Genomic DNA, 206,261 nt, shown 5'->3' with positions numbered 1-206,261 from the left:
ACCGCCCTCACTCAATTCCGCAACAGCCCCCCGGACGTTGACAAGTACTCACGGGTCAGCGGAGGACGAACAGCTCCCCGAGCAGTGTCGGCGTCAGGACTTCACCCTTCGGCCCGACGGACGTGCCGACCGTGAAGCCCTTCGCCCCGGGCAGGGTCTCCTGGTCGAGGGTTTCGCCGGTCCCGGTGTCGAACGTGAGCATCGCCAGCCCGTCCGTACCCTCGCGGACCACCGCGTAACCGGTCGACCCGGCTGTCTGCGCCGGGACGCCCAGCTGCAGCAGATCCTTCCGCTCCCAGACCAGTTCGGCGTGATCGCCCTTGTCCTGCAACGCCAGGAGGTGACCGTCGAGTCCGCCGGCGGGGATGATCAGACCGTCCGCGGACGTCGACGGGCTACCGGCAGCGGCGTACCCGATGTCGTAGCTCCACTTCGCATCACCGGTCGCGGAATCGATCGCCCACAACGTGCCCCAGTTGTCGTTGGTGTAGACGACGGAGCCGTCGGCCGACAAGTCGGGGCTGGACGCGCTACCGCCCGGCAGCGCATCGCTGGACCATTCCTGGGTGATGGCGGGGTTGTCGCCGCCGGAGTACTTCATCGAGACGAGTTCCGCCGCGGGAGCGCCGGGCGCAAAGAACGTGAAGTAGAACTTGCCGGACTCGAGGTCGATCGCCGGCATGTTCGCGACCGGGCAGTCGGGTGCGCCGAAGAAGCAGCCGCTGAGACCCTTGTCGTCGGGCAGGATGTCGACGTTCGCGCCCTCGGCGACGGACGGCGGTGGGACGAGGTCGTACGGCGCCACGACCTTCTGACCGGTCTGCGTGTTCACGACGTTGATCTGGCCGAGCTGGGTGATGAAGAGGAGATTGCCGTCGCCGGTGAACTGCGCCGACAGCGGCGTCCCGACCACCGGTGTGCGCCAACGCAGCTGGCCGTACTCGTTGAACGAGTTGATGGCACCGTTCTCGCCCACGTACACGTTGGCGGCGCCGTCGACGATCGGCGTGGAGGCCACGACACCCGGCGCGAGCTGACGGCACCAGCGTTTGCGGCCGCTGTCCATCTGGTAGGAGAAGAGGTTGCAGCCCTTCTCGGTGCGGGCCGTGATGAAGATCTGGCCGCTGGCGGCCACCGATGCGTAATTCGCCACCGGACCGCCGAGCGGACGCGACCAGGCGAAGGAGAGGTCGCGGGAACCGGTGACGGGGCTGGTGTCGCTGTTGCGGGCGTCGGCGTGCATGCCGGGCCACCCGCCCGCGGAGAAGATGTCGTCGACCTGCGTTCCGCTGCTGCAGCCGCTGAGGACGACAGCCGAGATCGTCGCCAGCGCCAGTACTGACGAACGTAGGACCCGCCGCATTACTTCTCCTCGTCTTCGATAACGCTCGGCCCAGAGACTATCCCGCCGAGGCTGCACCGATCGGCACACCCCGATGCGGGTGTCGGAGTCCGGACACACCCGAACGAGGGCGCGAGCCGTGAACGTAGGCTGACAGGCTATGACGAGCATGTGGGGCGCACCGTTGCGTACGAGGTGGCGAGGATCCCGGCGGAGCGACAGCGAGCAGGCCCGCTTCCTGACACGCGACTCGCTGCGCTGGGTGCTGGCGAACAAGGCGTACACGCCGTGGTACCTGGTGCGGTACTACCGGCTCGCGAAGTTCAAGCTGGCCAACCCGCACGTGATCCTGCGTGGCATGGTGTTCCTCGGCAAGCGGGTGGAGATCCATTCGACCCCCGACCTGTCGCGGCTCGAGATCGGCCGCTGGGTACACATCGGCGACGGCAATGCGATCCGCTGCCACGAGGGTTCGCTGCGCATCGGCGACAAGGTGGTCTTCGGCAAGGACAACGTCGTCAACACGTACCTCGACATCGAGATCGGCGCGTCGACGCTCGTGGCGGACTGGTGCTACATCACCGACTTCGATCACCGCATGGACGACGTGAACGTTCCGATCAAGGATCAGGGCATCGTGAAGGGCCCGGTCCGCATCGGACCCGACACGTGGGTGGCGGCCAAGGTCACGGTTCTCCGCAACACGCGGGTGGGGCGAGGCTGTGTCCTCGGCGCGCATGCCGTCGTGAAGGGTGACATCCCGGACTTCAGCATCGCCGTCGGTTCGCTGGCCAAGGCCGTGAAGAACCGCAAGGCCGAGTGGGAGGCGGGCGCGTCCGAACGCGCGAAGTACATCGCCGCCCTCGAGGACATCGCCCGGAAGAAGGCGGCGCAGGAGAACTGACCGCCCCGGTGGCATAGTCGGCGTCATGGCCGTGTCGGACAGGGAACTCGAGGAGCGCATCCGGGCGCTCCTCGATGCCCGAGCCGACAGTGCGAGCATCTGCCCGTCGGACGTCGCGCGCGCCGTCGCCCCGGACGACTGGCGGCCCCTGATGGAACCGGTGCGGGAGGCCGCCCGGCGCCTGGCCGACGCCGGGGAGGTCGAGGTCACCCGGAAAGGTGCCGTGGTGGATCCGCGATCGGCACGGGGGCCGATCCGGATCCGGTGGGCCCGCACGGAGTGAGGGCCACGTCAGCGACCGGGCAGCGGACGCTCGGGAATCTCCGGCCTCGCCAACGGGTGCCGCACGCGACGCTTGGCGCCCGCGTAGACGTGGACGGTGTCCTCGGCCACCTTGTGCCAGTCGAAATCCGCGGTGAGACGGTCGCGGGCGGCCACCGCGCGCTGCTGGGCGCCGGCCGGGTCGTCGAGGACCTCCCGGACCGCGGACGTGAGCCCGGCGACGTCGCCCGGCTGGAACGACATGCCGGTCTCGCCGTCGACGACCGCTTCACCGAGGCCGCCGGCGGTGGACGCCACGAGCGGGGTGCCGGAGGCGGCGGCCTCGAGTGCGATGATCCCGAACGGCTCGTACCGGCTGGGCAGGACGATGGCGTCGGCGCCGTGCAGCCACCCGAGCAGTTCGATGTGGTCGAGGTTGCCGAGGAAGTTCACGGCACGGGCGACGCGATGGGTGCGGGCCTGCTGGTAGAGCCAGGTGAACTGGGTGCCCTCACCGGCGATCGACAGCGTGGTCCCGGGGTGGCTGCGGCGGATGCGGGGGAGCGCGGCGATGGCGTCCTGCACACCCTTCTCGTATTCGAGGCGGCCGACGAACAGTAGTTTCGGCGGTCCGGACCGCGGCGCGCGCTCGCGGAAGCTCCAGGTGGTGAGGTCGATTCCGTTGCGGATCACCGTGATCGGCGGGAGCTGCGGACCGTAGAGGGTAGTCACTTCGTCCTGCATCGACGCGGAACAGGTGATGAGCGCATCGGATTCGTTGGCCAGCCACCATTCCACCGAATGCACCTGGCGGTTGATCCGGCCGGACACCCAGCCGCTGTGCCGCCCGGCCTCGGTGGCGTGGAGCGTGGAAACCAAAGGGACGTCGTAGAATTCGGCCAACGCGATGGCCGGATGCGCCACGAGCCAGTCGTGTGCGTGCACCACGTCCGGCTGCCAGCCCTCCCCGACCCCCGGTTTGTGGAGGGCGACACCGGCTCGCACCATCGCGTGCCCCATCGCGAGTGTCCACGCCAGCATGTCCTCGCCGAAGACGAAGTGCGCGGGGTCCTCGGCGACGGCGACCACCAGGACGCCGCCCTCGATGTGGGTGACAGTGGGATGGGTGGAGGCGTCGGTGCCCGACGGCCGCCGCGACAGCACCACCACTTCGTGTCCGGCCGCCGCGAGTTCGGTGGCCAGGTGGTGGACGTGGCGGCCGAGACCGCCGACCACGACGGGTGGGTATTCCCACGACACGATCAGGATCTTCACGACGCCCCTCCCTCGGTGCCCGTCAGCCGGGTGTCCCTGCCGGGCAGACGCCGCGCGTCGAGCCCGGGGAACAGGCCGTCGGCGCGGTTCCATCCCTCTGCGAGCCGGTTCGCGGCCGCGTCCTTGCCCGCGGAGACCGCGGCGGCGATCTCGCGGGTGGCGTGTGCGTGCTTGTGTGCCCGGTCGCGGGCATATCCGGCGGCCGAATCCTTACTGACCATGAACGCCCAGTCGCTCGACACCGTCATGAGTGCCTCCCGCAGGATCTGATCGTTCACGCGGTTCCGGAGCGCGGGGCGTCCGGGGGCGGTGTCGGCGTCGTGGGTCTTGTCCACGGTGTCGAGGGCGGTCGCAACCACCTCGAAGTTGAGTTGCACCAGGTCCGAGACCTGATCGCCGGCCCACACCCGCCAATCCTTGCCGGATCCCCACGACGAGTTCTCGAGCTGGACGGGTTCGCCGACGTAACCCTGCCTGCGGGCGTCGTCGAGGGTGCCGACCCGAATTCCGGCCTCGGGTAGCGCGCGCAGCACCTTCTCGAGCCACTCGGGGCCCTCGTGCCACCAGTGCCCGAACAATTCGGTGTCGAACGCGGCGACGACGAGCGCGGGCCGTCCGATGCGCTCGGACTCGTCGCGCAGCCGCGTGCGGACGGTGGCGACGAAGTCGGCCGCGTGCCGATCGACCGCGGCCGTCGCGAGAGCCGGGTCGTACGGCGCCTTGTCGGCCGAGTCGACGGTGCGGCCGGTGACGCGGGCCGGTTTGAGGCCCGTGGCGTGGTCGTATGTGTGGAAATCGCGGTAAGCGCCGTGCCCGGGATAGCCCGACTTGGGCGACCACACCCGGTAACTCACCTGCAGGTCGCGTCCGAACGCGACCACATCGGACTCACGGACCGGCCTGCCGAGCGACGTGTCGCCGCGCAGGGCGGGGCCGTCGACCATGAAATGAGTGACGCCCGCCGCGGCGTATCCGGTCTCCATGCCGGGGGTGTACCCGCATTCGGGCCCCCAGATACCTGTCGGTGTGCAGTTCCACCGCGCGGCGGCGTCGGCGAGCCCCTCGCGGAGGGAGAAGGCACGCAACCGCGGGTCGAGCAGCGGCTGGAACGGGTGGGCCAGCGGCCCGCCGAGCAGTTCGAACGCCTCGCGATCGAGAAGGTCGCGCAGGACCGGTGAGCCGCCGTGCCGCCAGCGCAGCTCGAAGTCGGCGAGTGCGGCGGCGGACGCGCGGTGCTCGCGGGCACCGAGATCGCGGTGCGCGTCGTCGGGCATTCCTGCCGCCTCGTGCGCGCGGATCTGCCAGTTCCCGAGCCAGTGGTGCATTCCCGCCAGACTGTGCGGATCATCGAGCTGAGCTGCGAGAACGGGGGTGATGCCGAGGGTCAGTAGATGCGAGCGACCCTCGTCGGACAGCCGCCGCAACATCGCGGTGAGAGGGAGGTACGACGCCGCCCACGACTGGTACAGCCACTCCTCGCCCACCGGCCACCGGCCGTGGTTGGCGAGCCAGGGCAGGTGGGAGTGCAGGACCAGGCAGAACATGCCCGGTTCCGTCGCGTCGCCCGCTCCGGTGCGGTTGTCGGATTCGGTCACCGAACAGGATCCTTCACCGCGACGGCCACCAGGTCGAGGCTGTCGTCGATATCGCCCTCGTGCAGGGCGAAATCGTCGACGGTGATGCCCTCGACGTCGCGGGTCAGTTCGTCGGGCCACGGTTCACCGGCGAGTGCGCGGTCGATCTGGGCGCCGATGAACGAGCCGCCGTGCTTCGTGTCGAGGGATTTCAGCCGGTCGCCGTGATGGACGCCGGTCATGAGGGCGACCCTGAAGCCGGCCTCTTCCAGGAGCTCGGTCAGCTCGGCCGCGTCGAGTTCACGGGTGTGGAACGGATTGAGGGGCGTGTCGCGGCCCGGCGAGAACGTGATGCGGTTGGGGGTGCTGACGAGCAGTTCCCCGCCGGGCGTCAGCACCCGGAAGCATTCGCGCAGGAATTGGGCCTGGTCCCACAGGTGTTCGATCACCTGGAAATTGACGACGGTGTCGACGGATTCGTCGCCGAGGGGAAGGTCCGCGAGGTTGCCGTGCAGCATCTCGACGCGGGGGTACCGTGCACGCACGTGCTCGACCGCGGAGATGTCGTAGTCGAGTCCGGTGACGGTCCGTGCCACATCGGCAATCATGTTGGCGCCGTAGCCTTCTCCGGATCCGGCCTCGAGTACCCGGCGTCCCGCGCAGCGGGGGAGGAGGTCGCGGTAGACCACCTCGTGACGCCGGAACCAGTAGTTCTCCTCGGGGATCCCGGGCACGGTCCGCTCGCCCGTGAGGGGCAGTTGCTCGTCTCCGGTCGATGGCAATTGCTCGTGACCGAGCGGGGGCAGCGGTGCGTCCTCGCGGTCGCCGACAAATGATTCGCTCACCGCTGCGAGGTTAGTGCCACCGGCAAGGTCGCTCGTCCAGGTGGTCTACATCACAGGGATGAAATGCACTTTCGGCCGTTATGGTGAACGAGACTTTCACGCAAGTTACCGACGGGTAACTTAACGTGGGGTAATCTGTCGCAGAGCCATCGTGCGACGAAATATCGACAACGAGAGCTCGGCCCATGCGGAGCAACTCGCGATAACCACGCAAGAACACACAGGAGGTCGACGAAGACCCATGACGAACATTGTTGTTTTGATCAAGCAGGTCCCCGACACGTGGTCCGAGCGCAAGCTGACCGACGGTGACTACACGCTTGACCGCGAGGCCGCCGATGCAGTGCTCGACGAGATCAACGAGCGCGCCGTCGAGGAAGCGCTCCTGATCAAGGAGGCTCAGGGCGGCGAGGTGACCGTCCTCTCCGCAGGTCCGGACCGCGCCACCGACGCCATCCGCAAGGCCCTCTCCATGGGCGCCGACAAGGCAGTGCACATCAACGACCCGGCCCTCCACGGCTCCGACGCGGTGCAGACCGCGTGGACCCTGGCCGCGGCGCTGGGACAGATCACGTTCGAGAACGAAGAGCCTGCCGACCTGATCATCGCCGGTAACGAGGCCACCGACGGCCGCGTCGGCGCCGTTCCGGCCATCATCGCCGAGTACCTGGGCATCCCGCAGCTCACGCAGCTGCGCAAGCTCACGGTCGCCGACGGCACCGTCACCGGAGAGCGCGAGACCGACGAGGGCGTCTTCGGCCTCGAGGCGAGCCTGCCGGCCATCGTCAGCGTCACCGAGAAGATCAACGAGCCCCGCTTCCCCTCCTTCAAGGGCATCATGGCCGCGAAGAAGAAGGAAGTTCTCGTCTACACGCTGGCCGACCTCGGTGTCGACCCGGAGACCGTCGGTGTCGCCAACGCGGGCACCACCGTCACCGCCTCCACCCCCAAGCCCCCGCGTACCGCTGGTGAGCGCATCGTCGACGAGGGCGACGGCGGCAGCAAGATCGCTGCCTACCTCGTGGGCCAGAAGATCATCTGATCGCGCCCCTCTACAGACCAGCAGACACATACAGGGAGAGTTAGACATGGCAGAAGTACTGGTGCTCGTCGAGCACGCAGAGGGTGCGCTGAAGAAGGTCAGCACCGAACTCATCACCGCCGCTCGCGCGCTCGGTGAGCCGGCCGCAGTGGTCACCGGTCCCGCCGGCACCGCCGACAAGCTGGCCGAGGGCCTCACCGCCGCGGGCGCGGCCAAGATCTACGTCGCCGAGTCGGACGACATCGACGGCTACCTCGTCACCCCGAAGGTCGACGTGCTCGCGTCGCTCGTCGAGTCGGCCGCGCCGGCTGCGGTCATCACCGCCGCCAGCGTCGAGGGCAAGGAGGTCTCCGGACGTCTTGCTGCCCGCATCGGCTCCGGCCTGCTCGTCGACGTCGTCGACGTGAAGTCCGACGGCAGTGCCGTGCACTCCATCTTCGGTGGCGCGTTCACCGTCGACGCCAAGGCCAACGGCGACGTCCCGGTCATCTCGGTCCGCCCGGGTGCCATCGAGGCGAAGCCCGAAGCGGGCGCAGGCGAGAAGGTCTCCGTCGAGGTCCCGGCCCAGGAAGAGGGCGCCGTCAAGATCACCTCGCGTGATCCGATCGTCGGTGGCGACCGCCCCGAGCTCACCGAGGCGACCGTCGTCGTCTCCGGTGGCCGCGGTGTCGGCAGCGCCGACAAGTTCACCGTCGTCGAGGAACTCGCCGACTCGCTGGGTGCCGCTGTCGGTGCCTCGCGTGCCGCGGTCGACTCGGGCTACTACCCGGGACAGTTCCAGGTCGGTCAGACCGGTAAGACGGTCTCCCCGCAGCTGTACATCGCGCTCGGCATCTCCGGTGCGATCCAGCACCGCGCCGGTATGCAGACGTCGAAGACCATCGTCGCCGTGAACAAGGACGAGGAAGCCCCGATCTTCGAGATCGCGGACTACGGCATCGTCGGCGACCTGTTCAACGTCGCTCCGCAGCTCACCGAGGCTGTCAAGGCCCACAAGGGCTGATTTTCGGCCGACGGCGGCCCCGTTCCCTTCCAGGGAGCGGGGCCGCCGTCGTATCTTCCGTCGTTCATCCGGGCTGCATCGACACGACACCCGGGCGATGCCCTCACGCCGCCCCTGCTCGGTAAACCTGCGCCATGACAACTTCGTCAGTTCTCCGCGCACCGAGTGAGACCGCCGATTCTGTTGTAACCGCGCCCCGATACTCCCTGGTCGTCTCGTCCGACCGTGAACACCGCGTTGCGGCCCAAAGGCTGCGCTACCGCGTGTTCGCCTCCGAACCCGGATTCTCCGTCCCCGCGCACGCGGACGCCCTCGACGCCGACCGGTTCGACGACTTCTGCGACCACCTCCTCGTCCGCCACGAGGCGACCGGCGAGTTCGTCGGCTGCTACCGCATGCTCCCGCCCGACGCCGCCGCCCAGGCCGGCGGCTATTACACCGCCACCGAATTCGACATCTCCGCTCTGGACCCCGTCGGCAACCGCATCGTCGAGATGGGCCGGGCGTGCGTCGACCCCGACCACCGCTCCGGTTCGGTGCTGAGCCTGATGTGGGCAGGCATCCTCCACTACCTGCAGCTCACCGGATACGAGTGGGTCATGGGATGTGTCTCCGTGCCGATGCGGGAGCATCCGGACGCGGTCGCCGGTTCCAACGTCCGCGGGGTGCGCGACCTGCTGCTCCGCAAGTACGGCAACGACCCGGCCGCGCGGGCCGCGCCCAGGAACCCGGTGCGCGTCGACGGGCGGTCGCTCGACGAGATCGCGCCGCCCGCCCGCCCGACCCTGCCGCCGCTGCTCCGGGGCTACCTGCGCCTCGGGGCCAAGGTGTGCGGTGAGCCCGCGCACGATCCGGAGTTCGGTGTGGCCGATTTCGTCGCCCTGCAGGGACTGCACGGCGCCAACGAGCGGTACCTCGAACGCCTGCGGTCGGCGTCGGCCACTCTCGAGGCGGGGGCACAGGCATGAGCACGGCCTTGTCCGAGCCGACCGAGGTGACCGTTCACTCGTGGATGCCGTCGAGTCCGTGCGGCGCGGGGTGTCTGCCCGCGGAGGCGAACGGGGTGTCGATGCCGACCGTGGTCGTTCGGTGGTGCCTCGTGGTGTCGGCCCTGGCGACCGCGCCGCTCCTGACCGCGGGATGGTTGCTGCCCCGGTCGTGGCGAACAGGTCTGCAGCGGCGGTACGCGGCGATCCTGTTGCGCTGCATGGGAATTCACCTCCTCGTCGTCGATCATCGCGGAAAGCGGCGCCACACCGGCGGGATCCTGGTGGTGGCCGGCCACGTGTCGTGGACCGACGTGCTGGTGCTCAGCGCGATCGCGCCGGCGAACTTCGTCGCCCGCGGGGATCTGCTGGACTGGCCGGTGCTGGGGTCGCTCGCGCGGCGGATGAGGGTGGTTCCGATCGAGCGGCAGAGCCTGCGGGCGCTCCCGGCGACCGTGGCAACGACGGCGGGCAGGCTGCGCGCCGGCGAACGAGTCGTGGCGTTCCCGGAGGGCACCACGTGGTGCGGACGGGCGTACGGCGGATTCCGGCCCGCACTGTTCCAGGCGGCGATCGACGCGGAATGCCCGGTTCAGCCGATTTCGCTGCGGTACACCGGCCGGGGCGGGGAGCTGACGACCGGGCCGTGTTTCGTGGGCGAGGAGACGATCGGTCAGTCGATCCGGCGCATCATCCGACAGAAGGGGGTCACCGCGGAGGTGCGGCTGGCGCCGATCGAGTATCCGGGGGAGTGCCGCCGCGATCTGGCTGCCCGGTGCGAGCGCGCCGCGCGGGGCGACGAACGGATCGATCTCGCAGCGCACGACATCCTCGATCCGCTGCAGGGTGTGGCCGGGACGGCGGCCGCGGGCATCGAGGCGGCGGAGCGTCTCGTCGCCTGAGCTATCCTGGTCACGTCATGACCTCTGCCCGCAGTGCCGATCACCCCGTCTACCTGGACCACGCAGCCACCACTCCCATGGTGCCCGCGGCCGTCCGGGCGATGACCGACATCTTCAGGACCGTGGGCAATGCGTCCTCGCTGCACGGTTCCGGGCGCGCCGCCCGCCGTCGCATCGAGGAGGCCCGCGAGTCCATCGCCGCCGACCTCGGTGCCAGGCCGTCCGAGGTCATCTTCACCTCCGGTGGCACCGAGAGCGACAACCTCGCCGTCAAGGGCATCTTCTGGGCCCGGCGCGACGCCGACCCCGGCCGGGTGCGGATTCTCGCCAGTTCCGTGGAGCACCATGCGGTTCTCGACGCGGTGGAGTGGCTCGAGAAGCACGAGGGTGCCCAGGTCACGTGGCTGCCCGTCGACGAACTGGGCCGGGTGTCCCCGCAGGCGCTGCGCGACGAACTCGCCGTCCACGCGGACGAGACGGCCCTGGTCACGATCATGTGGGCCAACAACGAGGTCGGCACGATCATGCCGATCACCGAACTCGCCGCCGTGGCGGCCGAGTTCGGTGTGCCGATGCACAGCGACGCCGTCCAGGCCGTCACGCACATCCCCGTGGACTTCGCTGCGAGCGGGCTGTCCGCGCTGAGCATCGCCGCGCACAAGGTCGGCGGACCGCAGGGCGTCGGTGCGCTGCTGCTCGGACGGCAGGTGCCGTGCGTGCCGCTGCTGCACGGCGGGGGCCACGAACGAGACCTGCGTTCGGGCACCCCGGACACGGCGGGTGTCGTCGGTATGGCGGCGGCGCTGCGCGACACGACCGCCGACCTCGACGCCCGCGCGACGGAACTGACCGTCCTGCGCGACCGCCTGATCGAGCGCGTCGGCGAGATCCTTCCCGACGCCGTGCTGAACGGGCCGGTGGGCAGCGCACGACTGCCGGGCAACGCCCACTTCACGTTCCCCGGCTGCGAGGGCGATTCACTGCTGATGCTGCTCGACGCCGCCGGGATCGAGTGTTCCACGGGCTCGGCGTGTACCGCCGGGGTCGCTCGTCCGAGCCACGTCCTGACCGCGATGGGCGTGGATTCCGCGACCGCGCGGGGATCGTTGCGCTTCTCGTTCGGGCACACGTCGACGGTGGCGGACGTGGATGCAGTCATCGCGGCACTGCCGCAAGTTGTGGAGCGGGCCCGCGCCGCCGGGCTCGCCGGTGTCGGAGCGCGTGGAGGGGATCGTTGATGCGAGTACTGGCGGCCATGAGTGGCGGCGTGGATTCTGCTGTGGCGGCGGCACGGGCGGTCGCAGCCGGACACGACGTGGTGGGCGTGCATCTCGCGCTGTCCGCCGAGCCGGGCACGCTGCGGACCGGATCCCGGGGCTGCTGCTCCAAGGAGGACGCCGGTGATGCCCGGCGTGCCGCGGACGTGCTCGGAATCCCGTTCTACGTCTGGGATTTCGCCGACCGCTTCAAGGAAGACGTGATCGACGACTTCGTGGCGTCGTATGCCGCGGGGGAGACCCCCAACCCGTGCCTGCGGTGCAACGAGAAGATCAAGTTCGCGGCGCTCGCGGACCGTGCGATCGCCCTCGGGTTCGACGCGGTGGCCACCGGCCATTACGCGCAACTCGAGAACGGCGTGCTGCGCCGTGCCGTCGACGCGGACAAGGATCAGTCGTACGTGCTCGGTGTGCTCACCGCCGAGCAGCTGTCGCGGGCGATGTTCCCGGTGGGTGACACTCCGAAGGACCGGATCCGGGAGGAGGCCGCCGAACGCGGCCTCGCCGTGGCGAACAAGCCCGACAGCCACGACATCTGCTTCATCCCGTCCGGCGACACCCGCGCATTCCTCGGCGCCCGCATCGGTGTCCGCCCGGGCAGTGTGGTCGACGCCGATTCGGGTGAGGTGCTCGCGGAACACGAAGGTGTGCACGGTTTCACGATCGGTCAGCGGAAGGGTCTCGGCGTCCAGGGTCCCGCAGCCGACGGGCAACCGCGGTACGTGACGTCGATCGAACCCGACACCGGCACCGTCCGTGTCGGTTCCGCACGCAACCTCGAGGTGCACGCGATCACGGCGGACCGCGCCGTGTGGACGTCCGGGAGCACGCCGGTCGGACCGGTCGAGTGCACCGTCCAGGTCCGGGCCCACGGCGGTCTCGCCGAGGCCGTCGCCGAAGCGGTCGACGGCGGCATCGCGATCTCCCTGCGGGAGCCGCTCACCGGTGTCGCGAAGGGGCAGGCCGTCGTCCTGTACCGGACCGATCCGGCAGGCGACATCGTGCTGGGCAGCGGAACCATCTCGGGTACCGACGCACGTCCGAACACGCAGTGACGCAGGATATCTCACTGGCCGGTGCCGTCACCGGCGTCGGCTCGTGGCCGGGTACCGATCCGCGTGAAGCCGCCACGATCGTTCTCGGCGAACTCGGCCGGCTCCCGCACCTGGTCGAGTTGCCCGCCCGCGGGCTCGGCGCCGACATGATCGGCCGCGCCAGCGCTCTGCTCGTGGATCTGCAGCTGGACGTGTCCACGACGGCTTACCGTGTGGTGCAGCGTCGCGGCTCGGTCGCCAAGCGGGCGACCGACCTCCTGAACCAGGATCTCGATGCGCTCGAGGAGGCGTGGGAGAGTGCGGGCCTCGTCGGCGCCGACCACGTGGTGAAGGTGCAGTCGGTGGGCCCACTCACGCTGGCGGCCGAGGTGGAACTCGGCACCGGCCGGCGCGTGCTCACCGACCCCGGTGCGGTGCGCGACTTCGCCGAATCGCTGGGCGAGGGGCTCGCGCGGCACGCCGCGGAGGTCACCCGACGTCTCGGCGCGCAGGTGTTGGTCCAGTTCGACGAGCCGCGTCTGCCCGCCGTGCTGGCGGGGACACTGTCCGGTCGCTCGCGGCTCGAGACCGTGCGGGCGATGCCGGAACCGGAGGCTCTCGCCGTGCTGGAGGCCGCCCTCGCCGGCTGCGGCGCGGTGACCATGGTGCATTGCTGCTCCGCGGATCTGCCCACCGACCTTCTGCGGCGCAGCAGTGCCCGCGCGGTGGGTCTGGACGTGTCACAGCTGGCGTCGACGGACCTGGACGGCATCGGCGAGTTGCTCGACGCGGGCAAGGAGCTCGCACTGGGCCTCGTCCCGACCACCGCTCCCACCGTGCCTGCCACGTGGCGCGACCTGGCTCGACCTGCGGTGACGCTGATCGACCGGCTCGGGTTCGCGCGCACGACGCTACGGACCCAGGTCGCCGTGACGCCCGCCTGCGGGCTCGCGGGCGCCGACGCGTCCTGGAGCCGGGACGCCCTGAAGTTGTGCGCCGAGGTGAGTAGCGCGTTCACCGACGACCCCGAATCACTCTGAGTCCGGCATTCGGTGTCGGCCGGACCGGTTAATCTTCGGTAGTGAGTGAATCGACCGAAGCCCCGACACCGGCCCCCGGACACGTCCGGGAGCATTGGAACGAGCTGGCCGAGGAAGTGCGGCAGCACCAGTTCCGCTATTACGTCCGCGACGCGCCCATCATCTCCGACGGCGAGTTCGACGTGCTGCTGGGCGAGCTGAACGACCTCGAAAACCAGTACCCCGATCTGCGGACGCCCGATTCGCCGACACAACTCGTCGGCGGCGGTTTCGCCACCGACTTCGCCTCCGCCGATCATCTCGAGCGGATGCTCAGCCTCGACAACGTCTTCGCCACCGACGAACTGCGCACCTGGATCAGCCGGGTGGAGCAGGAGACCGGGCCCGACCTGCACTATCTGTGCGAGGTGAAGATCGACGGGGTCGCGCTGAACCTGGTCTACGAGAACGGCCGACTCGTGCGGGCCGCCACCCGCGGCGACGGCCGGACCGGTGAAGAAGTGACGCTCAATGCGCGGACCATCGACGACATTCCGGAAAAGCTCACCGGCACAGACGAATACCCGGTCCCGGCACTCCTGGAGGTGCGCGGCGAGGTGTTCTTCCGGCTCGAGGACTTCGCCGCACTCAACGCGGCGCTCGTCGAGGAAGGCAAGGCGCCGTTCGCGAATCCCCGAAATTCCGCGGCTGGGTCGCTGCGGCAGAAGAATCCGGCCGTCACCGCCCGCAGGCGCCTCGGAATGATCTGCCACGGACTCGGCCGCAGCGAAGGATTCGAGCCGGTCTCCCAGTACGACGCGTACACGGCACTGGCGGCGTGGGGCCTGCCGGTGTCGACCCACACCGCCCGCGTCACGGGCGCGGACGCCGTCGTGGACAGGGTGCAGTACTGGGGCGAGCACCGGCACGACGTGGAGCACGAGATCGACGGTCTGGTGGTCAAGGTCGACGAGACGTCGCTGCAACGCCGGCTCGGGTCCACGTCCCGGGCGCCGCGCTGGGCGATCGCCTACAAGTACCCACCGGAAGAGGCCACCACCAAGCTCCTCGACATCCGGGTCAACGTCGGTCGCACCGGCCGGGTCACCCCGTTCGCCTACATGGAACCGGTCACGGTCGCCGGCTCCACCGTCTCACTCGCCACCCTGCACAACGGTTCCGAGGTCAAACGCAAGGGCGTGCTCATCGGCGACACGGTCGTGCTGCGCAAGGCCGGCGACGTCATTCCCGAGGTCCTCGGGCCCGTGGTCGACGCCCGGACGGGCGACGAGTACGAGTTCGTGATGCCCACCCACTGCCCGGAGTGCGACACACCGCTGGCCCCCGCCAAGGAGGGGGACGCGGACATTCGCTGCCCCAACCAGCAGTATTGCCCCGCGCAACTCCGGGAACGCGTGTTCCACGTCGCGGGCCGCGGCGCGTTCGACATCGAGGTCCTCGGCTACGAGGCCGCCACGAGCCTGCTCGAGGCCAAGGCGATCGGCGACGAGGGCGACCTGTTCTCGCTCACCGAGGACGATCTGCTCAAGACGTCGCTCTTCCGGACCAAGGCCGGCGGGCTGTCGGCCAACGGCCGCCGGCTGCTCGACAATCTCGATTCCGCCAAGGACAAGCCGCTGTGGCGGGTGCTGGTCGCGCTGTCCATTCGCCACGTCGGTCCCACGGCGGCGCGTGCGCTGGCCGGTGAGTTCGGGTCGCTCGCGCGGATCCGGGAGAGCTCCGTCGAGGAACTCGCGGCGGTGGACGGGGTCGGCGGCACCATCGCCGCGGCTGTCGCCGAGTGGTTCGGCGTCGACTGGCACCTGCAGATCGTGGAGAAGTGGTCGGCGGCCGGGGTTCGCATGGAAGACGAACGCGACGAATCGATTCCGCGCCACCTCGAGGGACTGTCGATCGTCGTCACGGGGTCTCTGGAGACGTTCTCGCGCGACCAGGCGAAGGAGGCGATCCTCGTCCGAGGTGGTAAGGCCGCGGGTTCGGTGTCGAAGAAGACGGCATTCGTGGTGGTCGGCGAATCGCCGGGCTCGAAGCACGACAAGGCCGTCGAACTCGGAGTGCCGGTCCTCGACGAGGACGGGTTCCGCCGACTGCTGGAGGGTGGTCCGGACGCGGTCGCGGATTCCGGGGTGTGATCGGAACCTCACGCTCGCATTTTGGGCGGCGTGAGCAGTCCTGTCATAGTTCTGGACATGATCGAGATTCGGAATGCGACGCCGGACGACTACGAGGCCGTCGGTGACCTCACGGTGATCGCCTACGTGGGCGGCGGATTCGTGGAGGCGCACGATCCGTACACGAACCGGTTGCGCGACACCGCCGAGCGGGCGGAGAAGGCGGATGTGCGGGTGGCCGTGAAGGAGGGCCAGATCGTGGGTTCTGTCACGATCGCGGATCCGGCCTCCCCGTACGCCGATGTCGCGCAGCCGGGTGAGCTCGAATTCCGGATGCTCGCCGTGACACCCGACGCCCGCGGTTCCGGGGTCGGGTCGGCGCTCGTGCGGCACGTCCTGGACACGGCGTACGACCGCGGGGACCGCGCGGTCGTGATGTCCACCCAGCCGGACATGGAAGATGCCCGCCGCATCTACGACCGCAACGGTTTCGTGCCTGTGCCCGAACGCAATTGGGCGCCCGTGCCGGGTGTCGAGCTGACCGTCCTGGTCCGCGAGCTCGTCTGAGGCGACCACCCCCGGACCTCCCGGCCCGGGACGGTGGTCAGCTCAGAACCGTCGCGATGATGCCGGCGAGGTAACCCAGCCGGGCGATCTCGGACGGACGGAACTCCGGGCCGCCGGGACGGCCGAGCATCAGCACACGGCCGGTGGTCCCGAGGGGAGCCGCCGCGAGTGTGGTGTTCATGTCGCGCCACACCTGCGGCACCCAGTCACCCTCGCCGTCGAGCGCGGTGGGCTTCTCCAGCGGCATCCACGGGATCTCGGTGGCATGGGTCTCGGGAGCTCCCGAGCTGCCGACCACACGGTATGCGCCGTGCGGGCCGAGGTCGGCGACCACGGACCAGCCGACCCGGAGCACGCGCGGCGCCCCGTCGACGAGGACCTGCAGTCGATCGTCCGCCGCGGTGGCGACCTGGTCGATGAGCTCGAGCTCGCGGTGGGTGTCGAGGATTCCGGCGTACGGCCGGATGGAGTCGACGGTGACGCCGGGCAGGTTCTCGGCGGCCGTGATGAGGGTGTCGGGGAGCGATCCCGGCTCGACATCGACCACGAGGTCGTCGATGGCGAATCCGGCACCCCGTTCCACCACGTCGAGCGACAGAATGTCAGCACCCACCGAGCCCAGGGCGACGGCGAGAGAGCCGAGGCTACCGGGACGGTCGGGGAGCTGGACGCGAAGCAGATACGACACGTGCGTCCCTTTCACCACGAGATAGACGCGGGAGTACCTGCGACCCCCGTCGCTCACCATCCTTGCACTTTCGTTCCCGAGTATGCGGTCCCCCCTGCGGCTTCGCCGGGGACGGGACGGGGACGTGCAGGTCGCGCTCGATTCGTGACACTGCCGATACGGATTCGCCTCGTCCGCGAAACACGACAGCCCAAACATGGGTGCATGAACATCACGGCAACGGGAGTGACGACGTCCGTCTCGCGGCGGGTGGCGGCGGGCCGGGAACAGGAATTCCTGCGCTGGACGGACGCCGGGATGGCAATGGCGGGCACGTTCCCGGGGTTCCTCGGCGGGGGATGGCTGCGCGCGGCGACCGACCCCGAGCAGTACCACGTGGTGTACCGGTTCGCGGACGAGGACACTCTCGACGCGTGGACGACGTCGCCCGCCAGGAAGGTGTGGGTGGGCAGGGGAACCGGTCTCGCGCAGGACACGGTCACGCACCGGCTGACCGGGGTGGAGGGCTGGTTCGAACCGCAGTCGACGCTCACGCACGCCGTTCGGGTCACGCCGCCACCGCCGCGGTGGAAGCAGGCGGTCACCATCTGGCTCGGTTTCTTCCCGATCTCACTTCTCATCGCGTTGTTCGTCACTCCTCGGCTCTCGGCCCTGGACGTGGTGACGCGCACCGTGGTGGCGTCGGTGGTCACGACTCCGGTGATGGTCTTCGTGGTTCTGCCGTTCCTGACGGGCAGGTTGCGGCGCTGGCTGCACGGCTGATCGGGCCACGCTCTAGGCTGGGACCCACTTGTGTACGTCCGAACCGAAAGGGGCCCCGCGGTGCCTGCCATCTCCCGTGACGAGGTCGCGCACCTCGCGCGGCTGTCTCGACTCGCCCTGACCGATGCCGAGCTCGACGAGTTCGCCGGTCAGCTGGACTCGATTCTCAGCCACGTGAAGGTGGTCACCGAGGTGCCCGCCGAGGATGTTCCGCCGATGGCGAACCCGAACGCGGTCACCAACGTGACCCGTCCCGACGTGATCGTTCCCGGCTTGACTCCCGAGCAGGCGCTGTCCGCCGCACCGGCTGTCGAGCAGGGTCGCTTCGCTGTCCCGCAGATCCTTGGAGAGGGCGAATGAGCGCCGAACTGACCACTCTCGACGCCGCAGATCTCGCGTCGAAGATCCACAGCCGTGAGGTGTCGTCCGTCGAGGTCACCCAGGCGCATCTCGACCGCATCGCCGCGGTCGACGGTGACCTGAACGCCTTCCTGCACGTGGCAGGCGAGCAGGCCCTCGTGTCGGCGAAGGAAGTGGACAGCAGCCTCGCCGCAGGCAATGCACCCGCCTCCCCGCTCGCGGGAGTTCCGTTGGCGCTCAAGGACATCTTCACCACCACCGACATGCCCACCACGTGCGCGTCGAAGATCCTCGAAGGTTGGATCGCACCGTACGACGCGACGCTCACGAAGAAACTGCGCGAGGCCGGCATCCCGATCCTGGGAAAGACCAACCTCGACGAGTTCGCGATGGGTTCGTCCACCGAGAACTCCGCCTACGGCCCCACCCGCAACCCGTGGGACACCACGCGCATCCCGGGCGGTTCGGGCGGCGGCAGTGCCGCGGCCCTCGCGTCCCGGCAGGCCCCGCTCGCGATCGGCACCGACACCGGCGGCTCGATCCGTCAGCCCGCCGCCGTCACGGCGACGGTCGGCACCAAGCCGACGTACGGCACGGTCTCCCGTTTCGGCCTCGTGGCCTGCGCGTCCTCGCTCGACCAGGGTGGTCCCTGCGGCCGCACGGTCCTCGACACGGCGCTGCTGCACGAGGTCATCGCCGGGCACGACCCGCGGGACTCCACGTCGATCGACGCGCCCGTGCGTCCCGTGGTGGCGGCTGCGCGTGAGGGTGCCGGTGGCAACCTGAAGGGCGTGAAGGTGGGTGTGGTCAAGGAACTGCATTCCGACAGCTACCAGCCCGGGGTCATCTCGTCTTTCGATGCCGCCGTCGCGCAACTCACGGAACTCGGTGCCGAGGTCGTCGAGGTGTCGTGCCCCAACTTCGAGTACGCGCTCGCGTCGTACTACTTGATCCTGCCGAGCGAGGTGTCGTCGAACCTCGCACGCTTCGACGCGATGCGGTACGGCCTGCGCATCGACGAGGGTGACATGAGCGCCGACCAGGTGATGGCCGCGACGCGCGCCGCCGGTTTCGGCCCGGAGGTCAAGCGCCGCATCATGATCGGTACCTACGCGCTGTCGTCCGGCTACTACGACGCCTACTACGGTCAGGCGCTCAAGGTGCGGACGCTCATCGCCAGGGACTTCGAGAAGGCGTACGAGAAGGTGGACGTCCTGGTGTCGCCCACCAGCCCGTTCACCCCGTGGAAGCTGGGCGAGAAGGTCGGCGACCCGCTCGCGATGTACCTCTCGGACCTGTGCACGCTGCCCACCAACCTGGCGGGGCACTGCGCGATGTCGGTTCCGTCGGGACTGTCCGCGGACGACGGACTGCCGGTGGGGCTGCAGATCATGGCACCCGCGCTGGCCGACGAGCGGCTGTACCGCGTCGGTGCCGCCTACGAGGCCGCACGCGGTCCGATCGGCTCGCCGAACTAGGAGCAGTCGGGCAGGGCGGTGCCCTGCTCACTGCCGTAGCGGTGTCCGTGGCCGGCTGCGAAGTTCAGCGCGGACACCAGGTCGACACTCGTCTGCAGGAACGTGATGCCCGGAATCCATTGGGGTACCGGCGCATCGCGTACTGCGAGCGAGAGGTCGGGTCGGTGCAGGACCAGGTCGGGGGACCACCACACCACCGGGTCGGATGTGTTCGCCAACACCGTCGCCCCGTCCGTCAGAACCGAGCCGGCGGGCGGGCCGGCCCACAGTGCGCCGCAGACTCGCTCGCGCAGTGGGTCGGCGTCGGTGAAAATTGCACTGCCGCCGACGGATCCGAGGCTCTGACCGTAGACGTACAGCGCCGGGCGCAGGAGGTCGGGGAGGTCGGCGATCCGCTCGGCGACGGCATCGAACAACGCGGCCGCCGATTCGTCTGCGGCGGAACGCCCGAACACGAACGTGATCCAGCTCGGCAGGTACGAGTACTGCATGCCGACGATGGCGACGTCGTCGGCGAAGCGTTCCTCGAATCCCTCGGCGGCGTTCTCGTCGATCCACCCCGAGCCGGTGGGCACCGTGACGACGATGGCGGACCGGGTGAATCCGCCGGCCCGCTCGAGTTCCGAAACTGCCAGTGCCGCACGCGATTCGACGTCCGGCGCCGAATCCATCCCCACATAGGTGCGGATGGCGGCCGACTGCTCGCCCGCCGCCACGAACCGTCGTCCCTGGCGCCCGAGCGACTCCCAGCTGATCGCGGAGTCCGGGCTGCCGGACAGTTCGGCGGACATCGGCCGGTGCAGGGACACGTCGACGAGCGCGTTGGAGTCGCTGTAGGAACGCGACATCATTCCCCACAATGCCGGTCCGGCGACCAGTTGCAGTGCGGTCGCGAGAACGACGGCGGTGGTGGCGCTGCCGATCCAGCCGAGACGGCGGGCGACCGTGCCGACGACGCTGCCGATGCCGGCGAACAGCAGGAACGTCAGCGCCGCCACGATGATCGCCTTCATCCAGTGGTCCGGCCCGATGCCCGGCATGGCCATGGCGGCGCGCAGCGAATCCTGCCAGTGGTCGGCGAGCACGATCGCCAAGGTCACGACGATCATGGCGCCGATCAGCACCAGCAGACGCACCGAGTCCCGCGGAGGGTGGTTGCTGCGCGAACGGGTGACGAGGTACCGCAGGCGGCGGGCGAGGACGACGAAACCGAAACCGATCGCGGCGAGGACGCCGGTGAACAGGGCCTGCGTCAGCGCACTCCGGGGGAGCAGTGAGGGAGCGAGAGAGGCGAGTGTGACGGCGGTGACGACGATCGTGGAGGAGGCGCGGGGGAGAGCGGAGACCGGGATCGTCGTGACCAGTGTGCGGCGCAGGGCATTCGGCTTCGTGCGCGAACGACTGTGCACCGTGCTCCGTCCGGGACCGGACAGAGCGGTGATGATCATGCGACGGCTCCGACCGGATGCGGGCGGCGGCGGATCGACCAGGCCCCGCCTGCGAGGAGCGCGGCCCCGACACCGCCGGCCAGTGCGTACGGGAGTCCGGATTCGGTGACCGGTGCCGAATAGGCCTGGCGCCAGCTGTTTCCGGTGACGAAGGTGGTCGCGACGTTCGCCATCACGAAGCACTGCGCCCGTGCCTGCTCGTCGGCGCGGGTGTCGCACGCCGCGTGCATGCGCTGATCCAGCTGCGCGTCGAGGCTCTGCCGCGCCCAGGGACCCAGGTCCTCGCCGGACCGTGACGCGTACCGCAGAAGGTCGTAGCCGAGGTCGTGGGCCTTGCACGACGTGTCGAACTCGAGGGGCAGCGGCACGGGGGACGAGCAGTCCCCGCCGGGATTGGCGAGCATCCCGTCGATCGGCACCGGCGTGTACCCCATCACTTCGGCGAAGTCCGCGGGAATGGAGTCCTCGGAGATCTCGGCCGGTGCGGTGAGGGTGTGCACCGCGGCGGAGGCGGCGGCGTTCTCGTGCCGGGGTGTGCTCGCCGCGCCGGTGCCTGCGAATCCTGTCGTGGTCAGTAGTGCGGTTGCGGCGCACGCCACCGCGGCCCAAGTCGTTCTCCGTGTCCCCGTCTTTCGCATGACGAGAACGTTATGAATTCGTGTTGCGCAGCCACATCACCCCGGAGACCGGTTCGATTCCTGGCTTCGTGGTGCGAGGGCGCCCCGATCTCATACTCCGGGGCTACGCCGACATGGGCCCGGGGTATGAGGACACTCCGTGACCAGGGTTTCTACTGTCGACAGTGTGAAGACGAAGACGCGCATCCGGAGAGCCGCCGAAGGTCAGTGGCTGAACGTGGTAATCGTCGTGGTCACGGCGATCCTGTTCGCCGTGGCGTGGCCGACGCTGCAGCTGACCCACCAGGTCAGTCCTCCCATCCAGCCGTTCGTGGCGGCGCTCGCGACGTTCCCGTTCCTGCTCATCCGGTCGAATCCGGCACTGGCCTGGGCCGTCTCCGCGATCTCGGCGCTGGTGATTCCGCGCGTCTTCGCACTGCAGGGCGGCTACGACTACCCGTGGCAGGTGGTCCACATCCTCGTGATGCTCGCCCTGCTGGCCGCCGTCAGCATGCGGGCCGCGATTCCGGTCGTCGGTGTGGCATGGATCTCCACCGTCCTGCTTTTCCTCGCCGACACCCCGGGCACCAACGGCCGCGGGTGGGCGGTGGGCCTGACCGCGATCGTCGTCTTCGGCCTGCTGATCCGGTGGCTGGTGCTCTCGCGCAGGCAACTCGCACAGCAGGAGGAGCTGAGCGAGCTCGAGCGCACTCGCCGGACGGTCCTCGAGGAGAAGGCGCGCATCGCCCGGGACCTGCACGACGTCGTCGCGCACCACATGTCGATGGTCGTGGTGCAGGCGCAGAGCGCGCCGTACCGCATCGCCGACATGTCCGACGAGACGCGGGCCGAGTTCGAATCGATCGGAGCCGCCGGCCGTGCCGCGCTGAACGAGGTGCGCGGACTGCTCGGAGTGCTGCGCAGCGACGGCCAGCTGGCCGAGCACGCGCCCCAGCCCGGGGTTCAGCAGATCAGCGAGCTGCTCGAGGGCAGCCGCAGGGCCGGCATTCCCGTCTCCTGGCACGTCGACGGCGACCCGACGCTCGTGTCGGAGTCGGTCGGGCTCGTGATGTACCGCATTCTGCAGGAATCCCTCGCCAACACGGCCCGCCACGCGGCGGGCGCCGCGGTGGAGGTGAAGATCGCGTACGAGTCGCCGATCGCGTCGGTGTCGATCGTGAACGGGCCGCCGAGGCGGAGTCTCGTCTCCGCACTGACCAGGCACGAGTCGACCGGTGGCAACGGCATCATCGGTATGCGTGAGCGTGCGCAGGCTGTCGGGGGCGTACTCACCACCCACTTGCACGACAACGGCGGATTCGAGGTCCACGCCGAGTTCCCGGTCGCCTCCGCCTAGGCTGGCTGGGTGGCCATCACCGTATTCATCGCCGACGACCAGGCTATGGTCCGGCAGGGCTTCGGAGCCCTGCTCGCCTCACAGCCCGACATCAGTGTCATCGGTGACGCTCCGGACGGGGCGGTGGCGGTGAGCGAGGTCCGGCGTCTGCGACCCGACGTGGTCCTGATGGACGTCCGTATGCCGGAGATGAACGGACTCGACGCGGCCCGCGTCATCCTGTCGGCCGGTTTCGATCCGCCGGTGCGCGTGCTCATGCTCACCACGTTCGACGTCGACGACTACGTGTACGAGGCGCTGAGCATCGGGGCCAGCGGCTTCATGCTCAAGGACGCGCCCGCGGAGGAACTCATCCGTGCGGTGCGGGTGGTCGCGGACGGCGAGGCACTGCTCGCGCCGACCGTCACCCGGCGTCTCATCGCCGACGTGACCAGCCGCCGCAGCACGGCGCGCCGTAAACCGGCCGCGTTGTCGGCGCTGACGCCCCGCGAACGCGAGGTACTCGAACTCATCGCCCGCGGCATGTCCAACACCGAGATCGCGGAGCGCCTGTTCGTCGCCGAGCAGACCGTCAAGACGCACGTCGGCAAGGTGCTGTCCAAGCTGGATCTGCGCGACCGCGCACAGGCAGTGGTCCTGGCGTACGAGAGCGGTCTCGTCACGCCGGGCTGAGGGAACCTGCCGGTCCGAGGTGCCTGAACACGGTTCGAGCGGCAAGATGGGTGATGAGAACCACCATCACCACACGAGACGACGAGGGGTGCTTGGATGCGGATCGGAATGCTCACCGGAGGCGGAGACTGCCCCGGACTGAATGCGGTGATCAGGGCGGTGGTTCGGACCGCCGCCGGCCGATACGGCAGCTCGGTGGTGGGATTCCGTGACGGCTGGCGCGGCCTGCTCGAGGATCGCAAGGTCGTGCTGTCCAACGACGACCGGATCGATCGCATCCTCACCCGGGGCGGCACCATCCTCGGCACCGCGCGGGTCAACCCCGACAAGTTGAAGGCCGGCCTCGACCAGATCCGGCAGACTCTCGACGACAACGGGATCGACGCGCTCATCCCGATCGGCGGGGAGGGCACGCTCACGGCCGCGAGCTGGCTCGCCGAGAGCGGGGTGCCCGTGATCGGGGTTCCGAAGACGATCGACAACGACATCGACTGCACCGACGTGACGTTCGGTTTCGATACCGCGCTGTCCATCGCGACCGATGCGATCGACCGGCTGCACACCACCGCCGAATCCCACCAGCGGGTGATGCTCGTCGAGGTGATGGGCCGGCATGCGGGCTGGATCGCGTTGCACTCGGGGCTCGCGACCGGTGCGCATCTCACTCTCGTTCCCGAGGTCCCGTTCGACGTCGGCGAAGTCTGCTCCCTCGTGAAGAAGCGTTTCCAGCGCGGCGATTCGCATTTCATCTGCGTCGTCGCCGAAGGCGCCACTCCGACTCCGGAGTCGATGAGTCTGCGGGAGGGCGGTATCGACGAGTTCGGTCACAAACGTTTCACCGGTGTCGCGCAGCAGCTCGGCGACGAGATCGTCCGCCGCATCGGCAAGGAGGTGCGGACGACGGTGCTCGGGCACGTGCAGCGGGGCGGCACCCCGACGCCGTACGACCGGGTGCTCGCCACCCGCTTCGGGGTGCACGCCACCGATGCCGTCCACCGCGGCGACTTCGGCAACATGGTGGCTCTGCACGGCACGTCGATCGACCTCGTGCCCCTCGAGGAGGCGACCCGGCGCCTCAAGACGGTGCCGCGGGAACGGTACGAGGAGGCGGCCGCATTTTTCGGCTGACCGCGTTTTCCGGCGAACCACCGGACGCATAAACTCTGTGGCATGACTGCTGTCGACGCTCCGGACCTCCTCGACTACGACGAAGTGCTCGCCAAGTACGAGCCTGTTCTCGGCATGGAGGTGCACGTAGAGCTCGGCACCGAAACGAAGATGTTCTGCCCGTGCCCCACCGAGTTCGGCGCCGAGCCGAACACGCAGGTGTGCCCGGTGTGCCTCGGTCTGCCCGGGTCGCTGCCCGTGGTGAACGAGGCGGCGGTCGAGTCCGCGATCCGGATCGGACTCGCACTGAACTGTTCGATCACACCCTGGGGCAGGTTCGCGCGGAAGAACTACTTCTACCCGGATCAGCCGAAGAACTACCAGATCTCCCAATACGACGAGCCGATCGCCACCGACGGCTACCTCGACGTCGTCCTCGACGACGGCACCACGTGGCGCGTGGAGATCGAGCGCGCGCACATGGAAGAGGACACCGGAAAGTCGCTGCACGTCGGCGGTGCGACCGGGCGCATCCACGGCGCCAGCCACTCGCTGCTCGACTACAACCGCGCCGGGGTCCCGCTCGTCGAGATCGTCACCAAGACCATCAGCGGCGCCGGTGCCCGCGCTCCCGAGGTGGCCCGCGCGTACGTCACTGCGCTCCGCGACCTGCTGAAGTCGCTGGACGTCTCCGACGTCCGCATGGACCAGGGTTCGATGCGCTGCGACGCCAACGTGTCGCTGATGCCGATCGGGGCGACCGAACTCGGCACCCGTACCGAGACGAAGAACGTCAACTCCCTCAAGAGTGTCGAGGTGGCGGTCCGGTACGAGATGCGCCGGCAGGCCGCGGTGCTGGAGGCCGGCGGTGAGGTGATCCAGGAGACCCGGCACTTCCAGGAGGCCGACGGGACCACGTCACCGGGCCGCCGCAAGGAAACCGCCGAGGACTACCGCTACTTCCCGGAGCCCGATCTCGAGCCGGTCGCGCCCAGCGCGGAATGGATCGAGGAGCTGCGTGGCACCCTGCCCGAGCTGCCGTGGGTCCGCCGCGCCCGGATCCAGGCCGACTGGGGTGTGTCCGACGAGGTCATGCGCGACCTCGTCAACGCGGGCGCCCTCGACCTCGTCATCGCCACCGTCGAGGCCGGCGCCTCCCCGGAGGCCGCACGGTCCTGGTGGGTGTCGTACCTGGCGCAGCAGGCGAACACCCGCGGGGTGGAACTCGCCGAGCTGCCGATCACGCCGGCTCAGGTCGCGCAGGTGGTCGCGCTGATCGACAGCGGGAAGCTCAACAACAAGGTGGCCCGCCAGGTGGTCGACCACGTGCTCGAGGGGGAGGGCGACCCCGAGCAGGTCGTCGCGAACCACCCCGAGCTGGTCGTCGAACGCGACGACACGAAGCTGAAGGCGGCCGTCGACGAGGCTCTGGCCGCGAACCCCGACATCGCCGAGAAGATTCGCGGCGGCAAGGTCGCGGCCGCGGGCAAGATCGTCGGCGACGTGATGAAGGCCACGCGTGGTCAGGCCGACCCGGCCCGCGTCAAGGAACTGGTCATCGAGGCCTGCGGCTGAACCCCTTCTGCACCAACGGGACGCTCGTTCGGATCAACCGAACGAGCGTCCCGTTCGTTTCGACGGGGGGCCGTCAGTCGAATCCGCCGCCACCGGACGGCAGGGGCATCTTGATCACGCGGTCGTCGTTGGGTCCGGGCTGACCGCCGGTCTTGTTGACGGTGCTCACCCAGATGAGACCGTCGGGTCCGAGCGCGGCGCCGCCGAGTTGGCCGTACCGGTCCTGGACGATGACACCGGGGGCGGTGGTGACGGCTCCCGTGCCGGGGTCGGCAGCGAGTGCGGACATCGCCTTCGCGGTGCTCAGTGACACCGCCACGACGTCACCGGCGGCGACGCAGCCGCCGACGCCGGGCCGCTCCGGCCACGTCCATACCGGCGACGACACGGCTCCGTCGGCGCTGACCCGCAGCAGCCGATCCTCCAGGGGGGTGCGATCGGTGACCCACACGGCCACACCCGGGTCGACGCACACGCCACCGGCGGTCCCGATGCCCGACAGCACCACCTGAGGGCGCGGCTGCGCCGGTGTCGGTGCGGGTGACAGGGCGGTGACCTTCAGCAGTTTCCCGGCGAGGGACGCCGGATCGGCGGCCGCGGCGGCGTTGCCCGCGTTGCCGGTCAGGACCATCAGTTCGTCGCCCGAGAATTCGAGCGAACCCGCATTTCCCGCGCCGCCGCGCGGGATCCCGCCGAGAACCTCCTTGGCGGAGTCTCCCGGTGCGATCCGCACCACCCGGTTGTCGGTCGGGGTGGTGACGTAGGCGTAGATGAGGTTGTCCTCGACGAAACTCGGCGACAGCGCGATGTCGAGGAGTCCGCCGTCCGTGCTGCCGTCGACGTCGACGTGCGCGATCTCCTTGGGGGTCTGCCCCTGGGCGACCTGCAGGATGCGTCCGGTCCGGCGCTCGGCGACGAGGGCGGTGGCCCCGTCGGGGAGGACGACGAGTCCGCCGGTGGTGTCGAGGCAGGTGGCGATCACGCTGGGGTCCGGATCCTGGCACGGTCCCAGCGGACCGCTCGGCGGCGGGGTGGTCGTCGTGGACGGCGGCGGGTTCTCCGGTTCCACCTCGGCGCCCGAGGCACCGGTCGGCTCGGGTGTGAAGGGGGAGGACGTGGAGTCGTCGAATTTCGCGCATCCGGCGGCGAGGACCGCCGTCACGCACAGTGCGGACATCGCCATCTTGCGGGACGCCGTGCGGCGCCGCCCACCCACCATCATGATGGAGACGTTACGGAAGAGTGCGAGGTCGCCGCCACGCCGGTTCCGCCTACCAGCGATGTCCGGCCGGTCGACCTAGGCTTGACGGTGTGACTGACATGCGGAAAGACCCCAGCGAGTCGTCGGACCAGGGTGCTGCCGACCAGAGCGCCTCACCCGGCTACGGCAAGGTCTCGAGCCCTTACGACCTTCCCACCGAGCGCTTTCCGTCGGCCACGCCGACATCCGGTTCCGCGGGGCAGCGTCTGCCGCACACCGACGACGAACTCGACTACGGCGATGCGCGCGGCGGGGGACTCCCCACCGAGCAGATCCCCGCGTACCGGCAGTCGGGGGCGTCCGACATGTCGGACCAGCCGACCCAGGTGATCGGCGCGGGTTCCGGCGCGTCCCTCGGGGCGACAGCGGGCGATCCGTCGACCGACCGGATCGGCGAGGGCGACGTGAAGATCGGCCGCGGCACCCTGGACCTCGGACTGCTGGCCCTGCGACTCGCGGTCGGCGGAACGGCACTCGTGCACGGTCTGCAGAAGCTGACGGGGATGTGGAACGGTCCGGGACTCGACGGGTTCGAAGAGGTACTCGTGAACTCGGGGTTCCAGCAAGCGAAACTGCTCGCGATTCTGGGTGCCATCGGTGAGGTCGCGGGCGGTGCACTGCTCATCCTCGGTCTCGTCACCCCGCTCGCCGCGGCCTCGGTGCTGGCCGTGATGATCAATGCGTGGGCGTTCCGGCAGATCGCGGAACCGGGGCTCGAGTACTTCGCGCCCGCGGGCACCGAGTACGAGACGCTGCTGGGTGTGTGCGCCGGCGTGATCATTCTCACCGGGCCGGGACGCATCTCGCTCGACGGCCGCCGGGGCTGGGCGACGCGCCCGTTCATCGGGTCGTTCGCGGCGCTGATCCTGGGCGTCGCCGCCGGTGTCTGCGTGTGGATCTTCCTGAACGGTGCCAACCCGCTCATCTGAGCGTCTCGTGCATACACGACTGCGCCGCACCCCCGGATCGGGAGTGCGGCGCAGTCGTTTTCGTTCGAGATCAGCGTTGGACGAGTTCCGGGATGTTCTCCTCCTCGGGCGGGCCGGCCTGGGCGGCGAGCTTCTGTCCGAGGACCGACTTGCGCCGGCCGTAGGCGAGGTAGACGACGACGCCGAGGGCCATCCAGACGAGGAACCGGATCCAGGTCTCGACCGACAGGTTCAGCATCAGCCATCCGCAGGCCAGGACGGCGAGGATGGGGACGAGCGGGACCAGCGGAACGCGGAATCCGCGGGGCAGGTCGGGACGCGTACGGCGGAGGATGATGACGCCGATGCAGACGAGGACGAACGCGAAGAGGGTGCCGATGTTCACCATCTCCTCGAGCGTGCCCATCGGGAAGAAGGCGGCGAGGAGCGCGACCACGGCGCCGACGAACAGGGTGATGCGGACCGGGCTGCCGTTCTTGCCGGTCTTGGCGAGACCGCGGGGCACGAGTCCGTCGCGGGACATGGCGAACAGGACGCGGGTCTGGCCGAGCATCATCACCATCACGACGGTGGTGAGGCCCGCGAGCCCGCCGAAGTTGATCGCGGTCTGGGCCCAGGTGATGCCGTGTGCCTCGAAGGCGGTCGCGAGGGTGGCGCTGCTGTCGCCGACGAGCGGGCTACCGGTCTTGAGGTCGGTGTACTTCACCATGCCGGTGAGCACGAGGGTGACGGCGACGTAGAGCACGGTGACGATGGCGAGCGAGCCGAGAATACCGCGGGGGAGCGCCTTCTGCGGGTTCTTGGTCTCTTCGGCGGTGGTGGCGACGACGTCGAATCCGATGAAGGCGAAGAAGACGAGGCTCGCGGCGGCGAGGAGGCCGTACCAGCCGTAGCTGCTGCCGTCCGCTCCGGAGAGGAAGGAGAAGAGGGTCTGGTGCACACCCTGCGCGGCGCTCTCGTTGCTCTCGGCGGGCGGAATGTACGGGGCGTAGTTCTCCTTCTTGATGTAGAAGACGCCGACGGCGATGACGAGGAGGACGACGGCGATCTTGATGGCCGTGATGACGGCGGACACGCGCGAGGACACCTTGGTCCCGATGGCGAGCACGATCGTGATGCCGCCGACGATGATCAGCGAGCCCCAGTCGAAGTCGATGGGACCGAGATGGGCTGTGGTGGATCCGCTGAACCCGAGGACGTTACCCAGATACAGCGACCAGCCCTTGGAGACGACGGCCGCCGCGAGGGCGAATTCGAGGATGAGGTCCCAGCCGATGATCCAGGCGACGAACTCGCCGAAGGTGGCGTAGGAGAACGTGTACGCACTGCCCGCGACGGGGACGGTGGATGCGAATTCGGCGTAGCAGAGGGCGGCCAGGCCGCACGCGATGGCGGCGAGGACGAAGGCGAGCGAGATGGACGGCCCGGCGACGTTGCCTGCAGTCCGGGCGGTGAGCGTGAAGATGCCGGCGCCGATCACGACGGCGACACCGAAGACGGTGAGGTCCTTCGCGGTGAGTTCCCTCCGCAGCCGGGTGTCGGGTTCGTCGGTGTCCGCTATCGATTGCTCAACGGATTTCGTTCGCCAAATGCCGACTCCTGGCATGTGTCGCTCCTTGGTTGTATTCCCGATGGCCTCGTGGGCCGGAGATGTTCCGGTGGTGCTGCCGATTGTGATGTAGGTCTCAACGGCCAACTGAGGGAACCACTACTGAGCGCCGTGTGCAAGAAGCCCGGGCTCAACTGATCAATTCGATCAGTAGAACCTGTTCTCGGGTGTCGCCGTCTGAGCGAGTTGATCACCCGTGAGCGCGGTCACATCCGAGACGGAATCCGTCGTCGCACCGACGACGGAAGCCGGGTGCCGCGGCAGGAAGCTCCTGCTGCGGCACCCGGCTTCGTGTCCGTTCGGTGCGCGGTGCGGGTGTGTCAGGGGACCTGACGGACCGCGCCCTTGTCGGCGGACGTGGCCAGCGCGGCGTACGCCCGCAGGGCGGTGGTGACGGTGCGTTCGCGGTTCACCGGCTGCCACGGACGCTCGGACGACTCCATCTTCGCCCGGCGCTCGGCGAGCACCGCGTCGTCGACGAGGAGTTTCAGCGTGCGGGTCGCGATGTCGATGAGGATCTGGTCGCCGTCCTCCACCAGGCCGATGGCGCCGCCGCTGGCGGCCTCGGGGGAGATGTGGCCGATGGACAGTCCCGAGGAACCGCCGGAGAATCGGCCGTCGGTGATCAGCGCACACTTCTTCCCGAGGCCGGAGCCCTTGAGGAATGCGGTGGGGTGCAGCATCTCCTGCATGCCCGGGCCGCCTGCGGGACCCTCGTAACGCACGACGAGGACCTCACCGGGCTGGATCTTCTTGCCGAGGATCACCGACACCGCCTCTTCCTGCGACTCCACGACGCGCGCGGGCCCCTGGAAGTGGAACAGGTCTTCGTCGATGCCCGCCGTCTTGATGACGGCGCCGTCGACGGCGATGTTGCCGCGCAGCACTGCCAGGCCGCCCTCGACCGTGTGCTTGTGCTCGAAGTCGCGGATGCAGCCGTTGGCGGCGTCCGTGTCGAGCGACGACCAGCGGTTGTTCGTCGAGAACGGTTCGGTGGTGCGGACACCGCCCGGTGCGGCGTGGAAGAGTTCGACGGCCTCGTCGGATGCCTTGCCGGACCGGATGTCCCACGTGTCGAGCCACTCGTCGAAGCTCTCGGTGTGCACCGTCGACACGTCGCTCTCGAGCAGGCCGGCCCGGCGGAGTTCGCCGAGGATGGCGGGGATTCCGCCCGCTCGGTGCACGTCCTCCATGTGGTAGTCCGAGTTGGGGGAGACCTTCGACAGGCACGGCACCTTGCGGCTGATCTCGTCGATCTTGTCGAGGTCGAAGTCGTAGACCTCACCCTCCTGCGCGGCCGCGAGGGTGTGCAGGACCGTGTTGGTGGAACCGCCCATTGCGACGTCCAGTGCCATCGCGTTGCGGAATGCGGCGGGCGTCGCGATGTTGCGGGGGAGGACGGAGTCGTCCTCGTCCCGGTAGTACCGCAGGGCGGCTTCGACGACGGTGGTGCCCGCGCGGGTGAACAGCGCGCGACGGGCCTCGTGGGTGGCCAGCGTGGAACCGTTGCCCGGCAACGCCAGACCGAGCGCCTCGGTGAGGCAGTTCATCGAGTTCGCGGTGAACATGCCCGAGCACGACCCGCACGTCGGGCAGGCGCTGCGCTCGACCTCGGACAGTCCTTCGTCGTCGACTTCGTCGTTGGCGCTCGCCGAGATCGCCGTGATGAGGTCGGTCGGTGCCTGGGCGACACCGTTCACCACCACCGCCTTGCCGGCCTCCATCGGACCGCCCGACACGAACACGGTCGGGACGTTCAAACGCAGTGCGGCATTGAGCATTCCGGGAGTGATCTTGTCGCAGTTGGAGATGCAGACGAGCGCGTCGGCGGTGTGCGCGTTGACCATGTACTCGACGGAGTCGGCGATGATCTCGCGGCTGGGAAGGGAATACAGCATGCCGCCGTGTCCCATCGCGATGCCGTCGTCGACGGCGATCGTGTGGAACTCGCGAGGTACACCACCGGCGGCGCGGACGGCGTCGGCGACGATGTCGCCGACGTTCTTCAGGTGGACGTGCCCGGGAACGAACTGCGTGTACGAGTTCGCGATCGCGACGATCGGCTTCCCGAAGTCGGAGTCGGTCATTCCGGTGGCGCGCCACAGTGCGCGGGCGCCTGCGGCATTTCGTCCTGCGGTGGTGGTTCGGGACCTCAGCGGGGGCATGAGCGTATTCCTTAGTCAGCGTACGGAAGTACTGACAAACGCTACTCGCGCACTATTCCCCGTCTGTGTCCGGCCGGTTCTTCACCGGCTGCTCGCCGTTCGATTCCGCGTCGGCGTGGTGGGCTGCTTCGTCCGCCGCGGCGGCTGCCGCGTAGGGGTCGGTGATGCGGCCGCCGCTCGCCTCGGCGATATCGGGAAGCCGGTCGAACGTGACGACGGGAAGGGTCACCTCGCCCCCGTCGGTCAGGGTCGCCCGGGCCCAGCCGCGCTTGGGGAAGCGGAATCCCGTGATCTCGGACCACCCCAGCGACCGGCCGCCGAACAGCCGGCGCACTTCGAGTCCGTCGGGCGTGACGGTGGTGCGCACCCGCGCGACCCAGGCCACCGCGACGATCGGGGCGATCACGAGCCAACCGAAGGCGGCGGGCCAGCCGAAGATGGGGAACGACACGGCGAACAGGAGGAAGGCGCATCCCAGATAGGCCAGGGGAGAAATCCGGATGACCTGCTTGGGCGGGTTCGTCGTGTGGGATGATGATTCTGGTGGCACGGGCTGCTGCGGAGTTGACACCTCTACATCTTCGCACCGCAGCCGATGTATCTCATATTCTGGGACGGCCGACTCACCAAGTTGACTGTTCACTATTAGCGCGCCTACCGTCGAGCGCGTGAAACAGAATGAGTTGCTCGTAATCGGCCGGCGCGTCGTCGCCTGAGTCGATTCCTTCAACTCGCCAGATAACGACGCGCCACCCTCGTACAGCATCAGCTGACGGGGGTTTTTTGTTGCCCGGAGCCAGAATCAGAGGATTTCCCAGTGAGCGCACCAACCGCACGGCCTCAACCCACGCCGCGCAAGTCGGGGGCAGCAAGCCCGACGACCGCCGCGGCCGCCGCGACTCAGACCGGTAGCCGCCGCCAACTCGCCCCCGAGCGGGTCAGCGGCGCCCAGTCCGTGGTCCGAGCCCTCGAGGAGCTCGAGGTCGACACGGTATTCGGCATTCCGGGTGGTGCCGTTCTGCCTGTCTACGACCCGCTCTTCGACTCGAAGAAGGTCCGGCACGTGCTCGTTCGTCACGAGCAGGGGGCAGGCCACGCCGCGACCGGGTACGCCCAGGCGACCGGCAAGGTCGGTGTCTGTATGGCGACGTCCGGTCCCGGTGCGACCAACCTCGTGACGCCGCTCGCCGACGCGCAGATGGACTCCGTTCCGGTCGTGGCCATCACCGGTCAGGTCGGTCGGAGTCTCATCGGCACGGACGCGTTCCAGGAAGCCGACATCTCCGGCATCACGATGCCGATCACCAAGCACAACTTCCTCATCACCGACGGCGTCGACATCCCCCGGATCATCGCGGAGGCCTTCTACCTCGCCTCCAGCGGTCGTCCCGGCGCGGTGCTCGTCGACATCCCGAAGGACGTCCTCCAGGCGCAGACCACGTTCTCGTGGCCGCCGGAGATGCGGCTGCCCGGGTACCGTCCCGTCACCAAGCCGCACGGCAAGCAGGTCCGCGAGGCGGCCCGCCTGATCGCCGACGCGAAGCACCCGGTGCTGTACGTCGGTGGCGGCGTCATCAAGTCGGAATCGTCTCCGGAACTGCTCGAACTGGCCGAGCTCACCGGCATTCCGGTTGTCACCACCCTCATGGCGCGTGGCGCGTTCCCGGACAGCCACACGCTGAACTGCGGCATGCCCGGCATGCACGGCACCGTCGCGGCGGTGGCGGCACTGCAGCGCAGCGACCTGCTGATCACGCTCGGCGCGCGCTTCGACGACCGCGTCACCGGTCAGCTCGATTCGTTCGCCCCCGACGCCAAGGTCATCCACGCCGACATCGACCCGGCGGAGATCGGCAAGAACCGGTACGCGGACGTCCCGATCGTCGGCGACTGCAAAGAGGTCATCGTCGAACTGATCGAGGCGATCAAGGCCGACCTGGCCACCGGAACCACACTGGATCTCACCGAGTGGTGGGCGTACCTCGACGGAATCCGTCGCACGTACCCGCTCAGCTACGACCGTCCCACCGACGGCGCGCTGTCCCCGGAGTACGTGATCCAGGCGGTCGGCAAGCTCGCCGGTCCCGACGCGATCTACTGTGCCGGCGTCGGACAGCACCAGATGTGGGCCGCGCAGTTCGTCAACTACGAGAAGCCGCGCACCTGGCTGAACTCCGGCGGTCTCGGCACGATGGGCTACGCCGTCCCCGCCGCGATGGGCGCCAAGATGGGCATGCCCGACACCGAGGTGTGGGCCATCGACGGTGACGGCTGCTTCCAGATGACCAATCAGGAACTCGCCACCTGCGCGCTCGAGGGCATCCCGATCAAGGTTGCGCTCATCAACAACGGCAACCTCGGCATGGTGCGCCAGTGGCAGACGCTGTTCTACGACGAGCGCTACTCCAACACCAACCTCGGCACGCACGGCGCGATCCGCATCCCCGACTTCGTCAAGCTGGCGGAGGCGTTGGGCTGCCACGGCATTCGCGTCGAGCGCGAAGAGGACGTCGAGGCGGCGATTCGCGAGGCGCAGGCCATCAACGACAAGCCGGTGGTGATCGACTTCATCGTCGGCGCCGACGCCCAGGTGTGGCCGATGGTCGCCGCGGGCACGAGCAACGACGAGATCATGGCGGCGCGGGGCATCCGTCCGCTGTTCGACGACGACGAGGCGGCCGCCGAGCCTGCCGTCATCCACGAGGCCATGGAGCGCGAGCAGCGTTCGGGCACGGCCGCAGCGGCCGGGGAGGAAGATCAGTGAGCACCAGCCACACCCTCAGTGTTCTCGTCGAGGACAAGCCGGGCGTGCTGGCCAGGGTGGCCGCGCTGTTCTCGCGTCGTGGGTTCAACATCGAGTCGCTCGCCGTCGGTGGCACCGAGATCCCCGAGATCTCCCGCATGACCATCGTCGTGACCGTCGACGAGTTCCCGCTCGAGCAGGTGACCAAGCAGCTCAACAAGCTCATCAACGTCATCAAGATCGTCGAGCAGGACGGTGAGGCCTCCGTCGCCCGCGAGCTGGTGCTCATCAAGGTGCGAGCCGACGCCAGCGTGCGCACGCAGGTGATCGAGACGGTGAATCTGTTCCGCGCCAAGGTGATCGACGTCTCCCCGGAGTCGGTCACGATCGAGGCGACTGGAACGCGATCCAAGCTGGATGCGCTGCTGCGGATGCTCGATCCGTACGGTATCCGGGAGATCGTGCAGTCCGGGGTCGTGGCCGTGGGACGGGGGCCGAAGTCCATCACGGCCACTCGCTAGTACTTTAGATACGCAAATCCAAGAAAGAGGTTGAACTGTGGCAGTCGAGATGTTCTACGACGACGATGCCGATCTGTCGATCATCCAGGGCCGTAAGGTCGCTGTGATCGGTTACGGAAGCCAGGGCCACGCGCACTCGCTGAGCCTGCGCGACTCGGGCGTCGATGTGCGTATCGGCCTGAAGGAAGGCTCGAAGTCCCGCGCGAAGGCCGAGGAGCAGGGCCTGACCGTCGGTACCCCCGCCGAGGTCTCCGAGTGGGCCGACGTGATCATGGTGCTCGCACCCGACACCGCGCAGGCGTCGATCTTCACGAACGACATCGAGCCCAACCTGAAGGACGGCGACGCGCTGTTCTTCGGACACGGCCTCAACATCCACTTCGACCTGATCAAGGCTCCGGAGTTCGTCACCGTCGGCATGGTCGCCCCCAAGGGCCCCGGCCACCTGGTGCGTCGTCAGTTCGTCGACGGCAAGGGTGTTCCCGCGCTCATCGCGATCGACCAGGACCCGAAGGGTGAGGGCCAGGCCCTCGCGCTGTCCTACGCCAAGGGCATCGGCGGCACCCGCGCCGGCGTCATCAAGACCACGTTCAAGGAAGAGACCGAGACGGACCTCTTCGGCGAGCAGGCCGTGCTCTGCGGCGGCACCGAGGAACTGGTCAAGACCGGTTTCGAGGTCATGGTCGAGGCCGGCTACGCGCCCGAGATGGCGTACTTCGAGGTGCTGCACGAGCTCAAGCTCATCGTCGACCTCATGTACGAGGGTGGCATCGCCCGCATGAACTACTCGGTGTCCGACACCGCGGAGTTCGGTGGCTACCTCTCCGGCCCGCGCGTCATCGACGCCGGCACCAAGGAGCGCATGAAGGCGATCCTGGCCGACATCCAGTCGGGTGAGTTCACTCGCCGCCTCGTCGCCAACGTCGAGAACGGCAACACCGAGCTCGAGGGCCTGCGCAAGGCCAACGCCGAGCACCCCATCGAGGTCACCGGCAAGAAGCTGCGCGACCTGATGAGCTGGGTCGACCGCCCGATCACCGAAACCGCCTAGGTTTCACTGCTTTACAGTTCCACCGAACCGCCGGCCCGATGTCGCATCGGTCTCGTCAGAGGCCCCCGATATGACATTGGGCCGGTGTTGTTTCGTGTCCGATTCCGTTGTTGCAGGCGTCCACTATGTGGTATCGCGGACCAGGATGCGGTTTCCCTGTGAGGGCGGACTAAGCTGTGTGTGGTTAAAACACCCCCACACCCACCTATTCAGGGAGTTTGCACGTGAGCCAGCCAGGCCGTCCTGTAGTTCTGATCGCCGACAAGCTCGCGCCGTCCACCGTCGAGGCATTGGGCGACGGTGTGGAGGTGCGATGGGTCGACGGACCTGATCGCCCGGCCCTGCTCGCGGCGGTGCCCGAGGCCGACGCGATCCTCGTCCGTTCCGCCACCACCGTGGACGCCGAGGTCCTGGCGGCCGGTACCAAGCTCAAGATCGTCGCCCGGGCCGGCGTCGGTCTCGACAACGTCGACGTGCCCGCCGCCACCGAGCGTGGTGTCATGGTCGTCAACGCGCCGACGTCCAACATCCACACGGCCGCCGAGCACGCAGTCGCGCTGATGCTCGCCACCGCGCGCCAGATCCCCGCGGCCGACGCCACCCTGCGCGACCGCGAATGGAAGCGCAGCAAGTTCAACGGTGTCGAGATCTTCGGCAAGACCGTCGGCGTCGTCGGCCTCGGCCGCATCGGCCAGCTGTTCGCGCAGCGTCTCGCCGCGTTCGAGACGCACGTCATCGCGTACGACCCCTACGTGTCGGCCGCCCGTGCCGCGCAGCTCGGCATCGAGCTCGTCACCCTCGACGAGTTGCTCGAGCGCGCCGACCTCATCTCCGTGCACCTCCCCAAGACTCCCGAGACCAAGGGACTGCTCGGCACGGAGAACCTGGCGAAGACCAAGAAGGGCGTCGTCATCGTCAACGCCGCCCGTGGCGGTCTGATCGACGAGGCAGCGCTGGCCGAGGCCATCAAGTCGGGTCACGTGCGCGCCGCGGGCCTCGACGTGTTCGAGACCGAGCCCTGCACCGACAGCCCGTTGTTCGACTTGCCCGAGGTCGTCGTGACGCCGCACCTCGGTGCCTCCACGAGCGAGGCTCAGGACCGCGCCGGAACAGACGTCGCGAAGTCCGTACTGCTCGCTCTCGCAGGCGATTTCGTTCCCGACGCGGTCAACGTGTCGGGTGGCGCCGTGGGCGAGGAAGTTGCCCCGTGGCTCGAGATCGTCCGCAAGCAGGGTGTGCTCATCGGGGCCCTGTCGGGTGAACTGCCCGTCAACCTCTCCGTCGACGTGCGCGGCGAGCTGGCCTCCGAGGACGTCGAGGTGCTCGCGCTCTCGGCTCTGCGCGGTGTGTTCTCCGCCGTCATCGAGGACGCGGTCACGTTCGTCAACGCTCCTGCACTCGCGGAAGAGCGCGGCGTCACGGCCGAGGTCACCAAGGCCGCCGAAAGCCCCAACCACCGCAGCGTGGTGGACCTGCGCGCCGTGTTCGGCGACGGCAGCGTCATCAACGTCTCGGGCACGCTGACCGGCCCGCAGCAGGTCGAGAAGATCGTCAACATCAACGGCCGCAACTTCGAACTGCGCGCCGAGGGTCTCAACCTGGTGGTGAACTACACCGATCAGCCCGGCGCGCTGGGCAAGATCGGCACGCAGCTCGGCAACGCCGGCATCGACATCCAGGCTGCGCAGCTCAGCCAGGACGCCGAGGGCGAGGGTGCGACCATCCTCCTCCGCGTCGACCGGGAGGTGCCGAGCGAGGTGCGGGACGCGATCTCGACCGCCGTCGGCGCCACCAAGATCGAGCTCGTCAACCTGGCCTAATCCCCACTGTGCGCGTGTCACGACCCCTGTTGTCGTGGCACGCGCACAGCTCTATGTGAAGTGAGGCGTTCATGAAGCTTGCGGTCATTCCGGGTGACGGCATCGGTGTCGAGGTCACGGCCGAGGCACTGAAGGTGCTGCGGAAGCTCGTACCCGATCTCGAGACCACCGAGTACGACCTCGGTGCCCGTCGATACAACGCCACCGGGGAACTGCTCCCGGATGCCGATCTCGCGGCGATCCGCGAGCACGACGCGATTCTGCTGGGCGCCATCGGCGACCCGTCGGTGACGCCGGGTGTGCTCGAGCGGGGGCTGCTGCTGAACATGCGATTCGCGTTGGATCATCACGTGAATCTGCGTCCGTCCCAGCTGTATCCGGGATCGAAGTCGCCGCTCGCGGCGCAGCCGGATATCGACTTCGTGGTCGTGCGCGAGGGCACCGAGGGTCCGTACACCGGCAACGGTGGCGCGATCCGCGTCGGCACCCCGCACGAGATCGCGACCGAGGTGTCGATCAACACGTGGTTCGGTGCCGAGCGGGTGGTGCGGTACGCGTTCGCGCTCGCGCAGACCCGGCGTAAGCACGTCACCCTGATCCACAAGACGAACGTCCTCTCCAACGCCGGTGCGATCTGGACGCGTGCCGTGGAGACGGTGTCGGCCGAATACCCGGACGTGGAGACGGCGTACTGCCACATCGACGCGGCCACCATCTACATGGTCACCGATCCGTCGCGATTCGACGTGATTGTCACGGACAACCTGTTCGGCGACATCATCACCGACCTCGCGGGTGCGGTCACGGGAGGCATCGGACTGGCGGCGTCGGGGAACATCGACGCGTCGGGGACGAACCCGTCGATGTTCGAGCCGGTGCACGGCAGCGCCCCGGACATCGCCGGCCAGGGGATCGCGGATCCCACGGCGGCCATCCTGTCCGCGGCGCTGCTGCTGCGTCACGTCGGCCGGGACGGCGATGCCGCGCGCATCGAGGCTGCCGTCGAGGCCGATCTAGCGTCCCGCGGCGACTCGAAGGTCGTCACGTCGGAGGTCGGCGACCGGATCGCTGCCGCCCTCTAGGACCGCGATTCGATCTTGTCTCCCTCGATCCCCGTGGCCCGATCTTCGGACCGGGCCACGGGGATCAGTGGTATCGAGGCGGCCGGAAATGCCGCGGCTATGGCGAAAGTCACCGGGAAGCCGACGATTCCGATCAGTGCGCCGAACACCGGGGGAACGAGCGAGGCCGCGACGAACTGACCGGTGTTCTGGACACCGAGCGCGCGTCCGCCCCAGAACGGGCCCGCGATCTCGGCGACCGCGGTGAAGGCGAGGCCGTTCGGTGCCACCGTCGCGACGGACGCCGCGAGCAGCGCCACGATCGCCACCGGCGTATCCATTGCATCCGTCACGGCGAGCGCCGCCATGGACACTCCGCCGGCGACGGCGACCCAGCGAAGCGGACGCATACGACTGCCCACCACGTCGGACCAGAAACCGACCCCCATCCGGCCGAACGCGCCGAGGATCTGGGCGACTGTCACGATCAGGCCTGCCGCCGTTGCTTCCCAATGCCTTTCGGAGATCAGCCACACGAGCGCGTACGTCCACACCGTGTACTGGGGCACGACGAGCAGCACCGAGACGGCGTGGATGCGCCACAGAGTTCCGCTGTCGCGGTACGGATTCGCGAGCATGCCGAGATTTGCCGCGGCGCTTCGGCTCGGCCTGGGCGGATCGACAACCCAGAGTGCACAGGCCAGCGCGGCGGTCGCGCACAGGATGGCGGGCAGCGCGAGCGCCCATCCGATGCCGTGGTCGTGTGCGACCGAGGGCAGCGTCAGCGCAGCGCAGGCAATGCCGAGCGGCAGCGACATCTGCCGGATACCCATCGCCAGTCCGCGGCGCTCGGGCGGGAACCATCCGACGACGACGCGTCCGCTCGCGGCATTCGCCGAGGCGGCCGCCATGCCGCCGAGCAGCAGGAAGGCCGCGGTGGCCGTGAGTGATCCGGACAGGGCCGCGCCGATTCCCGCGGCCGCCGTGGCCGCCATCCCGGCGGCCAGCACTCGGCGTTCGCCGTAGCGATCGGCGAGGGCGCCCCACGCGATCAGCGTCAGCATGACTCCGAGTGTGGGTGCGGCGACGAGGAGTCCGGTACGGGCGAGGCTGAGCCCGTGATTCTCCTGGAGTTCGGGGATCAGGAAGGCGACGCCGTTGACGAAGACCGCCTGTGCGGCCTGGGCGAACATCCCGAGGGTGAGCATCCACCATCTGCGGGCAGGTCCGACGGCGGACGGCGTGTCGAGCGATGCTGTCATGTCATCTCAATATCTAGGATTGAAGTCTCATATATTGGGGAACATGCGGAGTCTATACCTCCCGTCCCACGGCGTCCCGGCACGGCGGTGCACCCGGGCCGATAGACTCGGCGTCATGCGTCTTGGTCGAGTGGCAAGTCCCGATGGTGTTGCGTTCGTCAGTATCGAGGGGGACGAGGAGTCCCGGATCGCGAAGGAGATCGCCGAGCACCCGTTCGGCACCCCCACTTTCACCGGCCGGAGCTGGCCGCTCGCCGACGTGCGACTGCTGGCACCGATCCTCGCCAGCAAGGTCGTCGCGATCGGAAAGAACTACGCCGCCCACGCCGCCGAAATGGGAGGAGAGGCGCCGGCCGATCCTGTGATCTTCCTCAAGCCCAACACCTCGATCGTGGGCCCCGACGCCGCAATCGTCCTGCCGAAGTCCTCCAATGAAGTTCATTACGAAGGAGAACTCGCGGTCGTCATCGGACGCCCCTGCAAGGACGTGCCCGCTGCCAAGGCTCTCGACGTGGTGCTCGGGTACACGGCCGCCAACGACGTGACGGCCCGCGACCACCAGCGCCACGACGGGCAGTGGACGAGAGCGAAGGGCCACGACACGTTCTGCCCACTCGGGCCGTGGATCGAGACCCGGCTCGACGCCTCCGACGTCGACATCACCACCGAGGTGGACGGAGTGGTGAAGCAGCGGAGCAACACTTCGCTTCTGCTGCACGACATTCCGAAGATCATCGAATGGGTGTCGGCCGTCATGACGCTGCTCCCGGGCGACGTCATCCTCACAGGCACCCCGGAAGGCGTCGGGCCGATCGTGGACGGCCAGAGTGTGAGCGTGACCATCGGTGGCATCGGCACCCTCACCAACCCGGTGACCGCCAAGCGCTGACGGCTCTCGTGTCGACATCGGGAGCGGACTAGCCTGTAGGAGTCCGTTTTCCCAGCGTCGACCCAAGTGAGCCATGACCACAAGCGAAGTTCGCGTCCGTTTCTGCCCGTCGCCCACCGGAACCCCGCATGTGGGGCTCGTCCGAACCGCCCTGTTCAACTGGGCGTTCGCCCGTCATAACGGTGGGTCGTTCGTGTTCCGCATCGAGGACACCGATGCTGCCCGTGACAGCGAGGAGTCGTACCAGGCGATCCTGGACGCGCTGCGCTGGCTCGGATTGAACTGGGACGAGGGCCCGGAGGTCGGGGGACCGTACGAGCCCTACCGTCAGTCCCAGCGACGGGACCTGCATCTGGACGTCGTCGCGAAGCTGCTCGCGGCGGGCGAGGCGTACGAGTCGTTCTCGACACCCGAGGAGGTCGAGGAGCGGCACAAGGCGGCCGGCCGCGATCCCAAGCTCGGCTACGACAACTTCGATCGTGATCTGACACCGGAGCAGCGGCAGGCGTTCCTCGACGAGGGCCGCAAACCCGTGGTCCGCCTCCGGATGCCGGACCACGACCTGACGTGGGACGACCTCGTGCGCGGCGAGACGACGTTCAAGGCCGGAACCGTTCCCGACTTCGCCCTCACCCGCGGCAACGGGATTCCGCTGTACACGTTGGTCAACCCCGTCGACGACGCGTTGATGAAGATCACACACGTCCTGCGCGGCGAGGACCTGTTGTCGTCGACGCCGCGGCAGCTCGCCCTCTACGAGGCGATGCAGCGGATCGGCGTGGCCGAGTTCACTCCGAAGTTCGGGCATCTGCCGTTCGTCATGGGACAGGGCAACAAGAAACTGTCCAAGCGCGACCCCGAGTCGAATCTCTTCATCCATCGCGATCGCGGTTTCGTCCCCGAGGGACTGTTGAATTACCTGGCGCTGCTGGGCTGGGGTATTTCCGACGACCACGACGTGTTCTCGCTGGACGAGATGGTCGCCGCCTTCGATATCTCCAAGGTCAATTCCAATCCGGCCCGGTTCGACCAGAAAAAGGCCGACGCGATCAACGCCGAGCACATCCGGCTCCTCGAGCCCGCTGATTTCGCCGCGCGCCTGCGCGCGTTCCTGACGCTCCACGGCCATCTCGGGGAGACCGTGGACGAGTCCGTCTTCGCGACCGCTGCCGAACTGGTCCAGACGCGCATCGTGGTCCTGTCCGACGCCTGGGAACTGCTGAAGTTCCTGTTCGTCGACGAGGCCGACTTCGCGATCGACCCAGCCGCCGCTGCCAAGAACCTGGGCGCCGACTCCGCACCGGTTCTCGACGCCGCCCTCGCGTCGCTGGACGCAGTCGAGGCATGGGATGCGGCCTCACTGGAAGAGGCCCTCAAGACCGCTCTCGTGGACGAATTGGGCCTCAAGCCACGTAAGGCGTTCGCTCCGGTGCGGGTGGCCGTCACGGGCTCGCACATCAGCCCGCCGCTCTACGAATCGATGGAACTGCTCGGACGCGACGTCTCGCTGTCCCGGCTGCGCTCTGCGCGGGCCGGCATCGCCGGCTAGAACGCCGCTCTCGGGCCGAAAAGGGTGCAAAAACAGCCTCTGACCATACGATTTGGTAAATCCCGGCAGTAGGCTGGTAATCTCTTCTTCGGCCCGAGGCGGGCCGCAGAGCCCAGAAGCTCAGCGGTTCGAGAACGGCCATTGGGGTATGGTGTAATTGGCAACACAGCGGTTTCTGGTACCGCCATTCTAGGTTCGAGTCCTGGTACCCCAGCGGAAGTTCGGCCGATTTTGACTCCGAACTTCTGGAAGCTATGCTTGCTGAGCTTCCAAAGCAAGACAAAGTTCCTGGCCCCGTCGTCTAGCGGCCTAGGACGCCGCCCTCTCAAGGCGGTAGCGCGGGTTCGAATCCCGTCGGGGCTACAAATTGAAACACCCTCCAAGAAATTGGAGGGTGTTTCTTTTTATCCGGACGATGTGTCGTCTATCCCGTCTTGCGGCGGAATTCGCGTTTGTGGTCGGCGGGCCCATGGGCCTCGTGCGCCTTGGAATGTCCGTCCTTGTGATCGGTGGACAGTCCGGCCTGATGATTCTTCCGCTCGAGTGCTTCGCGGAATTTCTTTTTCGTGTCCTCGTTACTGGCGTCGGTCATCGTGAACTCCCTCGGGTAGTCGGTTCACTCTGTGAAGCTACGCCGAGGGCACCGAGAATGCTCCCGTTTTTTCTGCGCGGCGTCAGGCGCGGCGGTCGGCCGTCTCCAGGTACGCGGCCGTGGTCCCGCCCGCCGGCATCGCGGGCAAGCCGAGCTTGGCATGATCCCAGCTTCTGATGCGCTCGGGAACGATCCGCACGACAACCCGCTTGTGCAGCAGCTGATCGATAGCGGGACGCAGATCGTCGGTGTAGGGCCCGGTGTACCGTTCCCACACGCTGACGCCGACCGCGAACATCGCGTCCGGGTCCTCCACGATCTCCGCCCGGCCCTCGATGGAGATTCCGCGCAGGGTGTCGTACGTCTGGCCGTCCTCGATCAGGACGGTGACGCGGTCGTCACGGCGCAGGTTGACCGCCTTCTGCGATTTCGACTTCGTCTCGAACCAGATCTCGCCGTCGATCACGGCGTACCACATGGCGACGAGGTGGGCTCGGCCGTCCGCTGCCACCGTTGCGAGCGTGGCGATCCGGCTCCGATCCACGAATTCGGCGATCTCCGGATCCGTCATCGTGATCTGCGATCGTTGGTTCTTCCCCATCGGCTTCTCCTGTCGCGGTGAACGTCGGTCGTGGTCGATCAGAGCCTCTTGTGCAACGCCTCGGCGGCGGCGAGAAGGTCGGCCGCCCAGCGGGCGCCGGGACGCCTGCCCATCCTGTCGATGGGGCCGGACACCGAAATTGCTGCGATGACAGCGCCGCCGGCATCCCGCACGGGTGCGGCGACACTGGCGACACCGGGTTCCCGCTCGGCGGCGCTCTGTGCCCAGCCGCGCCTGCGGACCTCGAGCAGCACGCGTTCGCCGAACGCCGCGTCGGGAAGAATCGCGCGCTGGGTCTGTGGGTCGGCCCAGGCGAGAAGGACCTTGGCGCCCGAGCCGGCGCTCATCGGCAGTCGTGCCCCGACGAGAACGGTGTCGCGGAGACCTGTGGGCGGCTCCATCGCCGCCACGCAGATGCGCTGAGTGCCTTCCCTGCGGTACAGCTGCACGCTCTCCCCGGTGATCTCGCGCAGCCGCGGAAGGACGAGGGCCGCCGCCGAAACGAGTGGATCGTTAGCCGTTGCAGCGAGTTCGGCGAGGCCGGGACCGGGGCACCACAGCCCGTCGGAGTCGCGGGTCAGGAGGCGGTGGACCTCGAGCCCGACGGCCAGCCGGTGGGCGGTGGCGCGGGGGAGTCCGGTGCGCGAGCACAGTTCAGTGAGGCTGCAGGGCTTCTCGGCCACGGCATGCAGCACGCCCACCGCTTTGTCAAGGACTCCGATGCCGCTATGCTGTCTCATAGGTCGATACCACTTTCTCGCATACTGGGATCATAGCGCACCTTCGTCTCACGTCGAGTGCGTGTCCGGGAAGAGGGTAACGACATCAAGCGCACGGCGGACCGGCCCGAAGCCCGCGGTGCGAGAAGACACACAGAGGTGGAGAAGATGGCGGAGAAAGCACGCACCCTGGCAGAGAAGGTGTGGGAAGACCACGTCGTGGTCCGGGGTGAGGGAGACAACCCCGACCTCATCTACATCGACCTGCATCTCGTTCACGAAGTGACGAGTCCGCAGGCATTCGACGGACTCCGGCTGGCGGGGCGCCCACTGCGCCGACCCGACCTGACGATCGCCACCGAGGACCACAACGTCCCCACCGTCGACATCGACAAGCCGATCGCAGACCCCGTCTCCAAGACTCAGGTGGACACGCTGCGGCGCAACTGTGAGGAATTCGGTGTCCGGCTGCACCCGATGGGAAACATCGACCAGGGCATCGTCCACGTGGTCGGCCCGCAGCTGGGCCTCACCCAGCCCGGCATGACCGTGGTGTGCGGTGACAGCCACACGTCCACCCACGGCGCCTTCGGCGCGCTCGCGATGGGTATCGGCACCAGTGAGGTCGAACACGTCATGGCGACGCAGACGTTGTCGTTGCGTCCTTTCCGGACGATGGCGATCACCGTGGACGGCGAATTGCCCGACGGCGTGACGAGTAAAGATCTCATTTTGGCCGTCATCGCGAAGATCGGAACGGGCGGCGGCCAGGGCTACGTCCTGGAGTACCGCGGCGAAGCGATCCGGAAGATGTCGATGGAAGCGCGGATGACCGTCTGCAACATGTCCATCGAGGCGGGTGCGCGGGCAGGCATGATCGCCCCCGACGAGATCACCTACGAATTCATCAAGGGACGTCCCCATGCGCCGAAGGGCGCCGACTGGGACGCCGCGGTCGAGGCCTGGGAGCAGTTGAAGACCGACGAGGGTGCGGTTTTCGACAACGAGGTCCACATCGACGCGAGTTCCCTGACGCCGTTCGTGACCTGGGGCACCAACCCGGGGCAGGGACTGCCGCTCGGCGAGGCCGTGCCGAATCCTGCCGACATCGTGGACGAGAGCGCGCGTCACGCCGCGGAGAAGGCGTTGACCTACATGGGTCTCGAAGCCGGAACTCCGTTGCGTGAGGTGGCGATCGACACAGTTTTCGTGGGTTCGTGCACCAACGGCCGGATCGAGGATCTGCGCGCCGTGGCCGATGTGTTGCGTGGCCGCCACGTCGCCGACGGGGTCCGGATGCTGATCGTGCCGGGCTCGATGCGTGTTCGCGCGCAGGCCGAAAAGGAGGGTCTCGGCGAGATCTTCACCGCCGCTGGCGCCGAATGGCGGCAGGCGGGGTGTTCGATGTGCCTCGGGATGAACCCGGATCAGCTCGCGCCCGGCGAGCGTTCGGCCTCCACGTCCAACCGCAATTTCGAAGGCCGTCAAGGCAAGGGCGGCCGGACTCACCTGGTTTCGCCGCTGGTCGCCGCCGCGACCGCGGTCCGGGGAACACTGTCCGCGCCGACAGATCTGGCCTAGGACCCAAGGAATTTAGGAGATTTTCGATGGAATCCTTTAGCACACACAAAGGTATCGGCGTTCCGCTGCGGCGATCCAACGTGGACACGGACCAGATCATTCCGGCGGTCTACCTGAAACGAGTGACCCGCACCGGTTTCGAGGACGGCCTGTTCGCCGCGTGGCGGAACGATCCGAACTTCGTTCTGAACGTCGCCCCGTACGACAAGGGCAGTGTTCTCGTGGCCGGGCCCGATTTCGGCACGGGCTCCTCCCGGGAGCACGCCGTGTGGGCGCTATCCGACTTCGGATTTCGGGTCGTGATCGCCTCTCGCTTCGCCGACATCTTCCGCGGCAACGCCGGCAAGGCCGGTCTGCTGGCGGCTCAGGTGGCCCAGTCGGACGTCGAACTGCTCTGGAAACTGCTCGACGAGCAACCCGGTCTCGAATTGATTGTCGACCTCGAGAACAAGACTGTGACGGCCGGAACCACCGTGGTGCCCTTTGCGATTGATGACTACACACGGTGGCGTCTGATCGAGGGTCTGGACGACATCGGATTGACATTACGGCAGGTAGAAGCCATTTCCGAGTTCGAAAAGTCAAGGCCTTCTTGGAAACCTGCGACTCTTCCGGAGCCCACTCCGGCCGACTGAAAGTTGGAATCGGAGCCTGTCTGCCAGATAATAAGTTCCTGAGAATGGTGCCGCGTTGTATGAGAATTGGCGTGGCACATAGACTCCTGCGGTATTCAGGTTTACCGTAGTTCGTAGTCGGTCCGATGATGGACCATTAGTTCGCGGAGGAATTTCAATGAATAAGGCAGAGCTCATCGATGTTCTGACCGAGAAACTGGGCACGGACAGGCGCACGGCAACGGAAGCTGTCGAGCATGTCGTGGACACGATCGTCCGGGCAGTGCACCGCGGCGACAGCGTGACCATCACCGGTTTCGGTGTCTTCGAGCAGCGTCGTCGCGCGGCACGTGTCGCACGCAACCCGCGCACGGGTGAGACCGTCAAGGTCAAGCCGACGTCGGTGCCGGCGTTCCGTCCGGGCGCTCAGTTCAAGGCGGTTATCGCTGGCGGCCAGAAGCTTCCGGCCACCGGTCCGGCAGTCAAGCGCGGCGCAGCGGCGCCCGCCACCAAGGCTGCTGCCAAGAAGGCTGCTGCCAAGAAGACGGCTGCCAAGAAGACTGCAGCCAAGAAGGCAGCTCCGGCCAAGACCACGGCCGCGAAGAAGACTGCTGCCAAGAAGGCTCCGGCCAAGACTACGGCCGCGAAGAAGACCGTCGCGAAGAAGGTGGCTCCGGCCAAGACCGCAGCCAAGAAGACTGCAGCCAAGAAGGCTCCGGCCAAGACCACGGCAGCCAAGAAGACCGCAGCAAAGAAGGCTCCCGCGAAGCGCGCCAAGTAATACAGCGCACACGGGACTGCCCGAACACAGACAGGCGCCGACCCTGGGGGTTGGCGCCTGTCCGTGTTTCCTGGCCTCCCGGTGAACTCTGGCCGGTGGGGCTCAGTCCTTCCGAGTGGGAGGCAGGGGACTGTCGATGTGGTCGGCGGCGATGAGTTTGCCGCCGGACAGCGAGAGCACCCAGGTGCTCGCCTTCCTGTTCCGCGCCGGGGGAAGTGTGATGCCGTCGTTCTCCGCCCACCAGTCGAGCAGATCGGGAATGACGCCTCCCTGACTGCAGATCACCTGAACTCCGCCGAGAGCGGCGATCTTGCGGACCCGCGTGCGGGTGGCCACCGGGTCGGCGGTGTAACTCTCCTCGGACAGCAGCGGATCCAACCGGACGGTCGTGTCCAGCGCGCGCGCCAGCGGCTCGACCGTCTGTGTGCACCGCGTCCGGTCGGCCGACGTGATGTCGGTGGCCCCGAACGCTTCGAGCTGCGGGACGAGCGTCTCGGCCTGGAGTAGGCCGTTCGCATCCAGGGGCCGGGTGGTGTCGTCGCCCTTGTATCGCTTCCGGCTTCCAGCCTTGGCGTGCCGGACCAGGAGCACGGTCGCGGTGTCGGGTGGCTGAGCCGTGAATCGGCGGAGCATCTTGCGATCCATGGGATACGACAGCTGATCGGCCACCTCGGAGACGGGAAGCCACCGCATCTCGTCCACTTCACTGTTGGAGACGAATTCACCGGCGCGGGCTTCTGCCGCCCAGTATTCGACTCGTTTCAATCGGCGATGGCCCGGAATCGGATATGTCAACGCGCCCAGATGCCGGCCGAGGCGCCCGCGAATACCCGTCTCTTCTTCCACCTCACGCAATGCGGCCACCACTGCGGTCTCTCCGGGGTCGAGCTTTCCCTTCGGAAATGACCAGTCCTCGTATTTGGGCCGGTGAATGAGCGCGATCTCGATCTCGTCGGGATTGCGGGGAGACTTTCGCCACAGCACTGCCCCCGCAGCGAAGATATTGGCTTTGACCGGTTTGCCGGGTGAACTGCTCACCGAGTTCCTTCCTTCTGCCGCGGACTCGCCGCGATCAGGATCCGGTGCCCATTCGTTTGCGCATCATGGCCTCCTGGTGGTCGCGAACCTCCTCGCCGTGGGCAGGCGACGGAACCCACCGGCCGTCGGACCCGAGCACCCAGCATCGCGTGACGGGATCGAGCGCGGAATCGACGATCTCGGCTATCTGAGCGGTGAGTCGAGGGTCTTTCACCTGCGCCATGACCTCGACGCGTCGGTCGAGGTTGCGGTGCATCATGTCTGCGCTGCCGATCCAGTATTCGTCGGCGCCGCGGAAATGGAACACCCGGGAATGCTCGAGGAATCGTCCGAGAATCGACCGGACGTGGATGTTCTCACTCAGCCCGGGGACTCCGGGTTTGAGGGCGCAGATGCCACGCACGACGATTTCGACGGGCACACCGGCCCGGGACGCGCGGTAGAGCGAGTCGATCACCTGTTCGTCGACCAAGGCGTTGGCCTTCAGCAGGATTCCGGAGTCCTCGCCCCGCAGTTTGTGCGCGATCTCACCGTCGATCCGCTCGATGATTCCCCGGCGCACACCGTACGGCGCGACGAGCAGGTTGCGGTACTGCGTCTTCCGCGAGTAGCCGGTGAGGGAATTGAACAGGTCGGTGAGGTCTGCGCCGATCTCGGGTGCGGCGGTGAGGAGGCCGATGTCTTCGTACAGCCGGGCGGTCTTCGGGTTGTAGTTGCCGGTACCGATGTGGCAGTAACGCCGGATGGTGGACCCTTCGCGACGGACCACGAGACACGTCTTGCAGTGCGTCTTGAGCCCGACGAGTCCGTACACCACGTGCACACCCGCGTGTTCGAGCTTGCGGGCCCACTTGATGTTCGCCTGCTCGTCGAATCGCGCCTTGATCTCGACCAGTGCCACAACCTGTTTGCCCGCCTCGGCGGCGGTGATCAATGCGTCGACGATGGGGGAGTCGCCCGAAGTGCGGTAGAGCGTCTGCTTGATCGCCAGAACCTGGGGGTCGGCCGCGGCCTGTTCGATGAAGCGCTGGACGCTCGTGGAGAACGAGTCGTACGGGTGGTGGACCAGGACGTCGCCGTCGCGGAGGGTGGAGAAGACGCTCTTGGGTGTTTCTCTCTCGCCGAACGCCGGATGCGTTGCCGGGACGAACGGTGCGTCCTTGAGGGCGGGCCTGTCGACCGCATACACCTGCCAGAGGCACGACAGATCCAGCAGTCCGGGTACCTGGATGACGTCGCCGGGATCGACGTCGAGTTCGCGCAGGAGAAGTTCGAGCATGTGCTCGGTCATGTCGTCCGCGACCTCGAGTCGCACCGGTGAACCGAAGCGGCGGCGGGCCAACTCACGCTCGAGGGCCTGCAGAAGATCCTCGTCGCGGTCTTCTTCGACCTCGAAATCGGCGTTGCGCGTGATCCGGAATGCATGGTGCTCCACGATCTCCATGCCCGGGAACAGCATGTCGAGGTGAGCGGAGATCAGATCTTCCAGGGGCAGGAACGCGTCGATGGAGGAGGGCGTTTCGTCGCGGCGGACGCGGACGAACCGGCCCACGTTGTCCGGAACCTTGACCCTCGCAAAGTGTTCGCCACCGGTCACCGCATCCTTCACCGTCACCGCGAGGTTGAGACTCAGACCGCTGATGTACGGGAACGGGTGGGCGTGGTCGACTGCGAGCGGAGTGAGCACGGGGAAGATCTGGTCCTGGAAATGCACCGACAGGCGCTCGCGGTCGTCGTCGGTGAGATCGTCCCATCCGATGATGGAGATCCCTTCGGCGGCAAGCGCGGGACGAACGGAGTCGAGGAAGACCCGTGCGGCCTTCTCCGAGATCTCCTGGGTCCGGGTTGCGATCAGCGAGAGCTGTTCGCGGGGGGAGAGACCGTCGGCGGACCGCACGGACAGCCCGGTCTCGTCGCGGCGCTTGAGTCCGGCCACGCGGACCATGAAGAACTCGTCGAGATTGGACGCGAAGATGGCGAGGAACTTGGCGCGCTCGAGCAACGGCAGCGACGTGTCCTCGGCGAGGGCGAGAACCCGGGCATTGAAATCGAGCCAACTGAGTTCGCGGTTCAGGTAACGATCTTCGGGGAGTCCGTCGGTCAGCGCGCTCGTGAGGGCACTCGTCGCAGCGGGTGGCGCCATCGGAACGTTCGTGGGATTGGCCGTGACGATGTCGTCGCGGGTTCCGTTCTTTCCGTCGACGTCGGTCTGCTGGTCGAGTGCTTCTCGGTTACTCACCCCACGATCATCCCTCGAGAATTCGGCCGCCGACAATCGATGGGGCAAATTCACACGGCGTGCGCGACCTACTCGTTTCCGCAGCGCGAGGGGGCGGTGTGTTCGAGAGCGTCGAGGGCGGCACGCGTCGCAGGTCCGACGCCGAGAGCCTGCGCGGCATCGAGATCGTCGGCGGTGTCGACGTCGGTTCGCAGACCGGGCCAGTGCCCGTCGAGGGGCCGCGCCCCGGACTCGAGATGCCGCTTCGCCGATCCCGGTCCGAACCGGGGATCGAGCGGAATCTCCGGGTCGCAGGAGAACAGTGCGGCGGTTCCGGTGCCGTGATGATCGACGACGACCGACCTGCCACCGGTTCTCGCTGCGGCGAGTGCTTCACCGAATTCGCCTCCGCGCAGAGACGGAAGGTCGGCCTGCAGTGCGACGACGTCGACTCCCCGCTCGTTGCGGCGGACGTGCTCGGCCGCCGCCGACAGCGCCGCATTGAGGCTGTGCTCGGTGCCGCCCTCGTCCGGCCGATCCTCGGCGGAAACGGGTGCGGGGTCCGCGTAGACGTGCGCGCCGACACTGCGCGCGAGCCGCGCCACCGCGGGATCCGGCGTGACCACGGTGACACCGACGACCGTCGCGACGTCGCTGACGACGGCCAGGGTGTCGCGCAGCATCGACAGGACCAGTCCGGTGCGGTCGGCCGTGTCGAAGACGCCCGACAGCCGCGTCTTGGCCGCGTGGAGTTCCTTCACGGCGACGAGTACGTGCGCGCGCGGCGCCACGGATCGGGTCGCTGTGCTCATGCGGATATCTTGCCAGCCCGCGCGGGGCGGTGCTCCGGACGCCCGGTCGCCGCTGAGCAGCGAACGAGTTCGGTAGCGGGGCGGCGCTCGACCTCGGCATCGGCAATACTGTGGGCGACGCATCGGGTAACGAACGACGAGGGGGCTGTGTGAGCAAGGCTGCGGTACTGGGAGCGGGTTCATGGGGGACTGCATTTGCGAAGGTCCTGGCCGACGCCGGGACCGATGTCACCATGTGGGCGCGACGCGCTGAGGTCGCCGAATCGATCGTGTCGCGGCACGAGAACGCGGACTACTTGCCGGGCATCGCCCTGCCTCCGTCGTTGACCGCCACCGACGACGCGCGGGCCGCACTCGATGGCGCCGACATCGTCGTCCTCGCGGTGCCGTCGCAGTCCCTGCGCGACAATCTGCAGGTCTGGAGTCCGATGATCCCCGAGGACGCCACCCTGCTGAGCCTCGCCAAGGGCATCGAAACCGGCACCCTCATGCGGATGAGTCAGGTGATCATCCAGGTCACCGGCGCAGACCCGGGACGTGTCGCCGTGCTGTCCGGGCCCAATCTGGCCCGGGAGATCGCGATCGGTCAACCGGCGGCGACGGTCGTCGCGTGCACGGATTCGACGCGGGCACTGGAACTGCAGAAGGCCTCGGCCACCGGATACTTCCGTCCGTACACGAATTCGGACGTCATCGGGTGCGAGATCGGTGGCGCCTGCAAGAACGTCATCGCCCTCGCCTGCGGTATGGCATCGGGAATCGGTCTGGGAGAGAACACGATTGCGAGCATCATCACTCGCGGTCTCGCCGAGATCATCCGGCTGGGAGTGGCCCTCGGTGCGAAACCTGCCACCCTCGCGGGTCTCGCGGGAGTGGGCGATCTGGTTGCGACGTGCACGTCGCCCCTGTCGCGCAATCGGTCCTTCGGTGAACGCCTCGGTCAGGGTGGTTCGATCGAGAGTGCCCAGGCGGCCACTCACGGTCAGGTCGCCGAGGGTGTGAAATCGTGCTCGTCCGTGCGGGCTCTCGCGGCCAGTTACGACGTCGAGATGCCGCTCACCGATGCCGTGCACCGGGTGTGCCACGAGGGCGTCGTGGTGCAGGACGCGATCGGTCAGCTGCTCGGCCGTCGCACGAAGCCGGAGTGAGCTCGTGAGTGGTGATTCCACCCGCTGCGTCAAAGCTGTTGCCGCAGAAAATGTTCCCGGATCGCCGATGCAGAGGGGGCCGGTTTTCGCAGCGCCGTATCAGCTGAGCGCGGACGAGGGAACCGAGTCCGACACCTACGCGCGTGCCTCCAATCCGGGCTGGCGCGACCTCGAATCGGCGCTGGCGACGCTCGAGGGCGCCGCGGGCGCGCTCGTCGTCGGCTCCGGGATGTCGGCGGTCACCGTCGTGCTGAGGAGTCTGCTCACCGCCGGCGACACCGTGGTCGTTCCGTCTGACGGCTACTACCAGGTGCGCGCGTACGCGCGGGAGCGCCTGGAGCCGATGGGCATCACCGTGCACGAACTGAGGACCGCCGAGATGGCCGGCGAGGCGGCCGCCGCACTGCTGGCGTCCGCCGAGGGGACGACGGTGGTGGTGGCCGAGACTCCGGCCAACCCCTCGCTCGACGTGGTGGATCTGCGCGCCGTGTCCGAGCAGTGCGCGAACGCGGGCGCTGTTCTCGTGGTGGACAACACGACCGCAACGCCGCTCGGCCAGCAACCGCTCGAACTCGGAGCCGACGTGGTAGTCGCCAGCGGCACAAAGACTTTGAGCGGTCACAGTGATCTCCTCATGGGGTACATCGCCGCGTCGGACGCCGACTTCCTGGCCGGGATGGAACGCGAGAGGGCCCTGTCGGGCACGGTGCTGGGGCCGTTCGAGACGTGGCTCGCCCACCGGAGTCTCGGGACGGCCGGTCTGCGATTCGAGCGTCAATGCGCCAACGCCCTGGCCCTCGCGGTCCTGCTCGAGTCACACCCGGCGGCCCACCGCGTCCGTTATCCGGGTCTGCCCGGAGATCCTGCGCACGCCGTCGCCGCCGGTCAGATGCGTCGATTCGGCGGGCTGGTGAGCTTCGAGGTGGACTCCGCCGAACAGTTCCACCGACTCGTGGCCGGAAGTGAGCTCCTCGTGCCTGCGACGAGCTTCGGCGGCATCCACACCAGCGCCGACCGCCGGGCCCGGTGGGGAGACCCCGTACCCGAGGGGTTCGTGCGGATCTCGTGCGGAATCGAGGACACCGAAGACCTCGTCGCCGATCTCGAGAGAGCGCTGTCCGCGTTGTGAGTGCGGGGCCGCCCACCGTGTCGTGAGGTCGGCGAAGGAAATATGAGGAGAGGTGGGTGCGGTGAGCGTGTCGCGACGACGGTACGGTCTGTGTCGTGAGTAAACCGCGTACCCGGGTAGCCGTCATCTTCGGTGGCCGCAGCAACGAGCATTCCGTGTCCTGTGTGTCGGCCGGAAGCGTCCTGAGGAATCTCGACCCGGAACGGTACGAGGTAGTGCCGATCGGCATCACCACCGAGGGCTCGTGGGTCCTCGGCTCCACCGACCCCGAAACGCTGTCCATCCGCGGCAGGGCACTGCCCAGCGTCGACGCCGACGGGTCCGCACTGGCCCTCACCGCCGACCCGACGCGGTCCGGCGACCTCGTCGCACTCGACGACGGCGAAGCGGGCAAGATCCTGGCCTCGGTCGACGTCGTCTTCCCCGTCCTGCACGGCGCCTACGGCGAGGACGGCACGATCCAGGGCCTGCTCGAACTCGCAGGTGTCCCGTACGTCGGTCCCGGCGTACTCGCCAGCGCCGCCGGTATGGACAAGGAATTCACGAAGAAGCTGCTCGCCGCGGAAGGCCTGCCCATCGGGTTCCAGGTCGTCCTGCGTCCGGGCACCGCCACACTGACCGACGAACAGAAGTCCCGCCTCCACCTCCCGGTGTTCGTGAAGCCGGCCCGCGGCGGATCGTCGATCGGTATCACCCGGGTGGCCGAGTGGGCCGCGCTCGACGACGCCATCGCCCACGCCCGCCTGCACGACCCGAAGGTGATCGTCGAATCGGGGATCGTCGGCCGCGAGGTCGAGTGCGGAGTCCTCGAGTTCCCGGACGGCGACGTGCGGGCCAGCGTCATCGCCGAGATCCGGATGCCGGAAGGCGCAGGCGACGACGAGGCGTTCTACGACTTCGACAGCAAATACCTCGACGACGTGTGCGAGTTCGACGTGCCCGCGAAACTCGACGAAGCGGTCAGCGAAGAGATCCGCGAACTCGCGGTGCGCGCGTTCTCCGCGCTCGACTGCCAGGGTCTCGCGCGGGTCGACTTCTTCGTGACCGAGGACGGCCCGGTCATCAACGAGATCAACACGATGCCGGGATTCACGTCGATCTCGATGTACCCGCGCATGTGGGGTGCGGTTGGTGTCGACTACGGCACCCTCGTCTCGACCCTGGTCGACACGGCCCTCGCGCGCGGCATCGGCCTGCGCTAGAGAAACCGAGGTCCGGCGCTCAGGGATTCGCCACGGGCGCCGGATCGAGCGGCTTCTGCGGCAATGCCTGCGACACCGCGCCGGAAATGTCCTGAAGCGGCGTCGGTCCCACCCCGGTGGGAACCGTGAGTCCGATGTACACGCCGCGGTCGACCGCGAAATAGCTGCTCGCGTCGATTCCGGCGCTCGCACCCGAGATCTCGAACCACTGAACTCCGTCGATCACCTGCAGCGCCGAAGCCTGATCGAACTCCGCGGGACGGTCCAGACCGCAACGCAGGACGAGTGGTTCACCCTCGGCCGGCTGCCACGCGGCAGTCGCCTCGGGTGCGGGCTCGGTGAGTTCGGCGCGCGTGTAGTCGCCCAGCGCGTCGGGGAGGCCCGCCATCAGGGTGGCGCACTCCGCGGAGCCGGATGCGGGCGCGGGCACCGGCCCCAGCGACACCGGTTCCTTCACCGGGTTCCGCCCGGCGAACACCGCCGCGACGACGATGCCGATGACCAGGGCCACGGGAAGCGCCACGGCCGTCGCGATGAGCGCGGGATTGCGCCGCTCCGCGGGGACCGGGTCGGAGTTGCCGGCAGGTGTGCTCTGTTCGGGTTCGAGGTCGGACATGCTCAGTTCTTGTTCGCAGACTTTTCGGGGACGTCGCAGGTCAGGGTGCGGGTGATGCCGGAGACGTGACGGATCTCCTCGACGACGGGAGCGACCTCGTCAGCGGACACCCGCACGATGACGTCATACGGTCCGACCACGTCCTCGGCGGTCCGGACTCCGGTGATCTTCGCGATCTCGGTCGCGATCGCCGCAGCCTTGCCGACTTCGGTCTGGATCAGGATGAACGCTTGCACTCTCGCTCCGGCCCTTCCCTGCTCCGCGCCGCATGATCTCGGTAGAGTCGCGGGTGCTTCGGCGCGCTGATCGGTCACGTGCCGAGAAGTTCCGGCAACAGCTAAAAGGTACCGCAGTCGCACATTCCGTCGACCGGGCCCACAGCCGCTGCACGGGCCACCCGACACTGGAGGCACACCATCACACCGACGGATTCCCCGGACCCGAACCCGCCCCTCACCGTCGCCGACGTCGGCGAGTTCGCCGTGATCGGCCGAGCGGTGGACGGCCGGGTGCAGCCGCCGTCCACGCTGATCGGCCCCGGTGACGACGCTGCCCTCGTCCGGGCGGACGACGGCCGGGTGGCGGTGTCCGCCGACATGCTGGTGCAGGACAGGCATTTTCGGCTCGACTGGTCGTCACCACGCGACGTGGGCCACAAGGCGGTGGCGCAGAATGCGGCCGACGTCGCGGCGATGGGGGCGCGGCCCACGGCCTTCCTCGTCTCCCTCGGTCTCCCGCCGGACACGTCGATCGACGTGGCGGACGGCATCTCGGCGGCAATCGGGGAAGGCGCCGAGGAACTCGGGGCCGGCGTCGTGGGCGGTGATCTCGTGCAGGCCGGGCAGATCGTGATTTCCGTCACCGTCCTCGGTGATCTGGGTGGCAGGAGCCCGATCCGGCGGTCGGGCGCGCGGCCCGGCGACGTCGTCGCGGTGGCCGGCGAACTCGGCCGGTCGGCGGCCGGTTTCGCGCTGCTGCTCGGCGGGTCCTCGGATTTCCCGGACCTGCTCGCCGCGCATCGGGTCCCCACCCCGCCGTATTCCGCCGCCTGGGCCGCCGCGGACGGGGGCGCCCACGCAATGACCGACATCTCCGACGGACTCCTCGCCGATCTCGGTCACATCTGTGACGCCTCCGGCGTCGGAATGTCCCTCACCCGATCCGACCTGGCTGTCTCACCCGAACTGGTGGCGGCAGCGAAGGCTCTCGGCGTCGACCACTGGGAATGGGTGCTCACCGGGGGAGAGGACCACGGTTTCGCCGCCACCTTCCCCGCTGGCGTCCCGCTCCCGGCGGGGTGGACCGGGATCGGCGCGGTGCACGACGGGTCCGGCATCTCGGTGGACGGCGAGACCTGGCCGGGGGCCGGCGGCTGGCAGAGTTTCTCGGTATAGGTTGCACGCATGGCTATCTACGCGCTCGGGGACCGCGAACCCGACATCCATCCGGACGCCTACGTCCATCCCGACGCCGTGGTGATCGGGAACGTGACCCTGGCGGCAGGCACCTCGGTGTGGCCGCAGGCCGTGCTCCGCGCCGACTACGGCACCATCACCGTCGGCGCCGACACGAACATCCAGGACGGCACCGTGATCCATTGCACGATGATCGATCCCACCGTCATCGGCTCGGGGTGCGTCGTCGGTCACGCGGCGCACATCGAGGGATCCACGATCGGCGACCACTGCCTGATCGCCTCCGGATCGATCGTTCTCAACGGTTCGGTCATCGGTGCCGGTTCGGTCGTCGGAGCCGGCGCCGTCGTTCCGTTCAAGTTCGAGGTTCCGCCGCGGAGCATGGCGCTCGGCGTCCCCGCGAAGATCCGGCAGGGCTACGAGGTTCCCGAGGGGCACCTCGAGATGAACGTGAAGATGTACGCCGCGAACGCGGCCTACTACCGCGACTCGCTGCGCAGGCTCGACTGATGGCGGCGCCGCTGGCGGACCTCGTCGAGGCCGGATGGGCAGACGCACTCGAACCGGTGTCCGGACGGATCACGGAGATGGGCGAGTTCCTGCGCGCGGAAATCGCCGATGGGCGTGACTACCTTCCCGCCGGAGAGAACGTCCTGAGAGCGTTCACCCACCCATTCTCCGAGGTCAAGGTCCTGATCGTGGGTCAGGACCCGTATCCCACACCCGGTCACGCGGTCGGTCTCAGCTTCTCGGTGGCTCCGGATGTGCGCCCCGTGCCACGCAGCCTCGGCAACATCTTCACCGAATACAGCAAGGACCTCGGCTACGAGACGCCCACCACCGGGGACCTCACCCCGTGGTCACGTCAGGGAGTGCTTCTGCTGAACAGGGTCCTCACCGTGCAGCCCGGACTCCCGGCCTCGCACCGGAAGAAGGGCTGGGAGGCGGTGACCGAGCAGGCCATTCGCGCTCTCGTGGCGCGCCCCGAACCCCTCGTCGCAATTCTGTGGGGCCGGGACGCGTCCACGTTGAAACCGATGCTCGGCGACGTGCCGACGATCGAATCGGCGCACCCCTCACCGCTGTCCGCGTCGCGCGGATTCTTCGGTTCGCGGCCGTTCAGCCGCGCGAACGAACTCCTCGACGGCCTGGGCGCCGAACCGGTGAACTGGCAGCTGCCGTAAACGGCGAATTCCCCTACTGCACAGACGAGAAGGCGGCACGTTCCTCTACTGCACAGACGAGAAATCGGCACGCCGTTTCTCGACGAAGGCGTCGACGCCCTCGCGTCCCACCGGGCTGTCGGCTGCGGTGGCGATCGACACGGCCTCCGCGTCGAGTTGCTCGGCGAGCGAGCGATATCGGGAGGCGCGCACGAGCGTCTTGATCCCCGAGTAGGACGGCGTCGGGCCGGCAGCGAGGGTGCGGGCGAGTCGAAGGGCCTCGTCCTGGACGACGTCGTCGCCGACGAGGCGGCTGAGGATGCCCAGGCGGACGGCCTCGTCGCCGCTGAGAACGGCATCGGTGATCAAGATCTCGCGCGCGCGGGCGTCGCCGACGATGCGCGGGAGGGTCCAGGACATGCCGCCGTCCGGGGTGAAGCCGATGGACGGGTAGGCCGGGCGCAGCTTGGTCCCCGGGCCGCCGATGGCGACGTCCGTGAGGCAGACAAGGCTCATGCCGGCGCCCGCCGCCCACCCGTGAACACCGGCGATCACCGGAACGGTCACGGCGTCGAGCGCACGAACGAATTCGTGGAACACGCGCGCCACCTCGGCGACGTATTTGCTTCGCACCGGCGCGGAGGCGAAGGCGTGGACGTTGCCGCCCGCACAGAAGTTCGGGCCCTCCCCGACGAGAAGGACGCTGCCGATTCGGTCACCGACCGCTTCGAGTGCCCGCGCGCCCTGCACCATGCCCTCGCCGTCCAGTGAGGTGCCGTTCTCCGCCGTCGCGATCGTGATGCGCAGGACGCCGTCTTCGAGCTGTACTTTGCTGAGTCCATCGAGAGAAGTCACCGTTGCACCTTACGTTGGGCCCCTGCCGGTGCCCGACGTGCCCCGATGCGCTGCGACGATGCCGAATCGGACGGGTGTGGCGACACAAAAAACTGCGCCCCCGACACCGAAGTGTCGGGGGCGCAGTGACATCGCACGCAGCGTCGGGTCAGCCCCGAGCAACCTTTCCAGCCTTCAGGCAGGAGGTGCAGACGTTGACCTTCCGGGTGTTTCCGGGGGCAACCTCGGCACGAACAGTCTGAATGTTCGGGTTCCAGCGACGGTTGGTACGCCGGTGCGAGTGCGAGACCGACTTACCGAAGCCGGGCCCCTTGGCGCATACGTCGCAGACGGCAGCCATAGTCGCGAACTCCTTCAAGATAGTGAACTGTGAAATTTGCTGGCCTCGTGGAGACAGGGCACAGCAAGCGCGCCCTGTACGAGGCAACCGTGTAAGAGTAGCCGCTCGAGTGCGGATTGGCCAAACCCGGTCCCGAAGGGCTCGGACCGCGGGCCCGATCATCGTCCCCCGACTAGTCTGACGGCACCTTCCCATTCCCTGGCCGGAGAGGACGACAGTGGCCCCTGAGCTCCCGATGGACGGGCGAGTCCTCGAATCGTGGGCGCGGACCGCCGTCGCGGGTCTGGAAAAGCGGTGCGAGGAGATCAACAGCCTCAACGTCTTTCCGATCCCGGACTCCGACACGGGTACCAATCTGCTGTTCACGATGCGTGCGGCGCTGGGTGCGATCGACGAGTACGCGGGCAGCGGCACCAAGGACGTCCGGCAGGTGGCCATCGCCCTGGCTCGGGGCGCGGTCGCCGGCGCGCGCGGGAACTCCGGCGTGATCTTGTCCCAGGTGCTGCGAGGGATTGCGGAAGCAGCCGTCACCCCCGCCGTCGACACAAGGACGGTCCGGACCGGGCTGCTGATGGCCACCAACCTGGTGACGGACGCGGTGAGCTACCTCGTGGAGGGGACCATCGTCACCGTGTTGCGCTGTGCCGCCGACGCCGCGGCGGAGTTTCCGGACGAGGCGCCGATCGCAGTCACGGCCCGCGCAGCCGCGGACGCGGCGGCGTCCGCGCTCACCAGGACGCCGTCGCAACTCGAGGTGCTCGGCACCGCAGGCGTCGTCGATGCGGGAGGACTCGGCCTCGTCGTGATCCTCGACGCTCTCGTCACAGCGGTGACGGGGGCACCGCCCGATCGCGCACCGATCGCGCTCCACGTTCCGCGCCGCACCCCGTCCACGCATCGCGCAGAGCTCGTCCCTGTTTCCGCGCCGCCCGCGTCGCAGCGCCCGCACGCGCATCCGGGACCCGGACCCGAATGCGACGAGGGTTCGGATCAGGACTTCGAGGTGATGTACCTGGTCGCGGAGTCCGACGAGGACCGCATCGCGGAGTTGCGCACCACGCTGAACGCCCTCGGGGACTCGATCGTGATCGTCGGCGACGGCGGCGGAGGCTGGTCGGTCCACGTGCACTGCACGGACGCGGGCGCAGCAGTGGAGGCCGGCCTCTCGGCGGGACGCATCCACGGAATCCGGGTCAGCAGCTTCCTCGTGGATGCGCGGGACCAGGGGTTGCTCTTTCCCCCGGTCCGGACCCGGCCGGATCAGGGGGAGCGGGGAATCGTCGCCGTCGTGGCCGGCGACGGCGCCGCCGAACTGTTCGCCAGCGAAGGCGCGACAGTCCTCCGATGCGACGACGCCCCCGTCACCCGGGCCCAGCTCCTCGGCATCATCAGGCAGATGGGACGCACCGAGGTGCTCGTCCTCCCCAACGGTGCGCTGACGGCCCAGGAACTCGTCGCGGTCAGTGCCGCGGCAAGGGACGCCCGGCACGAAGTCCTGCTGCTCGCGACGTCCGCGATGGTGCAGGGACTCGCGTCCCTGGCGGTGCACGACCCCGAGCGTGAGGCGGTGGACGACGCCTTCGCGATGTCGGAGGCCGCCGCAGCGACCCGCTGGGGATCGCTGCGCATCGCCAGGGAACGGGCCCTCACCTATGTGGGCACGTGCGAACCGGGAGACGGCATCGGACTGATGGGTCACGAGGTGATCGTCATCGAACCGGACGCGGTCGCGGCCGGACGGCGACTCGTCGACCTCGTCCTCGGCGCGGGTGGCGAACTGGTGACGCTCCTGATGGGGTCGGAGGCGCCGGACGGGCTGGACACGGAACTGGCCGATCACATCTCGCAGCGGCACCCCGGCGTCGAGGTGATGATCTACCACGGTGGACAACCTGGAGATCTGTTGCAACTCGGGGTGGAATGAGGAATTCGATGGCCACATTGTCCGACCGGCTCGATCATCTGCTGGGAAAGAAGACCGCCGACGCGCTCGAGGAGGCGTTCGACATCCGCACGGTCGAGGACCTGCTGCGGCACTACCCGCACCGGTACGCCTCGCAGGGCCGTGAGCTCGCGGAGAAGGACCCGCCGGAGGGCGAGCACATCACGATCATCGCCCGGGTTACGTCCGCGGCCGTCGTGAAGATGAAGAACCGGCCGGGCAGCATGCTCAAGGTGGTCCTGTCCACCGACACCCAGAACGTGGACGTCACCTTCTTCAGCCCGCAGAAGGTCAAGCACGTGATCAAGCCCGGTGTGCGCGCGATGTTCTCGGGAACGGTCAAGTACTTCCGCCAGAAGTGGAGCCTCACCCACCCGAGCTACCTCATCCTTCCCGAGCCGCGGGCCGGCAGCGAGGACCCCGTCGTGAACGTCGGCCGGATCCGCGGTGCCGGGGATCTCGCGGGAATCGCCCGGGCGTCGCAGGAAGCCGGTGCCGGGGTCGACATGTCCGTGTTCGACCGGGCGCTGATCCCGCTCTATCCGGCCACCCGGGACGTCGAGAGCTGGACGATCATGAAATGTGTCCGCCAGATCCTGGACCAGCTCGATCACGTCGACGACCCCCTGCCGGAGAACATCCGGGCCGAACGCGAGCTGATCGGCCTCGACGAAGCCCTCCGGTCGGTCCACCTGCCCGACACGCGTGAGGACGTGGAGAACGCCCACGACCGTCTCCGGTTCGACGAGGCGACGGCGCTGCAGCTGGTTCTCGCCCGTCGCCGCCACGACAACGCCGAGCGAGTCGCGCCCGAGTGCCTGCCGGTGCCCGGCGGGATTGCCGACGTGTTCGAGAAGATGCTTCCCTTCCAGCTCACCGAGGGTCAGCACACGGTCGCCGACGAGATCTCCGCCGATTTGGCGCAGCCGCACCCGATGAGCAGGCTGCTGCAGGGGGAGGTGGGTTCCGGTAAGACGATCGTGGCCCTGCGCGCCATGCTCCAGGTGGTCGACGCCGGCTACCAGTGCGCCCTGCTCGCCCCGACCGAGGTGCTCGCGACGCAGCACGCCCGGTCGCTGCGGGCGATGCTCGGCTCCCTCGCGACCGCCGGGGAACTCGGGGCGCACGAGAAGGCCACACGGGTGGCGCTGCTGACGGGGTCGATGCCGGTCGCCGCCAAACGCACGGCTCTGAACGAGGCGATCACCGGCGACGCCGGGATCGTCATCGGCACCCACGCCCTCATCCAGGACAACGTCGAGTTCTTCAACCTCGGGATGGTGGTGGTCGACGAGCAGCACCGGTTCGGTGTCGAGCAGCGCGATCGGCTGCGGTCGCGGGCGCGGGAGGGTCTGAGCCCGCACCTGCTGGTGATGACGGCGACGCCGATTCCCCGCACCATCGCGATGACGGTGCTCGGCGATCTGGAGGTGTCGACGCTGCGGCAGCTGCCGAAGGGCAGGTCGCCGATCAAGAGCAGTGTGGTACCCGCGTCCCAGAAGCCGCAGTGGGTCGCGCGCGCGTGGGAACGGATCCGCGAGGACGTGGCCGAGGGGAGGCAGGCGTACGTCGTGTGCTCGCGCATCGGCGACGGCGAGAAGGGCGACGGCGAGGACGCGTTCGACGAGAAGGCACCCGAGACGAAGTCTGCCGTCGAGGTGTACGAGGAGTTGAGTGGCAGCATCATGCCGGACCTGCGGGTGGGTCTGCTGCACGGCCGGCTTCCCGCGGACGAGAAGGACGCGGTGATGCGCGACTTCACGGCCGGCGACATCGACGTCCTGGTGTGCACCACGGTCGTCGAGGTCGGCGTCGACGTCCCGAACGCGACGATCATGGTGATCGTCGACGCGGACCGTTTCGGTGTGAGTCAGCTCCACCAGCTGCGCGGACGCGTCGGCCGTGGCAAACACCAGGGCCTGTGCATTCTCGTCACCGAGATGAATCCGGGCGGTCCCGCCTACGAGCGATTGTCGAACGTGGCGTCGACCAACGACGGTTTCGAACTTGCGCAACTCGACCTCGCCACCCGCCGCGAGGGCGACATTCTCGGTGCGGCGCAGTCGGGAACGACGTCCACGTTGCGGCTGTTGTCGCTGCTCGGCCACGAGGACGTCATCGCTGCGGCGTCCGAGTTCGCGCGTTCGGTCATCGCGGACGATCCGCGCCTCGAAAACCATCCCGGGCTGTCGGCGATGGTGACCTCGGCGCTCGACGCGGACCGCATCGAGTATCTGGAGAAAACGTGAGAACTTACTTCGCTTCACGTAAATCTTCGCTCGTCTGTTTCGGGTCTGTTGCAGAATTCGCACACGTCAGGGGGGTCTTTGTGAAGTTTGTGTAGGATCCTGAAATGTGGGATGCCACTTCTCCGCGGCCGTCCGCGGCGGGGTAGTTTGCTCCAATGTTCTCCAAAGTCCTGGTCGCCAACCGTGGCGAAATTGCGATCCGCGCTTTCCGTGCCGCCTACGAACTAGGTGCTGGAACGGTTGCGGTGTTCCCGTACGAGGATCGGAACTCGATCCACCGTCTGAAGGCTGATGAGAGTTATCAGATCGGCGAGGAGGGACACCCGGTTCGGGCGTACCTCTCCGTCGACGAGATCGTCTCCGCGGCCAAGCAGGCAGGCGCCGACGCCATCTACCCCGGCTACGGCTTCCTTTCCGAGAACCCGGATCTCGCCGCCGCGTGCGCCGAGGCGGGCATCACGTTCGTGGGTCCCTCCGCCGAGGTGCTCGAGCTCACCGGCAACAAGGCGCGTGCGATCGCCGCGGCGAAGGCCGCCGGTCTGCCGGTGCTGGCGTCGTCGGAGCCGTCCGCCGATGTGGACGAGCTGCTGGCCGCGGCCGAGACCATGCAGTTCCCGCTGTTCGTGAAGGCCGTTGCCGGCGGCGGTGGCCGCGGCATGCGCCGCGTCGCCGAGCGGGCTCAGCTCAAGGAGTCCATCGAGGCCGCCGCCCGTGAGGCCGAGTCGGCCTTCGGCGACCCGACGGTATTCCTCGAACAGGCCGTCGTCGACCCGCGTCACATCGAGGTCCAGATCCTGGCCGACGGTCAGGGCAACGTCATCCACCTGTTCGAGCGGGACTGCTCGCTGCAGCGCCGCCACCAGAAGGTGATCGAGCTCGCGCCTGCCCCGAACCTCTCGGAAGAGCTGCGGGCGAAGATCTGCGCGGACGCGGTGGCGTTCGCGAAGGAGATCAACTACTCCTGTGCGGGCACCGTCGAATTCCTCCTCGACACCCGCGGCAACCACGTCTTCATCGAGATGAACCCTCGCATCCAGGTCGAGCACACCGTCACCGAAGAGGTCACGGACGTCGACCTCGTGCAGTCGCAGCTGCGGATCGCGTCGGGGGAGACCCTCGCGGACCTGGGCCTGAGCCAGGACAAGATCACGCTGCGCGGCGCGGCGCTGCAGTGCCGCATCACCACCGAGGACCCCGCCAACGGATTCCGCCCGGACACCGGTCGGATCACCGGCTACCGCACCCCGGGTGGTGCCGGTATCCGCCTCGACGGCGGAACGTCGGTCGGGGCAGAGGTCTCCGCGTACTTCGATTCGATGCTCGTCAAGCTCACCTGCCGCGGCCGCGACTTCGAAACCGCCGTCGCCCGGGCCCGCCGCGCGGTCACCGAGTTCCGCATCCGCGGTGTGTCGACGAACATCCCGTTCCTGCAGGCGGTGCTCGACGACCCCGATTTCAAGGCCGGCCGGGTCACCACGTCCTTCATCGAGGAGCGCCCCCAGCTGCTCACGCTGCGCAGCTCCGCCGACCGTGGCACCAAGATCCTCACCTACCTCGCCGACGTGACGGTCAACAAGCCGCACGGCGAGCGGCCGTCGGCGGTGTACCCGCGCGACAAGCTGCCCCAGATCGACCTGTCCACCCCGCCGCCGGACGGCAGCCGTCAGAAGCTGCTCGCCCTCGGGCCGGAGGGATTCGCCAAGGCGCTGCGGGAGCAGAAGGCCCTCGCCGTCACCGAGACCACGTTCCGTGACGCACACCAGTCACTCCTCGCGACCCGCGTGCGGACCAGCGGTCTGCTCGACGTCGCCGGGCACGTCGCCCGGCTGACCCCCGAGCTGCTGTCCATTGAGGCGTGGGGCGGTGCGACCTACGACGTGGCGCTGCGGTTCCTGCACGAGGACCCCTGGTACCGGCTGGCCGCTCTGCGCGAGGCCGTGCCGAACATCTGTTTGCAGATGCTGCTGCGCGGACGGAACACCGTCGGCTACACCCCGTACCCGGAGAAGGTGACGCGGGCGTTCGTCGAGGAGGCCACCAACAGCGGCATCGACATCTTCCGCATCTTCGACGCCCTCAACAACGTCGACCAGATGCGGCCGGCCATCGACGCCGTCCGCGAGACCGGCACCGCACTCGCCGAGGTCGCCCTGTCCTACACCGGCGACCTGTCGAACCCGAACGAGAAGCTGTACACCCTCGACTACTACCTGCGCCTGGCGGAGGAGATCGTCGAGGCCGGTGCGCACATCATCGCGATCAAGGACATGGCCGGACTGCTCCGCGCCCCCGCCGCCACCACCCTGGTGACGGCGCTACGCAAGAACTTCGACCTGCCCGTGCACGTGCACACCCACGACACCCCGGGTGGTCAGCTCGCGACGTACCTGGCCGCATGGCAGGCAGGCGCGGATGCGGTCGACGGTGCCTCGGCCGCGATGGCGGGCACCACCAGCCAGCCTGCGTTGTCGGCGATCGTGGCCGCGGCCGCGCACTCCGAGCACGACACCGGCCTGGACCTGCAGGCCGTGTGCGACCTCGAGCCGTACTGGGAGGCGCTGCGCAAGGTGTACAAGCCGTTCGAGTCCGGGCTGCCTGCCCCGACCGGACGTGTCTACACGCACGAGATCCCCGGCGGTCAGCTGTCGAACCTGCGCACCCAGGCCGTGGCGCTCGGTCTCGGTGACAAGTTCGAGGAGGTCGAGGCCAAGTACGCGGCCGCCGACCGGATGCTCGGCCGCCTGGTCAAGGTCACCCCGTCGTCGAAGGTGGTCGGCGACCTCGCCCTGCACCTCGTCGGATCCGGAGCGTCCACCGAGGAATTCAAGGAGAACCCGGCGAAGTTCGACATCCCCGATTCGGTGGTCGGGTTCCTGCGCGGCGAACTGGGCACCCCGCCCGGCGGCTGGCCCGAACCGTTCCGCACCCGGGCCCTCGAAGGTCGCGGAGCCGCCAAGCCCGAGGTGGCTCTGTCCGCGGACGACGAGAAGGCACTCTCCGGCACGTCCGCGGAACGACGGGCGACGCTCAACCGGTTGCTGTTCCCCGGCCCGACGAAGGAATTCCTCGAGCACCGGGACAAGTACGGCGACACGTCGCAGCTCTCGGCGAACCAGTTCTTCTACGGCCTGCGTCGCGGCGACGAGCACCGGGTCCGCCTCGCACAGGGTGTCGAGCTGATCATCGGGCTCGAGGCCATCTCCGAACCCGACGAGCGGGGATACCGCACCGTCATGTGCATCCTCAACGGGCAGCTGCGTCCGGTGTCGGTGCGTGACCGGTCCATCTCCAGTGAGCTCCCGGCCGCGGAGAAGGCCGACAAGAACAACCCCGGCCACGTGCCGGCGCCGTTCGCCGGTGTGGTGACCCTCGCCGTGACCGAGGGTCAGCACATCGCCGCCGGCGACACGATCGCGACCATCGAGGCCATGAAGATGGAAGCGGCTATCACCGCCCCGCGAAGTGGCACGGTCTCCCGGCTGGCCATCGGATCGGTCCAGCAGGTGGAGGGCGGCGACCTCCTCGCCGTCGTGTCGACAGGGGAGTCCGCGAGCGAGTGACTCGGATCATCGCGGGACTCGCGGGCGGTCGACGCCTGCGGGTCCCGCCGAGCGGGACCCGGCCCACCTCGGACCGGGTCCGCGAGGCATTGTTCAGCGCACTGCACAGCCGGATGGACCTCGAAGGCGCGTCCGTCCTCGACCTCTACGCGGGGTCGGGGGCGCTCGGCCTGGAGGCGCTCTCCCGGGGTGCGGACCGCGTCGTCCTCGTCGAGTCCGACTCGAAAGCGGCGGGCATCATCAAGCACAACGTGACGACGGTCGGTCTGCCGGGCGCGGAAGTGCGCGGCGCTCCGGTGGCCGCGGTGCTCGCGGGCACCGCCGACCGGCCGTACGACCTGGTGATGGCGGATCCGCCGTACGCCGTCGACGACGAGGCGGTACAGACGGTGCTCGGCCACCTCCGGGTCAACGGCTGGGTCGGCGACGGCTCGATCGTGGTGCTCGAGAGGTCGTCGAGGTCACCCGAGACGGCGTGGCCCGAGGGCTTCGCGCCCGTCAAAGCGAAGAAGTACGGCGAGGCGAGAATCGAATTGGCGACCTGCTACGGTCTGGACTCATGACTGGCGCTGTCTGCCCCGGATCCTTCGACCCCGTGACCAATGGCCACCTTGACGTGATCGGCAGAGCTGCCGCGCAGTTCGACGAGGTCATCGTGACGGTCATGGTCAACAAGAGCAAACGTGGCCTGTTCACCGTCGAGGAGCGCATCGAGATGCTCGAAGACTCGACCAGTGAGCTGCCCAACGTGCGGGTGTCCTCGTGGCACGGCCTGCTCGTGGATTACGCCAAGCAGCAAGGGATCACAGCGATCGTCAAGGGCCTGCGCGGCGCCAACGACTTCGACTACGAGCTGCAGATGGCGCAGATGAACCAGAAGCTCAGTGGCGTCGACACCCTCTTCATCCCGACCAACCCCACCTACAGCTACCTGTCGAGTTCGCTCGTGAAGGAAGTGGCCACGTTCGGCGGCGACGTCTCCGACATGCTGCCCGAGAAGGTGCACACCCGTCTTCTCGCGAGGATCGCCGAGCGCGCCGCCGAGAGCAGCTGATACCCGACACACCGGCTGCCACGACACACCCGCGGCGTCCGGTCGGGCAGACTTGCACGAAGAAGGCTGCGCCGACCTGCTGAGGGTCATGGATGATTGGGGTTGCTTGTGTACCGGGTATTCGAGGCGCTCGACGAACTTGTCGCAATTGTCGAAGAGGCACGCGGCGTACCGATGACCGCCGGCTGCGTGGTTCCGCGCGGCGACGTCCTCGAACTGCTCGACGACGTGCGCGATGCCATTCCCGGTGAACTCGACGACGCCCAGGACGTCCTGGACCACAAGGACAAACTGGTGGGGGACGCCCGGTCCAACGCGGAGAAGACCATCTCCAGCGCCAACGCCGAGGCGAACTCCACCATCGAGAACGCGCGAGACGACGCCGACCGCATTCTGGCGGACGCGAAGGCGCAGGCCGACCGGATGGTCGCCGAGGCCCGCGCGCACGCCGAGCAATTGGTCACCGACGCGCGCGCCGAGGCCGAGTCGTCCGTCGCGGAAGGCCAGCGCGAATACGACGCACTGACGGGTCGTGCGCGGTCCGAAGCCGAGCGCATGATCGAGTCGGGCAAGGCGTCCTACGAGAGGTCCGTCGCGGAGGGCACGGCCGAGCAGGCGCGCCTCGTCTCGCAGACGGAGGTCGTCCAGGCGGCGCACGCCGAGTCGGCCCGGGTGATCGACTCCGCGCACGCCGAATCGGATCGTCTCCGCTCGGACTGCGATCTGTACGTCGACACGAAGCTCGCGGAATTCGAGGACTTCCTGAACGGCACCGTCCGGTCCGTGGGCCGGGGACGTCAGCAGTTGCGGACCGGTTCAGGTGTCCCCGATTACGCCTCGGACTACGACGTCGACGACCGCCGGGCCGAGCGTCGCCGCTGAGCCACCGCCAGGCCGGCGCCCTCGACCGAATTTGGCTCCACCGCGCAGATTGCGTATCGTGGAGTGGTTGCCCTTTGTCGTTTCCCTTTTCTCGAAAGTGAAGTTTGTTGTCATCCCATCGCCACAGCTCATCGCGTTCCCGACGGGACGCGGACTTTGTGCTGGACACGGTCAAACTCGGCCGTCGTCCCGGTTCGATGCGCACCGTGGAACGGGTGGTGACGGCGCCACAGCGCATCGGTCTCGACCTGATCGCCATCGAGGAAGGATCGGAGATCGATCTCGATCTCCGGTTGGAGGCCGTATCCGAGGGGGTTCTGGTCACCGGTTCGTTGCGAGCCGACACCGTGGGGGAGTGCTCGAGATGTCTCGAGCCGTTCTCGGACACGGTGGACCTGACTCTCACGGAGCTGTTCGCTTACCCGGACAGTGCCACGGAAGAGACCACGGAGGAGGGGGAGGTCTATCACGTCGTCGACGACGAGATCGACCTCGAACCCGTCGTGATCGACGCCGTCGGCCTCGCACTGCCGTTGCAGCCGCTCTGCAGTGACGACTGCCAAGGATTGTGCCCAGAATGTGGCGTTCGCCTGGCGATTGCCGAATCTGGCCATGGGCATGACATACTTGATCCTCGCTGGGCTGGTCTTGCAGCCAAATTTGGCGTGGAATCAGAACCCAGCAAGAATCTTGTGAACACCGAAGCCGAGGAGAAGTAGAAGTGGCTGTCCCCAAGCGCAGAATGTCGCGATCCAACACGAGGTCGCGTCGCAGCCAGTGGAAGACCACTGTGCCTACCCTCGTCACCTGCCCCAACCGTGGCTGCGGCGAGAAGACGCTGCCCCACGTCGCGTGCCCGTCGTGTGGCACATACAAGGGCCGCCAGGTCACTGCCGCCGTCTAGTTCTCCGCGGAGAGGCGTTGTGACGAGCGACATCAGTAATACACCCGCCGGCGGCGAGGAGGACCATGCTTCCCTCCTCGCCGCCCTCGGCGTAGAAATCGAGCCTTCACTGCTCACCCTGGCGTTGACGCACCGCTCGTATGCGTACGAGAACGGTGGTCTGCCCACCAACGAGCGTCTCGAATTCCTCGGTGACTCCGTGCTCGGAGTCACCGTCACCGAGAAGCTGTACCTTGCGCATCCGGACAAGTCCGAGGGCGACCTCGCGAAGATCCGGGCGAGCATCGTCAACATGCACGCGCTCGCGGAGGTGGCCCGCACACTCGGTGAGGGCGGCCTCGGTGCCCATCTTCTGCTCGGTAAGGGCGAGGAGATGACCGGTGGCCGTGACAAGCCGAGCATCCTGGCGGACGGCATGGAGTCGATTCTCGGCGCCATCCACCTCGAGCACGGCATCGACACGGCGCGACGCGTCGTACTCGACCTCTTCAGCGACCTTCTCCAGCGAGCCCCTCGCCTCGGCGCGGGTCTGGACTGGAAGACGAGTCTGCAGGAGTTGACGGCGGAGCGTGGCATCGGTGTCCCGGCGTACGAGATCACCGCGACCGGCCCGGACCACGACAAGGAATTCACCGCCACCGTGATCGTCGGCGGCAAGCCCCTCGGCGTCGGTATCGGCCGCTCCAAGAAAGAGGCCGAGCAGAAGGCTGCGAGCACGGCGTGGAATGCGTTGTCCGACGCAGGCCCCGACGTAGCGGCCGACGACGTCAGTGCCTGAACTACCCGAAGTCGAGGTGGTCCGGCGCGGACTCGAACGCCACATCGTGGGGGCGTCGATCGATTCCGTCGACATCCTGCACCCACGTGCGATCAGGCGTCATCTGCCCGGCGCCGCCGACCTCGCCGGACAGCTCACCGGCGAACGTATCGCGAGCGCCGACCGTCGTGGAAAGTATCTGTGGCTGGTCCTCGAACCCAGCACGGTCGCTCTCGTGGTGCATCTCGGCATGAGTGGTCAAATGCTCGTGCAGCCACCGGAATTGCCGACCGAGAAGCATTTGCGGATCCGGGCCCGGCTCGATTCCGGTCTCGACCTCCGGTTCGTCGACCAGCGGACGTTCGGGGGCTGGGCGCTGGCGCCGCTCGTCGACGTCGACGGCTCGCTCGTGCCGGACTCGGTGGCGCACATCGCCCGTGACCCACTGGATCCGCGTTTCGACCTCGCGGCCACCGTGAAGGTCGTGCGCGGCAAGCACACCGAGATCAAACGTGCGCTTCTGGACCAGACCGTCGTCTCCGGCATCGGCAACATCTATGCGGACGAGGCGCTGTGGCGCGCACAGATCCACGGAAATCGGCTCACCGACAGGCTGAGTGGTCCCAAGGTCCGTGAAGTGCTCACGGCCGCCCAGGAGGTCATGCGTGAGGCGCTCACTCAGGGCGGCACGTCCTTCGACGCGCTCTACGTGAACGTCAACGGCGAGTCGGGCTATTTCGACCGTTCGCTGTCCGCCTACGGTCAGGAGGATCGCCCGTGCCCGCGGTGCGGCACCGCGATCAGGCGAGAGAAATTCATGAACCGCTCGTCGTTCAGTTGCCCGAAGTGCCAGCCGGCACCACGGAGAAGCCCGGCGAAATCGTCTGTGTGAGTTCGGCGGTCGCGGGCTCCTCGGAGAGCTGACCGTCGCTGTCGTGGCGCGGTGTCGCCTTGGCGTCGAAGTAGTCGCCGCCCTTGCGTTTCACGTCGTCGGTGCCCCACTCGCGGTGGCGGGGGACCGGTGCCATTCTCGGAATGTGCTTGCGACAGTGGATGTATGCCTCCTCGACGTCCACGACCACCCAGCGTTCCGGGATCCGGCCGTTCGTGTGGTCCGCAGGCAGATCTGCGATCTCGGAGCGCAGGACCGGGTCTTCGACGATCCGGGCCGAGCCGTTCACGTGCAGTCCGATGAGGTCCTGCACGAAGTCCACGAGAATGATTCCGACGTGCGGGTTTTCCCGGATGTTGCCGAGGCTCGCCATGACGCCGTTGCCGCGGTACTCCGGATACGCGAGGGTCTTCGAGTCGATGACGTGCATGAATCCCGGTGTCCCGGCGCGCAGACTGTTGTCGCATTCGCCGGACGCGTCGGCGGTGGCGATGAAGGCGATCTCCTGGCGGCCGACGAACTCGATCATCGTCGGATTGAGATGGTCCAGCATCTGATCCGAGTAGAACTTGGCGGCACGATCCTCGGTGCCGTACTCGGACTGAAGCCCGCGCTCTCCCGCACTACCGATCTGGCCCATCTGCATTCCCCGCTACGTCTCGGCGTCATTGGTCGGTTCACCCTACGGCCCACCGGTTCCCTCTGCTGAGAATCCTCGTTCACAATTGTGTGGAAACCACTGCCGCCCACCCACCTACCTGGCGTTGCGTCGATCGGTGGCAGGATTGACCCATGGCAGAACAGACTTCCGACACGACGGCGCCCACCTCACTGTGGGTCGAGCGGACGGGCACCCGGCGATACACGGGCCGCAGCTCGCGCGGCGCCGAGGTCCTGATCGGCTCCGAGGGCGTGGAGGGCGTGTTCACCCCCGGGGAACTCCTGAAGATCGCACTCGCCGCGTGCAGTGGAATGAGCTCGGACTTCCCGCTGTCGCGGCGACTGGGCGACAACTACGACGCAACCATCCGGGTGTCCGGTGCCGCCGACCGGGAGAACGAGGTGTACCCGCAGCTGGACGAGGTGCTGGAGCTGGACCTCAGCGAGCTCGACGCCGACGCGCAGGAGCGTCTGGTGGCGCTCGTGGAACGGTCGGTCGACAAGGTCTGCACGGTCGGGCGGACGCTGAAGGCCGGGACGAAAGTGACGTTGACCGTCCAGAGGGAAGCATGATGCGTCGTGAGCTGGCCGCACTCGCGGGCGGGACGGCGCTCTGCGCGGGTCTGCTCGTGGTCGCGCCCGCGGCCGCCGGGCCCGCGTTCTCGCCCCCCGGCGGTGCGTGCACCCCGTGGTCGGTGTCGGAGGTGACGTCCGGGGCGGGTGTTCTCGAGAACCTGGCCTTCGACGGCGCGGGCACCATGCTGGTGTCGCGGACAGGCCTGGTGGGCGGCGGAGCCCTCGACGGGGTCGCCCCCGACGGCACTGTCACCCCGGTCGTGCCCGAGGTCGAGTCGCCCGGTGGAATCGCCGTGGACGGCGCCGACGCGTACTTCGCCACGGGGAACTCCTTCGCCGCCGGGGTCACCGGCTCGGCGAGCGGCACGGTCGACGTCGTGAACCTCGACACGGGTGACACACGCACCGTGGCCGAGGGACTGGTCATGCCGAACGGGCTGGTCCGGCTGGGCAACGGAGACATCCTCACCACCCGGAATTTGGGCTCCGGGGCGGGACTGACGCGCGTCCCCGCGGCGGATCCCCACACACCGGAGGTCGTCCGCACCGATCTCGGCACCGTCGACGGTCTCTCCGCGCACGACGGCAACGTCTACACGGTGACGACGTTCGACACGACCACCACGCTGCGCATCCTCCGCGAAGACGACCTCGGCGGACCCGTTGTCTCCGTCGCGCTGCCCGGCTCCGGGCCCCTCAACGCGGCCGACGACCTCACCGCCGGACCGGACGGCATCGTCTACGTCGCCTACAACGGCGGCGGCAAGGTGGTGCGGGTCGATCCCACGACGGGGGAGAGCTGCGCCCTGGCGTCCGGACTGCCGCTCGTGTCCTCGGTGCGGTTCGGCGCCGGACCGGGCTGGGATCCTGACGCGCTCTATGCCACCAGCTTCACCGGGAAGATCTACAAGCTCGAACGGTCGTGACGGACATGGAGAGAATGACCGCGTGGGTGCACGGATTCGTGCAGGGTGTGGGATTCCGGTGGTGGACCCGCGCCCGCGCGCTGGAACTCGGCCTCGTCGGATACGCGGCCAACCAGAAGGACGGCCGCGTGCTCGTCATCGCCGAGGGGCCTCGGGACAAGCTGGAAACCCTGCTGACGCTGCTGCGGTCGGGAGACACACCGGGCGCGGTTGATCTCGTCGTGGAGCAATGGGATTCCGCCCGCGGCGACCTCACCGGGTTCGTGGAACGGTGAACCGCAGGTAAAGTTCTCCGTCATGCATCTGAAGAGTCTGACGCTGAAGGGATTCAAATCCTTTGCGTCCGCAACGACTCTGCGATTCGAGCCGGGAATCACCTGTGTCGTAGGGCCCAACGGGTCGGGTAAATCCAACGTCGTCGACGCGCTCACCTGGGTGATGGGCGAGCAGGGGGCGAAGGCACTGCGCGGCGGCAAGATGGAAGATGTCATCTTCGCCGGCACCGCCGGGCGGGCGCCCCTCGGACGCGCCGAGGTCACGCTGACCATCGACAACTCCGACGGCGCCCTGCCGATCGACTACTCCGAGGTGTCGATCACCCGGCGCATGTTCCGCGACGGCGCCGGAGAATACGAGATCAACGGCAGCTCGTGCCGGCTCATGGACGTGCAGGAACTGCTCAGCGACTCCGGCATCGGCCGGGAGATGCACGTGATCGTCGGTCAGGGCCGCCTCGCCGCCATCCTCGAATCCCGACCGGAGGATCGGCGCGCATTCATCGAGGAAGCAGCCGGCGTTCTCAAGCACCGCAAGCGCAAGGAAAAAGCGGTCCGCAAACTCGACGCCATGCAGGCCAATCTGGCGCGCCTGAACGACCTCACGGCGGAACTGCGGCGCCAGCTCAAACCGCTCGGCAGGCAGGCCGAGGTGGCGCGCCGCGCCCAGACCGTGCAGGCCGACCTCCGCGACGCGAAGCTGCGGCTCGCCGCGGACGACCTGGTCACGCGGCGCGAGGAGCTGGCCAACCAGGCTCAGGACGAGAAGGTCGCGCGTGAGCAGCACGACCAGGTCACCGAGGCGCTCGACGAGGCCAATCTGGAGCTCGGACGGCACGAACAGGAACTGTCGAGGCTCACACCGGGTGCGGAAGCGGCCGCGCAGACGTGGTTCCAGCTGTCGGCACTCGCGGAGCGCGTCAACGCGACCATCCGCATCGCCCGCGAACGGGCGCGCCACCTCGACTCCGAGCCCTCCGCGAACCGCGGTCAGGATCCGGACGAGATGGAGGCCCGCGCCGACCGGATCGCCGCGGAGGAAATGGAGCTCGTCGAAGCCGTCGAGATGGCGCGCGCGGCGCTGGACGCGGCCAAGGAGCAGCTGGCACTGGGGGAGGAGACCGCCGCCGAGGCCGAACGCGCTCACATGGCGGCGGTCCGGGCGATCGCCGACCGCCGTGAAGGCCTGGCCCGGCTGTCCGGGCAGGTCGACACGCTGCGCACCCGCGCCGACTCCGTCGACGCCGAAGTGTCCCGGCTGACCGTCGCAATCGAAGAGGCCCGGCAGCGCGGCGACGCGGCACAGTCCGAATTCGAGGTGGTCCAGGACGAGATCGGTGACCTCGACGCCGGCGAGCTCGGGCTGGATTCCCACCACGAGCGTGCCGTCGAGGCACTGCGCCTGATCACCGAACGCGTCACGGAACTCCAGGCCGAGGAGCGCGCCGCCGGACAGGAAGTGGCATCCCTGCGTGCCCGGATCGACGCGCTGTCGATGGGCCTCGAACGCAAGGACGGCGCCGGCTGGCTCGTCGAGAATCGGGCGCAGCACGGCATCCGGGGACCGATCGGTGGACTCATCACCGTCGAGAAGGGATACGAGGGTGCTGTCGCCGCGGCCATGGGCCCCGCCGCGGACGCCGTCGTCGCCGAATCCCTCGACGCCGCCCGCGGCGCCGTCGGTGCGCTGAAGGAAACGGACAGCGGACGGGCGTCCCTGTTCATCGGCACCGATCACGTCGCAGGTGACGGCGGGCACCTGGACTCCGGCGCCCGGTGGGCCGTCGACGTCATCGACTGCCCCGCCGAACTGCGGACCGGGCTCGCAGCGCTCCTGGGCGGAGTGGTCGTGGTCGATTCCCTCGACGACGCCGTCGAGACCGTCCGGCGCAGGCCCGACGTGCGCGCCGTCACCCGAGACGGAGATCTCCTCGGAACGGGCTGGATGAGCGGCGGCTCGGACCGTCAGCCGAGCACCCTCGAGGTCCAGGCCGCCATCGACAACTCGGTGCAGGATCTGGCCCGCGCCGAACGTCGCGCCGAGGAACTGTCCGCGGCACTGTCCGGCGCGGTCGCGGAACAGGCCGACCGCCAGGAGAACGCCGAGCAGGCACTGGCCGCGCTGAACGAATCCGACGCCGCGATGTCCGCCATCTACGAGCGCCTCGGCCGCCTCGGCCAGGCCGCGCGGGCCGCGCACGCCGAATCCGATCGGCTCATGGCGCAGCGGGACAAGGCCGAGAGCGGTCGCGAGGACACGCTGACCGCGCTCGCCGAACTCGAGGAACGGCTGCGCCTGGCGGAACAGGACGGGTCGTCCTCCGGCGCCGACACGGGTGGATCCGACACGACGAGCATCGATCGTGAGATGGCGGCCGCGGCGCTGGCCGAAATGCGTGCCGTGGAGGTGGAAGCCCGACTGTCGGTGCGCACGGCCGAGGAGCGTGCCGAATCGGTGCGCGGCAAGGCGGATTCCCTGCGCCGCGCCGCACAGGTGGAACGCGACGCGCGCGCCCGGGCCGAACGTGCGATGAAGGCGCGCCAGAACGCGGCCGCGGTCGCGGCGGCGGTCGCCGAGTCCGGGCAGCGGGTCGCCGAGCACCTCGGTGACGTCGTCGACGCCGCGATGGCGCACCGCGACGAACTCGCGCGGGCCCGCACCGAGCGGACCACCCAACTCGAACAGGTGAAGGAAAGGGTGCGTCAGCTGAGCGGACAGCTGGCGTCGCTCACCGACGCCGTGCACCGCGACGAGGTGGCTCGCGCCCAGGCTGCGCTGCGCATCGAGCAACTCGAGGAGGCGATCCTCGAACAGCACGGCATCGGCCTGGACGATCTGATCGCCGAATACGGCCCCGACGTCGCGCTGCCGCCGTCCGCACTCGAGATGGAGGAGTACGAGCAGGCGAAGGAGCGCGGCGAGCAGGTCACGATGCCCGCACCGATTCCGTACGACCGCGCCACGCAGGAGCGTCGCGCGAAACGTGCCGAGAAGGACCTGGCGACGCTCGGCAAGGTCAACCCGCTGGCACTCGAGGAGTTCGCCGCGCTCGAGGAGCGCTACAACTTCCTCTCGACACAGCTCGAGGACGTGAAGACCGCCCGCAAGGATCTCCTCGGGGTGGTGGCCGACGTCGATGCCCGTATCCTGCAGGTATTCACCGAGGCCTACTCGGACGTCGAACGCGAATTCGTGCAGGTGTTCGCGAAACTGTTCCCCGGCGGTGAAGGCAGGTTGGTGCTCACCGACCCGTCGGACATGCTGACCACCGGCATCGAGGTGGAGGCCCGGCCGCCCGGCAAGAAGGTCAAACGGCTGTCGTTGCTGTCCGGTGGCGAGAAGTCGCTGACGGCGGTGGCGATGCTCGTGGCGATCTTCCGGGCCAGGCCGTCCCCCTTCTATGTGATGGACGAGGTGGAGGCCGCACTGGACGACACGAACCTGCGTCGTCTGATCGGATTGTTCGAGCAGTTGCGGGAGAAGTCGCAGCTGATCGTCATCACCCACCAGAAGCCGACGATGGAGGTGGCCGACGCGCTCTACGGCGTCAGCATGCGCGGCGACGGCATCACCACCGTCATCTCCCAGCGGCTCCGTGGCCAGGACATGGCGGCCGCGGACGCCTGATTCCGGTCCGAGCCGGGACTGTGCGCGTGGGAAGGCAGTGAGCAACGAAATCCGGAGCCTGAAACAATGGGCGGCGTGACTACCGGAGCTTGGATTGCCATCGCGGCCGCACTGGCCGTACTTCTCGTCGTTCTCGTCGTCGGGTCCCTGCTGTATCGGCGTCGCCGAATCTCCCTGAAGGCGCCGGACACCCCGCAGGTCACCACGGCGGAGAAGGACCGTTCGGGCAGTTACCGCGCGGACGGCGGGTTCAACTTCAGCCAGGGGTCGACGGCGACGGCGCCGCCACGTCCGCCTGCGCCCGAGCCGGTTCTGCCGAAGCCGGTGCCCGAACCCGAGATCGTCGTACCCGAACCCGAGGTCGTCGCACCCCCGGCACCGGAGAAGGCGCCCGAGCCGGAGAAGGCCCCGGAGAAGCCGACGGTCCCGCCGGAGCCGGTCACGTACGAACCGGTCGTCGCACCCGAGGTCGAACCGGAACCCGAGGTCGCGCCCGCGCCCGAACCCGAAGCCGAAGCCGCACCGGCCCCCGCCGCGCCGGTGCTCGACGTCATCGCTCCCACGGAGGGGCGGCTCGACCGTCTGCGTGGGCGGTTGTCCCGTTCCCAGTCCGCCGTAGGCAAGAGCCTGCTCGGACTGCTCGGCGGCGGCGATCTCGACGAGGACTCCTGGGAAGAGGTGGAGGACACGCTCCTCATCGCCGACCTCGGCTCGGCGACCACCACGAAGATCGTCACGTCGCTGCGTGAGCAGATGGCGTCGCGCAGCGTCCGCACCGAGGCCGATGCCCGTGCGCTCCTCCGCGAAGTCCTGGTCGCCGAACTCCGGCCGGAACTCGATCGCTCGATCCGTGCCCTGCCGCACGACGACCACCCGGCGGTCCTGCTGGTCGTCGGTGTGAACGGCACCGGCAAGACGACGACCACCGGCAAGCTCGCGCGTGTTCTCGTGGCCGACGGCAGGCGTGTCCTGCTCGGTGCCGCCGACACGTTCCGTGCTGCCGCCGCGGACCAGCTGCAGACGTGGGCCGAGCGGGTGGGCGCCGAGGTGGTGCGCGGGAAGGAAGCCGCAGATCCGGCGGCCGTCGCGTTCGATGCCGTGGCCAAGGGAATCGACAACGGCGTCGACGTCGTGCTGATCGACACGGCCGGCCGGCTCCACACGAAGACCGGACTGATGGACGAGCTGGGCAAGGTGAAGCGGGTCATCGAGAAGAAGGCGTCGGTGGACGACGTCCTCCTCGTCCTGGACGCGACCATCGGGCAGAACGGCCTCGCGCAGGCGCGGGTGTTCGCCGAGGTCGTCGACATCACCGGGGTGGTGCTCACCAAGCTCGACGGCACCGCCAAGGGCGGCATCGTGTTCCAGGTTCAGCACGAACTCGGGGTTCCCGTGAAGCTCGTCGGACTCGGTGAGGGCGCCGACGATCTGGCGCCGTTCGAGCCGGGTGCCTTCGTCGACGCGTTGCTCGGCTGACGCAGCGATCCGGGTCGTCTCGGGCTCCCGGACCGCTCAGGCGGGCTGAAACCGACCGCAAATCGCCTGGCGAAACCTGCACGCAACAAAATAGGCCGATGCGTTCACGCGCGCGAAACAGTGCAGTGGCACAGCCGAAACACCAACTGAGCACCCTTCTTCTCAGGTCGTCAGCCGCTACCGGCTGGGCAGAGAAGGAGGAGGCTCAAGGTGGATTTCCCCACTATCGGTGCACCGGACACCGGGGACACAGCGTGGATGCTGACCAGCGCCGCGCTCGTGTTGCTCATGACTCCGGGTCTTGCGTTCTTCTACGGCGGCATGGTGCGGGCCAAGAGCGTGCTGAACATGCTCATGATGAGCATCAGCGCGATGGGTGTCGTCGGCATCCTGTGGGTTCTCTACGGCTACTCCATGGCCTTCGGTGAGGACAAGGGAAACCTTGTCGGTGATCCGTTCCAGTACTTCGGGCTCAAAGGACTGATCGGCGGGTCGTACCTCGCCGAGACCGACGATGCCGGTTCGGTGATCGCCGATTCCGCGATCCCGCTCGTCGGCACCATCCCCGCGACGGTCTTCGTCGCGTTCCAGGCCATGTTCGCGATCATCACCGTGGCCCTCATCTCGGGTGCCGTGGCGGATCGCCTGCGCTTCGGTTCCTGGCTGCTGTTCGCCGGCCTCTGGGCGACGGTCGTGTACTTCCCCGTGGCGCACTGGGTCTTCGCCTTCGACGGCGTCACCGCCGAGACCGGTGGCTGGATCGCCAACAAGCTCGCCGCGGTCGACTTCGCGGGTGGTACCGCCGTCCACATCAACGCCGGCGCCGCCGGCCTCGTCCTCGCGATCATCCTCGGCAAGCGCAAGGGATGGCCGGGCACCCCGTTCCGTCCGCACAACCTGCCCTTCGTGATGCTCGGCGCCGGCCTCCTCTGGTTCGGCTGGTTCGGTTTCAACGCCGGTTCGGCCGTCGGTTCCAACGGCATCGCCGGAGCAACCTTCATCACCACCGTCATCGGAACGTGCGCGGCCATGCTCGCCTGGCTCCTGGTCGAGCGGATTCGCGACGGCCACGCCACCACACTCGGTGCGGCGTCCGGAATCGTGGCCGGCCTGGTTGCCATCACGCCTTCCTGTTCCTCGGTGAACGTCCTCGGCGCGCTCGCCATCGGCGTCGTCGCGGGCGCACTCTGCGCGCTCGCGGTCGGACTCAAGTTCCGCTTCGGGTTCGACGACTCGCTCGACGTCGTCGGTGTCCACCTCGTCGGCGGCATCGTCGGAACGCTGATGGTCGGCCTGGTCGCAACTGCTGAGGCGCCCGCGGGTGTTGTCGGACTGTTCTATGGTGGAGGCCTCGACCAACTCTGGCGTCAGGCAGTGGGCGCCGGAGCAGTACTGCTTTACTCGCTCGTCGGTACGGCCGTCGTCGCGTTGATCGTGAAGTTCACGATCGGTCTGCGGCTCAGCGACGAGGGTGAATCACTTGGAGTGGACGAGTCGGAACACGCAGAAACTGGCTACGATTTCGCCGCTCTCGGCGGAAACTCGGCGACTGCTCGTGTATCCGGCAAGGAGGGATGAGGAAATGAAGCTGATCACAGCAATTGTCAAGCCGTTCACTCTGGAGGACGTCAAGACGGGACTCGAGCAGGCGGGCGTCCTGGGCATGACCGTCAGCGAGGTCCAGGGGTACGGCCGGCAGAAGGGCCACACCGAGGTCTACCGAGGTGCCGAGTACTCGGTCGATTTCGTTCCGAAGGTCCGGGTCGAGGTCGTCGTGGACGACGCTGCTGTGGACAAGGTCGTCGAGGTGATCGTCGAAGCGGCACGCACCGGCAAGATCGGTGACGGCAAGGTCTGGGTCTCGCCGGTCGAGTCGGTCATCCGGGTGCGCACCGGGGAACGCGGCGCGGATGCGCTCTGACCCCAACGGGTCCGGTAAGACCGGCCCTGGTCCCGTCGCCAAGGCGACGGAACCAGGGCCGGTTGCGTCAGGCGGATCGGACGAAGCAGCGGACCTGGCCCGTGCACGCAGGCAACTGCTCACCGGCGGCTCCGAGACCGGCCCCGGCGCAAGGAATCCCGCAGGACACGGGCGTCGGCTCGACGCCGCAGCGCTCCGTCACGCGCTCGTGGACCTGCACGAGTTCTGGTTGACCACAAAGGGTGCCGAGCTGGGCATCAAGCCCGACAGCGGTTTCGCACTCGTCGCTGTCGGTGGGCTCGGACGGCGGGAACTTCTGCCGTATTCGGATCTCGACCTCCTCCTGCTTCACGACGACATGGATCCGGCAGTCGTCGCGCAGGTCGCCGACCAACTCTGGTATCCGTTGTGGGACGCGCACATCAAGCTCGACCACAGCGTCCGCACCATCCCTCAGGCACTACAGGTGGCGGACACGGACATCACCGCGGCTCTGGGAATGCTCGAGGCGCGTCATATCGTCGGCGACGTCGAGCTGACCAATCTGCTCATCAGCGGCGTCCGCAGGCAGTGGCGCACCGACATCCGCAACCGTTTCGACGGACTCATCGAGCAGACGCGGTCGCGCTGGGAACGCAGCGGCGAGATCGCCCACCGCGCAGAGCCCGACCTGAAGAGCGGTCGCGGTGGACTGCGGGACGTACAGTTGCTCAACGCGCTGTCCATCGCGCAGCTCACCGACGGCATGCCCGGGCTCGGTCCCGAGTCGCCCGGCGGGGGACTGGCACTCGCACATCGCCGGCTCCTCGACGTCCGCACCGAACTGCACCGGGTCGCGGGCCGCTCCCGCGATCAGCTGCGGGCGCAGGACGCCGACGAGATCGGCGCCGCACTGCGGATCGGCGATCGATTCGACCTCGCACGCATGCTCAGCGATGCCGCACGCACCATCAGCTATTCCGTCGACGTCGGTGTGCGGACGGCCGGGCACGCCCTGCCGCGGCGCGGTCTGGCGCGGTTGCGCCGACCACCGGTGCGACGGCCCCTCGACGAGGGTGTCGTCGAGCACGCCGGTGAAGTGGTGCTGGCGCGCGACGCCCGGCCGGCGAAGGATCCCGGCCTCGTGCTGCGGGTCGCGTCGGCGTCGGCGACGACGGGGATGCCGATGTCGGCGTCCACTCTGAATCGCCTGGCCGACAACGCTCCCGAGCTGCGCGAGCCGTGGCCGAAGGAGGCGCTGAACGATCTGCTGGTGATGCTGGGCTCGGGTAGCCGTGCCGTCGCGGCGATCGAAGCTCTCGATCGGACCGGCCTGTGGGGCAGGCTTCTTCCCGAGTGGGGTGCCGTCCGGGACCTGCCGCCGCGGGACGCGGTGCACACGTGGACGGTGGACCGTCATCTCGTCGAGACCGCTGCCTATGCCAGCGGGTTCACCACCCGCGTGGCCCGCCCGGACCTGCTGATGCTCGGCGCGTTACTGCACGACATCGGCAAGGGCCGCGGCGGCGACCACAGCGTGGTCGGCGCGGAACTGGCCACCCAGATCGGTAAGCGCCTCGGATTGTGGCCGTCGGACGTCGCGCTGCTGACGGCGATCGTGCGCCACCACCTGCTGCTGCCGCACACCGCGACCCGGCGGGACCTCGACGATCCCGAGACGGTCGAGCGGGTCGTGGAAGCGATCGGCGGCGACGGCGTCCTGCTGGAGTTGCTGCATGCGCTGGCGGAGGCCGATTCGCTGGCGACGGGTCCCGGTGTGTGGGGCGACTGGAAGTCGTCGCTGATCGGGGAACTCGTGCGCCGCTGCCGTCTGGTCATGGCGGGAGAGGTGCTTCCCGCACCCGATCCGCTCGATCCGGAACACGTGGCTCTGGCCGCGTCGGGTGGCGTGCACGTCGCGCTGGTTCCCGCCGACAGTCCCCACACGTATGTGGTGACGGTCATCGCACCCGATCAGCGGGGTCTGCTGTCGAAGGCGGCGGGCGTGCTCGCGCTGCACTCCCTGCGGGTCTACTCCGCGTCCCTGGGCAGCGCCGAGGGGTCGGCGGTCAACTCGTTCGTCGTGTCCCCGAGATTCGGGGCGCCGCCGCAAGCGGGTCTGCTGCGGCAGGAGCTGATCCGCGCGCTGGCGGGGGAGCTGAACCTGCTGGAGATGCTCACGGCCAAGGAAGAGGAGGCTCGCGAGAGCCAGCGCGTCGCCGCTGTGGAGGAACGGGGCGAAGCCGCGGTTCCGGTGCAGTACGCGCAGGCGCCGCCGCGGGTCATCTGGTTCGACACCGCATCGCCCGGCGAGGTCATCCTCGAGCTGAGGGCCGAGGACCGGCTGGGGCTGCTGTCCCGGCTCGCCGACGCGTTCGACACGTGCGGCGCGGACGTCCGCTGGGCGCGGGTGACCACCCTGGGTTCTTCGGTGATCGACTCGTTCTGCCTCGATCTCGGCGGCGGGGACACCCGGGCGAGCAGGGAACAGGTCGAGAGCGCGATCCTCGGCGTCGTTCCGCTCACGAAGCCGAAGAAGCAGGAGGGCAGCGGGGGAGAATGAACGGCAGGACGTGAGCGGCTAGGCTGGTGCCCGAGAATATCCACCGCATACTCGTATGACTTCAGGAGCGCACTCGGTGTTCGAATCCCTTTCCGACAGGTTGACCGGAACCCTCAAGGATCTGCGTGGCAAGGGTCGCCTTTCCGGAGCCGACATCGATGCCACCTGTCGTGAGATCCGGTTGGCCCTGCTCGAGGCAGACGTCGCGCTGCCGGTCGTCCGCGCGTTCATCGCCAAGATCAAGGAACGCGCCAAGGGCGTCGAGGTGTCGGCGGCGCTGAACCCGGCGCAGCAGGTCGTCAAGATCGTCAATGAGGAACTCGTCGGGATCCTCGGTGGCGAGACCCGCCGTCTGGTGTTCGCCAAGACGCCGCCGACGGTCATCATGCTCGCCGGTCTGCAGGGTTCCGGTAAGACGACGCTCGCCGGCAAGCTCGCGAAGTGGCTGCGCGACCAGGGGCACACCCCGCTGCTCGTCGCCTGCGACCTGCAGCGTCCCGGCGCCGTCACCCAGCTGCAGATCGTCGGCGAGAGGGCGGGCGCTACGGTGTTCGCTCCGCACCCCGGCACGTCCATCGGCGGCGGCGACAACGAGCTGGGCATCACCGCGGCCGACCCGATCGAGGTGGCCCGGGCAGGTGTCGAGGAAGCCCGCAGCAAGCAGTTCGACGTGGTGATCGTCGACACCGCGGGCCGCCTGGGTATCGACGCCGACCTGATGGCGCAGGCGGCGGGTATCCGCGACGCCGTGAACCCGGACGAGACGATCTTCGTTCTCGACGCGATGATCGGTCAGGACGCGGTCAGCACGGCCGAGGCGTTCCGTGAGGGTGTCGGATTCACCGGTGTCGTGCTCACGAAGCTCGACGGTGACGCCCGCGGTGGTGCGGCGCTCAGCGTCCGCGAGGTCACCGGGCAGCCCATTCTGTTCGCGTCCACGGGTGAGAAGCTCGAGGACTTCGACGTCTTCCATCCCGATCGCATGGCCAGCCGCATCCTCGGCATGGGTGACGTCCTCAGCCTGATCGAGGCGGCCGAGCAGCACTTCGACGCCGAGCAGGCCGAGGCCACGGCCCAGAAGATCGGCTCGGGACAGCTCACGCTGGAGGACTTCCTCGAGCAGATGATGGCCGTCCGCAAGATGGGCCCCATCGGCAACCTCCTGGGCATGCTCCCGGGTGCCGGACAGATGAAGGACGCTCTCGCGAACGTCGACGAGAAGCAGCTCGACCGGGTGCAGGCCATCATCCGCGGCATGACCCCCGCCGAGCGCGACGATCCCAAGATCATCAACGCGTCCCGCAGGCTGCGGATCGCCAACGGTTCGGGCGTCAAGGTCTCCGACGTCAACCAGCTCGTCGACCGTTTCTTCGAGGCCCGCAAGATGATGGCCGCGATGGCCGGGCGAATGGGCATGCCCGGCTCGCGGAAGCAGCAGCGCAGCAAGAAGGGCAAGAAGGGCAAGAAGGGTGGCAAGGGCCCGACGCCGCCGAAGGTGCGCGGAGGATTCCCCGGCGGCCTGCCCGGCGGGTTCCCGGGAATGCCGCCCGGCGGTCTCCCCGCGGGGATGCCCGATCTGTCGAACATGCCGAAGGGCCTCGACGAATTGCCGCCCGGGCTCGAGGGCATCGACCTGTCCCAGCTGAAGCTGCCGAAGAAGTAGCCGATGGCCGCACTGCACTTCCGGGGCACCGGTCTGCCCGACGAACAGCCGGTCGAGTTCTGGGTCGACGGCGGTGTGATCTCGACGGAACCGGTTCCCGGCGCCGAGACCGTCTGCGAATCGGGATGGATCGTGCCCGGTCTCGTCGACGCCCACTGCCACGTCGGCATCCGGTTCGGCGGCGGCGGTGGCGAGAGCGTCGAGGGGTTGATCGCGCAGGCGGAGACCGAGCGTGACTGTGGGGTCCTGCTGATCCGCGACGCGGGTTCGCCGGTCGACACCCGGTTCGTCGACGATCGTCCCGACCTGCCGAGGATCATCCGCGCCGGGCAGCACATCGCAGCCCCCAAGCGCTACATCCGCGGACTGCCGGTCGATCTGGAGGACGAGTCGCAACTGCCGGACGAGGTGGTGCGCCAGGCCCGGGCCGGTGACGGGTGGGTCAAGCTCGTCGGCGACTGGATCGACCGCTCCGCGGGCGACCTGGCGCCGTTGTGGAGCGACGACATCCTCGTCGAAGCGATCGCGGCCGCACACCGCGAAGGGGCTCGCGTCACCGCGCACGTCTTCGCCGAGGATGCGCTTCCCGGTCTGATCAACGCCGGAATCGACTGCATCGAGCACGGCACCGGGCTCACCGACGAGACGATCGAGCTGATGGTCTCGCACGGAACCGCCCTCGTCCCGACGCTGATCAACATCGCGACGTTCCCGGACATCGCCGAGTCCGCCTCGCGGTTCCCGATCTACGCCGCGCACATGCGTGACCTGCACTCGCGGGTGAAGGACACCATCGGTGCCGCTCACGACGCGGGGATCCCGATCTACGCCGGCACCGACGCCGGCGGATCGATCGTCCACGGACGCATCGCCGACGAGGTCGAGGAACTGAAGGCGGTCGGACTGACCCCGTCCGAGGCGCTCGGCGCCGCATGCTGGGACGCGCGCGCGTGGCTCGGACATCCGGGAGTGGAAGCGGGTGCGCCCGCGGATCTGCTGGTCTTCCGGAACGACCCGCGCGCGAGCAGCGACGCCCTCGCCGCGCCCGACGTCGTGGTGCTGCGGGGCACCGTCGTCAAGACCCGATGACCTGGTTTCCCCCTGACGGTGTTCGTCTGGCAGAATGAACCGCTGTTCGTCGCATCCGGTCACGCACCGCGCGGCGGTCACAGGTTAGAGGCAAAACCGGGCGCGCTATTCCTGCGCGTCGCCGAATTGCACGTGACACGTGAGCACACTCGTGTGCGCACTGAAGGAGAAGTACAGCAGTGGCTGTCAAGATCAAGCTCACCCGGCTCGGCAAGATCCGGAACCCGCAGTACCGCATCGTCGTCGCCGACTCCCGCACCCGCCGCAACGGCCGTGCGATCGAGACCATCGGCAAGTACCACCCCAAGGAAGAGCCCTCGCTGATCGAGGTCGATTCCGAGCGCGCTCAGTACTGGCTCGGCGTCGGCGCCCAGCCCACCGAGCCCGTCGAGGCCATCCTCAAGATCACCGGTGACTGGCAGAAGTTCAAGGGCCTGCCGGGCGCCGAGGGCACCCTCCGCGTCAAGGAAGCCAAGCCCTCCAAGCTGGAGCTGTTCCAGGCTGCGCTCGCGCAGGCCGAGAACGAGCCCGTCGGCGAGGCCATCACGCCCAAGAAGAAGAAGGCGAAGGCCGAGGACGCCGAGGCTGCTGCCGACGCTCCCGCCGAGGCTGCTGCAGAGTCCGAGGCTGCTGACAAGTGAGTGCCGTCGTCGCCGATGCCGTGGAGCACCTCGTTCGTGGCATCGTCGCCAACCCCGACGACGTTCGTGTCGAGCTGATCACCGGGCGTCGGGGGCGCACTGTCGAGGTGCACGTCAACCCTGACGATCTCGGCAAGGTCATCGGCCGTGGTGGTCGCACCGCGACCGCTCTGCGGACGCTGGTCTCCGGTATCGGTGGCCGCGGGATCCGTGTCGACGTCATCGACACCGATCAGTAGAGGCCTTACAGCAGTGGAGCTCGTCGTCGGCCGTGTCGCCAAGTCGCACGGCATCAAGGGTGAGATCGTGGTCGAGGTTCGCACCGACGAACCCGACGATCGATTCGCCGTGGGTGCCGTGCTGCGGGGACACAAGCCGCGCGAGCAGACTGTGAGCACATACACGGTGGAAGCCGCCCGGGACCATTCCGGGCGGCTTCTGCTGCGCCTCGAGGGTGTGTCGGACCGCACCGCGGCGGATGCCCTGCGGGGCACCCTGTTCGTCATCGACAGCGCCGAACTCGAGCCGTCCGACGACCCCGACGAGTTCTACGATCACGAACTCGAGGGACTGTCGGTGCGCCTCGCGGACGGCACCGAGGTGGGCACCGTCATCGAGGTATTGCATTCCGCGGCAGGCGAATTGCTCTCGGTCCGCCGGGCCGGCGAACAGTCCGGCGAACTTCTCGTCCCGTTCGTGGCCGCGATCGTCACGTCGGTGTCCGTCGCCGACGGCATCGTCGAGATCGATCCGCCGGAAGGGTTACTCGATCCCGACTTCGGTGAATCCGCCGACGGGAAGTGAGTCGGTAGCCATGCGTCTCGACGTGGTCACCATCTTCCCCGAGTACCTCGAACCGCTTCGAGCGGCGTTGCTCGGCAAGGCCATCGACAAAGGCCTCATCTCCGTCGACGTGCACGATCTGCGGGACTGGACGCACGACGTCCACAAGGCCGTCGACGATTCTCCGTACGGCGGCGGGCCGGGGATGGTCATGAAACCCACCGTGTGGGGGCCCGCCCTCGACGACGTCCTCGCCGCGGGCGACGGCGACACGGACACGCTGCTGGTCGTCCCCACCCCGGCCGGTGTTCCTTTCACGCAGGCCACCGCCGAGCGCTGGGCGGGGGAGAAGCACATCGTCTTCGCCTGCGGACGTTACGAAGGCATCGATCAGCGCGTGTTCGACGACGCCGCCCGCCGGGTGCGCGTCGAAGAGGTGAGCATCGGCGACTACGTCCTCATCGGGGGCGAGGCGGCCGTGCTGGTGATGACCGAGGCGTTCGTGCGCCTGATTCCCGGAGTCCTCGGCAATCAGCAGTCGCACCAAGAAGATTCGTTCTCCGACGGCCTCCTCGAAGGTCCCAGCTACACGCGGCCGGCGACGTGGCGCGGACTCGACGTCCCGCCGGTCCTGCTGTCGGGTGATCACGCGAAGGTGGCTGCGTGGCGACGGGAGCAGTCGCTGCAACGCACCGCCGAACGCCGCCCGGACCTGTTGCCCTGAACCGGCTTCCGGGCCTGCCGCAGCTCTAACCCTGGGGCTGCGCCCAGTCGTCGACGACACCGGTGGGGAACAGCGACTTCACGAATCCGGTCATCGTGTCCCGTGCATGCCGGGCGCTGGAATCCTCGGTGACATCCGTGATCGCGGTGTCCGGGTACGACTCCTCGTCGTCCTCGTACCGGATGTCCTCCCGCGACGCGACGGCCACGATGTAGCGGTTGTCGTCACCGATCAGGCCGGTCGACACGTGGATCCACCGATCTCCCACACAGCACATCCAACCCTGCTTCACCCCGACGACGTTCTCGCCGGGCAACCCGTCGGGGATGCCGAACCGCTGGTCGTAACCGTCGATCCCCGCGGGTGTCGACGAGCGCAGGTAGCCGACGAATTCGGCGATGCGATCCGCGCCCAGGCCGTCGCGATCGTCGAGAAGCCCGGCATAGAACGTCACGAGGTCGGCGGCGGTCGTCTCGGTGTTCCACCACAATCCGTCCCAGGGTGGGGTGGTCGCGGCGAGTCCGTACCGCCCGGCGACGTCGACGACGACGTCCGAGCCGCCGAGATCGTCCCAGAGAGTGTTGGCCGCGTCGTCGTCGGACGATTCGAGCATCCGCTTCAGGAGGACACGGTCGAAGTCGGACAGCGGCCGCTCACCGAGCGCGTCGAGGTGATACATCTGGGCGGCGATGAACAGCTTGGCCAACGACGCCGTTTCGACGGGTTCGGTCGCGGCACCCTCCAGATAGCTGCCGGTGGCGCGGTCCAGAACAGCGATCGACATGTCGGCGCCGCGTTCGGCGGACGCCGTCGCGACCGCCGCCGAGATGCGTTCGGCGAGGGGTGCGGAAACGGGAACTCGCGCGGAGGGGAACGGCTCCGGGCTCACGGTCACGCCGTCCCCCGCCGGCGGGTCGTCGGCCGGGAGGAGGTCGGGGGTGGCGACGGCCGGTGACGTCGCCGGGATGTCGACCACGGAGTTCGTCTCGGTCGGGATGGTGCAGGCCGACGCAACCAGCACGAAGACCATGACCGTCAGGCATCGGATCAGCCTGGACATGAAATTCTCCCGAGATTTCCGTGACGGCCTCACCGCCGACGATATTGTCTCAGAGTAGCGGTAGGGTCCATTTCCGTGACTCTCAAGACCGTGAACCAGCGCATTGCCGAGGAACTCGACGTCCGGGAGGGACAGGTCGCGGCCGCCGTGGACCTCCTCGACGGTGGAGCCACCGTGCCCTTCATCGCCCGGTACCGCAAGGAAGTCACCGGAACGCTCGACGACGCTCAGCTCCGCCAACTCGAGGAACGCCTGCGCTACCTGCGGGAACTGGACGAGCGCCGGGTCGCCGTGCTCGAGTCGATCGACTCGCAGGGCAAGCTCGACGACCAGCTGCGTGGGCAGATCATGACCGCCGACACGAAGGCGCGCCTCGAGGACATCTACCTGCCGTTCAAGCCGAAGCGGCGCACCAAGGCGCAGATCGCCCGCGAGGCCGGTCACGAACCCGTCGCCGACGCACTGATCACCGATCCCTCCACTGATCCGGCGTCCTACACGGCCGAACAGCTCGAGGGTGCGCGCGCGATCCTCGTCGAGCGTTTCGCCGAAGACGCAGACCTGGTCGGTGAGCTCCGCGAGCTGATGTGGACCCGCGGGCAGCTGGTGTCCGCGGTCCGTAAGGGCAAGGAGACCGAGGGTGCGAAGTTCGCCGACTACTTCGAGTTCTCCGAGCCGTTCGGCAAGCTCCCGTCCCACCGGATCCTGGCAGTGTTGCGCGGCGAGAAGGAAGAGGTGCTCACACTCACCCTGGCACCCGACACGGAGGAGCCCGTCCCCGGCGAGCCGACCGTCTACGAGGGCCGGATCGCCGGCCGGTTCGGCATCGCCGACCGCGGCAGGCCCGCCGACCGGTGGCTGCTCGACACCGTGCGGTGGGCGTGGCGCACCAAGATGATCGTCACGCTGGGCATCGACACCCGGATGCGCCTGCGGCAGTCGGCGGAGAAGGACGCCGTCGACGTGTTCGCCAACAACCTGCGCGACCTGCTGCTGGCAGCGCCTGCCGGTACCCGCGCCACGATGGGCCTCGACCCCGGCTTCCGGACCGGGACGAAAGTCGCGGTCGTGGACGCCACCGGCAAGGTCGTGGCCCACGACACGATCTATCCGCATCAGCCCCAGAACAAGTGGGACGCCTCCCTGGCCATTCTCGCCGGTCTCGTCGCCAAACACGGCGTGGAACTCGTCGCCATCGGGAACGGCACCGCCTCCCGCGAGACGGATGCGCTCGCGACCGAGCTGATCGCCAAGTCGGGTGCCACCAACCTGACGAAGATCGTGGTGTCCGAGGCCGGCGCGTCCGTGTACTCGGCGTCCGCGTACGCCTCGGCGGAGCTGCCCGACCTCGACGTATCGATCCGCGGAGCAGTCTCCATCGCGCGACGTCTGCAAGACCCTCTCGCCGAACTGGTGAAGATCGACCCGAAGTCGATCGGCGTCGGGCAGTACCAGCACGATGTGTCGGAGACGCTGCTCGCGCGGTCGCTCGGTGCCGTCGTCGAGGACGCGGTGAACGCGGTCGGCGTCGACGTGAACACCGCGTCGGTGCCGCTGCTGTCCCGCGTGTCCGGTATCGCCGGTTCGCTCGCAGAGAGCATCGTCGCGCACCGGGACCAGAACGGCCCGTTCCGCAGCCGCAAGGGACTCAAGGACGTCGCGCGGCTCGGTCCGAAGGCGTTCGAGCAGTGCGCGGGCTTCCTGCGCATCCCCAACGGGGACGACCCCCTCGACGCGTCCAGCGTCCACCCCGAGGCCTACCCGGTGGTGCGCAAGATCGTCGGCGCCAGCGGCACCGGCGTGCGCGAGATCATCGGCAACACGTCCGCGCTCCGCAGCCTGAACCCGGCGGACTTCGTCGACGACCGGTTCGGTCTGCCCACGGTCACCGACATCATCGGTGAGCTCGAGAAGCCCGGCCGCGACCCCCGCCCGGAGTTCAAGACGGCCACGTTCGCCGCCGGCATCGAGAAGGTGTCGCACCTGAAGCCGGGGATGACGCTCGAGGGCGTCGTCACCAACGTTGCGGCGTTCGGCGCGTTCGTCGATATCGGCGTTCACCAGGACGGCCTCGTTCACGTGTCCGCGATGTCCCACAACTTCGTCAAGGACCCGCGGGACGTCGTCAAGTCGGGTGACGTCGTGAAGGTGAAGGTCCTCGAGGTGGACGAGGCGCGTCAGCGCATCGGCCTGACGCTGCGGCTCGACGACGAGGTCGGGGCCGGCCGCAAGAACGACGGTCCCCGCGGCGGAGGCGCGCAGCGGCAGGACCGGCGGGGCGGCGGGCAGCCGCAGGATCGGCGCGGCGGCAAGCCGCAGCAGCAGGGTGGACGCGATCGCGGGCGTGACTCCCGCCCGGCGCCCGGCGGTTCGATGGCCGACGCGCTGCGGAAGGCGGGGTTCGGCAAGTAGAGGTCACCATCCCGACACGAGCCACCACTTTTCGATGGAGTGACCAGTTCTTTACTGGGATAGTGGATGCCGATGTACGAATGGCTGGATCGGGAAATCGTCGGGCACGGGCGCCTGCCTCTGCTCTTTTTCCTGCTCGGGTTTCTCGCGGCGTTCCTGTTCATCCGGTTGAGCGTGCGGATGATCCGCGCCGAGGTGTCGTGGTGGCCGGGCAACGTGAAACCCGGCGGGCATCACGTCCACCACGTGGTGTTCGGCGTCGTGACGATGCTCGTGTCGGGAGTGTCCCTCATCGCCGTGTACGAGGACGGCACCCAGACCACCGGCGCCGTCCTCGCCACGTTCTTCGGGATCGGCGCCGCGCTGGTGCTGGACGAGTTCGCGCTGATCTTCTACCTGCAGGACGTGTACTGGGCGGATGAGGGCCGGACGTCGGTCGATGCCGTGTTCGTGGCGATCGCGGTGACGGGTCTGCTGCTGCTCGGACTCCGGCCGCTCGAACTGATCAACGTCACCGACTTCCGGGACTCGCCGGATCCGTGGGTGCGGGTCGCAATCGGGTTGTCGTCCGTGATCAACCTGCTCATCGCGGCGGTGGTGCTGCTGAAGGGCAAGATCTGGACGGGGTTGCTCGGCCTGTTCATCTTTCCGATCCTGCTGATCGGGGCGCTCCGTTTGAGCCGGCCGAGCGCACCGTGGGCCCGGTGGCGCTACACCTCCAAGCCGAAGCGGATGCTCCGCGCACTCGAACGGGAGCGGAAGTGGCGTCGGCCGGTCATCCGCGCCAAGATCTTCGTGCAGGACTTCATCGCGGGAACTCCCAGCGCGGTACACGTGAAGGAAGCCGCGGAGCATGCCAGGGTGGCGGCGGAGGTCGAACTCGACCACGTGGTGCACGCGGCGCCGCCGCCGATTTCTCTTCACCCGGTGGCGTCTGGCACAATGGACGGGTTGCCTGGACCAGGCAGCAGTACTTGATCTGGGCACGAACCAGACGAGCACCGGTGTTCTTCGAACGTCCGGGTGCCGCTCGGTTCCTCTGCTCCTGCGAAAACGCAAGGATGGAACACCGATGAACACTCTCGATTTCCTGGACAAGAAGTCCCTCCGCGACGACATTCCCGAGTTCCGTCCCGGCGACACCCTCAACGTGCACGTCAAGGTCATCGAAGGCTCGAAGGAGCGCGTGCAGGTCTTCAAGGGCGTCGTGATCCGCCGTCAGGGCGGCGGCGTCCGCGAGACCTTCACCGTCCGCAAGGTCTCCTTCGGTGTCGGCGTCGAGCGCACCTTCCCGGTACACAGCCCCAACCTGGCGCAGATCGAGGTCGTCACCCGCGGTGACGTCCGTCGCGCCAAGCTGTACTACCTCCGCGATCTGCGTGGCAAGGCCGCCAAGATCAAGGAAAAGCGCTGACCTTTCCGATGAGCCCGGCACTGCGTACTCGCAGTGCCGGGCTAATCTGATTTCGTGACAGATTCTTCGAAGGAGCGGGCATTGTCGTCGGAATCCGAGACCACCGGCGATTCGGCCGCCACCTCCGCCTTGAACGGCGGAGCGGCGGAGCCCGAGAAGAAGCCCCGCTCCTTCCTCCGCGAGTTGCCGATCCTGATTCTGGTCGCGCTCGTTCTGAGTTTCCTGTTGCAGACGTTCGTCGCCCGGGTGTATCTCATTCCGTCCGAATCGATGGAACCGACGCTGCACGGGTGCGCGGGCTGCACCGGCGACCGCATCGTGGTCGAGAAGATCGGTTACCGCTTCGGTGAAGCGCAACCGGGTGACGTCATCGTGTTCCGCGGCCCCGATTCGTGGTCACAGGATTTCGTCTCCACCCGGTCCTCCAACGTGGTGATCCGCGGTGCGCAGGAACTCGGTTCCCTCGTCGGACTCGTCCCCCCGGACGAGAACGACCTCGTCAAGCGTGTGATCGCCACCGGCGGTCAGACCGTCGAATGCTGCGACGACCAGGGCCGGATCCTGGTCGACGGCAAGCCGCTCGACGAGCCCTACGTCGTCATGGATTTCCCGTTCGTCCCCGGCTCCCAGGCCTGCGACACAGCACTGAAGTCGGCGCGCTGCTTCGGTCCGGTCACCGTGCCCGACGGGCACCTGTGGGTGATGGGCGACAATCGCAGCAACTCCGCGGACTCGCGGTACCACGTGGGCGACGACATGCAAGGCACCATCCCGCTCGACAACGTGATCGGTAAGGCCGTCTTCATCGCGTTGCCGCCGTCGCGGATGGGCACGATCAGTTCACCCGATATCCAGGGCAAGTGACTTCCTGGCCTCCACGCACCGTCATTCGCAGGTCGTCCGGTCTGCGGACAATGGAGTCGGCCCTGGTCCGTAGCGGCCTCGGGCCGGTGGCCGGTGTCGACGAGGCAGGCCGGGGCGCGTGTGCGGGGCCGCTCGTCGTGGCGGCCTGCGTGCTCGCGCCGAAGCCGTATCCGGCGCTGGCGCGCCTCGACGATTCGAAGAAGCTCACCGAACGCACGCGTGAAGAGCTGTTCCCGGCCATCACCCGGCTCGCGGTGGCGTGGAGCGTCGTATCTTTTCCGGCCGAGGAAGTCGACCGGATGGGTGTGCACGTAGCCAACATCGAGGGCATGCGACGTGCCGTCGCCGGGCTCTCGACCACCCCGGGTTACGTTCTCACCGACGGCTTCCGCGTCCCGGGCCTGCCGGCCCCGTCGCTGCCGGTGATCGGCGGCGACGCCGCGGCGGCATGCATCGCGGCGGCGAGCGTGCTGGCCAAGGTCTCTCGTGACCGGGTGATGGTCGCGATGGACGAGACACATCCCGGTTACGGTTTCGCGATCCACAAGGGGTACAACACGCCCGCGCACCTGGCGGCTCTCGAGAAGCTGGGCCCGTGCCCGGAGCACCGCCGCTCGTGGTCGAACGTCGCCGCGCTGATACACCGAGTGGATAACAGTTCCGGAAGTGCGAGATGATGACAATTCACACCAGAGCAGGAGGACTCCGAGACCGATGAGTGCCGAGGATCTCGAGAAGTACGAAACCGAGATGGAGCTGTCGCTCTACCGCGAGTACCGGGACATCGTCGGTCAGTTCTCCTATGTCGTGGAGACGGAGCGCCGGTTCTATCTGGCCAACTCGGTGGAGTTGCTGCCGCACAACGCGGACGGAGAGATTTACTTCGAGCTGCGGATGTCCGATGCGTGGGTGTGGGACATGTACCGCCCCGCGCGTTTCGTGAAGTATGTCCGCGTCATCACGTTCAAGGACGTGAACATCGAGGAGCTCGACAAGCCGGACCTGCGGCTCCCCGACAACGGTCTGTCCTGACGATCCGGAGTTCTCGTCCGCGTACGATCATCCGATGACCGGACCGAGGCGCGTCGCGCTGGCTCTGGGTAGCGGCGGTGCGCGGGGATACGCCCACATCGGAGCGATCCAGGTACTCGAGGAGCGCGGATTCGAGATCGTCGGTGTCGCAGGCTCGTCGATGGGTGCCCTGGTGGGTGGACTCCACGCAGCGGGCAAGCTCGACGACTTCACCCGGTGGGCGATCGGCCTGACCCAGCTCGACGTCGTGCGTCTTCTCGACCTGTCGGTGTCCGCACCCGGAGCCATCCACGCCGAGAAGATCCTGCAACGGGTCAGGGAGATACTCGGCGAGATCCGCATCGAAGACCTTCCGATTCCGTATACGGCCGTGGCCACCGATCTCGCTGCGGGCCGGTCGGTGTGGTTCCAGCGAGGGCCCGTCGACGCGGCGATCCGTGCGTCGATCGCCATCCCCGGCGTCATCACGCCGTATGTGCTCAACGGCCGAGTCCTCGCCGACGGTGGGGTGCTCGACCCTTTGCCGATGGCGCCGCTCGTCTCCGTGAGCGCCGACCTGACCGTCGGAATCAGCCTGAGCGCCGAGGATCGGGACGGGCGCTCGCTGTCACCGGAGAACGTCAGCGCCGATTCGCGGCCGGTGGACGAATGGGTGGCGCGCTTCCGCCGGAGCGCCGCGCAGCTGCGTGACCTGGACATCGTGCGGTCGGTCGTGGGGCGGTTCGGCGCTGCGCAGACCGACCCGGATCCGTCGGACGAGCAGGACGGCCAGGTGATCGGCGATCAGACAGTGGTCGAGGGCGACGCCGTGGCCGTCCCGAAGTTCAGCCGGTTCGCGGTGATGAACCGTTCGCTCGACGTGATGCAGGCGACGTTGGCTCGCTATCAGCTCGCCGCGTATCCACCGGACGTGCACGTTCTGGTGCCCCGGAACGCGTGCCGCAGTCTCGACTTCCATCGTGCCGCCGAGATGATCGAACTGGGTCGGGTTCTCACCGGGCGTGCGCTCGACGACGCCGGTCTCGTCTCGCCGGCAGCCGCTGTGTCTCCGGCAGATTCGGACGGCGAGCCCACCTGACAGGTGGAAGGGCCGGTGCTGCATACGCAGCACCGGCCCTTCCCGTCGCGGGGATGTCAGCTCGAGGCCGGAGCCCGGGCGGCGCCCAGGTCGCCCACCGATTCGTCGGACTCGCCGTCGACGTGATCGACGTGCTGCGGCGCCATGAGCAGGCAGAGAATGCTGACCGCGCACATTCCGATCAGGAGGCCGATCACCGGCCACACGCTGCCGGTTGCCTGGAACATGAGCGTGGACACCAACGGGGACAGCCCACCGAAGATCGCGCCCGCGCCCTGGTAGGCGAGGGAGATGCTGGTGTACCGGGCCTGCGGCCGGAACATCTGCGACAGCACCGCCGCGATCGGGCCGTACGTCGCGGCCAGGACGAGCCGCATGACGGCGAAGGTCAGGAAGATCAGGATCACCGACCCGGATTTGAGGACCAGGAACTGTGGTGCGGCGAGCACCGCGACGGCCAGCAGTCCGTAGATCACCACGCGGATCCGGCCGACCTTGTCGCCGAGCCACGCCACCCCGAGCGTGGCGATCAATTCCACCACCGCGGCCACGCTGAGCGCGTTGAGGACGAGTGTCTCGGACAGCCCGACGTCCGGGTCGGTGGCGTACGCCGTGATGAACGTTGTCACGAGGTAGTAGCCACCCACCGCGACGGGCAGGATGCCCATGCCGAGCAGGATCGGGCGCCAGTTGGTGACGATGGCGTACTTCAGCGGCAGCGCTTCGGGTTCGGTCGCCGTCTGCACCTCGGACTCGAAGACGGGAGATTCCTCCACCTTCAGTCGCACCAGCAGACCCACGCCGATCAGCAGCGCCGAGCACAGGAACGGCAGCCGCCACGCCCAGTCCCGCAGGGCGTCGTCGCCGAAGGTCGAGAGGACACTGAAGAACCCGGTGGCGAGCAGCGCGCCTGCGGGGTTACCCAGCTGTGCGAATCCGCCGTAGAACGTCTTCTTGTCCTCGGGCGCGTGTTCGACCGCCATCAGCACGGCGCCACCCCATTCGCCGCCCACCGCGAAGCCCTGCACGAAGCGCAGCATCACGAGCAGCAGCGGCGCCCAGAACCCGATCTGCGCGTACGTCGGCAGGGCGCCGATCAGGAACGTGCCCGCGCCCATCAGGGTGAGCGTCACGACGAGCGCCGTCCGCCGGCCGACCCGGTCGCCGACATGTCCGAAGACGATGCCGCCGAGCGGGCGGGCGAAGAAGCCCACCGCGTAGGTGGCGAACGCGGCGGCGATGCCGGTCAGGCGGTCGGTGTCGGAGGGGAAGAAGATCTCACCGAACACCAGGGCCGCCGCCGTGGCGTACACGTAGAAGTCGTACCACTCGATGGTGGTGCCGACGAAGGCCGCGAAACCCGCCCTGCGGGCCTTGGCGATCTGGGTGTCGTGACTCATGACTGATCCTCGGTGGTTGCAATGGTCGAGAATAGGTCGCTGCGGGTGGAATGCGCCAATTCGCCGTCGATCCACGTTTCACGAACCTCGATGTCGGCAATGGTGTGCGGGTCGACGGTGAGAGGGTCGGAGCCGAGGACCACGAAATCGGCGCGCTTGCCGGGGGAGATGCTGCCGAGTTCGGATTCCCTTCCGAGCGCGCGGGCCCCGTTCAGCGTGTGCGCGGTGAGCGCCTGGGCAGCGGTCAGCCGCAACGCGTTCGAGCCGAGCTGATGTCCCTGCCGGGTGATGCGGGTGACGGCGGCCTGGATCGCCTCGAGTGGTTTGGGCTCGGCGACGGGTGCGTCGGAACTGATCGTGACCGGCACGCCGGCTTCGACGAATTCCCCGAGGGGATTGAAACGCTCACCCGGCGTGCCGATGGCCGCGGTCACGCCCTCGCCCCAGTTGTAGTAGTGCTGCGGCTGGTTGACGGGGTACACCCCGAGTGCGTGCATCCGCGTGATCTGCTCGGGGGTCGGCAACCCGCAGTGCTCGATGCGATGACGGGCATCGGCGTCGGGATGCGCCTTCTGCGCGGCCTCGATCGCGTCGAGGACCATGTCGATGGCGGTCGGCGACTGCGCATGCGTCGCGGTCTGCAGGCCGACGGTGTGTGCCTTCGCGATCAGCGCCGCATAGTCGGCGGGCTCGTGATAGAGCTGCCCGGTCCGGCATGGGTCGCCCACGTACCCATCAGGGAAGTAGGCGGTCCAACCGCCGAGAGTGCCGTCGGCGTAGAACTTGATCCCGCCGAACGCGAGACGTGAGTTGCCGAACGCACCGTGCAGCCCGGTGTCGAGCGCGTGATCGAGCAGGTGGCTGAGCAGGTACATGCTCACCCGGGTCTCGAGCCGGCCCTGCTCCGCCAGGCGCAGGTACATGTCGAACTCGCGCCGCGTCACCTGGCAGTCGCCGATCGTGGTCACGCCGCCCTCGAGGAACTTCTCCTGCGCCACGGAGAGCTGTCGCAGATGCTCCTCGGGTTCGTCCTCGAGGTGAAAATTCGGGCCGTGATGACCGACCTTGACGCCGTTCACGCCGGTGAGGATGTTGCAGGCGGCATCGGACAGTTCGCCGGTCAGCTCGCCGTCCGCGTCGCGGAAGAACTCGCCGCCGGGCGGATTCGGGGTGTCGCGGGTGACGCCGTGGAGTTCGAGGGTGAACGTGTTGACAACGCCGCCGTGACCGCTGGCGTTCATCAGGTAGACCTCGCGGTCGGTACCGACCTGATCGAGTTCCTCCTTCGTGGGATGACGGCCCTCGACGAGGTTGCGGTGCTCGTAGCCGTACCCGCGCACCGGGATCCCGGCAGGCTGATTCCCCGATGCCTCCTGCAGCAGCGCGACGATCTCGGGAATGGTGCATGCCTTCTCGGGGCCGCAGTCCACCCAGCTGAGCATCTGGCCGTACATCAGGGGGTGGGCGTGCGGATCGACGAACCCGGGTACGACGGTCGCCCCGGCGAGATCGATGACGTCCGTCGTCCGGGTGCCGATCCTCCGCGCTTCCTCACGACATTCCGCAACGGTGCCGACCGCGGCGAAGCGATTGCCGTAGACGAGGAAGGCCTCGGCGCCCTCGGTGTCTGCGTCCACGGTGCGGAGCGTGCCGCCGGTGAAGACGGTGGCGGTGGCGTCGAGGGGGGACGCCTCGTGGTGGAACAGCTTGCGCATGGGGATCCTTCGAGATGGTGGTGTGGGTCACGTTCCGGTTGGGAGGGAAAATTACGCCCTGACCAGCGGCTGCGCAATACATCAAAGTTTAGGACCGAGCAGTCGACGGCGAATGTGTTCGATATATGGAGCAGATTTGCACCGATTCGCAGAATCTGGAGGTATGTGCGATTCTTCTTCTCTGTCGGAAGTGCAGAAAGAAATCGAGAAATCTCCGGGCATCATGACTGTCGAACTGGATTCCAAGCTCATCGCGGCGTTGCAGTCGAACGGTCGCGCAACCTATCGGGAGCTCGCCGCGACCGTCGGAGCACCACGCGCCGCGGTGTCCACGCGCGTCCAGATGCTCCTCGACACCGGCACGGTGAGCGTCGTTGCCGTCGCCCACCCCGAGTTGCTGGGCCTCAAGGCGATGGCACACCTGTCCGTCGCCGTGTCGGGGCCGGTGGGTCCCGTGGCCGAGGTGCTCTGCGCGTCGGAGGCGGCCGTGTACATTTCCGCTGTGAGCGGGCAGTACAACATCATCGCCGAACTGCGCGTCCCCAGCCAGCGGGACCTCTACGACGCCATCGCCGCGATCCGTGCGGAACCCGGTGTCCGCACCGTCAACACGCTCTTCTACGCCGATGTCATCAAGGGAATTTTCATGCCCAAGAGCGCATTACGGGCCGACGTTCGACTGGACGCGAAAGACGTCGCGCTCATCGAGCTACTGGAACGGAACGGGCGGATGCCGTTTCTGGAACTGGCCGAACGCACCGGGCTCTCACCGAGCGCGGCGCGGAATCGCGTGAACCATCTGATCGACAGCACCGCGTTGCGCGTCGGAGCCGTCGTGAGGCGCCGCGGTGGCGGCAGAACCCTCGCCATGGGCATCGGTGTCAGCCTCGGATCGCGGGATCGGGAGGCGTGCGCGCAGATCGAGGACCTGCCGGGTATCGAGTTCCTGGCGCGGACACTCGGCAGATTCGACCTGATCGGCACGGTCGCCGCCGATTCGTCGGGTGACCTCTACTCTCTTGCCGAGCACATCCGGACGATCGACGGTGTGATGGCCTTGGAGACCTGGACGCATCTCGAGGTGTTCAAGGAGCACTACGCCCGTAGCCTCGACGTCCGCGGCTAGGAGCATCCCGGAAGCGAGTCACTTCGGCCGGGCAACTGTGAGACGATCGGCCGATGCGCCTCGGGTTGCACGCACTCGGGATCGGCACCGGCGCTCGTCGCGCGGTGATCGACTCGGTCGCGGATGCCGCCGAGAACAGCGGATTCGCCACGCTGTGGGCAGGCGAGCACGTCGTGATGGTGGACCGGTCGGAGTCGCGGTATCCGTACGCGGACGACGGCCGGATCGCGGTCCCCGCCGTCGCGGATTGGCTCGACCCGATGATCGGGCTGAGCTTCGCCGCCGCTGCCACCCACACGATCGGCGTGGCCACCGGGGTGCTGCTACTGCCCGAACACAATCCTGTCCTCATGGCCAAGCAGGCCGCGACGTTGGATCTGATGAGTGGTGGCCGGCTGACGCTCGGCGTCGGCATCGGCTGGTCCCGGGAGGAATTCGCTGCGCTCGGCATTCCGTTCGAGGGACGTGGCGAGCGCGCCGCCGAATACGTCGCGGCGATGCGCACGCTGTGGCGTGACGACGTCGCGACGTTCGAGGGTGAGTTCGTCCGCGTCGATTCGGTGCGGGTCAATCCGAAACCCGTGCGCGATCGCCGGATTCCGGTCGTGCTCGGCGGCAACAGTGACGCGGCACTCCGCCGGGTCGCGGCGTGGGGTGACGGCTGGTACGGGTTCAATTTGGACGGCATCGACGCCGTCACCGAACGGATCCGGACGATCCACGCACTGTGCCGGGGCGCGGGGCGCGACACGGAGGAGTTGCGCCTGGCCGTCGCCCTGCGGAAAGTGGACCCGTCCGACGTCGACGCGCTGGCCGACGCGGGAGTCGACGAACTCGTCCTCGTCGAGTCGCCACCCGGGGATCCCGGTGAGGCCGCCGACTGGGTGGCATCGCTCGCGCGCCGATGGATGCCCGCTGTCGGCTGACCGTTCGATTACCGGCTTGACAGGCCTGACCTGGGACTTTGGGTGAAACACCTCCCGCACAGTGCCGAGTTGTCCACAACGTGCACTTCATCCACAGCCCAATTCGTTCGGCCAGTTCGGGCACCTCTTCCCGGAATGCGGGTCGGGCACGGTGATGCGAGAGACGCGGTTCGCATCGGTGGGCCGCCGGGGGACGGGGTGGAGGCTGCTGTGGCGCACAATCTCGCGCTTGGTGCACATGGGGAGGATCTGGCCGCCCGGTATCTCACCGAAGCGGGCATGGAGATCGTCGACCGAAACTGGCGATCCCGATACGGCGAAGTCGATCTCATTGCAGCAGAGGGAGACTGGCTCGTCTTCGTCGAGGTGAAGACACGGCGCGGCCTGGGATACGGCAGTCCCGCCGAGGCGGTGACGTTCTCGAAACAGCGCAGGATCCGCCTGCTGGCCGTCGAGTGGCTGCGGGACTCGGGCCGGCACTGGTCGCGGGTGCGGTTCGACGTGGTCGCGATCATGATCGGGCACGGTCCGCAGCCCCAGATCGAGCATGTCCGGGATGCGTTCTGATGGCGCTGGGGCGAGCACATTCGGTGGCCGTGACCGGGGTCGACGGTCAACTGGTCGAGATCGAGGCCGACATCGGCCGCGGACTCCCCGCGGTGCATCTGGTCGGGCTGCCGGACACCGCGCTGCAGGAGGCTCGGGACCGGATCAGGGCCGCGGTGGCGAACTCGGGCGAGGAGTGGCCGGATTCGAAGGTGATCCTCGCGCTGTCGCCGGCGACGCTGCCGAAGGTCGGGTCGGTCTACGATCTCGCGCTCGTCGCTGCCGTCCTGGACGCGGCCAAGCAGGTGAAGCGGCAGCGGCTGCGCGAGACCGTTCTGCTCGGAGAACTGGCGCTGGACGGGCGGCTCCGGTCGGTGCGCGGGATCCTGCCCGCGGTGCTCGCGGCGAAGAATGCGGGGTGGGCAACGGTAGTGGTTCCGGTGCAGTCGCTGCCCGAGGCAGGGCTGGTCGGTGGTGTCGAGGTGCTCGGCGCGCACGACCTGCGGGCGGCGATCGCGTGGCTGCGGGAGGAGCGGGATCTCGAGTATCCGGAGCCGGCGCAGTGGGTTGCGCAACCGGTGCGCGCCGATCTGAGCGAGGTGGTGGGTCAGGTAGAGGCGCGTTGGGCCATCGAGGTGGCGGCGGCGGGAGCGCACCACCTGATGCTCACCGGTCCACCCGGCGTGGGGAAGACGATGCTGGCGCAGCGACTTCCCGGGGTTCTGCCGCCGCTCACCGAGAGCGAATCGCTCGAGGTGACGGCAATCCACTCCGTGGCCGGGCTTCTGCCGCCCGAGCGTCCCCTCATCGACGTGCCGCCGTTCATCGCACCCCACCACACGGCGTCCGTGAGCGCACTCGTCGGCGGTGGAAGCGGTGTCGCGAAGCCCGGCGCCGTCAGTCGCGCCCACCGAGGGGTGCTGTTTCTCGACGAGTGCGCCGAGATCGGAACCAAGGTCCTCGAAGCCCTGCGGACCCCGCTCGAGGACGGGGAGGTGCGAATCGCGCGCCGGGACGGGGTCGCCCGCTATCCGGCGCGCTTCCAGCTGATTCTCGCGGCCAATCCGTGCCCGTGCGCGCCCGCGCGGGAAGCCGACTGCGTGTGCGCACCGACCGCTCGGCGACGCTACCTCGGGAAACTGTCGGGACCGCTGATGGATCGGGTGGATCTGCGAGTGCGGATGCAGGCCGTCGCGACCGGGGCGTTCATCGACGACGTCGGGGAGAGCACCGAGGACGTCCGCCAACGGGTTGCCGAGGCGCGGGCCGCCGCCGGCGAGCGGTGGAGCGACTACGGCTGGCGCACCAACGCTGAGGTGCCCGGACCGGCCCTGCGGCAGAAGTTCCGGTTGGCGCGGCCCGCGCTGGCGCCGGTGGAGCGTGCGCTACGGAAGGGACTGATCACGGCCCGGGGCGCCGATCGGGCGTTGCGGGTGGCCTGGACCGTGAGCGATCTGGCGGGACTCGACATGCCGGGCCCGGAGCAGGTGGTCACCGCGTTGGGGTTTCGTGATCGGAGCTTTCAGTGACAGTGGAAAGTCGAAGTGGTGCAAGCGATCTGAATGGTGTCCAGGATCCGCGGCGATTGGCGTGGGCGTATCTGTCGAAGGTAGTGCAGGGGCCGTGCCCGGCGCTGTCGCGGCTCGTGGAGAAGGTAGGTCCGGAGGAGGCTGCGCGGGCCGTGCGGGAGCGGGACCTGTCGGAGATGCTAGGGGAGCGGACCGTTGCCCGGGCGCATGTGGATACCGCCGCGCACGATCTGGAACTGGTGGCGGGGATGGGTGGCCGGCTCGTGACGCCGGACGACGACGAGTGGCCGCAGTGGCGGCTCCTCGGCTTCGGGAATTTGTCCCGGTCGAGGGACGAGGGCCCGCCGTTGGCCTTGTGGGTGCTCGGTTCGCGGCCGGTGACCGAACTGACCGATCGGGCGATCTCGATCGTGGGGACGCGGGCGGCGAGTGGTTACGGCGAACACGTGACTGCCGAGATTTCCGGTGATCTCGCCGTCGACGGGTGGACGATCGTGTCGGGTGCGGCGTTCGGGGTCGATGGTGCCGCGCATCGGGCAGCGCTGGGTGTCGGGGGCCTGACGGTGGCGGTGCTGGCGTGTGGTGTGGATCGAGCGTATCCGGCGGGGCATGCACGCATGTTGCGGCAGATCGCGCAGAACGGTGCGGTGATCAGTGAGTACGCGCCGGGCACGACACCCGCGAAGCATCGGTTTCTGGCGCGGAATCGTTTGGTGGCGAGCCTGTCCGACGGGGTGGTCGTGGTGGAGGCGGGATGGCGCAGCGGTGCGCGGAACACGGCGAGTTGGGCGCGCAAACTGGGGCGTCCAGTGATGGCCGTGCCGGGTCCGGTGACGTCGGCGTCGTCGACGGGGTGCAACCGGATGATTCGGGAGGGGGAGGCGCGGTTGGTCGCGAATGCCGGTGACGTGGTGGAGGAGGCCGGACCGATCGGGCTGCGGGAAGGCCTCGACGTGGTCCGCGATCTGGATGCGCTGTCGGGGGATGCCCTGCTGGTGTACGAGGCGTTGCCTGCGGTCGGGGCGCGTGGGGTCCGGGAGTTGTCCGAACTGTCCGGGGTCGCGGTGGAGCAGGTTCGGGCCGTGCTGCCGCTCTTGGAGATGGAGGGCTTCGTCGGCTCCGACGACACGGGGTGGTCGCGGCAGAAGTGAGACGAGGCGAGCCAGTCGAGAGCCCGCTCGGCGCGTGCTTCATCGTGCTCGGTTGCCCAAAGTGCGAGTCGAAGCGACTGATCGACGACGCATTGGGGTAGAAACTTCGTATCGCACCTCACAACCGCACGAAGGAGTGAGATATGGGGTCAGCCGAGGACTTGTGGCGGAACTTCGTCGCGCAGGTGTTGAGCTTGTTGATCGCCTCCGGCTCGTAGCGGAGCTGTTCGCCGATAACCCGAGGGCACGCCCTGGACCGACATCGCGCCCCGGGGCGATCAAGTCTGTGAAGTCCTCGAAGCGCTCCGCTCGACGGTTCCCACTCCACCTAGCGTTGTGCCGGAGGGGTAGTTGCGCCCGTCGTGGGTACTTGGAGTCCAGTCGTCTCACCCACGGCGCCCGGTCGGTGCACATCTGGTGTCCGATGAGGCAACTACCGGCGCCCCGGGAGTGCAGTCCGCTCGCGGGTGCGTCTCGAGGAGGAATCTCACATGACCAGGACCACGGCGGAACTGCTCGCTGATCTCGAGGATCGGCTCGAGCAATCGCTGAATCCGGGGAGCCCGAGGGCGATCGAGCGGCGCAAGGAGAAAGGTCTCCCCGGACCCCGCGAACGGATCCGGATGCTGCTCGATTCCGGCAGTTTCATCGAGGTCGGACAGATGGCGAGGAACCCGGGAGCCCCCGACAACCCCTACGGTGACGGCGTCGTCACCGGCCACGGAACCGTCGACGGACGTCCGGTGGCGGTGTTCTCGCACGACCACACCGTGTTCGGTGGCAGCGTGGGGGAGATGTTCGGTCGCAAGGTCGCATCGATCATGGAATTCGCGGGACGGATCGGCTGCCCCTGCGTCGGCATCAACGACTCCGGAGGCGCACGCGTACAGGACGCCGTCACGTCGCTCGCCTGGTACGCCGAAATGGGCCGCCGCCAGATCCCGCTGTCGGGAGTATGCCCGCAGGTTTCGATCCTCCTCGGCAAATGCGCGGGCGGCGCCGCGTACGCGCCGATCAACACAGACCTCGTTGTCGCCGTGGACGAGCAGGCGTACATGTTCGTCACCGGTCCCGGAGTCATCAAATCCGTCACCGGCGAGGACGTCACCCTCGACGAACTCGGCGGCGCCCGCGCCCAGGCCGAGAACGGGAACGTCCACCACGTCGCGCCGAGCGAGGAAGCCGCGTTCGCCTGGGTGCGTGATTATCTCGGCTTCCTCCCGTCCAGCAGGCACGAACAGGCGCCGATCGTGAACCCGGGACTCGAACCCGAGACCACCGACAACGATGTGGCGTTGAACGAGTTCATGCCGGACGCCGACAACGCCGCCTACGACATGCACGACCTGCTGCTGAACATCTTCGACGACGGCGACTTCCACGAACTCGCCGCGCAAACGGCACCGAACGTGATCACCGGATTCTCCCGGGTGGACGGACGATCCGTCGGAGTCGTGGCCAACCAGCCGCAATTCCTCAGTGGAGCACTGGATCGGGTCGGCGCCGACAAGGCGGCCCGCTTCGTGCGGATCTGCGACGCCTACGAGATTCCGCTCGTGTTCGTCGTCGACACGCCGGGCTTCCTACCCGGGCTGGAACAGGAGCGGAACGGCGTGCTCCGCAGCGGCGGACGTTTCCTGCAGGCGTTCGCGGCGGCCACCGTGCCCAAAGTGACTGTCGTGGTCCGCAAGTCCTACGGCGGCGGATACGCGGTGATGGGGTGCAAGCAACTCGGTGCCGACGTGAACTTCGCATGGCCGACCGCACGCATCGCGGTCATGGGCGCCGAGGCCGCGATCAGTCTCCTCTACCACCGCGAACTCGAAGCTGCCGGCGACGAACAGGACGCGATGCGGCAGCAACTCGTCGACGCCTACAACGAGAACGTCGCGACACCGTATTCGGCCGCCGAGCGCGGCTACATCGACGCGGTGATCGAACCGTCCGCCACCCGGCTCGAGATCCGGCGGGCGCTGACGTTGCTCCGCGACAAGCGCTCCGCCCGCGGCGAGCAGAAGCACCATCTGATTCCGCTCTGACCGCCGTCGGCAGTCACTCCTGTATCGTAGTTAGGTAACGCTAACCAACTTGAGTTCATTGGAGAGATGCCCGTGGCAAAACCGACTGCGACACTGACCGTGCTTCGGACCGAGTGGCTGACCCCGCACATGGTGCGGGTATTTTTCGGCGACCCGGGATTCGACAGCTTCGTTCCGAATGCCTTCACCGATGCGTACGCGAAACTCGAATTCGGGAGCCCCGACGAGCCCGTCCTGCGCACGTACACGATCCGGTCGGTGGATCCGGTGAAGCGAGAGATCGCCATCGACTTCGTGGTGCACGGCGACGCCGGCGTCGCCGGACCGTGGGCGGCGTCCGCGGCGGCCGGAGACGTCCTCCGGCTGCGCGGACCCGGCGGCGCGTTCGCGCCGGACCCGGCCGCCGACTGGTACCTGCTCGCCGGCGACGAGACCGCAATTCCCGCCATCTCGGCGTCCGTCGAGAAGCTGGACGCGTCGGCGGTCGGACGGGTGATCATCGAGGTCGCCGGCCCGGAGGACGAAATCGCGTTCGACTCGCCCGCCGGCGTCGACGTCACGTGGATCCACCGCGGCGACACGTCGGACCGGATCGGCGAAGAGGCGTCCGGGGACAACGCACCCCTCGTCGCGGCAGTGCGCGACACCGCATGGCTGCCCGGAACGGCGCAGGTCTTCATTCACGGTGAGGCGCAGGCCGTCATGCACAACCTGCGCTCCTACGTCCGCAAGGAACGAGGCGTCCCCGCGTCGGCCGCGTCGATCTCCGGCTACTGGCGTCGCGGTCGCACCGAGGACGGCTTCCGGGTGTGGAAGTCCGAGCTCGCCGCGAGCGAGGGTGCCTCCCGCTGACCCGGTGCGGCGGACGCGCTACGAGATGTGCGTCCGCCGCGTCAGCACCAGCAGCGACAGCATCGCCACGGTGCCCGCGGTCGGGACCGCGACGGCCATCGGCACTGCGGTGTCGGGGCCGGCGATGCCGACGAGCGGCGAGACCACCGCGGCGAGGCCGAACTGGCCGGCGCCGAGGAGCGCGGACCCGGTGCCGGACGCCTTGGTCACCTCACCCTGAGCCAGCGCCGTCGCATTGCCCATCACGAAACCGATGCTCGACACCGAGACGAACAACGGAATCAGGATCGCCCACCACGGCGGCGAATCGATCAGCACCGCGGCGAGAAGCAGCACGACGCCCGCTGCCAGGAGCAGCGTGACCCCGAACCCGAGCAGTTGCCGGGCATGGAATGTGCCCACGAGCCGTGTGTTCACGATCGCGGCGCTCACCATGCCCGCCGCGTTCACCGCGAACACCATGGAGAACTGCCCCGGGCTGAGCCCGAGGACGTTCTGCACGACGAACGGGGATGCGGAGATGTACGAGAAGAGCGCGACGAACCCGAACATGAACGTGAACGCGTAACCCAGGTAGACACGGTTGCCGACGACGTACCGCAGGTTCCGGACCAGTGCAGTGAGTCCGCCGCCGTGCCGGTTTTCCTCGGGAAGCGTCTCCGGGACGAGGATCAGCACTCCCGCGAACATCACCACACCGGCGGCGGTGAGCACCCAGAAGATCCCTCGCCAGCCGACCGGTCCGAGCAGGGCGCCGCCCATCAGCGGTGCGACGACCGGTGCTACCCCGCCGATGATCATCATGATGCTGAAGAGCCGGGCGGCGTTGTCTCCGCGGGCCCGGTCGGCGATGCAGGCGCGTGCGAGCACGATTGCCGCGCCACCGCTGAGTCCCTGGAAAAGTCGTACAGCGATGAGGGTTTCGACGGTGGGCGCGAGAGCGCACGCCATCGCGGCGAGGGTGGTGACGACGGTGGCGCCGATCAGCAGACGCCGGCGTCCGAGGCCGTCCGACAGCGGTCCGACGACGAGCTGCCCGATTCCGAGCCCGGCCATGAACGTGGTCAACGTCAGCTGCACGCTCGGCGCCGACGTGTTCAGGCTCTCCGTCATCAGGGGGAGACCGGGGAGATACATATCGGTGGCCAGCGGGGCGATCGCGGACAGTAACGCCAGGACACACAACATGGGGATGGAGATCGTTCGCTGCACAAAAGAACTCTAGCGGCGCGGCTGCTTGATTTATCTCCCGCCCGAGTCGACTGTTGCCTCTATGAGCAGCGACCTGCCGGCACCGTTGGAGCTGGTCCTCGAGGAGTACGCGCGCCATCTCGGGCTCGAACGCGGCCGATCGCAGCACACCGTGAAGGCATACGTCGCGGACGCGAAGTCGCTGCTGCAGCACTGGTTGTCGACGTCACCGGAGGCGCACCTCGGCGAGCTCGACATCCAGGTGCTGCGGTCGTGGCTCGCCGGCCAGTCCGCGGCCGGCATCGCCCGGACGACCCTTGCCCGGCGGACGTCGTCGGTGCGCAACTTCACAGCCTGGCTGCTGCGGACCCGGCGCATCGCCACCGATCCCGGCGCCCGGCTGGGTGCGGCGAAGGCCCACCGGACGCTGCCCCCGGTGCTGCGGCAGTCGCAGGCGGCCGATGCGATGGATGCCGCCGAATCGGGCGCGCAGCAGAACGATCCGATCGCTCTGCGCGACCGTCTCATCGTGGAACTGCTCTACGCGACGGGAATACGGGTGGGGGAGCTGTGCGGCCTCGACCTCGGCTCGGTGGATCGCGAACGGCGGCTGCTGCGCGTGATCGGCAAGGGAGACAAGGAGCGCTCCGTGCCGTACGGGAAGCCGGCCGCCGACGCCGTGGACCTCTGGTTGCACGTCGGCAGGCCCGCGGTCGCGACGGACAGCTCCGGGCAGGCGCTTCTCCTGGGCAAACGAGGGAAGCGTCTGGACCAGCGGCAGGCGCGCAGCGTCGTCCACGAGGTCCTGTCCGCGGTCCCCGGCGCACCGAACCTGAGCCCGCACGGACTGCGCCACACGGCGGCCACACACCTCCTCGAAGGCGGCGCCGACCTGCGCGTCGTCCAGGAACTCCTCGGGCACGCCAGCCTCGCGACCACCCAGCTCTACACCCATGTGTCCGTGGCGAGACTCCGTGCGGTGCACGATCAGGCGCATCCCCGCGCCTGACCCGGTTTGGTAGCGTCGCGCCACGAATCTGCAGTTGTTTCTGCACTATCCCGGGGGAAATAGTGGACCGAGAAGACTTGGCTCGACCGCAACCGTCCTGGCTGACCGACGGTGGCGGCGCCCCGGTGGGTGACACCGCCGCCGATCCGTGGGGGCAGCAGTCCTGGGACGGTCCCGCCCCGGAGCCGAGCCGGCATCAGGTGACCAGTCAGGATCTGGTGGCGGATGCTCTCCTCGCGCGGGCGCGCAAGGCGCCGAGCCGAGGGTGGCGGCGCGGACTGCACCGGCTCACCGGGGGATCGGTGAATCCGGGGGAGTCGGCAGGGGAGGCGCGCGAGGCGGCACTGCTCGACCGCATCCGGCAGCCGATCCAGGGGGACTATCGAATTGCCTTCCTGTCCTTGAAGGGCGGCGTCGGCAAGACGACGACCACGATCGGGCTGGGATCGACGTTCGCGTCATTGCGCGGCGACTGCGTGATCGCCGTCGACGCCAACCCCGACTTCGGGACGCTCGCGCAACGTGTGCCCCTGCAGACGCATTCGACCGTCCGTGATCTCATCGCGGCGGAGTCGACCATCCGGCGTTACTCGGATGTGCGGGCCCACACGTCGCAGGCGCCGAGCCGTCTCGAGGTGCTCGCGAGCGAACAGGACCCGGCGATTTCCGAGGCGTTCAGCGAGGACGACTACCGGCGGGTGATCGACATCCTGCAGGTGTACTACAACATCATCCTCACCGACTGCGGCACCGGCATCATGCATTCGGCAATGAACGGCGTTCTGCAACTCGCCAATTCCCTCGTTCTGGTGAGCTCGCCGGCCATCGACGGCGCCCGCAGTGCCGCCGCCACGCTGGACTGGTTGCAGCACCACGGTTACGGGCACCTGGTCTCGCGGACGGTCGTCGTGATCAGCGCCGCCCGGCCCGGCTCGAGCACGATCGATATGACGGAACTGACCAATCACTTCCTGCTCCGGTGCCGGGCCGTGAAGGTGGTGCCGTTCGACGAGCACCTCGCCGAGGGCTCGGTGGTGGATCTGGACCTGCTGCGTCCGGCGACGCGGAAGGCGTTCGTCGAACTCGCCGCGATGGTCGCGGACGACTTCCCGGAGTCGGCAGGCAGGCACGCGGTCGCGGAGTGGCGCTAGCCGCCGCGATCACGGGGCCCGACGGGTAGCAGCCGCACCGGCGCCACGCGGACGAGCCCGAGCGGGTCGAGGTACTCACGGTCGCGGCGAAGACCCCAGTGCAGGCACGCTGCGACAGGGGCGATGCAGCCCGGGTGCCGGGGTTCGAGCGTGCCGAGGACGGTGCCGCGGCCCACGCGCTGCCCGGGGGTGACCCGGGCGGTCACCGGCTCGTACGTCGTGCGGAGGCCACCTGGGTGGTCCACGGAGACGACGGGCTTGCCGGCCACCGTGCCGGCGAACACCACCACACCCGCGCCTGCGGACAGAACGGCCTCGTCGGGCACGCCGCCAAGATCCACGCCGCGATGGCCGGGAAGCCAGTCGCGCTCGGGATTGTCGAACGCCCGGACCACCCGCGGTCGTGGGTGCAGCGGCCAGTCGAATTCACCGGTCGGCGCGGCATCGGCGGGCGGGGCGACGAGCGCCGCGCCGGTCAGCAGCGTGGCCGCCGTGGCCGCCGCCGTGAGTGCCCGCACGATCGCCCCGAATGTCGTCATGGATGGACGATCCCGCACGTCCGGGCCGACGAACGGGCAGCGGACGAGAATGTGGATCGACTACGTTTTGTCCACAGATCCTGCGAAACCCTTGCACGCGCGGCCGCGGTGTGGCAGGGGCGGTTAGGGCGTTCGGCGTGGAGGCCGTACACTGATCGAGCGGTCTGTGCTCCCACAGTCCGACTTCGCGCGCCCGCGCAGGTTATCGGCCATCGGCTGGTCTCGCATCTCGGTGTGAGTCCGATGGTCTTGCGGGCGCCAGGGTGGAGCGTCTCGTGATGCTCTGCATCAACCGGCAATGAAAGAGAGATACACAGCCATGGCTGTCGTAACAATGAAGCAGCTGCTCGACAGCGGCACGCACTTCGGTCACCAGACCCGTCGTTGGAACCCGAAGATGAAGCGTTTCATCTTCACCGACCGCAACGGCATCTACATCATCGACTTGCAGCAGACGCTGACGTACATCGACAAGGCGTACGAGTTCGTCAAGGAGACCGTTGCCCACGGCGGCACCGTCCTCTTCGTCGGCACCAAGAAGCAGGCCCAGGAATCCATCGCGGCCGAGGCCACTCGCGTCGGGATGCCCTACGTCAACCAGCGTTGGCTCGGCGGCATGCTCACCAACTTCACCACCGTCCACAAGCGTCTTCTCCGCCTCAAGGAGCTCGAGGCAATGGAGCAGACCGGTGGCTTCGAGGGTCGCACCAAGAAGGAAATCCTCATGCTCACGCGTGAGATGACCAAGCTGGACCGCACCCTCGGTGGTATCCGCGACATGGCCAAGGTCCCCTCCGCGGTGTGGGTCGTCGACACCAACAAGGAGCACCTGGCCGTTGCCGAGGCTCGCAAGCTGAACATCCCGGTCATCGCGATCCTGGACACCAACTGCGACCCCGACCTCGTCGACTACCCGATCCCGGGCAACGACGACGCCATCCGCAGCGCCGCCCTGCTCACCAAGGTCGTCGCATCCGCAGTGGCCGAGGGCGTGCAGGCCCGTGCCGGACTGAGCGCCGACAAGGACGCGAAGCCCGAGGCCGGCGCCGGCGAACCCCTCGCCGAGTGGGAGCAGGAACTGCTCTCGCAGGCCGCGCCCGCCGCCGAGGCAGCGCCCGCCGCCGAGGCAGCGCCCGCCGCAGAGGCCGCTACCGCAGCTGAGGCACAGGCGGCTCCGGCTGCCGAGGCCCCCGCAGCAGAGGCACCCTCCACCGAGGCCTGATCCGATGCACACGGCCCTGACCAGAGATCTTTTGGTCAGGGCCGTTTCACGGTCTGGTCCGAGTACTACCCTGACTTACGTCCCGACAGACATATGAGGAGGCTCGCTCACCATGGCGAACTACACCGCCGCTGACGTCAAGCGGCTCCGCGAGCTCACCGGCTCCGGAATGATGGCCTGCAAGAACGCTCTCGCTGAGGCCGAGGGTGACTTCGACAAGGCTGTGGAGCAGCTGCGCATCAAGGGCGCCAAGGACGTGGGCAAGCGTGCCGAGCGCACCACGGCCGAGGGCCTGGTCGTTTCCAAGGACGGCGTCCTGCTCGAGCTCGACTGCGAGACGGACTTCGTCGCGAAGAACGAAGACTTCCTGAAGCTCGCCGAGTCGATCGTCACGGTCGCCGCGGCAGCGAAGCCCGCCGACGTCGACGCGCTCAAGGAGCTCGACCTCGACGGCAAGACGGTCGACACCGTCATCCAGGAGCAGTCCGCGAAGATCGGCGAGAAGCTCGTCCTGAGCAAGATCGCCTCGTTCGACGGGCCGGTCGCGGTCTACCTGCACAAGCGCAGCGCCGACCTGCCGCCCGCCGTCGGCGTCCTCGTCGAGTACACCGGTGAGGGTGACGCTGCTGCGGAGGCCGCTCGCGGTGCCGCCATGCAGGTCGCGGCGCTCAAGGCCAAGTACGTCACGCGTGACGAGGTCCCCGAGGACATCGTCGCCAACGAGCGTCACATCGCCGAGGAGACCGCTCGCGCCGAGGGCAAGCCGGAGCAGGCTCTGCCGAAGATCATCGAAGGCCGCGTCAACGGCTACTTCAAGGACGTCGTGCTGACCGAGCAGTCCTCGGTGCAGGACTCCAAGAAGTCCGTCAAGGCGATCCTCGACGAGGCCGGCGTCACCATCAAGCGCTTCGTTCGCTTCGAGGTCGGTGCTTCGAGCTAGTCGTGTGAGTCGTATGGCCCCGTCGGACGAGTGCGCTCGCCCGGCGGGGCCTACGTATACCGCCACCGTCCTGATGAGGCAGGATGAAGATGGCCGTCTGAATGGGTCGAGTAGGCGCGTGGGTGTGCTCGGCCGCTGTCGAAATCGACGAGTGCTGTGGAACTGAGGAGAGCAATGTCCGAACCAGCCAACGAACGTACGGGATTCCATCGAGTCCTTCTCAAACTCGGCGGAGAAATGTTCGGTGGTGGCAAGGTCGGCCTCGACCCCGACGTGGTGACCAAGGTTGCGGAACAGATCGCCGAGGTCGTGCGGTCCGGGGTGCAGGTGGCGGTGGTCATCGGCGGCGGCAACTTCTTCCGTGGTGCGGAACTGCAGCAGCGAGGTCTGGACCGCGCGCGTTCCGACTACATGGGCATGCTCGGCACCGTGATGAATTGCCTTGCTCTGCAGGACTTCCTGGAGAAAGAGGGCATCGACAGCCGCGTGCAGACGGCGATCACGATGGGGCAGGTGGCGGAGCCTTACATTCCGCTGCGCGCTCAGCGGCACCTCGAGAAGGGCCGCGTCGTGATCTTCGGCGCCGGCATGGGCATGCCCTACTTCTCGACCGACACGACCGCGGCGCAGCGCGCACTCGAGATCGGCGCCGAGGTCGTCTTGATGGCCAAGGCCGTCGACGGCGTGTTCACCGCGGACCCGAACCTCGACCCGACCGCGACGATGTACACGCAGATCACGCACCGTGAGGTCATCGAACAGGGACTCAAGGTCGCCGACGCGACCGCGTTCAGTCTCTGTATGGACAACGAGATGCCGATCATGGTGTTCAATCTGCTGACCGAGGGGAATATCGCTCGGGCAGTGTCCGGTGAGAAGATCGGAACGCTCGTCAAGTCATGACGCGAGTGACACGCTCGACACCGGGTTTTCTCGAAACAGAGGCAGTGACGAATCGATGCAGAACGACATGGAGGAACAGCCGTGATTGATGAAGCTCTCTTCGAAGCCGAGGAGAAGATGGAGAAGGCTGTCACGGTGGCCAAGGACGATCTCGGATCGATCCGCACGGGCCGCGCGAATCCTGGCATGTTCAATCGCATCGGAATCGACTACTACGGCGCGTTCACCCCGATCACGCAGCTCGCCAGTATCAACGTGCCGGAAGCGCGACTGGTCGTCGTCAAGCCGTACGAGGCCTCGCAGCTCGGAGCCATCGAGACGGCGATCCGGAACTCCGACCTGGGCGTGAACCCGTCCAACGACGGAAACCTGATCCGCATCTCCGTTCCCCAGCTCACCGAGGAACGCCGCCGCGAACTGGTCAAGCAGGCCAAGTCCAAGGGCGAGGACGCCAAGGTGTCCGTGCGCAACGTGCGGCGCAAGGCGATGGACGAGCTGTCCCGGATCCAGAAGGACGGCGAGGCCGGCGAGGACGAGGTCGGTCGGGCCGAGAAGGAACTCGACAAGACGACCGCCCGGTACGTCGCGCAGGTCGACGAACTGGTGAAGCACAAGGAAGCCGAGTTACTGGAAGTTTAGTCACGAGACGAGGAGTGGATCGGGGACAGTGACCGTGCCAGCAGAACACGGGACCCCAGGGGGACCCATCTCGGAGGGCGACCCCTCGGAACCGGTCTCCGAGGGTGCGCCGGCGCCGGAGGCGGCCCCGGCCGGGAAGTCGAAGGCCGGGCGTAACCTTCCTGCCGCGATCGGCGTGGGCGTCGGTCTCGGCGTCGCGCTGATCCTGATCCTCGTCTACGTGCCGCTGGTATGGATCGCCGTGGTGGCCGTCGCGATGGCGGTCGCCACCTGGGAGGTCACCAAGCGCCTTCGGGAGGCCGGGATCAGCGCCCCCCGGATCCCGCTGCTCGCCGGCGGCCAGGCGATCCTGTGGCTGGGGTGGCCGTTCGGCCCGGTCGGGGTGCTCAGCGCCTTCGCGGGGACGGTGCTGGTCTGCATGGTCTGGCGTCTGTTCGACCACGGGCTGAAGGCGACACCCCAGAATTTCCTCCGGGACACCGCGATCACCGTGTTCGTCGCCTCCTGGATTCCGCTGCTGGCGTCGTTCGCTGTGCTGATGGTGTTGCAGGACGACGGCGCCGGGCGGGTGTTGTGCCTGATGATCGGCGTGGTCTGCTCCGATGTGGGCGGCTACGCGGCGGGTGTGCTGTTCGGCAAGCATCCGATGGTGCCGGCGATCAGCCCCAAGAAGTCGTGGGAAGGGTTCGTCGGTTCGCTGCTGTTCTGTGTCATCGGCAGCCTGCTCACGGTCACCTTGATCCTCGACGAGAACTCGATGATCGGCGTGCTCCTCGGTGTGGTGCTGGTGGTAACCGCCACGCTCGGCGATCTCATCGAATCCCAGGTCAAGCGAGAGCTTCGCATCAAGGACATGGGCACCCTGCTCCCCGGTCACGGCGGGATCATGGACCGTCTCGATTCCCTGCTGCCGTCGGCGTTCGTGACGTGGCTGGTGCTCACGGTTCTCGTCTGACCGCCCTGCCGTGACCATCCCCAGCCCGAACATCTGGCACTGGCCGGAGTGGTACGAGGTAGAGAACCGCGCCCAGGACGTGGACGGGGCGATCTTCCGTCACCTGCGTGGGGCCGTGGACTGGACGGGCGGCACCGTCGCCGACGTGGGCTGCGGGTCCGGCTTCCACCTCCCGGTCTTCGCCGAGTCCGCGGCCACGGTCTACGGAATCGAACCGCATCCGCCGTTACTCGAACGTGCGCGCACACGGGTGGGGCACCTGCCGAACGTCCGCGTGATCGAGGGCTCGGCCGAAGGCATACCCCTCGGCGACGCGAGCGTGGACGTCGTGCACGCACGGACCGCCTACTTCTTCGGCCCCGGCTGTGGCCGCGGAATCTGTGAGGCGATGCGGGTGCTGCGCCCGGGCGGCGCGCTCGTGGTGGTCGACCTGGACGCCACGGCCCATCCCTACGGCGAATGGATGCGGGCCGACCTGCCGCAGTACAACCCGGAGACCGTCGAGGCCTTCTTCGCGGCGCAGGGGTTCGACATGGTGCGCGTGGAGACGCGATGGCGATTCCCGGATCGGGAATTGCTGCGCGGAGTCCTCGGTATCGAGTTCACCAAGAAGACGGCATCGAAGGCGTTCGCGCAGACACCCGGCGTGGCTCTCGACGTGCGTTACCGCGTGCACGTCCGCCGAAAGCCCGCCGGGCTGCAGATTCTCTGACCGGCGTCGTTTACCGCGGTGCGATGTGGAAGAGCTTCGCGAGCGCGTTGATCTTCTTGGCCTTCGCCAGCTTGGGGAGGTCGCTGCCGTCCCGCACCCGGGAGCCGTCCTCGCCGAGGTCCGCGATCACGTCGAGCGCCCATTCGGCCTCGTCCGGGGACGGGCTGAGTGCGTCGTTGACCGGCGCCGTTTGCGCGATGGTCATGCACAGCTTCCCGGTCATGCCCATCGACAAGGTCAGCGCCGAGGCCCGGACCAGGGCGTCGACGTCGGTGCCGAGGGTGGGGCCGTCGATCGGCGGTGCGATCCGGGCTGCCCGGCTGGCGACCGTCAGCCGGGAGCGGGGGTAGGCCATCGCCAGCGGCGAATCGTCCATCCCGGTGTCGCGGCGGAAGTCGCCGCTGCCGAACGCGAGCCGGAAGGTGGCCTCCGTCCGGGCGATCTCGGGTGCGGCCTCGAGCCCCATCGCGGATTCGACGAGGGCGAGCACCTTCGTGCCCTCCGGGAGCCGCTCGGCGGTGGCGTCGACCTGCATTCCACTCTCGGTCTTGGCGAGCATGACGCCCTCGAGCCCGGGAACACCGTTCAGCGCTGCCAGGTCGTCCGCCCAGTAGGGTGTGGTCGCGTCGTTGATCCGCACCCACGCGCGCCGGTGCTCGCCGAGCCAGGCGACGACGTCGGCGCGGGCCCGGGGTTTGCGGTCGGGTGTGACGGCGTCCTCGAGGTCGAGGATCACGGCGTCGGCGGCGCTGGCATGGGCCGCCTCGAAACCCTCGGGTTTGCCGGCGGGAACCAGCAGCCAGGATCGTGCTTGTTCAGCCGCGATTCGCGGTGCCACAGTCGTCTCCATGTCGGCCTTCACAGTCGTGCCGTTCCGGTGATATCCACGACAGTAATTCTGCTCGCTCAGCGTCTGTGTAATCCACTTGCGTAACTATTGTTCAGTTAGAAATTACTGTTCAGGCGCCGCTGCCGGTTCGCGGCCCGGCGGATCTGGATGATGCGGACACCGCCCGCGAGGGCCATGATCACCGCGCCGGCGATCGCCGCGAACAGCAGTGTGACCCCCAGTGGGAGGGTGAATTCCCAGACGAACATTTCGAGGGTCACGCTGTCGAGGTTCTGCAGGATGAACACGAGAAGCAGTACCAGAACGACGATTCCGATCACCAGACCGGTCCACGTGGCGCCCACCCGGGTGTGCGTGATGCCCTTCCGGCGTGCGACGTCGGAATGCTCGGTGTCCGCCGGTGAGGTGTCGGGGTGCGGTGGGCCGGTGGGCACCGGACCGGTGCCGGGGCCGCGGCCGACTGGGACGTCCGGAGGGAAGTTCGAGGGGTCGTCCGGTGTTGTCGACATAAGTTGATCTTCACCCACCTGGGCGGGTTCCGCATGCGCATCGGGCGGCGAAACGACGTCGATCAGGCATCCGCACGACAACGACCCCCGAATCAATGGGACAATGGAGAAACTATGGCTGTCTCGCTTCCCCTCGTTTTCACCGCGCCCCGGCGTGGGATGCCGCCCAAGCATCTCGCGGACCTCGACTCTGCCGAGCGGCGGGAGGCCGTCAAGGAGCTGGGTCTGCCCGGGTTCCGGGCCGACCAGCTGGCCAGGCAGTACTACGCGCGGCTCGAGGCGGATCCGGAGAAGATGACCGATCTTCCCGCTGCCGTGCGCGAGCAGGTGGGCGCGGCCCTGTTCCCGACGCTGCTGACCCCGGTCAAGCACCTGGCCTGCGACGGCGGCGACACCCGCAAGACGCTCTGGAAGGCGAATGACGGGACGCTGCTCGAAAGCGTCCTCATGCGCTACCCCGACCGCGCGACGCTCTGCATCTCCAGCCAGGCGGGCTGCGGAATGGCGTGCCCGTTCTGCGCGACCGGTCAGGGCGGGCTGCAACGCAACCTGTCGACCGCCGAGATCGTCGACCAGGTGCGTGCCGCCGCGGCCGCGCTACGCGACGGCGACGTCCACGGCGGTCCTGGCCGGTTGTCGAACGTCGTCTTCATGGGAATGGGGGAGCCGCTCGCCAACTACAAGCGAGTGGTCGCCGCCGTCCGTCGCATCACCTCGCCCGCCCCCGACGGCCTCGGGTTGTCGCAACGCTCCGTGACGGTATCGACGGTGGGTCTGGCGCCCGCGATCCGCAAACTCGCCGACGAGGACCTCAGCGTCACGCTGGCCGTGTCTCTGCACACCCCGGACGACGAACTGCGCGACACCCTGGTCCCCGTGAACAACCGCTGGTCGGTCGCGGAGGTCCTCGACGCCGCCCGCTACTACGCGGACAAGTCCGGCCGCCGCGTCTCGATCGAGTACGCGCTGATCCGGGACGTCAACGATCAGCCGTGGCGCGCCGACCTGCTGGGCAAGAAGCTGCGCAAGGCGCTCGGGCCGCTGGTGCACGTGAATCTGATCCCGCTGAACCCCACGCCGGGCAGTGAATGGGATGCGAGCCCGAAGCCGGTGGAGAAGGAATTCGTCCGGCGCGTGCTGGCGCAGGGTGTGTCCTGCACGGTCCGGGACACCCGCGGCCAGGAGATCGCCGCCGCCTGCGGGCAGCTCGCCGCCGAGAACTGAGCTCCCACCGAACAGGCCGAAACGACGAAAACCCCTCGTTCCCGAGTAATCGGGGCGAGGGGTTCGTTCGTGGTTCGGTGTTACCGGGGCTTACGCCGCAGGACGATGTCGCGAACGAGGATCGCGACCATCAGGGCCGCGCAGCCGATCAGCCACAGGTCCTCGACCAGGCCGGTGTGGTTGCCGATGATCATGAGCAGCAGGAACACGGCGAAGAACCATCCGAAGAACCGGAACGTCTTCGGCGCCTCACCGCTCCAGCCCCACGCTGCCGACGGGACCTCCGCGGTGTCGACGTGTGCGGCCACGATGGGGTCGCTGGACGAGGGCTCCAACTGGGTACCGGCCACGATCGATCCTCCTGCAGATTCGGTTGCGCTACTCGACATATCGTGACATACGACTGCCCGTCGTATGTAGCGGGGCCATCCATGGCGGGCGGTCCGCATTTCATCAGGAACAATGGGTGGGTGGATGAAAACAGGCCCACTCGCGTCCTGCTGCTCGGCAGCACAGGTTCGATCGGTACCCAGGCGTTGGAGGTGGTGGCCGCCAACCCGGACAAGTTCACGGTGGTGGGACTCGCGGCCGGTGGCGGAAACGTCGAACTGCTGGACCGGCAGATTCGTGAGACGGGTGTGTCCTCCGTCGCAGTCGCGGATCCGTCGGCGGCCGCATCGCTGGATCGGCCCGGCGTGCTGAGCGGACCGGACGCCGTCACCGAACTCGTGCGGACCACCGAAGCGGACGTCGTGCTCAACGCACTCGTCGGTTCGCTGGGACTGGAGCCGACCCTGGCCGCGCTCGAGTCCGGTGCGCGGCTCGCCCTCGCCAACAAGGAGTCGCTCGTCGCCGGCGGGCCCCTCGTCACCGCGGCGGCGGCTCCGGGACAGATCGTGCCGGTGGACTCCGAGCACTCCGCGCTGGCCCAGTGCCTGCGGGGCGGCAGCGCGGACGAGGTGGACCGGCTGGTTCTCACCGCCTCGGGCGGACCGTTCCGCGGCTGGACGGCCGATCGGCTCGAATCGGTCACACCCGAGCAGGCCGGTGCCCACCCCACGTGGTCGATGGGGCCGATGAACACGCTGAACTCCGCGACACTCGTCAACAAGGGGCTCGAACTGATCGAGACCCACCTGCTGTTCGGCGTCGACTACGACCGGATCGACGTCACCGTTCACCCGCAGTCCATCGTGCACTCGATGGTCACGTTCACCGACGGGTCGACGCTGGCGCAGGCCAGCCCACCCGACATGAAACTTCCGATCGCCCTGGCGCTCGGCTGGCCGCACCGGATCGCGGGCGCCGCCGCGGCCTGCGACTTCAGCACGGCGTCCACCTGGGACTTCGAGCCGCTCGACTCGCAGGTTTTCCCCGCCGTCGACCTCGCCCGCGAGGCAGGCAAAGGTGGGGGATGCCTCACCGCGGTCTACAACGCTGCGAACGAAGTCGCGGCTCAGGCATTCTTGGACGGGATCATCCGGTTCCCGCGCATCGTCCGCACCGTCGCCTCCGTGCTGTCCGAGGCGGACGAGTGGTCGGCGCCACCGGCTACCGTGGAAGACGTACTGGCCGCCGACGGCTGGGCACGTGAGCGAGCACGTCAGCTCGTGAAGCAGGAAGGCTAGAACTGCATGGTGTTCGCAGTGGGCGTTGTTCTCTTCGCCCTCGGGATCGCGCTGTCGATCGCACTTCACGAAGCGGGGCACATGTGGGTGGCGCAGGCCACCGGCATGAAGGTCCGCCGGTACTTCATCGGTTTCGGACCCAAGATCTTCTCCTTCCGACGCGGTGAGACCGAGTACGGGCTCAAGGCGCTCCCACTCGGCGGGTTCTGCGACATCGCCGGGATGACGGCGCTGGACGAGCTCGAACCGGACGAAGAAGACCGGGCCATGTACAAGAAGCCGACCTGGAAGCGCCTCGCGGTGATGTCCGGCGGCATCGGCATGAACTTCGTCCTCGGCCTCGTGCTGGTCTACGTCCTCGCCGTCGGCTGGGGGCTGCCCGACCTCAACCGGTCCACCGACGCGGTCGTCGGCTCGGTCGGGTGCGCGGCGCCCACCCAGGGGCCCGGCCCCGACTACGCCCTGTCCGAATGCACCGGTCCCGGCCCCGCCGAGCAGGCGGGCATCAGGACCGGCGACGTCGTCACCGCGGTCGACGGCAAGGACACGCCCACGTTCGCCGACGTCGCCGCCGCCACGCGATCGCTGTCCGGTCCGGTGGACTTCACGATCGAGCGGGACGGCGAAGAGCAGACGATCGTCGTCCCGGTCCAGCAGGTGCAGCGCTGGGTCCAGGAGGAGGGGGAGACCGAACCTCACGAGGCGACCGTCGGCGCGATCGGTATCGGCGCGACACCGAGCGTCGTCGAGCACTCGGCCCTCTCGGCGGTGCCCGCCTCGTTCGAGTTCACCGGCGACATGTTCGTCATGACCGCCGAGCGGCTGGTGCAGATGCCGAGCAAGGCCGTCGACCTGTGGCACGCGGTGACGGGTGGAGAACGCGACCCGGAGACCCCGATCTCCGTGTACGGCGCCAGCGTCATCGGCGGCCAGATCGCCGAACAGGGCATCTGGGAAGCGTTCGTGCTGCTGCTCGCGAGCCTGAACTTCTTCCTCGGGATGTTCAACCTCCTGCCGCTGCTGCCACTCGACGGCGGGCACATGGCGGTCACCGTGTACGAGCGGGTCCGGGACTGGTTCCGCAGCAGGCGCGGACTGCCCAGCGGGGGACCCGTCGACTACATGAAACTTCTGCCCGTCACCTATGTGGTGATCGTCATAGGCGGCGCATACATGCTCCTCACCCTGACCGCCGACATCGTCAACCCGATCAAGCTCTTCCAGTGATCGCTAAACTCGGACTTGAAGCTACGAAAGAAGGCACCCACGTGACCAGCCCTGTCGGATTGGGTATGCCCGAAGGCCCGGCCGCCGTTCTCGCACCCCGCCGCAAGACTCGCCAGCTCCAGGTCGGGACTGTCGGTGTCGGCAGCGACTACCCGGTATCCGTGCAGTCGATGTGCACCACCAAGACCCACGACGTCAACGCCACCCTGCAGCAGATCGCCGAACTCACGGCGTCCGGCTGCGACATCGTCCGCGTCGCCTGCCCGCGGCAGGAGGACGCCGACGCCCTCGCGATCATCGCGAAGAAGAGCCAGATCCCGGTCATCGCCGACATCCACTTCCAGCCCCGGTACATCTTCGCCGCCATCGAGGCGGGCTGCGCGGCCGTCCGCGTGAACCCCGGCAACATCAAGGAGTTCGACGGACGCGTCAAGGAGGTCGCGAAGGCCGCGGGTGACGCCGGTATCCCGATCCGCATCGGCGTCAACGCCGGTTCCCTCGACCCGCGGCTGATGCAGAAGTACGGCAAGGCCACGCCGGAGGCGCTCGTCGAGTCCGCCCTGTGGGAGGCGGGACTGTTCGAGGAACACGGGTTCGGTGACATCAAGATCTCGGTGAAGCACAACGACCCGGTGATCATGGTCGAGGCCTACCGGCAGCTGGCGGCGCAGTGCAACTACCCGCTGCATCTCGGGGTGACCGAGGCCGGTCCGGCGTTCCAGGGCACGATCAAGTCGGCGGTGGCGTTCGGTGCGCTGCTGGCCGACGGCATCGGCGACACCATCCGGGTGTCGCTGTCCGCCCCGCCCGCCGAGGAGATCAAGGTCGGCACGCAGATCCTGCAGTCGCTGAACCTGCGGCCCCGGAAGCTCGAGATCGTGTCCTGCCCGTCGTGTGGGCGCGCGCAGGTCGACGTGTACACGCTGGCCGACGAGGTCACCGCCGGTCTCGAGGGCATGGAGATCCCGCTGCGCGTGGCCGTCATGGGGTGCGTCGTCAACGGTCCCGGTGAGGCCCGCGAGGCCGACCTGGGTGTCGCGTCCGGCAACGGCAAGGGGCAGATCTTCGTCAAGGGCAAGGTCATCAAGACCGTGCCGGAGGCGCAGATCGTCGAAACCCTCATCGAGGAAGCGATGCGGATCGCCGAGGAGATGGAGGGTGATGCGACGTCCGGATCACCCGTCGTGACGGTCAGCTGAGTCGGCGCAGGCAGCGGGCAACGAAACGTCTCCCGTTTCCGGCGAGTTCATGGCAATCTGGTGGGCAGGTCCACTAGCTGACAAGGTTGGGTAGATGCTCAAGCTCCTCGGTGCCAAACAGTTGAGCAGTCGGGACGCGGCACACGTGCTCCGCGTTCTCGACGCCGATCCTGTCGCCGCCTGTATGGTTGCCGCTCGTGTAGAAGAGGGCGGCGTCGATCCCCGGATGATCCACGGAGAGTTGTGGAGTCGGGGCGGGCCGCTCGAATCGTTGTGCTTCTCGGGCGCGAATTTCGTGCCGCTGCGCGGCAGCATCGACGACATGCGGGCGTTCGCCGACCGGGCCTGTCGCACCCCGCGCATGTGTTCGTCGCTGGTCGGCCGGGCCGAACTGACGTTGCCGCTGTGGGAGATGCTCGAGATGGATTGGGGGCCTGCCCGCGAGGTCCGGCCCGACCAGCCGCTGCTGGCGCTGGCGAGTACCCCGCAGTGCCGCCCGGATCCCTTGGTCCGGCAGGTGCGGATGCACGAACTCGAGCAGTACCTGCCTGCCGCGGTCGCGATGTTCATCGAAGAGGTCGGCATCGATCCCCGCGCCAACGACGGCGGACGAGGGTACCGGCGCCGCGTCGCCAATCTCATCGCCGCCGGCCGGGCGTGGGCCAGATTCGACGACGGTCAGGTGGTGTTCAAGGCCGAGGTCGGATCGGTGTCCTCGCGGGTGGGGCAGATCCAAGGCGTCTGGGTGCATCCGATGTATCGCGGGCACGGGTTCGGGGCGGCAGGTACCGCGACGGTTGCGGAGGCCGTCATCGCCGAGGGCCGCATCGCCAGCCTCTACGTCAACAGCTTCAACACGGTGGCCCGCAGCGCCTACGCGCGCATCGGCTTCAGCCAGGTCGCGACGTTCGCCACAATTCTCCTGGACTGACTCGCAGTCCGCCTACCGTGTCGGCGGTGTCCGCCGACATACCATGGGCGGCGATGAACCTGCGGCCACATTCTCGCTTACGCGTCGTCCAGTCGATCGCCCTCTGCGGCGCCGCTGTGCTGACGGTGGGTCTCACGGCGTGCACGCCGAGACCGGACGGTCCGGAACCGGCCGCGCAGGCGTTTCTGACGGCCTTCGCCGAGCAGGACTCGGAGGAGGCCGCCGATCTGTCGGACCGGCCCGACGTCGCCCGCCAGGCCCTCGAGTCCGCGTGGACGTCGCTGCAGGCCGAGTCTCTCGACGCCCGGACGACGGATGTCCACGTCAGCGGTGACACGGCCACCGTCGGGTACACGTACGAGTGGCATCTGCCGAAGGACCGGGTGTGGACGTATTCGGGTGAACTCCAGATGGGGCGGCGCGGCGGCGACTGGGCCGTGCGGTGGAGTTCCACCAACGTCCATCCCCGGCTGGGTGATCGGCAGACGATGTCGCTGCGGTCCACTGCCGCCCCGCGGGCGCGGGTCAACGAGCATTCCGGGTCGGACGTCCTCGTGCCCGGCGTGGTGTACCGCGTGAAGTTCGATTCGGCGCAGTCGGGCAACGTGATCGGCAGTGCCCAGTCCCTGGCGTCGGCGCTCGCCACGTTCGACAACACGCTTACTGCGCAGTCGATCGCCGAATCGGCGACGGCGGTGAAGGGCGACTACCTCGTCACCAGGCTGCGGTCGGACGACTACGAACAGGTCGCGGGCGTGCTCGGCGCCATTCCCGGTGTGAGCGTGTCCGACGAGGCGGATCTCGTGGCCACCGACCGGAACTTCGCACCCGATCTGGTCGGTCAGGTGAAGAAGACCGTGATCGACGAGGTCGACGGCAAGGCCGGCTGGAGTGTGGTGACGGTCAACCAGAACGGCGTGGACACGGACGTGCTCACCGAGACGGCGCCGCAGACCTCCCCGTCGTTCTCGATCAGCCTCGACCGTCCCATCCAGATCGCCGCGCAGAACGCCGTCAATGCTCGCACCGACCAGACGATGATGGTCGTCATCCAGCCGTCGACCGGCGACGTCGTGGCCGTCGCACAGAACAAGGCCGCGGACAGGGACGGACCGGTCGCGCTCACCGGCCTGTATCCGCCCGGTTCGACGTTCAAGATCATCACCGCCGGCGCCGCGATCTCGTCGGGCATCGCGACACCCGACACGATGGTGCCCTGTCCGGGACGCATCGAGATCGGTGAGCGCAGCGTCCCGAACTACAACGAATTCGCGCTCGGCACCGTGCCGATGGCCACGGCGTTCGCCCGCTCCTGCAACACGTCGTTCGCGAAACTCGCCAGCGAGATGCGTCCCGACGCACTGACGGTCGCTGCGTCGCAGTACGGAATCGGCCCCGACTACGAAGTGGTGGGCTTGCCGACCGACTCGGGTTCGGTGCCGCCGGCCGAGGATCTGGTGCAGCGAACCGAGGACGGATTCGGTCAGGGCAAGGTGGTGGTGAGTCCGTTCGGGATGGCGTTGGCCGCCGCGACCATCGCGCACGGTTCGACGCCCGTGCCGCGGTTGATCGCCGGACGGGAAACCACGATCGACGGCGAGCATCCTCAGATCAGCCCGGAGATGGTCGACGGGCTGCGCGGGATGATGCGTCTCGTGGTGACGAGCGGTACCGCGGAGCGGATCGAAGACCAGGGCGAGGTGTACGGCAAGACGGGTGAGGCGGAGGTCGAGGGCGGTTCCCACGCCTGGTTCGTCGGCTACCGCGGCGACCTCGCGTTCGCGACGCTGGTGGTGCGCGGCGGCAGTTCCGACAACGCCGTCGCCGTCACCCGCGACATGTTCGCCGCGCTGCCCGAGGGGTACTGACACCGACGCTGTCCACCGATCGGGGGACGCGGAATTCATCCTGTTCAGGGACTGATCGGTGGACAGACGCCGCCGCCGAGGCGGTCCATAGTTGGTTGCAGACGGAAGAACCCGCACAGCCGGGATCGAAAAGCCAACGTGGACAGGAAGTCGGACCATGACCATCAGTGCAGAAGTGAACCGCGTGGAGACAGCGAACGGCACCCGGAGGGTGTTGTTCGTCGGGCGCCCGGGCGCCGGTACGGAGCTTACGCGGTGGGTTGCGTTGCGGCAGTGGGCTTCCGACCGTGGAATGGAATCGATCAGCGAATGTGAGGGTGACGTCGTCTGCGCGATCGCGACCGAGGACGTCCTGGACGGACTCTGTTCGCCATCCGATGCGATGGCGATGCAGCTGGCGCGGGCTCGAGGGGTGCCCTGCGTCGGCGTTCGCGACGCACACGTTCTCGAGGATGCGATCTGACATGGGGTTCGAGATCATCGAACGCGGCGAGACCCTGGTGGCCGGTCTGCCCGTGCGAAGCCCCCAGCGGGCGTTGGGGAAACTGAGCGACCCCCGCCTGGACCGTGCATGGACGCGCGTGCTCCACCACGAGGTCGGGGGACCGCTCGCGTCCACCTACATCGACTTCGCTCCCGACGTCGAGTCGTATTACACCCAGATCGTCGGGTACGAATGCGCGACGGTGGACGACGCCACTCGGGGTCACGTCATTTCGCGGATACCGCCCGGCACGTACGCCAAATTCTCTTCGCGGGGAATGTTTCCCGACGTGATGCTGCGGCTGTGGGCGCAGGTCAGCGAGGCGGAGACGAACGGCGACATCGAGCGGACGTACACCGGGGACCTCGAAGCGTACCCCCACGCCTACGCCGTGGATCTGTACATTCCGATCCACGTGGACGAGTCCGGGGCGCCGTCGAGTGCGGTGGGGTCGAGTGTGATGGGTGAGGAGCGATGATCGAGATCGTCAAGAGGCAGGCCGAATCGTTTGTGGGCCTGACCATTCCCGAAGGCAAACCCGGACGTCCCGGGCCGGGCCGGGAACTCGTCGACTACACGGTGGAGCGGATCAGGGATCGGGGGATCTCCGAGATCTTCGTCGTCTACGCGGCGTCCCCGCCGCCGCGCACGTTCACGGTCGTCGTCGGATACCCGTGCGATTCGACCGACAAGATGGAACCCGGCGACGTCCTGGTCGGCGTGCGTTCCGGCTATTTCGCCCGATTCTGTTGCGAGGACGAATCGGAACCGGAGGCGCTCGCCGAGACGTGGAGCGTCGCCGACTACGCGGCGGCGCGCGGCCGGATCGAACGCGCCTTCGCGGAGGACCTCGAGGTGCATCATCCGGACGGGTCCGTCGAACTGTTCCTCTCGTTGTACTGAGCGGCGACCGGGCAGGTCACTCGTGCTCGGCGAGTTTCTCGGGGTCGATCTGGGGCCCGCTCTTGCCGAGCCTCTTGTTCACGAGGACGGTCCCGGCCCACAGCACGACACCGATTCCGAGGAGAACGCCCGCGATCTGGTACTGCACCGCGGGACGGTCGGCGAAAGGAGTGACCAGGAAGCCACACGTGAGGGCGCCGATGATCGGAAAGATGGTCGGCACCCGGAAATGCTTGTGCTCCACCGGCTGCTTGCGCAAGACGAGCACGGTGATGTTGACGATGGTGAACACGCCCAGCAGCAGCAGCGCGGTGGTGCCGCCGAGTTCGGGGACCTCACCGACGAACGTGATGAGGCCGAAGGCGAGGATCGTGGTGAAGACGATGGCAACGTACGGCGTGCGCCGCGTGGCGTGAACCTTGCCGAGCGGGGGAGGCAGGACGCCCTCGCGGCTCATGCCGTACAGCAGCCGGCTCGCCATCAGCATGTTGATCAGCGCCGTGTTGGCGACGGCGAACATGGTGATGAATGCGAAGATCCCGATCGGGAACCCGGGCGCCCCGGCCTGAACGACCTTCAGCAGCGGGGTGTCACCCTCGCCGAGTTCGCTCACGGGTACGAGGGCGATCGCGGTGATCGACACGAACACGTAGATGCAGCCGGTGATGATCAGGCCGGTCAGCAGGACCTTGGGGAAGATGCGGCTCGGTTCCTTGCATTCCTCGGCCATGTTGACCGAGTCCTCGAACCCGACCATCGCGAAGAAGGCGAGGGCGGTGCCCGCGACGACCGCGCCGAGTGCGGATCGGTCGCCGGTGTCGAACGTGGCCACCCGGGAGAAGTCGCCGTCTCCGACGCCGAGGGCCCACAGCCCGATCATGATGATGATCAGGAGACCGGACAGCTCGACGCAGGTGAGGACGACGTTGGTCTTGACGCTCTCGCTGACTCCGCGGAAGTTGACGAGACCCACCAGCGTCATGAAGCCGAGACCGAGCAGAGTGATGCCGATCCCGGTGGAGAAGTCGAGGTCGAACGCCTCGACGAAATTGGCAGCGAACGCCCGCGACGCCGTCGACGCGGACGTGATTCCCGAGCACATCACCGCGAACGCGACCATGTACGTGAGGAAGTGCACCCCGAACGCCTTGTGCGTGTACAGGGCGGCGCCCGCGGCCTTCGGGAACTTGGTGACCAGCTCCAGATAACTGAATGCGGTGATGATCGCGACGACGAATGCCACCAGGAACGGCAGCCACACCGCACCCCCGACCTGATTGGCCACCTTTCCGGTGAGCGCGTAGATGCCGGTGCCGAGGATGTCTCCGACGATGAACAGCAGGAGCAGCCCCGGGCCCATCACCCGCTTGAGGCTCGGCTGTTCGGGCGAATTCGAATCCGGTGCGTTCGAACTCGTGGCGTCCGCTGTCGATCCCATGATCCACCGCCTTTCGCTACCGCCTGCGTCCCTCGTTCGAGAAGACTGTGTTCGCTAGGGGAGCAGCCCGAGCCTGCGCGCGGTGACCACCGCCTCGTGCCGCGACCGTGCGTCGAGCTTGCTCATGGCACTGCGCAGGTAACTCTTCACCGTCTCGGGGCCCACCGAGAGGCGCTGTGCTGCTTCACTGTTGGTGCATCCCAGGGCCACGTGAGACAGGACGTCGATCTCGCGTGGGGTGAGGCGGACGCCGGGGTCCTCGTCGGCGCTGTCGGCGTCCGGCCGCAGAATGCCCGCCAGTCGCTGCGACAGCCCGCGGAGACGGGTCTGCAACGACGTGTCGGCGACGGTCTGTGCGACACTCCGCAGCTCCGCGTGGATGTTGCGGAGTTCCTCGGTGGTGGCGCCGCCGGCGCCGCTGACGTCGAGCGTCTTCATCATCTCGAGGCGGCGATCGACCTCGTCCCGGATGGCGATCTCGGTGCCGAGGCGCCGGGACGCCGCGACGACGATGTCGGCGGTGCGGTCGCCGATCGGTGCGCAGTCGCGGATGGCGGCGTAGAGCACCGCGCGCGAACTGCCCCGCACCATGACCGGCACCGCGAGGATGGACCGGAGTCCCTCACTGAGGACGGGCCGGTCGTAGTGGTGGGTAATGGTCGAGGAGCGGCCGTAGTCGTTGACCGCCACCGGTGTGCGCTGGGCGACGACGCGGCCACCGAGACCGGAACGCGAGGGGATTGCGAGGCCCTTGAGGTTGTTGGTGCGGGTGCCGACGAACTCGCTGAGGTGCAGTGTGCCGTCCTGGACCTCGCCGCCGAACAGGACCGGCGCGACACCGTGAGCTGCGATGGAGCGCAGCTCACCCCGAAGTGCGTCCCCGTCCCGAGGGCGCAGCAGCGACGGTGCACGAGCAACCAAGTCGGTCACCCCTTTCCGGGGGTAGTCACAGCGGTCTGTGAGCTAGATCATAACCGTAGTGAGTTCGGGCGACGGCCCGATCATCTGTCACAGGCCATGAGAGCACAAGGAGTACCGCATGACCACCGATCCCACCGCACGCGTGCGTGAGCTGCTGGACCAGTACGACACGCCGACGGCGTCCGCCGCGGAACTGCTGTGTGATCGACACCCCGCCGACGACGTGGCATTCACCGTCGTCGAATCGGATCTGTCGTCGACGGACCTCACCTACGGCTACCTGCGCGAGCAGTCCACGCGATTCGCCGCCGCACTCGCCGACCTCGGCGTCGAGCCGGGCGACCACGTCGCGACGCTGATGGGCAAGTCGGCCGAACTGGTCGTCGCGCTGCTCGGCATCTGGCGCCGGGGTGCCGTCCACGTTCCCCTGTTCACCGCGTTCGCGCCGCCCGCGATCGCGTTCCGGCTGGGCGCGAGCGGGGCGAAGGTCGTGGTCTCCGACGCCAACCAGCTCGACAAGCTGACTCCAGGGGAGGACATCCCCGCGGACGCGTCCTGGCAGGTCGTCGTCGTGGGCGGGGCCGGCACCGATGCGCTCGACTTCGCGACGCTCGTGGAGTCGCACGACCCCGCGGATGCGAAGGGTGCGGCCGTCACGGTCGGCGGCGACGGCCCCCTCGTCCAGTTGTTCACCAGCGGCACGACCGGCACACCGAAGGGGGTGCCGGTGCGGCTGCGGGCCCTCGCGTCGTTCCACGCCTACCAGGAGTTCGGCCTCGACGTCCGCAAGGACGACGTGTTCTGGAACGCCGCCGACCCCGGCTGGGCGTACGGCCTGTACTACGCCCTGCTCGGGCCCCTCGCCGCGGGCATCCGCAGCATCCTGCTGCACGCCGGGTTCTCCGCGCCCCTCACCTGGCAGGTGATGGAGCGCTTCGGCGTCACCAACTTCGCCGCCGCGCCCACGGTCTACCGCAGCCTGCGGGCCGACCCCACGCCGATCCCCGAGACGGTGACACTGCGGCGCGCGTCGTCGGCGGGTGAACCGCTCACCCCCGACGTGATCTCGTGGGCCGAGGCCAACCTGAACGTGTTCGTGCGCGACCACTACGGCCAGACCGAGCACGGCATGTTCATCGCCAACTCCTGGGCCGACGGACTGCGGGACGAGGTGCGCGACGGGTCCATGGGCAAACCGCTGCCGGGGTGGGCGTGCGCCGTCCTCGAGGACGACTCCGACGCGATCGCGCCGCCGCGCACCCCGGGTCGGGTCGCGATCGACACACTGGGCAGCCCACTGATGTGGTTCACCGGCTACGTCGACGCCCCGGAGAAGACCGCGCAGCGGTTCACCGCCGACGGTCGCTGGTATCTCACCGGCGACGCCGGGCAGACCGACGAGGACGGCTTCTTCTTCTTCTCCGCCCGCGACGACGACGTGATCATCATGGCCGGCTACCGGATCGGGCCCTTCGACGTCGAGAGTGTGCTCGTGATGCACGACGAGGTCGTCGAGGCTGCGGTCGTCGGGATGCCCGACGAGTTGCGCGGTGAGGTGCTCGAGGCGTTCGTGGTCCTGCGCGAAGGCGTCGACGGGACCGACGAACTGGAGGTCGAACTGCAGACGCTGGTGAAGAAGAAGTTCGCGGCGCACGCCTACCCGCGCACCGTGCACTTCGTCCCCAACCTGCCCAAGACCCCCAGCGGCAAGGTGCAGCGGTACCTGCTCCGCCAGAAGTAGGCGGCTCCGCCGCCCGTGCGCCTTTCTGGTAGCTCCAGCTACCAGAAAGGCGCACGGGTGCGTCAGCGCCCGCGGATGCGGCCGACGACCAGCAACGCGAGGAGGGTGACCGCGAGCAGCAGCGTGGTGTCGGCCGCGGCGAGGAAGACCTGACCGCGATCGGTGAGCCCGAAGATGCTCACCGGCAACGTCTTCCAGGTCGCCGGATACACCATCACGGTGGCGCCCAGTTCGCCCATCGACAGCGCGATCGACAGGCCCGCGGCGGCGCCGAGCGCAGGCAGCAGGAGCGGCAGCGTGATCCGCAGCAGGACCCGGGTGGGACCGGCGCCGAGGGATTCGGCGGCCTGCCGGTAGGCGGGATCGAGGCGGTCCAGAGCCGCCGAGACGGTGCTGAACGTGAACGCCAGCACGAGGATCGTGTGCGCCAGGATGACGATCCACTTCGTTCCGCCGAGCAGGAGCGGCCGTGAGTTGAACGCGATCAGCAGACCCAGTCCGATCGCCACGGACGGGATCGCGATCGGCAGGTGGAAGACGGCGTCGGTGATGCGGCGCAACCACGTCGGCGCCTCACGCGCTGCCAGTGCCGCCCACGTCCCGACCACCAGTGCCAGTGCGCCTGCGACGAACGCCGTCTGCAGGCTGACGGTGAGACTGGCGAGGTTCTCGTCGGACAGTGCCGTCGCAAAGTTCCGGCCGCCGAGGTCCGACGGCAGTGGGCCCGTCCAGGACCCGGCCAGCGCGGCCGCGATCACGGTGGCGATGGGTGCCACGAACACGACGGTCACGACGACCGCGAACACACCCAGGATCAGGGCTCTAGACCTTCTCGTCCACAGCAGCACGGCTGCCTCCCGTCAGCGTGGCGAACACGAATCGGTATGTGCAGTACAGGGTCAGCGACAGCACCACCTGGACGGTGGCGATCACGGCCGCGCCCGGCAGGTCGAACGTGACGATGCCGCGCGTGTAGATCAGGACGGGCAGCGTCACCACGTCCTTGGCGCCCGTGAACAGGACGATGCCGAACTCGTTGAGGGTGAGCAGTAGCACCAGCGATCCACCCGCCAGCAGTGCGGGCCACGCCTCGGGCATCACCACGGTCCGGAGCACCCGCAGCGGCGACGCCCCGAGACTGGCGGCGACGTCGAGTTGTTCGCGGGGGATCTGGGTGAACGCGGCGAGCAGGGGACGGACGACGAACGGCGTGAAGAACGTGACCTCCGCGGCGATCACCCCGAGTGGGGTGCCGAGGAAGTTCAGCGGTCCGTCGGCGTCGCCGGTGATCCGCGCGATCAGCGCGTTCACTGCCCCGGCGGTGCCGTAGAGGAACGTGAACGCCAGCGTGATCAGGAACGACGGCAGCGACAGCACCGCGTCGATCAGCCGTCCCACGACCTTCGATCCCGTGAACGGGACGAACGCCAGGACGAGCGCGAGGAACGTGCCGACGATCACGCAGCCGAGGGTGGAGAGGGCGGCGATCTGCACCGTCCGCCACAGGGCTGTGCGGAACAGTTCCGAGCCGAGCACCCTGGACCAGTTGTCCAGACCCGAACCGGTCTCGGAGTCGAGGGATTCGGTGAGCACCCGCGCCATCGGGTAGACGGCGAATCCGAGTACGAGCAGCAGGGGTGGGAGCGTCCACGCGATGCCTCGCCACCGGAACGGCTCGCGGGAGAGCGGTGCCGTCGCGGCGGGCGGACGCTCGAGGGTCGCGGTCATGTCGCCGGTACCAGGACGCTGCCGTCGGACGGGAACTGCACGCCGACGACGGTGCCCGGACCACGCTGGTCGTGACCGGACACGTCCGCGTCCACCTGCACTCCCTCGAAATCGTCGACGGCGAGCGTGATCCGCGTGGTCGATCCCCGCCACACCGTCGAGACGATCCGCGCCGAGAACGAACCCCGCGCGCCGGGCGCCGTCAGCGTCACCGCGTGCGGGCGGACACACAGGAACGCGGGCAGGTCCGACTCCCACTCCACGTGCCCGATGTCGGGTTGCGGCGCGGTTGCAGTGACGGGAACGCCGCCGATCGACACGAGCGCCGACGTCCCGATCACCCGGGTGACGGTGCACGGCAGCAGGTTGGCGCCGCCGAGGAATTCCGCGGTGAAACTGCTCGGCGGCCACTTCCAGAGATTCTCGACGGTGTCGATGTCGGCGAGCCGGGAGTTACGCATGACGGCGATCCGGTCGGCCAGCGCCAGCGCCTCGCTCTGATCGTGCGTGACGTAGAGCATCGCAGTGTCGGGCAGGGCCGCACGCAGTCGCGAGAGCTCACCGAGCATGCTCTCGCGCAGTCGGGCGTCCAGCGCGGCGAGCGGTTCGTCGAGCAGCAGAACCGAGGGCCGGATCGCGAGGGCCCGCGCGATCGCGATCCGCTGCTGCTGTCCGCCCGACAGTTCGCGGGGCAGGCGCTTGCCGTAGGCGGACATGCCGACCATGTCGAGTGCCTCGGCCACCCGCGCGCCGATCTGCGCGCGCGGCACCCGTTGGGAGCGGAGGCCGAACGCGACGTTGTCGGCCACCCGCATGTGCGGAAACAGCGCGTAGGACTGCACGACGACGCCGATTCCCCGTTTCGCGGGTGGTAGGTCGGTGACGTCGCGGGATCCGAGCCGCACGGAACCCGAAGTGGGGCGGACGAATCCCGCGAGTGCCTTCAGTGCGGTCGACTTTCCGGAGCCGCTCGGGCCGAGCAGGGCCACCGTCTCACCGCGGCCGACGCGCAGGTTGAAGTCGATCAGGGCGTGAGTCACGCCCTTGCCGCGGCCGTAGCCGACGGTGACGCGGTCGAACGTGATGGCCGGCGCGGAGAAGTCGGTGACTCCGCGGACCGCAGTGGTGTGCGACGGCTGTGCCCGCCTGGCTGGAGTTCCCGACACGATCAGCTCCCGGTGGCCTTCTGGTACGCCGCGATGTCCGAATCGAGTTCGGTGAGTACGTCGTTCCAGTTCGGCGACCACACCTGCACCCCCTGCAGTGCTCGCGCCGGGGCGCTCTCGCCCGCGGTGGCGCGCACGTCTTCGCGGACCGACATGCCGAGCGCGTCGTCGGCGACCGTCTTCTGCGACTCCTCGGACAGCAGGAACTCCATCAATTGCCTGCCCTGCTCGCTGCGGGGCGCGCCCTTCGTCAGACCCATCACGTACGGCAGGGCGACGGTGGTGCGGGTGCCGTCGGCGGCGGCGGGGAAGAAGAGGTCGAATGTCGAACCGTCCTCGGCGATGGACGTGAGGTTCATCTGGACGTCACCGTTGGCGACGAGCAGTTCGCCGTTGCTGACCTTCGGCTGCAGCTTGCCGGTCGAGGACGACGGTCCCACGTTGTTGACCTGCAGCTTGGTGAGATAGTCGAGTGCGCCGTCCTTGCCCCTCAGGTGCTGCAGGAGCAGCAGCACCGCGGTGCCGTCGCCGGCCTGGCCGGGGGTCGAGTACTGGATCTTGCCCTTGAACTGGTCGGACAGCAGGTCGTCCCAGGTCCGGGGAGCAGGCGAGGCCGCCGGGTTGGCGATGAAGGACAGGTAGTTCTCGACGACGGGAACGAAGTGACCGGCCGCGTCCTTCTCCGCCGCGGGAACCGCGGAGGCGTCGACACCGCTCGGAACGAGCAGTCCCTGGGAGTCGGCCTTCTGGATGAACGGCGGCAGCGTGACGACGACGTCGGCCTGCGGGTTCGACTGTTCCTTCTCGAGGCGAGAGACGACTTCGCCGGATCCGGCCTCGACGAGGTTCACCGCGATCCCGGTCTGTGCGGTGAAGGCGTCGAAACGCGATTTGTACCAACCGGAGAGCCCGTCGGCGCTGTAGACGGTGACGGTGTCGGTGCCCGAACCGGCGGCGGTGCCGGTTCCGCCGCAGGCGGTTCCGAGGGTGAGGACGGTCGCGGCCAGGGCGGCGGCGGCGATCCGGGGGGCGAAGACGCATGACGGGTTCCTAACGATGAGGGGGATTTCGAAACGGAGCTTGCCGTTTGGTCTAGACCAGTGGGCCACTGCGAGAAGAACGGCAGGTGAACAATTGGTATAGACCATTTTTCGGGTACGCTCGGCCGCATGAACGACGACAGCGGCGCGTCCGGGGAGTCCGCGTTGATCGACACTGCGGTGGCGCTGCGGTCGCTGTGCTGCGTCTGCGACGGCGAGGGGTGCGACTGGCTCACACCGCAATTCAGAGGGTCGACGACGTGATCGCGGTCGCGCGCAGAGTACGAGACACGGTGATACCCGCACCATGACGGAAACGCGGAACGTCCCCAAGTACTACCGGGTCCGCACCGAACTCGAGTCGATCCTCGCCGAACTCGAGGTGGGGGACGCGGTCCCTGCGGAGCGGGAACTGGCCCTGCGGTTCACGGTGTCCCGCGAGACGGTGCGGCAGGCCATCCACGAACTGCTGGTCGAGGGTCGCGTCGAACGTCGCGGCCGCGGCACCGTCGTCGCCAGCCCGAAGCTCGTGCAGCCGCTGTCGTTGCGGTCCTACACCGAGGGTGCGCTCAGTCAGGGCCGGGTGCCCGGGCGCGAACTGGTGACGTTCGAGGAGCTCGGTGCCGACGCGGACCTCGCCGAGGCGCTCGGTCTCGCGTTCGGGGCGCCGGTGATCCACCTCGAACGCGTCCTGCTCGCGGACGACGAGAAGATCGGGCTCGAAAGCACCCATCTGCCCGCCGAACGGTTCGGGGAGATGGCGCGCAGGTTCGACCCGGGCACCTCGCTGTACGCGGCGATCCGCGAGACCGGCGTGGTGTTCGCGTCGGCGACCGAGCGGATCGAGACGGTGCTGGCCTCCCCGCGGGAGGCCGCGCTGCTCGACTCGACCACCGCGATGCCGATGCTGCGGCTCCATCGTGTCTCGCTCGACACCGACGGCGTCCCGATCGAACGGGTGCGTTCCCTCTACCGCGGCGACCGGATCGCCTTTCTCACCACACTGCGGGAGTGATGTCGACGCGCACGACGGGTCCGGGGGCGTCCGGGTCGTGCACGGGGCTAACCTGGTACCCATGTCTGTCCGCACAGCACTGAGCCCCGGAACCGTGTCGCCCGTCCTCGCCGTACCGGCGGGGATCGAGCGTCCCGAGTATGCGTGGAAGCCCACGGCGAAGGAAGGCAACGAGCCGTGGGTGCAGACCCCGGAGACCATCGAGGCCATGCGGGTGGCGAGCAAGATCGCGGCGCAGGCCCTGCAGGAGGCCGGTAAGGCGGTGGCGCCGGGTGTCACCACCGACGAGCTCGACCGCATCGCGCACGAGTACATGATCGATCACGGCGCCTACCCGTCGACGCTCGGATACAAGAGTTTCCCCAAGTCGTGCTGCACGTCGCTGAACGAGGTGATCTGCCACGGCATCCCCGACTCGACGGTGATCCAGGACGGCGACATCGTCAACATCGACGTCACCGCGTACATCGGCGGCGTGCACGGGGACACCAACGCCACGTTCCTCGCCGGGGACGTCGCCGAGGAGAACCGGTTGCTGGTGGAGCGGACCCACGAGGCGACGATGCGCGCCATCAAAGCCGTCAAGCCCGGCCGTGCGCTCAACGTCATCGGCCGCGTCATCGAGTCGTACGCGCACCGCTTCGGCTACGGCGTGGTCCGCGACTTCACCGGACACGGCATCGGCACCACCTTCCACAACGGCCTCGTCATCCTCCACTACGACGAGCCCTCCGTGGACACGGTCATCGAACCCGGCATGGTGTTCACGATCGAACCGATGATCAACCTCGGCGACATCGGCTGGGAGATCTGGGACGACGACTGGACCGTCGTCACCAAGGATCGCAAGTGGACGGCTCAGTTCGAGCACACCATCGTGGTCACCGAGACCGGCAACGAGATCCTCACCCTGCCTTGAGTGAGAGCCGGTGGAAGGGCGCCCTGCTCGTCGCCGGCACCACGTCCGACGCGGGCAAGAGTGTGCTCGTCGCGGGACTGTGCCGGATGCTCGCGCGGCGAGGTGTCCGGGTGGCGCCGTTCAAGGCGCAGAACATGTCGAACAACTCCGTCGTCACGCTGGACGGCGGCGAGATCGGCCGGGCGCAGGCGCTGCAGGCCGCGGCCTGCGGACTCGAGCCGAGTGTCCGCTTCAACCCCGTACTGCTGAAACCGGGGAGCGACCGCACGTCGCAATTGGTGGTGCGCGGCCGCGCGGTCACGTCCGTCGGAGCCCGCGACTACATCGAGCACCGGCAGCACCTGCGTGCGGTGGTCGCCGAGGAACTGGCGTCGCTGCGCGCCGACTACGACGTCGTGATCTGTGAGGGAGCGGGCTCACCCGCCGAGATCAACCTGCGAGCCACCGACCTCGCCAACATGGGGCTCGCCCGGGCCGCGGGCCTGCCGGTGATCGTCGTCGGCGACATCGACCGCGGTGGAGTGCTCGCCCACCTGTTCGGCACCGTGGCGGTCCTCGAACCGGACGACCAGGCGTTGATCGCGGGATTCGTGATCAACAAGTTCCGCGGCGACGTGTCGTTGCTGGGGCCGGGCCTCGAGCAGTTGACGGCCGTGACGGGACGCCCGACGCTCGGGGTGATTCCCTTCGCCGAGGACCTGTGGCTCGACGCGGAGGATTCGCTCGGTGTGGTGGGGGACGCCCCGGTCGGACGTCCGGCGCCACCGATCGGCGACGACTGGCTGCGGGTGGCCGCGATCCGCCTGCCCCGCATCTCCAATTCGACGGACGTCGAGGCGCTCGCGTGCGAACCCGGGGTGTCGGTGCGCTGGGTCACCGATCCGTCGCGGCTGGAGGACGCCGACCTGATCGTCCTGCCCGGCAGCAAGTCGACCGTGTCGGATCTGGAGTGGTTGCGCCGCAACGGCATCGCGGATGCGATCGCCGCGCACGCGAAACGCGGCGGTCCGGTGCTCGGCGTGTGTGGCGGCTACCAGATGCTCGGGTCCGTGATCGTCGACGACGTCGAATCCGGCCGGGGTGCGGTGCCCGGTCTCGGACTGCTCGACCTCGAGGTGGAGTTCGCCCCGGACAAGGTGCTCGCGCAGGTGCGCGGCAACGCCCACGGAGTTCCGGTGTCCGGGTATGAGATCCATCACGGCCGGGTGCGGCGCAACGGCGACGAGCCCCTGCTCCACGCGAGCAGCGGCGCCGCGGAAGGCAGTATCCGCGGCGCCGTGTACGGCACGCACTGGCACGGACTGCTGGAGACCGACCGTTTCCGCCGGCTCCTGCTGGACGACGTGGCCGATCACGCGGGGAGAACCGGTTTCGTCACCGCACCCGACACGGATGTCGCCGCGATCCGGACCGCTCAACTCGATCTGCTGGCGGATCTGGTGGAGCAGAACCTCGATCTCCGTGCCCTGGAGGACCTCCTCGGCGCAGGTGCCCCGGAAGGCCTTCCGGCCATCGCGTCGACCCTGGTGCGTTAGGCCGTCGCGCGGCGGACGAGCGCCCACGCCGCGATGATCCCCGCGGCCGCGGCCAGTGCCGGCAGCCACACCATCGGCACCGACCGGGGCGCGGCGGCGAACCAGTGGCCGATGTCCGGCCACCACTTCTGCCACGTGATCACGAACGCGGCGGCGCCTGCGGCGAGGAGAGTGCCGACGCCGAGCGTGAAGAGCCCCACCACCCGCCACCGGTGATGCAGTGCGCCCAGGAACATTCCGGCCGCCGCGGTCAGTGACAGGAAGGCGAAGTAGGCGGCCAGTTGTATGACCGGGTCGGACGTGAAGTAGTTGGGTATCGCGAACATCCGCATCCCCACACCCCAGCCGCCGGTGGCCTCCTCGATCAGCGACAGTCCGTAGAGCATTACCCCGAACACGAAGACCTGGACGGCGGCGACGATCAGGGTGGCCGCGAAATAGTCGCGTCGGGTGACGCTCATCCCCAGTGCGAACGGGAACGTCTGTGTCATGGCCTGCAGGTAGAACGCGAGAGCGAACCCGAACAGCGAGAAGACGCCGCCGGTGAAGTTGGTGTCGCTGCCGGTGTCGCCCACCATCGCGAAGATGGCCGCACCGATCGTGAACGACGCGACCAGCACGCCCAGTGGCCACGCGACGAGCAGGGGCCAGGCGACGGTGTGGATGCGGGAGACGGTCAGGACCCGGTTCGTCATCGTGCGTCCTCCTTGGTGGCCGTGGTGCTGCGGACCACGAGTTGCTGAAGGCTGAGCGGCTCGAAATGCAGGCCTTCGTCGACCGCCCGGTCCCGTTCGGAATCCGACAGGGTGGTCTGCACGGTTGCCCGTTCGTGATTACCCAGCGATTCACGGTGCAGGACAGTCTTGTTCGAGGTGAAGTCGGCGACGAGCGAAGCCAGGCCGGAGACGACGACGGCGCCTTCGCGCAGCGCGTCGGTGTCCTCGTCGAGGATGATCCGTCCCTTGTCGATCAGGATCACGTGTTCGATCAGGTCGCTGACCTCGTCGATGAGGTGTGTGGAGAGCACGACCGTGCGCGGGTGTTCGGCGTAGTCGGCGAGAAGCCGGTCGTAGAAGAGGTGCCGTGCCACCGCGTCGAGCCCGAGATACGGCTCGTCGAACAGGGTGAGCGGTGCGCGGGAGGCGAGACCGACCGTCACGCCGAGCGCGGACGTCATGCCCCGCGACAGCTTCTTCACCTTGCGGCACAACGGAAGGTCGAAATCCTCCAGCAGTGTCTGTGCGAACTCCTCGTTCCAGTGGGGGAGCAGGTGCCGTGCGGTCGCGAGGACGTGCCCGACCTTGAAGTCGTCCGGGTATTTCTGGCTCTCCTTGACGAAGCACACCTCGGTGAGTGCCCGGGAGTTCTCGTGCGGAGCCTGACCGAAGATCTCGACCGTGCCCGAAGTCTGGAACTCCTGGCCGGCGAGGATCTGCATGAGCGTGGTCTTGCCGGCGCCGTTGCGGCCGAGGAGGCCGTAGATCTTGTTCTCCTGCAGGGAGAAGTCGATCCCGTCGAGTGCGACGAAGTCGCCGAATCGCTTGCCGAGGCCCCGCGCCGAGGCGACCGTCTTCGTGTCGAATGCTGTGCCGATCATCGTGCTCCCTCCCGTTGGTCGAGCATGGTCTTGAGTTCGGCGATGCTGACGCCGAGTTTGTCCGCCTCGGTGACGAGCGGGTCGATGAACTGGCGCGCGAACCGCTCGCGTCGCCGGAAGCGCAGCGCGTTCCGGGCGCCGGAGGTGACGAACATTCCGATTCCCCTCTTCTTGTAGAGGATCCCGTCGGCGACGAGCTGATTCAGCCCCTTGGCTGCGGTCGCCGGGTTGATCCGGTGGAACGCGGCGAGCTCGTTGGTGGACGGCACCTGGCCTTCTTCGGGAAGGGTTCCGTCGATGATCGAGTTCTCGATGAGTTCTGCGATCTGCTGGAACAGCGGTCTGCCGTTGTCGATCATCGACGCCCGCCTCGTCGGTTGATCGGTTCATTACTCATGTAATGAACCATAGAACCAGGGAGGTCCGAGCGCAAGACGTCCCCGATCGCGTAGTTTTTAGCCCATGGAACTGACGCACGTGGCGGTGGGAAATGGAACCTGCACGGTCCGCATCGACGGACCGGAGAGCAAACACACCGTTCTCCTACTGCCGGGGGCCGGCGACGGACCGGATGTCTACGACGGCGTCTGCGAGCGCCTGCACAATTCCGATCTGCGCACGATCGTGCCCGAGGACATCACCGGTCTCGACGAGACGACGATCATGGCTCTGCTCGACGAACTGAAGGTCGGGTGGGTCAACCTCGTCGGCAGCCGCGAAGGAGCCGAACTGGCGTGGTCGCTGGCGGCTCGCCAGTTCGGACGCTTCGCCAGCCTCGTGGTGGCCGACCGGGGGCATCCGGCGGCACCCGACTCCGCCGGTGCGGTGCGCGGATCCGACTGCCCGCCGGTCGAACTCCCCACGACCGTGATGGTCGGCAGCCCCGACCGGCGTGCCGAGGCGGACGCGAGCGGCCGCTTCGTCTACTCCGACTTCCGCGTCGTACAACTCGACGACGTCACCAACGTCCCGGCCGCGGCGGCGGCGGAGCTGGCCACCGAGATCGTCCTCCGTACCAGCCCCTGGTAGATCCCGGCCCCACGCCGAGCGCGACCGTGTTCAGCGTGGGGCGTACATGATGACGGCCATGCCCAGCAGGCAGATCAGGGCGCCCGAGACGTCCCAGCGGTCCGGGCGGAAACCGTCCGCCACCATGCCCCAGATCAGCGAGCCCGCGACGAACACCCCGCCGTACGCGGCGAGGATGCGGCCGAAGTGGGCGTCCGGCTGCATCGTCGCGACGAACCCGTACGCACCGAGCGCCGCCACACCGGCGCCGATCCAGATCCAGCCCCGGTGCGCGCGGACGCCCTGCCACACCAGCCACGCGCCGCCGATCTCGAACAGCGCCGCGACGGCGAACAGCGCGACGGACTTGGCGACCGTCACTCGGGCGGCAGCTCGAGGCCGAGGAGAGCGTTCTCGACGACCTCGGGCAGCGCCGGGTGGATCCAGTACTGTCCCCGCGCCATCTGCTGCGCCGTCAGCCCGAAGCTCATCGCCTGGATCAGCGGCTGGATCACCGTGGGTGCCTGGGCGCCGATCACGTGCGCACCGAGCAGACGCCCGGTGCCGCGTTCGGCGATGACCTTGCACAGCCCCTCGTCGTCCTCCATCGCCCACCCGTAGGCGACGTCGCCGTACGCCTGCACCTTCACCGTGATGTCCCAGCCCGCCTCCCGGGCCTCGGCCTCGGTCAGCCCGACGTGCGCGATCTGCGGGTCGGTGAACACGGCGGCGGGTACGAACCGGTGGTCCGCGGCGCGCAGACCCGACGTGTCCTTCCACGCGTCCTGCAGGAGATTGTGCTGAACCACTCGCGCCTCGTGGTTGGCGACGTGCTTGAGCTGGTACGGCGAGGAGACGTCACCGAGCGCGAAAACGCCTTCGGCACTGGTCCGTTGGTAGTCGTCGACCACGACGCGTCCCTCGTCGTCGAGGTCGATGCCACCGGCGGCGGCCCCGATGGCGTCGCCGTTCGACTGCCGCCCGGTCGCCACCAGGAGAACGTCACCCGAGACGACGGTGCCGTCCTCGAGTTCGACCGCGACGCCGTCACCGTCGCGGCGCACGGCCGCGACGGCGCTGCCGCGGTGCACGTCCCATTTCTTCTGGGCGAGATCCGTGAACCGGCGCGAAACGTCCTCGTCGAGGTGCCGCAGCAGGTGGGAGCTGCGCGCGATCAGCGACACCCGGGTGCCGAGCGCGGAGAACACGTGCGCGAACTCGGCGGCGATGTATCCCGCACCGATGATCACCATGCGCTCGGGCAGCTCCGGCAACCGCATGATGTCGTCGTTCGTGTAGTACCGCACACCGGATTCCCGGACCACGTCGGGAATGATCGGCCGGGACCCGGCCGCGATCACCACCTGGTCGGCGGTGACGACCTCCCCGGTTCCGGTGTCGAGGGTCCGTGGGCCCACGAACGTCGCGTGCCCGCGGAACAGCGTGGTGTTCGGGCTGTCCTCGGCGCGGTAGCGCTCCCCGCCTGCCGAGATCGGGTCGATGCGGCCGAAGACCCGTTTGACGATGTCCGGCCAGCGCACCCCCTCGAGCTCCGCGTCGACGCCGTACTTCGCGGAATTGCCGACCGTGCGGGCCACCTCCGCGGCGTAGACGAACATCTTCGTCGGGATGCAACCCACGTTCAGGCACGTCCCGCCGAAGATGCCCTCCTCCAGGATCGCGACCGTCTTGTCGGCGAAGCGTTCGTCGGGCAGCGAGTTTCCGGACCCCGAACCGATGATCGCCAGATCGAAATGTGTCATCGGTTGGCCTCCGCCGCGTTGTGGCCGTGCAACCAGTCGAGCCACAGGTCCACTTCGGCGAACGCCTCCGCCCGGGGCTTGTCGGCGGACAGGAACACGTCGTGCCGGGCGCCCGCGATGGGCACGATCGTGGTGCGGTCACCGAGGCAACCCGCCCAGCGGGCGATCTGCCGGACGTCGAGGACGGCGTCGGCCGTGTCCACCCTGGGGTCGTACCGCGGCGCGAAGTACGACGCCTTGGACCGGAGGATCAGGGCCGGAACCCCGATGTCGAGACCGCGGTGCAACTGGGCGTGCCCACGGCGCACCGCACGCAACCACCCGAACGTCACCGGGAAACCGCTCAGCGGCTTCCAGTCGAGGTTGTAGTTCCAGATACCGTTGCCCTCCACGTGCAGGCTCACGCCGTACGTGTCGAGCCCGGTCTTCGGGATGATCGACTTGCGTTTGACGCGCCCGAGCGCATCGACGGCCACCGTCCCCACGTTTCGCAGATACGACGGACCCTGCAGGTCGAACCACGGGCTGTTGAGGATGACCCCGCTGATGCCGAGTGCCGCGGTGCCGCCCGGCTTGCGCTGCAGGCGGTGCAGCCACAGCGGCAGAACCAGACCGCCCGTCGAATGCGCGACCAGCAGGACCTCCCCGTCACCGGTCTGTTCCCGGACCTGGCGCAACGCCTCGTTCAGCTCGGCGTCGTACAGCGTCAGATCGGAGACGAAGTGCGGCGTCTGGCCGGGTTCGAGCGAGCGGCCGCACTTGCGCAGGTCGAGCGCGAAGAACGCGTAACCCTGTTCGGCGAAGTGCTCGGCCAAGTGCTTCTGGAAGAAGTAGTCGGTGAATCCGTGAACGTAGAGCACGGCGCGGCCGGTCTTCTTCGTCTCCTGCGCGGGCTGGTAGCGGATCAGCGTCGCCTTCACCTCGCCCTCGCCGTCCGGGTCGGTGCCGAGAGGAATGGTCAGCTGCTGATATCCGTCGCCGAGAACGTCGGGAGCCCATGTAGTCACAGATCACAATCTAATGTGCGATTCGGGGGCGCGGGGAGGCGCACAATTGGGGCAGGTGATTCTCGCTCATACGCGCGGGTAACCTATCCGGCGAACACGGCAGGCGTATGCGCGTACGGCTATGGACAAGGAAGTCGATACTCCAGTGTCAGATCAGAATGCGGTAGAGACGAAAACGGATGTAGTGCTGGTTGGCGCGGGCATCATGAGCGCGACGCTGGGAGCGATCCTGCGTCAGGTGCAGCCCGATTGGTCGATCACCACATTCGAGCGGCTCGACGCAGTAGCCGCCGAGAGCAGCGACCCGTGGAACAACGCGGGCACCGGCCACTCCGCGCTGTGTGAGCTCAATTACACCCCGCAGAACGCCGACGGCACCGTGGACATCACGAAGGCCGTCAACGTGAACGAGCAGTTCCAGGTGTCGCGGCAGTTCTGGGCGCACGGTGTCGAGAGCGGTGTGCTCACGCACCCCAAGGAGTTCATCAACCCCATCCCGCACGTGAGCTTCGTGCACGGCGAGGCCAACGCGAAGTACCTGCGGGCCCGCTACGACGCCCTCGCCGGTCACCCCCTGTTCGCGGGCATGGAGTACATCGACGCACCCGACGAGTTCACCCGTCGCCTGCCGTTGATGGCGAAGGGCCGCGACTTCAGCGATCCCGTCGCACTCAACTGGACCCAGGACGGAACCGACGTCGACTTCGGCGCCCTGACCAAGCAGCTCCTCGGTTACGTCGGCGCATCCGGCGGCGTCGTCCACTTCGGGCACGAGGTCACCGACCTCACCAAGCAGTCCGACGGCAGCTGGGTGGTCAAGGTCACCAACCGCCGCAACGGTGTGAAGAAGGTCGTGCGCGCCAAGTTCGTGTTCGTCGGCGCCGGTGGCGGTGCGCTGCACCTGCTGCAGAAGTCCGGCATCGAGGAGGCCAAGGGCTTCGGCGGGTTCCCCGTCAGCGGCGCGTTCCTGCGCTGCACCAACCCGGAGCTCATCGACCAGCACCGCGCCAAGGTCTACGGCAAGGCCGCCGTCGGCGCGCCGCCCATGTCGGTTCCGCACCTCGACACCCGCGTGATCGGCAACAAGCCCGGACTGCTGTTCGGGCCGTACGCCGGCTGGTCGCCCAAGTTCCTCAAGCAGGGCCGCGTCACCGACCTGCCCAGCTCGGTCAAGCCGAACAACCTGCTCTCGATGCTCGGTGTCGGCGTCAGCGAACTCGGTCTCGTCAAGTACCTGATCAGTGAGCTCGCGATGTCCGAGGCCGGCCGGATCGAGACCCTGCGGGAGTTCGTCCCGAAGGCGCTCGGCAAGGACTGGGAACTGATCACCGCGGGCCAGCGCGTCCAGGTCATCCGTCGAGCCAAGGGCAAGGGCGGCGTTCTCGAGTTCGGCACCGCCGTCGTCAACGCCGCTGACGGCACCATCGCGGGCCTGCTCGGCGCGTCGCCGGGTGCGTCGACCGCGGTGCCCGCCATGCTCGACGTGCTGCAGCGCTGCTTCCCGGCCCAGTACGAGTCGTGGAAGCCGAAGCTCCAGGAAATGGTGCCGTCGCTGGGCGTGAAGCTCTCCGACGACACCGCGCTGTTCTCGCAGGTGTGGGACTGGACGTCGAAGGTGCTCCAGCTCGACACCAGCAAGGTGGAGGACGCGTCGGTCGCGGTCTGACGCACCGACCGGCCCGGGTTCGCGGGCGCGCACACTTGCCGGTGCTGTGCGATAGTTGCCTGTCATGACGGCAACTGCAGCACTCAAGCGTTCGTGGGCACTCGATCTCGACAACAAGACGCTCTACGAGTTGCTCAAGCTTCGCGTAGAGGTCTTCGTCGTCGAGCAGGCGTGCCCGTACCCGGAACTCGACGGCCGTGATCTGCTGGCCGAGACCCGCCACTTCTGGCTGGAGCAGGACGGTCAGGTGGTCTGCACTCTCCGCCTCCTCGAGGAGCACGCCGACGGCACCACGTCGTTCCGCATCGGTCGGCTGTGCACGTCGCGGCCGGCGCGCGGGCAGGGGCACACGACGCGTCTGCTGCGCGCCGCGCTCGCCGAGGTCGGCGACGCGCCGTGCCGCATCAACGCGCAGACGTATCTGGTGGACATGTACGCCAAGCACGGTTTCAAGCCGGACGGCGAAGAGTTCGTCGAGGACGGCATCCCGCACGTCCCCATGCGTCGCGGCGGCGGTGCCGCTTACGGCGCTGCGTACGAGGCGGCGGAGGCGGCCCCGTCGAGCGCCGCGCAGTGAGCGCCGACTAGGGTCGTCAGGTGAATGTCCGCGGGGAAGTCCTGTTCGAATCAGGCGCGGTCCCGCCACTGTGACGGATCTCTGACCGGCTGCCACCACCCTGGTTGCCGATCCGGTCTCCCAGCCAGATTGCCGCGGCGTTCGTACCGGCCAAAGCTCTCGGCGAGGAAACCGGGACGTGAAGGGATGCAGCGTGCGTACGGATCGTGAAGTGGACCAAGTTCGACCCGACTTTTCGTGGGGATTCCCGTTCAGTGCGGTGGTCGGTCAGGACCGGTTGCGCCTCGCCCTCATCCTCTGCGCGGTCCACCCCGGTATCGGCGGTGTTCTCGTCCGCGGTGAGAAGGGGACGGCCAAGTCGACGGTGGTCCGTGCTCTCACCGCACTGCTGCCCGCGGTGCACGACGAGAACGGGACGCGCCCGGCGCGACTGATCGAACTGCCGGTCGGAGCCACGGAGGACCGCGTCGTCGGTTCCCTCGATCTCGAGAAGGTCCTGCGCGACGGTGAGCGCGCTTTCCAACCCGGGCTGCTGTCGGCCGCCCATCAGGGTGTCCTGTACGTCGACGAGGTCAATCTTCTGCACGACCATCTGGTCGACGTGCTCCTCGACGCGGCGGCGATGGGCCGCGTTCACATCGAGCGTGACGGCATCTCGCACTCGCACGCCGCCCGATTCGTGCTGGTCGGCACGATGAACCCGGAGGAGGGCGAGCTCCGGCCGCAGCTCCTCGACCGGTTCGGGCTGGCCGTCGACGTCGCCGCGTCGCGGGAGGTGGACGTGCGCATGGAGGTGGTCCGGCGGCGCCTCGACTTCGAGCGTGACCCGGCACGGTTCGCCGAGCGCTACGCCGAGCAGGACGCCGCCCTGGCGGCCGCCATCCTCGAGGCCCGCGACCGGCTCGACGACGTCGAGCTCGACGACGTCGAGTTGCGCCGAATCTCTTCTCTCTGTGCGTCGTTCGACGTGGACGGCATGCGCGCCGATCTCGTCCTCGCCCGGACCGCGACCGCGCACGCCGCATGGCGGGGCGCCGGCGTCGTCACGGCGGAGGACGTGCGGGTCGCCGCCGAGCTGACCTTGCCGCACCGCCGTCGCCGGGATCCGTTCGACGAACCCGGCCTCGATGAACAGCAGCTCGACGACGCTCTCCGTCAGGCCGACGAGGACGCCAGGTCCGGTGCCGAGGAACCGCCGGAGCAGGAGCCGGGAACTCCGCCCGGCACCCCGCCCGGACCGGACGGCGGGGACACCGACCCCGAGGGGCCCGACGATCCCGACGGGCCCGGAGGTGGCGCTCCGGCACCCCCGGAACGCCCGGCGGGACCGACCGGCACCCAGTTCACCACCAAGCTCCTCGAGGTACCCGGAGTCGGCGAGGGCGCGCCGGGCCGGCGTTCCCGTTCGCGCTCGTCCCGCGGTCGCGCGGTGCGCTCCACCGCCGAACAGGGGCACGGACTCCACCTGGTGGGCACGCTCTTCGCCGCCGCTGAGCGGCAGGTCGCCCGCGGCCGGAGCGCCGGCCGGATGATCCTGGACTCCGCCGATCTGCGCGGGGCGATTCGCGAGGGTCGCGAGGGCAACCTCGTGGTGTTCGTCGTGGACGCGTCCGGGTCGATGGCGGCCCGTGACCGATTGTCCGCCGTGACCGGTGCCGTCGTCTCACTGCTGCGCGACGCCTACCAGCGCCGCGACAAGGTCGCGGTGATCACGGTTCGTGGGCGAGCCGCGGAACTGGTTCTGCCGCCCACGTCTTCGGTGGACATCGCCGTCCGCCGCCTGCGCGGAATGAAGACGGGCGGCAAGTCCCCGCTGGCAGAAGGATTCCTGCGCGCGCGTGAGGTCGTGCTGCGGGAACGTCTCCGCGATCCGCAGCGCCGCGCCCTCGTCGTCGCACTGACCGACGGGCGGGCGACGGGCGGCAAGGACGCACTGCACCGGGCCACGGTGGCCGCGGGACTGCTCGCCGACAGTTCGGTCGCGTCGGTGGTCGTCGACTGCGAGACCGGCGTGGTCCGGCTCGGGCTGGCCGCGGAGCTGGCCCGCCGGCTGCGGGGCGGCTACGTGCGCCTCGGTGAATTGTCCGCGCAGCAGGTCGCGGGCGTCGTCCGCGCCGCGGCGTGATCCGGACGCGGCTTCGGTAGGGGAGAGAGAAGACACATGCCCAAGGGTGTTCCCGAGAACGTTCCGAACGACGGCCTCACCACACGTCAACGACGCAACGCTCCCGTGCTCGCGGTCCACACCGGACGGGGCAAGGGGAAGTCGACGGCGGCATTCGGCATGGCGCTGCGTGCCTGGAATCAGGGATTCGACGTCGGGGTGTTCCAGTTCGTCAAGAGCGCCAAGTGGAAGGTGGGGGAGGAGGCAGCCTTCCGCGCCCTCGGTCAGCTGCACGAGGACACCGGTGTCGGTGGGTCGGTGCAGTGGCACAAGATGGGCGAGGGCTGGTCGTGGACGCGCAAGCACGGCAGCGAGGAAGACCACGCCGCCGCGGCCGCCGAGGGATGGCGCGAGATCGCCCGCCGGCTGGGGGCCGAGGAACACCGGTTCTACGTGCTGGACGAGTTCACCTATCCCCTGAAGTGGGGGTGGGTGGACGTCGACGAGGTGGTCGAGGTCCTGCAGAACCGGCCCGGCAACCAGCACGTGGTGATCACGGGCCGCGACGCCCCGCAGGCACTGATCGACGCCGCGGATCTGGTGACGGAGATGACCAAGATCAAGCACCCGATGGACGCCGGCCGGAAGGGCCAGCGGGGCATCGAGTGGTGACCACGCTCCCCGCGGCGCCGGCGGTGGTCATCGCTGCTCCCGCATCGGGCAGCGGAAAAACCACTGTCGCAACCGGTTTGGTGGGAGCGCTCCGTGAGTCGGGCTGCACGGTGGCACCGTTCAAGGTCGGCCCCGACTACATCGACCCCGGATATCACGGGCTCGCGGCCGGACGTCCGGGACGCAATCTCGACCCGGTCATGGTGGGCGCGCAGCGGATCGCCCCGCTGTACCGGCACGGCAGTTCGGGATGCGACCTCGCGGTCGTCGAGGGCGTCATGGGCCTGTTCGACGGCAAGATCGACGCCGCGTCGCAGGAACCGTCGGCCGAGGGATCGACGGCCCAGGTGGCGGCACTGCTCGGCGCCCCGGTCGTGCTCGTGGTCGACGCCCGCGGGCACAGCCAGAGCCTGGCCGCGGTCCTGCACGGCTTCTCCACCTACGACACCGGGGTCCGCATCGGCGGTGTGATTCTCAACCGGGTGGGAAGCCCGCGGCACGAACAGGTGCTGCGACAGGCATGCGAGCGCGTCGGGCTCCCCGTGCTCGGTGCCGTGCCGCGGATGGCCGAACTGGAGGTCCCGTCCCGACATCTCGGGCTGATCCCGGCGGCGGAGCACGGGGCTGACGCGGTGGCCGCCGTCGACGCGATGACCCGATTGGCCGCCCGCCACCTCGATCTGCCTGCCATCCGCGCGCTCGCGTCGTCGGCGGTAGACGGGCCGGTGTGGGACCCCGCCGCCGAGGTCGGGCCGATTCTCCCCGGCCCGAGCCCGGTCGTGGCGATCGCCGGGGGCCGGGCGTTCACGTTCGGGTACGCCGAACACCGCGAACTCCTGGGCGCCGCCGGTGCGGACGTGCTCACGTTCGACCCCCTGCACGACGCGTTGCCGCCCGGCACGAGCGGTGTGGTGCTGCCCGGTGGCTTCCCCGAGGAACACGCCGTCGCGCTCGCGGAAAACTCCGCGCTCCTGACGCAGATCCGCGAACTCGCCACGGCGGGGGCGCCGATCCATGCGGAGTGCGCCGGTCTGCTCTACCTCGCCCGCAGTCTCGACGGGCACGCGATGGCCTCCGTGGTCGGGGTCGACGCCTCGTTCGGGTCTCGTCTCACGCTCGGGTACCGCGAGGCGGTGGCGGTGACGGACTCTGCACTCTTCGCGGCGGGTGAGCGGGTGGTCGGCCACGAGTTCCATCGCACGTCGCTCGCCGCGGCCGAGGCGGACGGCTTCGCGCCGGCCTGGGGCTGGCGGCCCTGGGACGGCGCCCCTGCGCGCGAGGGTTTCGTCCGCGGCGGCGTGCACGCCTCGTACCTGCACACGCACCCTGCGGGTCACCCGGAGGCGATCACCCGTTTCGTGGCCGCGGCCCGCACCTTCGCCGCGCATGGGTGACGTCTGCGTCGGCGTCGGGTTCCGCGCGGCAGCGAGCAGCACCGACATCCTCGCCGCCGTCCGACACGTGCTGACGTCCGCGAACCCGGGTCCGGACGCGACACTGGACTGCCTGTGCACCCTCGACCGCAAGGCCGCGGAGCCGGCTGTCCGGGATGCGGCAGCGGCGATGGGTGTCCCCGTCCGCGGATTCGCCTCCGGGGAACTGGCCGCCGTCGAGGTGGCGAACCCGTCGGACCGCGTGCACTCGGCGACGGGATCGCCGAGCGTCGCAGAAGCGGCGGCGGTGCTCGGCGCGGGGGGCGGGCCCTTGATCGTGACCAAGTGGTCCGCGAATGGCGTCGTCGTCGCCGCAGCCCGTAAAGTTTCGTAGGTTCGAGACGAGACATGCACGATTTTCAGGAGAAACGGGGAGAGCGCGTGACTGCTGCCACCGGAGACGAGACCAACTACCTGGTCGGACTCAATTTGGCCGATCGTCGTGTGGTCGTGGTCGGTGGCGGAACAGTGGCACAGCGCAGGCTCGGGCTCCTGATCGCATCGGGTGCGCGGGTGCACCTGATCAGCCGTGCGGTCACGCCGGCGGTCGAGGGAATGGCCACCGCGGGACAGATCACACTGGACCTTCGCGAATACCGGGACGGCGACCTCGCCGACGCCTGGTACGCCATCGCGTGCACAGATGAACCGGACACCAACGCGGCGATCGTCGCCGAGGCCGAGCGGAATCGTGTCTTCTGCGTCCGAGCCGACAACGCCCGCTACGGCACCGCCGTCACACCCGCGAGCGCAAGCTACGACGGGATGAGCATCGGCGTGCTGGCGGGCGGCGACCACCGCCGTTCCGCCGCAGTGCGCACCGCCCTCGTCGAGGGCCTGCAATCCGGTGCGGTCGCCGACACCGCCGACCACCCGGCGGCCGGTGTCGCACTGGTGGGCGGCGGCCCGGGCGACCCCGACCTCATCACCGTCCGCGGCCGGCGACTGCTCGCCCGCGCCGACATCGTGGTCGCCGACCGCCTCGCCCCGCCGGAACTGCTCGCCGAACTGGGCTCCGACGTCGAGGTCATCGACGCCGCGAAGATCCCCTACGGCCGTGCGATGGCGCAGGAGGCGATCAACGCCGCCCTCATCGACGGAGCCAAGGCAGGCAAGTTCGTGGTGCGGCTCAAGGGCGGCGACCCGTACGTGTTCGGCCGCGGCTACGAGGAACTCGAGGCGTGCGCCGCGGCGGGTGTTCCCGTCACGGTCGTCCCCGGCATCACCAGTGCCATCTCGGTGCCGTCGGCCGCCGGCATCCCGGTCACTCATCGAGGCGTCACCCACGAGTTCGTCGTCGTCAGCGGTCACGTCGCCCCCGACCACCCGGATTCCCTCGTCGACTGGTCGGCACTCGCCCGGTTGAAGGGCACGATCGTGTTGCTGATGGCCGTCGAGCGCATCGAGGCGTTCGCGACGGTCCTCATGGAGGGTGGGCGTCCGGTGGACACCCCGGTCACGGTCATCCAGGAGGGCACGCTGCGCACGCAGCGCACGGTGCGGACCGATCTCCAGACCGTCGCCGCCCGGGTGAAGGAAGAGCAGATCCGGCCGCCTGCCATCGTGGTCATCGGGCCGGTGGCCGGGTTTTCTGTGGACGCTGGGTAACGTGAACCCTCGTGTCTGAATCCCGAGTACCCGAAGGCGCGTCGGCGTCGAACAAGTCTGCGGCGAGAGCCACGGTGAATCCGCCCGCTGCCACCCGCGTGATGGGGCTTGCAATCATCGTGCTCAGCGGGCTGCAGATGATGGTGGTCCTCGACGGCACCGTCGCCAACCTGGCGCTCGCGCCGCTGCAGGCCGATCTCGGTCTCAGCGACAGCGGCCGCAACTGGGTGTTGACGTCGTACGCGCTGGCGTTCGGTGGCCTCATGCTCCTCGGCGGACGGCTCGGCGACGCGTTCGGCCGGAAGAAGATGTTCGTCGGCGGTGTCGCCCTGTTCACCGTCGCCTCGCTGCTGTGCGGTCTCGCGGTGGGCGAGTTCATGCTGATCGCCGCCCGGTTCCTTCAGGGTGTCGGCGCCGCGGTGGCGTCCCCGACGGCGCTGGCTCTGGTCGCGACCACGTTCGCGGCCGGACCTGCGCGTAACCAGGCCATCGCGATCTTCGCGGCCATGACGGGCATCGGGTCGATCGCCGGCCTGATCATCGGCGGCGCCCTCACCGAGGTGTCGTGGCGACTGATCTTCCTCATCAACGTGCCCATCGGCGTCGTCATCGTGGGGTGCGCGTTCGTCGCATTGAAGGAGACCGCGGGCGAGCGCCTGGCCCTCGACGTTCCCGGGGCGGTCCTCGCCACGGTCGCGGCGACGGGCGTCGTGTTCGCGCTCACCGAGGGTCCGGAACTCGGGTGGGGGAGCCCGTACGTGATCGGTGCGCTCGTCGCCGGTCTGCTGCTGTTCTGCGCATTCCTGTACGTCGAACGGACCGCAGACAACCCGCTGCTGCCGTTCTCCCTCTTCCGCGACAAGAACCGGGTGGCGACGCTCGTCGCGATCTTCTTCGCCGGTGCCGTGATGTTCACGGTCGCCGCGTTCGTCGCGTTGTTCGTCCAGGACATCCTCGGCTACAGCCCCCTCGAGGCCGGCCTCGCGTTCATCCCGTTCGCGTTCGGCCTCGGCGGCGCGGCCGCGGTGGCGTCCAAGCTCGCCGTGCGGATCCAGCCCCGGTGGCTCGTGGTCGCCGGCGCCGCGATCATGGTGGTCGGGCTGCTGTACGGCTCGACTCTCGACAGTTCCGCCACCTACCTCGGCAACCTGTTCGTGCCGGTCATCGGTATCGGATTCGGTGTCGGACTCGCCGTCGTCCCGCTCCCGCTGTGCGCCATCGCCGGTGTGTCGGAGACGGAGATCGGTCCGCTCGCCGCCATCGCCCAGGTGGCGCAGACCCTCGGCGGACCCCTCGCCCTCGCCGTCATCGGGGCGATGGCCACCTCACGCACGCTGTCCCTCGGCGGCATCTCCGGCAAGGTCGCCGACATGAATCCGACGCAACTCGAGGCGCTCGGCAACGGGTACACGTTCGCCCTCGTCGGCAGTGCCGGCTGCGCCCTCATCGCGGGACTGGCCGCGCTGTTCATCCGCTTCACCCCGCAACAGGTCGCGCAGGCGCAGGCCGCCGAGAAGGCCGCGCAGCAGGCGTGAACGCGGTCCGGTCCGGTTTCGGCCCGGTTGTCGGAGTCCGTCTATAGCATCCGGTCATGGACTACAAAATCGAGCTGATCATTCTGCCGGTGTCCGACGTGGACCGGGCCAAGGCGTTCTACGCCGACCAGGTCGGCTTCGTCGTCGACCACGACCACCGCGTGAACGAGAACGTCCGGTTCGTCCAGCTCACGCCGCCCGGGTCGGCGTGCTCGATCGCTGTCGGCGAGGGCCTGGTCGACACGCCGCCCGGCTCGGTGCACGGGTTGCAGATCGTCATCGACGACGCCGACGCCGCCCACGCCGAGCTGTCCGCCCGCGGCGTTCCCGTCAGCGACGTACAGGACCTGGCGTGGGGGCGCTTCGTGTACTTTGCCGACCCCGACGGCAACGAGTGGGCGCTGCAGCAGCTTCCGCCGCGCAGCTGACGCGCGGCGGGTAGCGGAAATCGGCCTGCCCTCGCGCGACGAGCGGGGCATGATTGTCCTGTGGTCACGCCCTCCTGCACGTCCGTCACGGGGGCAGCCGCGGTGGGGCTGCTCCTCGCTGCCTGCGTAGCCGGGGGATCGGCCGCCGCCGCGCCTGCATCCGACGCACCGGATCCTCGCGTCGGTCCGCTGTTCCTGGCCGGCACGCCCATCCACGTCTGCACCGGATCGGTTCTGGACAGCGCGGACGGCGACCTCGTCCTCACCGCCGCGCACTGCATCGCGGGGTCCGGCGGCGCGCTGTCGTTCGCACCCGGATTCGACCGCGGCGTGGCCCCGTTCGGACTGTGGACGGTGTCCCAGATCTACGTCGACCCCGCATGGCTGGAGTCGCAGGACCCGGAGCACGACTACGCCGTGCTCCGGGTGGCCCCGAGCGGAACCACCGTGCCGGCGGCCGTCGAATCGGTGGTCGGTGGGGGATTCGAGTTGGCGTCCGCGCCGGAACCCGCGACCACCGTGGCGGTGACCGGCTATCCGACCCTCGGGGACGGTCCGGTGTCGTGCACCGCCGCGACCACGTCGACGGACAGCTATCCGACGGTGGTCTGCGACGGTCTCGGCGAGGGAACGAGTGGAGGCCCGTGGGTCGTGGGTTCGCGGGTCGTCGCCCTCGTCGGAGGCCTCGACCACGGCGGGTGCACCGACTCGGTGTCCTACTCGCCGACGTTCGGTTCCGGAACGCTCGCCCTGGTGGACCGCGCGGAGCGCCGTGATGCCGGCGACTCGACACCGTTCGCCCTCGCCGGCGCCTGCACCCGATCCTGACGAACCGGGTCAGCGCGGGGCAGGCCGGTACCGGCGGACGGGCCTGCCGGCGCCCCCGTATTCGAGCCGGACCTCCAGCAGTCCCTCGGACAGGTAGTGCTCGAGGTAACGGCGCACACTGACCCGGGACAGTCCGGCGAGTTCGGCGCATTCGGTCGACGACAGCTCGCCCTTCGACCGCAGGATGTCGAGCACCAGGCGCCCGGTTTCGGCGCTGAGCCCCTTCGGGAGCCGGCTCGGTTCCGGATTCTTGCCCTTGCCGCCGAACAGGGAGTCGATCAGGGATTGGTCTGCGCCGGACTGTGATTCGAGGGCCCGGGCACGGCGGCGGAAGTTCTCGAGTTTCTCCTGCAGCTGCGTGTAGTCGAACGGTTTGACCAGATAATCGGAGGCGCCGCCGTGCAGTGCGCGGCTGACGGTGTCGATCTCCCTGGCGGCGGTGATCATGATGACGCCGACGGCGTTGCCCTCCGCACGCAGTCGTTGCAGGACGTCGAGGCCGGACATGTCCGGCAGGTACACGTCGAGGAGCACGAGGTCGGGGTGTGCGGTCCGCACCGATTCGAGGGCCTCGGCGGCGGTCCGCGCCACCCCGACGGTGGTGAACCCCGGTGTCTTGTCGACGAATCGGCGGTGGATCTCCGCGACCATGAAGTCGTCGTCGACGACCAGGACCTCATACATCGCCACGCCGTCCCGTCATGATCGGAGAGTCTAGCTACGCGGCACGTGGACGGTGAACAAGGCACCGCCGGTGCCGGGTGCGTCCGAGACGGCCGCGGACCCGCCGTGCTGGGAGCTGACGAGACGGACCAGGGCGAGCCCGATTCCGCGGCCACCGGGGGTGCCCGGCTTCGAGGTGACACCGCGCGAGAAGATCTCCTCCCGCATCGTCTCGGGAACTCCGGGGCCGGAATCGGCGACCTCGATAAGGATGCCGTCGTCGTCGGTGATCCGGATCGAGATCCGCGCGTCCCGGCCGCCCTCGGACACGTCGACGGCATTGTCGATGAGGTTGCCGAGGACGGTGATCACGTCGGTGGCGAGTTCGGGGTCGAGGGCGTGTAGGTGCGAGTCGGGTTCCAATGTCAGCGACACCCCGGTCTCGGCGGCGAGCGACGTCTTCGCGATCAGCAGCGCGGCGACAGCCGGATCCGAGATGCGTTGCGTGACAGCATCACTGATCTCCGCTCGGCGGCGGGTGAGGGTGCCGACGAAGTCGGTGACGGCGTCGTAATCGCCGAGCTGCGTCAGACCCGAGATCGTGTGCAGCTGGTTGGCGAACTCGTGCGTCTGCGCCCGCAGGGTGTCTGTGACACTCTTGTGCGAGGACAGCTGGCTCTGCATGGATGCCAGTTCGGTGCTGTCGCGCATCGTGGTGACGGTGCCGATCTTGTGCCCCTGGCTGGTGGCCGCGCGCCGGCTCAGCGCGAGCATGCGCGACGACGTCGACAACACCACGTCGCGGCCGTCCTCCCCGTTGAGGAGGTACTGCCGGACGGCGGGGTCGAGCGCGACGTCGTCGACGTGCCGGCCGACGGCGTCGTCGGTGAGGTCGAGCAGTTCCTGGGCGCTGTCGTTGAGCACGGTGATCACCCCGTCGGGGTTCACCGCGACCACACCCTCGCGGATGCTGTGCAAGAGGGCCTCGCGATGGTCGGCAAGGCTTGCGATCTCGGCGATTTCGAGTCCACGGGTGTGGGTCTTGATCCGGCGGGACAGCAGCCACGAGCCGAGAAGCCCGAGACCGGCGCCGATTCCGAGATACAACAGCAGGCGCGCCCCCGCGCTGCTGAGCAGGTCCCAGAGGGACGGGTAGTCGTCGCTGACGGTCACGACCGCGAGGACGTCCCCGGTGGCGGACAGGATCGGGACGTGTCCGACGATGGCGCGGCGTCCGTCGACGTCCACGTCGCCCGACCAGGCCCGCCCGGTCATCACATCGCTGGCGCCGAGTTCCGCGGGCACCCCGAGCCGCGTCGGATCGGACGACACGGTCACCGCCCCGTTCGGCGCGACGATCTCGGCGAGTGTGGCGCCCGACAGGTTGACGGCGCGATCGACCTCCGGCGCCAGCACGCGCTCGACCGAGCGGTCCGACAGCTGGTCGCGCACCACCGGCGTCGACGCCACGTTCTCGGCCACCGCGATCATGCGCTGCCCCTGGAGGTCGCGGAACTCGACGGTCGACTGGTGGACCGACACGGCGGCAACCGCGAGCAGCACGACGCCGACGACGACGAGCTGGAGGAGCAGGACCTGGCCCGCGAGGCTACGCACGCGGGGATGAAGTGGTGACCACAATGAACTTAAGTTCCGTTTCGTTCGCATAGGTGACGTACATCACCCCTGAGGTTCAGTATTGCGGAAGATCACATTCATGGCGAAATGAGGAACGATGTCGAGAACAGGTAGCGGGAGCAGGGTACGCGCGCTGCTCCTGCTCGCGCTCGTAGGCCTCCTCGTGGCCGGCTGCGGGGTCACCCGCGGCGAGGACGAGGGCCTGCACAGAGTGCGGATGATGGTTCCGAACAGTCCGGGCGGCGGCTACGACCTCACGGCGCGGACCGCGGTGAAGATCATGGAAGACGAGGGCATCACCGGCCGCGTCGAGGTCTTCAACGTGATCGGCGCAGGTGGAACGGTCGCAATGGCCAGGCTGATGAACGAGGCCGGCAACGACGACCTCATGATGATGATGGGCCTGGGTGTCGTCGGCGCCGGCTACACCAACGGATCCACCGCACGCGTCTCCGAGGCCACCGCGCTGGCCAAGGTGGTCGAGGAGCAGGAGGGCATCCTCGTGCCCGCGGATTCGCCACTGCAGACCATCGACGACTTCGTGGCCGCATGGCGCGCCGACCCGGCGTCGATCACCATCGGCGGCGGTTCCTCGCCCGGCGGCCCGGACCACCTGTTTCCGATGGAGACGGCGCGCGCGGTGGGAGTGGACCCGAACGCGGTGAACTACGTGTCCTACGACGGCGGCGGCGACCTGCTGACGGCCCTTCTCGGCCAGAAGATCACCGCAGGCACGTCGGGACTCGGCGAGTACGTCGACCAGATCGAGGCCGGCCAGGTCCGGGTCCTCGCGGTGTCGGGGAACGAGCGGGTCGAGGGTATCGACGCGCCGACGCTCACGGAGGCCGGCGTGGACCTGACCTTCACCAACTGGCGGGGAATCTTGGCGCCGCCCGGACTGTCCGACGGCGCCAAGGCCGACATGGTCGAGGCGCTCCACAAGTTGCACGACACACCGGAATGGAAGGAGGCCCTGGTGAAGAACGGTTGGAGTGACGCCTTCACGACGGGACCGGAGTTCGAGCAGTTCCTCCGGGACCAGGACGAGCGGGTCTCGTCCACCCTGGCCGAATTGGGGCTGACATGACCGCGCCCGCAGAACCGTCCGCCGTCTCCGCGGACACGGCCCCGGCGCCGAAGCGGCGGGACTACGCACAGTTCATCGTCTGCGCGGTGATGGCCGTGGTCGGGGTCTTCCTCATCGTCGACGCACTGTCGCTGAGCGAAGGTTTCGCGAAGGTCGACCCGGTGGGCCCGCGACTGTTCCCGCTCGTCATCGGCGGTGGACTGCTGGTCTTCGCCGTGGTGCTGGCCGTCGCGATCCTGAGGGGCTCCACCGGGGAAGCCGACAGCGGCGAGGACGTCGATCCGGACTCGCCGGGTGACTGGAAGACGGTGGGACTGCTCGTCGGGTTGTTCGTGGTGACCATCGCGCTCGTCGACTTCCTGGGCTGGGCGATCATCGGCACCGTCCTGTTCGCCGGGGCCGCAACCATTCTGGGCAGCCGGCACTGGGTGCGGAACATCGCGATCGGGGCCGTGCTCGGATTCGGCAGCTTCTACGCGTTCTACATCGGGCTCGGAATACCGCTGCCCGCAGGCATTCTGGACGGAATTCTCTGACATGGACAATTTGAACTGGCTGCTGCAGGGGTTCGAGCAAGCAGCCACCCCCATGAATCTGCTGTACGCGTGCATCGGCGTCCTCCTCGGCACGGCGGTCGGCGTCCTCCCGGGCATCGGACCGGCCATGACCGTGGCCCTCCTGCTGCCCGTCACCTACAACGTCAGCCCGAGCGCCGCGTTCATCATGTTCGCCGGCATCTACTACGGCGGCATGTACGGCGGGTCGACGACGTCGATCCTGCTGAACACACCGGGGGAGTCGTCGTCGGTGATCACGGCGATCGAGGGCAACAAGATGGCGAAAGCCGGCAGGGCCGCGCAGGCCCTGGCGACCGCCGCGATCGGGTCGTTCGTCGCCGGGTCGATCGGCACGATGCTCCTGGTGCTGTTCGCGCCCATGGTGTCGAGTTTCGCGGTCACCCTCGGAGCCCCGTCCTACCTCGCGATCATGCTGCTCGCCCTCGTGGCCGTCACGGCCGTCCTCGGAACCTCGAAGCTTCGCGGATGCATCTCGCTGCTGCTCGGTCTCGCGATCGGATTGGTCGGCATCGACTTCCTCACCGGCCAGCCGCGTGCCACGTTCGGCATCCCGCAGCTGTCCGACGGGATCGACATCGTCGTCGTCGCGGTCGCCGTGTTCGCACTCGGTGAGGCGCTCTGGGTGGCCGCTCACCTCCGCCGCAAGCCGGCCGAGGTCATCCCCGTCGGCAGGCCGTGGATGGGCAAGAAGGACTGGAAGCGTTCGTGGAAACCGTGGTTGCGGGGTACCGCCTACGGGTTCCCGTTCGGCGCACTACCCGCAGGCGGCGCCGAACTGCCCACCTTCCTCTCCTACATCACCGAGAAGAAACTGTCGAAGCACAAGGACGAATTCGGCAAGGGTGCCATCGAAGGTGTCGCCGGGCCGGAGGCGGCCAACAACGCGTCGGCGGCGGGCACACTCGTGCCGATGCTGTCGCTGGGTCTGCCGACCAACGCCACGGCCGCGGTCATGCTGACGGCCTTCGTGTCGTACGGAATCCAGCCGGGCCCGACACTGTTCGAGAAGGAACCGCTGCTGATCTGGACGCTGATCGCGAGCCTGTTCATCGGCAACTTCCTGCTCCTGGTGCTCAATCTTCCGCTCGCACCGCTGTGGGCGAAGCTGCTCCGCACACCGCGGCCCTACCTCTACGCGGGCATCCTGTTCTTCGCCGCGCTGGGCGCGTTCGCCGTCAACCTCCAGTGGCTCGACCTCGCGCTGCTGCTGACGTTCGGGCTGATGGGTCTGATGATGCGGAGGTTCGGGCTGCCGGTGCTGCCGTTGATCATCGGCGTCATCCTCGGACCGCGCATCGAACGGCAACTGCGGCAGAGCCTGCAGCTCGGTGGCGGTGACTGGGGCAGCCTGTTCACCGAGCCCGTCGCGATCATCGTCTATATCGTGATCGCAGTGCTCCTCATCGCACCCCTCGTCGCCAAGGTCGTCCGCGCGCACTACCCCGTCGCGTCGCCCGATTTCCCCGACGGACCGGCCGGTGGCGACTCCACCGACACCAGAGAGAAGGCACACGCATGATCGTCGTCGGATACACCCCCGATCAGTTCGGAGGGGCCGCCCTCGAACACGGTGTCGCGGAGGCGCAGCTGCGCGGGACGTCGCTGCTCGTGATCAACACCTCGAAGGGCGACTCCCTCGCCGACCAGTCGTTCGCCGACAACGCGCACCTCCAGGAACTCGAAGGCAAGCTGGCCGCGAGCGGGGTCGACCACGAGGTCCGGCAGATCGTGGGAGACGAGACCGTCGACGTGATTCTCGAGGCCATGACGGCGCCCAGCGCGGAACTGCTCGTGATCGGCATCCGCGACCGCACCCCGGTCGGGAAGCTCCTGATGGGCAGCACCGCCCAGCGCCTGCTGCTGTCCTGCCGCAAACCGGTCCTGGCCGTCAAGCCCGAATAAAGTCCCTGTGAGTACTTATCAACCGCCCGCTGTTAATAAGTACTCACAGGTCAGTCGGTGAGGATGATCAGCTCGCGGTCCGACGCCACCTCGACGCGCAGGCCGGCCTTCGCCGCCACCCGTGCCACCCCGCGCACGTCCTGGGGTTCGGCGCGGGAGACGGTGAGCGCACGTGCCAGCAGACCCTTGTGGTGCTTGTTGAAATGACTGACGACGGTGCGGGTGCCGTCCGGCTTCTCGGTGAGGACGGTGGCGATCACGGCCTCGGGGATCGGTCCGAGTTGCTGGTACGTCCCCGACCGCAGGTCGACGACGAGACCGTCCGCTTCCGCGGCGATCGCCCGGCTCAGTTCCGGCTTCCACAATGCCCGGAGAGTGCCCATCCCGGGAAGCTTCGATCCGCCCGACAGCCGGTAGGCGGGGATCAGATCACCCGCGCGCACCGCACCGAACAGCGCGGACCCCATCGCCAGCCGCGACAGCGCCTTGGACTTCTGGGCCTTGGTGAACGACTTCGCGTCGAGCGCGTCGAACAGCACACCGGTGTAGCGCTCGAGTGCGGGCCGGGTGGGGGAAACCCACAGTTTGGCGTTCCGCTCGATCTCGTCGGCCTGGGTGGGGCCGAGGCCGAGCGCGAGCTGCGACGCCTCCCCGTCCGCCGCCAGCGCGACCAGCGCCTGGACCAGCACTTCGCGGGTTTCGGTGAGCTGCGGCATCGACAGCTCGGCCAGGTCGAGGGGCGCGTCGGCGCCGCCGTCGGACTTGGTTTCGGAGGGAGGAAGTAGCACCAGCACGCACGAAACCCTACCGACGCGCCCGGCCCTGTCCCAGCCGACTATTCTGATATCCCGTGATTACCCGCCTGTCCCACCTGTTCCTCCGCACTCTGCGCGACGACCCCGCCGACGCCGAGGTCCCCAGCCACAAGCTGCTGGTCCGCGCCGGTTACGTGCGTCGCATCGCGCCCGGCGTCTACTCGTGGTTGCCGCTGGGTCTGCGCGTGCTGCGTGAGGTCGAGCGGGTGGTGCGGGAAGAGATGAACGGCATCGGTGCCCAGGAGATCTCCCTGCCCGCGCTCCTGCCGCGCGAACCGTACGAGGCGTCCAACCGCTGGACCGAGTACGGCGACGGACTGTTCCGCCTGAAGGACCGCAAGGGCGGCGACTACCTGCTCGGCCCCACCCACGAGGAACTGTTCGCGCTCACCGTCAAGGGCGAGTACAACTCGTACAAGGATTTCCCGGTCACCCTGTACCAGGTGCAGACCAAGTACCGTGACGAGGAGCGCCCGCGGGCCGGCATTCTCCGCGGCCGCGAGTTCGTCATGAAGGACTCGTACTCCTTCGACCTCACCGACGAGGGACTCACCGAGTCGTACCGGGCGCACCGCGACGCCTACGAACGGATCTTCAGCCGGCTCGGCGTGAAGTACGTGATCGTGTCGGCGACGTCCGGTGCGATGGGTGGCAGCGCGTCGGAGGAGTTCCTCGCCGAGAGCGAGATCGGTGAGGACACCTACGTCCGCTGCCTCGAGTCGGGCTACGCCGCCAACGTCGAGGCCGTGAAGACGCTGGCTCCCGAGCCGGTGCCGTTCGACGGTCTGCCCGCCGCGAAGGTGCACGACACTCCGGACACCCCCACGATTGCGACGCTCGTCGACTGGGCGAACGGCGCCGATCTGGGCTGGACCGTCACCGCCGCGGACACCCTGAAGAACATCCTGGTCAAGACCCGGCAGCCCGGTGGGAAGTGGGAACTGCTCGGCATCGGTGTTCCCGGCGACCGCGAGGTGGACGACAAGCGTCTCGGTGCTTCCCTCGAGCCCGCGGAGTTCGAGTTGCTCACCGAGGCCGACTTCGCGGCCAACCCCTTCCTGGTCAAGGGCTACATCGGACCGAAGGCGCTGCAAGCCAACGGTGTTCGTTACCTCGTCGACCCGCGGATCGTCGACGGCACCAGCTGGATCACCGGAGCCGACGAGCCGGGCAAGCACGTGGTGGGGCTCGTCGCGGGCCGCGACTTCACCCCGGACGGCACCATCGAGGCCGCCGAGGTTCGCGACGGCGACCCGTCACCCGACGGAGCCGGTGCGCTCGTCGCGGCCCGGGGCATCGAGATCGGTCACGTCTTCCAGCTCGGCCGCAAGTACACCGACGTGTTCTCCGTGGACGTGCTCGGCGAGAACGGCAAGCCCGTCCGCCCGACCATGGGCTCCTACGGGGTGGGCGTCTCCCGCCTCGTCGCGGTGATCGCGGAACAGCATCACGACGAGAAGGGTCTCCGCTGGCCGGCGGAGGTGTCGCCCGCGGACGTGCACGTGGTGATCGCCAACAAGGACGAGACCGCCCGGGAAGGCGCCGAGGGGCTCGCCGCCGAACTCGACAAGGCCGGTCTCGAGGTGATCCTCGACGATCGCAAGGCGTCACCTGGCGTGAAGTTCAAGGACTCCGAACTGCTCGGTGTCCCGCTCGTCGTGGTCGTCGGCCGCGGCTGGGGCGAGGGCAAGGTGGAGGTCCGCGACCGCTTCACCGGCGAGAGCCGCGAGGTGGCCGCCGAGTCCGCGCTGAGCGAGATCGTCAACGCTGTCAGGGGCTGATCAAACCGCCCCACGCCTTTCGTCCGGACTGTTAGCTTGGCCTGACACGTCCGGACGAAAGGCTTGCTGTGACGAATTCCCTGCTGTTCGATCCGACCTCCTACGATCCCGAGCATTTCGATCCGGAGACGCGCAGACTGCTGCGGGCGCTGATCGAGTGGTTCGAGTCGCGGGGCAAGAAGCGGCTGCTCGAGGACGATCTCGAGGCCGTGTGGCCCGACGACTTCCTGGAGTTCGTGAAACGGGAGAAGCTGTTCGCGAAGTTCCTCACACCTGCCGACCTGGCGGGCGGCGACCCGGACAAGCGCTGGGACGCCGCACGCAACGCCGCCCTCAGTGAAATCTTCGGTTTCTACGGTCTGGCGTACTGGTACGCGTGGCAGGTGACCATCCTGGGTCTCGGCCCCATCTGGATGAGCGGGAACCGTGCCGCGAAGGAACGGGCGGCGACGCTCCTCGACGACGGTGGGGTGCTGGCGTTCGGGCTGTCGGAGAAAGAACACGGCGCGGACGTCTACTCGACGGACATGCTGCTGACCCGTGCGGACAACGACCCGGGCCTCGCGTTCACCGCGAGCGGCGACAAGTACTACATCGGCAACGGCAACGTCGCGGGCATGGTGTCGGTGTTCGGCAGGCGCACCGATGTGGAGGGCAGCGACGGGTACGTCTTCTTCGTCGCGGACAGTCGCCACCCGGCATACCACCTGCAAGGCAATGTGGTGCACGGCCAGATGTACGTCAGCACGTTCCGACTCGAGGACTACCCGGTGCGGGAAGAAGACATTCTCCACACGGGGGTCGCCGCGTTCGAGGCGGCGCTGAACACGGTCAACGTCGGCAAGTTCAACCTGTGCACGGGCTCCATCGGGATCTCCGAGCATGCGTTCTACGAGTCGATCACTCACGCGCACAACAGGATTCTGTACGGCAACCCCGTCACCGATTTCGCGCACGTGCGTGGAAACTTCGTCGACGCCTACAGCCGGCTGATCGCGATGAAGCTGTTCAGCGCGCGCTCCGTCGACTACTTCCGCAGCGCGAGTCTCGACGACCGCCGGTACCTGCTGTTCAATCCGATGACGAAGGCGAAGGTCACCTCCGAAGGGGAGAAGGTGATCGCGCTCCTGCACGACGTGATCGCGGCGAAGGGCTACGAGAAGAACACCTACTTCCGCGAGGCCGCCCAGTTGATCGGCACTCTGCCGAAGCTCGAGGGCACGGTGCACGTCAACGTCGGCCTCATCCTCAAGTTCATGCCGAACTACCTGCTCAACCCGGCCGAGTACCCGGAGATCGGCACCCGGCTCGACGCCGCCGACGATGCCTTCTTCTGGGCGCAGGGCCCGACCCGCGGCGCCGGCAGGATTCAGTTCCACGACTGGACGAAGACCTACGAGGCGCACTCGGACGTCCCCAACGTGTCCCGGTTCCACGAGCAGGCGACCGCGCTGAGGGAACTGCTCACCACCGCCCCGCCCGACGCGGCCCAGCAGAAGGATCTCGACTTCCTGCTCGACCTCGGGCACCTGTTCTCGCTCGTGGTCTACGGGCACCTGCTTCTCGAGCAGGCCGCGATCGCCGGTATCGACCGTGATCTGATCGACCAGATCTTCGACTTCCAGATCCGCGATTTCTCCGGGTATGCCGTTGCGCTGCACGGTAAATCGTCCGCCACCGAGGCGCAGCAGAAGTGGGCACTCGGTGCGATTCGCCGTCCCGTGGTGGACGCGGAGCGGTTCGCGCGGGTGTGGGCACAGGTGGAGAACTACGACGGCGCCTACGAAATGCGGCCGTAGACAGGGCTCTACGGGGGTGGGGTGGCGTCATCCCTCGGGGTGCCGGTTGCGCCCCCTGGGGTACCTGTTCCGGTGGGTGCGATCGGCGCATTCTTATGTGGCAAGCAAAACCCCACCCCCACAGAAAGATCCACACATGGCACACACCCTCAAGCGCACCCTTTCCGCTCTCGCCATCGCGGGCTTCGCCCTCACAGCCGGAGCGGGAATCGCCTCGGCTGATCCGGGTGGCAACGGCGGCACGGCGCCGGGCGGCACCTCGCAGGGCGGTAACGGTGGCACCTCTCAGGGCGGCGCCGGCGGCGCCGGCGGCAACGGTTCCGGTGGGAACGTCGTCCTTGGCGGTCCGGTTATCGGCAGCCCGGGCACGACCACCGGACCCCAGAACGCGGGCAACGGCGGCAATGGTGGCAACGGTGGCAACGCCGGGGATGCCAACGGAGGGAACGCCGGGGATGCGAATGGTGGCGCCGCAAACGGAGGCGCAGGTGCGGGCGACACGACGACCACGGAAAACACCGAGAACTGCGGATTCGTCTTCTGCTGGTGACCGAGTCGTGATCGCTCGATCTTGCTGAACAGCCCGAGGGGCCGTCACCGCCAGGTGCCGGCCCCTCGGCGCCACACCTGTACCGCCTTCCCGCCTCCCCGGCACCACGCACTGTGAAAGGTTCTTCCCATGTCGACGTCCTTCGGCTTCTCCACTGTCCTCACACGCACGGGTGCCACCGTCGCGGCCGCGTTCTTCGTCCTCGCGGCGGGCGCCGGCATCGCGTCGGCGGCCCCGGACGTCCCGTCCGATGACCCTTCCGTCAGTACCGTTGCCCCCGGACAGAACGCCCAGGGCGGCAATGTCGACATCGGCGGCCCGCATGTCGGGCCGATCGCCGTGGACGGCATCAAGGCCGGCCCAGGCGGAGCGAATGTCGGCGGCTACGACTTCGGCGGCGGCCAGGGGCAACTCTGGGGGTGACGGGATTCGCACCCCAGGGTGCCTGGTAGCGCCGGCCCGGGCGCCGCATTCTGAACTGGCAGTAGAGAATACCCTCCAGTCGCGAGCGGACCGGACAGGTCGATTCGTCGCGGCGAGGACCCCGGAACCGGAACTCACGAGGCGAAGATTCCGGGGTCCTCTCGAACTGGCACTCTCGGGTGCCGAGTGCTAAATTAGCGATGCACAGTGAATCTGGCTGCCCGTCGGGGTGGCGGGCGCCTCGAGTGATGTGGGAGGTGTGTTGCTGTGCTTCGCTTCGATCCTTTCAACGACCTCGAATCCATGACCAAGAGTCTGCTCGGCACGGAAACCGGAACCGCACGGGTCCCGCGATTCATGCCGATGGATCTGTACAAGGTCGACGACCACTACGTCCTGCACGCCGACCTTCCGGGCGTCGATCCGGGTTCCGTCGACGTCAGTGTCGACAACGGCACGCTCACCCTGACGGCTCATCGCAGCGCGCCGTCCGAGGAGAACGTGCAGTGGATCGCGTCCGAGCGGTTCAGCGGAACGTTCCGGCGCCAGCTGTCGCTCGGCGACGGCGTCGACCCGGACCGCATCTCGGCGTCCTACGAGAACGGTGTCCTGAGCGTGACCATCCCGCTCGCCGAACGGGCGAAGCCGCGGCGGATCGAGGTCTCCAGCCTCGGAACCGGCGAGCATCGCACGATCGAGGCGGGTCCCGCGAGCGAGACGGACTGACGCTGCAGCGGAACATCTGCTGTGTCGAAGCCCCCTCGACGAGGGGGCTTCGGCGTGCCCACGTCCACCCACCCCAGGGGTGGAAAGGGCAACACCTCCGGGTGCACCGGCCACCACTGGGGGTCCTGGTCGGGTCGGACCGTGCGCGGCACAGTAGAGAGAACAAGCAAGAACGTAACGCTTCACCAGCCGCGAGCGAAGAAACCGAGGAGGCCATCATGACGAACACCCCGGTTGCACACGAGCACGAGGGCCGGCGCCTCACGGTCAGGACCGACGACGGGATCGCACTCGCGGTTCGCGAGTTCGGTTCGCCCGACGCAGCCACCACAGTGGTGTTCGTTCACGGTCACTGCCTGCGCACCGAGTCCTGGTGGGCGCTGCGCAAGCAGCTGGTCCGCTTCTGGCGCAACGACGTTCGCATGGTCTTCTACGATCACCGCGGACACGGCGAGTCCGGGGAGGCGCCGGCAGCCACCTACACGATCGATCAGCTCGGCCGCGACCTCGGCTCCGTGCTCGATGCCGTCGCACCGCACGGCCCGGTCGTCCTCGTCGGGCACTCGATGGGCGGAATGACCGCGCTGTCCTACACCCGGCAGAACCCGCACACGATCGGTTCGCGGATCGTCGGCATGGCCCTGATCTCCACCGCGGCGTGCGATCTCGCCGAGGCCGGTCTCGGACGGCACCTGCGGAGCCCCGCGGTGTCGCTGTTCCGCACCGCGGTGCGCCGGGCACCCCGGGTCGTGCACGGATCGAAGCGCGTGGGACGCACCGTCTGCACGGCGATCGCCCGTGCGGCAGGCGCCCGCAACCGGGTCGTCGATCCTCGCCTGGCGGCGCTGGTCGCGGCCATGGCCAACACCACGTCCGTCGTCACCATGTCGAGCTTCCTCGAATCCCTGCTCGGGTTCGACGAGCGGCATTCCCTCGCCGCGCTGGCTCACATTCCGTCGCTGATCCTGTGCGGCTCGGTGGACATGCTCACCCCGCTCCAGCATTCCGTCGCGATGGCCTCGAAGCTCCCCGCCTCGGAACTCGTGAGCGTCGACGGGGCCGGCCACTCGGTGATCCTCGAACGTGCCGCCGACGTCGCACTCGCGATCATCGGCCTCGTCGAGCGAATCGCACACGGTGAGACTGCCGCTTTCGACCGCGAACTGATGGCCGTCGGCTGATCAGAGATCGCGCTCGTTGATGATGCCGCTGCGCATGGCCCGTTCGGCCAGGCTGACCCGCTTCTGATTCTGCGGGAGATCGCCGACGCCGAACTTCGCGAACAACGCCCGGAGGTGAGTCTTGATAGCGTCGACACTGAGAAACAGTTCCTGGGCGATCTGCTGATTCGACGCCGGATTCGCGAACGCGGCGCCGTGCTTGTACGGCCGGCACAGTGCCGTGAGGACCGCCCGCTGGGTGTCGGTGAGGGACCGGACATCGGGCATGTCGGTGCCCATCCGGGTGGCCTCGTCGAGAGAGCCGCCGAATTCCAGGTACCGGATCTTCGTTCCCCCGATGCGGATGCTGTCGCCCTGGCGGAGCCGCCGACGCCCCGCGAGACGCTCGCCGTTGACGAAGGTGCCGTTGCGGGAGAGCCCGTCGTCGAGGATGGTCCAGTGCGAGCCGACGCATTCGAGGACGGCATGGAGACGTGAGACCTCGTCGTCCTCGGTGAGGAGCAGATCGGAACCGGGCGACCGTCCGATCGTGACGCGCGCGGAAGTGGGGGAGAGGTCCACGGTGTGGTGGTGACCCTCCCGGTCGGAATAACTCAGTCGAGACTCAACGGCTCGGTCCACGGCGACACCCCTTCGGCACGCTTCCATCGTGCCCCGCCGCGTGTCCTCTGAGCAAGATCAAGAGCGGAAATCGCCGATCACGGATCAGTTCTCGGAGCCCGCGGCGTCCAGGGTGCTGCCGAACGCGCACACGGCGAGCTCCTCGAGCGCCGGATCCTGCCCGGCATGCTCGGGTACCTGCATGGCGAGCAGGGTGTTGAGGAGCATTCCGTTGGCGATGAAGATGCGCGCCCGTTCCGGGCTGCACCCGGTGCGCGTGCGGATCTGCGTGTAGAGCCGGGACATCCAGTCGCGGGCCAGCGCGCCGATCTCCGGGTTCGCGCCGGAGGTGAAGCCGTGCATCATCACGAGCAGGAGGTCGCGGTCCTCGAGCAGTTCGGCGTACGCGATGCCCATCGGGAGCCACGGCTCGTCGTTCTCCGGGGCGGCGGCGACATCGTCGAAGTACGGCTCGAAGGTGTCCATGATCCGACGCATCGCGCGGTCGAAGACGTCGGCGAACAGCCGCGACTTCGAACCGAACATGCGCACCACGTAGGGCTGGGACACGCCCGCCTCGCGTGCGACGGCGTCGGTGCTGGTGCCGTGATAGCCGTCCCTGGCGAACGCGCGGGAGGCGGCGGCCAGGACGAGTTCGCGACGTTCGGTCGCGCTCATGCGGGTCTGTTTCACGGGCGATGCCATGTTGACATGTTATCAGTCGATTACTAGTCTTCGAAATAAGTAATCATCTGATGCTTACAACTTCCTTCTTCCCGTACTCACGACTCGGATACGAGGACCCGTCATGACGACACTCTCCGAACGCCTGGAACACCAATCGGCGGCGCCTCCCTCGGGACGGGGCCACGGCCGGCTGGTGCCGGTATGGCTGGCGATCGTCGCCGCCTCGATACCGATGTTCATGGCCACACTCGACAATCTGGTGATGACCAGCGCCCTGCCGGTGATCCAGCGCGACCTCGGGGCGTCGGTGGGGCAGTTGCAGTGGTTCATGAACGCGTACACACTCGCCTTCGCGACGTTGATGCTGACGCTGTCGGCGCTGGGGGACCGCCTCGGCCGTCGCCGTGTATTCCTCTGGGGCATAGTGCTCTTCGCGCTGGCCTCGATTGCATCGGCGCTGTCGACCACCTCCGAGATGCTGATCGCCGCGCGCGCCGTCCAGGGCGTCGGCGCGGCCGCGATCATGCCGCTCTCCCTCACCCTGCTGGCCGGTGCCGTGCCGCTCGCCAAGCGCGCCCTCGCCATCGGGATCTGGGGCGGCGTCTCCGGACTGGGCGTCGCCCTCGGCCCCGTGGTCGGCGGCGCCGTCGTCGACGGGGTGTCGTGGCAGGCCGTGTTCTGGATCAACGTTCCTGTCGCAGCGGTCGCGATTCCGTTGGCGCTGTACGCGCTCGGCGAGTCGAAGGGAAAGCGGCAGCCGCTGGATCCGCTCGGCGTCGTCCTGGCCGGAGCCGCCGTGTTCCTCGGAGTCTGGGGCATCGTGCACGGCAACGACGACGGCTGGACCAGCGCCACGGTGCTCGGTGCTCTCGTCGCATCGGCGGTGTTGCTCGCGGCGTTCGTGGTGCGCGAGTTGCGCACACCCTTCCCCGTGATGCCGCTGCGACTGTTCCGGTCCCGGCAGTTCTCCCTGGCCAACGTCATCGGGCTGACGTTCACGCTGGGAATGATGGGCGCCGTCTTCCTCCTGTCGCAGTACCTCCAGATCGTCATGGGGTACTCCCCGTTCGAGGCCGGCCTGCGAACCTTGCCGTGGACCGCCGCACCCATGCTGGTGGCGCCGATCGCAGGCCTGCTTGCGCCACGGCTGGGTGTCCGGACCCTCCTCGTCACCGGACTGGTCCTGCAGGGGTTGTCGCTGCTGTGGATGGCGTCGCTCGTCGTCCCCGGCGCCACGTACGGCAGCATGATTCCGGCGTTCGTGATGGCGGGCGCAGGGATGGGTCTGACGTTCGCCCCCAACGCGACCGCCGTCCTCGCCGACATGCCCGAGGCCGACCACGGCACGGCTAGTTCGACCAACGCGACACTCCGTGAGATCGGAGTCGCGCTGGGGATCGCTCTGCTGACCGCGGTGTTCCTCGGTGCGGGCGGCAGCCTGACACCGACGGGATACGTCGACGCCCTCGCACCCGCTCTGTACGTGGGAGCCGGATTCGTGGCGGTCGCGGTCGTCGCCGCGGCCCTCATGCCGGGACGATCCAAGGCCGTCCTGGCGTCGACGTGACCGTGGTGGGGGTCAGTCCTGCCAGCCCGGCCGGACCAGCCCCCACTCGTACGCCATGACCACCAGTTGCGTGCGGTCGCGGGCGCCGAGTTTCAACAGAATTCGGCTGACGTGGGTGCGGGCGGTGGCGGGGCTCAGGAACAACCGTGAGCCGATCTCGGCGTTGGTGAGTCCCTCTGCGATCAGGATCATCACCTCGCGTTCGCGGTCGGTCAGGTCGTCGAGACGGGTGCGCTGCGGCGGCCGTTTGGCGTGGGTCGCGAACTCCGCGACCAGCTTCCGCGTCACCGACGGTGACAGCAGGGCGTCCCCGCCCGCCACCACGCGGACCGCCCGCACCAGTTCGGCGGGTTCGGTGTGTTTGACGAGGAAACCCGTTGCTCCCGCGCGCATCGCCTCGAACACGTACTCGTCCAGTTCGAACGTGGTGAGCACCACCACCCGCACGCCGGACAGCGCGGGATCGGCGGCGATACGCCGGGTCGCCTCCAGCCCGTCGAGCACCGGCATCCGGATGTCCATGAGGACGACATCGGGGACCAGCGAGCGAGTCAGGCTCACCGCCTGCTCACCGTTCTCGGCCTGACCGGCCACGGTGACATCGGCCTGCGCGTCGAGCAGGGCGGCGAACCCCGCCCGCACGAGGGCCTGGTCGTCGGCGACGAGCACGCGAATCGTCATGTCCGGCCCGCCGTGTCCCCGCCGAAGGGGAGCGTCGCCTGCACCCGGAAGCCGCCGACCGGTCCGATCCCGGCGGTCAGCTCACCACCCAGAGCGCGTGCGCGTTCCCGCATGCCGGGGATGCCGTTCCCGCCGCCACCGGTGGCCGTGCCGACGGGACCCCGGCCGTCGTCGTCGATCCGGACGCGGACGAACGTGGGCGCGTACGACACGGTCACGTCGGCCGACGAGCTCCCGGAATGGCGGGCCACGTTGGTCAGCGACTCCTGGACGATCCGCGCCGCAGCCACGTCGACCACGGCCGGCAGCGGCCTCGGTGCGCCTTCGACGACGGTCGTCACCGCGAGGCCCGCGGCACGGGCGCGCTCGACCACACCGTCCAGGTCCCCGAGCCCGGCGGTGGGCGCGATCGGCGGGTGGTCCTCGCCGCCCCGCAGCGATGCCAGCAGCGCATGGACGTCGCCGATCGCGTCGCGGCTCGCGACCTTGATCGCGGACAGCGCCTCCTGCGACTGTTCAGGTCTGCTGTCCCACAGCTCGAGTGCGACCGACGCCTGCACGTTGATCATCGAGAGGCTGTGTGCCAGAACGTCGTGCAGTTCGCGGGCGATCGCGAGCCGCTCCTCGCTGGCCCGTCGACGCTGCTCGTCCAGGACGCTGCGCCTCGCCGCCTCGGCGCGTTGCCTGCGGGCGTCGAGCGTCCCGCGGCGCTGACGGATGATCTCGGCGGCGGCGAGGAGCACCAGCAGCCACGCGGCGATGCCGGTGAGGGCGGCGAGTGACGGCGCCTCGGCAGACGACACGGCGGGCACGGCGAAGACGATCAGGGCGTAGCCGATCGCGAGAACCGGATAGGTGAGCCATCGGGATCCGGCCGTCGCGGCGCCGAGAAACGCGACGACGAGCGACAGGAAGACCGGGCCGTACCCGTATCCCCGCGCGACGTAGAGGACCGTGACGGCCAGGACGACGAACAGGACCGCGACAGGACGCCGTCGCCGGAAGACCAGCGCGACCGGACCGCACACCAGCAACACGAAGCCGGCGGCGTCCAACGGCTCCGCCCACGACTGGTTGTGGTTGGCGCCGATACTGCCGACCACCTGCACGATCGCGACGCCCAGGGCGATCAGGAGGTCCCGCGGGGCGATCGACGTGTCCCTCCGGTCAGTGCGCACCACCCGAACGTAGACCCGATCCGGCGAGCCTGTCATCGTCCGCGACGCGTACACGAGAAGACGCGCGCAGACGGATGTGCGCGACTCGCGCCGAGCCGACGCTGGAGGCATGACTTCCGACATCGTGGTCACCGACAGGTTGACCAAACGCTACGGCGAACACACGGCGGTCGACGCCGTCAGCCTGACCGTGCGGGCAGGGGAGGTGTACGGGTTCCTCGGACCGAACGGCGCAGGCAAGACCACCACGCTGCGCATGCTCACCGGTCTGGTCCGGCCGACCTCCGGGAGCGCGACACTCTTCGGGCGTCCACCCGGGGACAGCGCGGTGGCGGTGCGCACCGGCGTCCTGATCGAGGGACCCGGCTTCTTCCCCTACCTGTCCGGTCGCGACAACCTGCGGGTGCTGAGCAGATACCGCCGACTGCCGGACGACGCGGCGGAATCCGCGCTGCACCGGGTGGGGCTGCGCGAGCGGGGACACGACCGTTTCCGCACCTACTCGCTCGGGATGAAGCAGCGGCTCGGTGTCGCGGCCGCACTCCTCGGCGAACCCGATCTGCTGATCCTCGACGAACCCACCAACGGTCTCGACCCGGCCGGCATGGCCGAGATGCGGGAACTGATAGTCGAACTCGCGCACTCCGGGCATTCGGTGCTGCTCTCCAGCCACATGCTCAGCGAGGTCCAGGAGATCTGCGACCGCGTCGGGGTGATCTCGCGCGGGGAGTTGATCGCACAGTCCACCGTGGCCGAACTACGGGGAGACACCAGCCTGCTGGTGCGAGCCGATCCGAGGGAACGAGCGGCAGCGGTGCTCGCGGAACTACTGGGACACGACGTCGTCGACACGGTGGGCGACGCCCTCACACTTGCGGTGTCGCCGGACCTGGCGCCGAAGGTGGCCCGTGTTCTCGTCGACGCGGGAATCGACGTGCACGAACTGGCCCGGCGGGAACGATCGCTCGAGGACGTCTTCTTCGACCTGACGTCGGACGTCACCGCCGGCGACCACACGAGCAACGATGCGAGGAGAGCGTCATGAACGCAGTGATCGCCAGCACGCGGGCCGAGCTTCTGCGACTACGGAAATGGCCGTCGATGTGGGTGCCGCTCGCCGCGTGGATCGTGCTCAACCTGGTCTTCGTCTATCTGTTCAACTACATTACGTTCGCGACCGGCGGCACCACCGACATGGCGTCGTCCGCACCCCCGGACGTGCTGCTCGCGCAGATGCTGCCCTCGGCGGTGCCCCAGGTGTTCACCCAGGGCATGGCCATGTTCGGGGGCGCACTGATGCTCATCCTCGGCGCCCTCACCATCGGCAGCGGCTACGGGTGGGGGACGTGGAAGACCGTATTCACCCAGGGACCTCCACGATCGGCCGCGCTCACCGGAACCCTGCTCGCTCTGCTGATCGTGGTGATCGGACTCGTTCTCACGGTGGCGGCCGTCGATCTCGGGGTGGCCTCGGTCATCGCCGTGGTCGAATCGGAGTCGGCGAGTCTTCCTGCCGCGGATGCGATGCTGAAGGCGCTCGCCTCCGGGGTGCTCATCCTCGGGATGTGGACCGCCGCCGGTGTCCTCGTCGGCGCTCTCGCACGGGGGCCGGCGTTGTCGGTCGGTCTCGGACTGGTGTGGGTGCTGGTGGTCGAAAACCTCCTCCGCGGGGTCGCGGCCGTCCTCGACCCCGTGTCGGTGGTGACGGACTTCCTGCCCGGCACCGCCGCGGGCTCGCTCGCCGGATCGCTCCGAGACTTCGGCGGTGACACCACCCCCGGTGTCCTGAACATCCTCGACGGAGGCACGTCCGTGGTTCTCCTGGCCGGGTACGTCGCCGCGTCCGCGCTGGGAACGGTCTGACTCGTCCGCCGGCGCGACGTGAACTGACCGCGCGAGGCGGCGGCTCAGAACAGCGGGCCGCCGCCGAACGGTTCCCGGTGTGAGGGAGGGGTCCGGCCCTGGGTGTCGGTGATGCCGTATTCGACGGCCAGCTCCGCCGTGACGAAGGTGTGGCCGCTGCGCTGAGGAAGGGTCGGGTCCGCGGTCAGGGCGCAGATCACCTCGCCGATGAACTCGGGGGACTCGGCGTCCGCGACGGGAAAGCCGGCGATGGTCTCGAGGCCGCTGGCGACGATCATCTCCGTCCGGACGATGCCCGGCCACAGCGAGACCGCGCGCACGTCGTGCGGAGCCAGCTCCGCCGCCATGTCGCTGGCCATCTTGTCCAGCCCGGCCTTGGACATGCCGTACAGCACCGAGTGCAGATGCCCGCGGGTCCCGAACGACGAGATGTTCGCGATCAACCCGGAGCGGCGGGGCACCATCATCCGCGCAGCCTCCACGGACGCGACGTAATGGGCGCGCAGTCCGACACCGATCAGCGAGTCCCAGTCGTCCAGCGGCCGCTCCCAGAACGGCGTGCTGAACCCGCCGAATCCCTTGGGCGCCGCCCACACGTTGTTGACCAGCAGGTCGAGTCGGCCGGCCTGCTCCTCCGAGATCCGGGCGAACAGCGCACGCACATCTGCGTCTTCGCGGTGATCGCAGGCCACCGCGATGCCGGTCCCACCGGCACCGGTGACCGTTCGCGCCGACACCGACAGCGGGCTGTCGTCCGTCACCGGGCCGCGCCCGGTGACGTAGACGGTCCACCCGGCGGCTCCCAGCGCCGTCGCCACACCCTTGCCGACGCCGCGGCTCCCCCCGGTGACCAGGGCTACCCCGGCGCTCACTGGACGACCACCGTGTCCTGGGTGAGCGGGCGGGTGATCGACCATCGAGTGGTGAAGTGGCATCGTGACATTCGCCAGCCGCCGTCCTCGAGACGGTAAGCGTCGTCGTACTCGCCGGAGGACACGGTCTCCGTCCCCTTCAGCAGATCGACCTGGCGGAACTTCAGCGTCCACGCGCCCGACGCCTCGGTGTTGCTGTGCATCACGATGTCCGGATGGAAGCCGTGGTGCATGTCGAGGATCACGTGCTTGCCGTCCACTTCGTGGAGCGCGATCCTGCGGAAGATGTCCGTGAGCCGGTCGGCGTCGTCGAACCGGCCGAGCGGACCGAAGTCGATCGACGCCCCGGTCGAGACGAAGCAGGCACGGAACGCGTCCGGATCCTTGCCGTCGCACGCTCGCCAGTAGCGGTACTTGAGCGCCTTGATCGCGTCGATCCGCTCCAGGTCCGCCAGACGCTGCTCCACCGAGCGTTCGTCCACGCCGCCGTCCTCCCGTTGCCGTTCACCGTGTCGGGAGAGACGCTAGGCCGGGAACGCGCCGCGTGGATGCAGAATCCCGGTGGGCGGGAACCTGCGCGTCGTCAGGATCCGCCGGGGAACGGGTCGGTCACCGGATCGGTCCCGAGCGCCACGCGCCAGGTGGCCTCCCGGACGGCCGCCTCGGTCAGCGCGGTGACGCCGAGCGTGCGGGTGTCCTCCGTCTCACCGTGTTCGACGACGGCCCGCCACGCGACGGCGGTGTCGGCCTCGACCTGGGCCGCCAGCTGCGCGGCCGTGATCGGATCGGTGACCGGGAACGGCAGGGTGTAGCCCGCCTCGGCGGGCGGGGCCGTCAGCCCTGCCGCGGTCAGCGTGTCCAGGAGCCCGTCCCGGCGCGCCCGGTGGGCCGCGGCGGCGGTGGCCACCTGGGTGGCCCGGGTGGGATTCGAGAATGCGGCGACCACTCCGTAGGCGAACACCGCGGAATGTTCGGCGGTCAGCGCGTCGGCGAGGCACTTACCCTCGGCTTCGGTGGGTGTCGTCACGGCAGCACCACCGCCAGATACGTTCCGCACGCGGCGCTGATCGACGCGCAGAGCCCCGCCCGGTAGGCGGTCAGTGTGCGCGCCGAATCGGCTGCGCTGCGCTGCGACTCGGCCAGGTCGGCCCGCAATTGATCGAGACCGGGCGGCGGCGCCGGAGCGGTCGGTGTCGTCGACGGGGGAGCGGACGTGGTCGGTGCGGTACCGTCCGGGTAAGTTCCTGCAGCCCTAGCGATTTCGGCGTCCAGTGCGTCGGCGTGTGCGGTGCGCTGGGCGCGGACGAGTTCGAGTGCCGCACCGCGATCGGGGAGCAGCGCGATCGTAGCCGCCGCGCCGGCGGCGTCACGACGAGCCAGACGCGACTGTGCGACGAGTGAATCGACCTCGGTGTCGGAGTCCGCGTCGTCGGCGCACCCCGCCAGCAGGGAGACGCTCGCGACGCCGAACGCCGAGGCTGCTGCGAACCGGAGAGCGGTGCGCCGGGACACGGCCGGACCGGATGTCGGGGGCCGGGAGACGGTGGGCATGAGCACCGGTCCATGGTGCCAGGTCGGGCCGCGATCCCGGGAATCGAGCACCGGGGCTGGTCACGGATGCCTCGAATCGGCGTTACTCTTAGATGCTCGAACCCGTCCCGGCGGGTTCGCGGTGCTGCGTGCGCAGCACGATGACCTGCCAGACCACGAACACGACGAGCGACAACTGAAACGAGGAGCTTCCCCGATGCCGGTTCCATCCAAGGAGAGGGTGACGGAGCTCATCTCCGATCTGGTGCAACGCCAGGGCTACGACTTGGAGGACGTTGCAGTCACCCTCGCGGGTCGGCACAGCGCAGTCCGGATCATGGTGGACAGTGACGCCGGACTCGAACTCGACGCGGTCGCGAACCTGAGCCACGAGATCTCCGAGGTCTTCGATTCGGTGTCCGATTTCGGGGAGTCGCCGTACACGCTCGAGGTCACGTCTCCCGGTATCGGCCGGCCGCTCACGCACGAGCGGCACTGGCGCCGGGCACGCGGCCGCAAGGCGCGTATCGATCTCGCGCACGAGACCGTCGTGGGTCGGATCGGCGTCCTCGACGGCGACTCGGTCGCGGTGGTGATCGGCTCGCGCACCGGCCCGGAGGTTCGGCGCGTCGCGCTCCCGGACATTCAGAAAGCTGTTGTGCAGGTGGAATTCTCGAAACCCGACTCGAGGGAGCTGGAACTCGCCGGCGGGATTCCCGAAGGTCGCGTGGCACCCGCGGACGCAGACGCGTCGGAAGATGAAGAAGTAGTAGAGGGGTTGGACAAGTGAATATCGACATTGCGGCGTTGCGCGCCATCGAGGCCGACAAGGGCATCTCGATCGAGACTGTCATCTCGACCATTCAGACCGCGTTGCTCACCGCCTATCGGCACACCGAGGGGCATCAGCAGCACGCGCGGATCGACGTCGACACCAAGAGCGGCATCGTGCGGGTGATGGCGCACGACGTCGACGCCGACGGCAACATGGTCGGCGAGGAATGGGACGACACCCCGGAAGGTTTCGGCCGGATCGCCGCGACCACCGCCCGCCAGGTCATCCTCCAGCGGCTGCGGGACGCCGAGCACGAGCGGAGCTTCGGCGAGTACTCCACCCACGAGGGTGAGATCGTCGGCGGCGTGATCCAGCGCGACACCCGCGCGAACTCCCGCGGCATGGTCGTCGTGCGGATCGGCAGCGAGGCCAGCGGCGCCGAGGGCCTGATCCCGCCCGCCGAGCAGGTGCCCGGCGAGAACTACGAGCACGGCGAGCGGCTCAAGTGCTACGTCGTCGGTGTGGCCCGTGGGCAGCGCGGACCTCAGATCACGCTGTCGCGCACCCACCCGAACCTCGTCCGCAAGCTGTTCGCGCTCGAGGTTCCGGAAATCGCGGACGGTTCGGTCGAGATCATCGCCGTCGCCCGGGAGGCCGGGCACCGGTCGAAGATCGCCGTCCAGTCGCGGGTGCAGGGATTGAACGCCAAGGGCGCGTGCATCGGGCCGATGGGCCAGCGGGTGCGCAACGTGATGAGCGAACTGGCCGGCGAGAAGATCGACATCATCGACTTCGACGAAGACCCGGCCCGGTTCGTCGGCAACGCGCTCTCGCCGTCGAAAGTGGTCTCCGTCACTGTCGTGGACCCCGAGGCGCGGGCCGCGCGTGTCGTCGTCCCCGACTTCCAGCTGTCCCTCGCCATCGGCAAGGAAGGGCAAAATGCCCGTCTTGCTGCGCGCTTGACCGGGTGGCGAATCGACATCCGCAGTGACGCCGCACCCGCCCCCGAGTCGGCAGGCGGACCCGCCGCGACCAGTCGTTGAGCCGGGAATGCGGAGATCGGGGCGAGTCGGCGGTAGAGTGGTCAATGGTTCAGCATGAGCATCCCGATTCTGCGCGCGTTCCTACCGGTTCACCGGTCCGAACATGCATAGGATGTAGGGAGCGCGCGCTGGCTGTCGATCTGCTCAGGGTTGTGGTTAGTGAGAGCGGGCCTCAAGGTCATGTTCTCGCCCCGGACCCGAGGCGCAGGCTTCCCGGTCGAGGTGCGTGGCTGCACCCCGTCGAGGCTTGCCTGAGTCTCGCGGAACGACGCCGAGCATTCGGCAGAGCACTGCGAGTGTCCGGAAGTGTCGACACGTCAGAAGTCGACCACTGGGTACGAGCAGGGCACCCACCCAGAGCAGTACCTCTCGAACAGAACAGGCACAAGCACTCATGAGCACACCGTGAAGCACCAGCGATGATCGTCCATCGGAGATAACCCGAGGTCGTGCGGGCCCCTCTCAGGGGAGCCTCCTGCTCGACCTCATCAGTGAGGAGAGCAGTGGCAGGCAAGGCCCGCGTGCACGAGTTGGCTAAAGAACTCGGTGTCACAAGTAAAGAACTACTCGCAACGCTCAAGGAGCAGGGCGAGTTCGTGAAGTCGGCGTCCTCCACGGTGGAGGCGCCCGTCGCCAGGCGTCTGCGGGAATCCTTCCCGTCGGCGAAGTCCGCCGATTCCGCAGCCCGTCCGGCTGCCAAGCCCGGCGCACCCGCGCCGAGCGCCCCGGCGACCGCAGCGAAGCCGGGCGGTCCCCGTCCCGGCCCGAAGCCGGCAGCCCCGGCTCCGGCTCCGGCTCCGGCCGCACCCGCTGCGGCAGCCCCCGCGGCTACCCCCGAGGCGCAGGCCCCGGCTCCGGCCGCCCCCGCGGCAAGCGCAGCCACCCCGGCTGCCCCGGCGACCAATGCTCCCAAGCCCGGTCGGCCCACCCCGGCTCCGGCCGCACCCGCAGCTCCGGCCGCACCCGCAGCCCCGGCTGCCAGTGCACCCGCGGCTCCGTCCACGGGCGCCAAGCCCGGCGGACCCCGTCCCGGCCCGAAGCCCCCGCGTGTCGGTAACAACCCGTACTCCTCGGCTCCCGCCGAGCGTCCGGCACCCCGCCCCGCTCCCGGCGCACCGCGTCCGGGTGCACCCCGTCCGGCTCCCGGACAGGGTGGACCTCGTCCGGCTCCCGGTCAGGGCGGTCCCCGTCCGGCTCCCGGTCAGGGTGGACCTCGTCCGGCACCGGGTCAGGGCGGTCCCCGTCCGGCTCCCGGTCAGGGCGGTCCCCGTCCCAGCCCCGGCTCGATGCCTCCTCGCCCGAACCCGGGCGCGATGCCTGCACGTTCGGCACGTCCCGCTCCCGGCGGTCGTCCCGGCCGTCCCGGCGGAGCCCCCGGCGGTCGTCCCGGTGGCGGCGGCGGTGGATACCGCGGTGGCGGAGCCCCCGGTGCCGGCGCAGGCGCGCCCGGTGGCGGAGCACCCGCAGGTGGTTTCCGCGGTCGTCCCGGCGGCGGTGGACGCCCCGGTCAGCGCGGTGCGGCAGCAGGTGCGTTCGGTCGCCCCGGTGGTGCCCCGCGTCGTGGTCGCAAGTCGAAGCGTCAGAAGCGCCAGGAATACGATTCGATGCAGGCGCCCGCCGTCGGCGGCGTGCGGTTGCCCCGTGGCAACGGCGAGACCATTCGCCTCGCCCGCGGTGCATCCCTGTCGGACTTCGCTGAGAAGATCGACGCGAACCCCGCAGCGTTGGTGCAGGCACTGTTCAACCTCGGCGAGATGGTGACGGCGACCCAGTCGGTCAACGACGAGACGCTGGAACTGCTCGGCGGCGAGATGAACTATGTCGTCCAGGTCGTCAGCCCCGAGGACGAGGACCGCGAGCTGCTCGACAGCTTCGACCTCACCTACGGCGAAGACGAAGGTGGCGAAGAGGACCTCGAGTCCCGTCCGCCGGTGGTCACCGTCATGGGCCACGTCGACCACGGTAAGACCCGACTGCTCGACACGATCCGTAAGGCCAACGTCCGTGAGGGCGAGGCCGGCGGCATCACGCAGCACATCGGTGCCTACCAGGTGCTGACCGAGCTCGACGGCAACGAGCGTCTCGTGACGTTCATCGACACCCCCGGTCACGAGGCCTTCACGGCCATGCGTGCCCGTGGTGCCAAGGCCACCGACCTCGCGATCCTGGTCGTCGCCGCCGACGACGGCGTCATGCCGCAGACGGTGGAAGCGATCAACCACGCCCAGGCGGCCGACGTGCCGATCGTGGTCGCGGTGAACAAGATCGACAAGGAAGGCGCGAACCCGGACAAGATCCGGCAGCAGCTCACCGAGTACGGACTGGTCGCCGAGGAATACGGCGGAGACACCATGTTCGTCGACATCTCGGCGAAGCAGGGCACCAACATCGACGCACTGCTCGAAGCCGTGCTGTTGACGGCGGACGCTGCCCTGGACCTGCGGGCCAACCCGGACATGGACGCTCAGGGTGTCGCCATCGAGGCGCACCTCGACCGTGGACGCGGCCCCGTCGCTACCGTGCTCATCCAGCGCGGAACGCTGCGGGTCGGCGACTCGATCGTGGCCGGCGACGCATACGGACGTGTGCGCCGCATGGTCGACGAGCACGGCGACGACGTGCTCGAGGCCCTGCCTTCGCGTCCCGTCCAGGTGGTCGGCTTCACGTCGGTCCCCGGTGCAGGCGACAACCTGCTCGTGGTCGACGAGGACCGCATCGCCCGTCAGATCGCCGACCGGCGCAATGCGCGTAAGCGCAACGCGCTGGCCGCGAAGAGCCGCAAGCGCATCAGCCTCGAGGACCTGGATTCGGCTCTCAAGGAGACGTCGCAGCTCAACCTCATCCTCAAGGGCGACAACTCGGGAACCGTGGAGGCCTTGGAAGAGGCCCTGCACGGCATCGAGATCGACGACGAGGTGCAGTTGCGGGTCATCGACCGTGGTGTCGGTGGCGTCACCGAGACCAACGTCAACCTGGCCGCCGCGTCGAACGCGATCATCATCGGGTTCAACGTCCGCGCCGAGGGCAAGGCGACCGAGTTGGCGAACCGCGAGGGCGTCGACATCCGGTACTACTCGGTGATCTACCAGGCCATCGACGAGGTCGAGAAGGCTCTCAAGGGCATGCTCAAGCCGATCTACGAAGAGGTCGAGCTGGGCAAGGCGGAGATCCGCGCGATGTTCCGTTCGTCCAAGGTCGGCAACATTGCCGGTTGCCTCGTCACCTCGGGTACCATCCGTCGCAATGCGAAGGCCCGGCTGCTGCGTGACAACACGGTTGTCGCCGAGACCGTCACCATCTCCTCGCTGAAGCGGGAGAAGGAGGACGCTGTCGAGGTACGCGAGGGTTACGAGTGCGGTTTGACGCTCACCTACTCCGACATCAAGGTCGGTGACGTCATCGAGGCCTACGAGCTTCGGGAAAAGCCGCGCGACTAGTCGCCATCCGTTTGGGGTGACGCAGCAGCGTCATCCGGCGTGCGCTTCTCCGGCCGATCGACTCGGCCGGGGGAGCGCACGTCTCCCCGAAGGAGGAAAGTTTGTACGTCGGTGCGCTCGAGCTCGACATCTTGCTCGGTGACGTGCGATCTCTGAAAGAGAAGCGTGCAATGGTCAAACCGGTTCTGGCGGAGCTGCGACGCTACGGCGTCTCGGCGGCGGAGACCGGGGAACAGGATCGGTACCGCCGGTCGATGCTCGGTGTCACGATGGCGAGTTCGGCGGTCGATCACGTACACGAGGTACTCGACACGTGCGAACGGCACGTCGCCGAGCTGCCGGAACTGCAACTCCTTGCGGTCCGGCGACGGATTTTCGGCCCCGAGGACTGACTCGGAGTGCCCTGCCCGCCCCGCCGCATCCGCGGCCCGGCGTGCAGAATGAACTACAGCTACACACGCAACTTCACAACTTATCCAGCGGCCAGGGAGAGGAGTCTGATTGTCATGGTGGATCCCGCCCGGGCACGCAAACTCGCCAAGCGCATCGGCACGATCGTCGCGACGGCGATCGACCACGAAATCAAGGACCCTCGCCTGGCGTTCGTCACGATCACCGATACCAAGGTGACGGCCGACCTCCACGACGCCACCGTGTACTACACCGTGATGGGTGCCGACCTCGAGTCCGAACCGGACCTCGCCGCCGCAGCCGCGGGGTTGGAGAAGGCGAAGGGCGTTCTGCGCTCGAAGGTGGGCGCAGGCACCGGAGTCCGGTTCACTCCGACGCTGACGTTCGTCGCGGACACGGTCCCCGACACCGCGCGGCACATGGAGGAACTCCTCGCCCGCGCACGCGCCGCCGACGACGAGGTCGCGCGTGTCGCGGCCGGTGCGTCCCCGGCCGGTGACCCCGACCCGTACAAGGAGCCCCGAGCCGAGGACGCGGACGACGCGGAAGTCGACGAGCCCTCCGGTTCCCGCCAGGCGGACTGACACGAACCGACATGACCCACACTCAGGAGACGTCCCTGTCTGATCTCGATCGTCACGAGGTGTTTCTGCCGCAGGCGGTCGCCGTTCTCGAGAACGCGACGTCGGTGACGATTCTGTGTCACGTCCAACCCGATGCCGACACGATCGGCAGTGGGCTCGCCCTGGCGTTGGTGCTCGAGCGCAAAGGGATTCCGGTACAGGTCGCGTTCGGCGCGCCCGACGAACTACCGGAGTCGATGCGCGAACTGCCGGGCACCCACCTGCTGGTGCCGGCGGATCAGGTGCGCCGCAACGTCGACCTGCTCGTGACCGTCGACTGCGGCAGTGCCGGGCGTCTGGGGAAGCTCGCCGACCGGCTCGCGAACGCGGGCGACACCCTCGTCATCGATCACCACCGGTCCAACACCCGCTTCGGTCGCATGAACCTGATCGACGAGTCCGCGGAGTCGACGACCGCTGTCGTGGCACAGATGTTCGACCTGTGGGGTGTGGACATCGACGCCGATCTCGCGCACTGCCTGTATGCGGGACTCGTGACCGATACCGGTTCGTTCCGCTGGGTGCAGCCCGGCACCCACACGCTGGCCGAGAGGCTGCTCGCCACCGGAATCGACGGAGCCCGCATCGCGCGGCGCCTGCTCGACACTCACCCGTTCGGCTGGCTGCCCATGCTGTCCTCGGTGCTCGGATCGGCGACGCTCGTCCCCGACGCAGCGGGAGGGCGTGGACTGGTGTACGCGGTCATCCGGCGGGCCTACATCGGAGACCTCCGCTCGGAGGAGATCGAAAGCGTCATCGATATCGTCCGGACGACGTCCGAGGCCGAGGTCGCCGCCGTCCTCAAGGAGGCGGTGGACGGCACCTGGTCGGTGTCGCTGCGATCGAAGTCCGACGTGGACGTGTCGGTCGTCGCCGGGTATCTCGGCGGCGGCGGTCATCGGTTCGCCGCCGGTTATACGGCCGAGTGCTCTGCGGACGAGATCGTGACCTCGCTCGTCGAGTCGCTCGGCTGAGGTCCGAATTCGTTGGCTGACGTCTCGGAAGTCACGGGCGACGCGACCGCCCGGACGGTGTTCGGGCTGGCGCTGCCCGCGCTCGGTGTCCTCGCTGCCGAACCGATCTATCTGCTCTTCGACATCGCCGTCGTCGGTCGGCTGGGCGCCCTGGCGCTCGCGGGCCTCGCCGTCGGCGGTCTCATCCTCGCCCAGGTCAGCACGCAGCTGACGTTCCTGTCCTACGGCACGACGGCGCGTGCGTCCCGCATGCACGGTGCCGGCGACGAGCGCGGCGCGGTCCGGGAGGGCGTGCAGGCCACGTGGCTGGCACTGGGCATCGGCGCGCTCGTGATCGCGCTGGCCCACCTGTTCGCGCGGCCGGTCACCTCGGCGATCGCCGGCGGCTCCGACATCGCGGCGGCCGCCGAGAGCTGGCTGCGGATCGCGGTGTTCGGGGCCCCGCTGATTCTCGTCGCGATGGCGGGCAACGGGTGGATGCGCGGCGTGCAGAACACGGTGCGGCCCCTCCGTTTCGTGATCGCCGGTCTCGCCGTGTCGGCCGTGGCCTGCCCGGTGCTGGTGCACGGATTGTGGGGCGCGCCGCGGCTGGAACTCGAGGGTTCGGCGGTCGCGAACGTGATCGGTCAGGCGGTGTCCGCGAGCCTGTTCGTCGGAGCGCTGGTGGTCGAGCGGGTGCCGTTGCGTCCGCGGTGGCACGTCATGCGCGCCCAGATGGTGCTCGGCCGGGATCTGATCCTGCGGAGCCTGGCCTTCCAGGCATGTTTCCTCTCGGCTGCCGCAGTCGCGTCCCGGTTCGGTGCCGCGGCGGTCGCCGCGCACCAGGTGGTGCTGCAGCTGTGGAACCTCGTCGCCCTCACCCTCGACTCCCTGGCGATCGCCGCACAGGCGCTGGTCGGTGCCGCGCTGGGCGCCGGACACGCCAAGGGCGCCACGCGACTGTCGTGGCGCATCACCCGATGGTCCACGATCTTCGCGACAGGGCTCGCCCTGATCTTCGCCCTCGGCCACGGGGTGATCCCCGAACTGTTCACCTCCGATCAGGCCGTGCTCGACGAGATGGCGGTGGCGTGGTGGTTCTTCGTCGCGATCATGCCGGTCGCCGGAGTGGTGTTCGCCCTCGACGGGGTGCTGCTCGGGGCCGGTGACGTCGCCTTCCTCCGGAATGCCACGCTGTTCTGCGCGTTGGTCGGATTCCTCCCACTGATCTGGCTGTCGATGCTGCACGACTGGGGCCTGGCGGGAATCTGGACGGGTCTCACGGTGTTCATATTTCTTCGGATGCTCGCGGTCGTGTGGCGCGTCGGAACGGGCCGCTGGGCAGTGGTCGGGTCCGACCTGCAGACACGACACGGATCGGACAGCGATCCGGCGGCGGAACACGATCGGAAAGGTGGTTGACGTGGCACCCAAACTGATGGCGGTGAGCGACGTCCATGTGGGGCACCGGGGAAACCGCCCGATCACCGAGGACATCTATCCCGACTCGCCCGAGGACTGGCTGATCGTCGCGGGCGACGTCTCGGAGAAGACCGACGACATCCGGTGGGCGCTGAAACTCCTGCGCAGTCGTTTCGCCGAGGTCATCTGGGTTCCCGGCAACCACGAACTGTGGACGACGGCGAAGGACCCGGTGCAGATCCACGGCGCCGCCCGCTACGACTACCTGGTCACCATGTGCCGGGAGATCGGCGTCATCACCCCCGAGGACCCGTTCCCGGTGTGGGAGGCCGAGGACGGCCCGATCACCCTGGTCCCGATGTTCCTGCTGTACGACTACACGTTCCTGCCCGACGGTGCCACCACCAAGGAGGAAGGTCTCGCGATCGCGCGCGAGAAGAACGTGGTGGCCACGGACGAGTTCCTGCTGTCGAGCGAACCGTACGGAACCCGGGATGCCTGGTGTCGCAGCCGCGTCGAGGCGACGAAGGCCCGGTTGGACGCCCTGCCCACGGGCACCCGCACCGTGCTGATCAACCACTTCCCGTTGGTGCGTCAACCGACGCAGGTGCTGTGGTACCCGGAGTTCTCCCTGTGGTGCGGTACCGAACTGACCGCGGACTGGCACACCCGGTACAACGCCGTCTGCGCCGTGTACGGGCATCTGCACATTCCGCGCACCACCTATTACGACGGGGTGCGGTTCGAAGAGGTGTCGCTGGGCTACCCGCGGGAGTGGCAGCGGCGGGGACTCCCGGACCGCCTCCTGCGGCAGATCCTCCCGGTGCCGGAGTACCCGCCGGGAACACTGAACAAGTGGGGCGGCCACTTCAAGGTGACCCCCGAACAGGAAGCCGAAGTGGAGAAGATGCGGGCGAGGGGGGCCCTGTGATCGAGAGAATTCTGCCTGCCGGAGTGGTGTCGTCGGAACTGTTCGACGATCCGCCGGGCCTGCGTCCGCACCCGCAGGAGGAGGCGCTCATCGGCAGGGCGGTGGAGAAGCGGCGCCGCGAATTCACCACCGCACGTCATTGCGCCCGCCTGGCGATGACGAAGCTGGGCGTGGACCAGGCCCCTGTTCTGCGGGGCGACAAGGGGTCCCCCGTGTGGCCGCGCGGCGTGGTCGGAAGCCTCACCCACTGCGACGGTTACCGCGGCGCGGTGCTCGGCTACGCCATGCAGGTGCGGTCCGTGGGGATCGACGCCGAACCGCACGAGGCGCTCCCCGACGGTGTGCTGGACGCGGTGAGTCTGCCCGCCGAACGGGACTGGCTGTCGGGCGCGGCGGACTCCGGGCTGTGGCGCTCCGCCACCGGCGGTCCCGTGCACCGGGACAGGCTGCTGTTCTGCGCCAAGGAGGCGACGTACAAGGCGTGGTTCCCGCTCACCGCCCGGTGGCTGGGGTTCGAGGACGCGCACATCACGTTCGAGGCGTCCGGGGACGGCACGGGCACGTTCCATTCGGATCTCCTGATCTCCGGAGAGACGGTCGACGGCCCACCGCTGGCGTCGTTCGACGGACGGTGGATGGTGTCCGACGGCCTGATCATCACCGCCATTGCGGTGCACTGATTTCGGTACTGTGCGGTGCACTGATTTCGGTGCGGTGACGACGGCTGGCAGAATCGGGCCTCGTGTCTGCACGTGAAAAGCCCTCTTCCGGTCTCGTCGGCGCCGGACTGCTCATCGTCGACAAGGATGCGGGCGTCACCAGCCACGACGTGGTGGCCCGGTGCCGCAAGCTGCTCGGCACCCGGAAGGTCGGGCACGCGGGCACTCTCGACCCGATGGCCACCGGGGTGCTGGTGCTCGGTGTGGAGCGGGCAACGAAGCTGCTGGGGCTCCTCGCACTGACCACCAAGGCGTACACGGCCACGATCAGGCTGGGTCAGGCCACCACGACCGACGACGCCGAGGGCGAGGTCGTGGCGTCGGCCGATGCGTCCGGCGTGACGGACGAGGAGATCGCCGCGCAGGTGCACACCCTCACCGGAGACATCCAGCAGATCCCGTCGAGCGTCAGCGCCATCAAGGTTGACGGCAGGCGGGCGCACGCACTGATCCGTGCGGGCGAGGAGTTCGAACTCGCTCCCCGCTCGGTCACGGTGTCCCGGTTCGAGGTCGTCGCGAGGCGAACCGAGGGCACGTTCGTCGACCTCGACGTCGAGGTGGAATGTTCCTCCGGCACGTACGTCCGGGCCCTCGCGCGTGATCTGGGGATCGCGCTGATCGGCGTAGGCGGACATCTCACCTCGCTGCGACGGACCCGGGTGGGACCGTTCACGCTCGAGCACGCGCGCACGCTGGAACAGCTGGCCGAGGAGCCGGGGGTCAGTCTCGACATCGATGCCGCCGCGCAGACCGCGTTCCCGCACCGGCAGATCGATGCGGACGAGGCCGAATCGATCAGTCAGGGCCGGTGGCTCGAGCCGATCGGTATCAAGGGCGTCTACGCTGCCATCGATCCGAGCGGGCACACGATCGCGCTGCTCCAGGAACGTGGACGGCGGGCCAGCTCGGTGATGGTGGTCCGCCCCGCGACCCTGAGGTAGCGGTTCACACCAGCCAGATGGCCTGGGCGGCGGGGTTTCCGAGCTCGATGGAGTCGTCGTGCGTGCCGAGCCGGATCGAGACGGTTCCGGCGTAGTCGCGTCGCTCCAGCACGGTGATCGTGACGTCCAGTGCCACCCCGACCGAGTCGAAGTACCGCAGCATCGCCGGGTCGGAGTCCGAGATCCGGGCGATGCGGCCGCTCTCGCCGTTGACGAAGTCGCTGAGCTGGCGTGCCGGAGGAGTGGGCACCGAGCCGTCGACCGCGGGAATCGGATCGCCGTGCGGATCGCGCTCGGGATGGCCGAGCTTGGCGTCCATCCGGGAGATCATCAGATCCGAGACGGCGTGTTCGAGTACCTCCGCCTCGTCGTGCACCTCGTCCCAGCCGTATCCCAGTTCGTGCACCAGGTACGTCTCGATGAGGCGGTGCCTGCGGACCATTCCGACGGCGGCGACGCGCCCCGCCTCGGTGAGGGCGATGGACCCGTATCGGGCGTGATCGACGAGACCCTGGTCGGACAGTTTCCGGATGGCCTCCGACACGGTGGACGCCGACACCCCGATCTTCTCGGAGAGCAATTTCGTGGACACCCGCTCCTGCGACCACTCCTGAACGGTCCAGATGACCTTGAGGTAGTCCTGCGCCACTGCCGAGAGAGCCCCGGTCTCGGAGGTCGAGTCCTCGGTCACGCTCTGGTCATTCTTGTTCACGGCCACGCCAACGAGCTTAGGCAAGTCTTACCGGCGAGACACATCGACACACCTGATCCGTCGCCGGGGGACGGCCCGGGTGACCACGAACCGCGAGGTCGTGGCGCTTCGCCGGCGCGCGGGGCGGCCGGACACCCGGTCCGGAGATGAACATCGGCGCGCGGCACCGTAGGCTGCCACTCGTGCTGAGATGGCGTGGTCTCGACGAGGTTCCTGCCGACTGGGGTCGTTGTGTTCTCACGATCGGCGTATTCGATGGCGTGCACCGAGGTCACGCCCAACTGATCAGTCGAGCGGTGGCGGCTGCCCGCACGCGTGGAATACCCAGCGTGCTCATGACTTTCGATCCTCATCCGATGGAAGTGGTTCGTCCGGGCAGTCATCCCGCCCAGCTCACGACGCTCGCCCGCCGGGCGGAGCTCGCGGAGGAGCTGGGGATCGACGTGTTCTGCGTCATGCCGTTCACCGCCGAATTCATGAAGTTGACGCCGGAGCGGTACGCCCACGAGATTCTCGTGGAGCGCCTGCACGTGGCGGATGTCGTCGTCGGTGAGAACTTCACGTTCGGCAAGAAGGCTGCGGGCAACGTCGACCTGCTGCGTCAGATCGGAGACCGGTTCGGGTTCGCGGTCGACGGTGTGACGTTGCTCGCGGAGCACGCGGTCACGTTCTCGTCCACCTACATCCGGTCGTGCGTGGACGCCGGCGACATGGCCGCCGCGACGGAGGCCCTCGGCCGTCCGCACCGCGTCGAGGGTGTCGTCGTCCACGGCGACGGTCGTGGACGGCAGCTCGGCTATCCGACGGCGAACGTCGCGCCGCCCATGTATGCCGCGATTCCCGCGGACGGCGTGTACGCCGCCTGGTTCACCGTGCTCGGACACGGAGTCGACCTGGGCACGGTCACCTCCGGCGAGCGGTACATGGCCGCCGTGTCGGTGGGCACCAATCCCACGTTCTCCGGGCGGACGCGCACCGTGGAGGCCTTCGTCCTCGACCGGGAAGCCGACCTGTACGGCCAGCACGTGGCCGTCGATCTGGTGGAGCGGCTCCGCGGGATGGAAAAATTCGATTCGGTCGACGACCTGATCGTCGCGATGGGCAAGGACGCCGAGCGTGCGCGTGCGATCCTGGCGGCGTCGGAGGACGTGCGGTAAAGCCGTCCCATTTCAGCTGGTAAAGTAGACCGCTGGCGTGCGCTGCGGTTCGCGGTGGCCGCGCCGAGTTTCGATCCTTGCACGCGAACGTCATCACCAGGAGTGAACCAGTGGCATTGACCACCGAAGAAAAGAAGCAGGTTCTGAGCGAGTACGGCCTGCACGAGACCGACACCGGTTCGCCGGAGGCGCAGGTGGCCATGCTCACCAAGCGCATCGTCGATCTCACCGAACACCTCAAGATGCACAAGCACGACCACCACTCCCGCCGCGGCCTCCTGCTGCTGGTCGGACGCCGTCGTCGTCTGCTCAAGTACGTCCAGAAGGTCGACATCGAGCGTTACCGCTCGCTGATCGAGCGTCTCGGCCTGCGTCGCTGAGTTTCGTACACAGCGGTCATTTCGATCGCAAATCACTCCGGTAGCCGGCGGGGCCTTGCTTAGACTGGGCCTCGCTGGCTATCGGCGTTAGCTGCCGAGGGCAGCACTACCGTATGCACCCGAGAATGTGGTGTCGGTCTTCGGTAGTGGTCTTCCGGACACGGTCCGGGGGACTTCGATCGACGGCCGCCTCCGCACAGCGACATCCCGAGAACTCGAGAGGGGGATGTCCCTCAGGTGCGCAGTTCTCGCCAGGAGGGTGAGAACGCCCCCGCGGGTACGGCGAAGACGAGAGGGAAGTGAAAAGAAGAGATGACAGAGAATTCCGCAGTAGAGGTCGATGAGGGCGTGTTCGAATCCACCGCCGTGATCGACAACGGGTCCTTCGGAACCCGCACCATTCGTTTCGAGACCGGTCGCCTCGCGCAGCAGGCTGCCGGCGCCGTCGTCGCCTACCTGGACGACGAGACGATGCTGCTGTCCGCGACGAGCGCCAGCAAGCACCCCAAGGAGCACTTCGACTTCTTCCCCCTGACGGTGGACGTCGAGGAGCGCATGTACGCGGCGGGCCGTATCCCCGGCTCGTTCTTCCGTCGTGAGGGCCGTCCCTCCACGGACGCGATCCTGACCTGCCGCCTGATCGACCGCCCGCTGCGCCCGTCGTTCGTCGACGGTCTGCGCAACGAGATCCAGGTCGTCGTCACGGTGATGAGCCTGAACCCGCAGGACCTGTACGACGTGGTCGCGATCAACGCCGCGTCTGCTTCCACCCAGATCGCCGGACTGCCGTTCTCCGGACCCGTCGGCGGTGTGCGCGTCGCGCTCATCACCTCGGACGAGAACAAGGCCGGCCAGTGGGTCGCATTCCCCACCGTCGAGCAGCTCGAGAACGCCGTCTTCGACATGGTCGTCGCGGGTCGCATCGTCTCCGGCAGCGGTGACGACGCCGACGTCGCGATCATGATGGTCGAGGCCGAAGCCACCGACAACGTGATCTCCCTGATCGACGGTGGCGCACAGGCTCCCACCGAGGCGATCGTGGCCGAGGGCCTCGAGGCCGCCAAGCCGTTCATCGCCCGCCTCTGCACCGCGCAGCAGCAGCTCGCGGCCAAGGCCTCCAAGCCCACCGGTGACTTCCCCGTCTTCCCGGCGTACCAGGACGACGTGTTCGCAGCCGTCGAGGCCGCCGCAGCGGAGAAGCTCAGCGCGGCACTGACCATCGCGGGCAAGCAGGAGCGCGACGACAAGACCGACGAGGTCAAGGTCGAGGTCCTCGAGCAGGTCGCCCCGAACTTCGAGGGTCGCGAGAAGGAACTCGGCGCGGCATTCCGTTCGCTGACGAAGAAGCTGGTCCGTCAGCGCATCCTGCGCGACCAGTTCCGCATCGACGGCCGTGGCATCACGGACATCCGTTCGCTGTCGGCCGAGGTCGCCATCGTTCCGCGTGCCCACGGTTCCGCTCTGTTCGAGCGCGGCGAGACCCAGATCCTGGGTGTCACCACCCTCGACATGGTGAAGATGGCGCAGCAGGTCGATTCCCTCGGACCCGAGACGACCAAGCGGTACATGCACCACTACAACTTCCCGCCGTACTCCACCGGTGAGACGGGACGCGTCGGTTCCCCGAAGCGCCGCGAGATCGGTCACGGCGCGCTGGCGGAGCGGGCACTCATGCCCGTGCTGCCCAGCGTCGAGGAATTCCCGTACGCCATCCGTCAGGTCTCGGAGGCTCTCAGCTCCAACGGCTCCACCTCGATGGGTTCCGTGTGCGCGTCGACGCTCGCGCTGCTCAACGCCGGTGTGCCGCTGAAGGCTCCGGTCGCCGGTATCGCCATGGGCCTCGTCTCCGACCAGGTCGACGGTGAGACCCGCTACGTCGCGCTCACCGACATCCTCGGTGCCGAGGACGCGTTCGGCGACATGGACTTCAAGGTCGCGGGCACGAAGGACTTCGTCACGGCCCTGCAGCTCGACACGAAGCTCGACGGCATCCCGTCCAAGGTCCTCGCCGGCGCGCTGTCGCAGGCCAAGGATGCGCGGGCGACGATCCTCGAGGTCATGGCCGAGGCCATCGACACCCCCGACGAGATGAGCCCGTTCGCCCCGCGCGTCACGGCCATCAAGGTCCCCGTCGACAAGATTGGTGAGGTCATCGGCCCCAAGGGCAAGATGATCAACTCCATCACCGAGCAGACCGGCGCCAACATCTCCATCGAAGATGACGGCACCGTGTTCGTCGGTGCGACGGACGGCCCGTCCGCGCAGGCCGCGATCGACATGATCAACGCCATCGCCAACCCGCAGCTGCCGAAGGTCGGCGAGCGCTTCCTGGGCACGGTCGTCAAGACCACCGCCTTCGGTGCGTTCGTGTCGCTCCTTCCCGGCCGCGACGGATTGGTGCACATCTCGAAGCTGGGCAGCGGCAAGCGCATTGCCAAGGTCGAGGACGTCGTGAGCGTCGGCTCGAAGTTGCGTGTCGAGATTGCCGACATCGACAACCGCGGCAAGATCTCGCTTATCCCCGTCGAAGAAGACGGCGCTGCGGCTCCGGCCGAGCAGAGCGAAGAGGCGGCTGCCGAGAAGTAGCCTTCTCCCGGTCACCACGCCGGCGGCCCGCACGAATCTCGTGCGGGGCCGTCGGCGTCTTCGTGTCGGGTGCGTCAGGAGGACGGTGCCGCGGTGAACCGTCCGACATACCGCCGCTGCCACGGTGTCTCGACCGCGTGACGGTGGTAGTGCTGCCGGACGTACGCGACGGCGTCCCGCGCCGGGACCCCGTCGAGCACGGCGATGCAGGCGAGGGCTGTGCCCGTCCGGCCGCGACCGCCCCCGCATGCCAACTCCACCCGTTCCGTCGCGGCGCGGCGCCACACCTCACCCAGCGCATCGAGGGTGTCGTCGCGGTCCCGCGGCAACGCGAAGTCGGGCCAGCGGACCCACCGTGAGTCCCACTGCACCGGCGGCGGCGTCCGCCCCAGCAGGTAGACGGCGAAATCGGGGAGGGGACCGTCGGGGAGTGGTCGCCTCAGCCCCCGGCCGCGGACCAGCCGCCCGGACGGCAGGCGGAGGACTCCAGGAGCGTCGGCGTCCCAGGTATCGAACATGGCGCTCACTCTATTGCGCAGCCGCTCGGAAGACGCGATCTTCGAGGACCGGGACGGCGGTGCTCCGGTCCACCTCGGCGGCGATTACGACGTCCTGCGGGTATCCCGAGGCACGCAACTCCCGTCCCGACGCACACGCCGCGAGGGACTGCGGGAGGGTGTCCGCGACACCGCGCCAGGCGGTCATGGCCGCCAGGGCTTCCGGCGACGCGTCAGCGCCCCGACCGATCGCCGTCAGAGCGGACAGCACGGCGCCCGCGCCCCACAGATCCTCGATCGCCGGCCGGAGTTCGCCGCCCGGCCATTTCTCCCCGGCGGCGATCACCGACACCACCGACGTCGACGTGCAGTGCCGGGCGATCCAGTCTGCAACAGCGGTCGCATTCCGTAGGGACGCCCCGACGCACACGCCGGTTCCGGTGCCGAGCTCGAAGCTGATGGTCGATCCGTTCGGCGAGGGAAGCACCAACCTGCGCGGCGCCGCGGTCCGTCGAATCGTATTCGGCGACAAGCTGATCTGCCCGTTCGCCGCCCGGCTGCGTCCGACGGCGAGGACCGCGTCCGAGTCACGGGCGTAGCGTTCGGAAGAATCGTCGTTCCACCGGTAGGGCAGGACGTCGATGCCGGCGTCGACCGCAACGGTGAGTGTGGTGGTGAACGACAGGACGTCCACTACGACCGCGACGTCGGCGTCGGCGCCGACGGCTTTCGCCCCCGGCAGGCCCCAGTCGAAACGGAGGCCGTAATCGTGTTGGAGATGTTCGCGGTTCACGGGGTCTCCCCGCTCTCCGTCGACGTGAGCGTTATGAGGGCAGCGATAACCGTGGTGACCGCGACGCTCGGGGGACCGGGTAGGCGCGCGGCACCGATGTCGCGGAAGGCTCGGGGATCGTCGAGGCGAATCTGCGCGCACCCGGGTGGGGGAGTATCCGTGGCCGGCACGATGCCCACGCCCAAGCCGGATGCGACCAGGCCGTGCACGGTGTGCACGTCCTCTCCTTCGAACGCGATCGTGGGTAGGGCACCGGCTCGGGCGAACAGGTCGTCGAGCGATCCCCGGAGTCCGTAGCCCGGCTTGAGAGTGACGATCGGCTCGGAGGCGAGGTCACGGATCGTCGTCGAGGTCGATGCGGCCCGCGGGTGTTCGGAGGGCACCAGGACGACGAGCGGCTGTTCGAACAGCGGCGTGACCGTCAGGCCCTCGGGCGGTGGGGTGAGACGGGAGGCGAGCGCGATATCGGCCTCACGGTTGAGGAGGGTGTCCAGGCACGTGCGGCGCGCGCCCTGACTGAGGACGAACCGGATCGTCGGATCCGTCGCGCGGACGGTGCGAATCAACTCGGGCACGAGGTGCTCGCCGAGCGACATCTGAAAGGCGACGCGAACGGTGGCCCGCGCCTGTCGGTCTTCGGACTGCACGGCGTCGAGGCCGTCCACCACCGCCTCGAGTGCGCGCTGTGCGTAAGGCACCAGTGTCCGGCCGGCATCGGTCAGGCGCACGCCGCGGCCGTCCGGTTCCAGGAGCGAGATGTCGAGTTGCTTTTCGAGTCGGCGGATTATCCGGCTGACCGTGGGCTGGGGCATCCCGAGCATCGCGGCAGCGACAGTCACATGTTCGACTTCGCCGAGGGCGACGAGGACGGGGAGGTGCGGCAACAGCGCCTTGACGGTCTCGCTATTCATGACTCAACTGTATGAGTCGATGGATGGTTCTGCATTGGATTCATCAGTTCTTCGGATCTAACGTCGACTCCATGCCCGCCACACACCTCACGGAGAAGGAGACCCGCGCAGCGACTGCCCTGCAGCCCACGCCGCCGACGGGCAATCCGGACCGCCGACTCTCGGCTGCGCTGTGGTGTGCCGGTGTGGCGACCTTTGCCCTGATGTACGCGCCTCAAGGGCTCCTCACGCAGATCGGGCACGACGCGTCCGTGAGCCCGGCGCAGGCTTCTCTCCTGGTCTCGGCGGCCACGCTCGGGCTGGCGTTGTCGGTTCTGCCGTGGGCCCGGTTCTCGGATCGGGTGGGGCGCCCCACCGCGATGCGGTACGCGGCGGCAACCGCGGGACTGCTCGCCGTGGCCGTCCCCTGGCTCCCGACGTTCGACGCGCTGGTGGCGGGACGATTCGTCCAAGGGGTGGCGCTCGGGGGACTGCCGGCGCTGGCGATGACACTGCTCCACGAGGTCGCCGCGCCGGCGCGGACCGCGGCATTGGCCGGTTCCTACGTGGCAGCAACATCATTGGGTGGTTTGAGCGGTCGACTTCTGGTCGTCCCGGTCGCCGATCACCTCGGGTGGCGTCCGGCCTTGGCGATCCTCGGCGTAGGTCTGGCGATCCTGATGGCCATCCTGATCGCGTTGCTTCCCGCCGGTCGGGGGCGGCGAGTGGCCGTCCCGTCCACCGGGATCCTTGCCATCCACCTGCGGGATACCCGCCTGCTGGCATTGTTCGGCATCGGTGCGCTACTCGTCGGCGGCATGGTGGCCGTCTTCAACTACCTCCCCTTCCGCCTCGAGGCCGCTCCGTACCACCTCGCGCCCACGGTGGTGTCGCTGATCTTTCTCGCCTATCTGGCGGGCACGGCGGGCTCTCGCGCCGCCGGCTGGGTGGTTGGCCGGTTCGGTCACCGAACCGTGCTCGTGTCGGCCTGTGCCTTCATGGCAGGTGGGACGATGCTCAGCGTCGCCGGATCGCTGGTCCTGATCCTCCTCGGCGTGGCCGCGATCACCGGCGGACTCTTCGTCGGCCATGCCGTCGCATCCGGCATGGTCGGCGCCCACGCGACAACGGGTCGCGCACAGGCGACGGCGCTGTACAACGTCTCCTACTACGCCGGCTCCAGCCTGTTCGGCTGGGTCGGAGGAATCGCCTGGGCGAACGGACAATGGTTTTACGTGGCCGTCCTGGTCCTCGTCCTGACGGTGCTGGCCCTCGTCCTCGCGCTCCTCCCATCGACAACCGCACGTCGCGTCGTCGCCGTCGAGTCCTGCTGAAGCGGGAGTTGGGATCTCTCCGGCAGGCCGGAGCCCCTGTCCGGGTGGGGGCCTGCTGTAATGGGGACAGGACAGAGGGGAGGGTCTGATGAGTGGAATGTTCCTACTCGGTGCGGTGTTGGCCGGCAGTGGAGGTGTTCTGGGGTTGGCAGTCGCACTGTTCGGAGGTGCGGAACCAAGCCGCCTTCGCCTATGTGCGTTGGACGGCCACACCGAAGCCTGTGATGCGCCCCGGGCTTGACCGGAGAGTCGGTCGGGTCGTTCGGCCGTCTGGCGCGAAATGCGTGAAGATCAGCTGCGACGGCGGGCAATGTGCAGGACCGCGCCGAAGTGCCGCCGGATGCGGTGTTCGGGCCGCTCGGCAACTCGACGACGAATCTCGCTATACAGCCGTTCCCGTTGCCATTTCGCCATCGCGATGTGACCGGAGAAGGTGTCGAGAAGGTCGAGATAGCCGTCCACGTCGTAGCTGACTTCCCAGTCGAAGTGACGCACCACGACGCTGTCGAAGAACCCGCTCTCCTCGAATTCGGCCCGATGATCGGCCAGCTCACCCGGGCGCGCCCACGTCGCGGTATCCGGGAGACCTTCGCCGATCTCCTCGTAGACGGGCTGAATGTCACGAAAGATCGGGTCCCCACCTTCCGGGAACACGTGTTGTGCACCCCAAAAAGCCAGATGTCCTTCGGGGCGAATGAGGCTGGCCGCCTTGATGTATCGCGTCGAGGGATCGATCCAGTGCCAGGAGGTTGCCGCGAATACTAAGTCGTAGGTCACGCCTGGCGCAGGCCTCCATTGCTCGAAATCGGCGCAGACCACCTCGGCGTTGGGGAACGCCGCTACATTCTCACGTGCGATCGCTGCCAGGTCATGCCCGAGTTCGACCGACGTGATGGTGAAGCCCCTCCGCGCGAGCTCGACGGTGGCCTTGCCCGTACCTCCTCCGATCTCCAGTAGCGAGTCACCTGGGCGCAGTCCGGACGTGAGGACGAGTTCGTCGTAGAGCGCTGACGGATAGCTGGGCCGAGCGGCGTGGTACTTCTCGGCGGCCAACTCGAAGGTGTTCCGAAGCGTACGGCGATCCGTTGTCATGATTCGATCATCTCTGCTCCTCGGCGGATCGATCCAGCACCGGATTCGCCGGCGCTTCGCGGTCTTGTCGTGTCTACACCGCTACCAGCGCTTTGACGCGCTAACCATCAGTGATAGCGACCAGGTATAGCGGGAGAATCAAACAGACCGGTCTCCATCGTGGCCCGACCGAGCAAGGAGCGTGACGAGGCCAACTCGGGGTGGGCACCCGGTGGCGCGGGGTAACCCGCATTCTGGGTAGGCGGCTCGACCGGTGACCGAATTCGTCGAGTACGAGCCGTTGAAGGTGGCCACGTCCAAGTCGGTGGAGAGCAAGGTCGGCTTCACCGCGACGACGAGGCTCGAGGAAGTCGACGGCGGCACCCTGTTCACCTATCGGACCGACAGCGAAAGTGGCCTCGGAGGAATCTTCGGCAAGCTGGCCGCCCCGATAGTCGCGAAGGCGTACTCACGCACGGTGCGGGCAAGTTTGGATAACCTCGCAGACGTGGTCACCATCGACAGCTGACCATGTGGGTCGGCTCTCATTCGGTCGTTCCCCGAGCTGCGATGAGATTCCGTGTCTCGACGAGTCTTACCGTGCATACGATGTGGCCGACCGAAGGAGCGAGCTGTGGAATATGTCTGGTCGATGGTGCACGCGGAGCGTGCGGCGCTGATCGACGACCTCGGGAGTCTCGACGCGGCACGGTGGGACGAGCCGTCGCTCTGCGGCGACTGGACGGTGCACGACGTGGTCGCCCACCTGGTCGACACGGCTCGGACGACGCGCCTCGGTTTCATGCTCGGCCTCGTCCGGGCGCGATTCGACTTCGACCGCCAGAACGCACGCGGCGTGGAACGCGAGCGTGGCGCCTCACCGCAGGAGACATTGGAGCGGCTTCGTCGGGCAGCGTCGCGCACGTCGACGCCTCCGGCACCCCTCGACAGCAGGCTCGTCGAGGAGATCGTCCACGGTGAGGACATCCGTCGGCCCTTGGGACTCACCCGCTCCTACCCGGCGGAGGCCGTCGACAGATCGCTCCGCCTCCAGACGCGCACCCCGGCGTCCTTCGGCGGCGCCAAAGAGCTTGTGTCCCGTGTCCGGCTGACGGCAGCGGACGCCGACGTGTCGATCGGCGACGGCCCCGAGGTGAGCGGCACCGCCCTTTCGCTTCTCCTGGCCGTCTCCGGTCGGAGAGTGGCGCTCGACGACCTCGACGGACCGGGCGTGGAGGTCCTCGCGGCGGCGATCTGACGATCTACCGTCCGGAAACCGGGCGACGGTCCACTTGCGGGCGTGATCTGGGCTCCGTATCCCGGGACCTGATCGGGGACCCGGTGACGTCGTCGTAGCAAGCCGGTCCGCGATTGTCGAGCAGGCGCGGCTCGTGTCGCCGGCCTGGATCGGCGGAGCCGTGTCGCCCTCGGGAACGATGAGCGACACATAGCGTTAAATAGCGTCTCGGACAGCAACCGCGCCGTCGCGGTGGACGGAATCAGCTGCGCCTTGTCCGGCTGGATCGCGATGGCGATTTCATGCGTTCGTTGCACCATCGAGTAGTTCGTTTGACACAGGGAGGCGCCACTAGCTGACAGCGTCGACGAGGTAGGTGTTGAGAACTCGTGCAATGTCCGCCAACGCTCGCGGCGTGGTCATACGAATATGCGTGGCATCGATGGGATAGTAGTCGATTGAACCAGTTATGTATGGTTGCCAGCAACTTTCGGCAACCTCTCGGGTCATCTCGCCAGCTGCGGCGGCGAAGAAGACCATGTCTCCGTCGAACACGGCGGGGTGGTAGTCGGCGACCAACCGTGGCGCGTCATTGAAGGATTCGACGATCCGCTTCACGTGTGATGGCTGGAGAAACTCGAATGCTCCGGTTCGCAGATGAATCAGTTCGGTCGCTTGTTCAGCCGACATGGTTTCCCCCGCGGCATCGAAGTCTTCGGCACCGAATCCAAACAGATCGGCTAGCTCGACCAGGATGTCTTCAACAGTGAATTCCTGGTTTGCAGTCGATTCCGCTTCGCGGAACCGGCTGTCCAGCATCGCCAGCATCGAGACCTGCTTCCCGAGAAGGCCGAGTCGTGTGGCTACGGCGTGGGCAATAACTCCGCCCAAGGACCAGCCGAGCAGGCGATACGGCCCATCTGATTGCACGGCCTGGATCTCCCGGACGTAGTGCTCCGCCAACTGTTCGATGGAACGGGGATGCGGGTCGTCTTCGACGAGTTCGGGGGATTGCAGCCCGTAGATTCGCTGTCTCGGTTCGGTGTATCGAGCCAAACCTGCGTAGCACCAGGCCAATCCGCTAGCCGGGTGTATGCAAAAGATCGGGTCGGAATCTCCAGCTGATGTGATCGGGAACAGGACGTCGAATGCCGAAGGTCCGGTCGGCGCAATAGGTGTCGACCCGTCGGAGACCGCCTCGACTCTACTGGCGATCGCTTCCACCGTGGCGCCAGTGAAGAGCCATGCCACTGGCATCTCGACGTCGAGAGCCTCTCGCAGCCGCGCACTGACCTGGATGGCGAGCAGCGAGTTGCCGCCCAGGGTGAAGAAGTCGTCGTCGAGTCCGATTCGGTCGTGGCCGAGGACGTCGGTGAAGACGTCGGCGATGGTCTGTTCGGTGGGGGTGACCGGTGGTCGGAACTGTCGCTTCAGCGGTGTTGGTGCGGGGAGTGCTCGCCGGTCGATCTTGCCGTTGGTGGTCAGGGGTAGTGCGTCGAGGATGGTGATGGGGGTGGGCACCATGTAGTCGGGGAGGTGGTCGGCGGCGAAGGTGTGGATCGTGGTGGGGTCGAGGGGGGTGTGGTTGCGGGGGACGACGTAGCCGACGAGTTGGTCGCCGGTGTGGTGGTCGTGGTGGACTGTCACTGCGGCGTGGGTGATGTCGGGGTGGGTGGTGAGGGTGGCTTCGATTTCGCCGAGTTCGATGCGGTGGCCGCGGATTTTGACTTGGAGGTCGCGGCGGCCGAGGTATTCGAGGTTGCCGTCGGGGTGCCAGCGGACGAGGTCGCCGGTGCGGTACATGCGTTGGCCGGGTGGGCCGTAGGGGTTGGCGACGAACCGTTCGGCGGTCAGTGCGGGCCGGTTGTGGTATCCGCGGGCCAGCTGGATCCCGGCCACATACAACTCGCCCACCACCGCCACCGGTACCGGATGCAAGCGGTGGTCCAGCACGTAGGCGTGGCAGTTGATCTGGGGTGTGCCGATGGGCACCACCGACTCTTCGTGTTGGGTGCAGCGGTGGCAGATGACGCTGACGGTGGTTTCGGTGGGCCCGTACTGGTTCCATACCGTCGCCGGACCGAACTCCGCCAACCGCGCGACCGTCTGCCCGGACAGCGTTTCACCGCCGAGGTAGACCACCCGCACGCCGCGGAGGACGTCGGGTGATCGGCCGGCCATCAGGGCGGTCAGTACCGTCGGCACCGACGCCACGTGAGTGACCTTCTGTGCCCGGATGAGTTCGGCGAGGTAGTCGGGGTCGCGTTGGCCGTCGGGCCCTGCCAAGACCACGCAGCCCCCGACCTGCAGCGGTGCGAAGAGATCGGGGGTCGACGCGTCGAAGGTCACCGCGTTGCTCTGCAGAAGTCGGTCACCGGCACGGTAATCGAACGCCTCGACCACCCACTGAGCCTCGTTGACGATCGCGCTGTGCGCCACGGTCACCCCCTTCGGGCGGCCGGTCGATCCCGAGGTGAACATCACGTAGGCCGTGTTCTGCGGGCGTAGCGGTGCGCGGCGGTCCGCGTCGGTCACCGGCATCGCGGACAGCGGTGACAGATCGATGGTGTCGAGGTGGAGGACCGGTACCGGGTCGGGCGGATCGTCTTCGTCGTCGTGGGTGGTGGTCAGCATGCAGGTGGGTTGCGCCACTGCGAGTATGAAGTGTGTGCGCTCGGCCGGGTGGTGGGGGTCGATGGGCAGATAAGCTGCACCGGCGGTGAGGGTGGCGTAGACGCCGACGACGAAGTCGAGGGAGCGGCGCATCCGTAGTGCCACGATGGTTTCCGGGCCCACGCCCTGGGTGATCAGGTGTCGGGCGAGACGGTTGACGCGTGCATCGAACTCGGCGTAGGACAGTGTTCGGTTTCCGTCCACCACCGCGGGCGCGTCGGGTGTGCGCGTGACCTGCGCACCGAACATCGACACCAGTGTGTCGGTGGTTGTCGCATGATCGGTGTGGTTCCAGTCCTCGAGGATCAGCTGTTTTTCGTCGGGGTCGAGGAGGTCGAGGTCGCCGACTGGGCTGTCGGGATCGGCCACCGCTGCCTCGAGGAGTCGGGTGAATCGGTCGGCGAAGCCGCGGACGGTGTCCTCGTCGAACAGGTCCTGCGCGTAAGTGAGCGCGGCGGTCAAACCCTGAGCGGCACCATCGCGGTCGACGCGTTCGCTCACCACCAGGGTGAGGTCGAACTGGGTGGCGGTGTGGTCGATGTCCTCGATACGGGCGGTCAGTCCCGCCAGTTCGATCTTCGGGTGCTCTTGGTTCTGGAAGACGAGCATCACCTGGAACAGTGGGTGTCGGGTGGTCGATCGTGTCGGGTTGAGGGCTTGTACCACCCGTTCGAACGGCACGTCGGCGTGCTCGAATGCGGCCAGGTCGGTTTCTCGCACCGTCGTGAGCAGTTGGGTGAAGCTGCTGGCAGCGTCGACCGGGGTTCGCAGTGCGAGGGTGTTGACGAACATGCCGACCAGGTCGTCGAGGGCCGGGTCGCCGCGGCCGGCGACGGGGGTGCCGATCGCGATATCCGCGGTGCCCGATGTTCGGGCCAGGAATATCGCGAATGCGGTGTGCAGCACCATGAACACGGTCGCGGTGTGTTGTCGTGCGAGTTCGGCTGCCGCGCGGTGGGTGGGCGCGTCGATGGTGAACGTGTGTGTTCGTCCACGGTGGGTGACGGCGGGCGGTGTTCGGTTCCCGGGTAGTTCGAGCTGTTCGGGCAGACCGTCGAGGGTGGAACGCCAGTAGGTCAGCTGTTGCGCGAGCAACGAGTTCGGGTCGTCGTCGGAGCCGAGCAACTCCCGTTGCCACAGGGTGTAGTCGGCGTACTGCACCGTCGGTGCGCTCCAGACGGGTGGGTTCCCGTGGGTGCGCGCGGTGTAGGCGGCCATGAGATCTCGGGCCAGCGGGGCGATCGAGGAGCCGTCGGCGCAGATGTGGTGCAGCACCACGGCGAGCACGTGCTCGTTGTCGGCCGTCTCGAACAGGGAGGCCCGCACCGGCACCGATGTGGTGACGTCGAACTCGGCGGAGGCCATCGACAGCAGTCGCGTGGCGAGCTCGTTCTCGGTCACCGCGGCGGTGGCGAATCCGCCGCTGATCTCGGCCGCCGGGACGACCACTTGGTGCGGGCCGGCCTCGGATTCGGGGTAGATCGTCCGGAGGGTCTCGTGCCGGTCCACGACGTCTGCGATCGCTGCCAGCAGTGCGGCCGTGTCCATGGTTCCCGACAGGCGCACGGCGAAGGGGATGTTGTAGACCGGTGAGTGTGGGTCGAACCGGTTGAGGAACCAGATGCGTTGCTGCGCATATGATAGCGGGATGTGTTCGGGGCGGGTCCGCGGAACCAGGGGTGTGCGTGCACCCGCAGCGGCCCGGGATTCGAGCCACGTCGACAGTGCCTGCACCGACGACGCCTCGAACAGCACTCGCATCGGTACCCGCGCATCCATCGCCACACTGAGCCGCGACACCACCTGCGTCGCGAGCAGCGAGTTGCCGCCCAGGGCGAAGAAGTCGTCGTCGAGCCCGACCCTCTCGCGATCGAGGACATCTGCGAACACGCCGGCAACGACCCCCTCCGCCACCGTCACCGGCGCCCGGTACTGCGGCACCGGAAATACCGGTGCCGGCAACGCCCGCCGATCCACCTTCCCACTGGCCGTCAACGGCAATCGATCCAGCACGGTAATCGGTGAGGGCACCATGTAGTCGGGGAGGCGCTCCGCGACCAGCACGCGGACACGAGCCGGGTCGAGGCGGGCGCCATCGCGGGGGACGACGTAGCCGACGAGTTGGTCGCCGGTGTGGTGGTCGTGGTGGACTGTCACTGCGGCGTGGGTGATGTCGGGGTGGGTGGTGAGGGTGGCTTCGATTTCGCCGAGTTCGATGCGGTGGCCGCGGATTTTGACTTGGAGGTCGCGGCGGCCGAGGTATTCGAGGTTGCCGTCGGGGTGCCAGCGGACGAGGTCGCCGGTGCGGTACATGCGTTGGCCGGGTGGGCCGTAGGGGTTGGCGACGAACCGTTCGGCGGTCAGTGCGGGCCGGTTGTGGTATCCGCGGGCCAGCTGGACCCCGGCCACATACAACTCGCCCACCACCGCCACCGGTACCGGATGCAAGCGGTGGTCCAGCACGTAGGCGTGGCAGTTGATCTGGGGTGTGCCGATGGGCACCACCGACTCTTCGTGTTGGGTGCAGCGGTGGCAGATGACGCTGACGGTGGTTTCGGTGGGCCCGTACTGGTTCCATACCGTCGCCGGGCCGAACTCCGCCAACCGCGCGACTGTCTGCCCGGACAGCGTTTCACCGCCGAGGTAGACCACCCGCACGCCGCGGAGGACGTCGGGTGATCGGCCGGCCATCAGGGCGGTCATCACCGTCGGCACCGACGACATGTGGGTAATCGCTTGGGTGCGGATGAGTTCGGCGAGGTAGTCGGGGTCGCGTTGGCCGTCGGGCCCTGCCAAGACCACGCAGCCCCCGACCTGCAGCGGTGCGAAGAGGTCGGGAGTCGATGCGTCGAAGGTCACCGCGTTGCTCTGCAGAAGACGGTCACCCAAGCCGTAGTCGAACGCAACCCACTGCACCTCGTTGACGATCGCGCTGTGCGCTACGGTCACTCCCTTCGGGCGGCCGGTCGATCCCGAGGTGAACATCACGTAGGCCGTGTTCTGCGGGCGTAGCGGTGCGCGGCGGTCCGCGTCGGTCACCGGCATCGCGGACAGCGGTGACAGATCGATGGTGTCGAGGTGGAGGACCGGTACCGGGTCGGGCGGATCGTCTTGGTCGTCGTGGGTGGTGGTCAGCATGCAGGTGGGTTGCGCCACTGCGAGTATGAAGTGTGTGCGCTCGGCTGGGTGGTGGGGGTCGATGGGCAGATAAGCTGCACCGGCGGTGAGGGTGGCGTAGACGCCGACGACGAAGTCGAGGGAGCGGCGCATCCGTAGTGCCACGATGGTTTCCGGGCCCACGCCCTGGGTGATCAGGTGTCGGGCGAGGCGGTTGACGCGTGCATCGAACTCGGCGTAGGACAGTGTTCGGTTTCCGTCCACCACCGCGGGCGCGTCGGGTGTGCGCGTGACCTGCGCACCGAACATCGACACCAGTGTGTCGGTGGTTGTCGCATGATCGGTGTGGTTCCAGTCCTCGAGGATCAGCTGTTTTTCGTCGGGGTCGAGGATGTCGAGGTCGCCGACCGGGCTGTCGGGATCGGC

195 protein-coding genes, 2 tRNA genes and 1 pseudogene are annotated in these 206,261 nt (G+C 68.1%); 138 read left to right on the top strand and 60 right to left on the bottom strand.

Translation table 11 applies throughout. From position 1 onward, the window contains the following. Window positions 1–55: 55 nt before the first annotated feature. Window positions 56–1,363 (bottom strand): outer membrane protein assembly factor BamB family protein, encoded by a 1,308-nt coding sequence (locus tag QM841_RS30400; RefSeq protein WP_283334838.1) that lies wholly within the window; start codon window positions 1,361–1,363, stop codon window positions 56–58. A gap of 139 nt (window positions 1,364–1,502) precedes the next feature. Between QM841_RS30400 and QM841_RS30395 the strand changes: the two genes are divergently transcribed. Next, complete coding sequence (locus QM841_RS30395; protein WP_283334837.1) at window positions 1,503–2,246, top strand: acyltransferase; 744 nt, start codon at window positions 1,503–1,505, stop codon at window positions 2,244–2,246. A gap of 25 nt (window positions 2,247–2,271) precedes the next feature. Continuing rightward, on the top strand, window positions 2,272–2,529 hold the full coding sequence (locus QM841_RS30390; protein ID WP_283334836.1) for a DUF3253 domain-containing protein: 258 nt from the start codon (window positions 2,272–2,274) through the stop codon (window positions 2,527–2,529). Between the two features lie 8 nt (window positions 2,530–2,537). Here the strand turns inward: QM841_RS30390 and QM841_RS30385 are convergent, their stop codons facing one another. Genes QM841_RS30385 through QM841_RS30375 form a run of 3 tightly spaced genes read right to left on the bottom strand, consistent with a single transcriptional unit; the run spans window position 2,538 to window position 6,201 of the window. Then, on the bottom strand, window positions 2,538–3,782 hold the full coding sequence (locus QM841_RS30385) for a glycosyltransferase family 4 protein (protein WP_283334835.1): 1,245 nt from the start codon (window positions 3,780–3,782) through the stop codon (window positions 2,538–2,540). Continuing rightward, window positions 3,779–5,377 (bottom strand): 1,4-alpha-glucan branching protein domain-containing protein, encoded by a 1,599-nt coding sequence (locus QM841_RS30380; protein WP_283334834.1) that lies wholly within the window; start codon window positions 5,375–5,377, stop codon window positions 3,779–3,781. The genes QM841_RS30385 and QM841_RS30380 overlap by 4 nt, the downstream gene beginning before the upstream one ends. After that, entirely contained in the window at window positions 5,374–6,201 is an 828-nt protein-coding gene (locus QM841_RS30375; RefSeq protein WP_283334833.1) for a class I SAM-dependent methyltransferase, read from the bottom strand. Before QM841_RS30375 ends, QM841_RS30380 begins: the two co-directional genes overlap by 4 nt. Window positions 6,202–6,442: 241 nt before the next feature. Between QM841_RS30375 and QM841_RS30370 the strand changes: the two genes are divergently transcribed. From QM841_RS30370 to QM841_RS30330, 9 genes are all read left to right on the top strand, one after another. Next, window positions 6,443–7,243 carry an electron transfer flavoprotein subunit beta/FixA family protein gene (locus QM841_RS30370; RefSeq protein ID WP_005259535.1) on the top strand — a complete coding sequence of 267 codons (801 nt, stop codon included), beginning with the start codon at window positions 6,443–6,445 and terminating at the stop codon, window positions 7,241–7,243. 46 nt (window positions 7,244–7,289) lie between these two features. Then, the gene (locus QM841_RS30365; protein ID WP_280781711.1) at window positions 7,290–8,246 is read left to right on the top strand and encodes an electron transfer flavoprotein subunit alpha/FixB family protein; all 957 of its coding nucleotides are present in this window, start codon (window positions 7,290–7,292) and stop codon (window positions 8,244–8,246) included. 134 nt (window positions 8,247–8,380) lie between these two features. Beyond that, window positions 8,381–9,214 carry a GNAT family N-acetyltransferase gene (locus tag QM841_RS30360; RefSeq protein ID WP_283334832.1) on the top strand — a complete coding sequence of 278 codons (834 nt, stop codon included), beginning with the start codon at window positions 8,381–8,383 and terminating at the stop codon, window positions 9,212–9,214. Continuing rightward, window positions 9,211–10,134 (top strand): lysophospholipid acyltransferase family protein, encoded by a 924-nt coding sequence (locus QM841_RS30355; RefSeq protein WP_283334831.1) that lies wholly within the window; start codon window positions 9,211–9,213, stop codon window positions 10,132–10,134. The genes QM841_RS30360 and QM841_RS30355 overlap by 4 nt, the downstream gene beginning before the upstream one ends. Window positions 10,135–10,151: 17 nt before the next feature. Continuing rightward, complete coding sequence (locus tag QM841_RS30350; RefSeq protein WP_283334830.1) at window positions 10,152–11,372, top strand: cysteine desulfurase family protein; 1,221 nt, start codon at window positions 10,152–10,154, stop codon at window positions 11,370–11,372. Next, on the top strand, window positions 11,372–12,466 hold the full coding sequence (mnmA, locus tag QM841_RS30345; RefSeq protein WP_016883114.1) for a tRNA 2-thiouridine(34) synthase MnmA: 1,095 nt from the start codon (window positions 11,372–11,374) through the stop codon (window positions 12,464–12,466). Before QM841_RS30350 ends, mnmA begins: the two co-directional genes overlap by 1 nt. Then, complete coding sequence (locus QM841_RS30340) at window positions 12,463–13,485, top strand: methionine synthase (protein WP_280781715.1); 1,023 nt, start codon at window positions 12,463–12,465, stop codon at window positions 13,483–13,485. The genes mnmA and QM841_RS30340 overlap by 4 nt, the downstream gene beginning before the upstream one ends. A 41-nt stretch (window positions 13,486–13,526) precedes the next feature. Next, entirely contained in the window at window positions 13,527–15,617 is a 2,091-nt protein-coding gene (gene ligA, locus QM841_RS30335; RefSeq protein ID WP_283334829.1) for an NAD-dependent DNA ligase LigA, read from the top strand. A 57-nt stretch (window positions 15,618–15,674) separates the two neighbouring features. Further along, window positions 15,675–16,163, top strand: coding sequence for a GNAT family N-acetyltransferase (locus tag QM841_RS30330; protein WP_011598364.1), 489 nt, complete (start codon window positions 15,675–15,677; stop codon window positions 16,161–16,163). 37 nt (window positions 16,164–16,200) lie between these two features. Here the strand turns inward: QM841_RS30330 and QM841_RS30325 are convergent, their stop codons facing one another. Continuing rightward, complete coding sequence (locus QM841_RS30325) at window positions 16,201–16,851, bottom strand: ACT domain-containing protein (protein ID WP_025432327.1); 651 nt, start codon at window positions 16,849–16,851, stop codon at window positions 16,201–16,203. 204 nt (window positions 16,852–17,055) lie between these two features. Here QM841_RS30325 and QM841_RS30320 point away from each other — a divergent pair, with 204 nt between their 5' ends. From QM841_RS30320 to gatA, 3 genes are read left to right on the top strand one after another with little or no spacing between them, the layout of a single operon-like run. After that, window positions 17,056–17,613 (top strand): antibiotic biosynthesis monooxygenase, encoded by a 558-nt coding sequence (locus tag QM841_RS30320; protein ID WP_112299403.1) that lies wholly within the window; start codon window positions 17,056–17,058, stop codon window positions 17,611–17,613. Window positions 17,614–17,673: 60 nt separating this feature from the next. Further along, a complete protein-coding gene (gatC, locus tag QM841_RS30315; protein ID WP_283334828.1) occupies window positions 17,674–17,973 on the top strand; it encodes an Asp-tRNA(Asn)/Glu-tRNA(Gln) amidotransferase subunit GatC in 300 nt (99 codons plus the stop codon). Continuing rightward, on the top strand, window positions 17,970–19,451 hold the full coding sequence (gene gatA / locus QM841_RS30310) for an Asp-tRNA(Asn)/Glu-tRNA(Gln) amidotransferase subunit GatA (RefSeq protein WP_105413070.1): 1,482 nt from the start codon (window positions 17,970–17,972) through the stop codon (window positions 19,449–19,451). The genes gatC and gatA overlap by 4 nt, the downstream gene beginning before the upstream one ends. Here the strand turns inward: gatA and QM841_RS30305 are convergent. Together QM841_RS30305 and QM841_RS30300 are read right to left on the bottom strand one after the other, a co-directional pair. Continuing rightward, on the bottom strand, window positions 19,448–20,899 hold the full coding sequence (locus QM841_RS30305; RefSeq protein ID WP_283334827.1) for an alpha/beta-hydrolase family protein: 1,452 nt from the start codon (window positions 20,897–20,899) through the stop codon (window positions 19,448–19,450). The two genes, gatA and QM841_RS30305, sit on opposite strands and share 4 nt — an antisense overlap. Next, entirely contained in the window at window positions 20,896–21,537 is a 642-nt protein-coding gene (locus tag QM841_RS30300; RefSeq protein ID WP_283334826.1) for a hypothetical protein, read from the bottom strand. The genes QM841_RS30305 and QM841_RS30300 overlap by 4 nt, the downstream gene beginning before the upstream one ends. 139 nt (window positions 21,538–21,676) lie before the next feature. On the opposite strand from QM841_RS30300, the gene QM841_RS30295 reads away from it, so the two are divergent. The 4 genes from QM841_RS30295 (at window position 21,677) to gatB (ending at window position 26,227) form a co-directional block, all read left to right on the top strand. After that, window positions 21,677–22,873, top strand: a complete 1,197-nt coding sequence (locus QM841_RS30295) for a sensor histidine kinase (protein ID WP_283334825.1) — start codon at window positions 21,677–21,679, stop codon at window positions 22,871–22,873. Between the two features lie 9 nt (window positions 22,874–22,882). Then, a complete protein-coding gene (locus QM841_RS30290; protein ID WP_005240363.1) occupies window positions 22,883–23,545 on the top strand; it encodes a response regulator in 663 nt (220 codons plus the stop codon). Between the two features lie 96 nt (window positions 23,546–23,641). After that, window positions 23,642–24,673, top strand: coding sequence for an ATP-dependent 6-phosphofructokinase (locus QM841_RS30285; RefSeq protein WP_009479670.1), 1,032 nt, complete (start codon window positions 23,642–23,644; stop codon window positions 24,671–24,673). A gap of 42 nt (window positions 24,674–24,715) precedes the next feature. Then, window positions 24,716–26,227 (top strand): Asp-tRNA(Asn)/Glu-tRNA(Gln) amidotransferase subunit GatB, encoded by a 1,512-nt coding sequence (gene gatB / locus QM841_RS30280; RefSeq protein ID WP_283334824.1) that lies wholly within the window; start codon window positions 24,716–24,718, stop codon window positions 26,225–26,227. Between the two features lie 73 nt (window positions 26,228–26,300). On the opposite strand, the gene QM841_RS30275 is transcribed toward gatB, so the two are convergent. Further along, window positions 26,301–27,449 carry a PQQ-dependent sugar dehydrogenase gene (locus QM841_RS30275; RefSeq protein ID WP_283334823.1) on the bottom strand — a complete coding sequence of 383 codons (1,149 nt, stop codon included), beginning with the start codon at window positions 27,447–27,449 and terminating at the stop codon, window positions 26,301–26,303. A gap of 98 nt (window positions 27,450–27,547) precedes the next feature. Between QM841_RS30275 and QM841_RS30270 the strand changes: the two genes are divergently transcribed. After that, on the top strand, window positions 27,548–28,417 hold the full coding sequence (locus QM841_RS30270; RefSeq protein ID WP_280781776.1) for a DoxX family protein: 870 nt from the start codon (window positions 27,548–27,550) through the stop codon (window positions 28,415–28,417). Window positions 28,418–28,487: 70 nt separating this feature from the next. Here QM841_RS30270 and QM841_RS30265 read toward each other — a convergent pair whose 3' ends face one another. The 3 genes from QM841_RS30265 to QM841_RS30255 all read right to left on the bottom strand — a co-directional run bounded on the left by QM841_RS30265 (window position 28,488) and on the right by QM841_RS30255 (window position 32,741). After that, window positions 28,488–30,023, bottom strand: a complete 1,536-nt coding sequence (locus QM841_RS30265) for an amino acid permease (protein ID WP_005240375.1) — start codon at window positions 30,021–30,023, stop codon at window positions 28,488–28,490. A gap of 323 nt (window positions 30,024–30,346) precedes the next feature. Beyond that, entirely contained in the window at window positions 30,347–32,191 is a 1,845-nt protein-coding gene (gene ilvD, locus QM841_RS30260) for a dihydroxy-acid dehydratase (RefSeq protein ID WP_283334822.1), read from the bottom strand. 52 nt (window positions 32,192–32,243) lie between these two features. Beyond that, a complete protein-coding gene (locus QM841_RS30255; protein ID WP_280781777.1) occupies window positions 32,244–32,741 on the bottom strand; it encodes a PH domain-containing protein in 498 nt (165 codons plus the stop codon). A 267-nt stretch (window positions 32,742–33,008) separates the two neighbouring features. Between QM841_RS30255 and QM841_RS30250 the strand changes: the two genes are divergently transcribed. The 5 genes from QM841_RS30250 (at window position 33,009) to QM841_RS30230 (ending at window position 39,408) form a co-directional block, all read left to right on the top strand. Beyond that, a complete protein-coding gene (locus QM841_RS30250; protein ID WP_283334821.1) occupies window positions 33,009–34,955 on the top strand; it encodes an acetolactate synthase large subunit in 1,947 nt (648 codons plus the stop codon). Further along, complete coding sequence (ilvN, locus tag QM841_RS30245; protein ID WP_105413058.1) at window positions 34,952–35,455, top strand: acetolactate synthase small subunit; 504 nt, start codon at window positions 34,952–34,954, stop codon at window positions 35,453–35,455. Before QM841_RS30250 ends, ilvN begins: the two co-directional genes overlap by 4 nt. Before the next feature lie 49 nt (window positions 35,456–35,504). Beyond that, entirely contained in the window at window positions 35,505–36,506 is a 1,002-nt protein-coding gene (ilvC, locus tag QM841_RS30240; RefSeq protein WP_061700158.1) for a ketol-acid reductoisomerase, read from the top strand. 224 nt (window positions 36,507–36,730) lie between these two features. After that, on the top strand, window positions 36,731–38,326 hold the full coding sequence (gene serA, locus QM841_RS30235; protein WP_005240386.1) for a phosphoglycerate dehydrogenase: 1,596 nt from the start codon (window positions 36,731–36,733) through the stop codon (window positions 38,324–38,326). Between the two features lie 71 nt (window positions 38,327–38,397). Then, window positions 38,398–39,408 (top strand): 3-isopropylmalate dehydrogenase, encoded by a 1,011-nt coding sequence (locus tag QM841_RS30230; RefSeq protein ID WP_005573989.1) that lies wholly within the window; start codon window positions 38,398–38,400, stop codon window positions 39,406–39,408. Here QM841_RS30230 and QM841_RS30225 read toward each other — a convergent pair. Next, window positions 39,405–40,649, bottom strand: coding sequence for an MFS transporter (locus QM841_RS30225; RefSeq protein ID WP_283334820.1), 1,245 nt, complete (start codon window positions 40,647–40,649; stop codon window positions 39,405–39,407). The genes QM841_RS30230 and QM841_RS30225 overlap by 4 nt on opposite strands. Before the next feature lie 115 nt (window positions 40,650–40,764). Here QM841_RS30225 and QM841_RS30220 point away from each other — a divergent pair, with 115 nt between their 5' ends. From QM841_RS30220 to QM841_RS30205, 4 genes are all read left to right on the top strand, one after another. Continuing rightward, window positions 40,765–41,538, top strand: a complete 774-nt coding sequence (locus tag QM841_RS30220; RefSeq protein WP_280781725.1) for a fumarylacetoacetate hydrolase family protein — start codon at window positions 40,765–40,767, stop codon at window positions 41,536–41,538. A 73-nt stretch (window positions 41,539–41,611) separates the two neighbouring features. Beyond that, window positions 41,612–43,087: a glutamate--tRNA ligase gene (gene gltX / locus QM841_RS30215; protein WP_283334819.1), complete on the top strand. Its 1,476-nt coding sequence runs from the start codon at window positions 41,612–41,614 to the stop codon at window positions 43,085–43,087. 142 nt (window positions 43,088–43,229) lie between these two features. Beyond that, a tRNA-Gln gene (locus QM841_RS30210) sits at window positions 43,230–43,301 on the top strand. Window positions 43,302–43,377: 76 nt separating this feature from the next. Next, window positions 43,378–43,450 (top strand) — tRNA-Glu (locus QM841_RS30205). A gap of 61 nt (window positions 43,451–43,511) precedes the next feature. Here the strand turns inward: QM841_RS30205 and QM841_RS30200 are convergent. The 3 genes from QM841_RS30200 to QM841_RS30190 all read right to left on the bottom strand — a co-directional run bounded on the left by QM841_RS30200 (window position 43,512) and on the right by QM841_RS30190 (window position 45,020). After that, window positions 43,512–43,679, bottom strand: a complete 168-nt coding sequence (locus QM841_RS30200) for a DUF5302 domain-containing protein (protein ID WP_005240394.1) — start codon at window positions 43,677–43,679, stop codon at window positions 43,512–43,514. A gap of 82 nt (window positions 43,680–43,761) precedes the next feature. Continuing rightward, on the bottom strand, window positions 43,762–44,280 hold the full coding sequence (locus QM841_RS30195) for a pyridoxamine 5'-phosphate oxidase family protein (protein ID WP_283334818.1): 519 nt from the start codon (window positions 44,278–44,280) through the stop codon (window positions 43,762–43,764). Window positions 44,281–44,318: 38 nt separating this feature from the next. Continuing rightward, window positions 44,319–45,020 carry an IclR family transcriptional regulator gene (locus tag QM841_RS30190; protein WP_005240398.1) on the bottom strand — a complete coding sequence of 234 codons (702 nt, stop codon included), beginning with the start codon at window positions 45,018–45,020 and terminating at the stop codon, window positions 44,319–44,321. 138 nt (window positions 45,021–45,158) lie between these two features. Between QM841_RS30190 and leuC the strand changes: the two genes are divergently transcribed. The 3 genes from leuC (at window position 45,159) to QM841_RS30175 (ending at window position 47,975) form a co-directional block, all read left to right on the top strand. Continuing rightward, window positions 45,159–46,580: a 3-isopropylmalate dehydratase large subunit gene (gene leuC, locus QM841_RS30185; RefSeq protein WP_280781728.1), complete on the top strand. Its 1,422-nt coding sequence runs from the start codon at window positions 45,159–45,161 to the stop codon at window positions 46,578–46,580. 26 nt (window positions 46,581–46,606) lie between these two features. Next, window positions 46,607–47,215 (top strand): 3-isopropylmalate dehydratase small subunit, encoded by a 609-nt coding sequence (leuD, locus tag QM841_RS30180; protein WP_005240402.1) that lies wholly within the window; start codon window positions 46,607–46,609, stop codon window positions 47,213–47,215. A 157-nt stretch (window positions 47,216–47,372) separates the two neighbouring features. Then, the gene (locus QM841_RS30175) at window positions 47,373–47,975 is read left to right on the top strand and encodes an HU family DNA-binding protein (protein ID WP_283334817.1); all 603 of its coding nucleotides are present in this window, start codon (window positions 47,373–47,375) and stop codon (window positions 47,973–47,975) included. Between the two features lie 102 nt (window positions 47,976–48,077). Here the strand turns inward: QM841_RS30175 and QM841_RS30170 are convergent, their stop codons facing one another. The 3 genes from QM841_RS30170 to cofC all read right to left on the bottom strand — a co-directional run bounded on the left by QM841_RS30170 (window position 48,078) and on the right by cofC (window position 52,043). Continuing rightward, a complete protein-coding gene (locus QM841_RS30170) occupies window positions 48,078–49,013 on the bottom strand; it encodes an NUDIX hydrolase (protein WP_283334816.1) in 936 nt (311 codons plus the stop codon). A 34-nt stretch (window positions 49,014–49,047) separates the two neighbouring features. Next, window positions 49,048–51,252 (bottom strand): RNA degradosome polyphosphate kinase, encoded by a 2,205-nt coding sequence (locus tag QM841_RS30165; protein ID WP_283334815.1) that lies wholly within the window; start codon window positions 51,250–51,252, stop codon window positions 49,048–49,050. Between the two features lie 68 nt (window positions 51,253–51,320). Further along, window positions 51,321–52,043, bottom strand: coding sequence for a 2-phospho-L-lactate guanylyltransferase (gene cofC / locus QM841_RS30160; protein WP_280781732.1), 723 nt, complete (start codon window positions 52,041–52,043; stop codon window positions 51,321–51,323). Between the two features lie 149 nt (window positions 52,044–52,192). On the opposite strand from cofC, the gene QM841_RS30155 reads away from it, so the two are divergent. The 3 genes from QM841_RS30155 to QM841_RS30145 all read left to right on the top strand — a co-directional run bounded on the left by QM841_RS30155 (window position 52,193) and on the right by QM841_RS30145 (window position 55,522). After that, on the top strand, window positions 52,193–53,191 hold the full coding sequence (locus tag QM841_RS30155) for an NAD(P)H-dependent glycerol-3-phosphate dehydrogenase (protein WP_009479691.1): 999 nt from the start codon (window positions 52,193–52,195) through the stop codon (window positions 53,189–53,191). Window positions 53,192–53,195: 4 nt separating this feature from the next. Then, on the top strand, window positions 53,196–54,320 hold the full coding sequence (locus QM841_RS30150; RefSeq protein ID WP_283334814.1) for a cystathionine gamma-lyase: 1,125 nt from the start codon (window positions 53,196–53,198) through the stop codon (window positions 54,318–54,320). Window positions 54,321–54,415: 95 nt separating this feature from the next. Further along, a complete protein-coding gene (locus QM841_RS30145; protein ID WP_105413049.1) occupies window positions 54,416–55,522 on the top strand; it encodes a D-alanine--D-alanine ligase family protein in 1,107 nt (368 codons plus the stop codon). A gap of 19 nt (window positions 55,523–55,541) precedes the next feature. Here the strand turns inward: QM841_RS30145 and QM841_RS30140 are convergent, their stop codons facing one another. Next, entirely contained in the window at window positions 55,542–56,138 is a 597-nt protein-coding gene (locus tag QM841_RS30140) for a DUF3515 domain-containing protein (RefSeq protein WP_280781734.1), read from the bottom strand. Between the two features lie 2 nt (window positions 56,139–56,140). Next, a complete protein-coding gene (locus QM841_RS30135; protein ID WP_283334813.1) occupies window positions 56,141–56,374 on the bottom strand; it encodes an Lrp/AsnC ligand binding domain-containing protein in 234 nt (77 codons plus the stop codon). A 246-nt stretch (window positions 56,375–56,620) separates the two neighbouring features. Between QM841_RS30135 and QM841_RS30130 the strand changes: the two genes are divergently transcribed. From QM841_RS30130 to QM841_RS30120, 3 genes are read left to right on the top strand one after another with little or no spacing between them, the layout of a single operon-like run. Next, window positions 56,621–57,532, top strand: a complete 912-nt coding sequence (locus QM841_RS30130) for a thiamine-phosphate kinase (protein ID WP_502943296.1) — start codon at window positions 56,621–56,623, stop codon at window positions 57,530–57,532. A gap of 9 nt (window positions 57,533–57,541) precedes the next feature. Beyond that, window positions 57,542–58,063 carry a gamma carbonic anhydrase family protein gene (locus QM841_RS30125; RefSeq protein ID WP_037245490.1) on the top strand — a complete coding sequence of 174 codons (522 nt, stop codon included), beginning with the start codon at window positions 57,542–57,544 and terminating at the stop codon, window positions 58,061–58,063. Next, window positions 58,063–58,737, top strand: coding sequence for a uracil-DNA glycosylase (locus QM841_RS30120; RefSeq protein WP_283334812.1), 675 nt, complete (start codon window positions 58,063–58,065; stop codon window positions 58,735–58,737). The genes QM841_RS30125 and QM841_RS30120 overlap by 1 nt, the downstream gene beginning before the upstream one ends. A 45-nt stretch (window positions 58,738–58,782) precedes the next feature. Here the strand turns inward: QM841_RS30120 and QM841_RS30115 are convergent, their stop codons facing one another. Then, on the bottom strand, window positions 58,783–59,571 hold the full coding sequence (locus tag QM841_RS30115; RefSeq protein WP_283334811.1) for an enoyl-CoA hydratase/isomerase family protein: 789 nt from the start codon (window positions 59,569–59,571) through the stop codon (window positions 58,783–58,785). A gap of 148 nt (window positions 59,572–59,719) precedes the next feature. Beyond that, entirely contained in the window at window positions 59,720–59,911 is a 192-nt protein-coding gene (gene rpmB / locus QM841_RS30110) for a 50S ribosomal protein L28 (protein ID WP_005240429.1), read from the bottom strand. Between the two features lie 235 nt (window positions 59,912–60,146). Here rpmB and QM841_RS30105 point away from each other — a divergent pair, with 235 nt between their 5' ends. The 10 genes from QM841_RS30105 to mutM all read left to right on the top strand — a co-directional run bounded on the left by QM841_RS30105 (window position 60,147) and on the right by mutM (window position 72,151). Continuing rightward, window positions 60,147–61,835 carry a DAK2 domain-containing protein gene (locus QM841_RS30105; protein WP_283334845.1) on the top strand — a complete coding sequence of 563 codons (1,689 nt, stop codon included), beginning with the start codon at window positions 60,147–60,149 and terminating at the stop codon, window positions 61,833–61,835. Between the two features lie 8 nt (window positions 61,836–61,843). Continuing rightward, window positions 61,844–64,102: an ATP-dependent DNA helicase RecG gene (recG, locus tag QM841_RS30100; protein WP_283334810.1), complete on the top strand. Its 2,259-nt coding sequence runs from the start codon at window positions 61,844–61,846 to the stop codon at window positions 64,100–64,102. Window positions 64,103–64,257: 155 nt separating this feature from the next. Next, complete coding sequence (locus tag QM841_RS30095) at window positions 64,258–67,662, top strand: pyruvate carboxylase (RefSeq protein ID WP_280781737.1); 3,405 nt, start codon at window positions 64,258–64,260, stop codon at window positions 67,660–67,662. Further along, a complete protein-coding gene (gene rsmD / locus QM841_RS30090; RefSeq protein WP_009479703.1) occupies window positions 67,659–68,225 on the top strand; it encodes a 16S rRNA (guanine(966)-N(2))-methyltransferase RsmD in 567 nt (188 codons plus the stop codon). Before QM841_RS30095 ends, rsmD begins: the two co-directional genes overlap by 4 nt. Continuing rightward, a complete protein-coding gene (gene coaD, locus QM841_RS30085) occupies window positions 68,222–68,716 on the top strand; it encodes a pantetheine-phosphate adenylyltransferase (RefSeq protein WP_283334809.1) in 495 nt (164 codons plus the stop codon). The genes rsmD and coaD overlap by 4 nt, the downstream gene beginning before the upstream one ends. A gap of 108 nt (window positions 68,717–68,824) precedes the next feature. Beyond that, entirely contained in the window at window positions 68,825–69,598 is a 774-nt protein-coding gene (locus QM841_RS30080) for a DivIVA domain-containing protein (protein ID WP_283334844.1), read from the top strand. 158 nt (window positions 69,599–69,756) lie between these two features. Next, complete coding sequence (locus QM841_RS30075) at window positions 69,757–70,317, top strand: YceD family protein (protein ID WP_009479706.1); 561 nt, start codon at window positions 69,757–69,759, stop codon at window positions 70,315–70,317. A gap of 2 nt (window positions 70,318–70,319) precedes the next feature. Further along, window positions 70,320–70,502, top strand: coding sequence for a 50S ribosomal protein L32 (gene rpmF / locus QM841_RS30070; protein ID WP_005240446.1), 183 nt, complete (start codon window positions 70,320–70,322; stop codon window positions 70,500–70,502). A 19-nt stretch (window positions 70,503–70,521) separates the two neighbouring features. Further along, on the top strand, window positions 70,522–71,280 hold the full coding sequence (gene rnc / locus QM841_RS30065; RefSeq protein WP_283334808.1) for a ribonuclease III: 759 nt from the start codon (window positions 70,522–70,524) through the stop codon (window positions 71,278–71,280). Further along, entirely contained in the window at window positions 71,273–72,151 is an 879-nt protein-coding gene (gene mutM / locus QM841_RS30060; RefSeq protein ID WP_283334807.1) for a bifunctional DNA-formamidopyrimidine glycosylase/DNA-(apurinic or apyrimidinic site) lyase, read from the top strand. The genes rnc and mutM overlap by 8 nt, the downstream gene beginning before the upstream one ends. Here the strand turns inward: mutM and QM841_RS30055 are convergent. Then, on the bottom strand, window positions 72,093–72,797 hold the full coding sequence (locus tag QM841_RS30055) for a pyridoxamine 5'-phosphate oxidase family protein (RefSeq protein ID WP_283334806.1): 705 nt from the start codon (window positions 72,795–72,797) through the stop codon (window positions 72,093–72,095). The two genes, mutM and QM841_RS30055, sit on opposite strands and share 59 nt — an antisense overlap. 146 nt (window positions 72,798–72,943) lie before the next feature. Here QM841_RS30055 and QM841_RS30050 point away from each other — a divergent pair, with 146 nt between their 5' ends. The 14 genes from QM841_RS30050 (at window position 72,944) to trmD (ending at window position 89,055) form a co-directional block, all read left to right on the top strand. Continuing rightward, window positions 72,944–73,384, top strand: a complete 441-nt coding sequence (locus QM841_RS30050; protein ID WP_105413037.1) for an OsmC family protein — start codon at window positions 72,944–72,946, stop codon at window positions 73,382–73,384. Further along, on the top strand, window positions 73,384–74,313 hold the full coding sequence (locus tag QM841_RS30045; protein ID WP_280781780.1) for an NHL repeat-containing protein: 930 nt from the start codon (window positions 73,384–73,386) through the stop codon (window positions 74,311–74,313). Before QM841_RS30050 ends, QM841_RS30045 begins: the two co-directional genes overlap by 1 nt. A 5-nt stretch (window positions 74,314–74,318) precedes the next feature. Then, window positions 74,319–74,588 carry an acylphosphatase gene (locus tag QM841_RS30040; protein ID WP_011598391.1) on the top strand — a complete coding sequence of 90 codons (270 nt, stop codon included), beginning with the start codon at window positions 74,319–74,321 and terminating at the stop codon, window positions 74,586–74,588. 22 nt (window positions 74,589–74,610) lie between these two features. Next, the gene (gene smc, locus QM841_RS30035) at window positions 74,611–78,216 is read left to right on the top strand and encodes a chromosome segregation protein SMC (RefSeq protein WP_283334805.1); all 3,606 of its coding nucleotides are present in this window, start codon (window positions 74,611–74,613) and stop codon (window positions 78,214–78,216) included. Between the two features lie 66 nt (window positions 78,217–78,282). Then, window positions 78,283–79,692 carry a signal recognition particle-docking protein FtsY gene (ftsY, locus tag QM841_RS30030; protein WP_280781741.1) on the top strand — a complete coding sequence of 470 codons (1,410 nt, stop codon included), beginning with the start codon at window positions 78,283–78,285 and terminating at the stop codon, window positions 79,690–79,692. Window positions 79,693–79,950: 258 nt separating this feature from the next. Further along, on the top strand, window positions 79,951–81,270 hold the full coding sequence (locus tag QM841_RS30025) for an ammonium transporter (RefSeq protein WP_371113085.1): 1,320 nt from the start codon (window positions 79,951–79,953) through the stop codon (window positions 81,268–81,270). Window positions 81,271–81,274: 4 nt separating this feature from the next. Further along, window positions 81,275–81,613, top strand: a complete 339-nt coding sequence (locus QM841_RS30020; protein ID WP_005240467.1) for a P-II family nitrogen regulator — start codon at window positions 81,275–81,277, stop codon at window positions 81,611–81,613. Then, on the top strand, window positions 81,603–84,155 hold the full coding sequence (locus tag QM841_RS30015; RefSeq protein ID WP_283334804.1) for a [protein-PII] uridylyltransferase: 2,553 nt from the start codon (window positions 81,603–81,605) through the stop codon (window positions 84,153–84,155). The genes QM841_RS30020 and QM841_RS30015 overlap by 11 nt, the downstream gene beginning before the upstream one ends. Window positions 84,156–84,231: 76 nt before the next feature. After that, on the top strand, window positions 84,232–85,818 hold the full coding sequence (gene ffh, locus QM841_RS30010) for a signal recognition particle protein (RefSeq protein ID WP_283334803.1): 1,587 nt from the start codon (window positions 84,232–84,234) through the stop codon (window positions 85,816–85,818). Window positions 85,819–85,821: 3 nt separating this feature from the next. After that, window positions 85,822–86,907 (top strand): amidohydrolase family protein, encoded by a 1,086-nt coding sequence (locus QM841_RS30005; protein WP_283334802.1) that lies wholly within the window; start codon window positions 85,822–85,824, stop codon window positions 86,905–86,907. 179 nt (window positions 86,908–87,086) lie between these two features. Next, window positions 87,087–87,548 carry a 30S ribosomal protein S16 gene (gene rpsP, locus QM841_RS30000; RefSeq protein WP_005240477.1) on the top strand — a complete coding sequence of 154 codons (462 nt, stop codon included), beginning with the start codon at window positions 87,087–87,089 and terminating at the stop codon, window positions 87,546–87,548. Further along, window positions 87,545–87,787, top strand: coding sequence for an RNA-binding protein (locus tag QM841_RS29995; protein WP_185729181.1), 243 nt, complete (start codon window positions 87,545–87,547; stop codon window positions 87,785–87,787). The genes rpsP and QM841_RS29995 overlap by 4 nt, the downstream gene beginning before the upstream one ends. A 13-nt stretch (window positions 87,788–87,800) precedes the next feature. Then, the gene (gene rimM / locus QM841_RS29990; RefSeq protein ID WP_283334801.1) at window positions 87,801–88,352 is read left to right on the top strand and encodes a ribosome maturation factor RimM; all 552 of its coding nucleotides are present in this window, start codon (window positions 87,801–87,803) and stop codon (window positions 88,350–88,352) included. A gap of 10 nt (window positions 88,353–88,362) precedes the next feature. Beyond that, window positions 88,363–89,055 carry a tRNA (guanosine(37)-N1)-methyltransferase TrmD gene (trmD, locus tag QM841_RS29985; protein ID WP_280781746.1) on the top strand — a complete coding sequence of 231 codons (693 nt, stop codon included), beginning with the start codon at window positions 88,363–88,365 and terminating at the stop codon, window positions 89,053–89,055. A 25-nt stretch (window positions 89,056–89,080) separates the two neighbouring features. On the opposite strand, the gene QM841_RS29980 is transcribed toward trmD, so the two are convergent. Continuing rightward, on the bottom strand, window positions 89,081–90,115 hold the full coding sequence (locus tag QM841_RS29980) for a serine hydrolase (RefSeq protein WP_283334800.1): 1,035 nt from the start codon (window positions 90,113–90,115) through the stop codon (window positions 89,081–89,083). Between the two features lie 75 nt (window positions 90,116–90,190). Between QM841_RS29980 and QM841_RS29975 the strand changes: the two genes are divergently transcribed. From QM841_RS29975 to QM841_RS29945, 7 genes are all read left to right on the top strand, one after another. Further along, window positions 90,191–92,527 carry a Tex family protein gene (locus QM841_RS29975; protein WP_283334799.1) on the top strand — a complete coding sequence of 779 codons (2,337 nt, stop codon included), beginning with the start codon at window positions 90,191–90,193 and terminating at the stop codon, window positions 92,525–92,527. Between the two features lie 72 nt (window positions 92,528–92,599). Further along, window positions 92,600–93,505, top strand: a complete 906-nt coding sequence (locus QM841_RS29970; protein WP_280781781.1) for a hypothetical protein — start codon at window positions 92,600–92,602, stop codon at window positions 93,503–93,505. A 94-nt stretch (window positions 93,506–93,599) separates the two neighbouring features. Beyond that, window positions 93,600–93,941: a 50S ribosomal protein L19 gene (gene rplS / locus QM841_RS29965; RefSeq protein WP_005240490.1), complete on the top strand. Its 342-nt coding sequence runs from the start codon at window positions 93,600–93,602 to the stop codon at window positions 93,939–93,941. Between the two features lie 81 nt (window positions 93,942–94,022). Continuing rightward, window positions 94,023–94,805, top strand: a complete 783-nt coding sequence (gene lepB / locus QM841_RS29960; protein WP_283334843.1) for a signal peptidase I — start codon at window positions 94,023–94,025, stop codon at window positions 94,803–94,805. After that, on the top strand, window positions 94,802–95,482 hold the full coding sequence (locus QM841_RS29955; RefSeq protein WP_105413024.1) for a ribonuclease HII: 681 nt from the start codon (window positions 94,802–94,804) through the stop codon (window positions 95,480–95,482). Before lepB ends, QM841_RS29955 begins: the two co-directional genes overlap by 4 nt. A gap of 37 nt (window positions 95,483–95,519) precedes the next feature. Continuing rightward, entirely contained in the window at window positions 95,520–95,837 is a 318-nt protein-coding gene (locus QM841_RS29950) for a DUF2469 domain-containing protein (RefSeq protein ID WP_005240496.1), read from the top strand. Between the two features lie 34 nt (window positions 95,838–95,871). Next, complete coding sequence (locus QM841_RS29945) at window positions 95,872–96,915, top strand: patatin-like phospholipase family protein (RefSeq protein WP_283334798.1); 1,044 nt, start codon at window positions 95,872–95,874, stop codon at window positions 96,913–96,915. A 56-nt stretch (window positions 96,916–96,971) separates the two neighbouring features. Here the strand turns inward: QM841_RS29945 and QM841_RS29940 are convergent, their stop codons facing one another. Next, complete coding sequence (locus tag QM841_RS29940; protein ID WP_283334797.1) at window positions 96,972–98,315, bottom strand: MFS transporter; 1,344 nt, start codon at window positions 98,313–98,315, stop codon at window positions 96,972–96,974. Then, window positions 98,312–100,030, bottom strand: a complete 1,719-nt coding sequence (locus tag QM841_RS29935) for an amidohydrolase (RefSeq protein WP_283334796.1) — start codon at window positions 100,028–100,030, stop codon at window positions 98,312–98,314. Before QM841_RS29935 ends, QM841_RS29940 begins: the two co-directional genes overlap by 4 nt. 223 nt (window positions 100,031–100,253) lie before the next feature. On the opposite strand from QM841_RS29935, the gene QM841_RS29930 reads away from it, so the two are divergent. From QM841_RS29930 to QM841_RS29900, 7 genes are all read left to right on the top strand, one after another. Continuing rightward, complete coding sequence (locus tag QM841_RS29930) at window positions 100,254–101,156, top strand: Lrp/AsnC family transcriptional regulator (RefSeq protein WP_283334795.1); 903 nt, start codon at window positions 100,254–100,256, stop codon at window positions 101,154–101,156. Window positions 101,157–101,209: 53 nt separating this feature from the next. Next, window positions 101,210–102,082 carry an LLM class F420-dependent oxidoreductase gene (locus tag QM841_RS29925; protein WP_283334794.1) on the top strand — a complete coding sequence of 291 codons (873 nt, stop codon included), beginning with the start codon at window positions 101,210–101,212 and terminating at the stop codon, window positions 102,080–102,082. Window positions 102,083–102,292: 210 nt separating this feature from the next. Beyond that, window positions 102,293–102,649, top strand: a complete 357-nt coding sequence (locus QM841_RS29920) for a YraN family protein (RefSeq protein WP_005259362.1) — start codon at window positions 102,293–102,295, stop codon at window positions 102,647–102,649. Further along, entirely contained in the window at window positions 102,649–104,157 is a 1,509-nt protein-coding gene (locus tag QM841_RS29915) for a YifB family Mg chelatase-like AAA ATPase (RefSeq protein WP_283334793.1), read from the top strand. Before QM841_RS29920 ends, QM841_RS29915 begins: the two co-directional genes overlap by 1 nt. Window positions 104,158–104,213: 56 nt before the next feature. After that, window positions 104,214–105,308: a DNA-processing protein DprA gene (dprA, locus tag QM841_RS29910; protein ID WP_283334792.1), complete on the top strand. Its 1,095-nt coding sequence runs from the start codon at window positions 104,214–104,216 to the stop codon at window positions 105,306–105,308. A 491-nt stretch (window positions 105,309–105,799) separates the two neighbouring features. Next, entirely contained in the window at window positions 105,800–107,347 is a 1,548-nt protein-coding gene (locus QM841_RS29905; protein ID WP_283334791.1) for an acyl-CoA carboxylase subunit beta, read from the top strand. 72 nt (window positions 107,348–107,419) lie between these two features. Beyond that, on the top strand, window positions 107,420–108,199 hold the full coding sequence (locus QM841_RS29900; protein ID WP_283334790.1) for a siderophore-interacting protein: 780 nt from the start codon (window positions 107,420–107,422) through the stop codon (window positions 108,197–108,199). 18 nt (window positions 108,200–108,217) lie between these two features. On the opposite strand, the gene QM841_RS29895 is transcribed toward QM841_RS29900, so the two are convergent. Next, on the bottom strand, window positions 108,218–109,387 hold the full coding sequence (locus QM841_RS29895) for a multidrug effflux MFS transporter (protein WP_283334842.1): 1,170 nt from the start codon (window positions 109,385–109,387) through the stop codon (window positions 108,218–108,220). 85 nt (window positions 109,388–109,472) lie between these two features. On the opposite strand from QM841_RS29895, the gene QM841_RS29890 reads away from it, so the two are divergent. Continuing rightward, window positions 109,473–110,399: a tyrosine recombinase XerC gene (locus QM841_RS29890; RefSeq protein ID WP_283334789.1), complete on the top strand. Its 927-nt coding sequence runs from the start codon at window positions 109,473–109,475 to the stop codon at window positions 110,397–110,399. A 125-nt stretch (window positions 110,400–110,524) separates the two neighbouring features. Beyond that, window positions 110,525–111,550: a MinD/ParA family ATP-binding protein gene (locus QM841_RS29885; protein ID WP_283334841.1), complete on the top strand. Its 1,026-nt coding sequence runs from the start codon at window positions 110,525–110,527 to the stop codon at window positions 111,548–111,550. Here the strand turns inward: QM841_RS29885 and QM841_RS29880 are convergent. Then, complete coding sequence (locus QM841_RS29880; protein WP_283334788.1) at window positions 111,547–112,089, bottom strand: murein hydrolase activator EnvC family protein; 543 nt, start codon at window positions 112,087–112,089, stop codon at window positions 111,547–111,549. The two genes, QM841_RS29885 and QM841_RS29880, sit on opposite strands and share 4 nt — an antisense overlap. A 319-nt stretch (window positions 112,090–112,408) precedes the next feature. On the opposite strand from QM841_RS29880, the gene rpsB reads away from it, so the two are divergent. The 6 genes from rpsB (at window position 112,409) to QM841_RS29850 (ending at window position 117,460) form a co-directional block, all read left to right on the top strand. Further along, entirely contained in the window at window positions 112,409–113,311 is a 903-nt protein-coding gene (gene rpsB, locus QM841_RS29875) for a 30S ribosomal protein S2 (RefSeq protein ID WP_283334787.1), read from the top strand. Window positions 113,312–113,423: 112 nt separating this feature from the next. Beyond that, window positions 113,424–114,251, top strand: a complete 828-nt coding sequence (gene tsf, locus QM841_RS29870) for a translation elongation factor Ts (protein ID WP_105419397.1) — start codon at window positions 113,424–113,426, stop codon at window positions 114,249–114,251. Window positions 114,252–114,425: 174 nt separating this feature from the next. Next, window positions 114,426–115,154, top strand: coding sequence for a UMP kinase (pyrH, locus tag QM841_RS29865; RefSeq protein ID WP_005240535.1), 729 nt, complete (start codon window positions 114,426–114,428; stop codon window positions 115,152–115,154). Between the two features lie 81 nt (window positions 115,155–115,235). Further along, window positions 115,236–115,793, top strand: coding sequence for a ribosome recycling factor (gene frr, locus QM841_RS29860; protein ID WP_005240537.1), 558 nt, complete (start codon window positions 115,236–115,238; stop codon window positions 115,791–115,793). A gap of 28 nt (window positions 115,794–115,821) precedes the next feature. Further along, entirely contained in the window at window positions 115,822–116,748 is a 927-nt protein-coding gene (locus QM841_RS29855) for a phosphatidate cytidylyltransferase (protein WP_283334786.1), read from the top strand. Between the two features lie 10 nt (window positions 116,749–116,758). Next, entirely contained in the window at window positions 116,759–117,460 is a 702-nt protein-coding gene (locus QM841_RS29850) for a class I SAM-dependent methyltransferase (RefSeq protein WP_280781760.1), read from the top strand. Between the two features lie 10 nt (window positions 117,461–117,470). Here the strand turns inward: QM841_RS29850 and QM841_RS29845 are convergent, their stop codons facing one another. Beyond that, window positions 117,471–118,322 (bottom strand): HpcH/HpaI aldolase/citrate lyase family protein, encoded by an 852-nt coding sequence (locus QM841_RS29845; protein WP_280781761.1) that lies wholly within the window; start codon window positions 118,320–118,322, stop codon window positions 117,471–117,473. Window positions 118,323–118,405: 83 nt separating this feature from the next. Continuing rightward, complete coding sequence (locus QM841_RS29840) at window positions 118,406–118,819, bottom strand: LapA family protein (protein WP_283334785.1); 414 nt, start codon at window positions 118,817–118,819, stop codon at window positions 118,406–118,408. 114 nt (window positions 118,820–118,933) lie between these two features. Here QM841_RS29840 and rlmN point away from each other — a divergent pair, with 114 nt between their 5' ends. Further along, window positions 118,934–120,043: a dual-specificity RNA methyltransferase RlmN gene (gene rlmN / locus QM841_RS29835; RefSeq protein WP_005240549.1), complete on the top strand. Its 1,110-nt coding sequence runs from the start codon at window positions 118,934–118,936 to the stop codon at window positions 120,041–120,043. Between the two features lie 80 nt (window positions 120,044–120,123). On the opposite strand, the gene QM841_RS29830 is transcribed toward rlmN, so the two are convergent. Then, on the bottom strand, window positions 120,124–120,393 hold the full coding sequence (locus QM841_RS29830; protein WP_009479745.1) for a DUF2631 domain-containing protein: 270 nt from the start codon (window positions 120,391–120,393) through the stop codon (window positions 120,124–120,126). Window positions 120,394–120,474: 81 nt separating this feature from the next. Between QM841_RS29830 and dxr the strand changes: the two genes are divergently transcribed. The 8 genes from dxr (at window position 120,475) to QM841_RS29790 (ending at window position 128,283) form a co-directional block, all read left to right on the top strand. Continuing rightward, window positions 120,475–121,671, top strand: a complete 1,197-nt coding sequence (gene dxr / locus QM841_RS29825; protein ID WP_418340930.1) for a 1-deoxy-D-xylulose-5-phosphate reductoisomerase — start codon at window positions 120,475–120,477, stop codon at window positions 121,669–121,671. Between the two features lie 6 nt (window positions 121,672–121,677). Then, window positions 121,678–122,898: a M50 family metallopeptidase gene (locus QM841_RS29820; RefSeq protein ID WP_105419387.1), complete on the top strand. Its 1,221-nt coding sequence runs from the start codon at window positions 121,678–121,680 to the stop codon at window positions 122,896–122,898. A gap of 41 nt (window positions 122,899–122,939) precedes the next feature. Continuing rightward, entirely contained in the window at window positions 122,940–124,097 is a 1,158-nt protein-coding gene (gene ispG, locus QM841_RS29815) for a flavodoxin-dependent (E)-4-hydroxy-3-methylbut-2-enyl-diphosphate synthase (protein ID WP_283334783.1), read from the top strand. A 94-nt stretch (window positions 124,098–124,191) separates the two neighbouring features. After that, a complete protein-coding gene (locus tag QM841_RS29810) occupies window positions 124,192–125,028 on the top strand; it encodes a GNAT family N-acetyltransferase (protein WP_009479750.1) in 837 nt (278 codons plus the stop codon). 53 nt (window positions 125,029–125,081) lie between these two features. Then, window positions 125,082–126,896: a penicillin-binding transpeptidase domain-containing protein gene (locus tag QM841_RS29805; protein WP_283334840.1), complete on the top strand. Its 1,815-nt coding sequence runs from the start codon at window positions 125,082–125,084 to the stop codon at window positions 126,894–126,896. 157 nt (window positions 126,897–127,053) lie between these two features. Next, window positions 127,054–127,359 carry a hypothetical protein gene (locus QM841_RS29800; protein ID WP_105419381.1) on the top strand — a complete coding sequence of 102 codons (306 nt, stop codon included), beginning with the start codon at window positions 127,054–127,056 and terminating at the stop codon, window positions 127,357–127,359. A 1-nt stretch (window position 127,360) separates the two neighbouring features. Then, window positions 127,361–127,858, top strand: coding sequence for a GyrI-like domain-containing protein (locus QM841_RS29795; protein WP_283334782.1), 498 nt, complete (start codon window positions 127,361–127,363; stop codon window positions 127,856–127,858). Beyond that, a complete protein-coding gene (locus tag QM841_RS29790; RefSeq protein ID WP_283334781.1) occupies window positions 127,855–128,283 on the top strand; it encodes an AraC family transcriptional regulator in 429 nt (142 codons plus the stop codon). Before QM841_RS29795 ends, QM841_RS29790 begins: the two co-directional genes overlap by 4 nt. A 16-nt stretch (window positions 128,284–128,299) precedes the next feature. Here QM841_RS29790 and QM841_RS29785 read toward each other — a convergent pair whose 3' ends face one another. Together QM841_RS29785 and QM841_RS29780 are read right to left on the bottom strand one after the other, a co-directional pair. After that, a complete protein-coding gene (locus QM841_RS29785; RefSeq protein ID WP_280781767.1) occupies window positions 128,300–129,721 on the bottom strand; it encodes an APC family permease in 1,422 nt (473 codons plus the stop codon). A gap of 54 nt (window positions 129,722–129,775) precedes the next feature. Next, window positions 129,776–130,651, bottom strand: a complete 876-nt coding sequence (locus QM841_RS29780; protein WP_283334780.1) for a helix-turn-helix transcriptional regulator — start codon at window positions 130,649–130,651, stop codon at window positions 129,776–129,778. A gap of 109 nt (window positions 130,652–130,760) precedes the next feature. Here QM841_RS29780 and QM841_RS29775 point away from each other — a divergent pair, with 109 nt between their 5' ends. Then, window positions 130,761–132,383 carry an AMP-binding protein gene (locus QM841_RS29775; RefSeq protein WP_283334779.1) on the top strand — a complete coding sequence of 541 codons (1,623 nt, stop codon included), beginning with the start codon at window positions 130,761–130,763 and terminating at the stop codon, window positions 132,381–132,383. A gap of 62 nt (window positions 132,384–132,445) precedes the next feature. Here QM841_RS29775 and QM841_RS29770 read toward each other — a convergent pair whose 3' ends face one another. From QM841_RS29770 to QM841_RS29755, 4 genes are read right to left on the bottom strand one after another with little or no spacing between them, the layout of a single operon-like run. Next, window positions 132,446–133,231: an ABC transporter permease gene (locus QM841_RS29770; RefSeq protein WP_283334778.1), complete on the bottom strand. Its 786-nt coding sequence runs from the start codon at window positions 133,229–133,231 to the stop codon at window positions 132,446–132,448. Continuing rightward, window positions 133,206–134,111, bottom strand: a complete 906-nt coding sequence (locus tag QM841_RS29765) for a 2-aminoethylphosphonate ABC transporter permease subunit (RefSeq protein WP_283334777.1) — start codon at window positions 134,109–134,111, stop codon at window positions 133,206–133,208. Before QM841_RS29765 ends, QM841_RS29770 begins: the two co-directional genes overlap by 26 nt. Then, entirely contained in the window at window positions 134,108–135,277 is a 1,170-nt protein-coding gene (locus tag QM841_RS29760; RefSeq protein WP_283334776.1) for an ABC transporter ATP-binding protein, read from the bottom strand. The genes QM841_RS29765 and QM841_RS29760 overlap by 4 nt, the downstream gene beginning before the upstream one ends. 2 nt (window positions 135,278–135,279) lie before the next feature. Next, window positions 135,280–136,299: a 2-aminoethylphosphonate ABC transporter substrate-binding protein gene (locus tag QM841_RS29755; protein WP_283334839.1), complete on the bottom strand. Its 1,020-nt coding sequence runs from the start codon at window positions 136,297–136,299 to the stop codon at window positions 135,280–135,282. A 147-nt stretch (window positions 136,300–136,446) separates the two neighbouring features. On the opposite strand from QM841_RS29755, the gene QM841_RS29750 reads away from it, so the two are divergent. The 4 genes from QM841_RS29750 (at window position 136,447) to QM841_RS29735 (ending at window position 139,786) form a co-directional block, all read left to right on the top strand. Further along, window positions 136,447–136,581, top strand: coding sequence for a hypothetical protein (locus QM841_RS29750; protein WP_283334775.1), 135 nt, complete (start codon window positions 136,447–136,449; stop codon window positions 136,579–136,581). 43 nt (window positions 136,582–136,624) lie between these two features. Beyond that, on the top strand, window positions 136,625–137,332 hold the full coding sequence (locus tag QM841_RS29745) for a GntR family transcriptional regulator (protein ID WP_105419360.1): 708 nt from the start codon (window positions 136,625–136,627) through the stop codon (window positions 137,330–137,332). A 61-nt stretch (window positions 137,333–137,393) separates the two neighbouring features. After that, window positions 137,394–138,251, top strand: a complete 858-nt coding sequence (gene map, locus QM841_RS29740) for a type I methionyl aminopeptidase (RefSeq protein ID WP_005259297.1) — start codon at window positions 137,394–137,396, stop codon at window positions 138,249–138,251. Then, window positions 138,248–139,786: a cobyric acid synthase gene (locus QM841_RS29735; RefSeq protein WP_283334774.1), complete on the top strand. Its 1,539-nt coding sequence runs from the start codon at window positions 138,248–138,250 to the stop codon at window positions 139,784–139,786. The genes map and QM841_RS29735 overlap by 4 nt, the downstream gene beginning before the upstream one ends. Here the strand turns inward: QM841_RS29735 and QM841_RS29730 are convergent. From QM841_RS29730 to QM841_RS29720, 3 genes are read right to left on the bottom strand one after another with little or no spacing between them, the layout of a single operon-like run. After that, the gene (locus tag QM841_RS29730; protein ID WP_283334773.1) at window positions 139,783–140,481 is read right to left on the bottom strand and encodes an ABC transporter permease; all 699 of its coding nucleotides are present in this window, start codon (window positions 140,479–140,481) and stop codon (window positions 139,783–139,785) included. The genes QM841_RS29735 and QM841_RS29730 overlap by 4 nt on opposite strands. Beyond that, window positions 140,478–141,383, bottom strand: coding sequence for an ABC transporter ATP-binding protein (locus tag QM841_RS29725; protein ID WP_283334772.1), 906 nt, complete (start codon window positions 141,381–141,383; stop codon window positions 140,478–140,480). The genes QM841_RS29730 and QM841_RS29725 overlap by 4 nt, the downstream gene beginning before the upstream one ends. Beyond that, window positions 141,380–141,742 (bottom strand): GntR family transcriptional regulator, encoded by a 363-nt coding sequence (locus QM841_RS29720; protein WP_005259287.1) that lies wholly within the window; start codon window positions 141,740–141,742, stop codon window positions 141,380–141,382. The genes QM841_RS29725 and QM841_RS29720 overlap by 4 nt, the downstream gene beginning before the upstream one ends. A gap of 103 nt (window positions 141,743–141,845) precedes the next feature. Here QM841_RS29720 and QM841_RS29715 point away from each other — a divergent pair, with 103 nt between their 5' ends. After that, window positions 141,846–142,412 carry an alpha/beta fold hydrolase gene (locus QM841_RS29715; protein ID WP_011598449.1) on the top strand — a complete coding sequence of 189 codons (567 nt, stop codon included), beginning with the start codon at window positions 141,846–141,848 and terminating at the stop codon, window positions 142,410–142,412. Window positions 142,413–142,442: 30 nt separating this feature from the next. Here QM841_RS29715 and QM841_RS29710 read toward each other — a convergent pair whose 3' ends face one another. Genes QM841_RS29710 through QM841_RS29700 form a run of 3 tightly spaced genes read right to left on the bottom strand, consistent with a single transcriptional unit; the run spans window position 142,443 to window position 145,161 of the window. Next, window positions 142,443–142,772, bottom strand: a complete 330-nt coding sequence (locus QM841_RS29710) for a YnfA family protein (RefSeq protein WP_280784616.1) — start codon at window positions 142,770–142,772, stop codon at window positions 142,443–142,445. Beyond that, window positions 142,769–144,154, bottom strand: a complete 1,386-nt coding sequence (gene mtr, locus QM841_RS29705) for a mycothione reductase (protein WP_283334771.1) — start codon at window positions 144,152–144,154, stop codon at window positions 142,769–142,771. The genes QM841_RS29710 and mtr overlap by 4 nt, the downstream gene beginning before the upstream one ends. Next, complete coding sequence (locus QM841_RS29700; protein ID WP_283334770.1) at window positions 144,151–145,161, bottom strand: alpha/beta hydrolase; 1,011 nt, start codon at window positions 145,159–145,161, stop codon at window positions 144,151–144,153. Before QM841_RS29700 ends, mtr begins: the two co-directional genes overlap by 4 nt. Window positions 145,162–145,282: 121 nt before the next feature. Here QM841_RS29700 and mqo point away from each other — a divergent pair, with 121 nt between their 5' ends. The 10 genes from mqo to QM841_RS29650 all read left to right on the top strand — a co-directional run bounded on the left by mqo (window position 145,283) and on the right by QM841_RS29650 (window position 156,012). Further along, window positions 145,283–146,827 (top strand): malate dehydrogenase (quinone), encoded by a 1,545-nt coding sequence (gene mqo, locus QM841_RS29695; protein WP_283334769.1) that lies wholly within the window; start codon window positions 145,283–145,285, stop codon window positions 146,825–146,827. Between the two features lie 64 nt (window positions 146,828–146,891). Further along, complete coding sequence (locus QM841_RS29690) at window positions 146,892–147,404, top strand: GNAT family N-acetyltransferase (protein WP_283334768.1); 513 nt, start codon at window positions 146,892–146,894, stop codon at window positions 147,402–147,404. A gap of 211 nt (window positions 147,405–147,615) precedes the next feature. Beyond that, window positions 147,616–149,529, top strand: coding sequence for a magnesium chelatase subunit D family protein (locus QM841_RS29685; RefSeq protein WP_283334767.1), 1,914 nt, complete (start codon window positions 147,616–147,618; stop codon window positions 149,527–149,529). Between the two features lie 36 nt (window positions 149,530–149,565). Then, window positions 149,566–150,180, top strand: coding sequence for a cob(I)yrinic acid a,c-diamide adenosyltransferase (gene cobO, locus QM841_RS29680; RefSeq protein WP_283334766.1), 615 nt, complete (start codon window positions 149,566–149,568; stop codon window positions 150,178–150,180). Continuing rightward, a complete protein-coding gene (locus QM841_RS29675) occupies window positions 150,174–151,574 on the top strand; it encodes a cobyrinic acid a,c-diamide synthase CobB (RefSeq protein WP_283334765.1) in 1,401 nt (466 codons plus the stop codon). The genes cobO and QM841_RS29675 overlap by 7 nt, the downstream gene beginning before the upstream one ends. Continuing rightward, window positions 151,567–151,947, top strand: coding sequence for a cobalamin biosynthesis protein (locus tag QM841_RS29670; RefSeq protein ID WP_283334764.1), 381 nt, complete (start codon window positions 151,567–151,569; stop codon window positions 151,945–151,947). Before QM841_RS29675 ends, QM841_RS29670 begins: the two co-directional genes overlap by 8 nt. 47 nt (window positions 151,948–151,994) lie before the next feature. After that, a complete protein-coding gene (cobA, locus tag QM841_RS29665) occupies window positions 151,995–153,221 on the top strand; it encodes a uroporphyrinogen-III C-methyltransferase (protein ID WP_283334763.1) in 1,227 nt (408 codons plus the stop codon). Between the two features lie 101 nt (window positions 153,222–153,322). Next, window positions 153,323–154,756 (top strand): MFS transporter, encoded by a 1,434-nt coding sequence (locus QM841_RS29660; RefSeq protein ID WP_105419418.1) that lies wholly within the window; start codon window positions 153,323–153,325, stop codon window positions 154,754–154,756. A gap of 56 nt (window positions 154,757–154,812) precedes the next feature. Continuing rightward, window positions 154,813–155,184 (top strand): glyoxalase superfamily protein, encoded by a 372-nt coding sequence (locus QM841_RS29655; RefSeq protein WP_105419330.1) that lies wholly within the window; start codon window positions 154,813–154,815, stop codon window positions 155,182–155,184. Window positions 155,185–155,244: 60 nt separating this feature from the next. Continuing rightward, window positions 155,245–156,012 carry a trypsin-like serine peptidase gene (locus QM841_RS29650; RefSeq protein ID WP_283334762.1) on the top strand — a complete coding sequence of 256 codons (768 nt, stop codon included), beginning with the start codon at window positions 155,245–155,247 and terminating at the stop codon, window positions 156,010–156,012. Between the two features lie 9 nt (window positions 156,013–156,021). Here QM841_RS29650 and QM841_RS29645 read toward each other — a convergent pair whose 3' ends face one another. Continuing rightward, entirely contained in the window at window positions 156,022–156,696 is a 675-nt protein-coding gene (locus tag QM841_RS29645) for a response regulator (protein WP_025432363.1), read from the bottom strand. A gap of 30 nt (window positions 156,697–156,726) precedes the next feature. Then, on the bottom strand, window positions 156,727–158,343 hold the full coding sequence (locus tag QM841_RS29640; RefSeq protein ID WP_283334761.1) for a sensor histidine kinase: 1,617 nt from the start codon (window positions 158,341–158,343) through the stop codon (window positions 156,727–156,729). Window positions 158,344–158,410: 67 nt separating this feature from the next. Here QM841_RS29640 and QM841_RS29635 point away from each other — a divergent pair, with 67 nt between their 5' ends. Genes QM841_RS29635 through QM841_RS29620 form a run of 4 tightly spaced genes read left to right on the top strand, consistent with a single transcriptional unit; the run spans window position 158,411 to window position 161,880 of the window. Beyond that, the gene (locus QM841_RS29635) at window positions 158,411–159,400 is read left to right on the top strand and encodes a Bug family tripartite tricarboxylate transporter substrate binding protein (protein WP_280784626.1); all 990 of its coding nucleotides are present in this window, start codon (window positions 158,411–158,413) and stop codon (window positions 159,398–159,400) included. Next, window positions 159,397–159,936, top strand: coding sequence for a tripartite tricarboxylate transporter TctB family protein (locus tag QM841_RS29630; protein ID WP_283334760.1), 540 nt, complete (start codon window positions 159,397–159,399; stop codon window positions 159,934–159,936). Before QM841_RS29635 ends, QM841_RS29630 begins: the two co-directional genes overlap by 4 nt. Window position 159,937: 1 nt before the next feature. Continuing rightward, entirely contained in the window at window positions 159,938–161,497 is a 1,560-nt protein-coding gene (locus QM841_RS29625; protein ID WP_280784628.1) for a tripartite tricarboxylate transporter permease, read from the top strand. Then, window positions 161,494–161,880 (top strand): universal stress protein, encoded by a 387-nt coding sequence (locus QM841_RS29620; protein ID WP_037245669.1) that lies wholly within the window; start codon window positions 161,494–161,496, stop codon window positions 161,878–161,880. Before QM841_RS29625 ends, QM841_RS29620 begins: the two co-directional genes overlap by 4 nt. A gap of 50 nt (window positions 161,881–161,930) precedes the next feature. On the opposite strand, the gene yaaA is transcribed toward QM841_RS29620, so the two are convergent. Further along, on the bottom strand, window positions 161,931–162,674 hold the full coding sequence (gene yaaA, locus QM841_RS29615) for a peroxide stress protein YaaA (RefSeq protein WP_283334759.1): 744 nt from the start codon (window positions 162,672–162,674) through the stop codon (window positions 161,931–161,933). A 56-nt stretch (window positions 162,675–162,730) separates the two neighbouring features. Here yaaA and QM841_RS29610 point away from each other — a divergent pair, with 56 nt between their 5' ends. The 6 genes from QM841_RS29610 (at window position 162,731) to QM841_RS29585 (ending at window position 169,155) form a co-directional block, all read left to right on the top strand. Next, window positions 162,731–164,476 carry a proline--tRNA ligase gene (locus QM841_RS29610; RefSeq protein ID WP_283334758.1) on the top strand — a complete coding sequence of 582 codons (1,746 nt, stop codon included), beginning with the start codon at window positions 162,731–162,733 and terminating at the stop codon, window positions 164,474–164,476. Window positions 164,477–164,544: 68 nt separating this feature from the next. After that, entirely contained in the window at window positions 164,545–166,275 is a 1,731-nt protein-coding gene (locus tag QM841_RS29605) for an acyl-CoA dehydrogenase family protein (protein ID WP_283334757.1), read from the top strand. Window positions 166,276–166,411: 136 nt separating this feature from the next. Then, complete coding sequence (locus QM841_RS29600) at window positions 166,412–166,825, top strand: hypothetical protein (RefSeq protein ID WP_105419312.1); 414 nt, start codon at window positions 166,412–166,414, stop codon at window positions 166,823–166,825. Window positions 166,826–166,954: 129 nt separating this feature from the next. Next, window positions 166,955–167,248 (top strand): hypothetical protein, encoded by a 294-nt coding sequence (locus QM841_RS29595; protein WP_105419310.1) that lies wholly within the window; start codon window positions 166,955–166,957, stop codon window positions 167,246–167,248. A 267-nt stretch (window positions 167,249–167,515) separates the two neighbouring features. Continuing rightward, a complete protein-coding gene (locus QM841_RS29590; protein WP_280784632.1) occupies window positions 167,516–167,974 on the top strand; it encodes an Hsp20/alpha crystallin family protein in 459 nt (152 codons plus the stop codon). 218 nt (window positions 167,975–168,192) lie between these two features. After that, on the top strand, window positions 168,193–169,155 hold the full coding sequence (locus QM841_RS29585; protein ID WP_280784633.1) for an alpha/beta fold hydrolase: 963 nt from the start codon (window positions 168,193–168,195) through the stop codon (window positions 169,153–169,155). Here the strand turns inward: QM841_RS29585 and QM841_RS29580 are convergent, their stop codons facing one another. Further along, window positions 169,156–169,803, bottom strand: coding sequence for an FHA domain-containing protein (locus tag QM841_RS29580; RefSeq protein ID WP_011598466.1), 648 nt, complete (start codon window positions 169,801–169,803; stop codon window positions 169,156–169,158). It abuts the gene before it with no gap. A 57-nt stretch (window positions 169,804–169,860) separates the two neighbouring features. Beyond that, window positions 169,861–170,460, bottom strand: coding sequence for a TetR/AcrR family transcriptional regulator (locus QM841_RS29575; protein ID WP_283334756.1), 600 nt, complete (start codon window positions 170,458–170,460; stop codon window positions 169,861–169,863). Between the two features lie 103 nt (window positions 170,461–170,563). Between QM841_RS29575 and QM841_RS29570 the strand changes: the two genes are divergently transcribed. Next, window positions 170,564–172,009 (top strand): DHA2 family efflux MFS transporter permease subunit, encoded by a 1,446-nt coding sequence (locus tag QM841_RS29570; protein ID WP_283334755.1) that lies wholly within the window; start codon window positions 170,564–170,566, stop codon window positions 172,007–172,009. Window positions 172,010–172,021: 12 nt separating this feature from the next. Here the strand turns inward: QM841_RS29570 and QM841_RS29565 are convergent, their stop codons facing one another. After that, on the bottom strand, window positions 172,022–172,690 hold the full coding sequence (locus QM841_RS29565; protein WP_280784636.1) for a response regulator transcription factor: 669 nt from the start codon (window positions 172,688–172,690) through the stop codon (window positions 172,022–172,024). Continuing rightward, window positions 172,687–173,868 carry a sensor histidine kinase gene (locus QM841_RS29560; RefSeq protein ID WP_283334754.1) on the bottom strand — a complete coding sequence of 394 codons (1,182 nt, stop codon included), beginning with the start codon at window positions 173,866–173,868 and terminating at the stop codon, window positions 172,687–172,689. The genes QM841_RS29565 and QM841_RS29560 overlap by 4 nt, the downstream gene beginning before the upstream one ends. 109 nt (window positions 173,869–173,977) lie before the next feature. On the opposite strand from QM841_RS29560, the gene QM841_RS29555 reads away from it, so the two are divergent. Both QM841_RS29555 and QM841_RS29550 read left to right on the top strand, forming a co-directional pair. Then, entirely contained in the window at window positions 173,978–174,913 is a 936-nt protein-coding gene (locus QM841_RS29555) for an ABC transporter ATP-binding protein (protein ID WP_283334753.1), read from the top strand. Beyond that, complete coding sequence (locus QM841_RS29550; protein WP_283334752.1) at window positions 174,910–175,731, top strand: ABC transporter permease subunit; 822 nt, start codon at window positions 174,910–174,912, stop codon at window positions 175,729–175,731. The genes QM841_RS29555 and QM841_RS29550 overlap by 4 nt, the downstream gene beginning before the upstream one ends. 44 nt (window positions 175,732–175,775) lie before the next feature. Here QM841_RS29550 and QM841_RS29545 read toward each other — a convergent pair whose 3' ends face one another. The 4 genes from QM841_RS29545 to QM841_RS29530 form a co-directional block, all read right to left on the bottom strand. Then, window positions 175,776–176,603, bottom strand: coding sequence for an SDR family NAD(P)-dependent oxidoreductase (locus tag QM841_RS29545; RefSeq protein ID WP_283334751.1), 828 nt, complete (start codon window positions 176,601–176,603; stop codon window positions 175,776–175,778). After that, complete coding sequence (locus QM841_RS29540) at window positions 176,600–177,085, bottom strand: nuclear transport factor 2 family protein (protein ID WP_283334750.1); 486 nt, start codon at window positions 177,083–177,085, stop codon at window positions 176,600–176,602. The genes QM841_RS29545 and QM841_RS29540 overlap by 4 nt, the downstream gene beginning before the upstream one ends. 101 nt (window positions 177,086–177,186) lie before the next feature. Then, a complete protein-coding gene (locus tag QM841_RS29535) occupies window positions 177,187–177,630 on the bottom strand; it encodes a ferritin-like domain-containing protein (protein ID WP_283334749.1) in 444 nt (147 codons plus the stop codon). Beyond that, window positions 177,627–178,154 (bottom strand): hypothetical protein, encoded by a 528-nt coding sequence (locus tag QM841_RS29530; protein WP_105419410.1) that lies wholly within the window; start codon window positions 178,152–178,154, stop codon window positions 177,627–177,629. Before QM841_RS29530 ends, QM841_RS29535 begins: the two co-directional genes overlap by 4 nt. Window positions 178,155–178,350: 196 nt before the next feature. Between QM841_RS29530 and rimP the strand changes: the two genes are divergently transcribed. The 11 genes from rimP to truB all read left to right on the top strand — a co-directional run bounded on the left by rimP (window position 178,351) and on the right by truB (window position 189,388). Next, window positions 178,351–178,923 (top strand): ribosome maturation factor RimP, encoded by a 573-nt coding sequence (rimP, locus tag QM841_RS29525; protein ID WP_283334748.1) that lies wholly within the window; start codon window positions 178,351–178,353, stop codon window positions 178,921–178,923. Continuing rightward, on the top strand, window positions 178,920–179,951 hold the full coding sequence (gene nusA / locus QM841_RS29520; protein ID WP_105419289.1) for a transcription termination factor NusA: 1,032 nt from the start codon (window positions 178,920–178,922) through the stop codon (window positions 179,949–179,951). The genes rimP and nusA overlap by 4 nt, the downstream gene beginning before the upstream one ends. Before the next feature lie 44 nt (window positions 179,952–179,995). Next, entirely contained in the window at window positions 179,996–180,349 is a 354-nt protein-coding gene (locus QM841_RS29515; protein ID WP_280784643.1) for a YlxR family protein, read from the top strand. Window positions 180,350–180,454: 105 nt separating this feature from the next. Continuing rightward, a complete protein-coding gene (gene infB / locus QM841_RS29510; protein ID WP_283334747.1) occupies window positions 180,455–183,388 on the top strand; it encodes a translation initiation factor IF-2 in 2,934 nt (977 codons plus the stop codon). A gap of 101 nt (window positions 183,389–183,489) precedes the next feature. Next, window positions 183,490–183,780: a DUF503 domain-containing protein gene (locus QM841_RS29505; protein ID WP_005240674.1), complete on the top strand. Its 291-nt coding sequence runs from the start codon at window positions 183,490–183,492 to the stop codon at window positions 183,778–183,780. A gap of 114 nt (window positions 183,781–183,894) precedes the next feature. Next, window positions 183,895–184,383 carry a 30S ribosome-binding factor RbfA gene (rbfA, locus tag QM841_RS29500; RefSeq protein WP_105419283.1) on the top strand — a complete coding sequence of 163 codons (489 nt, stop codon included), beginning with the start codon at window positions 183,895–183,897 and terminating at the stop codon, window positions 184,381–184,383. Between the two features lie 11 nt (window positions 184,384–184,394). Next, window positions 184,395–185,396, top strand: coding sequence for a DHH family phosphoesterase (locus QM841_RS29495; protein ID WP_280784644.1), 1,002 nt, complete (start codon window positions 184,395–184,397; stop codon window positions 185,394–185,396). A 12-nt stretch (window positions 185,397–185,408) separates the two neighbouring features. Further along, on the top strand, window positions 185,409–186,797 hold the full coding sequence (locus QM841_RS29490) for an MATE family efflux transporter (protein WP_283334746.1): 1,389 nt from the start codon (window positions 185,409–185,411) through the stop codon (window positions 186,795–186,797). 1 nt (window position 186,798) lies between these two features. Then, window positions 186,799–187,728, top strand: coding sequence for a metallophosphoesterase family protein (locus QM841_RS29485; protein WP_280784646.1), 930 nt, complete (start codon window positions 186,799–186,801; stop codon window positions 187,726–187,728). Further along, window positions 187,725–188,408, top strand: coding sequence for a 4'-phosphopantetheinyl transferase Npt (npt, locus tag QM841_RS29480; protein ID WP_283334745.1), 684 nt, complete (start codon window positions 187,725–187,727; stop codon window positions 188,406–188,408). The genes QM841_RS29485 and npt overlap by 4 nt, the downstream gene beginning before the upstream one ends. A gap of 62 nt (window positions 188,409–188,470) precedes the next feature. Continuing rightward, window positions 188,471–189,388 carry a tRNA pseudouridine(55) synthase TruB gene (gene truB / locus QM841_RS29475; protein ID WP_133986559.1) on the top strand — a complete coding sequence of 306 codons (918 nt, stop codon included), beginning with the start codon at window positions 188,471–188,473 and terminating at the stop codon, window positions 189,386–189,388. A 4-nt stretch (window positions 189,389–189,392) separates the two neighbouring features. On the opposite strand, the gene QM841_RS29470 is transcribed toward truB, so the two are convergent. Further along, on the bottom strand, window positions 189,393–190,106 hold the full coding sequence (locus tag QM841_RS29470) for a metal-dependent transcriptional regulator (RefSeq protein WP_280784649.1): 714 nt from the start codon (window positions 190,104–190,106) through the stop codon (window positions 189,393–189,395). Between the two features lie 176 nt (window positions 190,107–190,282). Between QM841_RS29470 and QM841_RS29465 the strand changes: the two genes are divergently transcribed. The 3 genes from QM841_RS29465 to QM841_RS29455 all read left to right on the top strand — a co-directional run bounded on the left by QM841_RS29465 (window position 190,283) and on the right by QM841_RS29455 (window position 194,223). Next, complete coding sequence (locus QM841_RS29465; RefSeq protein WP_025432373.1) at window positions 190,283–191,257, top strand: bifunctional riboflavin kinase/FAD synthetase; 975 nt, start codon at window positions 190,283–190,285, stop codon at window positions 191,255–191,257. A 110-nt stretch (window positions 191,258–191,367) separates the two neighbouring features. After that, window positions 191,368–191,637 carry a 30S ribosomal protein S15 gene (rpsO, locus tag QM841_RS29460; RefSeq protein ID WP_005240682.1) on the top strand — a complete coding sequence of 90 codons (270 nt, stop codon included), beginning with the start codon at window positions 191,368–191,370 and terminating at the stop codon, window positions 191,635–191,637. 312 nt (window positions 191,638–191,949) lie between these two features. After that, on the top strand, window positions 191,950–194,223 hold the full coding sequence (locus tag QM841_RS29455; protein WP_005240683.1) for a polyribonucleotide nucleotidyltransferase: 2,274 nt from the start codon (window positions 191,950–191,952) through the stop codon (window positions 194,221–194,223). Window positions 194,224–194,297: 74 nt separating this feature from the next. On the opposite strand, the gene QM841_RS29450 is transcribed toward QM841_RS29455, so the two are convergent. The 3 genes from QM841_RS29450 to QM841_RS29440 are packed head-to-tail and all read right to left on the bottom strand — an operon-like array spanning window position 194,298 to window position 196,424. Beyond that, window positions 194,298–194,741 (bottom strand): protein phosphatase, encoded by a 444-nt coding sequence (locus QM841_RS29450; RefSeq protein WP_280784650.1) that lies wholly within the window; start codon window positions 194,739–194,741, stop codon window positions 194,298–194,300. A 10-nt stretch (window positions 194,742–194,751) separates the two neighbouring features. Further along, entirely contained in the window at window positions 194,752–195,513 is a 762-nt protein-coding gene (locus tag QM841_RS29445; protein WP_283334744.1) for a 2-phosphosulfolactate phosphatase, read from the bottom strand. Next, on the bottom strand, window positions 195,510–196,424 hold the full coding sequence (locus QM841_RS29440; protein WP_280784652.1) for a LysR family transcriptional regulator: 915 nt from the start codon (window positions 196,422–196,424) through the stop codon (window positions 195,510–195,512). The genes QM841_RS29445 and QM841_RS29440 overlap by 4 nt, the downstream gene beginning before the upstream one ends. Window positions 196,425–196,435: 11 nt before the next feature. Here QM841_RS29440 and QM841_RS29435 point away from each other — a divergent pair, with 11 nt between their 5' ends. Then, entirely contained in the window at window positions 196,436–197,737 is a 1,302-nt protein-coding gene (locus QM841_RS29435) for an MFS transporter (protein ID WP_349307429.1), read from the top strand. A 291-nt stretch (window positions 197,738–198,028) separates the two neighbouring features. Here QM841_RS29435 and QM841_RS29430 read toward each other — a convergent pair whose 3' ends face one another. Beyond that, complete coding sequence (locus tag QM841_RS29430; RefSeq protein WP_283334742.1) at window positions 198,029–198,790, bottom strand: class I SAM-dependent methyltransferase; 762 nt, start codon at window positions 198,788–198,790, stop codon at window positions 198,029–198,031. A gap of 227 nt (window positions 198,791–199,017) precedes the next feature. Between QM841_RS29430 and QM841_RS29425 the strand changes: the two are divergent. Together QM841_RS29425 and QM841_RS29420 are read left to right on the top strand one after the other, a co-directional pair. Beyond that, window positions 199,018–199,337: pseudogene (locus QM841_RS29425) on the top strand (SRPBCC family protein); the annotation flags it as partial. Between the two features lie 105 nt (window positions 199,338–199,442). Next, entirely contained in the window at window positions 199,443–200,066 is a 624-nt protein-coding gene (locus QM841_RS29420; protein WP_283334741.1) for a maleylpyruvate isomerase family mycothiol-dependent enzyme, read from the top strand. 330 nt (window positions 200,067–200,396) lie between these two features. Here QM841_RS29420 and QM841_RS29415 read toward each other — a convergent pair whose 3' ends face one another. Next, window positions 200,397–206,144, bottom strand: a complete 5,748-nt coding sequence (locus QM841_RS29415; protein ID WP_283334740.1) for a non-ribosomal peptide synthetase — start codon at window positions 206,142–206,144, stop codon at window positions 200,397–200,399. Window positions 206,145–206,261 lie beyond the last annotated feature (117 nt).

The sequence above is a fragment of the Rhodococcus sp. IEGM 1307 genome, assembly GCF_030056915.1.
Taxonomy (GTDB): domain Bacteria; phylum Actinomycetota; class Actinomycetes; order Mycobacteriales; family Mycobacteriaceae; genus Rhodococcus_F; species Rhodococcus_F opacus_D.
Note: the sequence above shows the minus strand (reverse complement) of the source record. Positions and strands in the feature narration are given on the sequence as shown.

Coding starts and splice junctions, on each gene's coding strand:
- QM841_RS30400 (WP_283334838.1), bottom strand. CDS start 1,363: ATGCGGCGGGTCCTACGTTCGTCAGTACTGGCGCTGGCGACGATCTCG.
- QM841_RS30395 (WP_283334837.1), top strand. CDS start 1,503: ATGACGAGCATGTGGGGCGCACCGTTGCGTACGAGGTGGCGAGGATCC.
- QM841_RS30390 (WP_283334836.1), top strand. CDS start 2,272: ATGGCCGTGTCGGACAGGGAACTCGAGGAGCGCATCCGGGCGCTCCTC.
- QM841_RS30370 (WP_005259535.1), top strand. CDS start 6,443: ATGACGAACATTGTTGTTTTGATCAAGCAGGTCCCCGACACGTGGTCC.
- QM841_RS30365 (WP_280781711.1), top strand. CDS start 7,290: ATGGCAGAAGTACTGGTGCTCGTCGAGCACGCAGAGGGTGCGCTGAAG.
- QM841_RS30360 (WP_283334832.1), top strand. CDS start 8,381: ATGACAACTTCGTCAGTTCTCCGCGCACCGAGTGAGACCGCCGATTCT.
- QM841_RS30355 (WP_283334831.1), top strand. CDS start 9,211: ATGAGCACGGCCTTGTCCGAGCCGACCGAGGTGACCGTTCACTCGTGG.
- QM841_RS30350 (WP_283334830.1), top strand. CDS start 10,152: ATGACCTCTGCCCGCAGTGCCGATCACCCCGTCTACCTGGACCACGCA.
- mnmA (WP_016883114.1), top strand. CDS start 11,372: ATGCGAGTACTGGCGGCCATGAGTGGCGGCGTGGATTCTGCTGTGGCG.
- QM841_RS30330 (WP_011598364.1), top strand. CDS start 15,675: ATGATCGAGATTCGGAATGCGACGCCGGACGACTACGAGGCCGTCGGT.
- QM841_RS30320 (WP_112299403.1), top strand. CDS start 17,056: ATGAACATCACGGCAACGGGAGTGACGACGTCCGTCTCGCGGCGGGTG.
- gatA (WP_105413070.1), top strand. CDS start 17,970: ATGAGCGCCGAACTGACCACTCTCGACGCCGCAGATCTCGCGTCGAAG.
- QM841_RS30305 (WP_283334827.1), bottom strand. CDS start 20,899: ATGATCATCACCGCTCTGTCCGGTCCCGGACGGAGCACGGTGCACAGT.
- QM841_RS30300 (WP_283334826.1), bottom strand. CDS start 21,537: ATGCGAAAGACGGGGACACGGAGAACGACTTGGGCCGCGGTGGCGTGC.
- QM841_RS30285 (WP_009479670.1), top strand. CDS start 23,642: ATGCGGATCGGAATGCTCACCGGAGGCGGAGACTGCCCCGGACTGAAT.
- gatB (WP_283334824.1), top strand. CDS start 24,716: ATGACTGCTGTCGACGCTCCGGACCTCCTCGACTACGACGAAGTGCTC.
- QM841_RS30275 (WP_283334823.1), bottom strand. CDS start 27,449: ATGATGGTGGGTGGGCGGCGCCGCACGGCGTCCCGCAAGATGGCGATG.
- QM841_RS30270 (WP_280781776.1), top strand. CDS start 27,548: ATGCGGAAAGACCCCAGCGAGTCGTCGGACCAGGGTGCTGCCGACCAG.
- QM841_RS30265 (WP_005240375.1), bottom strand. CDS start 30,023: ATGCCAGGAGTCGGCATTTGGCGAACGAAATCCGTTGAGCAATCGATA.
- ilvD (WP_283334822.1), bottom strand. CDS start 32,191: ATGCCCCCGCTGAGGTCCCGAACCACCACCGCAGGACGAAATGCCGCA.
- ilvC (WP_061700158.1), top strand. CDS start 35,505: ATGTTCTACGACGACGATGCCGATCTGTCGATCATCCAGGGCCGTAAG.
- QM841_RS30230 (WP_005573989.1), top strand. CDS start 38,398: ATGAAGCTTGCGGTCATTCCGGGTGACGGCATCGGTGTCGAGGTCACG.
- QM841_RS30225 (WP_283334820.1), bottom strand. CDS start 40,649: ATGACAGCATCGCTCGACACGCCGTCCGCCGTCGGACCTGCCCGCAGA.
- QM841_RS30220 (WP_280781725.1), top strand. CDS start 40,765: ATGCGTCTTGGTCGAGTGGCAAGTCCCGATGGTGTTGCGTTCGTCAGT.
- gltX (WP_283334819.1), top strand. CDS start 41,612: ATGACCACAAGCGAAGTTCGCGTCCGTTTCTGCCCGTCGCCCACCGGA.
- QM841_RS30200 (WP_005240394.1), bottom strand. CDS start 43,679: ATGACCGACGCCAGTAACGAGGACACGAAAAAGAAATTCCGCGAAGCA.
- QM841_RS30195 (WP_283334818.1), bottom strand. CDS start 44,280: ATGGGGAAGAACCAACGATCGCAGATCACGATGACGGATCCGGAGATC.
- QM841_RS30190 (WP_005240398.1), bottom strand. CDS start 45,020: ATGAGACAGCATAGCGGCATCGGAGTCCTTGACAAAGCGGTGGGCGTG.
- leuD (WP_005240402.1), top strand. CDS start 46,607: ATGGAATCCTTTAGCACACACAAAGGTATCGGCGTTCCGCTGCGGCGA.
- QM841_RS30175 (WP_283334817.1), top strand. CDS start 47,373: ATGAATAAGGCAGAGCTCATCGATGTTCTGACCGAGAAACTGGGCACG.
- cofC (WP_280781732.1), bottom strand. CDS start 52,043: ATGAGCACAGCGACCCGATCCGTGGCGCCGCGCGCGCACGTACTCGTC.
- QM841_RS30140 (WP_280781734.1), bottom strand. CDS start 56,138: ATGTCCGACCTCGAACCCGAACAGAGCACACCTGCCGGCAACTCCGAC.
- QM841_RS30125 (WP_037245490.1), top strand. CDS start 57,542: ATGGCTATCTACGCGCTCGGGGACCGCGAACCCGACATCCATCCGGAC.
- QM841_RS30120 (WP_283334812.1), top strand. CDS start 58,063: ATGGCGGCGCCGCTGGCGGACCTCGTCGAGGCCGGATGGGCAGACGCA.
- rpmB (WP_005240429.1), bottom strand. CDS start 59,911: ATGGCTGCCGTCTGCGACGTATGCGCCAAGGGGCCCGGCTTCGGTAAG.
- QM841_RS30105 (WP_283334845.1), top strand. CDS start 60,147: ATGGACGGGCGAGTCCTCGAATCGTGGGCGCGGACCGCCGTCGCGGGT.
- recG (WP_283334810.1), top strand. CDS start 61,844: ATGGCCACATTGTCCGACCGGCTCGATCATCTGCTGGGAAAGAAGACC.
- QM841_RS30095 (WP_280781737.1), top strand. CDS start 64,258: ATGTTCTCCAAAGTCCTGGTCGCCAACCGTGGCGAAATTGCGATCCGC.
- coaD (WP_283334809.1), top strand. CDS start 68,222: ATGACTGGCGCTGTCTGCCCCGGATCCTTCGACCCCGTGACCAATGGC.
- QM841_RS30055 (WP_283334806.1), bottom strand. CDS start 72,797: ATGCAGATGGGCCAGATCGGTAGTGCGGGAGAGCGCGGGCTTCAGTCC.
- QM841_RS30050 (WP_105413037.1), top strand. CDS start 72,944: ATGGCAGAACAGACTTCCGACACGACGGCGCCCACCTCACTGTGGGTC.
- QM841_RS30045 (WP_280781780.1), top strand. CDS start 73,384: ATGCGTCGTGAGCTGGCCGCACTCGCGGGCGGGACGGCGCTCTGCGCG.
- QM841_RS30040 (WP_011598391.1), top strand. CDS start 74,319: ATGGAGAGAATGACCGCGTGGGTGCACGGATTCGTGCAGGGTGTGGGA.
- smc (WP_283334805.1), top strand. CDS start 74,611: ATGCATCTGAAGAGTCTGACGCTGAAGGGATTCAAATCCTTTGCGTCC.
- ftsY (WP_280781741.1), top strand. CDS start 78,283: ATGGGCGGCGTGACTACCGGAGCTTGGATTGCCATCGCGGCCGCACTG.
- QM841_RS30025 (WP_371113085.1), top strand. CDS start 79,951: ATGCTGACCAGCGCCGCGCTCGTGTTGCTCATGACTCCGGGTCTTGCG.
- QM841_RS30020 (WP_005240467.1), top strand. CDS start 81,275: ATGAAGCTGATCACAGCAATTGTCAAGCCGTTCACTCTGGAGGACGTC.
- QM841_RS30015 (WP_283334804.1), top strand. CDS start 81,603: ATGCGCTCTGACCCCAACGGGTCCGGTAAGACCGGCCCTGGTCCCGTC.
- QM841_RS30005 (WP_283334802.1), top strand. CDS start 85,822: ATGGCCGCACTGCACTTCCGGGGCACCGGTCTGCCCGACGAACAGCCG.
- trmD (WP_280781746.1), top strand. CDS start 88,363: ATGCGTCTCGACGTGGTCACCATCTTCCCCGAGTACCTCGAACCGCTT.
- QM841_RS29980 (WP_283334800.1), bottom strand. CDS start 90,115: ATGTCCAGGCTGATCCGATGCCTGACGGTCATGGTCTTCGTGCTGGTT.
- QM841_RS29970 (WP_280781781.1), top strand. CDS start 92,600: ATGTACGAATGGCTGGATCGGGAAATCGTCGGGCACGGGCGCCTGCCT.
- rplS (WP_005240490.1), top strand. CDS start 93,600: ATGAACACTCTCGATTTCCTGGACAAGAAGTCCCTCCGCGACGACATT.
- QM841_RS29950 (WP_005240496.1), top strand. CDS start 95,520: ATGAGTGCCGAGGATCTCGAGAAGTACGAAACCGAGATGGAGCTGTCG.
- QM841_RS29945 (WP_283334798.1), top strand. CDS start 95,872: ATGACCGGACCGAGGCGCGTCGCGCTGGCTCTGGGTAGCGGCGGTGCG.
- QM841_RS29940 (WP_283334797.1), bottom strand. CDS start 98,315: ATGAGTCACGACACCCAGATCGCCAAGGCCCGCAGGGCGGGTTTCGCG.
- QM841_RS29935 (WP_283334796.1), bottom strand. CDS start 100,030: ATGCGCAAGCTGTTCCACCACGAGGCGTCCCCCCTCGACGCCACCGCC.
- QM841_RS29930 (WP_283334795.1), top strand. CDS start 100,254: ATGACTGTCGAACTGGATTCCAAGCTCATCGCGGCGTTGCAGTCGAAC.
- QM841_RS29925 (WP_283334794.1), top strand. CDS start 101,210: ATGCGCCTCGGGTTGCACGCACTCGGGATCGGCACCGGCGCTCGTCGC.
- QM841_RS29915 (WP_283334793.1), top strand. CDS start 102,649: ATGGCGCTGGGGCGAGCACATTCGGTGGCCGTGACCGGGGTCGACGGT.
- QM841_RS29905 (WP_283334791.1), top strand. CDS start 105,800: ATGACCAGGACCACGGCGGAACTGCTCGCTGATCTCGAGGATCGGCTC.
- QM841_RS29895 (WP_283334842.1), bottom strand. CDS start 109,387: ATGTTGTGTGTCCTGGCGTTACTGTCCGCGATCGCCCCGCTGGCCACC.
- QM841_RS29890 (WP_283334789.1), top strand. CDS start 109,473: ATGAGCAGCGACCTGCCGGCACCGTTGGAGCTGGTCCTCGAGGAGTAC.
- QM841_RS29880 (WP_283334788.1), bottom strand. CDS start 112,089: ATGACGACATTCGGGGCGATCGTGCGGGCACTCACGGCGGCGGCCACG.
- rpsB (WP_283334787.1), top strand. CDS start 112,409: ATGGCTGTCGTAACAATGAAGCAGCTGCTCGACAGCGGCACGCACTTC.
- tsf (WP_105419397.1), top strand. CDS start 113,424: ATGGCGAACTACACCGCCGCTGACGTCAAGCGGCTCCGCGAGCTCACC.
- pyrH (WP_005240535.1), top strand. CDS start 114,426: ATGTCCGAACCAGCCAACGAACGTACGGGATTCCATCGAGTCCTTCTC.
- QM841_RS29840 (WP_283334785.1), bottom strand. CDS start 118,819: ATGTCGACAACACCGGACGACCCCTCGAACTTCCCTCCGGACGTCCCA.
- rlmN (WP_005240549.1), top strand. CDS start 118,934: ATGGCTGTCTCGCTTCCCCTCGTTTTCACCGCGCCCCGGCGTGGGATG.
- dxr (WP_418340930.1), top strand. CDS start 120,475: ATGGCGGGCGGTCCGCATTTCATCAGGAACAATGGGTGGGTGGATGAA.
- QM841_RS29820 (WP_105419387.1), top strand. CDS start 121,678: ATGGTGTTCGCAGTGGGCGTTGTTCTCTTCGCCCTCGGGATCGCGCTG.
- QM841_RS29810 (WP_009479750.1), top strand. CDS start 124,192: ATGCTCAAGCTCCTCGGTGCCAAACAGTTGAGCAGTCGGGACGCGGCA.
- QM841_RS29805 (WP_283334840.1), top strand. CDS start 125,082: ATGAACCTGCGGCCACATTCTCGCTTACGCGTCGTCCAGTCGATCGCC.
- QM841_RS29800 (WP_105419381.1), top strand. CDS start 127,054: ATGACCATCAGTGCAGAAGTGAACCGCGTGGAGACAGCGAACGGCACC.
- QM841_RS29795 (WP_283334782.1), top strand. CDS start 127,361: ATGGGGTTCGAGATCATCGAACGCGGCGAGACCCTGGTGGCCGGTCTG.
- QM841_RS29790 (WP_283334781.1), top strand. CDS start 127,855: ATGATCGAGATCGTCAAGAGGCAGGCCGAATCGTTTGTGGGCCTGACC.
- QM841_RS29785 (WP_280781767.1), bottom strand. CDS start 129,721: ATGGGATCGACAGCGGACGCCACGAGTTCGAACGCACCGGATTCGAAT.
- QM841_RS29775 (WP_283334779.1), top strand. CDS start 130,761: ATGACCACCGATCCCACCGCACGCGTGCGTGAGCTGCTGGACCAGTAC.
- QM841_RS29765 (WP_283334777.1), bottom strand. CDS start 134,111: ATGACCGCGACCCTCGAGCGTCCGCCCGCCGCGACGGCACCGCTCTCC.
- QM841_RS29750 (WP_283334775.1), top strand. CDS start 136,447: ATGAACGACGACAGCGGCGCGTCCGGGGAGTCCGCGTTGATCGACACT.
- QM841_RS29745 (WP_105419360.1), top strand. CDS start 136,625: ATGACGGAAACGCGGAACGTCCCCAAGTACTACCGGGTCCGCACCGAA.
- map (WP_005259297.1), top strand. CDS start 137,394: ATGTCTGTCCGCACAGCACTGAGCCCCGGAACCGTGTCGCCCGTCCTC.
- QM841_RS29730 (WP_283334773.1), bottom strand. CDS start 140,481: ATGACGAACCGGGTCCTGACCGTCTCCCGCATCCACACCGTCGCCTGG.
- QM841_RS29725 (WP_283334772.1), bottom strand. CDS start 141,383: ATGATCGGCACAGCATTCGACACGAAGACGGTCGCCTCGGCGCGGGGC.
- QM841_RS29720 (WP_005259287.1), bottom strand. CDS start 141,742: ATGATCGACAACGGCAGACCGCTGTTCCAGCAGATCGCAGAACTCATC.
- QM841_RS29715 (WP_011598449.1), top strand. CDS start 141,846: ATGGAACTGACGCACGTGGCGGTGGGAAATGGAACCTGCACGGTCCGC.
- mtr (WP_283334771.1), bottom strand. CDS start 144,154: ATGACACATTTCGATCTGGCGATCATCGGTTCGGGGTCCGGAAACTCG.
- mqo (WP_283334769.1), top strand. CDS start 145,283: ATGGACAAGGAAGTCGATACTCCAGTGTCAGATCAGAATGCGGTAGAG.
- QM841_RS29690 (WP_283334768.1), top strand. CDS start 146,892: ATGACGGCAACTGCAGCACTCAAGCGTTCGTGGGCACTCGATCTCGAC.
- cobO (WP_283334766.1), top strand. CDS start 149,566: ATGCCCAAGGGTGTTCCCGAGAACGTTCCGAACGACGGCCTCACCACA.
- QM841_RS29670 (WP_283334764.1), top strand. CDS start 151,567: ATGGGTGACGTCTGCGTCGGCGTCGGGTTCCGCGCGGCAGCGAGCAGC.
- QM841_RS29660 (WP_105419418.1), top strand. CDS start 153,323: ATGGGGCTTGCAATCATCGTGCTCAGCGGGCTGCAGATGATGGTGGTC.
- QM841_RS29655 (WP_105419330.1), top strand. CDS start 154,813: ATGGACTACAAAATCGAGCTGATCATTCTGCCGGTGTCCGACGTGGAC.
- QM841_RS29645 (WP_025432363.1), bottom strand. CDS start 156,696: ATGTATGAGGTCCTGGTCGTCGACGACGACTTCATGGTCGCGGAGATC.
- QM841_RS29640 (WP_283334761.1), bottom strand. CDS start 158,343: ATGCGAACGAAACGGAACTTAAGTTCATTGTGGTCACCACTTCATCCC.
- QM841_RS29635 (WP_280784626.1), top strand. CDS start 158,411: ATGTCGAGAACAGGTAGCGGGAGCAGGGTACGCGCGCTGCTCCTGCTC.
- QM841_RS29630 (WP_283334760.1), top strand. CDS start 159,397: ATGACCGCGCCCGCAGAACCGTCCGCCGTCTCCGCGGACACGGCCCCG.
- QM841_RS29625 (WP_280784628.1), top strand. CDS start 159,938: ATGGACAATTTGAACTGGCTGCTGCAGGGGTTCGAGCAAGCAGCCACC.
- QM841_RS29620 (WP_037245669.1), top strand. CDS start 161,494: ATGATCGTCGTCGGATACACCCCCGATCAGTTCGGAGGGGCCGCCCTC.
- QM841_RS29600 (WP_105419312.1), top strand. CDS start 166,412: ATGGCACACACCCTCAAGCGCACCCTTTCCGCTCTCGCCATCGCGGGC.
- QM841_RS29595 (WP_105419310.1), top strand. CDS start 166,955: ATGTCGACGTCCTTCGGCTTCTCCACTGTCCTCACACGCACGGGTGCC.
- QM841_RS29585 (WP_280784633.1), top strand. CDS start 168,193: ATGACGAACACCCCGGTTGCACACGAGCACGAGGGCCGGCGCCTCACG.
- QM841_RS29580 (WP_011598466.1), bottom strand. CDS start 169,803: ATGGAAGCGTGCCGAAGGGGTGTCGCCGTGGACCGAGCCGTTGAGTCT.
- QM841_RS29575 (WP_283334756.1), bottom strand. CDS start 170,460: ATGGCATCGCCCGTGAAACAGACCCGCATGAGCGCGACCGAACGTCGC.
- QM841_RS29570 (WP_283334755.1), top strand. CDS start 170,564: ATGACGACACTCTCCGAACGCCTGGAACACCAATCGGCGGCGCCTCCC.
- QM841_RS29565 (WP_280784636.1), bottom strand. CDS start 172,690: ATGACGATTCGCGTGCTCGTCGCCGACGACCAGGCCCTCGTGCGGGCG.
- QM841_RS29555 (WP_283334753.1), top strand. CDS start 173,978: ATGACTTCCGACATCGTGGTCACCGACAGGTTGACCAAACGCTACGGC.
- QM841_RS29550 (WP_283334752.1), top strand. CDS start 174,910: ATGAACGCAGTGATCGCCAGCACGCGGGCCGAGCTTCTGCGACTACGG.
- QM841_RS29530 (WP_105419410.1), bottom strand. CDS start 178,154: ATGCCCACCGTCTCCCGGCCCCCGACATCCGGTCCGGCCGTGTCCCGG.
- rimP (WP_283334748.1), top strand. CDS start 178,351: ATGCCGGTTCCATCCAAGGAGAGGGTGACGGAGCTCATCTCCGATCTG.
- QM841_RS29515 (WP_280784643.1), top strand. CDS start 179,996: ATGGTTCAGCATGAGCATCCCGATTCTGCGCGCGTTCCTACCGGTTCA.
- rbfA (WP_105419283.1), top strand. CDS start 183,895: ATGGTGGATCCCGCCCGGGCACGCAAACTCGCCAAGCGCATCGGCACG.
- QM841_RS29495 (WP_280784644.1), top strand. CDS start 184,395: ATGACCCACACTCAGGAGACGTCCCTGTCTGATCTCGATCGTCACGAG.
- QM841_RS29455 (WP_005240683.1), top strand. CDS start 191,950: ATGACAGAGAATTCCGCAGTAGAGGTCGATGAGGGCGTGTTCGAATCC.
- QM841_RS29450 (WP_280784650.1), bottom strand. CDS start 194,741: ATGTTCGATACCTGGGACGCCGACGCTCCTGGAGTCCTCCGCCTGCCG.
- QM841_RS29440 (WP_280784652.1), bottom strand. CDS start 196,424: ATGAATAGCGAGACCGTCAAGGCGCTGTTGCCGCACCTCCCCGTCCTC.
- QM841_RS29435 (WP_349307429.1), top strand. CDS start 196,436: ATGAGTCGATGGATGGTTCTGCATTGGATTCATCAGTTCTTCGGATCT.
- QM841_RS29415 (WP_283334740.1), bottom strand. CDS start 206,144: ATGTTCGGTGCGCAGGTCACGCGCACACCCGACGCGCCCGCGGTGGTG.